Raw genomic sequence first — 230,686 nt, forward strand, 5'->3', positions numbered from 1 at the left:
GTTGGTCTTGACGAAAACAGCAGTTTGCCTCGCAAATTAGCCGAAACCTTACAACTTAGCCCCCAACAAGCCGAGCAGGTAAAACCTTTGGCTAAAACACACCATAAAGCGGTGCGGCAAATGCGCCGCACATTTATACAGCAGCGCGAGGCTCGTTTCGACTCGTTGATGCTGCAGTTGCAGCCTATTTTAACCGAAACACAACAACAAAAATTAAATAACTTTAAACAACAGCGTATCGAAAAACGACTACAACAACAAGAGAAAGTAAAAGCCCGCCGATTAAAACGAGGGCTTCCCGTTGATGAATAACGAGTAAGCCGGCAAAAAATAATTATGTTTGGATACTGCCAATAAAATTTAACGCAAGTAATTTATTGTAGTATTGGTTTAGGCAACGCTTGTACCTTCTTAACCATATAAACTGCCTTGTACAAAATATCAAGGCAGTATTTTGTTCCAACCGTTTTTTTAATGCGGTGTTGCAGTTCTTATTTGTCCGGGAGTATATTTAAAATCGGGGTAAGCTACCCCTTTTTTATCGTGGCCTTCGCCAAAATAAACCAACATTTTTGCAAAATCATTGGTTTCTAAATATCCGGGTGCAATTGAAATTTCGGTTAAATCGGCATCTAAAATAACTGTCGAGGGAAACGACATATTTTGTTGAAGCAAAGCTATTGCCAACTCGTGTATTACCCGTTTGTTGTAAAAAATGGGTTTAAACTCTTGGCCATCAATGGTAATGGTGTCGGTACTTTCGGCATTAAATTGTACGGTGTAATATTTTTGATTTAAGTAGTTAACCACATCTGTATCTTGCAAGGTGGTTTTCATCATTTTTTTACACCAGCCGCACCACGGGGTATCAAAAAATATCAATACTTTTTTTGGGTTCTTTTGGTTTTTCAAAACGGCGTCTTCTACATCTAACCAATGAATGCTTGCCAAATTTGAAGCCGGGCTGGCAGCACTAACGGGCATTGGCGCAGCTTGTTTGTTATTACCACTTTTGTTATTTACTTTACTTGTAGTTTTGGCAAAATCAGTTGCTGTTGGCGGTGGCGGTGGTGCAACAGCAGGAACGGTAGTCGCAGCGGGGGGGGTATTTTTACTTTGTGCAACAACCAAATTACTATAACTTAAACAAATCAACACAAGTAAGACCACAAATTGAAAGTCTCTTTTAATCAAAATCATTTTTTTATTATTTGAATTTATTTTATTATTCCGTTAAAAATTGGTGTAGGTTGCGCTTATACGAAAGGTTGAGTAAAAAATAAGATGATAACATTATTTGCCCGCTGTTGCAGCTATTTAAAGCAGCCTTTATCCGGATATTTTAAGAGGTAAAACCCCATGTATGGTCATTTATCTAACAAAGTTAATAATTTTCCTTTAATTGTCAATGGTTTAGGTTATCGCCTATCCCTATATGGCAGCCAATTGAGTTAGATGTATCAAGTTGGTTGAAAGTAAAAAACAATATTCAAATAAAACGCTAAAATTGCAAATTAGTTTTCCGGATAACGCCGCTTAACACCTCTTAAGTAATTTACAATTAATAATTAACAATGAATAATGCAATAAGTGGTTCATTATCAAGCGTTTACCACAAATAGTAGTATAAACTAATTTTAGCGAACCTCTTAGCAATTATTAGCTTTATTTTGGCTGGCAACAAAATATATTATGCCATTTCAAAACAGTGATTTTCATTTTTTACACTTTTGCAGCCACAAACAACCTTGCTTTGCCAATTATTGCGAACTTTGCACCTCTATCATAAATTGATGATCATACTTTTTTATTTTTATGACGCACCCTTACCAACACATCATTACCGAATTATACCGGATAAAGGCCCTTGAATTTGGAACATTTAAACTGCGCAGTGGCCTCGAATCGCCATTTTATTTAGATTTACGCAAAGTTGTTACTTACCCCGCCCTACTGCGCGATATTTGTACCGCACTTTGGAATAAAATTAACGAGAAAAACATTAAATATGATGTAATTTGTGGGGTACCCTATGCAGCTTTAGCATTTAGTGCAGGCTTGTCGGTTTTGCATGGCGTGCCAGGACTTACCAAACGCAAAGAACGCAAACAACACGGAACCAGCAAATTAGTAGAAGGGGTGTTTTTGCCCGGCCAAACCTGTTTGGTTGTTGAAGACGTAGTAACAAGCGGCATTAGCCTTTTAGAAACCATTGCCGAATTAGAAACCGAAGGCCTGAATATTACTGATGCGTTGGTAATTATTGACCGCGAACAAGGTGGTGCCGAGGCTTTGGCCCAACAAGACTGCCGGGTATTCGCCCTGTTTTCTATTACCGAAATGTTAGATGTGCTGCACGATATAGGCCTTTTGCCCGCCGCACTATATAATAAATGCTACGATTTTATCCGGATGAACCCCGGCCCCAACACCGACCATCACGCTGCAACCTCCGGCAAACACACCGACCATGTCGCCGCTCCTCAAATTATTACCGAAACGCACCCCCCCCGACTATCCTACGAAGAATTATTGCCCTACGCCAAACACCCAGCCGCAAAAAAACTTTTAGAAACAACGCACTACAAACAAACTAACCTTATTTGTGCCGCCGACGTAGCCGACCCTAACGACTTAATTAATTTGGCAAATACGGTTGGCCCCTATATTTGCGCACTCAAAACGCATATTGATGCCCTAACCAAAGTTACCCCCCAGCTAATTGAAGCCCTGAAAGAATTAGCCGAACGACACGAATTTTTATTGTTCGAAGACCGCAAATTTGGCGATATTGGCAGCACACTACTAATGCAATATACGGCACCTGTATTTAACGTACACCAATGGGCCGACTTAATTACCGTACACCCAATCGGCGGTGCATCGAGCGTTAAAGCCATGATGGGGGCCGGCAAAGCAGCGCAAATATTAATTGCCCAAATGAGCACCGAAGACACCTTAACCGATGCTGCCTATTTGCAAAAAGCCGTTGCCATAGCCCAACAATACCCCGAAGCTATTGCAGGCGTAGTAGCTCAACAAAGGGTACACCAAAACCCCGGTATTTTGCAGTTTGTACCGGGTATTCATTTAGTAGCAACCCAAGACGATAAAGGCCAAACCTACAACAGCCCCGAAGTGGCTTTTGCCAAACGCGGCGCCGATTTTATTATTGTGGGGCGCGGTATTTACCAACATCAATCGCCCGACTACGAAGCAGCGCGCTACCAAAATGCCGGATGGGAAGCCTACGAAGCCCTGCTCGATTAATTAGGTTATATAACTTGTGTGAACATAGATGAGCCAATTAATATCTTCCGGATTATACCCGGCCGGAGCGTATTAAGTAGGTGTGTAAAATTAGTTTGTAGTAACGTGAGTTCGGAGATTTACTTAGTAAATTTTAGCAAGATCTACTTGAGGTTTATTGGGGTAAAACTGATAGGCTACCAAGCTAGCGACTATATGGACAAAAGCATTCTGTGGTTTTCTGTGTCTGGTATGTTCTAAGTCAAAAACCGAGGTCAAAATATCATTAATGGCTTCAATCATAGGTCTTTTTTTCAATAAGAGCCTTTCTTCTAAGGACATTAGTCTGTTTTTCATATTCTTTTTGACTTTGGTAATTATTTTTAGTCCTTTTTCAAAAAAGTTGTTCCATAAGGTAGTCAAATAGCCTTTATCGCCAAACAATGTGCCTGATATTTTCTCTAATAGCTTGTTTAAGAGGTCTTTACTATTGTCTGCCACCTGTCCTGTAGTCAAAGCAAAGTCCACGATTTGTCCTTTGTGATTGACTATCAGGTGGAGCTTAAAGCCGAAAAACCACCCCATAGAAGATTTTCCTTTCGAGGCGGTTTGAGCAAAAACTTTATGTTGCTTGGCTCGCAGCATGTCACAAACAGGTAGCGCTTTGGCATCTATGTAATAAATTCCTGTTTTTCTGCTTGCTGGCAGGTTAATTTGGCTAAAATCGCCATAGGAAGAGCAACCCGTTCTATTAACTCTATAAAATAGTTGTAGGATGGGGCAGTAGGAAAATAGGTCTTTAAGTCATTCAAAACCAATGCTTTATAGTAATATTCAAAACATTTATAGCCCGAATAGTGGTAGAAAATCAGAATCGTAAGTATCTCACTTTCCGAAATTTTGGGCACACTACGAGGCCGTGGCATTGTTTTACCTTCGCTAAGCCAATGCTGAGCAACCCATTGTTGCATCAGCAAACAGGCATTATCTACAAAAAAAAATAATTCAAATAACATGGACACATCAAATTTTGTATCTTTGGACTTCATAAAAACAGGGGGTAGTATTGTTTGCAGTTTTGGACACTACAAAGATAACTATGCTCCTGTTTTTATTCCTATCAACTATACTAATCCCCCTATTTTTTATAGCTTAGCTCCGAATTCACGTTTTGTAGTATTAAACTTGCAAATTTTCGCTTCTTGCCATTGATAGGAAACTTGCTCAACTCCGAAGGATTAACCCACCCCTGCGCCCCTACGAGGAGGGAAATATTAAATGCTTCCGAATATAGATGCTTGTCTGAAATATAATTTTTGCAGCCTGTTTTTATCTCCATAGTTTCTTAGTGTCAAGTGTTTAAAACTGCCACATTTTTTAATGCTTAAACAATTTCTATGTGTTTATGTGGTTAATTATATGGTTTAATTCTTAAACAGCTTCGTTGGCAAAACAGAAAATTGTTTAAAAAATTATTATTTTTACTGGATAAATCAAGTTTTTTCCGGAAAATTAACTTAATTTTGACTGTTTTTTAATTTTAATCTGCTTGCCTATTGCGCGTCAATTCCATCCGGATTTTTTTTGTTCTTTAAACTGCAAACATTTTTGTCATGAAAAATTTGCTGCTTGTATTCGTTTTTTTTATTTCGAATGTTTTATTTTATGACAATGCCAATGCCGACTGCTTAAGTTTTGCCGGAAAAATTGGCATAACCAACGCCGACACGTATTGCCTGCCAACGCCCATTGTGCCACCCGCCGAAGATATAAATATTTACGCGCTCGACTCTGCCCAATATAACTTGGCCGAAGAATACAAAACCTGGGCTTTAATTTCGAACGCTTCAAAAACCATTTTATACGTTTTACCCACAGGCGTGTTGACTACTTCCGAAAATACACTGCCAAAAGGAGAAACCTTAACTGCTTGGCTGCTTAATTTTGAACCGTTTGACGCCGGCTACCCCAGCGTAAACCAAAACATGGGTACCCTTATTGCCAACGATGCCATTGACGATTGCTACGCATTAAGCCCACCTTTTAATTTTGTTATTGCCCAGCCCCTTAGCGTTCAATTAAACCAAACCTGCCTAATAAAAACCGCCGAGCCGCTAAGTTTTGTGCCAATGGTCGAGGTGGAAATATCGGGCGGAACACCTGCCCTGCAAAGCGGTGGCACTTATACTTTAAACAATAATTTAGCGCTATTAGGGCAGCCCTTTAACCACACTTTAACTACTGCTACAGGCAGCACAACCAAAGCCTTTTTGGGCTATGCCAATGGCAACCCCTTTGCACCCGGCGACACTATTACGCTGGCACTCGACAACAACGCAGGGGCAGGCTATTTTGCACCCATCCAATTTGTTGCGGCCAACTGCCTGCCGCAGCCCCTTAATTGTTATCAAATAGACAATACCTGCCAAACATGGCAAACAAACATTATACAAAGCACCTATTTAAACCAGCTCAATTTGCAATTATGTAAAGTTGAACACAATTACAGCGACTTAATTGGCGACCTCAACTGGCAAACAAATGGCCTTATAAATTTTACACCTTACGCCAAATTAAAGGGCTTGGTTACCTTAACGCAACAAGTTTGTTTGGGCAAACAATTTATTGGCCGCAACCAAGAGTTGTTGCAGGTAAATTACCAACCTAATACTAATTTTTATGCCGAGTTTCAAATTATTTGCCCTCCTTTAGGAACAGACAAAGATGCAAATAAACGATATGATATTGATGTTGTGCTGTTTAATGGACAACCACCTTATACTATTTCCGGAGACTTTAACGCCACTAATTTTATGAGTACTAATTTTGAGACGACATTATATCAAAACGAGCCTTTCTCGGTGAAAATTGTTGATTCAAAAGGAAAGGTAATTACCTTGTATTATGTGCTTGATGCAAAATGCTCCTGTCTTTAGAATGCTTAAATTCCTTCCGGATAAAATACCTTATTCAGCCGCCTATCAGTGATTTGCACGGAATAATATTTCGTGAAAAAACCGGAAAATTCCTTGCCAGATCAAAATAAAAATTTGAGCTTATCAAAATATATGTCGTGCAGGCTAAATCCGTCAAAAAAATAATTAAAACAAACTCAAAAAGTATAAAATTAAATCCGGAAAACCAAAATAAAAGCGTACCTTTGCGGCTCAATTAGTCAATTTAATAATTTTAATATATTGTTTCCAAATGGCAAACGTAGGTAAAATTAAACAAATAATTGGTGCAGTGGTAGATGTTGAATTTCCCAACGGCCAGTTACCCGATATTTTGAACGCCTTGGTAGTAAAGCGCGAAGGCGGCCAAAAATTAATTTTAGAATGTCAACAACACCTTGGCGAAAGTAGTGTAAAAACCATCGCTATGGACTCGACAGACGGTTTAGTGCGCGGCATGGAGGTTATAGACACCGGCGCACCCATTCAAATGCCTGTTGGCGACCAAATTCGAGGCCGATTGTTTAACGTGGTAGGCGAGGCCATTGACGGCATTGGCCAGGTAAATACCCAAAAAGGCTACCCAATTCACCGCAAACCACCAGCATACGAAGACCTAACCACCGAAGCTCAAATTTTATTTACCGGTATTAAAGTAATTGACCTGCTCGAGCCTTACGCAAAAGGAGGTAAAATTGGCTTGTTTGGCGGCGCAGGTGTGGGTAAAACCGTACTTATTCAAGAGCTGATTAATAATATTGCCTTAGGTTATGCGGGCTTGTCTGTGTTTGCAGGCGTGGGCGAACGTACCCGCGAAGGAAACGACCTTCTGCGCGAAATGGTAGAAGCTAAAGTAATACGCTATGGCGACGATTTTATCGAAAACTTTGAAAAAACTAAAGTTTGGGATATCTCAAAAGTAGATACCAACGAACTTGAAAAATCTTTTTGTACCATGGTGTTTGGCCAAATGAACGAGCCCCCCGGCGCACGCGCAAGGGTGGCCTTGGCCGGATTAACCGTAGCAGAATACTTCCGCGATGGCGATGGCGACTCGGGTGGACGCGATATACTGTTGTTTATTGATAATATTTTCCGTTTTACACAAGCAGGTTCTGAAGTTTCGGCACTTTTAGGCCGGATGCCTTCGGCGGTAGGTTACCAACCCACCCTTGCCACCGAAATGGGTATTATGCAAGAGCGGATTACCTCTACCAAACGCGGCTCAATTACCTCGGTGCAAGCCGTTTACGTGCCCGCAGACGACCTTACCGACCCCGCTCCGGCTACTACCTTCTCGCACTTAGATGCCACCACCGTACTAAGCCGTAAATTAGCCGCCTTAGGTATTTACCCCGCCGTTGACCCGCTCGACTCTACCTCGCGCATCTTAAGCCCCAAAATTTTAGGCGAAGAGCATTATAATACCGCGCAAAAAGTAAAAGCCATTTTGCAACGCTACAAAGAGCTGCAAGATATTATTGCCATTTTAGGTATGGACGAGCTAAGCGAAGAAGATAAAATGGTAGTACACCGCGCACGCAGGGTACAACGTTTCTTGTCGCAACCATTCCACGTGGCCGAACAATTTACCGGATTAAAAGGCGTGTTAGTGCCCATCGAAGAAACTATAAGGGGCTTTAACATGATTATGGACGGCGAAGTGGACGAATACCCCGAGGCAGCCTTTAACTTGGTAGGTACTATTGACGATGCCATTGCAAAAGGTAAGAAAATTTTGGCCGAAACAAAATAGTATATAATAGATACGAAAATGCACGTTGATTTTATAACTCCGGAAGAAAAACTATTTGAGGGCGATGCTACCAGCGTAATATTGCCCGGTGTTGGCGGCTATTTTGAAATTTTAGACCGTCACGCGCCCCTGATAGCTGCCTTAGGCAAAGGGCAAACCAAAATTACTACTGCACAAGGCACTAAAACATATACTATTACCGGCGGTTTTGCCGAGGTGCTAAACAATAAATTAGTAGTATTGGCCGAATCGGCTAAAAGCGGCGATGCTTAAATAGTTTCATTGCGCCTACTGCTATACTACACGCGATAGCCCATCTTATTAAATAAAGGAGGAGCAAATAAAACTGCTTTATTTAAGGTGGGCTGTCGCTTTTTTGTTTTACTTTTACTATCCCAAAGGCGTATCGTCCGGAAAAACAGTCGGATTTTTCAAAATTTTGCTGGCGGGTTATTACAACAATATCAGTAACGCCCAAGTTTTGCGCTTGTTTTGGGGCTACGACCTCTAAATAGCACTTGCTTTTAGTTTTGACTATTCGCCGAACACGTTATTTTTTTGAGTTTATTCAGAAAAAAATTGCTCCTTTGGGTAAAGTCCGGAATATTAAGATTTTTGGCAACCCAAATTTATTTATATTATAGAATACTTACAAACTATGCTTGACATCTACCGGCACGCGAACCCCCTTGTTTCTGTAATTATGGCCACGTATAACCGGGCTACTTATTTGAAAAGGAGTATTTCTTCTTTTATAGCTCAAAGTTTTAAAAATTGTGAACTGATTATAGTAGATGACGGAAGCGAAGATAATACTTTTGAAGTTGTAAGCGATTTTTTAAAAACACAGGAAAACATCCGCTATTTAAAACACAGTAACCGCAAATTATCCCTTTCTAAAAATGCCGGTATTAAAGCCGCCGCCGGAAGGTATATTGCCTTTTTAGACAGCGATGACGAATACAAACCCAACTATTTAGAAAAAAGGGTGGCTTTTATGGAAACCAACAAAACAGTAGATTTAATAGAAGGGGGGGCAATTATTATTGGAGACCCGTTTGTGAAGGATAAAAACGATTTGTCTAAAAAAATCCATCTGTCTGAATGCCATATCGGGACCACTTTTTTTGGCAAAAAAGAAGTGTTCCTTACATCGGGTGGTTTTGATAAAAATATTTTTTATAGCGAAGACAGCGCCTTTTGGGAAAAGGCCGAAAGCATGTTGTTTACCCTCAAAAAAATTAATGAGCCCGGCTACATCTATTATCGCGATACCCCCGGCAGCATTTGTAATACGGTTTAGTCGCTACTTAATATTAGCAACGGTTTTTCTTTGCTTTCAACTATTTTTCGAGCAGTTTGGTAACGCTTACCGTTTCGTTTACCCGGGCTTGAATTTCGGCAATGGGTATGCGTATTTGCTCAAGGCTATCGCGGTTGCGCAGGGTAACGGTGTCGTTTTCGAGGGTTTCAAAATCAACGGTTACACACCATGGCGTGCCTATGGCATCTTGCCGGCGGTAGCGGCGGCCAATAGTATCTTTTGCCTCAAATTGGCAGTCAAAATGCAGACGCAGCTTTTTAAATATTTCTTCGCCTTTTTCGGGCAGACCTTTTTGGTTTAGCAGGGGCAAAACAGCTAATTTAACGGGTGCCAGTGCAGGAGGCAATTTTAGTACGGTGCGCGTAGCAACTCCGCCTTCGGCATCGGGTACTTCTTCTTCGGCAATAGCGTTGCTAAGGGTGGCCAAAAACATCCGGTCAAGGCCTACAGAAGTTTCAACTACATAAGGCACATAATTTTCGTTTAGCTCGTGGTCAAAATACTGTAGTTTTCTTCCGGATAATTTTTGATGCTCGCTAAGGTCAAAATCGGTACGCGAATGAATGCCTTCTAACTCTTTAAAACCGAACGGAAATTCAAACTCAATATCAACGGCGGCGTTGGCGTAGTGGGCAAGTTTGTCGTGGTCGTGAAAGCGCAATTTATTTTCCGGATGTAGGGCTTGGTGCCAGCGCATCCGGGTTTGTTTCCAATAATTATACCACTCCATCTCGGTTCCGGGTTTTACAAAAAACTGCATTTCCATTTGTTCAAACTCACGCATTCTAAAAATAAACTGCCTTGCTACAATTTCATTTCTAAAAGCTTTACCTACCTGGGCAATACCAAACGGCAATTTTTTGCGGGTAGTTTTTTGCACGTTTAAAAAGTTTACAAATATGCCCTGTGCAGTTTCGGGGCGCAGGTAAACCTGGCTGTTTTCGGCATCGGCGGCTAAGGCACCAAATTGCATTGAAAACATTAAATTAAACTGCCGCACGTCTGTCCAGTTGCGCGAGCCGCTTTCGGGGTCGGCAATTTCGCAGTCAATAATAATATTCCGAAGTTCGTTTAAGTCGTTGGCTGCCAATGCCTGCAGGTAGCGGGTGTTAATGGTATTAAACTTTTCGGCGCTGCGCAGCACGTTGGGGTTAGTAGCTAAAAACTGCTCTTCGTTAAAGGTTTCGCCAAATTTTTTTTTGCCTTTTTCTACTTCTTTGGCAATTTTATTTTGAATGCTTTGCAAAAAATCTTCAATCAGGTTGTCGGCGCGGTAACGTTTCTTCGAGTCGCGGTTGTCAATCATTGGGTCGTTAAATGCGTCCACGTGCCCCGATGCTTTCCATACTTTGGGGTGCATAAAAATGGCAGCATCAATACCTACAATATCGTCTTGCAGTTGGGTCATAGCCCGCCACCAATAATCGCGAATATTAAATTTTAGTTGAGCGCCAAAGGGGCCATAATCATAAGAGGCATTCAGGCCGTCATAAATTTCGCTCGATGGGAAAATAAACCCATACTCTTTGCTGTGCGATACAATGAGTTTAAAAAGTTCGTCTCCGGATTTTTGTATAGTCATAACGGCACAAAGATAGGCATTTTAACTATAATAAACGGCAAAAAGGAGGCTTTGCGGCCTCCTTTTGTATTGGTTTGTGTTTATTTATAAGCTGAAAGCAGCAGATTAACGTCCGCCAAAAATTTTGAAGGCCATGCCGGCAATATCGTCCATAACGGTTCCGTCTTGGTCGCTGTCTAATACTGACGACAAAATGCTTGTTAAACCATCGGGGGCATTTTGTGTTTGCTCGGCTTGGGTATTTTGTATTAAACCTGCCATTTGTTGGCTATCAAGGCCGTTTTGATTTTGAACTTTACCCAAAACACCCATTACTAAGGGGGCAATAGTTTGCAAAAAGCCAATAGCCTTCGACAAATCCATTTTAGATAACATGCTGATAATATTCGCCAAATTTCCGGAATTGCCGCCCAATAAATGGCCTAATATACCCGCCCCATCGTTGCGGCGTTGTAATTGTATATCTTCTTGCGGTTGTTGGGCTTGCTCTTGGCCGCCACCGCCTAAAATAAATCCGGCAAGGTCGCTTAAAATACTGCCGTCGTGGTCGCGCGACAAGGCGTTATGCAACGAGTTAGCACCGTCTTCGGTAGCAGTGTTTTTGGCGAATGCACCCATTAAAACAGGTATGGCTACCTGCAGAGCCTGCTGCGTTTGGCTTTCGTCTAAGCCAAATTGTTGTCCTAATGTTTTGGCCGTATCACCGCCAAGTTGCTGCAAAAGTAAATCGGTTAAATTCATGGTTAATTTTTAAATTGTTTTATTTTTTATGTAAATATTTTAAAAGCAATCATCTTGCCTAAAGGTGTAATTTTTAACGGTTCCTCTAGGAAGTAAGGCAACGGGTTTTTTAGTTTTGTCGTTTAAATACCCAAACATTAGCTTTTATTAACAATAACAAAACCAATTTTGCGTTTTTATTTAAAAAATGTTTTAAAAAATAGTAATTTTGCCTTTTGCATTTACTATCATGCAATTCCATTTAATTTGACGAGGAAAAAATTAAATGTAACGTCCAAATCGCCTAAATAGTTAGTCAGTGTGTTGTTTAAAACAAAAAAATCTGCTTTTTGTTCCGGACTTTAAACCGATTATACAAGCTATTTCACATGCAGCTAATAAGTTTGTGCTATGCTCATCATCTAAACAATAGAAACATTGTAAACTAAACATATTAAGTGCATATCTTATGCTAAAACTTTTACACCTAAAAACAAGGCTGCGCTATGCCTTGTTGCTAACAACATTGCTATTGGCAACGGGGATATTGCAAAATGCCTTTGCCACCCACGTAATTGGTGGGTACATCCGGTACACCCGCGTTGGGGCCGATAAATACGATATAAATTTAGAAATATATCGCGACTGCAATAGTGGCACTCAAATTGGTAGCTCTATTGTATCTATTTTTGATGACAATGGCATTAATGTAGGCAATATTTCAACAACGATTGACTCGGTTGTAACCCCAACCTGGGACGAATTATTAGATGGTGCATGTGCTGAGCAAGCACCCAATCCGCAGCCTTGTCTTGAAGTTCGGTATTACTCGCGCAAAAACTATACCATTAACGATGCCAGCGTAGGTTATACCCTTATGTGGTCGGTATTTGCCCGAAGCGGCTCTGTTTTAAACATTCAAAACGCAGGTAACCTAAGTGGCACTTTAGTAGCCACTATGCCTGCCTATAATACTTATGGCGCAAACACCTCGCCCCAAACCAAAAAACCAATACCCCCCGTTTTTTGCGCCGATAGCCCCATTGTTTACGATTTGGGCACCATCGAACCAGATGGCGACTCGATAGTTTACTCACTTTGCACGCCTTACGGAACAACCGGTGGTGTTACCTCTGGGCCGCCACCCTATCCAAATGTTACCTGGAACGCACCTTATTCGACCACCGACCCTATTGGAGGTGTTCCTCCACTAAGTATTAACGCCGAAACCGGACAGTTAGTTTGTTACCCACCGCCTACCCTTGGGCAGTTTGTAATTGGCGTTTGTACCGAAGAGTACCGCGGCGGTGTGCTAATTTCAAATCGTATTCTCGATTTTCAAGTAATTATTGCCGACTGCTTAATTGTGGCCGCCGAAATTACCGATGATATAGGGGCAACAGTCCCTGACGATATTTCAATCTGTAAGGGCGATACCGCTCAGTTAGGCGCCATTACCCAAGATGGCTACTTGTATGCCTGGGTGCCAAACAAATGGATTAGCAAAGTTAATATTAAAGACCCAAAAGTTTGGCCACCCCAAACACAGTTCTATAAAATTTTAGTAACCGACCCCATTACGGCTTGTTTTAACGATGATGTCGTTACTATACACGTCCACGAACTATCCATTACCTCGGCCAACGATACCGCTTGCCAATTTGGCACGCTGCCGGTTCTATCCTCGGCAGCCGCCGATGTAGATACATTTGGCTACCCCAATATAACAACAAGTTGGTACAGCAATTCAACGCTCACCACTTTAGTAGATACGGGGGTAACGCTTCAACCGGCGAGTTATGGCGCGTATGTGCCAATTAATACTGCCGGAACTTATAGTTTATGGGTACAAGCATCGAACGCCTTGGGTTGCACCAGTCCGGCGGTTGAGGTTAAAGTAACTATTTTACCTGCCCCACCTGCTCCGGTATCTTCCGGATTAACTATTTGCGAAGGCAATCCGCTGCAAGACCTAACAGCTACGGGCACAATTGGTACACTTACTTGGTACAGCGATGTCGCTTTAACCAATAACATAGGCACAGGCACTACTTTACCCGTTGCCAACTATGCTGCTTATGCCAACCCCAATCTTGCTGGCACGTACAGTGTTTATGTGCAAGAGGCTACCAGTAGCAAAAACTGTGTGGGTGCGGTAAAAAAAGTAGATATAATAGTAAAGGATACTCCAAATGCCCCAACGGCTCCGGATCCAAGCCCTATTTGTAAAGGGGAAGCCCTGCTTAACCTTACCGCATCCGGAAGTGGCGGCACCATCAACTGGTATTCAGATGCTGCCCTAACTAATTTATTAGGCTCTGGAACTACACTTACCGGCGCTCAATACAGCAGCGTAGCCAATAATAATGTTCCCGGAGATTATTTTGTGTATGTTATGGAAAACCTAAATGGTTGCCCCGGCCCAGCACAAATGGTAACTATTAAAGTAATTGATAAACCTATTACCCCAATTTTTGGCCCTGTTACCCCCGTTTGCCAAGGCACAACCTTGCCCGACCTTACAGCTTCGGGTAGTGGTGCTACTATTACCTGGTACGATGGCGACCCCGACAGCGGAACGCCCAACGTTTTAGGCACCGGCAATACCTTGCCCGGAACTGCTTATGGTAGTGCCGCCGATATAAATACCCCCGGAAACTATACTATTTGGGCTAAAGAAAGCCTCGGAACCACCTGCTCGGCGCCGGCCGGATTTGTGGTAGTTACCGTTAAACCTACACCCACAGCACCTGTTGCGCCAAGTGTAACTATTTGCGAAACTAATCCCTTGCCTAATTTAACAGCAAGCGGGGGCGCTGGCACCTTCAACTGGTATGGCGATGCAGCCTTAACAAACCTTCTTGGTACCGGAACTACGCTTACCGGGGCACAATACAGCAGTATAGCCAATAATAATGTGGCCGGTACTTATAGTGTATATGTAACCGAAACCTTAAACGGTTGTACCGGTATTGCTACCCAAGTTAATATTGTAGTAAACGAAACACCCGTTGCCCCTGTTGCTCCGAGTGTAACCGTTTGTCAAAATAGCGCGGCCCCTGCCTTAACCGCTACGGCAAGCATGGGTGGCACCTTAAACTGGTATAGCGATGCAGCCCTTACCACCTTAATTGGCACAGGCAGTCCTTTGCCCGGCTCGGCATTGACAGGAGTTGTAAACATGGCCGTTACCGGAACTTACAATGTTTGGGTAGTGGAGCAATTAGGTGCTTGCCCAAGTCTTGCTACTCAAGTAACTATTACTGTTTCGGCACAGCCCACTATTGACCCCGTTGCCCCTGTTAATCAATGTGCTACAAATTTTGATTTGGCAACTATTACCCTAACTGGCACAAATTTAGTCAGCGCTACCATTACCTACCACGCCGATGGCGGTGGTTCGGCAGGTGCGCAATTGCCTTCGTCGGTGGTAAATACCAGCGGCACTTATTATATTATGGCTACTATTGGTATTTGTAGCTTTGCTGTTCCGGTAGCGGTAACAATAAATCCACCACAAGATGCGTATTTTACTATAACCCCCGATACTTATTGTACAAGTGAAACAGCTTCGGCTCCGGTATTTGGCGCTGGCACTACTCCGGGCGGCACCTTTAGTGCTACACCATCCGGATTAAACTTTAATGCCTCAACCGGTCAAATTAATTTAGCAGCAAGCTCTGCAGGCGTTTATACCTTTACTTATAATACGCCCGGCCCCTGCCCCGATGACCACTCGGTAACAATTACCGTAAATAGCCAAGAATCGGCGGCGTTTACTTTACAAGCGTCTATTTGTGTGGCACCTGGCGACCCTAACCCGCAGGCCAACGTAACTGGTACGCCCGGCGGTACTTGGAGCATAGATGGTGGTGCTACAATAAGTGCAAGTGGTGTTATTAATTTATCATCTATTAGCACCGAAGGCACATACACCGTTACTTACACAACACCAAGTGCGCAATGCGGCGCTACAAACTCTGAAACCATTGATATTTATTTTGAGCGCAACAGCGGTACCGTTGTAGATAACCCGACTGTTTGTAATAGCGGCAGCGGCATAATTAATTTATACAATTTGCTTAGTGGCGAAGATGCTGGCGGCTCTTGGAGCGAAAATGGCAGTAGCTCAACCGGCGGTGCCTTTAATGCCGGCGCTGGTACGTTTAACCCAAGTGGGCAAGCTGATGCTACTTATTATTTTATTTACTTAGTTGCGGGTGCCGGCCCTTGCCCCGATGCCTCAACCCAGGTTGAGATTACAGTAGTTTCGGCACCAACTGCAACCGTTACCCCCAATGCTACGGTTTGTAATGGCCCCGAAGCACCTGGCCCCTTCCTTGATTTGACTGCCTTAATTACCGCCGGCGACATGTCGGGTACTTGGAATGATGCAGATGGTAGTGGCGCAGCCGGTTCGCCCTCGAACCTTGATTTTACCGGTGTTACCGCCAACCAAAGTTATACCTTTACTTATACTTTAGATAGCCCCGACCCTTGTGCCGATGTTGTTTATAACGTAGAAGTTTTTGTGCAAGACTGTTCGTGCCCAAGCGTAGCTTTAGTAGTCGCCCCCGACCTTTGTAGCGATGACGACTTGTTAAACCTTAACTCGCTGTTAGATGCAAGTGTTACCGAACCCGGCACTTGGAGTATTATCAACGACCCGGGCGGCAGCAGTCCGGCAGTAATACAAGTTGATGGCATTACCTTTGATGCTACGGCTGCCGATGCAGGAACTTATACCCTACAATTTACTTTGGATAATCCGCAAGCCGGATGCCCAGACTTTAATACGGTTGACATATATATAAATCCGGCACCACAAGCAGGTTCAGATGGCATACTTGATGTTTGTAATGATAGCGGCATATTAACGTTGTTCGATGTATTAGGTAATCCTAAAATGCCTGGTGGGTATTGGAGTTTAGACCTTACCAGCCCAAATACACCTAATAATTCAAAATTAGATTATGCCCTTGGCACTTTTGATGTATTAGGCCATAAAGGCGGTAGCTTTATTTTCTCTTACACCGTAGAAGGTAATCCACCTTGCGTAAACGACTTGTCGTTAGTAACAATAAATATTGACGAACTGCCAAATGTAGTATGGAATGCAGCTACCCCGCTTTGTAATACCACCGGCGGCGGCTCGACTATTAATTTAACTACTTTAATAAAATCATCGGTTGGTATCAATGGCACTTGGGCTGATACCGATAATGCTGCCGGAAATGGCGCAACGGTAAATTTCCCAAATGTGGACTTTAACAATGCCCAAGCCGGAACATACACCTTTACCTACACACTACAAAGTGCAAACAATATTTGCGGGCCAAAAAGCTTTACCATTGATATTGTAGTAAATGATTGCACTTGCCCCGATTTAAGCATGGGCTTACCTCCGGTATTGTGTAACAGCACAACTACCAATTTAGATGCGATTAAAATTACAACTCAACCCGGAACATGGACTATTTCATCGGCGCCATCGGGTGGCACACCTGGCTATATTGAAGCAGATGGAAAAACCTTTAATGCGGTTGGTGCGCAGGTAGGTACTTATATTATTACTTTTACTTTAACTAATGCAGTTCCGCCCGGATGTGCTAAAACAACCACTATAACCATATTTGTAGTAAACAATACAGATGCTGGCTGGATTAATCCCGGAACAATATGTACTTTGTCGCCGGTTATTAATTTGAATAGTATTTTAAGCCCGGTAGCAACACCCGGCGGTTTATGGACAATTAATGGCACCCCCGCCACAACATTTGACCCGGCTGCCTTAGGCCCAGGCACTTATGCCGTTACTTACGATGTTGGTACACCGCCCTGCCAAACCAGCAACACAAAAAATATAGTGGTAATTAAATCTGGCGACCCAAGCTGGAATACCCCCGGAAGCATTTGCCAAAGTGTAGCAGCTATTGCCCTCAATACCTTATTAGCACCTACCGCCGATACTGGTGGCACTTGGACTATTGGCGGAAATGTTGTTACCCAATTTGACCCAGCATTGTACCCAGTAGGCCCAGTAAATGTAACCTATAGCGTAGGCACAGTACCTTGCGAAAGCAGTATTACCCAAGCCATTAATGTAATTGCACAACCCATTGCCAATATTAGCCCCATTGCTAATACTTGTGTAAACGAAGCTGCCAGTATTAATTTTAGCGGTGCAGCGAACGCCGGTACTACCTTTAATTGGACCTTTAACGGCGGCACACCTGCAACTGCTACCGGCAATGGCCCTCACAATATTATTTGGTCGGCTGCGGGTACTTATACAGTAACGTTAATTACCACCGAAGGTGGCTGCACCTCAGAGCCAGTTACAGCTAACGTTGTTGTAGAAAGCCCACTTCCGTTGCCTGTAATAAACTGCGCAACCACTACCAGCAGCATAACATTTAGCTGGAATGCAGTTCCCGGCTCATCCGGATATTTAGTAAGTATTGATGGTGGTCCACCTTTCCCAACGGGAGCTACCTCGTACTCGGCCACCGGATTATTTGCCGGGCAATCGGTAACCATTACCGTTGAAGCAGTTAGCGCAGGCGCTTGCCCTAATAGCGTAGGCACCCAAACCTGTATTGCCGAAGATTGCCCACCGGTTACTTTAGATATAACACCAATAGCAGATATATGTTTGACGGCTTCTACAACCGCTTTTGATATTGCTCTTAATATTGTAGGCGGCAATGGCAGTGGCACTACTACTTGGAGTGGAACTGGTATCACTAACACCACATCCGGAACTTTTGACCCTGTTTTAGCTGGTCCCGGTGCTCATAATATTTTGTGCAACTATCAGCAAGGCAACTGCCAATACAACCAGCCAGTTACTATTAACGTTTATACAACTCCAACCACCAATTTCACCCTTAGTAATACCAATGTTTGTGCTAATGGCATAGCAACCATTACGGCTACTTATACTGGCAACGCTTCGGTAGGTGCTACTTATACCTGGAATTTTGATGGCGCAACTGTTGTTAGCGGAACAGGCGCAGGCCCCTACACGCTTAGCTTTGCTACGCCAGGCACTTACGATATTACCTTAGATGTAACCGAAAATGGCTGTGCCTCACCTCAAACTATTATTACGGTAAATGCTCCTGCTCCATTGGCTACACCACAAATTAGTTGCGGTACACTAAGCACCAGCAGTGTTGAGTTTATTTGGTTAGCCGTGCCAGGCGCGGTAAGTTATGATATTACCTATACAATCAACGGCGGCCCTCCAATCAACGACAATACTACCAATACTAACTATTTAATTACAGGACTATCGGTAAGTGATATAGTAGATATTACCGTTGTAGCTGTAGGCCCCGCTCCTTGTGGCAATAGCGCACCTGGTACCGGACAATGCGAAGCTAAAGACTGCCCCCCAATTACACCAACTATTGATGTGGCTATTACCACTTATTGTACTTCAGATGCTGCCATTACCCTTACGGCTACGCCATCCGGAGGAACATTTAGCGGCACAGGTGTATCGGGTACTAATTTTGACCCAGCCATAGCAGGCCCAGGTACGCATACCGTTACTTATAATTATGTTGATGCCGTTAGCAACTGCCCCTATACTGCAACCTTAAATTTAACTGTAAACCAAACGCCTACTGCTAACTTTACCCTTGCAGCTACCGATTGGTGCGCCGATGGTACTTCGCAGTTATTAGTTGATTATACAGGAAATGCAAGCGCAGGCGCAACATTTAATTGGAATTTTGCCGGAGGTGTTGCTACTCCATCCGGATTAGACCAGTTAGTAGCATGGCCTTCGGGTACCGGCACCGTTACCGTTTCGTTACAGGTAACTGAAAACGGCTGTACCTCAACCGTATTTACCGCCGATGTAAACTTAAGTGAGCCGTTGCCTGCGCCAGTAGTTACTTGCTCGGGTAGCCAAACCGATCAAGTAAGTTTTGATTGGCCCGATGTTCCGGGTGCTACCGGATATGATATATCGTACACGATTAATGGCGGTGCGCCGCAAACAGATAACACACCTACCTCTAACTATACCGTTACCGGCTTATCAGTAAACGATATGGTTGATATTAGCGTAGTTGCGCTTAGCAATGGCCCTTGCGGCAATAGCCCAGCAGGAACAGGCCAATGCCAAGCTAAAGATTGCCCAGTAATAACGCCAACTATTACCGGATTAGCCGCCAATTATTGCACCGCCGATGCCATAGTTACTTTAACTTTATCTCCGGCAGGTGGCGTATTAACAGGCCCCGGCGTAATCGCTCCTAACCAGTTTGACCCTGCGTTGGCCGGACAAGGCAATTTTTCAATTGTCTATACCTATACCGACCCTGCAACGCAATGCGAGTATATTATTAGCCAACTTACAGAGGTAAATCTAACGCCTGATTCTTCGTTTGGTATTGCCGATGCCACAATTTGTAGTACAGGCAAAACGCAAATTACAGCCAACGATATTATTATTGGTGCTACTTACGATTGGAATTTTGATGGGGGTGTGGCCTTCCCCGGTACTAGTTTTGGCCCGCACGAGGTAACTTGGGCTACCGGAGGCACCAAAACGGTAACATTAACCATAACAAACAAAGGTTGTGTTTCACCCGAGGGCACCTCTACAATTGATGTTGTTGCGCCCTTGTTTGCACCAAATGTTATTTGCAGTGCGCAGTCAACCAATGACGTTAGCTTTAGTTGGGACCCCATACCAGGCGCTACCGGCTACGAGGTAACAATTAGCGGCGATGTGCCTACGAAAACCGAAAATGTAGCATTAGGCTCCGAAACCTACGCTGTTACCGGTTTAACACCCGGAAACGTGGTGAACATCAGTATTATTGCACTTGGCCCACCACCTTGCGGCAATAGCGCACCCGGCACTGCTACTTGTATAGCCCAAGATTGTCCAACTATTACACCCACTATTACCCTGCCTAAAACTACTTATTGTAGCAACGAAGCAGCCGTAAATATAGTGCTTAACCCAGTAGGCGGTACTTTAACGGGCAATGGCGTAGTTGCAGGTATGTTTGACCCGGCAATTGCTGGCCCTGGTGTGCATACACTTGATTACAACTATACTGATATTGCTACCGGATGCTCGTATGCGGCTAATATAAATATTACTGTAACCGAACAACCCAGTGCTGCCTTTACAACTAATGCTACCACTATTTGTATTGGCGAAAGCATTACGTTTACACCATCCGGAAATATTGCCGGAGGTAATGGTACTTGGGATTTCGGCGGACTTGGCTCAGCAAATGCTACCTCCGAACAATCCTTTACCTTTAACGAGGCAGGTAATTTCATCATTAGCTTTACAGTAGATAACAATGGTTGTACCGATACGCAAACCCAAGCTGTTGAGGTGTCGGGAGTTACCGTTAAAACGATTGATGACACGCAAATTTTAGCCGGAACAACTTTAGAATTAACTACGCAAGCTACATCGGCCTTAAATGGCACACTTAGCTTTGCCTGGACGGATGCCATGCAGTTAATTACAGACCTTACTATGCAAAGTCCAAGTATTACCTCCAATGAGGCGGGCGAATTTTTATTTACTATTACTGCCACCGACCAATACGGCTGCTCGGCGACCGACGAGGTTACGGTTAAAGTAATTAAAGAAAATAAAGTGATTGCCCCGAACGCATTTACTCCCAATAGCGATGGTAAAAACGATGTGTTTAACTTAGTTGGCTCTAATATTACTTCGTATAGTTTGGCTGTTTACGACCGTTGGGGCACGTTGCTGTTTGAGAACCCCAATGCAACACCTACTTCAGGCGGTTGGGATGGTACAAAAAATGGCAAGTTAATGGATGTTGGAACTTATGTTTACTCGGCAAAAGTTACATTTGGCGATGGTAAAACAAAAGAAATTAAAGGTAATATTGCACTGATTCGCTAAGAAAGCAAAGTTTTGTTTTATTTATTTGATTGTCTTTTGAATGAAATAAAACACTTAGCATAGCACAACGCGCCGTATTCGGGTTTAAATTTTTACTCCGGATGCGGCGCGTTATTTTATTTATATATCCGGAAAAAATAAGAGCAAATTAGGCATGTCCATTGCTTGCCACCACTCTCGTTTTGTATATCAACTCAAAACAGCCTATCTTTGCCTAAATTTTAAAACCATGCCTTTAGAAGTTAGCCAATTAACCAAAATTTATGGCCAACAACGCGCCGTTGATAATCTTAATTTTGAGGTAGCGAAAGGCGAAATTGTTGGCTTTTTAGGGCCAAATGGCGCCGGAAAAAGTACAACCATGAAAATACTTACCTGCTATATACCTCCTACAGCAGGGCAAGCAACGGTTTGTGGCTACAATGTTTTAACGCAGCCTTTAGAGGCAAAGCGCCAAATTGGCTATCTGCCCGAACAAAACCCACTTTACCTCGATATGTACGTGCACGAATACCTGCATTTTGTAGGGCATTTGCATAAAATACCCGCTCGCGACCTGCCTGCCCGCGTGCGCGAAATGGTAGCCATAACCGGCTTGGAGCGCGAACAAAAAAAGAAAATAGGCGCTTTATCGAAAGGCTATAAACAACGGGTAGGATTGGCACAAGCCATGTTGCACAACCCACAAGTACTTATTCTCGACGAGCCGACATCGGGTTTAGACCCTAATCAATTAGTCGAAATTCGTGGTTTAATTAAGCAGTTGGGGGCCGAAAAAACAGTTTTGCTTTCTTCGCACATTTTACAAGAGGTAGCAGCGCTTTGTACCCGTGTAATTATAATTAATAAAGGGCAGTTAGTGGCAAACGATACCCCCGACAATTTACAAAACCAGGCACAAGGGCAAAGTGTAGTTTTAGCCGAGTTTGACCAACCTATAACTCTGCCTTTGCTGCAAACAATACCAAACGTACAAAAGGTTGAGGCATTAGATGGCGCAGGCAACCGCTATTATTTATATGCCGCCAATAATACCGATTTGCGCCCCGATATATTTAAACTTGCGGTAACCCAACAACGCATTTTACTAACCCTACACCGCGAGACCAGCACCTTAGAAGATATTTTTAGGCAACTTACAACAGCGAAATAAGCTTGCTTTGCCCTGTTTTTATCAGATTTTTGCTTTGACTGCCTTTGCCAAGCTCATTAAATTAATAGGTTACTGTAACAAACTCGCACCCATCCATCAATGAATACTACCCTTTTGTGGCAATTGGCATTTTGGTTTTCTGGCGGCTGCCTATGTTGGACGTATTTAGGATATCCGGTTTTTATAAAATGGTTGGCACAAGGGCGCATTAACAACCCCTTAAAAAATAATAATACAAAACCATGTAATTCAGAAAATACCGATTTGTGCTTAGATGTTGTTGTAATTATGGCGGCTTACAACGAAGAGAAAGTATTAGAGGCTAAGTTGGACAGTATTTTTAACACCCAATATCCGGATGAAAAATTGACCGTTTGGGTCGCCAGCGATTGCTCAACAGACGGCACAAATACCATCGTAAAAGTTTGGCAACAACAACATCCGGAAGCTAAATTGTTTTTATATGAAGCACCACAGCGTAGCGGCAAAATAAATTTAGTAAACACGGTGGTTAGTCAATTGTCGGCGCAAGCCAAAGATGATTCTGCTTTTACCAATACTATTTTATTACTTACCGATGCCAATGTACTGTTTACACCCGCAACCATCAACGAGTTAATAATACATTTTGCAAATCCGGAGGTGGGTATGGTTGGCGCTAATATAATAAACCATCAAGTTGCCAAAAGCGGCATTTCGTACCAAGAGAAATGGTATATTCAGCGCGAGAACCAAATTAAATACCACGAAAGTCTTTGGGGTGGGTGTATGATAGGCGCATTTGGCGGTTGTTTTGCCCTTAGGGCATCGTTATATACACCCGTGCCTTCGCATTTTAGGGTAGATGACTTATTTTTAACCTTGCAAATATTTGAGCAAAATAAAAAAGCCTTATTTGAGCCGGCTGCCATCTGTTACGAAGATTTACCCCAAAATATGCCCGAAGAACTTAGACGAAAACGGCGTATTGCATCCGGAAATTTTCAAAATCTGGCAAAATTTGCTCGCTTAATTTTGCCTGCTTACAAAAAGGTGGCAATCTGTTTTTTGTCGCATAAAGTATTGCGTTGGATTGGCCCTTTTTTTCTGATTATAGCTTGGGCTGCTTCACTATTTTTGTACCAGCACCATCTTTTTTATAAAATGGCATTTTGGTTGCAAACAATAGGCTTTGGTTTTCCGTTTATAGAATTACTGTTGCAACGTTTTGAAACCTCGAACAAATTTGTGCGATTTATTGCGTATTTTTACCAAGCCAATTTAGCATTGTTGCTTGGATTTTTTCAATATTTAAAAGGAGTTAAAACCAGTGTTTGGAAACCCACAGAACGAACCCTTTAAGCTTGACCCTATACAAGATGCCATTGCTGCCATTAAACGCGGCGAAGTAATTATTGTTGTGGACGACGAAGACCGCGAAAACGAAGGCGATTTTATTGCCGCTGCCGAGCATATTACCCCCGAAATTATTAATTTTATGGCCACACATGGCCGAGGGCTAATATGTGCGCCAATAATTGAAAGCCGCTGCGACGAGTTGGGCCTTGAATTAATGGTAAGGGCCAACACCTCGAGCCACGAAACACCATTTACCGTATCGGTTGACTTGGTGGGGCACGGCTGCACTACGGGCATTTCGGCACACGACAGGGCTAAAACTATTAAAGCCCTGATTGACCCAACAATTAAACCGGAAGAATTAGGAAAGCCAGGGCATATTTTTCCGTTGCGAGCCAAAGCTGGCGGCGTTTTGCGCCGTGCAGGGCATACTGAGGCCACAATTGACCTTGCCCGCATGGCCGGACTACAACCCGCCGGCGCACTTTGCGAAATTATGAACCCCGATGGAACAATGGCAAGGCTTCCGGAATTAATGGCAGTTGCCAAGCAGTTTAATCTTAAAATTATATCTATTAAAGATTTAATTGCCCATCGGCTGCAAAGCGAACGATTAATTAAAGAGGAAGTAACCGTAAACATGCCCACCAAATGGGGAAATTTCAACTTACATGCTTATACCGAAGTACATACTGGTAACCTGCATTTAGCCCTAACCAAAGGCCATTGGACGGAAAATGAACCGGTATTAGTGCGTGTTCATTCAAGCTGTTTAACCGGAGATGTTATGCATTCGCTTCGCTGCGATTGCGGCGAACAACTGCACTTGGCTATGCAGCGAGTGGAGCAAGAAGGTAAAGGTGTAATTTTATACATGAATCAAGAGGGGCGGGGCATAGGTTTGCTAAATAAATTGTATGCCTATAAATTACAAGAAGATGGGCAAGATACTGTTGATGCTAACCTTAGTCTTGGCTTTGCTAAAGACCAACGAGATTATGGTATTGGCGCACAAATTTTACGCGATTTACATGTCAGCAAAATTCGACTAATGAGCAATAACCCCAAAAAACGCATCGGTTTGTTTGGCTATGGTCTTGAAATTGTCGAAAATGTAGAAATTGAAGTACCCCCTAACGAACATAACTTGCATTATTTACGCACCAAACGCGATAAGCTTGGTCACGAAATATTAGGCGGGTAATTTTATAGGCGTCATATATTGTAATATTTGTAATGCAATCTATATTTGGTGTTTGGTTGTTCCTTGTAAATCAATTTATATTGATTTTAAGAAATAATTATGTTATCTTTGAAGCCAGATGAAATATTTGCTGCAAAATAAAATAGTTTTTAGGCCATTAATTGTGTTTTGGCAACTATTGGCAAACACTATTAACCAATATACACAAGACAGGGTAACAAGGCTCGGCGCATCTATATCATTTTATACTATTTTGTCGTTGCCGCCAATAGTAATGTTGGGTTTTACCGTATTGCGTTACTTTTTTGGCCATAATGCAGTTGACCAGGTTGAAACGCATATTAACGAACAATTAGTCGAGTTTATAGGCCAAAATCAGGCAAATGTAATTACACAACTTGCACATCATACCAGCTTGCGTAAAAGTTCGTGGGCCTTGACTATTATTGCCATAGTAAGTACAATATTTAGCGCGCAAGGGGTTTTTTCGGAATTGCAAGACGCACTGAATACCATTTGGCGGGTGAGGGTACGCAATAACACTAAACATGTGGTCATAAAATACCTGAAAACAAGGCTTAAATCGCTAATTATGATTAGCTGTATTGGGGCCTTAGTGTTGTTGGGTTTAATAGCAAGTACAATATTGCGTCTGGTTGGCGAAAACTTAAGTATGCATTTTAGCACCGATATTATTCAATGGGTAAAGATTGGGAACTTTTTCATATCATACGTTTCGATGATATTTATTTTTGCCGCCGTATTTAAATTGATACCCGATGTTAACTTAAAATGGAGAAATATTTGGCTTGGGGCAATTATTACAACTATTTTATTTGGCCTCGGACGGTATTTTATTATTTTATATTTGAGTAAAAGCGAATTAGATGGTGCTTATGGCGTAGCCGGCTCATTAGTTATATTAATTTTATGGGTTTTTTATTCGGCGCAAATTATGTTTCTGGGTGCCGAATTTGTAAAGGTTTACCATGAGTTTAAAAATATAGAAGTACGGCCAAAACGATACGCCATGCGGGTTTACGAATTGGAGCGCCAACTTATTGATGATAATGATACCGATGATATAATTACCGAATTTGAAGGCAATTATAATGATGATTCAGACAACAACCAAGCAGCAGGAAAAGACAAAACCGAAAAAAAACCGGATGATATTTTTAACACAGTTGATTTATAAACTTCACTCCGGAATTTTTAACACAACTAATTTTCAATTTGTACCAAACGTACTGAAAATTTTGCCTAATTTGGCACCCACTTATGGAGTTAAACGAAGCCAAAAGCAAATTTATTAATACATGGGGCATGTTAGGCTCGCAATGGGGCATTAACCGAACCATGTCGCAAATATATGCGCTATTACTAATAACACCCGGCGCAATTAGTGCCGATGATATTATGGAGCAGTTAAGTATATCGCGCGGAAACGCCAATATGAACCTGCGGGCGCTGTTAGATTGGGGGCTTATTTATAAAGAACTTCGCCCAGGAGAACGCCGCGAGTTTTTTTTAGCTGATAAAGATATTTGGAAGGCTGCTAAAACTATTATGGAGCAACGCAAAAAGCGCGAACTTGAGCCTGTGATTAAAGTTTTAACCGAACTTAGTCAGGAGGTGTCGGGCGAGCCTAAAGAAGTGGCTGAATTTAAAACAGTGATTAACGATTTAAACAAATTTTCTATGTATGCCGATAATTTGTTGCAAACGATGATGATGGCTGACAGAAACTGGATGTTTAACTCGTTTTTTAAAAACTTTTTTGGTAAATAATCTTGTTTTATCCGGATTTTGTTTCGTTGGCTCTATAGGCATCAAAATAAGCGCAAAATATCTAAAAGGCAACGATAACTAAACATGTCTTACTTTTAATATAAATATAAATGATAGCCGTTACCAACTTAAAAAAAGCTTTTGAAAGCAAACCCGTTTTAAAAGGCATAGATACCGTCTTTGAAAAAGGCCGCACCAACTTAATTATTGGCAAGTCGGGCTCGGGTAAATCGGTATTTATGAAATGTTTGGTGGGCTTGCTGCAACCCGATAGCGGCCAAATTTTATACGATGGTATTGATTTTATTGCACTACCGCGCGCCGAGAGAAAAAAAATCAGACAAAAAATAGGCATGTTATTTCAAGGCTCGGCACTTTTTGACTCAATGACCGTTGAGGAAAATGTACTCTTTCCGCTTAATATGTTTTCGAAAATGAGTTATAAAGACAAATTAAAACGTGTTAATTTTTGCTTAGAGCGTGTGAATTTAGTTGATGCCAACAAAAAATATCCGGGCGAAATTAGCGGTGGTATGATGAAAAGGGTGGGCATAGCACGCGCTATTGTTTTAAATCCACATTACCTATTTTGCGATGAGCCAAACTCAGGCCTTGACCCCCAAACTGCCTTGCTTATTGACGAGTTGCTGAGCGATATAACAAAAGAGTTTCAAATGACCACCATAATTAATACCCACGACATGAACTCGGTAATGGGGATAGGTGAAAAAATTGTGTTTTTACACCAAGGCTACAAAGAGTGGGAGGGTAATAGCCAGCAAGTACTTCAAAGCGACAATGAAAAATTGAATGATTTTATTTTTGCCTCCGACTTTTTAAAAGCACTGCGCAAAGGTGCAGCTAATACTCCAACAAATTAAATAAATACGTTTATTGTTTTCTGCCTTAAAATAAATATACATTTTAATAATGTTAACGGCCTTTATAATTATACTTGCCCATTTTGTAGCCGATTTTTTACTGCAAACAGATAAGATGGCTCTTAACAAAAGTAAAAGCAATTACTGGCTAACTATGCACGTATTAGCCTATACTGCCGGAATGGCTCTTTTTACTGTTTACATGGTGGTTTTTGAGGCACAAAATTGGTTATTGGCAGCCAAGTGGTTGGGCATAAATGCCTGCTTGCATTGGCTTACCGACTTTAATACCTCGAGGCTTACCAGTATTTTGTGGCAACGTGGGCAAAGACATTGGTTTTTTGTTGCCATCGGCTTCGACCAAGTGGTGCATTATGCTTGCTTAATGGGCACCTATGCTTGGTTGACAACATAAATTAAACTTTATTTTTTTGCGCTTGCTTTAATTTATCCGGATATCCATTCTTCAACTAATTGGGTTACACCTATCGTTGCAGGTGCATTTATAACGGTTACACGCTTTTGTAAATTATAAGGCAAGTCAACATATTTGGGATCAACTAAAAAAATAGGGGCATTTTTAGGGGCATAATGCAATAATCCGGCGGCAGGGTAAACTTGTAACGACGAGCCAACTACCAAAATTTTAGTAGCGGCCTCCACCAACACAATTGCTTCGGCAATTTTAGGAACATCCTCGCCAAACCAAACAATATTTGGCCTAAGTTGTGCCCCTTGTTGGCATAAGCTGCCTATAAAAATAGGTTCGGCATCAATATCGTACACTAAATTGGGGTTTGCTGTGCTGCGCACCTCTCGCAATTTGCCGTGTAAATGCAATACGTTTGCCGAGCCGGCGCGCTCGTGCAAATCATCAACGTTTTGGGTAATAATATTTACGTTAAAATGTTTAGCCAAATTAGCCAAGGCAATATGCGCAGCGTTAGGTTGCGCTTTGGCAGCCTCGGCGCGGCGCCAATTGTAAAAATCAAGTACTAATTTTGGATTTCGGTTAAAAGCCTCAATAGTTGCTACATCTTCAATATCATAGTTGTTCCATAATCCGTCCGAGTCGCGGAAAGTAGCCAAACCACTTTCGGCGCTAATACCCGCGCCTGTTAAAACAACAATTTTATCTTTATCGTTTTTCATGCTGTTTATTTTAAAAATACTGCTTAGAGCTTGTAAAATACAAGCCTAATGTTTTTACATCTGTTTGTAGGCTTCTTTAATATCGGGGTCGGTTTCGTTGGCAACAACGCTATTCAGCGCCTTTTTTAAGGCATTAGCCCATTCAGCGGAAGCAGTATTTTGGCTAAAATGGCTATAAAGACTTTGTAAACTTTGCCCGGCAGCATAACGCATCCACGGGCTACTGTTTTGTGTTCCTATTTTTTGCAATAACGGCAGGGCATTGGTTAGGGGGTTAATATTATTGCGAATTATAAAATCAATATAATTATTAAACCAAGTTGTTGATAAATAAGTACGACCAAGCAAATTAACAAAATAAGTTTCTTTTTCGGGCTTAGCGTGTTCGGCATAAATTTCGGCAATTAAAGTACTATTGGCTTCGGTTGTATCGGTTTCTAATTGGCTGGCTACTTGGCAGGCTTTGGCGGCATTGACCAAAGCTAAATAGCGTAACCCTGTTTGCGAAACAGTGTTCGAGCGGCTTGTACTAGCTTTTTCAAAAAGGCTTTCATACGAGGCTGCCCGTTCGGTATCCATTAATTTATTTAAGGCAGCTGCTCTAACATTGGGTGTGGGGTCGTTGGCAGCTATTTGGGCAATTTTATCTAAGCGCGCTTGGATATAATTATTATTTTTTCCTTCGTTTTCTATCTCCGGATTCAAATTGTCGGTAAGTGTCAGCGCATCTATTGCCGCTATCCGGATTGCCCAGTGCGGGTCGTTTAAGGCTTCTTCAATATAAGAAATTAGCTCAGGTTGTGTATATTGTAAATTAATTATCTCTAATAATGCTTGGAAGCGGTCGGCAAAAAGCGGGGCATTTTTCCACTGAAAAGCCCATTGTTCGGGTGTTTTTTCTTCGTTTAAGGTGCATAGCAAGGCGTTCTCGGCATCGAAATTAATTAATAAAGGTTTTCCATTATAAGCAAACTCGCTTTGGCGTTGGGTAATCCAAACACTGTCGCGCTTAATTTTGTTAGGTGCAGTATAAACGTCTATATAAACAGGAAAAATAAAAGGTTTTCCGGATTGCGTTTGACTAACTGTTAGTATAGTTTGATTATTTGCTTCGTCGTAACGATTAGTGAGGCTAATTTCCGGATGCCCCTTGCCTAAAAACCATTGGTCAAAAAACCAATTCAAATCTTGCCCTGTTACTTTTTCGAATGCCAAGCGCAAATTATGAATTTCAACAGATTGGTAGGCGTTTTCTTTTAGGTAGGTATTGAGGCCAGAGAAAAAGGCGGTATCGCCTAAATACTTCCGGAGCATGTGTAAAACACAACCTCCTTTTTGGTACGAGTGGGCATCGAACATTTCTTCGCGGTCTTTGTGGTAATACCGAATTAAATGCTTTGATTCCGTGCTGTTGTCTATTAAATAAGCAGTAAGATCTAACATCCGGCGGTAGTCGGCTTCATCTCGGCCATAGGCGTGCTCGAACCATAAATATTCGCCGTAAGTGGCAAAGGCTTCGTTAAGGGGTAGGTTAGCCCACGACTCGCAAGTAACCAAATCGCCAAACCAATGATGGAATAGTTCGTGGGCAATAATGTCTTCGCTGTTTTCGTCTAATAGTTCGCGGTCAGATTTAAGCATGGCATCGTAAAATAGCACACATCCGGTATTCTCCATTGCCCCTGCTACAAAATTACGAACTACAACCTGATGGTATTTATCCCATGGGTAAGGGTAGTTTAATAAATTCGAGTAAAATTCAATCATTTTTGGAGTAGCCCCAAAAATGTCTTTTGCGTAAGGCCCGTACGGTTTTTCGACGTAATAGTTTACAGGTATATTGCGCCATTGGTCTTTAGTTTCAGAAAACTCGCCCACAGCAAAGGCAAACAAATAAGGGGCGTGCGGAAGGTCTTGTTTCCAATAGTCGGTGCGGGTGCCGTTTGGGTTGGGGGTGCTGCTTATTTTTTTGCCGTTCGATATAGTAGTATATTTGTCGGCTACGGTTAGCAACAGTTCTTGGGTGCAGCGTTGGTTGGGTTTGTCAATGGTCGGAAACCAAGCAGACGATGACTCGGTTTCGCCTTGCGTCCATATTTGTGTTGGAAGTGTGGGTGTTTTGCCATCGGGATTTATAAAATACAAACCCTGGTTGTCGTAATTATAATAAGCAGTTTCTTCGGCTAATTTTTCCGGAAAAGCTTTGTATTCGATATAAACGGTTATTGGTTCGTTGCGTTTATAGGTTTTGTTTAGTTTAATATGCAGGGCTAATTTGTTAGGATAGGTGTAAGCGAGGGGTAAATTTTTTCCGGATGACTGAACTAATTCAACTTTGGCAATTTCAAACCATTTAGCATCTAAAACTAACGAGTCTTGCGGATAAAACCAAGGAGATAGTGTAATTGTCGCTTTTCCGGCTAAACTGCGGGTAGGTAGCTGTGGCTCGGCTTCTATTTTTATGTGTTGCAAATCGAACAATCTATTGGCTTCGGGTTGGTAAGGCGCCGTATTGGTGCTATCGTGCCCGGCTTGGGCTGTACCTTCGTTTATATAGGCATCGGTTGGCCACACCTCAATTTCGGGCAGGGCAACATCAACAGTATCAAACCCGAAGGGTTTAAGGGCAGTACTGGCCGGTTTACGGGTTGTTTGTATGGCAGTACAGCTAATTAAAGAAAATAAATATAAAAAACTTAACAACAATACTTGGTTAAGGCGCGTATTCGTAAAAAACATGGATAAAAATTTAATAAGTTTACAACAAAGATAAGGTGTTTTTGCCACATGCCTTGACTTACCAAAGATGCTTATTACCTTCAAAGCAAAAATAGTACTAAGTCAAATTATTGGGCATTGTGAAGCCTTAATTGCCGCAATAAAGCGGCAAAATCTTTTGGCAGTGGCGCATCAAAATTCATTTCTTCGAGGGTTTGGGGGTGCTGCAACAGCAAATTAAAAGCGTGTAAGGTTACGCGCTGCATGAGGGGTTGCTCTGTTTCTTGAAACTTACCTACTTTATATTTGCGTTTAATTTGCGACAGGTAAAACGCATCTCGTTTGCCATAAATAGGGTCAACAGCGGGCGGGTGACCTATTGCCAGCATGTGCACTCTAATTTGGTGCATCCGGCCTGTTTTTATATTGCACTGCACTAAGGTAAATTGGGCAAAACTTTCTTCAACGCGCCACAATGTCAGCGAGGGCTTTCCTTCTTGCATGTCAATGCGCATAGTGCCTCGTTTGGCCATATTTTCGCCAATAGGCAAATCAATTACGCCCTCAGGTTCGGCAAACTGCCCGTCAACTAATACTAAATAATTTTTTTCGACGCTGCGCTGGTTAAACTGCCTCGACAAATGTAGGTGCGCTTCGGTAGTACGGGCAAAACACATAATACCCGATGTTTCGCGGTCTAAACGGTGCACTACATATATTTTGCCATATAGCGCCTGAAGCCAGTCGCGCATATTGGGCAAACTGGCGTTATACCTGTCGGGCAACGACAACATATTAGCTGGCTTGTTTACAAGGAGCAAATGCTCGTCGGCAAAAATAATTTCGGGCTGAATGGTTTTTGACATTAGATTAAGGCTAAAATAACTTGCTGCCGGCAAAGTTACGGTTTCTGTTTTCGTATCCGGATATTTAAAAAACCAGCTGCCTACTAATTTATAACTATAAACCTTTATTTTTGCGGCGCTATCTATCTTTTTATCTGTTAAACACCTAATTTTTTGGGCCTGCCAAATAAACTCCCTTGCTATCTATGCCATTACCCAACAATTTTGATTTATTGCCCTACGAGCAGGCTATTTTACGCGACACCGAATTTTTATTAACCAAACAATTAGTGCTGCAAAAAGCGGTTTTGCTTATGGGTCAGGTAGCGGCTCAATTGCAAGAAACAGGCTATCCGGCAACTTTTTTATTTCCGGATGGTTGCGATTTTCGAAAAGGTAAAATATCGCGCGGCGAGCATTACGAAGGGCTGCCTTATGTGGTGCTCGATTTGCCTCGTTTGTTTAACCGGCAGCATATTTTTGTTTTCCGAACCATGCTTTTATGGGGCAATTCGTTTGTTTTTACCTTGCATGTAAGCGGGCAATACGCACAGCAGTACGCACCCAGCATCGTGCAAAATTGGCAACAATTACAACAAATGGGGCTGCATGTAAATACTACAAATAACCAGTGGCAACACCTGCTGAACCGAAATTATTACCAAGCCATAGAGCAAACAGCACCCGATGCTTTTTTAAAAACAGCAAAAAACAATGGATTTTTTAAACTTTGCTGCGCAATGCCTTTGGCGCAATGGAGTAATTTACCCGATGCTGCCGCCAAAACCTGCCGCATTTTATTAAAAGCCCTATAAATTTTGTTCTTTCCAACAAAAAAACCTACCTTAACGCGCCAAACAAACAAACAAACAAAAAAAGACACCTCAATTTTGTAATAAATTTTATTAGTTAATAAATTTAATTAATATTAATTATGATTCAACAAATAATATTCACCTTATTAGTTATTGCCGCTTTTTACATAGCCGGTAAACGGTTTATAGCTATTTACCAAAGTATTAAATTGGGGAAACCCGAAGATTTAAGCGACCATAAAAATATCCGGATGAAAAATATGCTGCTAATGGCATTGGGGCAAAAAAAAATGTTCCGGAATTTATTGCCTGCGGTTTTTCACTTATTTATTTATGTGGCATTTATTATTACTCAAATTGAGTTAATTGAAATATTTATTGACGGATTTACAGGTATTCATCGCTTTTTTTGGAATATAATACCTTTGGGCAGTTTTTATACCTTTGTTATTAGTTTTATTGAGGTTTTGTCGGCCTTGGCTTTTGTGGCAACTATTGTTTTTTTGACTCGCCGAAATATTATTAAACTGCCTCGCTTTAATCATCCGGATTTAAAAGGATTTCCATTCCGCGATGCAAATATTATTCTAAGCCTTGAAATGCTGCTAATTGTAGGCATTTTTACCATGAACACCGCCGACATGGTGTTGCATAACGCCGAGTATGGCTTTTGGGTAAGTAAACAATTAATGCCACTTTTTGAAGGATTAAGCCCGGCTACCCTACATTTTTTAGAGCGGCTTGGCTGGTGGGGGCACGTAATTGCCGTTTTTGGATTTTTGTGCTATTTGCCGTTTTCAAAACATTTGCATATATTTTTGGCATTTCCCAACGCTTGGTATGGCCCAATTGATGCCGGAACATATAAAGGCCAAATGCGCAATATGCCGCATATAACCCACGAAATTAAATTAATGCTCAACCCACAGCTTGCTGCCAATGAACCTGCCCCTACTGCGCAAGGCTTTGGCGCAAAAGATGTAAGCGACTTAACCCAAAAAAGTTTATTAGATGCCTTTAGTTGTACCGAGTGTGGCCGGTGCACCGCCGCCTGCCCTGCTAATACAACGGGTAAATTATTGTCGCCGCGCAAAATAATGATGGCAACACGCGACCGCTTAGAACATATTAGCCAACAACGCCGGCAACAAGGCGCAAACTACCAACCCGACGGCAAAAGTTTGTTACACGACTACATAACCCCCGAAGAAGTTAGGGCTTGCACCACTTGTAACGCCTGCGTCGAAGAGTGCCCCGTAGGCATTAACCCCTTAAATATTATTACCGAATTGCGCCGTTACCTTATTTTAGAAGAATCGAACTCGCCCGAAGAATGGAACTTAATGTTCACCAATACCGAAACCAGCGGCGCAGTATGGAAAATGCCCGCCGACCAGCGCACTAAATGGGCAGATGAATTAGCAGGCTGATTAAATAAAGTAAGATGTTTTATTGATAAACAATATTGTATTGACTTTGGGTATTATCGCCCAACGTAACTTGCAATTTTAATTCAAAATTGGAGGGAATGTGAGGAGCTTGTATTCCGGATGCCCAAGACAACGAGTTAGCAGTAAAAACCCTAATTTCATCAACCAACGAATGGGCTAAAAATGCTTGCTGCAAACTTGCCCCGCCCTCTACAAAAACCGATATAATTTTTTGTTGCCTGCAATAAGGAACAATAGCCTCAAATCCCCCTTGCACCACTTGAACTTGTTTAAAAGCTGCAAATTTTTCAGGGTATAAGGTAAATATAACAGTAGGCTGCCCATCGCTTAACAAGTGTAATTGTGGGTAAGCCGCCAAACTACCCGATGGATTTAACACCATTCGCAAAGGATTTTTGCCCGTCCAAAGCCGTGCGGTAAGTTTGGGATTATCGGCCAAAACGGTTGTTGCCCCCACCAAAATTGCCTGCTCCTGCGTGCGCCATTGGTGTGTTATTAATTGAGTTAAAAAATTGCTAATTTGTTGCCTGTTTTTATTAGTGGGTGCGTAATAACCATTAGCAGTTTGTGCCCATTTTAATATGATGTAAGGGCGGTTTTGTTCGTTAAACGTAAAAAAACGTCGGTTTAACCAGCGACTTTCGGCTTCACAAACACCCGTTATCACTTCAATATCATGTTGTTGAAGCAAGGCAATTCCTTTGCCATTAACATCTTTAAATGAGTCTTGGCAGCCAACCACCACTCGCTTAACCCCCATGTTTACAATTAATTCGGCACAAGGTGGCGTTTTGCCGTAATGTGCGCAGGGCTCAAGATTAACGTAAAGGGTACTTTCTTTAATTAAGTGCTTATATTTGGGCAATACATTATTAAAGGCGTTTACTTCGGCGTGGGCGTGGTTATAATTTTTGTGCCAGCCCTCGGCAATAATTTGGTTGTTATGTGTTAAAACAGCTCCCACCATGGGGTTGGGGGCTACATAGCCTTGCCCACGTTGGGCTAATAACAGGCATCGGTTTAGGTAGGTTTCCACAAACAAAAAAGCAAAGCGAGTATATTAGTTTCAACTTATTTAGTTAAGCAGATGTTTTTCAAAAAACAACATAATGGCGGTTGTCATATAATCGCTATTTTCTTTTTTTGGAAACCGTGTCCTTCGTCGCGGGCTAATAAATACCAAACTTCGTTGCCTTGGCTGCGTACTTTTTCAACAATTTGTTCGGCTTCAGAGGCGGGCACGCGAGGGTCGTTTGCGCCCTGTATCACAAACAGCGGTTTGTGTATTTGGTGGGCGTTGTTTAGGGGCGAAATTTTTTCTAAAAAAGCTCGCATTTGAGGGTCGCGTTCGTCTCCGTATTCTACACGGCGCAGGTCTTTGCGGTAATCGGCGGTATTAGTTAAAAAGGTAACAAAGTTTGAGATACCTACCACATCAATACCACAGCGCAAACGGCTGCTATAATGGCATAAACTGGCTAATACCATGTAGCCACCATACGAGCCGCCATAAACAGCTACGCGGTTTACATCTAATTCGGGCTGGGTTTCAATCCAGTCGAGCAAGGCGCCAATATCGCGCACCGAGTCTTCGCGAAGGTAGCCGTTATCGAGGGTTAAATACGATTTGCCATACCCCGACGAGCCACGTATATTAGGTGCAATAACTACTATACCTAATTCATGCGTTAAGTAATTAATAAAAGTTGAAAAACTTGGGTGATGCTGCGATTCGGGGCCGCCATGAATAATAATTACAACGGGTAATGGGGTTTTGTGTGGTGCTTTAGCATCCGGATAGTAGCAAAACGCCGGAATCTGACGTTTTATACCGCTTCCGGATTTTGTTTCATCAAAAGTGTCGTAATGTATTAATTTGGGTTGGTTAAATTGCTTCGTGTTAAGGCCACCTACTTCGCTAAACGTCCAGCGCAATAAGTGTTTGGTGTCGAGGTTGTACTCATAAACATCTGTTGGGTTGGCACTGGTTCCTAAAGATATGGCCAACTTATGCTCAATTGGATGAAAACGCATATTGACAATTATGCCGATGGGCAGGTTTTCGACAGGGGTGTATTGTAAGGTGTTTGGGTTTAACAAATAGGCCTTGCTTATGCCGTCTTCGTTGGTTACAAATGCCATTTCTTGCCGGTTGTTGTGCCGGGTAAGGTATTGCACATCCCAGTTTATATCTTTGGTAACAAGCGTTAAGACTTGGGTTTTTAGGTTAAAGTGGCATAGTTGTAAAAACTCACTGTTGCAGTCGGTAATTACTAAAATATTTTCGCCGTCGGGCAGCCACGTAGCGCTGTGAAAAGCGGCGTGCTGGTATTGCGGAAACAGTGGCTGAAGGTTTTTACTTAAGGTGTCGTATAAAAAAAGTTTTGAGTTGGTAATGGCTTCGTATTTGACCAATAGCAGGTAGCGGTCATCCGGCGAAAAATCTAAAGGTAGCCACGAGCCTTCTACTTCAAGCAAAATGGTTGCTTGGTTTAGCTGGTCTAAATGGGTTAAATAGAGGTCAAAATCGCGTTTGTTTCGACGGGTACTGGCATAAACAAATTGGTTTCCGGCATTATTCCAAACTATTCGGCCATTAACCGACTCGCCGTCTGTAATAAGTTGGTGTTTGCTGGTGTTCCAGTCGTACCAATACAGTTGGCTGCGCTCATTTCCGCCAATATCTTTTACAAAAATAAAACCGTTATAGTTTGGATTAGGGCAAATGGTTGCGCCGCTAATGGGTTCTTTAAAAAAAGAAATTTGTTGCCTATCTCCTCCGGGGTGGTTAACGGTATGAAGCTGAAACGTATCGGCAAAACGAGTTAAAATTAACATGCCTTCGGTGTGCTGCAACCATCCGGAAAAAAAAGCCGAACGCACATTTTGGTATTGATTTAGGCGCTCACTAAGGGCAGTGGGTATTTCGGGAATTCCTTCGATAGATAAATTATCTAACTCGGTTCTATAAGATAGTTGTTGGTTCATCGGTTTTGCGTTTTGCTTAATATATTGCGTTTTATAGCAAATAGCATTACTATGTGTTTTGCTAAATTTAGCACAAAGGTAGCTATAATTAAAGCTAAATTTTAAGAAAAACTAATCCGCAGCCCGTTTATTCGGTTTTTAAACAATGTTAGAGTAAAAAATAAAATAAAAAATATCCGGATGGATTTACTGTCGGTAAATTGCCCATCCGGATTTTAAATATTTTTGCTGTTGCCTTTCAAATATTGGCAGTCAACAGGGGTGTATTAATGAAGTATTTGAAGTTTGCCTTCGGCGGTAAGGCCTTTTTTATTTGTAATTTTATATAAGTATATGCCTTGAGGCAAATTTTGGGTGTTAATAGTTTGCTGTTGGCTGGTTACTAACTGACGTAAAACCAAACGACCTTCGCTGTTAAAAATTTGCAAGTAAGCAGGCTGTTGCGGGGTTAGCATAGCATCGCTAATTTGTAAAATTGCCGTTTGATTGGCTGGATTTGGGCTTATGCGGGCTAATATCAACTCTTCAATGGCTATGCGGTCGTATCCGGATATAATATTTAGCGAGTCGCCAACCTCAAACCAGTCTAAACCAGCTTCTACCAATTCTTCGTTTGAAGTGGGGCAATACGCACTTAGGCTAAACTTCATGGTTGGCGTAATAGGAATATCAAGTTTTGTTAAATCAAAGCTAAACTGTTTCCAACCTTCAACACTCGATAATAAATCGGTTGGCAATAAATTAACTAAGGTATCGGTTTTGCTGCCATTGTTTATTAGCAAAGCTAAATTGCCGCCGGGATTATTGTTTAATTCTAAATTTACAAACCAAATATAGCAACTAAGGTAAGGTTTTTTGTATTGAGTAATATCAAATTCGGGCGAGGTTAAGTTTTCAAAACCACCTACTACAAAGTTTTCTAACTTGTTATTGCCGGTCATATAGCATTTATTGCCTTTGTCGTTGGCAACATCGCTGTCGGGGTTCATAAGGCCAAGCCCAAAATCACTACCTACGGGTATTTCGCGCACCCAACCACCATCTAAAAGACTAGTTCCGGATGGTTTCCAGCCATAATCAATATTAAAATAGTCGCGATAAACACCGTTTTCAATGGTAAATACAATTTCCGGATTAAAAAGGGCAACAGTATATGCTAAGTTTTCGCCTGATGTATAGCCCCATGCGCCATATTCAAAATTATAGATGCCCTGGTAAAATTCGGGTACTTTAAACTCACCTTTATCGTTAGTTTTTATTTCAAAATTGGCCAAATCGTTGCTGATGTTTACAATGGCGTTTGGCACTGGTTGATTAAATTGGTCAATTATTTTGCCATTTAGGGTAAAAGGAGTGAGGGGCAAGATTTCAACGTTTAAAGTGGTTGTTTTGCCATTTTCAAGGGCAATATCGTTTACGGTTAGCGTTTCGTAGCCAAATTTTTTAAATACGGCTGCGTAATTGCCGCTATTGGCGGCGCCGGTTGCAAAATTGCCATTAAAATTAGTAGTTGCAGTGCCGGGTGTTGTTAGCAATTCAATAGTTGCGCCTGCCACATTAGTACCTAAAAATTTTGCTTTGACGTTTCCACTTAAAGCAGCACCTAATTTTAAGTCAGGTTTTACAATATATAAACCCGTTTCCATGTCGGCAACCAATATATTTCCTGAAGGCAAATAAGGGTAAACGCCCCAGGCGCCTTTAAAGCCGCCACCTTCGGTGGGTGAGGTATCATAATGGGCAACTTCAATTAAATTTTTTGGGTCGCTGGCATCATGCACCACTACACCTTCGCTGTAATGCGAGGTTACAAGAAAATTGCCTTTTACAAATACGTTGTGCGGTATTGATTGGCTGCCGTCGGCGCGGTGTATGCGGTCGAGTTCTTTTACATCGCTAAGGTTGCTTACATCGTAGCTGGTAATCCATGCGCCGTCCACCTCGTCTGTGGTGAATAGTGTTTTGCTGTCGGGGCTAAGCCAGCAATTGTGGCTAAAATTATGAGGGGTATGCCATTCGGCTAAAATTTTTGGGTTTAGTTTGTCTTTTATGTCCACAACTTCAATATAGCCATCGTTTATTTGTGCTGCCCAAAGGGTGTCGTTGCGCACGTAGCCATCGTGTATGTAGCGGTGCTGGTGCATACCTATCAGAGTGGGGTTTTCGGGGTCGGCATTTAAGTCGAGCATAATGCAGCCGCCTACGTCAAAGGATGAGCCAAATAAATAACAAATGCCTTTTTCGTCTATAAAAATGGTATGCGATTTGGTAATATTGGCACCATCAATATTTTTAATGTATTTGTAGCTAATTTCGGGCAATTTACTTAGGTCTATAATTAGTAAACCCTCGCCGGCTTGGTCGTCAACTACATAAGCATAATTTTTAAAGGTTTTTATTTCGCGCCAAAACGAGTAAACACCATCAACATGGGCTATTTGAACGGGTGCGCTGGGTTGGCTAACATCTACAATTGAGGTTCCCCCCGCCTAACCCCCAAGGGGACACCCTTTTTTTTTGGGGGGCCCCCCCCCCCCCCCCCCACCCCCTTCGGCGGGGGGGGGGGGGGGGGGGGCTTAAAGGGGGAGGGGGGGGGTGGGGGGGGGGGTGGGGGGGGGTGGGGGGGGGGGGAGAGGGGGGGAAAAAAAAGGGGGGTTTTTTTAGGAAAAGGGGAGGGGGGGGGAAAATTATTTTTTTTTAATATTTGTTTTTATAAGATTAAGAGACTGTCTAAAAATTAAAAATTGCATGCCAAATTGATAGGAAAAAAGTTATTAAAAGAGATGTGAATAAAAAGCTATCAGTTTGACGTTTAAATAATAATTGAGCTTTATGAAAATCAACCAAAAAGTTCCACCGATAGTCAAAGGCATACAATGGCATTAGCGAAAAGAAAAAAAGAGAAACGCTGTTCTATTTGCTTAAAGCGGGATGGCGCATGCTGCCGTTCCATTTTCCGCCATGGAAGCTTGTTTTACTACTATTTTACCAAGTGGAAGAAGGATGGGACGATAGAACTCATCCATAAACTCAGGGATAAGCCAAAGCAGCAGGCAGGGCTTCATCGCCAAGTGTTGGTATAATTGATAGCCAGAGCGTAAAGACAACAAGCGTCGGGGGTGGCAGAGGGATTGACGGGGTAAAAAAGTTAAAGGCAGAAAGCGGCATATTATTGTAGATACAATGGGACTACTTTTAGCGGTTGTGGTTCATGCGGCAAATGAGCATGACAGTAAATCAGCCCCAATGGTTATAGCTGACCTCAGGCAGGTTTGCAGATTGGTAAAGATAGTAGCTGATGGCGGGATAGAGGCGAGTTAATTGAAAATACCGCAAAACGTTTGGGTGGGTGGTTGAGGTTGTAAGTAGATCGAATACAGCCTCGAAATTCAAGTATTGCCAAAAGATGGATTGTTGAAAGAACTTTGCATGGCTCGAAAGCTATCGAAGATTGAGTAAAGACTTTGAGTTCCAAACCGAAACGAGCAATGTCAACTTGCCATGATAAAATTGATGCTTAATAGAATTAGAAAATAAAATTTAGACAGGCTCTAAAAAGGTAGCGTCTAATTTTTATCCGGATTTTATATTTTCCGGAGAGAAAAATCAATAACCGTCAGTTAAAACAAGCAGTTAGTTGGCGGGCTGGGTCTCAAACTTTATATTTATCCGGATGATGGTTTGCCTGTCGTATTTATATGTAAAAGTAGGTGGTATTGTTACAGACTTTCGATTAAAAATGTTTAATTTGCAATTTTTAACGGTTGAGGTTACTGTTTATAGCTTTGGGGTTATTGTTTTTCTTTAATTAAGGCTTGTTTTAAGGCATAAAGCTGCGCATCTAAGCCGGTGGGATAGGGCGTGGGCACATTTGCAAAAAGTTCAATTTGTTGTTGGGCGTATTGTTTTATTTCGGTAAGTGCGGGGCGAGCATAACAACAATGCCCGTTGTTAAAAATTGACTGCAATAATTGTTGGGTATGGTGTGTGGTGGTTGTTAAATTAATTGGCTCGTTTTGGTATGATATGCCTTGTAATTGTGCTTTACCCATTAGTTCGTTGTAAAGCAAATCGCCTAAAGGTTGCCCCATCGCATCAAAAGCCCTTACCACGCCAATTTTTCCGGGGTTCGAGGTTTTAATAGGGTCTTCTGAAAGTTTAATTTTATAATCCCAGTTACCTGTTTTGGCATTTTGTATTGCCCCTAATTTATAGACACCACCCAAGGCGGGTTGGTCGTAGGCGGTAACTAAGCGCGTGCCAACCCCCCAAATGGCAATGGGGGCGCCGTTGGCTTTTAGGCGGGCTATTTCGTATTCGTCAAGGTCGTTGCTGGCTACAATTAGGGCATTGGTTAGGCCGGCGGCATCTAAGGCGGCGCGGGCGGCTATACTAAGCGAAGCCAAATCGCCACTGTCGAGCCTAATGCCAATCATTTCGAAGCCCCTTTCTTTTAACTGCAGCCCTACTTTGATGGCCTTTTGCACACCCTCGAGGGTATTATAGGTATCGACTAAAAAAACACAATTATTGGGCATGGCGGCGGCATATTGTTCAAAGGCTTCGAGTTCGGTATCAAAACTCATTACCCAACTATGGGCGTGTGTTCCGCGAACGGGGATGCCGAATAATTTTCCGGCCAAAACGTTAGAAGTTGCGTCGCATCCGCCAATAAAAGCAGCCCGGCTGGCGGCTAATGCGCCATCAACGCCTTGTGCCCGGCGAAGGCCAAACTCTAATACCGAGTTGCTTTGTGCGGCGAAGGCAACCCGAGCCGCTTTGGTAGCAATAAGACTCTGAAAATTGAGCAAGTTAAGCAGTGGAGTTTCTAACAGTTGGCAACTAAGTAAATCGGCTTCTATGCGCAACAAAGGTTGATGCGGGAAAACAACAGTACCCTCGGCAACACCCATAATATTGCCTTTAAACCGGTAGTCAGATAAAAAATGCAAAAAATCGGCGTCAAAAAGGGGTTGGTTATTGTTGCCGCGCAAGGTTTCTAAATAAGCTAAATCAGAGGGGGCAAACTGTAAATTTTGTATATAGTCAATGGCATAATCCAATCCGGCAGCTACGGTAAACGACCCTTTGAAGGGGTTTTTTCTAAAAAATAAATGAAATACCGCCTGTTTTTGATGCTGGTTGGCTTTAAAATAACCATACGACATGGTTAGTTGGTAAAGGTCGGTAAGTAGGGCAAGCGGGGTTTGGTAAATTGAAGACAGCATACTTGTATTGGTTATTTGGCTACAACCTGCCAATTCTAATTAAGGTAAAATTGCAACATTAGATATCACTGCATAAAATTAAAATTACGTGCAAATAGTTCCTGAATTAATTGTATTGATAAGCACTACAAAAAAAATAATTCCTTAAATTACTAACAGAAGTTGGAACCTTTTATATTTTCAAATTAGTTTAATCAAGTAGTCAAGTTTTATAAATATTTGAAGCTAATTAAAAAATTTAGGTTATTTTTAGTCTAAATAATTGCAATTGCTTTTAGAATTAGACCCGGTTTGCGCTATATATGGTAAATTTGCAGTAAATTTGCTATTGTTACGCGCACTAATTTATTTATTTATTATAGAAAATAATAAATGAATCTGCTTATTAACAGTTTTAGCTTGTTAGCTTGTTTTTAACATTTATTACTTATATTACTTAATTTGTTGCAGTATAAATATTTTTTTAAGCAATTGTGCTTTGCCTGTTTAAGGCTTCATAAATTAAAAATAAAACAATATATATATTATTATGAGCATTCGTATTTTAATGACGTTCGCAGTGTTGCTGGTGGCAATTACGCTTTTTAGCCTCCCCGCTGCTCAGGCATTACCTAAAATCAATGAAGAACCAGCCTCTTTAACTGTTGGTACTACAGACGGCACACCCATACCTGGGCAACAAGCCCCCGAAATTACCGTTGAAGGTATGAATGGCGACTTGCTAAAACTGTCGGCCTTGCGGGGCAATTATGTAATTATATACTTTTGGCGCCCTTTTGAACCCACTACTATGTTGGTAAGTATTTTTGACTTATACCGCAAACACAGCAGTAGTGGAAACTTAAGGCTGTTTACTATTGCCCTTCAAAGCGATAAAAATAAAGATTGGATACAAACCCTGGCTACTAACAATGCACCAGGCTCGCATCATGGTTTTGAAATAGTGCCATCTTCTAAAAATAGTGCTTATGCGCTTTTAGGCAGGCCGGGCTTAAATGCTATTACTTTAGTTGACCCCAATGGAAATTATTACAAAGTAAATGCAACCTTTGCCGAAATTGATAATGCCTTGCTAAATGCTTTTAGTGGCCAAAATATAGGGCAACCCATGGCAACTACCCAACCTGCAACTACCCCAGCTGCGCTATCAACCATTCCGGGTACACAAACGGTAAGCCCAATTGAAAACACCCCCGTTTCGTTTAACCCTACTGAAGCAACAAGCTCGCAATTTATCGAGATTACAAGTAAACCAACAGCAAGCCCCTCGGCAGCACCTACCGCTGCCCCCGCAAGTGCTAATAAAACCACTTACAAAATTCAATTGGCGGCAGTTAAAACTGTGAAAACCAGCAATTATACATCTTTAAGTAAAATTGGAGCAGTTACAACCATGCCCACACCAAATAATCAGGCACACAGAGTTTTTCTCGGAGAGTTCACCGAACAACAAAATGCCCGGATAGCCTTAGATGAGGTAAAGAAATCCGGATTTAAAGATGCATTTTTAGTGTATTTTGAAAATGGTGCTTATAAAGGAGCTGTTCCGGCCCCTGCTAACAGTGCAGCCGTAACTGTAACACCAGTAACCAAACCAGAAGCCACCCCTAATGTGGCACCTGAAGTTGCGCCAAATACTAATAACAAGGCTGATATTAAGCCAACTACCATGAATGTTAATACAAACAATAATAACAATGGTAATGACAGAATTGAGGTTGACAAAATAAATATACCTTCGAGCGTTGGATTATTACCGCCCCCACAATCGCCCCCACCAACATTTAATCCGGATATTATGTCCTTCCCGCCGGATGAAGCCTTTTCAAATCCAAGCCAACCAGTAACAACTAAACCCAGCACTTATGTTACCTTGCCTTCGTCACCTACGGGCAGCAGCCAAATAGGCGTACAGCCGGGTGTTACAACGCAACCAACAAGTGCCAATATTGTTATACCTCCAAGCTTGCGAGATACTGCTCCAACAATATTTAATGACAATACAGACGAAGATCAGGAGTCAGACCCCATTGGCGTAAATTATACCCCTCCAAAACGCGATGGCTTTGTTAATACTACTACTTCAGTTAACACAAACAGTGCCCCTGTTACTACAACAAGTCCTATTTCTACAGCCCCAACAACCACAACCACAACCCCAGCTACCACAACAACCACTACCACCACAAGTTCTGCCCAACAAAGCGGTATTCCAAGTTATCCAGCTCCTAACACCAATACTACCACAGCTACACAGCCTGTGGCAACAACAACAAATACTACCGCAAATACAAATAACACAACTGCCAGCACAGCCACCAACACAGCCACAAAGGGCAATACTTTAGGCACAAAACTACAAGAGGTTGCTGCTACCGCACCCACTACCGCGCCACCTGCTGTAACACCCGCTGCCAGCGATACTAAGCCCAACAATATTAATACTATTGGTTATGGCGAAATTAGCGATAAACAAATGGAAGAATATATGCGCAGCAATAGTAATATTTTGGAAAATACAAAATCAGATAGACTTAAGGCAAAAGACAAACGCAAAAAAAAGAAACGCAGTAAAAAATAAACTTAAATAGTATATGACATATAAAATCCGCACAATGAATATTGTTAAAAATAATTTGTTGTGCGGATTTGACTTTTAAATAAAAGCCCCAAGAGCCCCTAATGAGTGAATTTAATTTCTCCGGATGAGTTTTGGCTTCAGTTATGGCTTTTCTACCTAAAATGACGAATCATTTTATTAAAAAATATTAATTGTGGCAGCTTATAATATTAAAAGTATAACAATCTTTTTGTTTTGCCTTTTGGGGTGTGCAGCATCGGTTAGTTACGCACAAACCGTTTCTAACCCCCCTGCGCCAAATACTGCCCCCAATTCCAATTTTACCTGCCGGCATCTGCAGCACTATGTACAAACGAGTAAAATTGAGCAAGATAAACAACAACAGCAGCAGCAAAAAACTGTTGGTTACGATGTGTTTTATTGGACATTAAATTTACAGATAAATCCCAATGTGCGTTATATTTCCGGATATATTGCCACCCATTTTACGGTAACGGCAGTATCCGGATTAGATACTTTAATACTCGATTGCTCTAATGCTTTGCATATTGATTCGGTGCAATATCAAAATCAAAATATTGCCTTCGACCAGCCCGACTCGGTTACATTACGCCTGTTTTTTGCCAAAACCCTGCCACAAAAATCGCAGCAAGTTGTTACAATTTATTACGCGGGCACCCCTTTAGAGGGGCAGGGCTTTAGGTCGTTTGTGCAAGAAGAACACAAAGGCATTCCTATTATTTGGACCCTGTCTGAGCCGTATGGCGCGCGCGACTGGTGGCCTACCAAACAAGCCCTTAACGACAAAGCCGACTCGATAGACCTTTATGTTACCGCGCCAGCAACCTACCGCGTGGCGGGCAACGGTCTGCTACATGCCGAAACCTATTTGTACAATAATAATGCACTGCTAAAAACCACGCACTGGAAACACAAATACCCAATAGCTGCTTATTTGGTGGCATTTGCCATAACTAACTATACCTGGTTTGAAACGCCTGTTTTACTGCCAAACGGCGATACCTTGCCTGTGCTGCACTACGTTTACCCCGAATATTTACAAGATGCCCTAGTTGATGCCCAAGCTACAACTCCTTTAATGCAACTGTATTGCAATTTATTTGAAAACTACCCCTTTGCCAACGAAAAATACGGCCATGCACAGTTTAATTGGGGCGGCGGTATGGAGCACCAAACGATGAGTTTTATGACAAACCTTAATTTTGAACTTACCGCCCACGAACTGGCGCATCAGTGGTTTGGAAACAAAATTACTTGTGGCTCGTGGCCCGAAATTTGGCTTAACGAGGGGTTCGCAACTTTTTTAACCGGACTTAGCTATGAGCATCTCTTTGATGGCTATTGGTGGCCTGTTTGGAAAAACAATCAGGTAAAAGGGGTGCTTAAAGAGCCTGCCGGCTCGGTGTGGGCAACCGATACCCTCGATTTAAACCGACTTTTTAATGGCCGTTTAACTTATACAAAAGGCGGTATGCTGTTGCACAGTTTGCGCTGGCATATTGGCGATGAGGCACTGTTTACCGCCATCAAAAATTATTTAGCCGACCCAAACCTAGCTTATGGCTATGGCTCAACGGCAGCTTTTCAAAGCCATGCCGAGGCGGCCTGTGGGTGCTCGCTGGGGGCTTATTTTGACGACTGGTTTTGGGGGCGCGGCTACCCCATTTACACCGCTAACTGGTTTACAGCTGTCAATAACGATACGACCGTTATTTTGCAGTTATGGCAAACGCCCTCAGATACTACAATGGGCTTTTTTGAAGGCGACGTGCCGGTGGTTTTTAAAAATGGCGACCAAAAAAAATCTTTTCGATTACCTTTTGCTTACTCGGGGCAAAAATTTACCTTAACTATGCCATTTAAACCCGATACTGCCGCTTTTGACCCCGACTTGTGGTTAGCCGCCGAATGGAAATTGGCCGATTTAAGTGGATTTAACCCCAAACCATTTCCGGATAAATTAGCTTCATCAACCGCACATCTGCTAATAGATGACCAAGACTCCTATGAGGCAACCCTCGTTTTTCCGGAGGAATGGAATATAACCCAAGCAGCCTATCAAACTTGGATGCAAAAGAAAAAACTACAAATTTTTAACGCATTAGGGCAACCAGTTTTGTTTGAAATTACGGCGGAAGAAGACCAAAAAATAACAATTCGCTTGCCGAAAAATCAATTGCCGGGGATTTATTTTATCCGGATAGCAGCTTTAAACCTTCCGTATCCTAAACAAGCACAGGTATTGCCTTGGGTACTGCGGTAAACTTGTAACGGAGATAGTACGGCGCTGCTATAATTTGCATTGAACAACTGCACAAAATGCCGTATCTTTGCCCTTTACTTTTTACGATAAAAATACTATGAAAAATAACACGCTTAAACTAATAGCTTTATTGTTTGTACTGGCTGTTTACTGCTTTGCCCCTGCTTGTAAACAAACAGCCGAGAAACCCAATGCCAAGGCCGATACAACCGCAGTTGCCAATACTACCGATACAGCCTCGGCAACCACAAATTTGGCTGCTGCCCCTAACGCCGCCGGCCATAAATTAGGCTATGTAAACTCGTTGCTACTGCTAAACGATATGCCCCAACGCAAAGAGGCCGATAAAAAATTAGAATCATTGGCAAAGGGCAAGGAAAATAAATTTAAAAATTTAATGACAGACTACGAGAAAAAAATGCGCGATTTACAAGAAAAAGCTGCAAGCCTGACACCCATAGAGCAAGAGGCACGAGCAAAAGAATTGACCGACTTAGAAGAAAAATTGCAAAAAATGCAAATGTCGGGGCAAGATGAATTACAAGCCGAAAAAGATAAACTGTACGCTCCTATACTGGCACTTGCCGACTCGGTTATTAAACAAATTGGCAAAGAAGGTGGTTATACTTTTATTTTTGATGCCCCCTCGTTATTGTATGCCGACTCGCTGCACACCGACCTTACGCCTTTGGTAAAACAGCGATTAGGTATTAAGTAGTTTTGGCTTATTTATTTGCCTTATGAATGATAGTTGAAGAACCACCAATTTGTTTTGAATCCGGATGGTGTTTTTATCCGGAGATAAATAAATAAGTTTTTTTGCAGCTACTTTACCTCCCAACAACTCCTCAATCATGCTATTTGGAAATCCTATTTGTCTATTGTATTAAAAAAATAAAAATGTCGGCACAAATTTTTGAACAAGCCAACCAATTACAACAAGCCATTAACAATTACGCCATCACTACGCTTGATGAATTAGAACAGTTTAGAATTAAATTTATTGGCACAAAAGGCGAGGTTAAAACTTTAATGGGGCAAATGAAAGAAATTGCCGCCGAACAACGGCGCGAGTTTGGCCAATTAGTAAATGAGGTAAAAAACAATGCCGAAACCAAGTGGCAACAACACAAAGAACTGCTTGAGCAGCAGGCTAATTTTACCACCAAAGCTCCCGATTTAACGCTTCCGGTAAATAGGCCTAACGAAGGCAGCAGGCATCCGATAGCTTTGTTTATGGACAAAGTGATTCAAATTTTTAACCGGATGGGATTTGTTGTAGCCGACGGCCCCGAAATTGAAGACGACTGGCATAATTTTACCGCCATGAATACGCCCGAGGACCACCCCTCGCGCGATATGCAAGACACGTTTTATATTGATGTAGAAACTCAACCTAATATATTATTGCGCACCCATACTTCGCCCATACAGGCGCGGGTAATGCTGAGCCAAAAACCACCTATCCGGATAATTGCCCCTGGGCGTGTTTATCGAAACGAAACCATTTCGGCAAGGTCGCATTGCCAGTTTCATCAGTTGGAAGGTTTGTATATTGCCGAAAACGTATCGTTTGCCGATATGAAATATACACTCACTCATTTTGTGTACGATATGTTTGGCAGCAATACTAAAATACGGCTTAGGCCCTCGTTTTTTCCGTTTACCGAGCCAAGCGCCGAAATGGATATTAGCTGTTTTATTTGTGATGCCAAAGGCTGCCCGGTGTGTAAATATACCGGGTGGGTCGAAATTTTAGGCTGCGGAATGGTTGACCCCCAAGTATTGCAAAATTGTAAAATTGACCCCGAAGTGTATAGCGGGTTTGCCTGGGGTATGGGTATTGAGCGCACTTGTATGCAATATTATGGCATTAACGATATAAGATTGATGTTTGAAAACGATGTGCGTTTTTTACAACAATTTGCCTAATGTAGGGCTAATACAATAAAACAAATTGGGTGCCACTAAAGTAATCAGCGTTACGGTACAATATTTATTCGGTTGCTGCTTCCTCAATGATATGAATACAATTTACCATTAGTTCGCGGGTAGGCAGCACTACTTGCCCAGTGTCGGTATCGAGGGTAATATAAACACCATCAATAGATACAATTCGGCCCCGCAAATGGTTAATTTCTATTAGCTGCCCTGTTTTAAATGTTTTACGCCCAAAATACGAGGCTAATATGTTTGTAAGTGCCTCGCGCGAGGCTAAACCATAAGAAATTGCGCCTGCAACTAATACGGCACCAATAATTAAAGACAGGTTTTGGGTTATTAACGAAGTATCAATACCTACCTGATTTAAGGCTGTTATAGTAACCATTACCATTAAAAAGTAGTAAACGAGGCTTCCCATTAAACGCCCTTGGCTAATTCCTAACGAACCTGTTGCAGCCCAAAGTATATTGCGAATAAAACCTACTATAGCCATACCAACAAAGAACAAAATTAACCCACTAAATAGTTTTGGCAAAAGATTAATTAACTGCGTTAGTTGTTCAGATATAACTTTAAGACCAATATAGTCTGTTACTGAAACAACAAAAAGCATCATAATTATCCAATAAACAGTTTTGCTTATTAATTGTGAGGCGGTGAGTTTAGATTCGGCTTTTTCGAGCATTTTAACAACGCCAACGCGGTTGGCAAATGCGTCGAAATTGACTTTTACTAATAGTTTGTTTACAACATACGATAAAGACCGGGCAATGAGCCAACCTACTAAAAATAAAAGTAAGGCGCTAAAAAAAATTTGAGCACCTGATACTAATTTGGGAATTAATGACTCAATGGCATTTAAAAAAGTAGTTTTTATAGAATTGAACTGGTCATTCATATTGTATTGGTTTTGGGGGTTTTTATGGGTAATGACTGATTAAAGGGTTATTTATTAGGAACACATAAATATAATTATTTATAAATTGTAAAAGGATAAAAAACAAGGTCTTATTTTGGTTCTTCATCCGGATTTATATTAGCATTGTTATTGCCATTATTATTGTTTCCATTCCTATTAAAAACATGGTTGTAAAACTCTGCCTTCACCTCTGCCTGTGTTATGGTAAACAAGTCGGCAATTTGCAAAGCACAACGAATTAGCTCAACCGTTTCGAGCACACTTTTTTTGTGGCTCTCGGGTAGCTCACCATCCGGTATTATATCTTTAAAAGGATTGTTGTGTATAGGCGGAATTTGCATAAACTAACTATTACATGTAGCGTAAATGAGTTTGAGGTATTTAATGAGTACAGAGAAGTTTTCAATAATTTATCTTTACAATGTTTGTAAAATGAGTAGAAGAGTTAATATGGTTTGCGCATTTTTTTCAATCGGTCGCGTGCGCGCTTTAAGCGCATTTTCACCGTACTTGGGCTAATGCCTAATATGTCTTTTATGTCTTCAATGCTTAAATCATCTTGATATTTCATGAGGAGCAAAGCGCGGTCTTCTTTGGTAAGTTCGTGAATCAGTATTTTTAGCTGTGCCACCTCAAATTCAAAAATTTCTATCTCCGCTGCGGTATCCTCTTCTATTTGGTCTAAAACTATTTCGCCCTCTTCGTTTTCAATTTGTACTTTTTGTATTTTCTTTTTCTGACGTATAAAGTCAATGCAATGATTATAGGTAATTGAATAAATCCAGGTCGAGAAAGAAGAGTTTCCGGCAAATCCGGAGATATTTACAAATGCTTTTACCATTATTTCATGCGAAAGATCTTCTGCATCTGCTTCTATGCGTACCATTGAAATACATTTTCGATATACTTTGTTAGCATACCGGTCATACAATTCGCCAAACAAGCTGCTATCTCCCTTCTCAATTATGTATTGTATAATCGCTTTGTCGGTCCAATGCTTTGCTTGTGAAAGTATAGTTGGAGGCTTTTTATTTTTACTTTTTTTAGCTAGCACTTTGAATGTATTTTTTTAGACGCATTTTTTTATTAGTGTAACCGGATTAAATGATTTTGCCGGAATTAACTTTTTTAATATTGTTTTTTGGCGCAATAATTTCTTCTGTATAATTTAGAATAGAACCGTTTAACAATCGTGCAAATTTAGCATATTAATAGGTAGGCAAGTACTTTTTTTAGAATATAGTAGTTTATTAAGTTTTTTACTTGTAAATATTAGCCTGCCAAGCTAATTCAGTGCAAAAAATTAAAGCAAGAGCCTTACATTTTTATTTCGTCATTTCGGTTGACATCGGTAAAAAAGCGGTATTCATTTAAAAAGTAGTTTTCGTCGGCGTATATTTTTACCCATTTTTTATGCCGTACAAACCATTTTTGCTGTAACGACGGAATTCCTTTTTTTAGGTAAGCTGCTACAAAAGGATGCACCCATAAATGCAAATTATTATAGTCTAACTCGGTAAAAAGATAGGAAAGGTTGTCTTCAATTTCGTCAATTAACAACAAGGTTGCTTTAACTTTTCCGGCACCTTTGCAGGTTGGGCAGGTTTCTAAAACATTATTTAATTTAAGCATTGGCCGCGCACGTTGGCGGGTCATTTGCATAAGGCCAAGTTTAGTTAGGGGTAAAATTTGGTGTTTAGCGCGGTCGTTTTGCAATTCATCTTTCATGCGCCTATACACCATTTCGCGGTTTTCGCTTTGTTTTAAATCAATAAAATCGATAACAATAATGCCGCCCAGGTCGCGCAGGCGCAATTGCCGGGCTATTTCGCTGGCAGCCTCTAAATTTACGGTAAGGGCATGAATTTCGGCATCAATATTTGGATTTATTTTTTGACCGCTGTTTACGTCAATTACGTGCATAGCTTCGGTATGTTCAACCACAATATGAGCGCCGCTGTTTAAGTTTACGGTTTTGCCAAACAACGATTTTATTTGTTTAGTTACCTTGTAGTGGTCAAAAATAGTGGCGTAGTTATTGTTGTGCAGTAAAACCGATTTTTCGAGTTCGGGATGTTTAAGGGCGAAATTATTTTTAAGGTCGTGGTATAAATTAGGGTCATCAACTATAATTTTGTCGAAGGTTTCGTTTAGTAAATCGCCTAATAATCCGGCCGTTTTGTTTGTTTCCTGCAATACTTTTACCGGGGCCATTCCGTTGTTTTGACCAATGCTTTCTACAATTTTGCGCCAGCGAGCCATTAACACCTCAATTTCTTGATGAAGTTCATTTGCTTTACGACCTTCGGCGGCAGTGCGAACAATTACACCAAAATTTGTTGGTTTTATACCTTCAACAATCCGGGAAAGTCGTTTGCGCTCTTCATTTTCTTGTATTTTACGCGATACCGATACAATTTTTGAGAAAGGAGTTAATACCATATAACGCCCCGGAAGTGTAATTTCGCAACTCAGCCGCGGGCCTTTCGAGCCGTATGCCTCTTTGTCAATTTGTACTAAAAGCAGGTCGCGTTTGCTAAGTACATCGGCAATATTTCCATCTTTGTCTATGTCGGGTTGAAGCTCAAAATTTTGCAATAAATGGGTGCGGTATGTTTTTGCAACCACACCTTTAACAAACTGCATCCACGAGCGAATTTGAGGGCTAAGGTCGGTGTAATGTAAAAACGCCTCTTTTTCTGAGCCAATATCTACAAATGCGGCTTTTAGGGCGGGGGTAGTTTTTAAAACACGACCTAAAAAAATATCGCCTAATCCAAATTGTTGGGTAGGCTGTTGGTGGTGTAGTTCAACTAATTGGTGGTCTTCAAGTAGGGCAATTTCGGCCCCGCCCATAGTATTTTTAATAATAAGTTCGCGCAACACAATTAAATAAATTGTACCCGATGGTCTCTTTTGGAGTAAGAGAGGGTAAGGATAGTTTACAAACAATTTCCGGAATAAACAAAATTAAGAGCTTGTTTATTGAAAGTGGCAGGCATGTTTTAGCTTAAAAAATGACAAAAAATACCCATTCACCCTAAAAAGCAAATTGTTTTTTCCGGATGTTAAAAAAATAAATCCCCCAACTTATTTTAATGAACTAACCTAATTAATAATTGATTCAAAACTTATTTAGGTTTTGCATTTAAGTAGGCCGTATTTTACAGTTCTATTTATTCGCCTACTGTTTTTCTATTGCCGTTACAAAATATCATTAACCAAAAAGCATTATGTTGATAAAATTATATATTGCTTATAGATTAAAAAAATATTCGTCTAACCGAAAAAAATCGAAATTGTTTTATCGAACTCATAGCGTAAAAATAATTATATAAGTTATTTTCCGGATGAGAATTAATAAAAGCATGTACCGGCCAACCGTTTAACAATACAAAGTAAAGCAAAAAAGCATATTACTCATACGCGTTAAGTGCTAAATGTACGTATTTGGGTTAGGTCAGTTAGCTGTTATTTCTTTTTGTGACGATTTTTTCTTAGGCGTTTTTTGCGCTTGTGGGTGGCAATTTTATGGCGTTTGCGTTTTTTTCCGCAGGGCATAATGTTAATTTATTAAATTTATGGTTTTAAAATACTTTGTATTTGTTTGTCTATTTCGGCCACAAAGGTAGGATTTTTTATTAACTTTTTACAATTTTCAAGGGCTTCAACAGCTTTTTGTTTGTTGCCTAATGCAATTTGCGCGTCTGCGGTTAGGTACCAGCCTTGTGGGTTGTTGGGTGCCATGGTGGTAATAGTTTGCAGCCGGGCGGCAGCTTTATCAAACTGCCCCGATACCATAGCCATCCGGGCGAGTGCCAGTTGGGCTTTAATATTTGTCGAGTCTTGCTTAACTATATCGCGCAGCATAAACACGCCACTCATTACTTGTTGGCTTTGTTCACTAAATCCTTCAATATAGCATAAAGCAAGGCCGGTTTTTGCTGCTGTGTCGGCAGGGTTGGTGGCCAATACTTTTTGGTAAGCATTAACCGCGTTTGCTAAGTAAAAATTAAACACTAACGAGTCGGTAGTTATACCCATTGCATCGTGTAGGGCTTTTCCGGCGGCAAGCCAGTTATTAGTTTTGGTAGTATCGGTTTTTGCGGCTCTCAGCAAATAATAGGCACTAATTTCGGGGTACATCCAATTTTGCCATTGATTGGCTATATTTTGCCAACCTGTTGCGCTGTTAGGTTGATTTTGGGTGTTGAGCCGTTTTAAGGTATCGCGTTGGCCGGGGGTTAAGCGTTTGGTTACGTGCTCTATAATGCCTTCAAAGTTTAACTGGTCGGCCACTTTAAGCATACTATCGGGCGAAAAAGGTTTATTTGCCATCGCTGCGGCCATAGGTGGCATACCTGCTGTCTCGCCGCCTTCGCCATTTGCCTGTTGGGAGGCATTTGTGGGCGTTTTGCGCGAGCCAAAATAAAACAGTCCGATGGTAAGGCATAAAGCAGCTACCACCAATAATAATTGGTTGCGTGGCACAGATAAAATAAATTTTAAATCAGGTTAAACCTTAAAAAGAAATGAGCCTGCAAAGATAGGCTTTTTTTGTTGATATTGTGTTTTTGAGGTGGTGGTTCTTCAGGCAAAAAATGTTTTGGTTAAATATATTTGCATTAGAAATTAGCGGTTTTATAATTTTTTTAAACAATTAATATGGGTTTGCTCTTTTTTGGCACGAAATTGGCCTATGCAAGATATGCGCTTGCCTACCACTACCAAATAAATTAGCGCTTTCACTTTGTTAACATTAAACTAAACTAAACTAAACAACACTTATAGCAGCTACATGAGATAAAAGCACATTATTATTAATATGCTTAAATTAAACTAATTATGAATGGATTGAGCAAATATTACATTTTTAAAATTGTAAATAGCTTTGCCGAAGAATTAACCGCTACCGAGGCGGCTCAAAAACTCGATATTAACCGCAATACGGTTAATAAATATTACCGTTTTATCCGCGAAGCTATTGCCTCCTACCAGCAATTGCAGTTCGATTATTTTGTAGCTTCAACTATGCCGTCTCGACCGCCTTTATTTTTAATGGGCTGGCATACCAATTTGGGCTTTTTGAGCGACTTAAGCAACGCACACGCCACTTATGCTGTTTATGCCGACCATGAAAAGGTGCATATTGTAAAATTGCCCAGCGATGTTAAACAGCTTAACAATTTGCCCGGAATTGCCGATATTAAACCCGAGATTTTAATTAATGGCAAAAAGGCAAGTTTTGAAAATGCCCGAAAATTTGTTAGTTACGCCCGTGAAAATTTGATGCGCTTTTATGGTGTAAAAATAGAATATTCTGAGTTGTACTTAAAAGAACTTGCTTTTAGGTATAACTATAAAGACAAAGATATAAGCAAACTAATTCAACGGATTTTGCCCCACCACAGCGATATTTTTAACAAATCTATACGAAGGCAAGCACATTTGATTTCTTAAATTGCTAATAAATAATAGCATTAGCTTTAATTTTGTTGCGTCAAATACATAATTAAGGCAATTATAGCTATTACCGCTATTATTGTTAGGGCAATTTTTATATAGCTAAGTGGGCGTTCGCCGGTAACTTTGCCCGTGCGCCCATTTACTAAAAACCTATAAACCTTGCCATTGTAACGGTATGCGCTAATAAAGATAGGCAATAGTATATGCTTAAAAGTTATATCATAAAAATTGGTGTTTAGTGTGGTAATTTGCTGCACATCGCCGCCAATTTGCTGCTTAACTGATTGTCTGATGGCCACATCCATCCGGACTTTAGCAGCTACTAAACCATCTTTAACCTCTACTTGGTAACGCTCGGCTCTAAATCCCGACAAGTATTTTTCGTTAAAAGGCTCTAAGTTCATCAAATCAAAAGGTTCGAGGTTGTTTATATAATCGGCGGGCAACGAGGTACAGGCTACCACTAATACATCGTCAAAAAAAACACGTACGCGCCCCGATGCAGGTGACCAGCGCACTTTTACCACCGGAACTTGTTGCATGCTGGTTTGGCCGTTTACCGTAACAGGCTGGGTAACATAAGTTGTATAATTATCGCCGCGCAAACCATTGTAGGTACTATCGGTTTGGCTGTCGTAGGTCCAGTACGGAATATAAATACCTATCAGCTTATCGGGTTGCGAGGCATGGCGTTTAAGGTTGTTGGGGGCAAACCACAGGCCATGTAGCCAATCGCTGTATTTTTGGTGCGCCGCTTTATGGTCAATATTAAAAGGCAGTAAGCCCTTAGGCTTTAGCACTTCGCAGGTGCTTGCATTTTTTACAACCAAACTACTGCCGCAAAACGGACATTCTGAGGCCGTAACATTAGGCGGCAACGTAGTGCTGGCACCACAACTTTGGCAATGCGCCAATACTACTGTTTGGGTGTCTTGACTTTCAAATCCGGTGGCAATAAATTGCTCGTAATTAATTTCTTCGAGCACTTCGCCCGATACTTCAATTTCGTTGTTTGTGCCGCAATAGGTGCAAACTAAATTTTTGGTTCCGGGCTGATATTTTAAAATAGCACCACAATTTTGACATTTAAGGTCTTTAAATACAAGGGTTGCCGGATTTAAGTCCATAGTAAATTAAATATAAATGTGAAACACGCAATATTGCTGCAAACTAAGCAACCATTTTTAGTTTGAAAAAATTCATGTTTGCCGGCAAAACTAAGCAAATTGCAGCAGATAAATATCACTTGATTTGTTTTTTTATTCTGTGGTAAACTTTTTATCCTTTTTTTTATCTATTTTTATGATAGTTTTACCCAACGCAACAACAACAACTCGTTATGACCACTCATTCTACATTTTTCGCCCCTCGTTTTTCGCTTTTTTGTTTGCTTTTTTTGGCCTATTTAATGGCCAAAGCAAATAACAATACTAATCAGTTTGTTTTTCCAAATCCTTACCAAACTTCGTTTGAAGAAGCTTATAAACAATACCCCACCATACCCCCCGGCGTATTGCAAGCCATAGCATACAGCAATACCCGAATGCGGCATTTAACACCCCAAAATACCCGCAATGCTTGCAGCGATATGCCGCGTTACTATGGCGTAATGGGTTTGATAGCCGATGGTAAAAACTGGTTCAGAGACAATTTACAGCAAGTTGCCAATTTATCCGGATATAAGCCTGACGATTTATACCGGCAGCCCGAAAAACAAATAATGGCCTACGCCGCAGCTTTCTCGGCCTTGCAACAACAACTCGGTTGCACCTCAACCCAAATAGAACATAATTTACCCGTTTTGTATGCCTTAAGCGAGCTTCCGGAAAGCCCAAACCCCCAAGCCGATTTTGCCCTCAACAGCCAAATTTATCAAATTTTGTATTGGCTAAACCACCCGCAATTCAGGGCAACGTATGGCTTAAACAATGCCAATGCCCCGCAAATAAATATAGCAGCCATTTTAGGCCCAACAGTTTACGCGCAAGTTACTGCTGCCAGCCAACAAATTACAATACCGGCAAATTTGCCCACACCCACAACACCAAATAGTGGCCCCGCCAAAAACCCCGAAGCCTGCACCATGCCCGACGGCCCTGCCCAATATTCATCTGCGTTATGGGTGGCTACTACCAATTACAGTAGCTATGCTATTGAGCCGTTTACCGTAGCCATACACACCATGCAGGGCACGTATGCGGGCAGTATTTCGTGGTTTCAAAACCCCGACGCACAAGCATCGGCACATTATTGCGTTAGGGCTTTCGATGGCCAAATTACGCAAATGGCTTGCCACACCGCCCGCGCATGGCATGTTACTTCCCAAAACTCGAACGCCGTTGGCATTGAACACGAAGGGTTTGTTGAAGATGGCAACGCATGGTACACCAACGCCATGTACCAAAGCTCGGCGCAGCTTACCCAGTTTATAGCAGCCGACCGCTCAATTAATACCCTGCAAACCTACGACGGCCCCCCTACCGATGGGCTAAAAGTGTTAAGCAACGAGTGCCATAAAATTAAAGGCCATCAGCATTTTCCCGACCAAACCCATATTGACCCAGGCCCCTTTTGGGACTGGGAACGCTACTACCTGCTTATTAACACTTTGCCAAAACCACAGGCTAATTACCAAAGCCAAACCGATACCATTTACGATAGCGGCGGCGCAACTAACAACTACCAAAACGAAGAACGCAAAGTTTGGCGAATTAGCCCAACAGACGCTAAAACGGTTACCCTTACCTTTAAAACCTTCGATATTGAAAAAGACTGGGATTTTTTATGGATTTACGATGGCCCAGACAATACCGGTGCCTTAATTGGCAAATATTCCGGAAATACCTTGCCCGGAGTTATTACGGCCTATTCCGGAAAAATGTGCTTAGAGTTTAGGTCTGACTGCGCCACCACAAAATCCGGATGGATGGCAGTTTATAACGCCAGCTACAGCGATGCGGCGTGTCCGGCACCTAATAATTTAGCTGTTACCAATCTTTATCCGTTTGGTGCTACCTTAACATGGAGCGAATCTGACAAAACAACCGGCTACAATTTGCGCTATAAACGCGATTTTGCTACCGACTGGACAAACATTAACACCGACAATACAAGTTTAGCACTAACGGGCTTAATACATAATGCCGTTTACCAATGGCAGGTGCGAAGCCAATGCGGCACCGACCAATCGGGGTGGGTGGGCAGCACTTTTACAACCCCAGCCGCTGGAAGCACCCAAACAAGCCCAGGCAGTTATACCACTACCGCCTGCGAAGGTATTTTTACCGATAGCGGCGGCACAGAAGCCGTTTACAGCCATTACGAAGACTGGACTTATACCATTGCCCCCGCCGGAGCCACCGGATTAACCTTACAATTTACTAATTTTGAAACGGAAAATAATTTTGACGTTTTGTGGATTTACGATGGCTTAAACACCAATGCGCCGCTTTTAGGCAAATTTTCCGGAACCAGCTCGCCCGGAACCATCAACGCAACGGGTGGGGCTTTAACTTTGCGCTTTACCTCCGATAAAGCAACCTATAAAAACGGCTGGCAAGCAAACTGGCAATGCAGTGGCCTGCCGCAATGTTTGCCTACAACGTTAATAAACCCTTTACCCACCTGGATTACCAACGACTGCGAAGCCACGTTTGTTGATAGCGATTGTGCCGTAGGCTATACCGGCTTTTATGCCCCGCTTGACTATAGCAGCGAGTGGCGTGCAAATGGCAAAGCCGGCTTTTTTAACGACGAGTTTGGCAAAGCACAACTTCATGCCGATTGGGTTACAACATTGGGCACATGGGCTACAAACAACGGCGTTTTGCAACAAACCAACCAAACCCTTACCAATACTAATTTATATGCCGCCTTAAACCAAACCCAAGACGGCACCTGGCTATACGAATTCGATGGTAAAATTAGCGGAACTAATGCCGACCGCCGCGCCGGCCTCCACTTTTTTTGTAGCGACCCGGCAGCAACTAATCGCGGTGATTCGTATTTTGTATGGCTGCGCGCAGATGGCAACAAGGCACAAATTTACCGAACTAAAGACAACGTATTTACCTTAGAAGCCGAAGCTGATGCTTTAATTGAGGTCAATACGTGGTATAACTACCGGATTACGTACCACCCAGCCTCCGGAAAAATAAATTTTTATCAGAATGGCAATCTGTTAGTAACCTTTACCGATACAAACGCTTATAAATCGGGGCAGGGCTTGTCGTTGCGCAGTGGCAACAGCCTTTTTGAAGTAGATAATTTGCGCGTGTATCGGTCGCGGCTTGGCAGCGCAACCACTATTACCGTAGGCAGCGACCCAACCGACATGGTTAGATACCAAAGCCCTAATCCTGGCACGTTTGGACTTAAACTGTACTCCATTATTTTAGCCGATAATGGCCTTTGGTCGAATACAACTTACCAAGCAACAAAAATAGACTGGACACCGCCCGTAGTTAATTGGGTAAACGATGGCAACGATAAAGATGAAGCGGTAACATTTGATAAAACACAGCTAACAGCTAACTGGCATGTGGGCTACGATGCACAATCGGGGGTAGCGGCATGGTATATTGCAGTTGGCACCGCGCCGGCCACCGACGATATAAAAACATGGCAATATGTGAGCGAAAATCCGGTAAATTTGACCGGATTAAACCTACTATCCGGAATAAAATATTTTATCAGCATTAAAGCCGAAAATAATGCCGGATTAATTGGCGACCCCACCTCGAGCAACGGCATTTTTTTGGCCAATACCGACAATAGTGTAGTGGTGCAAGCCCAAGCTTGGTTGCAAGGTGCTTACGTGCCCGATGCCGGCAAAATGCACACCGCCTTAAATAACAATGGTTGGTTGCCCGAGGAACAGCCTTACGCAGTAGCGCCGTTTAATTATGCCGGATGGGAAGCCACTACCAACGTACCCACCAACGCCGTTGATTGGGTGTTGGTTGAGCTGCGCGATGCCCTCTCCCCTAAAACTGTGCTTGAAACCCGCGCTGCTTTTATCTTGGACAATGGTTTTTTAGCCGATTTAGATGGCTCTGCAGGGGTTAAATTTTATACCGTTGCCGCCAATAAAAACTACTGGGTAGCTTTAAAACACCGCAATCATTTAGGTATTGCTACGCAGGCGCCCGTGCTGCTGCCTAATGCCCAGCCTGTTGCTTTTACGCAGCCCAACCAAGTATTACAAGGCTTAACCTGCCTAACATCGCTGCCCAATACCCCCGATTTTGCATTGGTGGCCGGCAATGCCTCGGCAAAAAAAGGTGTAAACACCCTTGCCGATTTTAATGCCCTGCAAGCTGCGCAAGGCCAAACAAACCCCTATCATCCCACCGATACCAACCTCGATGGCCAAACCACCTCAGCCGATTTGCAACTGTGGTTAAACAACGCCAGCAAAATAGCGCTTAAATGGCTGCGGTAAGAAGGTATTTTGTTGAGTCCCTGTATTGTATCAAAATGAGTTCCAAACCAGCCCGAAGTTGAAACCTTTCAATTTCCGGAAAAACTGTTGTTTGAAGGGCAAAAATATAACCACCAAAACTGTGGATATAGGCATTTTCCGGATAAGTTTACGCTCCGTTTTTTATCCGGATATAATTGAGGCAACCCACTTCAAAATATATTTCCTCCGGATTTATTAACACAAGAAAAACAAGGCCATAAATCGCCGCTGTTTAAAGTTAATTGCCTAAATTTGTCGAAAATTGACGGTTTTTAGACGAGCTATCTTTATACTTAGCTTGTTTTTTTGCGTGCGTAATTTCTCCCCCTATTTATTTATGATACGGTTTAATTTGTTTACTTATTTATTCTTTGCGCTTACATCCGGTATAGTTTTGCTTTCTTTGGCAAGTTGCCAACAACCCTCCAAAAATGCAGACAGCAGTAATAATAGCTTAACAAATTACAAATCCAAACCCGATTTACTGCTCGCAAACATAGATACTACTATTAGCCCCGGCAACGATTTTTTTGCCTACGCAAATGGAACATGGCTTAAAGCTAATCCAATTCCAGCCGACGAAAGCAGTTGGGGCATTTGGAATTTGGTAGAAGAAGAAAACTATAAGCGTTTGTTGCAAATTAATGAAACTGCTGCCAAAAATATAAATGCCGCCTCCGGAAGTGCCGAACAAAAAATTGGCAATTTTTGGGCTATGGCAATGGATAGCACCCTCGCCGAAAAACTCGGCTTAACGCCCCTTGAGGGAATGCTTACGCATATTGATGCAGCCCTAAATTTAAATAGCATGGCTAAACTATTAGCCGAATTAGGCGATTGGGGAGTGCACCCTTTATTGGGGTATTATATTGGTCAAGACAACAAAAACAGCGAAAAAATGATGCTCACGTGTTATCAAACGGGGTTGGGCTTGCCCGACCGGGAGTATTATTTTAAAAAAGACAGTGCTACCATTGCCATCCGGAATACTTATGTTCAAGTGTTAGAAAACATCTTAACTTTATCGGGCCGCCCAGCACAACAGGCCAAAACATCGGCGGCAGCTATTTTGAAATTTGAAATGGAACTGGCAAAATCGCATAAAAAATTAGAAGACCTGCGCGACCCTTATGCCAATTACAACAAAATGAGTTTGGCTAATTTTTATAAACTAACACCTACCGCAAACTGGCAATTATTTTTTGAAATGAACGGCTTAACTCGCGCCGATTCGGTTATTGTTGGCCAGCCCGCCTATTACAAAGCCTTAGAAAAAGCACTTAAAACTACCGACTTAACCATGCTTAAAGATTATTTGCGGTTAGCACTGATAAACTCGTACAGCGAAGCCCTGCCCAATGCTTTTGGCCAAACTTATTTTGAATTGGAAAAAGCACTCGAGGGGGTTGAGCAGCGCAAACCTCGATGGAAACGCACCCTACAATTACAAGACAATTTAATGGGCGAATTATTAGGCGGCCTTTATGTTAAGCAATATTTTAACGAAACAGCTAAAAAACGATATACAGATTTGGTTGAAGCCATTCGGGCAGCCTATAAAATCCGGATAGAAAAATTGACATGGATGAGCGACTCAACCAAACAACGCGCTCTGGTAAAATTAGCCGCTATGAAAAAAAAGGTTGGGTATCCGGATACATGGAAAGATTTTAGTCAAATGGAAATGACCCGCGACAACTACGTTGTAAATTTAAAAAATGCTAATAAATGGTGGCATCGTTACGAGCTTAATAAATTGGGTAAACCTGTTAATAAAAACGAATGGGACATGAGCCCCCAAACCTATAACGCCTACTACAACCCCTCGAACAACGAAATAGTGCTGCCAGCGGGTATTTTTACCGTACCCGGCTACGCCGACCACGAGTTAGACGATGCCCTCGTTTTTGGCTATGCCGCGGCAAGCACCATTGGCCACGAAATAACACATGGCTTTGATGACGAAGGCCGGCAATATGATGCAAACGGAAACCTTAAAAACTGGTGGACCAAAGCCGACGAAAAACAATTTAAACAACGCGCACAAGTAATGGTTAAACAGTTTTCGAAAATGGTAGTGGTCGATACTTTTAAAATTAACGGGCAAGCTACCCTTGGCGAAAACTTAGCCGATTTGGGCGGTGTTTTATTAGGCTGGGATGCCTACACCCAAACTCCCGAATATAAAGCCGCTAAACCCATTGCCGAACTAACACCTGCACAACGCTATTTTTTAGGCTACGCATTAGGATGGCTAGGGCATTCTAGACCCGAAGCTTTAAAAAACAAGGTAATGACCGATGTTCACTCGCCGGGCAAATTTAGGGTCAATGGCCCTGTTGTAAACATTGATGCTTTTTATGAGGCATTTTCTATTGACAAACAAAGCCCAATGTATCTTCCTAATACTGAAAGGGTTAGCGTATGGTAATTTCTTTTATTTGCCGCCTTAATAAAGACAGCAGCAAAATGCTTTGAGCTTTATCATTATTTATTTATTTTTTGATGAAAATAAATTAAATATTTATTAACTTAGTTTTGATTGGTAAACTTAAAATGCTTATTGTATCTTTGTGCAATATTTAAAACATTAAATTATTGTAATATAAATACAAAGGAATAGGCATGAAAAAAACCATCTTAATTTTTCTCTTATTTACCTTATTCGCAACCACCCGGTTAGCAGTTGGCCAAACATTAATCATTAATGAGGTTTCTAACGGACAATCAGGTGCTAAAGAGTTTGTTGAATTTTTGGTAACGGGTACATGTGGCCAAACCCTCGATATTAGGGGTTATTATTTTGACGACAACTGCGGTGCTTTTGGCTCGACGGGTGTTACCTCCGGCAATGCAAGGTTCACCACCAGTGCTACTTGGTCGGCTCTGCCTGTTGGCAGTATTATTGTTGTTTATAATAATGCCGATTTAAATGTCGATTTGCCCGCCGCCGACCCCAACGATGCCAACTGCGATGGTGTTTATGTTGTACCCATGAATGATGCCATTTACGTTGAAACGCAGCCAACGGCAGTAGGCTCGGCCTGCGATGCTGCTGCCTATTTAGCCACCTCCGGATACAGTACCGGAAACTGGAGCCATATAGGCATTAGCAATACTGCCGACGGCTTTCAACTGCGCGATGCTTCGGGCATATTATTAATGTCGGTTGGGTATGGATCCGGAATATCAGGTACAACTATCTATTTTACGGGTAGTGGCAGCGGTAACTCGTACCAGTTTTTAAACACCACCAATGACGACCCCATGCTACAAGCCAACTGGGCGGTAAATCCGGCAAATGGGGGCACAACCGGCGACTCGCCCGGCAGCCCCAACAATTGCACCAATGCCATTTGGATTGAAAACCTCAGAACCGCAAAAGATGCCGAATTTATTGGCGTTGCTTGTGGTTCGCCCGTTAATGAAGCCAATACCAATATTACCGCCTGCGGCACTGCTAATGTTGCTTTAACCGGTTGCGCCTCAGACACCTACAGTTGGAGCAGTAGCAATACAACAATAGCCACCGTTAGCGGAAGCGGGCAAACAGCCACCATAACAGCCGTTGATAATGGTACTGCTACCATTTCGGTAATAGTAAACGAAACGCATAGCAATTTATTTACAGGCCCTAATACCCCTTCTTGTAGCCCAACAACAAAATCGCGCACGGTAAACTACCCCGTAACAGTATCGGGCTGCGTTTTGCCATGCAATATTACCAATATTAGCTTTGCCAATGCAACCACCTGCAACAATAATGGCACAAACGGCAATAATGCCGACGACTATTTTACCGCCGATATTACCGTTACTTATAGCAATGCACCTGTAACCGGAACACTTAATTTAACCGGAGACGTATTGCCCGGAGGTGGCCCGCTTAGCGTTACTTCGCCCTTTAATACCGGCTCAACAACCTTTATAGGAGTGCGGCTTAGCGCCGACGGCACCCCAAGTGTTGTAACTGCCACTTTTAGTGCCGATACCAATTGTACTTTTACCACAAACAATGGCCCCTCGGTAGCCTCGTGCTCAAGCACACCACCACCAACCTGCCCTGCTAATTACGGAACCTTCCCCGCCAATTAATATCTTTTTAGGTTTAAAACAATGATGCTTTCTTATTTGTGCCAATACATTGTCCGGATGATAATAAGAATCACACATTTTAAGCAATAGGAGTACAAATAAACTATCCGGATATTTTTTTACCTGCAACCACATCTAAGTCTTTAAAAAATAATACTACTAAAATATGAAATTTACTTTTTCTTTATTTCTTTCTATATTATTAATTGTGGGGGCAAACAATACTTTGTCTTTTGCGCAATGCCCCGGTGCCAACACCCCCGACTGTACCACCGGAAACCCCTATCATGGCGTTGTAATTAACGAAATAAGTGCCGACGGCGGCAATATAGAGGCACGCAACGATGCCATTGTAGAACTGGCTGGCCTGCCCGGAACCAATATAGGCTGTATGGTTATAACCAATGGCGAGTGGGCAGTAGTATTGCCTTCGGCAACGGTAATTCCTGCTGATGGTGTTTTTATAATAGGCTGTGGCGCAACATCCTTGCCTGCTGCCAATGCCAACGACGACAGTGCCTACGAACCCGTATCGGGCTTAAATTGCTCGGTTTGCGATTTTGAAGGTATGCCCCTCGATTTTGATGTTTGTGATGCCGCCAACAGCAATTTTGTTTCACCTTCAATTGGTACTTATGGCTTTACCCTCGATAACGGCTATTGCGGCACCAACAACGATGGCGACCAAGTAATACTTTTTCAACCCGACGGCACCCCACACGATGCCGTTTATTGGGGCTTGCCCGGCGCTACACCATCCGGAATAAACACCTTTGGCGGCTCGAATGGTGCTTGTGGCGGTGGTGCCGACCATATTTCTGTACAAGATGGCGCAGCTTACACCCTCGGCGACAATGATGAAAATGGTATTATTAACGACTATGTCGGCACCCATGTTGGGCGCAAAGCCGATGGTGGCGATGCCACAGCCGTAAATTTTATGCCTGCCGGCGATTGTAATGCCAATACTGTTTGCTATACAATGCCCGGACTTGATCAACCGATTTGGATTGGCTTACAGGAAGCACCAACCGGATGTAACTCGTCTTTTGTACGATTGTTAAATACCGATGGTTCGCATGGAGTAGGGGTTAGCGCACAAAACCCCTCGCACCACGATGACCCCGATTGTGATGATATTGCCCTGCCCGGAGCACCCCTCGTGCCAAGCTCGTGCAACGCCGCAAACGCCCTCGCTCAATGGGGTTATACCGACCACCCAACACCCGGCAACCCCAATAATGCCGATGTTTGGGATTTAAATATTACCTGCGCGGCGGGCGCACCCGTAGCGTTTGCCAACTCGTGCAGTGGCGAAATTACCTATTTTGTTTGCCAACCCTCAGCTATTACCTTCCAATACAATATTTTTAACTATCAACACGTTTCGGGCGAGGGGGGTACTACCCTAACCGGCGAAGTAGGCCACCAAGACGGAGCAGGCACAGGAAATATCGGCTCGTATATAGATGTACCCATTAGTGCAGGTGGCGCGGGTTTAACCCCTTGGACGTACAGCACCAACGGCGCAGGTACAACAAGCCTAACGCATACAACACCCGTAATTCCCGTAGGTACGCATACTATTACGCTGCAATGGAAAGATTATATTTACGACTGTTGCGGCTCAAATAACCCTGCCAGCAATAACGAATGTTACGAGCGCGTAACCGTAAAAATTATAGTAGCCGAGCCGCTTGCCGTGGCTTCAAGTAGCTTAAACTGCCCACCCCTTACGGCTGGCGTTATAGACGTAGGCACAGCCGCCGGCGTTACAGGAGGCTGTACCCCAACTTACCAACTTTTTGACAATGGCGCGCCCGTAGGTAGCACCAACACAACAGGGTTGTTTAGCTTGCCAAACTCTTTAACCGGCCCTATTACCGTTCAAGTTTCGAGTGGTTGCCCCAGCACTACAGATTGCGGCCCCGCAACTTGCAACAATACCCAAACAATAAGTATAAACAACGCTTGCAGGGCGGCGCCGCCGCCATGTCCAACAATTTCTTGGGATGCTACGTCAACAATTGAAGGAACTAAATGCCCAGGCGACCAACTTCAACTTTGTATTAATGGAACTAACCTACCTTGTGGTGGTAGTATTGAATTTTACAATGGTAATAATAGCAGCTTTGACCCTTATGCTGGACAAGGCACTTTAATAGGAAGTGAAACTATAACATGCACCTCAGGTCCCTGTATTCCTGATTTATATATCTCTTCTTTTGTGTATGATGTGATAACTGTTCCGGCTGGTTGCTCAGATGGCACGTGGGGTAGCAATTCATCTGAAGTTATAGAATTAGTAGGTACACCAGGTTGTTCAATTGGATGCTGGCGAATATCTGATGGCGAAGGCACTATTACAATACCTGCTGGAACATTGATGCCAGTAGATGGCGTGTTTGTAATTGGCGGCGGCTGCTCATCAATTCCAAATCTTGATTTGAATACAGCAGGGTGTGGTTGCTTATCTGGTTCGTTTGCCTTAGCTAACGGCGGAGACCAAATTATGGTTGTTAGCAATACAGGAGTAGTTATTGACGCCTTAGCCTATGAAGGGGCACCCACAAGCGGACAATCAGTAATAGCCTCTGCTGCCCAAGTGGGTTGTTCGGCAGCAAGCAGTGTTCCCGTACCTTCTGCTTCTTTTGAAACAGGTGGAAACTTAGGCACAAGTTTTGAGGGCACTCGAATTGAAAATGCTACTGACAATAATTGGATAAATAGTTCAACTGACTTTGATGGAATTGGAACAACAAATGGGCCCGGCGCTGGCTCAGGCACCCCCGGAACATCTACGCCTGTTTTGCCTGTTTGCTTTAACTATACGATACCATCAATATCTTGTAATAATACAACAGATGACTTTTTCAAGGCAGTAATAAAACCGCGTCAAACTGCTCCAACAGAATGTACCGGCACAACACCTGTAGCTACACCTTCGCGCAATTACACCGTAACCTGCCCCGTTGCCGATTTACAAGCCGTTAATATAGACGCTTGCGAAGTCGATGGCACACAAAACGTTCCGGTTAATTTGAGCAATTTAATATCCGGACAAAATTATTGCATTGGCTATACTCGTAATGGCGTAGCGCAAAACATCCAGTTTAATGCTACCGGCACCACCGGCATCTTAAACATACCCATTGCCGCCCCCACCTGCGATGGTACGCAAACAATTATTTTAACAAGCATGCAGCAAGATAATACCTGCCCCGCCGCCGCCCCATTTACCGGATGCGCCGGAACGGTAAACAACGCCGAAGCTACTGTAAATATTCATCCAACCATTACGGCCACCCTAACCGCCGCCACCGACATAACCGGCTGCACGCCCGGCACCGGCGACGACGGCTCGGTAACAGTTGATTTTTCGTCGGTTAATTGCCCAATTGGTGTTAGCGGGCCTTGGACATTTGTTTATGAAGTAAACGGAACACAAACCGAACTTACCACCAATAACGACCCCTATACTTTTACAACCGATATTGCAGGTACTTACAGCCTAATTAGCGTTGTTGATGAAGCCAGTTGCGCCGGCAACGTTTCTCCGGCAACCCGCACCGTTGACCCCCCGGCATCGGCACCTACGGTAATATCGGTTGGCACTATTCCAAATGTATGCAACCAGGCACCCGTAGATGCTATTGACCTAACAGCCGTAGCCATTACAGTTACCCCCGCCGGCGGTACGTTTACTTGGTACACTTTTAACCCCAACGACCCCGCCTTTGACCCCAATGCCTTTTTAATAGCCGACCCAACCAATGTGGTGCCACCAACCGACCCTAATGGCCCCCTAACTACAACCTACTATTTTATTTACGAATTGGCGAATGGTTGTACTGCCGTTGGCAGCGTAGCTGTTACTACCACCCCCGATGTGTGCTGCTCGCCCGATGCAGGCGTATTAACCGAAACCAGCCAATGTATACAGTTTTGCTCAAACGATACGGGCATTATTGGCTCGACAGATATTGTAGTGGATTTGACTGGGATAACTAACCCGGCAATACCAGCCGATTATACGTATGCCATATTAATTACAAACGCATCCGGATTGATTGTTTACACGCAAACAGTTATTGTTGGAGGCAACGCTCCGGCATCTGTGGTTGTTACTCCGCCGGCCAATTTGATACCGGGTACTTATACTATACGCGGCTATCATTTTAAAACTGCCGACCCTATTTTGCCGAGCTTGGCTTCGCTTACCGGAACTAATATTTCGGCCTTAATAGCTTTGTTAGATTTTGTAGATAGCAACGATGCGGCAGGTACCGGAAATGGCTGCGGCGATATTACAAACTCCGGAACCAATACCGTACCATTTACAGTATTAGCTCCGATTGTAATTACTGCCCAGGCAACTTGTGCAGGCTCGCCCTCATCGTTGCCGCTTAACCCACTAAGCAGCTCGCAATACCAAATTGAAGTAACAAATATAACTGGCGGCATCGCCCCCTATACGGTAACACTTGATATTAATGGCGATGGCGATGTAGCCGATGCCAATGAAACCCAAACTTTTACCGGAACGGCACTTATATTTGGCCTAATTAATCATACCGGTACGGGTACGGGCATTAAAACGGTAAACGCAACCGATAGTCGCGCCACCACCGATACCGATTGCCCTACTGCTTGTACTGCCTCAAAACAAATCATTGAAACCCTATGCCCCGAAATAGGAGACGGCTGCGACTGCACCGTTCAGCCGCCCTACAATGCAGGGTATTTATTGCGACAAGCCGAGTCCGGCACCTTTACCGCCTTTGGTGCTACCGGGTTTACCCAAGTATATTTATTAGTTGATCAAACTACCGGGTTAATTATTGCAAGCAATAATACCGGATATTTTGATGGTTTAGTAAATGGCACTTACAATGTTTATGCCCTTAATTACGATAACGATGACCCTAATGTAAGTGCTTTGTTAAATGCTATTCAAAATGGCGACCCTATTAGTAGTGTTGCTCCGTTTAACCCGGCCTTAAATTGCTGTTACAATATTTCGTTGCCATCTACCGTAGTAATTAACTGCAATTGTTGCCAGGCAAATGCCGATGTATTAAGCCCTGCCCCACAAGATATTTGTAGTGGTGGAACCTGGATAACTATAAATGTGCCTGCCGGCGCTCCTGCTGCTCCCAACTATGGCTATTTATTTTTGTTGACCAATGGCGGCAGCAATGTAATTATTGCCAGCAGCAGCACATTTGCAGGCTTAAATGTACCTACTACCAATAACGGCACAATACCAGTAGTGTTTAATGTTTATGGCCTGTCGTATAATATGGCGCAAGGATTACAGCCAATCATTAACAATCTTACTAATTTAACCAATATCACTGACAACGAAGGCGATGTAATTGATACTAACCCCAATCCGGATGCTTGTATGGACATAACCAACGCGCCAGCGGTTTTAACAATACATCCACCTGCAACAGTAAATGCAGGCCCCGACTTGACAGTTTGTCAATCTGTACCGCCAACAGCCATTACCCTTAGCGGTGCTACGGTGGGCGGTGGTGCTACCCAAGCCCAATGGACACATAACGGCACTGGCACGCTTTCTGTTACTACTTTAACAAGTACCCCCGCAACGGTTACCTATACCCCCGGAGCAGGTGAAACAGGCACAATTACACTAACCCTTACCTCGCAAGACCCCACTGGGCCTTGTACAGCCGTTAGTGATACCCGAACAATAACCATTACGCCCATACCTACAACTCCTACTGCTAATGATGTAGTTGTTTGCGAGGGCGAGCTGCAAACAATTACAATTACCTCTGTTGCTGGTGCAACTTACACTTTTTATGCCGGCAATGCAATAACTGTCTTGCAAAGCGGTACAAACAATAATTTTACACCCGTTCCGCCGGCAAGCCCCAATACTATGACCAACTATTTTGTTTCGGTAACTGTAAATGGCTGTACGAGTGTATTAGACCCGGTAAGTTTAACCGTTATTCAAAATCCTGCTGCCCCAACCGTAAGCAATATTACAGTTTGCGAGGGTGGCAGCACCTTAATAACGCCCGCACCGTGTGGCACCGAAACAGCTTCGTTTAGCAGTGCAGTGTATAATTTTAATGCCAGCAATACCGTAGCCACTGTAACCGGCAATGGTGCAACAGCCAATAACGGCACAGCCGGAAGCGGGGTAAGTAACCTCAATTTCTTTACCGGAAATCCGGGCTTGGCATGGAGTGCCGACAACTGGACAGCAGCCACAAGTCCGGATGTAAACGACTATTTCGAGTTTTGTATATCGCCAACTAATGATTGCTTTGACCTTAATTTGACCTCGTTTAGTTTTGATTTCCGCCGCTCGAACACGGGCCCTCAAACTTGGGTTGTACAATACTCAACCGATGGATTTGCCACTTTTACCACTATTGGCACTGCTACCGGATATGCCGCCAATACATTTGTAGCATCGGGTAGTTTAGCTGTAAACAAAGCCCTGCCATTTGGTACGGGTTGTTTCCGTATTTATGCTTACGCTTCAACGGGCACTGCGGGAACATTCCGGATTGATAATGTAAATATAGCAGGAAGTTCTACTAATACGCAGTATAATTTTTATAGCAACTCCGGATTAACAAGTTTGTTAGCCGGGCCGGTATCGAGTTATAACCCCAATACTACTCCGGCCACAAGTCCACAAAATATTTGGGTAACAGCTATTGATGCCAACGGTTGCGAAAGTGCAGCATCGCAGGTTACAGTAGTGGTAAATCCGGCGCCGACAGCAACGGCTACTCCAGCTACTCAAACCTTGTGTAGTGGCAGCAATACTAATATTTTGCTTACCAGCCCACAAAGCGGCACTAATTTTATTTGGACGGTGAGCGGCGCAACCGGCAACGTAGTTGGCGAAACTGCTTGCCCTTCGGGGTGCAGCAATTTAATAGCTCAAACGCTTAGTTTGGCAGCAGGCATTACCACGCCGCAAACCATTACCTATACAGTTACGCCAATTGGGGTAGCGCCTACAAATTGCCCCGGGACACCTATTGCAGTTGATATTACGGTTAATCCAAATCCGGATGTAACGGCTACACCATCGGCAACCATTATTTGTAGCGGTTCAACAACAGATATTGCTTTAAGCAGTACTATTGCCGGAACATTATATACTTGGACGGCCACAGGCTCATCGGGAACTGTTACTGGCTTTAGTAACCAAGCAACGCCTGTGGCTGGCCCTATAGCCCAAACGCTAACCAATACCGGCAACAATGCAGCTACGGTAACCTATACTATTATGCCTTTGTTTACAAACGGCGGTATAACTTGTACGGGTGCGCCTACTATTGTAGTAATTACGGTAAATCCAACGCCTACGGCAACTGCAACACCAACTGTAAATTTGCTTTGTAGCGGCGATGCTACCAGTATTGCCATTAACAGCCCGCAAGCCGGCACCATTTTTACCTGGACAGTAAGCGGCGCAACCGGCAACGTAGTGGGCGAGAGTGCATGTGCTTCGAATTGTGGCAATTTAATTACCCAAACATTAAGTTTAGCGGTGGGTATAACCACCCCCCAAACTATAACTTATACGATTACGCCTGTTGGACCCGCACCCTCAAACTGTGCCGGCACACCCATAAACGTAGATGTTACTATTAACCCCGTACCCGATGCTACGGCTACGCCTGTAAACTCGAGCGTTTGTAGCGGTGTGGCCACAAATATTGCCCTAAGCAGTTCGGTAGCTGGTACCTTGTTTACTTGGACAGCATCAGGCTCGAATGGCAATTTGAGCGGATTTAGCAACCAAATAACACCCGTAGCCGGCCCCATTTCGCAAGTGCTGACAAATAGCGGCACTTCATCTGCAACTGTTACCTATGTTATTACGCCTGTATTTACAAATGGTGCTGCCACTTGTACCGGTACACCCGTTACGGCGGTGGTTACAGTAAATCCAATTCCGGTGGTTACGGCTACTCCTAATACACAAGCTATTTGTAGTGGCGGCAGCACAAGTGTTGCCCTAACAAGCAATGTTCCGGGAACATCGTTTAGCTGGACTGTTACTGACAACCCCAATGTTACGGGCGAGGCTAACGGTAGCGGATCCTCAATTACACAAACCCTAAGTTTAGCGGCTGGCGTTACAACGCCACAAGTGGTAACTTATACCGTAACGCCTACAGCTAACGGCTGCGCAGGCAGCAATACTACGGTAACGATTACGGTTAATCCAAATCCGGTTGCACCTACTATTACTACTACTAATGCCAACTGTGGCGAAAATAATGGCAGTGCCGATTTTACTATTCCGGCTGGTATGACCGTAGCGTATAGCGAAGGCACTGTTTTTGACGTAATAAATGCTGTACCTGTAACTACTACTCCCGTTACCGGATTAACCCCCGGAAACTATGTGTTTAGGTTTACTAGCAATAGCACAAGCTGTTTTACCGACGTTGTAATATTGATAGGATTAGACGAGTTAGTTCCATTGCCCGATGTGCCCACCCCACAAGCGGTTTGCTTTGGGCAGCCCAATATAGCTTTAGTTTCGGGTGGAGGCACCAATTACCAGTGGTATGGCCCCAACAATATTAATTTATTAATATCGGGCGCAACCGGAAGCAGCTATACGCCAATCGTAACAGTTCCGGGTGTTTACAATTATTATGTGTCGAACACTGTCAATGGCTGCGAAAGCCCACGTTTTGGCACAACCTATACTATTTGGGCTTTACCGGCAGGCAGTGCTCAACCTGCCTCGCAAACTATTTGTAGCAGTACATTTACAACTATTGAATTGCTAACAGATATTCCGGGAAGTAATTTTACATGGACAGTGCCTGCCAACAACAACGGCGCAACAAGTTGCACCAGCGAATGCGGCAATGTTATCAATCAACAATTAACCAATACAACCAACAGCCCTGTAACAATTACCTATACCGTTACCCCGTTAAGTGTAAACGGTTGTTTGGGTAATAGTTTCCCGGTTAATATTACAATTAACCCTTTGCCTGTCGTTATACCAAACCCCACTTCGATGGTGTTGTGTAGCGGGCAAACAACTAATATTGGGTTAAACAGTAATGTTACGGGTTCGTTGTTTACTTGGGTAGCAGTGCCATCAAGCGGCAGTGTTTCGGGGTATAGCAACCAAAATACACCTGTTGCCGGCCCTATTTTGCAAACATTAACCAGTACAAGCAACCAACCGGTAACGGTTACCTATATTGTAACGGCTTATGGCCCTGAGCCTACTAATTGCCAAGGCCCAACTACGCAAGTAGTGGTAACGGTAATTCCGGTTTACACCATGCAACCCATTAGCAATCCCGCCCCCGTTTGCTCGGATGGCGATTTTGATGTAACAGTACAAACTAATGGCAGTGTGCGCTTTGTTTATAATAAAAATGGCGGTATTTTAACCGACCCCTTTAATGACACCGACCCCAACTATGCCATTTTAGGCGAAGCCGTTAGCGATGGCAATACTGCCGTATTAAACGATGCCAATTTACCTGCAAATACAAGTTGTGGCATCATTACTTATACAGTTTATGCCATTAATGTTCCGATTGCTACCGACCCAAATTGCCGCACAATGCGCTCGTTTGAGGTTAAAACATATCCGGAGATTACAGCTACCACAATATCTGGCACCTGTACTCAACCAGCAAGTATAAATGTTAATTGTGCTGCTGAATTAGGCGTTACTCCGGCCAATATTACTTGGTTGATAACGGCTGGCCCTAATACCGGATTAACCGGAACGGGCAACACCTACACCCCCGATCCGGGCGAGGCCGGCAGCATACAATACACGGTTACCGCAGGTTTGGCAGGTATGCCCGCCGATTGCAAAACAGCTGTGTTTAATACTGGATTTTATTGCCCGGCAACCTGCCCAACCATAGTTGCACCCGTTGCGACTGCTAATAATATTTGTTCGGGCGGAAATATTGGCCTTAGCGTTACGGTAAATAACCCCGATGGCGGTACACTTACCTGGTACAACCAATTGAATCAACCAATACCCAACCCCAATAATATAGTGCTTACTACTACCGATTGCCAAGGCGAAAGTTTTAGTTTTTATGCGGTTTATGACCCTACAACAGCAGTGTGCAGCAATGTATTTAGTCAGTTAGTTACCGTTTGGGTTTATCCGGACATTACGGCTACTGTAAGCGGCAACAATACTTGCCAAGTAAGTTTATCGAATATATGCCCCAATTATACGGTTACCTGGGCTGCCGATACAAATAACGATGGTATAGCCGACCAAAACGGTACAGGTGCAACGTATCAACCAACTGATGGAAGTACTGGAAAAGCGATATTTACCGTGGTGCATAATAATGCCAATGTTCCGGTTGCATGTAAGCAAAAAACATTTGAGGTTGATTTTACAGCGCCCAATGCTGGCACAGTAACATCGGTTGCCCCTCAAATAATTTGTGCCGATAATTTGCCTCAAACAATTACGGTAAATACTAATGGCGGGCCTAACGGCTACAAATACGATTTTGTGTTGGTTGATGGCTTGGGTAATATTTTGCAAACCAAAAATGCACCTGCCAAAACAGCACAATTTACTATTAACAATCCGGGCGACTATTGCATTTATGGCATATCTTATTTAGACGTTTATACTACAAGTACCAATATTGTGGGTATTAAAGGTCAATGTGTAGATGTTAGCAATACTTGTTTTAGTGTTGATGCGTTAGAAGATTTGGTTGCCTCGCAATTAAGTTATTCGTGTATTGATGGCGGAGGTGTTGTGGCTGCCTTTACCCTTAGTGGAGGCAAACAACCTTACAAACCCGGTAATTTTATAAATACCGGAAAAGGCACACTTGACCTAACAGATTTGCCCGTAGTACAAATTGAAGGCCTGTTTGAAGGCGACAATGTAGGGGTAACAATAGTAGATGATAACAGTTGTACCACCTCAATATCTGGATTAGTGCCGAAAAACTTTTGTTTATGCCCCTCGTTTGAAAGTGTTCAAGCCTCGACCACAAATATATGTTCAGATGACGACACGTTTAGTTTGCTGGCCTCAATTAAAAACGACGACGGCGGTGTTGTAACTTGGTTTGACGAGAATAACAATATTGTAACGAACCCCAATAATATAACCGCTACCACAAACGAATGTAATGGCGAAAAACTTAGCTACTATGCTGTTTATGCGCCAAAATCGGGCAATTGCCAAGCCGTAGTAAGTAAATTGGTTAATGTTACCGTGCATCCGAAGCCCAATGTGTTTGCCCAATTAATTGAAGATGCCGATAATTGCACCGTTACCTTGCTGGCTTGCCCACAGTTTGATGTTAGCTATACCGTTAATGGTGGCCCCGCCCAGTCGGGAAATACTTTTAGTGCCAATGGCCAAGCGGTAAACGCTACTATTGCCTTTACCATATCGGACGGCCTATATGGATGCGGCTCGTTTAGCAATGGTTTAACAACAATTCTTGATTGCGAGGGCGTTGATGCCTGCCCAAGTTTGGTTTATACTAACGACTCGGACGGCATATTTGATATTTGCAACGAAACTGCTGCCACACTTGCCGTAGCCGTGCTAAATGGCTCGACTGCCGATATTATTTGGCGCGACGGACAAGGCAATATCATTGCAACGGGGGTTAGCGTAATAAATACCGATTTATTGACTAATACAACCAGTTGTAATCCGGTTGTTTATAATTATACTGCCGAATTAACTGAAAATCCGGATGATAATTGCCCGGCTGTAAGTTTGCCCTTTGTAGTTAAGGTTTACCCCGATATTAGCGCTCCTGCCATTACCAACACTTCGGCCAATGGTTGTACGGTAAGTATTAACACGTGCAGCAGCTTTTTAATTAGTTATCCGGGCGATGGCGGCCAAGTATTTACAGGCAGTGCCAATGTAGAGGTAAATGCCGACTCGCCTAATCCGTTGCCGTTTACTATTGTTAATCCGGATGCACCTGCCGGCTGCAATTTGGGTCAAACCGTAACCGTTAGCTTTAACTGCCCGGTTGGAGGGGATGATTGCCCTGTAATTTCGCTTCCGGTGGGTAATAATGGGTTAGTGAATGTTTGCACCGGCGACGATCTGAGCCTAAGTGTATTGTATAACCACGTTGAGCCCAATGAAATTTTGTGGTTCGATTTGAACAATATATTAGTAGGGCAAGGCGCAAACTTAGATTTAACCGATATTGCCAATACTACCTGCGATAAACTTACGCTTACCTACAAAGCATTAGTACCCGCCGGCAAAGGCGGCGATGGCTGCCCACAAACATCGGTAATTTATACCGTTAAGGTGCGCCCCGATGTTACCAACCCAAGCCATACCAATACAACGGTTGATGGTTGCTTGGTTACTGTTACAACCTGTCCAAGCTTTACTATTGATTACGACCAAAACCCCGGAACACCCTTGTTTGGCACCGCCACTATTGATGCCACTGGCTTCGGCACGCCTTTGACTATTGATATAAAATATCCGGGCTCGGGTAGTTGCCCCGCCGCAACCATACTTACCATACCATTGCCCGACTGCGATGGCGGCAACCAAAATTGCCCATCAGTACAACTGCCAAATGGCGCAGCCGATACCTATACTGTTTGCTCGGGCGATGCACTTGATTTAACAGTTGAGGTTATCAATGCCAACCCGCAAGCTGTAATTTGGTCAACAGGTCAAAGCGGTTTAAGCATTAATACGGGTATTTTAACCAACAATACTTGCAATACACAAGTAGTAACCTTTACCGCAGTAATTGCCGGAGATGCCGATTGCCCCGCCGAGCAAATAACTATTGCCATAAATATATTGCCCGACCCCGCTGGCGTAGCCCAGGTAACAGTTGATGCGGATGGTTGTGGCGCGATAGCTACCGCTTGCCCCAATACAATTATTAGCTACTCGGTAGATGGGGGCGCAATAATAACCGGAAATAGCTATACTATTAATGCCCCCGAAGGGCAAACGATTACCCAAAATGTAACGTTTTACTTTGCCAGCGGCGAAACTTGCAACAAAACAAGCATCGCCAAAACGCTAACTTGTGTGGGCCTTGCCAAAGAGTGTTTGCTCAACTACCCCGATGACGTATTGCCCAATATTACCATTTGTAGCGGCGAGTCAGCAGATTTAAGCGTACTGCCGACTAATGTGCTGCCCAATGATATTTTATGGTCAAATGGTGCCACCGGCGTGAATATTACTACCGGAAATCTGACGAATAACACTTGCACACCAATAGTAAATGTTTATACGGCTAAAGTACAGGCTCCGGCACAATGTAGCGATGTAGAACTAAGTTATTTTATAACCGTATTGCCCGACCCCGCCACAACGTCTAAATTAACTGTTAATACTGATGATTGCGGCTTATCGGTAACAACCTGCCCCGATGCAGCAGTTAGTTATAGTGTAAACGGAGGTACTGCAATATCCGGAAACAGCTATACCGCTACCCCTCCGGCCGGAACAACTGAAAACAGCGAGGTGGTGTTTACTGTAACAACATCTTGCGGCAGTTCAACTTTAACGGGTACAATTAGCTGCGAGGGCGAGCCCGATATTTGCCAAGGGGTAGATATTGTGATTAACAGCGAACGCAACTGTGCCAATGCCGTTAAAACCGGAGTTTATACAGTAGATAACGTAGTTAGTGGTGGCGCTGCACCCTACCAAGTATCTGTAACAGATAAAAATAATGCTGTTGTACTTGAAATTGCCACCTTAAACGACAATACTCCGTTTACGTTTGAATTGGGTAATACTAATGGCTATAAAATTACAGTCCGCGACCAAAATCAATGTATTCAGGTGCTTAACCAATTAGATATTGAGCCTTGCTACATACTGCCTATTGAGTTGTTGAGTTTTTATGGCGAAGTGCTTGCGCAAGGAAACGAACTTACTTGGAATACGGCATCTGAAATTGATAACGCTTGGTTTACAGTGATGCACAGCGTTGATGGCGTTAATTTTGAGCCAATAGCTAAACTAAAAGCCGCCGGAAACAGCAGTACGCCACACGACTACCAGTATTTGCACCCCAATACTGCCGCCGGTATAAATTACTACTACCTTACTACTACCACCGCTTTAGGCGAAACTGTAAAAGCATCGGGTATAATTAGTTTGGTGCGCGGTACTTTAAACTTTGAGATCCTATCGGTTGCGCCCGTACCCGCCAAAGAAACAGTAGAATTGAAATTTATTAGTCCTGAGGCAAACGAAATAACCGGATTATTAATGGATATAACTGGACGGGCAGTAAAACAATGGCGTATGCAAGCCAATATTGGCCTAAATGCCACCGTTTTAGATATGCGCGAACTTGCCGCAGGTGTTTATTTTGTAAGCCTTAGCAATAACAAAGCAGGGCTAATGACCAAGTTTGTAAAACAAGACTAAACACGGCTATACCGTTAGTTGATTCTTTGTTTTAAAAAAATTACCCCACTAAGGTTTTCTTTGGTGGGGTAGTTTTTTGGGGGGAGGTATGGATGGATGTGTTTGTAATACGCCCTAATCAACTATGTACTGAAAAATGGTATGGCCGTAAAATCATCCGGATAGGTTGGTTGTTTAACAAGTGGGGAGATAGAGTTTGCCGTCTGGATAGTACTGCCAAAGGCGGGGTGTTTCAGCACTACTGTTGCTTTGAAAAACTAAAGTTCGGCTAAGCATTAAGTCTTTAAATTATTTGAATTGTAATGTATAAAAACCCGCTCCCATTAATTCTTTAAATTTATCAGCATTTTCAGAGAGAAATATACAATATGCATCTCCAAAATTGTCTTTGTGTATGGCAAGAATCATCGCTGTCTTATACTTTTGTCCAAACTCCTTGTTAACTTCAAAAAAGGATATTGCACCCCAATCAGCATTAAAATCCAGTTTTGCTCCTTTTTGGTCAAACTCGGTAATTTCTGAATAGTTTCCGCCAGATAGGTCAAAAAGCAATTTATTAAAAAGCATTGGATACATTTTGTTAGGATGAGTAATAAAACTTGTTTTATTTTTTTTTGTAAACTCATTGAAATTAATAATTGTGCTGTCTAGAGGCATAATTAAATAACGAAGTTCAAAGTTTCTTGTGTTGTCCTTTAGTGCATAATCATATTTTAATTGTTGGTTCTCAATTATTTTTGTTTCTTTAAAACCAAGGGGGGGATGAAAAGATAAATTTGCCCGAGCAAGTAAGCTGGTAAAAGATTTGGGTAAATTGTCAGAACTAAATGAAGTGAGTATTATTAGAAGAAAGAATATTCCAGTTTTATTTATATTATTCATAACGCTTTTAATTTTATCGTCTATTTAAAATGGCATGTATTGTCAGTCAGTTTATAAACTCATAAGTTTCGGCAAATTTACATTATAAGTTTCAAATGGCGGCGATTTGAGGGCTTGTTTTTTTGCGTTAATAAATCTTGGATGAAATATATTTTGAGGCGGGCTGCCTTAATTTTATCCGGATAAAAAAACGAGGGCGTAAATTTATCCGGAAAATGCGCTGATGCAATTTTATCCGGAAGTAATAGGCTCATTTTAAGGCATTCAAAAAAAGGAAACTTCCATTTATTTATCCCAAAATTGAGGTTTGCCTAAAACGCGGCAAAGGCAGCTACGGCGGGCATTTTAGCCCAAAAAATCAGCTAAGTAAAATTTGAGTTGTGCAACGGTTACCGATGTTACCTGCTGTTTTTCTTGTCATTTCGTTAGATTTCTCGTTTCTAAATCGCTGTCAAACAAAATTTCGCTTTTGATTTTGTCCGACAAAACTTTATTCTTTATTAAAATTTCGACAATTCCTTTTCTGTGAATTGCACAATTCATTTTGTTATACAGTATTTCAAGAGGTTGTTTACATTCTTTTGTCTGGTTCGCTTTGAATATATCTGTATAAGTTCCTGCTAATTGTTCTATTTTGTGTTCATTGTTTGTATTGTCTGCAATTTCACTTAATAATTTGAAGTCTCCACTTTTGTAATTAGAAGTCAAGATTTCTAAAAAGTCAATTGGATTTTTTGAGTTTTTTATTTTGTCGATTGCAAAGTCTCTAATGTCTTTGCTTTTTAAATGCTTTAATGCTTCAACAGCGTTTTCAACAATTCTGTTTTTGCTTGTCCGCTTTTGCTTTGCAAAGTCTAAAATTATTTGATTGTCGTAAGGAAATTTGTAGAAATCAAAAATGTCCAAGAGTTTTTCAATATTTACCTTGTCCGCTTCGTTAATGAGTTGTTTTGCTACTTGATTTACTTCTTCGTGAAACAATTTCCGTTTTCTAACGAATGAAATACGTGGTTTGCTGTTTATAACTTCGTCAATAATGTCTTTATATTTTGTTGGTTTGGTCTTATGCCTTTTTGACTTGATTTTGTACGTTTTATATTGTCAAGATAAATACGAATGAACTTGTTCGTCTTGGCTTTCTTTTTAAGTTCTTCGTATACTTTTATGCTTTTGTTTTCTTCTTGAAAGTGTGTAATTATCCAGTCGTCTTGCCAATCATCTGGATTTTGTTCAATGTGTTTTCCAAACTTTTCGGCAACGTAAAAAAGTCCATTTAGTCCGTCAAGTTCTAATATTTCATAAGCACCAACCCAATCAGAACCTTCAATTGGATTGGTTAAGAATCTGTCATAAATTGCTCGTTTTGCTTCTGTGTCATTTCGCTCGGCAAAAAGTTTTGCAAGCGCAAACAAATGTGTCAAATTCCAAGTGTCGTTTTTTTCTGTTGCCAATCCTTGCAAAATAGCTTTGCGAATTTTGTCTTTCTTTTTTGAAACAGAAATAATGTCATAGATATATTGTGCCCGATTTCCTTCACATTGTCCGTCATAAGCGAAAATATTCAAAGCACCTTTAATAATTTGATTTGAAAAGTCAATTGTCGGGTTGTTCTTTGCTATTAAATACGCTTCGCCTGTCCCACGTTTTAGTGAGTTGAAAAATTGTCGTTTTATGTCTGCTGTGTAGGTCATTTAAAACTCTGACTAACGTCAGTCCGTCTAAAAACTCATAAGTTTCGGCAAATTTACATTATAAGTTTCAAATGGCGGCGATTTGAGGGCTTGTTTTTTTGCGTTAATAAATCTTGTATGAAATATGTTTTGAGGCGGGCTGCCTTTATTTTATCCGGATAAAAAACGAGGGCATAAATTTATCCGGAAAATGCCCAAAATATTAGCCCAAATATATCATCATCCGGAAATAATAAGGTGGTTTTTCCAAAATTCGTTTTATTGGGCTTAATTAGGTTCATTTTAAGGCCTTCAAAAAAAGGAACTTCCATTTATTTATCCCAAAATTGAGGTTTGCCTAGAACGCGGCAAATGCAGCTACGGCGGGCATTTTAGCCCAAAAAACACCTAAATAAAATTTGAGTTGTGTAACGGTTACCGCTGTTAGCGGTTCGTTATTTATTGGTTCTCACGAGTCAAATTTTGAACCGTCCCACTCAACTCCGGGCGGAAATAACTCCGATTTTCTTTTTCTCATTTCTGCTGCAATTAAAGCACCACCACCGCCTTGATCTTCAAGTTTTGAAATGATACTCATATAACTCTTTTCATCTCTATTTTGACTTAGCTTAAACACATTGTCAATATTATCTGCCTTAATCTCAAATCCAACGATTGCAGGCATCATCTTGCTCAAAAAATTGTCCGGCAGATTGTCGTAGAAAGTTTGCGATTGTAAGTTGCCTTTTTCAAATTTCAAAGTCAGTTTACGCATAAACGCCACTAATTCGTCATTTGACATAAAGTTTACTTGTCCTGCAATATGCACACTCATATAGTTCCAGGTTGAACCAATTTGAGGGTTGCTGTACCAAGAAGCACTTACATAGCAACTTGGTCCAGTAAAGACCAGCAAGGCATTTGGGTTTTCAGCAAATGCTTTATGATGGTCTGTGTTTCGCATTATGTGTCCATGCATAAATAGTTCTCCATTTCTTTCTTCAAGCAACATTGGTATTTGGGTTGCTACCTGTTTGCCTGAATTGAAGCTACCTGTCATAAAAGCAAATGGATATTCTTCTAAAAATTCCAAAATTGCTTGTTTATCCTTCTCTTTAAAGTATGAAAAATTATACATTCTTGATTGCCTTTTTTGTTATGTGGTGTCGTTTTACAATTCTGACTAACGTTTTATATTACTGTTCAGAATCAAGTTATTACGCATCCTAAGTCCTCATTAGTCAGGGCAAATTTAGCGATTTGTTTTTTGACTCTTGCTACTAATTTTAGTTTTCTTTTTTCATCAAGGAACAGGTAATCTGTAGGTGGTTTGTAAGGAAGTTTTTTTACGACCATATTCCAAAGTATTACAGCAAGTTTTCTGGCAGTAGCACTCACGGCTACGGTTCTGCCTTTGCGGTAACATACACGGTTGAAGAAGTTAGACAAATGGGTGTCTTTTAAATTTCCAATTGCATTGGCTGCATTGCGAAGTGCAATTTTCAATCTGTTGCTTCCCTTGGGTGTTTTTGAACTGAGTAATTTACCTCCGCTTACTTTGTTGTTCGGAGCAAGTCGCAGCCAGCTTGTAAAATGTTTTGCAGTTTCAAACTTATGAAAGCCGTCAGGTCCAATTTCGCTGATAATGCTTAACACTGTGGCGTGACTCATTCCCTCAATGTTCATTAAATCAACCCCACCAAAGTATTGAAAAGAAGCCTGATTGAGGTCAATTCCTTTGATTGCATTTTTGTTTATTCTCTTATGCGTTTTGTCGGTTGTTTTGAGTTTCTTTTTTTCAGGATATGTATTGATTTGCTGTTTGAGAAAGGCTCCAATTTGTTTATCGCATTCAGCAATTTTCTTTTGATAGAATTGGTATGATTCTAATTCTTGCTTCAACCCGAACAGGTAATCTTCACGATTGTTTCCTTTCAAGGCTTTGGATATCTCTTCTTTGGATTTTCTGCAGTTACCGTGTCGGTGTCCGGAAAGTTTTTCAGGGTCGAGATTTCCTTTGCAGATATCGGTGATGATTGCCATACCAGTCAATCCGCAAATATCATTGACTACTACATCCAAGCGAAAGTTGAGTATTTTAAGATATTTCTGCATTTTGTGCGATGCTTCTGCAGCAAGCGTGAGCATATTTTGTCTTTGCCGGCAATAGGTGCGTAACTTTTCGGTGGTTTCATCGGGTAAAAAACTGCTTGTCAATAAACCTATACTGGGTAGTTTTTGTATCCACCGGGCATCTTTCACATCCGTTTTTTTGCCCTTGATGTTTTTAGTGAATTTGCCATTGGCAAGGGTTACATCAAAACCGTGTTTAATGAGTTCTACATAGAGGTTTTGCCAATAATTTCCTGTGCTTTCCATAGCCACAGAAGTAACATCATGCTCTTTTAGATGCACACAAATGTCGGTCAGGTCATCAGCGTACACCCCAAACTCTTTAACATCTTCCAAGTCTTGTCCCACCGCAACAAAGTGGCTGCGACTGCCAATATCAATGCCTGCACAATGCGGGTTGATAATGTCCATTGCTAATTTTTGTTTTTCCATTTTTTCTATTTTTTATAGGTTAATAAAAATGGCTCAAAGAGAATGTATCTTTGCACTGTAAATTATTCTGAACGGGGTAGCGAAAGCTCCACCACTGAATTTATCACTAAGTCCCGACTGGGAATCGGGACTTTTTACATTCCAACCAGAATGACGCACGAGCTATAACGCACCAATGCTTAGAAGGGTCTTGCAATGAGCCGCTTCAAATGTAGTGTGTATTGTCTGCCGGATGACTCTCCCGTTAGCTCGAGAATTTATTTTCGGTCGAAAAATGGGGAATGACGCATAACGGCAGTCCGTCTAAAAACTCATAAGTTTCGGCAAATTTACATTATAAGTTTTAAATAGAGGCGATTTGAGGGCTTGTTTTTTTGCGTTAATAAATCTTGGATGAAATATATTTTGAGGAGAGAGAGGGCGCATATCTCCTTAAAACGAGCTATAAAAGACGAAAAACAAAAAACAGGGTTTTTAACCACGTTTTGAACAGCTCACGAGGCAAAATATTGAATAATCGGCGCAAATTATAGGCAGTCATTATAAGCCCCACATCGGCGGCGGCGCGCTCAATGCCCCGCTTGGTGATGATGTAGGAGTAACCCCATTGCCGTTTAATTGTGCCGTAGGGGTGTTCTACTATTTGCTGCCGAAGCTTATACAAGTTTTTATTTTTTTTTTCTATGTTTTTTTTTGTTAATATCTACATATTGTTGGTACTCGCTCCGCTCTATGAGTCTGCCTTTTGCATTTTTGGTGCATAACAATTTGACGGGACAATGCTGACATTTAGTGGTTTTATAATGTTTAACATAATAGGTCGAGTTCTCTTTGGTTTTGAGGTAGTTATTGCCGTTTGTACGGAGTGTTTCTCCCTGCGGACAGTTGTAGGTATCGGTAAGATTGTTGTAGTCAAAGCGGTCAAAATTGTAATCCCGGATTAGGTGCGCAAGCGGCAACTGAGGGTATGGCTGTCATAATTTCTACCCCATTTCGACTGCCGTTTTTATTTCACTTCGGTGTGATATCCTTTGTCGTAAAGGGCGGTAAAACCCGTTGTTTGCAATATTGTTTGCGCGCTTTGCAGCATCTCGCCCATAGGCTTTGCTGTCGTTGGTATTGGTAAGTTTGTAATCAATAATGAGTTTGTGTTTATCATCTACGGTGGTTTGCACGTTGTACCCTACTTCGGTAATATTGTTGCGGGTAATGAGTTGGCGGCTGTCGGGGTCGGTGGTAGAAATTTGTTTTTCGCCCGTATCCTCAAGTTGTTGCTGAAGGACTTGGTAGTTTTGTTTTCGTTGTGTTTGCTTGTCAATTTCTGCTTGTATAGTTTGTTTGTTATCTTCATCGGCTGCGGCAAGTTCGGCGTTGTACTCGTCTAACTTTTTGTCAATATAGGCAAGATGTTGTGCTATTTTCTTTTCATTAAAATTGTTTTTCTTGCTGTTTTGAGCCCGAAGTTTGGTCGAGTCGCCGGCAATGAGTTTGCCCCCTATTAATTGAAATTGTTTTGCTATGCGCACGGTGTGCCGAAATACTTCCCGGATGGCTTTTTGATTATCTTTCCGGAAATTGGCTATGGTATTGTGGTCGGGTGCTAATTGTTGCAACAGCCACATCACTCGGTATTGCGCCTGCACTCTTTTTCTAACACTCTCGAAGAACGAATGCAGTTTAAATACCCGTAAATAAACAATTTGAGCAAATCTTTCGGGTTGTATGCTGGCCGACCTTCAGCATTTAGTTTGCTGGCAAAACCAAATTTTTCCATCTCAATACTTTCAACAAACATATCAATTAACCGAACTTCATTGTCCGAAGCGATAATATTGTCTAAGCAATCGGTAAATAAAACGGCTTGTTCTCTTGGTATTCCTTTAATATATTCCATGCCACTAAATTACGAAATAAATTAAATATTACCCAATTATTTGAAAGAAAAAATAAAATTATTTGAAGGTTTTTAGACAGTCTGACGGTTTTCGGCTTTGCGAGGGAGCGGATTTTAGCACAAAAGCTCAATCGAAGAACCGAACTTCAAATTTACGAAAAAGTTTCAAATGAAGCACTTCCCCCGCTCTCTTGCAAAACCGATGTTACAGGCTGGCGTTCATTTAGTTGTCTTGTTTTATTGTTTTATTTTTTTCGTGAGGGAAGGCATACTCTTTGGCAAGCTTGGCTTGTGCGGCTTGCCAATGTGTATGCCATGTTCAGAATGTTGTGTTTTAAAACTCAAATATAAATCCAATAGACGGTACAATTGTCGCTTTTCTTTGTTGAAGAATTAAAGGAATACCGTTACTTCCGTCTGCTTTAATGGTTTGTCCGTCTGTTGTTTTAAAGCCAGTGTTGTCATCGTTTCTTTCAAACGTGAATTTTGGAAGATAGGGTGTTTTATAAAACAGAATATTTTGGAAATCGACAAATAAATTTAAACTTACTTTTTTGAAGTTGAATTTTTTATCTACTCTCAAATCCAATTGGTTGAAAATGGGAAGTCGTTTGTTGTTGAGCTGTGTATAATCATAAGTACCTGTTCCTGTTGTTAAATACATTGCCGTTGAAGCGTTCCTGTCAAAAGGCGTGTAAGGTTGTCCGCCTGCAATTCGGTATTTCAAACCGATGTCCCAGTTCTTTTTGAATTTATATCCAAATGTAGCGGAAACAATGAAACCATAATCCCAAGTGGAAGGACTGAATTTATTATCTACACCTGAAAATTCAGACTTATAAAGTGTTGCACTAGCCACATAGAATAAATTTTTCACCAACTTTTGTTGAACATAAACTTCTATTCCGTAAACCCTTCCTCGTCCAGTTGGTGCGTATTGATCACTTCCAACCGCTGAATAATCTGTGCCGATATTTGCATAAGAAATTCCGTTGGTTAATGAAACAGGATAATTTCTGTAATCTTTGTAAAACGCTTCAAAAGTAAAACGCAAATCGTTTTTAGGCACAAACTCTGTTCCTATGGTGTAATGAATGGCATTGGTATATTTTAAATCCTTATTGACAAGTATTCCGTTGGCATCTTTATATCCCAATATGGTGTAAACTGGTAATTTATAATAACTTCCAACAGATGCTGAAACATTCCATTGATTGTTGATGATATAGGAAAAAGAAGCTCTTGGCGAAATAGTTCTCAAAGGGTTTAATCCACTTTTTGTATAGGTATTGATGTCTGTTCGAATACCTCCTGACACTAAAAATTTATCATCAAAAAAGTATTTTGCTACTTGTCCATAAAGTCCAAATTTGAAAAATTCTATGGCTGACTTACTCGAAAAACTAATCGCAGGGCTGATAATATTTCCATTGTTATCTTTTACTTCTTCTTTAATGGTATTGAAAATGTCGGCATCGTATTTTACATATTGAGCATCCACGCCATAACTGTATTTCCAGCCATTTTTGTAGTTGTTCATATCAAAACGAAGCTTGTTTTCTGTTTCGTGGCTTCCTAAACTAAACAGTTTGTTTCCACTTTTTGAAGCATTGTTTTCATAACGGTCTGCACCATTAAAAAACATATTCCTACTTAAAGCAATCGTGAAAAACCCATTGTTCACCAATCTTTTTAAGGTAGCACCTACGGTATAGTTCCACTGTTTAATCAAAGGATTTGCTCGATTGATGTATTCTGTATTGGCATCACTTTCTTTTGGAACTGCCAATTTAAAATTATCAATTGCTCCAATTCCAATAAAAGTCAATTCTGTTTTGTTGTTGATTTTATGGTTTACCTTGTATTGAAAATCATAATAATCAGGTCGGATAGGCAGGTCTAATAGCTTGAATAAAAATTGCAGATACGAGCGTCTAGCCGAAGCCATAAAGGTAGTTTTCTTTCCCAAAGGACCTTCCAACATTGCAGCAAATTCAGTTCCTGACAAACGAAAATTTCCACTTAATTTATCGGGATTTCCATTTCTTTGTTTGATGACAATTGTAGAAGCTAAAGCATTGTCGTATTTCGCATTAAAAGCAGATGAAGTCAATTGTACATCTTGAATGAACGAAACATTTAAAATTCCAGTTGCTCCGCCACTCGCTCCTTGCGTTTGAAAATGGTTTAAAACAGGAATTTCAATGCCGTCCAAATAATAAACATTCTCACTCGGGCCACCACCACGAACAATAATATCGTTACGGTTAGGTGTTGTTCCGCCTGCCACTCCTGGCAATACTTGAATTACTTTTGAAACATCAAAATTTCCACCAGGATTAACTTTTATTTCTTCAGCAGTTAATCGTTGGGTAGCAAGTGGCGTTATCATATCCGTTGCTCGAACTGTTTTTCCTGCATTGATGACTACCTCTTGTAATTCCTGACTTTTTTCGTCTAATTCTATTTGCAAAACCTGTGCATTTCCAGAGCTCAAATTGATATTGTAAATCGTGGATGGCGAATACCCAATATAAGAAGTTTCTAAATTATATTTTCCAACAGGCAATTGAATGGAGAAACTACCATTTTCATTTGTAATAGTATTAATTGTGTCTTTTCCAGTAAATCGAAGCACCACACCAATCAACTCTTCTTGTGTGTTTTTATCTTTTACAACACCGTTTATAGTCCCCATATTTTGAGCATATAAAGTGCTTGTAAGCAAAGTTATCAAAAGCGATAAAGAAAGATTTTTCATATAATCAGAATAAAATTTAGTACAAAGGTAAACTATATTTTGAAATAAAAGTACTTTATTGTACTTTATTTTAAATAAAATGGTATCTTTGTATTCTAATTCGATAAAGATGAATTACAAATTGATTAAAGATGTCCTCAATTTGCTTGAGAAATTTGAGATTGAAAACAATAAAAAAAGTGACTTTGAAACTTCTGTCGAAGGGTTTAAAAATTGGATTATTTCCACTAACACCAATCCTGTTGTTGAACCCAATTGGGAGGGCAAAGAAAATGGAAGAAGTGCCGAAAGTGTCATCAATACATTAATTGTACACATGAACCGATACGCAAAAAGTTATTCTAAATCTGCCATTTTTGGGTCGGAATTTTCCACGCAAGAAGATTTTATTTTCCTTATCAATTTAAAGGCGTTTGGAGAAATGTCGAAGATGGATTTAATCAAAAAAAATGTGCAAGAAAAACCATCGGGAATGCAAATTATCAATCGACTGATTGCCCAAGGTTGGGTAGAACAACGAAATTCAAAAGTAGATAAACGAAGTAAAGTGATTTCAATTACGCAAAGTGGCTTGTTGACTTTAGAAAAGCAAATGGATAAAATTCGTCAAGCAACCTCCATTGTTACAGGAAATTTATTACACCATGAAAAAATGGAATTGATACGATTGCTGAATAAACTAGATGATTTTCATCAATCAATTTATGATAAAAATATAGATACCGAAAATTTATTACGTGAAGTGTTAAAAGATAAACAATGAAAATTGCAATAATTGGTTCGGGGTTTTCGGGCATTTCTGCAGCCGCTTATGCAGGGAAGAAAGGTCATGAAGTGCATGTTTTCGAACAACACAATCAACCAGGCGGAAGAGCAAGGCAGTTTACAACGGAGGCTGGATATACTTTTGATATGGGACCAAGTTGGTATTGGATGCCTGATATTATGGAGGATTTTTTTGCTGATTTTGACTGCAAAACTGCTGATTTCTTTGAATTAGTTTCCTTAAATCCGCAATTTGAAATGATATTCTCCGATGAAAAAATTAGCGTACCTGAAAGTTTGGAAGAGTTGAAAATCTTGTTTGAAAATTTGGAGAAAGGTGCTGGATTACAATTGGAGAAACTTATGCAATCTGCCAAATTCAAGTATGAAGTTGGCATGCAGGATTTTGTGAATAAACCTTGCCATAATTGGACAGAATTTATCTCTCCAAAAATAGCGAAAAGTGCCTTGAAATTAGATTTGCTGACCAATTTTAGAAGCTATGTTGCCAAATACTTTAAAAATGAAAAACTAAGGACATTAATGGAGTTTCCTGTAATTTTTCTCGGAGCTACTCCTAAAAACATTCCTGCTTTGTATAGCTTAATGAATTACGGAGGTTACGCCTTAGGAACACATTATCCAATTGGAGGTTTCTATCAATTGGTTTTAGCCATGAAAAGCGTAGCGGAAAAACAAGGGGCAATTTTTCACTTCAACAGCAAAGTAGAAAAAATACATACAGATAATAAAAAAGCAACCTCTCTGCAAATCAATGGTGTAAATCATGAATTTGATGCAGTGATAGCCTCCTCGGATTATCACCATACAGAAACACTACTTAACGAAGAGCATAGAAATTACACAGAAGAATATTGGATAAGCAGAACATTTGCCCCTTCAAGTTTGATTTTCTATTTGGGCATTAATCAAACGATACCCAATTTGAAACATCACACACTTTTTTTTGAGAATGATTTGGATGAACATATTGATTGTATTTATGGGGATAAAAAATGGCCTGAAAAACCATTGTTTTATGTTTGTTGTCCTTCTAAAACAGATGATGGTGTTGCACCTAAAGGAAGAGAAAATTTATTTCTATTAATGCCATTAGCAATAGGAGTTGATGATGATGAAAATGTTAGAGAAAAGTACCTTATGGAAATGCTTTCCAGAATTGAAAAACATACAGGAATAACCGATTTAGCTTCAAAAATAGAATACAAAAAGAGTTATTGTGTAAGCGATTTTATTTCGGATTACAATGCCTACGGTGGGAATGCGTATGGATTGGCAAATACACTGAATCAAACAGCGGTTTTGAAACCAAAAATAAAAAATAAAAAATTGAACAACCTTTTTTATACCGGTCAGTTGACCGTTCCTGGACCTGGCGTTCCACCTTCTATTATTTCAGGGAAAATTGTAGCACAAGAAGTTAATAAACTTAAAAAAGAAGTATTATGAAACAATTATTTGATGAACTTTCTTACTCAGTAAGCAAGATAACAACTCAAAAATATAGCACCAGTTTTTCCTTGGGGATTTTGGCATTAAAACCTGCTATTCGTTCTGCAATTTATGCGATTTATGGATATGTCCGATTGGCTGATGAAATAGTGGATAGCTTTCATGATTACGATAAGGAAAAGCTACTAAATAGACTAAAAACAGAAACTAGAAATGCTTTAGAAGAAGGTATTTCGCTCAATCCAATTTTACAATCTTTTCAGGAAACAGTGCATAAATATCAAATTGATAGCGTTCTGATTGACCACTTCTTACACAGTATGGAGATGGATTTGCAGAAAATAGATTACAATTCAAAACTATATGACGAATATATTCATGGTTCAGCCGAAGTGGTTGGATTAATGTGTCTGCAAGTTTTTACAGATGGTAATAAAGAAAAATATGAAGAACTAAAACCTTACGCAATGAAGCTGGGCTCTGCTTTTCAGAAAATAAATTTTTTAAGAGATTTGAAAGATGATTATCAAATTTTAGGTAGAACTTATTTCCCTAATGTGGATTTGAGTGTGTTTGATAATTGTGTCAAATGTCAAATTGAGAAAGAGATTGAAGAAGAGTTTAAAGAAGCCTTAATCGGAATAAAAAAACTCCCAAACTCATCGATGTTTGGGGTGTATTTGGCTTACAAATATTATATATCATTGTTTAGAAAAATAAAAAGAAAGTCCTCAATAGAAATAATGAATAATAGAATTAGGGTTTCCACTTCACAAAAAGCATTTGTTGCGTTTAAGAGTTATTTAAGATACAAAATAGCTGTTTTATAATGAAAGTTTTGATGTTGTTTTTAACCGTTTTATTTATGAATTACTCATTTGCCAGTTCTGTAATTGATGAAGCAAGAATGAACTACAACAAAGCAGTTCAAGATAAAGATTTATGTAGAAAAATGATAGATGAATTAGAGAAATCAAAAGAGAAATCTCCAGTTTATCTGGCTTATTTAGGTGGCTTTCAAACAATTTGGGCAAATCATGTTTTTAACCCCATAAGCAAACTTCAATCATTTAAAGAAGGAAAGAATAAAATTGAACAAGCCATTAGTAAAGAACCTGATAATGTTGAAATTAGGTTTATTAGATTTTCGGTGCAAAAAAACGCCCCCTCCTTTTTAGGGTATAGCAATAACATCATAGATGACAGAAATTTCATCATAAAAAATAGAGATGATGTCAGTTCCGAAGTTGTTCAAAAAAACATTGAAATACTTTTAAAATAATTTTTCCTATGAAATACTTATTATATCGAGAGCAACAGTTGAATTGTGAGTTACAAACCGCATGGGATTTTTTTACTTCGCCGATGAATTTAGCAAAAATAACCCCCAAGGATATGGCATTTACAGTTTTGACAAATAATAATAACAAAAAAATATTTGAGGGGATGATAATTGATTATACGGTATCGCCTCTACTTGGAATACCTCTAAAATGGAAAACCCGAATTACAGAAGTTATACCTCACAAAAGTTTTACAGATTTTCAAGAAAAAGGACCTTATAAATTATGGAACCATCATCACGAATTTATAGCTAACGAAAAAGGAGTGCTTATGAAAGATAAAGTTGATTATGAATTGCCTTTCGGAGTTTTAGGAGATTTGGTACATCGTTTATTTGTAAAAAAGAAAATAGAAAAAATATTTAATTACCGCTATCATATTTTAGAAGAATTATTTAATTCTAAAAAAAAATAAAATGAAAATATTAATTATCATACTTGTTTTTATATTGATGGAAGGAGCTACTTGGCTTATCCATAAATACATCATGCACGGTTTTTTATGGGTTTTACACAAAGACCATCACGACCATAGCAATAAAGGAGAATTAGAAAAAAACGATTGGTTTTTTGTAATTTTTGCTTTACCAACCATTGCTTTGATGTATTTCGGCTCATTAGAAAACTTCAACTATTTGTTTTATATCGGATTAGGAATTATGCTCTACGGAATGGCGTATTTCTTTGTACACGATATTTTTATTCATCAGCGTTTACACTTTTTTAAGCACACCCAAAATCGTTATTTCCTTGCACTTAGGAGGGCTCACAAGCAACATCACAAACATTTAGGGAAAGAAAAAGGTGAATGTTTTGGCTTCTTGTATGTGCCATTCAAGTATTTTAAAATCTATTTTAAATCTGCTGCAAAATAATGGCTTATACCTATTCTCTTATTTTATTTTTCACGGTCATCATTTGCTTTATTGCATCTTTTGACAAAAGAATTCAATTCAACAAGCATTTTGGCTCGTTTATAAAAGCTGGTTTTCTTGTTGCAATTCCTTTTATAGCTTGGGATGTTTGGTTTACAGCTCTTGGAGTATGGTGGTTTAATGCTGATTATACGCTTGGAATAGTATTAGCAGGTTTGCCTTTAGAAGAAATCTTGTTTTTTATTTGTATTCCGTTTTCTTGCATCTTCACTTTCTATACGATTGATAAATATTATAAATGGGAAGTATTGAGTGCCTTCAATAACATATTGGTCTTTGTCAGTATTATTATTTTGTCAGTTGTAGGTTTATTAAATGTGGATAAAATTTACACACTCATTACAGCCATCGTTACAATTGTTACTTTAATTTACTTGCATTTTATAGTTAAGGCAGAATGGATTACAAAAGCATCCATAATCTTCACAATCCTTATGCTTGGCTTTTTTCCAGTAAATGGAATTTTAACGGGTAGTTTTATTGAAAATCCAATCGTCAATTACAATCCAAAAGATTTTTTGGGAATACGACTATTTACCATTCCTATTGAAGATGCCGTTTATGGATACACGCAGTTTCTATTGGTCTTATATTTTTTTAAACAATTTAAATATTCAAATCATGAAAAATAAAACAATAATAGGAACAGCTTTTATAGCGTGTGGAATTTTACTATTAAATTCTTGTTCTTCTATTCCTAAAAATGCAAAACCAGTTCAGAACTTTGATGTTCATCGGTATTTAGGCACTTGGTATGAAGTAGCCCGTTTTGATTTTCGGTTTGAAAAAGATTTAGACAATACATCTGCCCAATATCGTTTGGATAAAAAAGGAAATGTAATTGTGTTGAACAGTGGCTATAACTTTGTGAAAAACAAATGGAGCAAGGCAGATGGTTTGGCAAAGTTTAGAGGCGATAAATATGTAGCCGCTTTGAAAGTTAGTTTTTTTGGACCTTTTTATTCTGGTTATAATGTTGTAGCTTTAGATGAAAATTATCAATATGCATTGATTGCAGGTAAAGATTTAGATTATCTATGGATTTTGTCAAGAACCAAAACGATACCCGAAGAAATTAAAAGCAAGTACCTAAAAATTGCTAATGAAATAGGTTACGACACTTCTAAATTAATTTGGGTAAATCACGATAAAAACGATAATCCATACCTAAATGAAAACTAAACTTTCTCTCTTTTGGTTTCGCAGAGATTTACGGCTGGAAGATAATATAGGTTTGTGCCAAGCCTTGTCTTCAGGATTTCCTGTGCTTCCTATTTTTATCTTTGATAAATTCATCTTAGATGCTTTAGAAAACAAAGAAGACAGACGAGTGGATTACATTCATCAAGCTCTTTCGGCAATCAATTCTGGTTTGAAAAAACATCAATCTAAATTGAATACATTTTACGGAGAGCCTTTGGATATTTTCCAACAACTTTCCGAGAAATACGATATTCAAGCTGTTTTCTGCAACCGAGATTATGAACCTCAAGCCATAAAAAGAGATACGAAAATTTATAACTTTTTCAAAACGCAAAACATTTCTTTTAAGGCTTTTAAAGACCAAGTTATTTTTGATAAAAAGGATGTTGTAAAAGTTGATGGAACGCTTTACACGGTTTACACACCTTATTCAAAAAAGTGGAAAGAAAAATTGACAGAGAAAGAATATCGTTCATTTCCCATTGATTTTACCAACTTTTTTAAGCAAGATTTTTCTGAAATTCATTCCTTAGAAACTATTGGATTTGCTAAAACGGACATTCGTTTTGAAATACCAAAATTAGATGCTACTATCATTGATGATTACGATAAATTCAGAGATTTTCCTGCACTACAAAAAACGACACAGTTGGGAATTGCTTTGCGATTTGGTACAATAAGCATTCGTAAATGTGTAGAATTTGCATTAAATCACAATCAAACATGGTTAAACGAATTGATTTGGCGAGAGTTTTTTATGCAAATTCTGTATCATTTTCCAAGGGTGGTTCGTCAATCGTTTAAAGCAAAATACGATTTTATTCAATGGCGAAATGATGAACAGGAGTTTGGACTTTGGTGTCAAGGGAAAACAGGATATCCAATAGTAGATGCAGGAATGCGACAACTTAATGAAACTGGTTTTATGCACAATAGAGTTCGTATGATTGTAGCCAGTTTTTTGTGTAAACATTTGTTGATTGATTGGCGTTGGGGCGAAGCTTATTTTGCTCAAAAATTAAACGATTACGATTTATCTGCCAATAATGGAAATTGGCAATGGGCAGCAGGTTGTGGTTGTGATGCAGCACCGTATTTTAGGGTTTTTAATCCCAGTATTCAAACCGAAAAATTCGACAAAAATTTAGAATACATTAAAAAATGGCTTCCTGAATTTGGAACGCATGAATATCCCAAACCAATGGTAGAACATAGTTTTGCTAGAGATAGAGTTTTGAAAATTTACGGAGAAGCAGTAAAATAAACTTTTAAAATGAAAAAAATACTCATCGCAGGCGGAACAGGTTTTGTAGGAAAACACCTTATTCATTTTTTAGTGCAAAAAGGATATTTCATCCACGTATTAACTAGAAAACCAAGTTCAAATTCATTGGAGAACATCCAATATTTCAAATGGGATGTTGAAAATCAATACATTGATGAAAAAGCATTTGAAGGTGTAGAAATTCTCATTAATTTGACTGGTGCCAACATAGGCGAAAAACGGTGGACAAATGATAGGAAAAAGGAAATTATTAACAGTCGGATAAATGCTATTGATTTGCTTTATCAATATGTATCCGAGAATAACTACAACATTACTACATTTATTTCTTCCTCTGCCGTTGGTTTTTACGGAGCAGTAACTACCAATGAAACTTTTGTTGAAACATCTGAAAATGGAAATGATTTTTTAGCTTCTGTTTGTCAAAAATGGGAAGCAACCGCTTTGAAATTTACTAATTTAGGTATTCGCACAGTAGTTTTACGCAAAGGTGTCGTTTTGGGAAGAGATGGCGGAATGGTGCAGAAATTAGCCCCATTAGCTAAACTTGGAATAAATGTTTCCTTGGGTTCAGGAAAGCAATATTTACCTTGGATAGACATTCGGGACTTGGTAAGATTGTATGAATTTATCCTTTCAAACTCAACAGTCAGCGGAATTTATAACGCTGTTGCCACTGAACAAATTACAATGAATGATTTTTCCAAAAGATTGTTGCATTCTTTTGGAAAAAGAAGTTTTTTGCCCAATGTACCTAGTTTTATAATTCGCTTACTTTTTGGTGAAATGTCGGTGATGTTGTTAGAAGGTTCAAAAGTCAGTAACGAGAAAATAAAAACTATTGGATTTATCTTTGAGTTCGATACTTTAGAAAAGTCTTTGTCGAGTTGATGTAGCGTTGGAAAAATTTAGCTCTTTTGGTTTTTTGAGTGGTTTGTGTGTTGGCTAAAAACCAAATGTGCTAAATGTGTGTCGGTAAAAATAAAACAAAAACTGGGATTAATTTCAGAATTTATTTTGGTGGTTCGGTTTTTCTACGCTTGCCTGTAACGGCAGTCCGTCTAAAAACTCATAAGTTTCGGCAAATTTACATTATAAGTTTTAAATAGAGGCGATTTGAGGGCTTGTTTTTTGCGTTAATAAATCTTGGATGAAATATATTTTGAGGAGAGAGAGGGGCGCATATCTCCTTAAAACGAGCTATAAAAGACGAAAAACAAAAAACAGGGTTTTTAACCACGTTTTGAACAGCTCACGAGGCAAAATATTGAATAATCGGCGCAAATTATAGGCAGTCATTATAAGCCCCACATCGGCGGCGGCGCGCTCAATGCCCCGCTTGGTGATGATGTAGGAGTAACCCCATTGCCGTTTAATTGTGCCGTAGGGGTGTTCTACTATTTGCTGCCGAAGCTTATACAAGTTTTTATTTTTTTCTATGTTTTTTTTGTTAATATCTACATATTGTTGGTACTCGCTCCGCTCTATGAGTCTGCCTTTTGCATTTTTGGTGCATAACAATTTGACGGGACAATGCTGACATTTAGTGGTTTTATAATGTTTAACATAATAGGTCGAGTTCTCTTTGGTTTTGAGGTAGTTATTGCCGTTTGTACGGAGTGTTTCTCCCTGCGGACAGTTGTAGGTATCGGTAAGATTGTTGTAGTCAAAGCGGTCAAAATTGTAATCGGATTAGGTGCGCAAGCGGCAACTGAGGGTATGGCTGTCATAATTTCTACCCCCATTTCGACTGCCGTTTTTATTTCACTTCCGGTGTGATATCCTTTGTCGTAAAGTGCTGTAAAGCCCGTTGTTCCCAATATTGTTTGCGCGCTTTGCAGCATTTCGCCCATAGCTTTGCTGTCGTTGGTATTGGTAAGTTTGTAATCAATAATGAGTTTGTGTTTATCATCTACGGTGGTTTGAACGTTGTACCCTACTTCGGTAATATTGTTGCGGGTAATGAGCAGTCCGTCTAAAAACTCATAAGTTTCGGCAAATTTACATTATAAGTTTTAAATAGAGGCGATTTGAGGGCTTGTTTTTTTGCGTTAATAAATCTTGGATGAAATATATTTTGAGGAGAGAGGGGCGCATATCTCCTTAAAACGAGCTATAAAAAGACGAAAAACAAAAAACAGGGTTTTTAACCACGTTTTGAACAGCTCACGAGGCAAAATATTGAATAATCGGCGCAAATTATAGGCAGTCATTATAAGCCCCACATCGGCGGCGGCGCGCTCAATGCCCCGCTTGGTGATGATGTAGGAGTAACCCCATTGCCGTTTAATTGTGCCGTAGGGGTGTTCTACTATTTGCTGCCGAAGCTTATACAAGTTTTTATTTTTTCTATGTTTTTTTGTTAATATCTACATATTGTTGGTACTCGCTCCGCTCTATGAGTCTGCCTTTTGCATTTTTGGTGCATAACAATTTGACGGGACAATGCTGACATTTAGTGGTTTTATAATGTTTAACATAATAGGTCGAGTTCTCTTTGGTTTTGAGGTAGTTATTGCCGTTTGTACGGAGTGTTTCTCCCTGCGGACAGTTGTAGGTATCGGTAAGATTGTTGTAGTCAAAGCGGTCAAAATTGTAATCCGGATTAGGTGCGCAAGCGGCAACTGAGGGTATGGCTGTCATAATTTCTACCCCCATTTCGACTGCCGTTTTTATTTCACTTCCGGTGTGATATCCTTTGTCGTAAAGGGCGGTAAAACCCGTTGTTTGCAATATTGTTTGCGCGCTTTGCAGCATCTCGCCCATGGCTTTGCTGTCGTTGGTATTGGTAAGTTTGTAATCAATAATGAGTTTGTGTTTATCATCTACGGTGGTTTGCACGTTGTACCCTACTTCGGTAATATTGTTGCGGGTAATGAGTTGGCGGCTGTCGGGGTCGGTGGTAGAAATTTGTTTTTCGCCCGTATCCTCAAGTTGTTGCTGAAGGACTTGGTAGTTTTGTTTTCGTTGTGTTTGCTTGTCAATTTCTGCTTGTATAGTTTGTTTGTTATCTTCATCGGCTGCGGCAAGTTCGGCGTTGTACTCGTCTAACTTTTTGTCAATATAGGCAAGATGTTGTGCTATTTTCTTTTCATTAAAATTGTTTTTCTTGCTGTTTTGAGCCCGAAGTTTGGTCGAGTCGCCCGGCAATGAGTTTGCCCCCTATTAATTGAAATTGTTTTGCTATGCGCACGGTGTGCCGAAATACTTCCCGGATGGCTTTTTGATTATCTTTCCGGAAATTGGCTATGGTATTGTGGTCGGGTGCTAATTGTTGCAACAGCCACATCACTCGGTATTGCGCCTGCACTCTTTTTCTAACACTCTCGAAGAACGAATGCAGTTTAAATACCCGTAAATAAACAATTTGAGCAAATCTTTCGGGTTGTATGCTGGCCGACCTTCAGCATTTAGTTTGCTGGCAAAACCAAATTTTTCCATCTCAATACTTTCAACAAACATATCAATTAACCGAACTTCATTGTCCGAAGCGATAATATTGTCTAAGCAATCGGTAAATAAAACGGCTTGTTCTCTTGGTATTCCTTTAATATATTCCATGCCACTAAATTACGAAATAAATTAAATATTACCCAATTATTTGAAAGAAAAAATAAAATTATTTGAAGGTTTTTAGACAGTCTGACGTTTTGCGTGTATGTGCAGTAGCGGATTTCGGAGCACATAACTGTCAATACACCACAAAAGTTGATGCGAGGTAGAATGTTCAATTAACCACTTCACCCGCCATTGAGCCAAACGCCTGTTAGCGGTTCGGTGTTCTTTTTCGTCAGTCGTTATGTCCGTTTTTTGCTGCATTGTCTTTTGTCTGTGCGTTGGGTAGGCAAGCTCTTTTGCAGGTTTTGGTTTTTGCGTTGGCTTGAGCGACCTGCAAATGTGCTTGACTACTGCGTTGGGCTATTGTTCCATTAATATTTTTTCTGCTTGTTTCTTTTGTTGAACGTATAAAACAACGTCTTTAATTACCAATTTATGAATTGCGGATATTATAGTTTCCATTGTTTCGTAATCTGGTTTACCGTCTTTAACTGGTAATGAAATGTCTAATACATCAGCATCTTTGGCGTAAAAGTTTCTACCGTAGTTAAATTGTCCGTTGTATGATGATTTATGAATTGCAGAAGTCACAAAAATTGATGCGTACTTTGGTAATTTGTCTGTATGAACAACTGCAATATGGTCGTCTCCGCCATATTTGTAATTTCTGTATTTGGCTGAACCAAACATATCAATTGTTGTCGTGTTGGCTGAAAATACTGTTACATTATTACCAATAAAATCTGAAACTCCTTCGTCTGTTTCTCCTGCCGTTACGAATGGTAATGTACCCGAAATTCTATCTGCACTTTTAAGTCTTTTGCCACGTGTTGATTTTCCAAATAAGTTTTCAAGATTGAATGATTGCCATTTAAAATCTTTATAATTTTCGGTTGCTTGTTTTTCCTTAGATGTTAAGTTGATGTCATTTAATCCGTTGTCGGATAAGTATGAATCAATTTTATTTATTTGACTAGCTTCAAGTTCTGCCAAAAAATTTTCTATAAAATCAAAATCAATTTTTTTGTCTTTTGTAATTGGCAAAGAAACTTTTTGATTTTTAATGATATTGACATTGAAACTTGAACTACCCCAAGAAAAAGTGCTAAATGCCTTCATCATTGTTGAGATGAAAAATTGAGCATTCTTTTTATTAAACCTTGTTTCTTTTGGCTTTAGAATCTTTATTTTATCACCTGTGAAATATGGTTTCTCTTGATAATACATTGTTGCTGTATCTTGACCAAAAGAGATTGTATTGCCTTCATTTAAAAATTGCACATCTTCATTAATGAAACCTTTTTGCCCATTGTTTGAACCCATTCTAACTACATAAGGATATTTCCCAATTTTTAAAACTTCTACCTTGTTAGCATCAAATCTTTTTTTGTAGGAGTTCACTTCAAACAAGTCGCCAATTTTGAATTCACCCCACTTGACTTTTTCTAGTTTTTGGTCAAGTGGGGTTTTTACTTTCCCAAATTATCGTATTTGATGGTTTGAGTTTTTAACATATCTGATACTTCCCAAGCTAGATAATCGCTAACTGTTTTTTTGAAATCGTCTAAAGCTGGTCTTGTATCAATCGGGGCTGTTTGATTCCAATCTGCACCATTATTAGGGTCAATCGTGCCTTCGTAGTATTCTTTTTCAGAAAAAATATTCAACTTGCTTTTACCAAATCGAACCAAGTTAACTACTTCTTCATAACGTTCTTTTGCTCTGTCAGTATCTTGTAAATTGCTACTCGATTTTTTACGGTTTGTTCTGGTATAACCATCATTTGAAAAGTCAATAAACTTTACAATATCGTCTTTGTGGTGCTTTTCGTTTACTTTGAAAACATAAATATTGGTCTGAACGCTTGATTTGCCGATGAAAATGTCAATAGGCATTTTTATACTCGCAAGAAGTGTGTGTTTTTCTAAAATTCTCTTATTGAAATCTTTTGCTTTGCCCGAACCTGAAGAGTTCTGAATGATAATGGCTGCATATCCTTTGTTCATCATTCCTAATGCTCTTTCAACGAAGTTCATTCCGTTTCCTAAAGCTGAATATGGTGGATTTAGAATAAATGCGTCTGCTGGGAATTTGTTGTCCTTTTTTCCATAGCCATATTTCCCGTCAAAGTCTTTAATTGAGTCAATGTTCAAAATGTTTGAACTACCGTCACCCATTAAAATCATATTCAAAATCGCCAGCATATACACACTTGAAAGCAACTCTAAACCGAGCAATTGCTCGGTTTTAATTTTGATTTCTTTTTGTGTTAGCTCTTGTGGCGATTTAATATTTTGCTTTGCATCATTAAGCATTTCGTTCATTGCAGCAACCAACAAACCTGCCGAACCTGTCGCAAAATCCCACACATAAGAGTCTTTATTTACTCTTGCAAGTTTCACTAATAAATTTGCAACGTATGAAGGTGTTAATACAACGTCATTTAATTTGTCTTGAGAAAACCCAAGCCAACCATACATTTCATTAAATAGTTTTCCTGTGAAGTCGGTCGTTAAACCAATTTTGTAATAAATACCTAAGTCGTCAACAATTTTGGTAAAAACTCTTTTCAGTTGGCTTTCTCCGTTTTCAGCTTTGTTGATATTTTCAGTTGTAAGTGTATTTTCTAAAGTTCTAAGGATTAGATTTTTCTTTTCGACTGGAATTTCTTTGTTGTCTAAAAACGCTTTAATTTTTCTTACAATGATATCACCGTCCTTATTGCCAATTTCGGTTGAGGATTTTAAATCTGATTTTTCAAGTGGTGCAACTTTTCCCGGTATTCCAAGAGTTGCAATTATTGAAGCTGCAACCAAATAAACACGGTCATTTTCTCCTAAGCCTTTTTCATTTTGGTAAATATCATTGTTAAGTTTTACTAGACAAAGGTCAATTTCCTTTTCTCGCTGTTCTTTAAGTTTGTCGAGTTCTTCTGGTGTTAGTTGCAAGGTTTTTACCTTGTCAATAAAACTGTCAAAGTTTTTCGGGTCTAAAAATGAAAAGTCTGTGTATTCTCCAACCTTTTGTCCTGCACCAAGATTGCTTTTTGAAACATAATAAACGCCAATCGTATGATGAATTTTTCCTGTTTCATCTTTGTGTCCTGTCATACCGATTGCTATAATGTCGGTATAGCTTGTATGGTGTAGCAAGGCATTAGCGTAATGAACCGCACCGTTTACAGCATAAGAATTGATGTTCTTAAAGTTCGGTTCATTTTTAGAAGTCCTGTTTTCAACTTGTCCGTCAGCGTCAAGTTTTACTAATTTGTCTTTGTAGCCTTTGTATTCAATAAGAATAGGGAAGTACTCTAAATTTTTATTTTGTAACAAGATTTTGGCATCAGGTCTGTTTGCACCTGTCCCGCCATTTTTTGAGTAATAGTCTGATAGTGCCTTGTCTATTTCAGCATTTACAGATTCTTGTTCAAGTTTGTAAGGAAGTTTATATGATTTAAGCCAACCATTTGCAAGGTCGGCTATATTTGGTTCAATTGATTGTACTGTCGTCTTTATTTTCATTTTCCTATTCTCTGTGATTTATAAAAGTTCAAAGATAAAATCTTCTGTCGGTGCGTTGGCAAGAAAACAGCTCTTTTGCAAGCCGAAGGGTCGGCTTGTGTGTCGGGGCTTGCAAATGTGCTGTTTTGTGCGTTGGCATTTTTTCTTGTCTTGTATGCAGCAAAAATTATCTTGTCATTCTGTTGGTTGTGTCGTCTTTTACACTGACCGCTAACGGAAAAGGCTTTGCGTTGGGCGGCCTACGAAGGACAAATTTACAATACATTTTTAAGTTTTATTAGAAAATTCTTCCCTTGAAATAACACTTCCGCCCGCCTAATCGTAAAGCCATTGTTATATAAATGTTATTTTATCTGCCTGCAAGTTTATACTTTCCAGATACTTTAGCACAACAGTCGGCAAACGACTAACCGTGCTGGCCGAGTTAATAGTTCTGGAAAACTACTAAGTTTTCAAGCGACCTACAAAATTGCAAATTTTCACCGTGTTTTCCTATAAATTTTTCTGATAATTTTATATAACGGAAAAGGCTTTGCGTTGGGCGGCCTACGAAGGACAAATTTACAATACATTTTTAAGTTTTATTAGAAAATTCTTCCCTTGAAATAACACTTCCGCCCGCCTAATCGTAAAGCCATTGTTATATAAATGTTATTTTATCTGCCTGCAAGTTTATACTTTCCAGATACTTTTAGCACAACAGTCGGCAAACGACTAACCGTGCTGGCCGAGTTAATAGTTCGGAAAACTACTAAGTTTTCAAGCGACCTACAAAATTGCAAATTTTCACCGTGTTTTCCTATAAATTTTTCTGATAATTTTATATAACGCTTGGGCTTTGCGTTGGGCGGCCTACGAAGGACAAATTTACAATACATTTTTAAGTTTTATTAGAAAATTCTTCCCTTGAAATAACACTTCCGCCCGCCTAATCGTAAAGCCATTGTTATATAAATGTTATTTTTATCTGCCTGCAAGTTTATACTTTCCAGATACTTTAGTACGACAGTCAGCACACGACCAACCGTGCTGGCCGAGTTAATAGTTCCGGAAAACTACTAAGTTTTCAAGCGACCTACAAAGTTGCAAAGTTTCACTGTGTTTTCCTATAAATTTTTCTGATAATTTTATATAACATTTGTATAAACGCAAGTTTGCGTTTATTTAGTTCAAAACTTGCGTTTATTTCCGCTATATCCGGATGGTTTTCAATGCTCCAAAACAATAATTTATACTTTTTTGCTGAATTGAGCTTTGGTTAAACCAATATTGATAATATCCGGCTTTTAAACTAAAGGCAAAGTTAAACCTTAATTGCTAAATATCCAAATTATCCAATGGATTTTTTATTTGGTCAAATCCTTTGGTGGTTATATGTGTATAAACCTCTGTGGTTTTAGAACTTTCGTGTCCCAATAAAGCCTGAATATAACGCAAATCTGTTCCGTTTTCTAAGAGATGTGTCGCAAAACTGTGCCGCAGTGTATGTACGCTGACTTTCTTTTTTATTCCGGCTTTTTTGCAAATTTCCTGAAAAAAAGTTTGTATGCTTCTTGTCGAATACTGCCCGCCTTCCTGCCCTTCAAACAGCCATTCTTTGGGTTTGTATTTCTTAAAATAAGTTCGCAATAGGTCAAGGGTTTTAATAGAAAGCAACGAATAACGGTCTTTTTTTCCTTTACTTTGTTCTATTCTTATTTGTTTCCTTTCAGAGTCAATATCTTTGATTTTTAAGTTGGTAAGTTCACTAATTCGCAGCCCTGCCGAGTAAATCACCGTCAAAATTGTTTTGTGTTTGAGATTTTCGGTTGCTTTTAAAATGTTTGTGATTTCTTCTGAACTTAACACCGTAGGTAAAGTTTTTTCTTTGTCGGGTCTTTGCAAAAAATAAAATTTGCGTTGCCCGCCAAGCACCCTTTCGTAATAAAATTTAATGGCATTAATTGCCTGATTTTGATAAGAAGCAGATACTTTGCGGTCAATAACCAAATATTGACAAAACGCAATAATTTTTTGCTCGTCAATTTTGTCTATTTCAACCGTAGGATAGTGGTTTATCAGTTCCTCAAACAAGCTTTTGTAAGCTTTAATGGTTTTTTCACTATAGCGTAACTCCTTGAGTTTAAGTATCATTTTTTCAGGACAGGGGCGATAGTTCGGAACATCACATGCTGTTTTACGGGCTAATTTTCCGGAATCTGTTTTTTCTTCTTCTTCAAAGCGAAAACTCAAGCCTTCGCTTTTTGCAATTTCTTTAATTTGGGCTAATAAGCTCTCTGCGAAAGGTATTGTCCACCATTTATTTTTGCCGTCCCAGTTCCAAAAAGGCATTTTTTTGATGGCAATTGTGAGTGCTTCATTAAAACCAAAAATAAGTTTGAGCCTTCCGGCTGAGGTTTTAATACACAGAACGTCTTTAACCCCTACTAAATTGACGCTCTCTTTACCTATTTCGACTGCTACTTCTTTATGAATTGTGATTTTTGAAATTCTTTCTTTAAAATACGCTTTAATAAGCTCTAAATTGTTGGAATAATTCGGAACTATCCAAGCCTTATACACTTTGTCCCATTTAGAAAAACGCAGCGCCAATATAAATTTAGTGTCCAATTCATTTTTGGGAAGTTTCAAAATAATTTTCCGCCCTGCCACCTCCACCAAAACAGAGGAAGCATAAGGCGGACTCATCGATTCTTTTTGCTCGATATTAGTTGCTATTTTCGCTTTATCTTCTTCTTTTTGAGGTTTCTCTATTATTATTTCCGGAAAGAGCAATGGCAAGTTTCCATACGCTTCTTTGGTGTAAGGAATGTGCCAAGCCCGGTGAGTTTGGCTCCATTTTGCGCCTTTTATTTGCCGAAGCAAGGTAATAAACTCTTGATTGTAGGGGCAATCTATTTTAATTCTTGTTTCTCCTTTATGCGTAATTTTGGATGCTTTTATCATAAAACTTGCGTTTATTTCTGTTATGCGAGTGGTAAACGCGGTAAATATAGCAAAAAACTGATTTGCTTTGTGTTCGGGCGGGATACAAGCACACGTGTACAAGTTTTTTTCAAATCTCCACGCATAGCAAACAACTTCTTTTTAGCGCCAAAGCCGCTTGGCCGCAAAGCCCAATGTTAGTGGCTGTGGTTTTATTTTTGTCCATACTTTTTTTGACCTTGTTTTTTCCATTTTTTTAGTCGGGAGCAAAGTCGGCAAGTTCGTAATTGGCATTTCGTCCACCTTCGTCTGTTTCTTGCAATATGCCTTTCGCTATTAAATCCTTTATGTCACGTAATGCAGTGTCTGTTGAAACTTTGGTAATCTTTGCCCATTTTGATGATTGCAATTTTCCATCAAAGCCGTCAAAGAGCATATTCAAAATAGTTCGTTGACGTTCGTTGATTGCTATGTTTTCGTGCAGTTTCCAAAATTCGACTTTTCGCAAAATACGTTGCGTTGTGTTTTCGGTGGTAAGCATTGCATTTTTCAAACAATGTAAAAACCATTCAAGCCATTCAGTTATGTCGCCTGTGCTGTGTTGTTCTTTTTGTAATACTTCATAGTAACGTTTTCGTTCTACCAAAATTTGGCTTGACATACTATAAAAACGTTCGCCACTACTTTCGGCGCGTGCCAGTAACATATCGGTTATGGCCCGCCCAATACGTCCATTCCCGTCATCAAACGGGTGGATGATGACAAACCAAAAGTGAGCAATAGCGGCTTTTATTACTGGGTCAAGTTGATGGTCATTATTAAACCAATCTAAAAACTTGGCCATTTCAAATTTTACTAATTTGGATTTTACGGCTTCGTAGTGTATTTTTTCTTTGCCCATTGCTCCCGAAACTATTTGCATTTCACCTGTGCGATATTGGCCAACTTCTATGGCGTATGGTCCACTATAACCTGTCGGGAAAAGTGATGCGTGCCAACCAAACAAACGCTTTTCTGTTAAAGGCAAGGTGTAACGTTGAGTAGCATCAAGCATCATTTCCACTACACCTTCTATATGCCGACTGCTTGGCACAAGCCCTGCGGTGTTGATACCCAAACGCCTTGCAATAGAAGAACGCACTTGGTCGTAGTTAAGTGGTTCTCCTTCTATTTCACTCGATTTGACTATATCTAAGGTTAAAGCTGTAAGCGTAGCTTCTTCTTTGGCAGAAAATCCCAAAGCGTTCATTTGCCCGATGATTTTTCCCTGTATTAATTTTACCTCGCCAAATACGGCATTGATGATTTTCTCTTGCCAGGAAAAGCTCGTCCAGTTTTTATGTTCGTAGATGTATTTTGCCATCACTAAAAGTCAATTATGCGGCAAATATACCTATTATTTACCGCAAATTTGCGGTGATTGTTTTACTTTTTTGCCGCAAATCGTAACGCCAATGCCAAAAAATGGTCTTTTTTGCTGCTTTCATTGACTTTATTGATTGAAAGGGCGTTGCTATTTTTATTATCCGGAAGATTTGAAAACCCTTGTTTAAGTGGTCAAAAAAACTCTTTTTGAAAGGCAAACATCCTATTTTGTTGAATACAAGGCTTAATGGACATTTTTTAGGCTAAAAAACCTCCGAAAGCATTACTATTATTACCCAATTTTATAACTAAGTCCGTCAATAGTGTCTAAGTCGGCAAAAAGTTGGGGCGAGTTTGCTAATAGCACCTCTCTTGAGCGCAAATCAACAGATAAGGCGGGTTGCTGATTATTTTGTACAAGGGTTATGTATAAGGGCAAACTGCCTTGGTGTTTAGTAAAAATTGCTTCTAAAGAATTTAAATAGGCTTCGGTTATAAGGGCAGTATCAATTTGAACAATTACCCGTTTAATTTTTTCTTTAAGGGTCGAGAGTAGTCCAATATTACTAACTTTTAAGTCGTAGTCATCGCTGTCGCGCCACTTTTTTTGGTAATTTCCTTCTACATAAACAATTTGCCCCACGTCAAACCAATGTCTGTATTTAGCATAATCTTCGCTCCAAAGGTTTAGTTCGTAGCTACCGCTATAGTCTTCAATAACAAAGCGTCCGTAGGGGTTTCCGGTTTTAGCAGTTTTATGTTGTGCTGAGGTTACCAATCCGGCAACAGTTACGCGCAAATTTAGTTGGGCAGGCAGTTGCTCTAAGGTACACGTGCAAAAGCGGTCTATCTCCATTTTATATCTATCTAACGGATGCCCCGATAAATAAATACCTGTTATTTCGCGCTCGTGATTTAACTGCACTAATTGGCTCCATGGCTCACAATCTGGAATTGGTGGCTCGACAATATTATTGGCAGTGCTATCGCCAAATAGCGATTGTTGCGAGTTTTGCGCTGCCTCTTGAAAGTTTGCGCCGTATTTAAGCAGTTTTTCTATAAAGCTTGGTTGGTCGGGTTTGGCTTGATAAAAATATTGTGCTCGGTGTATATTGGTAAAACCATCAAAACAGCCCGAGAAAACCAAACCTTCGAGTGTTTTTTTATTTACTGTCCGGAGGTTTACGCGCTGCACAAAGTTAAAAACATCTTTAAAATGTCCGTTTCGATTTCGTTCAGCTATAATTTCTTGTACAGCGGCAGCACCTACGCCTTTAATGGCATTTAAGGCAAACCGTATTTGGCCTTTTTTATTGACGGTAAATTTACTTTCGCTTTCGTTAATATCGGGGGTTTTTACGGCTATACCCATTCGGTTGCACTCGTTAAGGTAAAAATTAACCTGTTTTAGGTCGTTTAAATAGTGCGACACGTTGGCTGCCATAAACTCGGCGGGGTAATTGGCTTTTAAATACGCCGTTTGAAACGCCACCACCGAATATGCTACAGCATGAGAGCGGTTAAACCCATACTGAGCAAATCTTTCCATGGTATCAAAAATTTCTTTTGCCTCTTCTTTGCTAACGCCTTTTGCCACAACACCTTCTTCAAATATTTTGCGTTGTAGTACCATTTCTTCAGATTGCTTTTTACCCATTACGCGGCGCAGCACATCGGCCTGCCCTAAACTATAACCAGCCATTATTTGGCCTGCCTGCATAATTTGCTCTTGGTAAACCATAATACCGTAGGTATTTTTTAAAACATGCTCGAGCCAGGGGTGCGGATACACTACTTTTTTGCGTCCATGTCTGCGTTCTATATATTCGGGAATAAAATCTAAAGGCCCTGGCCGATAAAGTGCGTTCATGGCAATTAAGTCTTCAATACCACTGGGGTTAAGTTGTTTCAGGTGTTTTTGCATCCCGTCGCTTTCAAATTGAAAGATGCCAATGGTTTCTCCGCGCCTGAAAATATCGTAAGTAGGCTGGTCGTTTAATTGCTCACTTATTAAATCCGGATCTATGCGGGCTTCCTCCCCATTTCCGGATAAAATTCCGGGCGTTTTTTCGGCAATCTCTTTATTAGTATATCGTTTGTGGATATTATAGATAGCATCTTTAATGATAGTTAAGGTTTTTAAGCCTAAAAAATCCATTTTTAACATGCCCGCTTCTTCAATGTATTTTCCTTCAAATTGGGTTACCAATAAGTCGGCATCCTTGGCAGTACATACGGGTACGCACTCGGTAATATCTGTTGGGGCTATAATAATGCCGGCGGCGTGGATACCTCGGTTGCGGATAGCGCCTTCTAAGTTTTGCGCCATCTTTAAGGTGCGGGCAAATGGCGAGTTAGGTATTGACAAATAGTCTTTGTATTCTTGTACGTCTTTAAAGGCTTGTTCAAGGTTTTTATACCCATCGGGAAACATTTTGGCTAATTTGTCGGTGTCAGTAAGGGGTACTTCCAACACGCGGCCTACATCGCGTATGGCCGACCTTGCGCCCATAGTGCCATAAGTTTGAATTTGTGCCACATGGTTTTTGCCGTATTTATTAATTACGTACTCAATAGCTGACTGTCGGCCTTCGTCGTCAAAATCTATATCAATATCGGGCATTGACACCCTTTCGGGGTTTAAAAATCGCTCAAAGAGGAGTTTGTATTTGATGGGGTCTATATTGGTAATGCCTATACAATAAGCCACAATGCTACCGGCTGCCGAGCCGCGTCCGGGGCCTACTGCTACGCCCATTTTTTTGGTCTCGGCAATAAAATCTTGCACTATTAAAAAATAACCCGGAAAGCGCATTTCTTTTATTACTGAGAGTTCAAAGTTTAAGCGGTCGGTAATTTCAGAGCTTAGATTGCTGCCATATCGTTTTTGTGCGCCGTCAAAACAAAGGTGCGCCAGGTAGTCGTCTTGGCTGTTAAAACCGGGTGGCAAACTAAAATTGGGCATTAGCACATCGCGTACAAGTTTAGGGGCTTCAATTTTAGCGGCTATTTCGGCGGTATTGTGTACGGCTTCGGGCAGGTCTTTAAAAATGGTTAGCATTTCATTGTACGATTTAAAATAAAACTCGTTGTTTGGAAATTTAAATCGTCCTTGGTCATTAATTTTGGCCCCTGTTTGCAAACACAATAAAATGTCGTGGGCTTCGGCATCGGCGCGTTCGGTATAATGGCTGTCGTTAGTGGCTATTATTTTAACATTATGTTTGTGCGCAAATTTTAATAAAACCTGATTAATGGCCTCTTGGCTCCATCCGGTATTGTCAATATCGGGTAAATTATGGCGTTGTAGTTCAACGTAATAATCTTCGCCAAAGATTTCTAAAAACTCGCAAAACACTTTTTCGGCGGCGGCCTCGCCTTGGTGTATAATGGTTTGCGGTACTTTGGCACCAACGCAGCAGGTTGTAGCTATTAAACCCTCGCTGTATTGGCGTAAAAGTTCTAGGTCAATGCGTGGAAAATTGTGGTAAAACCCTTCAATAAAGCCCAACGATACTAATTTTGACAAGTTATAATACCCCAGTTCGTTTTTTGCCAATAATAACTGATGGAATCGTTTGTCTTTCCGGCCTTTGGTAAACTCGCGTTCGTGGCGGTTTTCAACCAAATACACTTCGCAGCCCATAATAGGTTTTATGCCAATTTTTTTGGCGGCTTTGTAAAACTCAAAAGCACCAAACATATTGCCGTGGTCGGTAATTGCTACGGCAGCATGACCATCGTTTTGGGCTTTTTGTACCATTTTTGTAATATCGGCGGCACCGTCTAATAACGAGTACTGCGAGTGGCAGTGAAGATGGCAAAAATCGGGCATGGATACGATTTATTTTAATATCAGAACTATGGGGCGGACTAATTAAGAGTTCTACAAAGTTGCAACAAAAAAGTTGATTTCCGGAGCAACTGTGGATAAATTGTGCTTTTTCTTAAAATTATCAGCGCAACGAAACTGGCATTAAGTTGCCAACCATCATTGGCTAAAATTCATCTTGTTATAAGGTGCGTTGGGCTATGCAGTGTATAATGCTATTAAACCACGCTGGCAATTTATGATTGTTTTCTAATTTCTAAATAGTTTTGTAAATTTGCTGCAAATTGAAGCAGCAAAGACTATATTGGTAACCTTTATGATTAATTCTTAAATAAGAAAAAAATGAAAAAAATCTTATTTTTAATACAGATTGTGCTGCTGCTAAATATTAGCATTTTTACAACAATTGCACAGCCAAGAAAGCCATTTACTTTTGAAAGCTATAATCGTATAGACCTAATTTTTAAGGGCTACCCAATTGCCGTAACTAAAGTAGATAAAAACAACCTTAAAATAACCTACCAGGTATTAAAAGTGTTTAAAGGTGACCAAACCCTTCAACAAGTAACCGGATTTACATTAATAGACCCATATCATCCCGAGGTACAAGCGCAACAAATTGGTGTGGAATATACCAATCTATATTCCGCTTCAGGTGGGGCTGAAAAAATGGGTGTAGGACGTATGCTTATTGGTTGCGAACACAACGACCTTGATTGTTTAGAAAATTATACCCCCGAATGTGATAATTACCAGCGTGCCAAATTTATTTTAGATAACGGTCATAAAACCGGATATGTAAAAAACTTTTACTACAAATTTAATGGCTATAAATTTGATGGCAAAAAAAGAGTGCTTCAATGGCTACCGCTTGAATTAGAAGCCGAAGGGCAGCTTAAAGAAGGGCAAGCACACGGCTTGTGGAAATACTATGATGAAGATAGCGGCAAACTAAAAAGAGAAGTAATTTACCAAGAGGGAACTGAAATTGGAAGTATTTATCATTCAGAAGATGGCATTGGTTTGCGCTTTGGAACTCCTAAATTACAATATGGCTACTCGTTTGATAAGTATAATAACCTGATTAGCTATAGCAAAACCGAATATAAACCTGATAATGATTCGTTAGGCACAAGATATGGCAACAACGAACACATAGAATATTATTCTAACGGAAAAATAAAAAAATCAGCTATCAATGTGCTGTATAACAATGAGAGACTGTCTAAAAATTAAAAATTGGCATGCCAGTCCTAAAAATTGATAGGAAAAAAGTTATTAAAAGAGATGTGAATAAAAGACTATCAGTTTGACGTTTAAATAATAATTCATAGCTTTATGAAAATCAAACACATAAAGTAAAATGAAAACCTACCCAAGCAGTCTCACCGATAGTCAATGGAGTGCAATATTAGGCATTTTAGACGACAAACGGAAACGAAAACACAGTTTAAGAGAAATTTTAATGCGCTGTTCTATTTGCTTAAAACTGGCTGTCAATGGCGCATGCTGCCGTTCCATTTTCCGTCATGGAAGCTTGTTTACTACTATTTTACCAAGTGGAAGAAGGATGGGACGATAGAACTCATCCATGAAATACTCAGGATAAGACTCGAAAGCAAGCAGGCAGGGCTTCATCGCCAAGTGTTGGTATAATTGATAGCCAGAGCGTAAAGACAACAAGCGTCGGAGGCTTGTGCAGAGGGATTGACGGGGGTAAAAAAGTTAAAGGCAGAAAGCGGCATATTATTGTAGATACAATGGGACTACTTTTAGCGGTTGTGGTTCATGCGGCAAATGAGCATGACAGTAAATCAGCCCCAATGGTTATAGCTGACCTCAGAGGCAGGTTTTGCAGATTGGTAAAGATAGTAGCTGATGGCGGGTATAGAGGCGAGTTAATTGAAAATACCCGCAAAACGTTTGGGTGGGTGGTTGAGGTTGTAAGTAGATCGAATACAGCCTCGAAATTCGAAGTATTGCCAAAAAGATGGATTGTTGAAAGAACTTTTGCATGGCTCGAAAGCTATCGAAGATTGAGTAAAGACTTTGAGTTCCAAACCGAAACGAGCCAGACAATGATCCAACTTGCCATGATAAAATTGATGCTTAATAGAATTAGAAAATAAAATTTAGACAGGCTCTGAATATATTATGGAGATAAAAGCCTATTACGAAAATGGCAATTTAAAAGAAGAAGGGCAAATTTTGGGATACGATAAAATAGGCTTATGGCACTACTACGATGAAAATGGAATTTTAATAAACACTATAAACCACACTAAAAATTAATTGTTATGAAAAGTATGTTGGTGTTATCGTTTTTTTGTTGTTCTATGTAACCATTTCTCTAACAAATTTGTGTCTTTGTATAAAACTACAAGCAATAATTCAAAATCATAATTAATAATAAAATATTAAAAAATGAAGAAATTCTTATTTTTAATACAGATTGTGCTGCTGCTAAATATTAGCACATTGACAACTAATGCACAAGTACGAAAACCGATGACATTCGAGGAATATAATAATATGTACCTCATTTTTAAGGGATACCCTTCTGAGGTTATTAAACTTGATGATAAAACATACAAAGTAACTTATCAAATAACAAAATTGTTTAAGGGTACAACCGACCTTAAACAAATAACTATTTTGGCATCAAAGGAACAGCTTTACCATAGCTACCCCGAACAACAAGTTGGTGAAGAGTACAGCCATTTTTTTACGGCTAGGTATGGAATTGGGAGTGACGAATTGAGGGTTGGGTATATGTTCCTTGGTTGCGAGCACAATGACCTTGCTTGCTTAGAAAATTATACCCCGGAAGATGATAAATACCAGCGTGCCAAATTCATTTTAGATAACGGTCATAAAACGGATATGTAAAAAACTTTTACTACAAGTTTAATGGCTATAAATTTGATGGCAAAAAAAGAGTGCTTCAATGGTTACCGCTTGAATTAGAAGCCGAAGGGCAGCTTAAAGAAGGGCAAGCTCACGGCTTGTGGAAATATTATGATGAAAGCGGTAAACTTAACAATGAAACAATATACGAAAAAGGAATAAAGGTGGCGAGGACTAGTTATTCAGAAAATGGTTGCAGTTTTGAATTTGGAAGTCACAAGATAAAATACGCTTACTCGTTTGATAATAATAACAACCTAATTACATATAGCAAAATTGAATACAAACCTGATAATGATTCGCTTTTTCAAGACTATTTAAATTCAGAATATATAGAGTATTATAGCAATGGAAAGATAAAAAAGTTAGCTAATAGTAAATGGATAGATAATAAACATATGAAAGAGCAGAAAGATTACGACGAAAATGGCAATTTAATTAATCCACAAAATAAAAATTAAGACTATGAAAAATATAATATTATTATTGTCGCTTCTTTTATTTTTTGGCAACACGCCAAATTCGCTACTCGCACAATGTAATTGCACCCGACCCGATGCTACTAGTGGATTTATGGTAAAGACAGATCAAGATATAATCGATTTTCAACATATAGATTATGGCGATTTTAGGCTACACTATACTTTGACCTTAAACGAACCAAACAAAATTCATGCCGTTACCCAAACCTATATAGACAATATTGTTACTTATTTAACAGAAGCAAAAAACAAATACGCCGCTATGGGTTATACGCTTCCGTTAATTGACGGAGGTTTAGGTGGCAGCCTCAATAAATATGATGTGTATGTGTTTAATATGCAAGCAATCTGTGGTCTAATAATAAATGGGCAAACTTGCGGCGATTTTATTCAGCAAGACAAGACCTCCTCTGCTTTTATGTTTCTTAACACCAATTTATCTGCTACTATTACGGTTAATGAGCCCGGATTTGCTTTAGAAGCCCCACCGTCCAACCTATTGCGTTCTACGGTAGTTCATGAGTTTTTTCACATGGTGCAACACGCCTACCGCAACCCACAAGCACTTGACCCCGGCAGCTCGTCGAGTAAGTTTTTGCGCGAAGGAACGGCAGCCTGGGCAGAATCACTATTTGATATTACCTACGAATATCCGGAAGGTAGCGGCACTAATATTACCACCGAAGATAAAGGTTTTTACCTTTACAACGAACTTTTGAAATCAACCTATCGCGGCTTTTTAATGGACGAAAATGCTAATAGCACTACGCCTTATTCTAACGTATTTTTTTGGAAATACCTCGCCGAAAGATTTGGAAACGACATTATTAAAACAATTTGGACAAACTATAAAAACAATGGCGGCAAAGAGTATGATGCCTATAATCAAGCCGTAAGCCCACATACATTTAAAGAAGTGAAAGAAGATTTTTGGCTTACCCACTTATTTATGACGCAAAACCTAAACTCACATAATTTTCTTAAAAACAACAGTAATTACAGTAAATATACCTACTCGAATAATAATAGCATAGATGGCTATACCCCAAATGGAAATGCCGAAGTACTCGATGCTTCATCCGGAAATGGTACGAATATAGTCCTGTACGATGTTCCGGTTATAGATGTTCCGCAAGTGCTAAATGGCATAACATCTTTCCAATTTTATTGTGGTATTGGCACGTATGGTTTTGCAACAGAAACAAGAATGTACCGGATGGGGGCATCGTATTTTAAAATAAATGCCAATATTGAAAACTGTTTCAATTTGACAATAATTCCTAAAATGGCACCCGCCAATGGCTCAACTTGTTTCGATAATTTTGAGTCGAATTACCTGCCCAACAGCAGCCACCCCGAGTATTTTGAAGCAATTTTGGTATTTAGAGATTATTTAGGAGACCCCGATAACGAAGAAAACTTAAATTGCATTAGCGTAGTAAGGAAAATGTATAACGAAACCGAAAAAAGTATTAAGTTTGCCGAACTAAAGCAAGGGAGTTTTGATATTATTAATTTAATTATTTATAGACATATTCCGGTATATGGAAATGGGCAAAGCCCCAAAATAGAAGAATTTGAGGTTTTGTTAGAAAATGTGCAATGTCCCACTTTAGTAACACCGCCCCCTTGCAGTCCAAATGTTGATAAAACAACAAATTCGCCAAAGGAATATCTAAACATAACAAATTACATTGTATATAATTTGTTGGGCAATAAAATTTTTGAAGGCACACAAACAACAGATAATACTATTGAAATAAAAAACAAATTATCTTATTTCCCCAAAGGGGTTTACATTATTACCCATTTCGGAGAAAATGGCGAAATGCTAAAATCAAACAAGTTTATAAATACAAAGTAACAAAACAATATCGCACAACAACGCACACCCGGCAAGACTGGGGTTATTTTGCCGCTTGGTTGCGCAAACAATTAATACCGTCAAAACTAAATGAATAGCAATAAGTAATTGATAATTAATAATTAACAATGAATAATGCAATAAGTGGCTCATTATCAGGCGTTTACCACAAATAGTAGTATAAACTAATTTTAGAGAACCACTTAATATAGACTTAATTTCAAATAACAAATATATATTTAATAAAATATTTACTTGCCATCTACTATCTGACATGATGATACCAACAACACGAGTTTTTAAAACGTTTACCCTTATTGCCCTTATAATGGCTATGGGGGTATTTTTCGTTAGTTTTAGCACGCAAGCTCAAAACTATGTGCCAAACCCCGAATTTGAAAATTACAATTCCTGCCCCAATTTTTTAGATAATATAGCAGACTTAGATGATTGGCAAGGATTAGGCTATCCGGATTATTTTAATGCCTGCGCTGCCTTAACACCCGGAGCAGGTATTGTTAGCACCCCCGACAATATTTTTGGCTACGAACTTCCTTTGTCGGGCAATGGATACGGCGGTTTTGTTGCCTACGAGCCATCGGGGCTGCGCGACTACCTAACCATAGACATGGGCAAACAACTTACCCCCGGAAAAGCATACTGTGTTAGCTTTAATGTGAGTTTTGCCGACTATACCTACCAAGCCGTAGAAGAATTAGGCCTGTTGTTTACCGACTCGGCCTTAACAATTAGCAATGGTTATGCGCTTGGATACCCCATTACCTACGGAATTGATGGTATTTACAACACTAATGGCATTGTCAATAATAAATCCGGATTTGTTACCATTTCGGGAACTGTAACACCCCTAACCTCCGGATTACAATATTTAACCATTGGCAATTTTAATCCGAATGCCACAACAAACGTGCAAGACGAAACCAGCCCGGGTGTTTCGGGCTTTTTAACCTTGGGCTACTATTTTTTAGAAGACGTTTCGGTAGTTGAACTGACCGATATTGAAAAAACCTATACTACCCCAAACAGCTCATTTCCGTTTACCAATATTGCCGAAGTTTGCAGCCTTGACCCGGTAACTTTTAGTGTGGTGGCCAATGCAAACAGCACCTTTAGCTGGGCTAATTTTGCCGACCCCTATTTTGAACTAAGCAATGCCGATACCCTAACCGTTGTACCTACGCAAACCGAAACCTATATTTTAACAACTACTGACGGCATTTGTACCCGCCACGATACGTTTACCGTTGTTGTTACCAATCCGCCAATTATTCAAGTTAGCTATACGGCCAACTGCGAAGGTTATACAACCCATATTTACGACCTTTCGACCAATGCCAGCCCTAACGCTGCATATTTTTGGGATGCAAACAATGACGGAAGCGTTGAAGGCTTTTTAAAAGGTGGTTTTGAGTATGTTTTTCCGGCTGCTGGCATTTATGACGTAGCACTAACTATAAATAATTTTGGCAACTGCGCCAAAACCGAAGTGTTTCAAATAGAAATTTTACCCGCCAACCACCCCCTTTGCGACCCCTGCAATAACCCCGATGCACTTGACAATTTAACGCCCAACGGAAGTGCCGAAATGTACTGGGTTTGCCCTCCCGATGTTAGCTCGCCCGGCTTAGATTATTTGGCTTATGCCGACCCATGGTATAGCCCAACTGGCGCCTCGCCCGATTTTTACCATAGCTGCAACGATGCTAACGTAGGTGTGCCCAATAATATTTTTGGTAACCAAAGCGCGCAACAAGGTTTGGGTTATTACGGCTTGTATGCTTATCGCAACAGCGACTACCGCGAGTATTTGAGTGTTCATTTAAACGAACCTTTAACTTCGGGGGCTGACTATTGTGTGAGTTTTTACACCTCATTAGCCGATTTTTCCGGAAAAGCTATTGAAAACTTAGGCGTTCATCTTTCGCAAAACCCTATTTCGACTGTTTCGCAAGCGCCACTATTTTTATTCCCTCCCCAAGTAACCAATACTACCGGCATTTTAGACGATAAATTTAACTGGACTATGGTGCAGGGCAAATATACCGCTAACGGCAATGAGCAATACATTACCATAGGCAATTTTAAAGCCAACGCCCAAACTAACTGGGAAGACCTGCCCGGCACCAGCACCTTTGATGCCGATGCTTATTATTATATTGACAACGTAGCTGTAACACCATTGCCCAAACTTAATATAACCGACACGAACGATATTAACTTAATTGATATTGTACTTTGTAGCAACGAAGTCGCACATTTGCGCGCTTCAAGCGGTTATTGCTCGTATGTTTGGTTAGATGCGGCTACCAGCGATACATTGGCTTCTGGAACTGAGCTTAATTTATACGGTTTAAATTCAAACACAATTAAACAATATGTTTTAGCAGGCACATTTGGCCAATGCAGTGCTACCGATACGGTTACCGTGTATTATCATCAAACGCCAATTCCGGCTGTACAAATTGCCCAAAATTGCGCCGGTGGCGTAACCATATTTTACGACAACTCAACCAATTTAAATCCTCCGGTTACTTATACCTGGGATTTTGGCGATGGAACAGGATTAGTTACCACTTCGCCGGTAGCTACCCACGTTTACACCGACCCTAACGTTTACACCTTCAATGTTACCATTGAAAATGCCTCGGGCTGCAGTATTTCGTATAGCAATACTTACGAAGTAGAAGCCGAATGCGACCCTTGTAACGAGCAAAATAATTTGACGTTAAACCCCTCGTTTGAGTTTTATAATATATCAAATACCTGCCCCGATACACTTGGGCAAATAGAATTAACCGATTTTTGGGATAGCCCGCTTGGAGACCCCAGCGCGTTCAATACTTGTGCCGGATTAAGTGGAAATGTAGGAGTGCCCATTAATTTAAAAGGTGCACAAGCCGCCCGCACCGGAAATGGCTATGCAGGCATATCGGTTTATAGCGACGACGGTAATGGCAATATGGACGCTACAGCAAACCAGTTTATAACCGGACAAATGGTTACCCCCACGCAACCGGGCACAACCTATTGCGTAAAATTTTATGCAAGTTTAGCCGACAACAGCAGCTATGCTATTGACGAAATGAGCATGTTTTTTAGCAACGGCCTACCTCCCGATTTTAGTCCCGAGCTTATTGATTATACTCCGGAAATACAAAATAGAAATTTCTTTGTTTTATCAAACAAAAATGGGTGGACTGAAATAACCGGGCAATTTACAGCCGCACAAACTTTTACCCATTTTACAATTGGCAATTTTGAAGTTAAAAGCGATAGCTTTAACGTGGTTTATGTAGGCGGCCCATTAAAAGGTGAGGCGTATTATTATATTGACGATGTTTCGGTAGTGGCAATGCTGGCTACCGCAAATGTTAGCAACGACACTATTTGTAAAGGACAAACCGTTGAACTGCAAGCCTCAACAAACACTTGTAATTATTTTTGGTGGCAACGCAGTACCAACGGCATTGATACCCTAAGCATTTCTACTGATACGCTTGCAACCGTTAACCCAGCCCAAACAACCACCTACTATTTTAGCGGCTACAACGGCAAATGTAATGTAACCGACTCGGTGCAGGTTTATGTCCACAGCCCGAGTATTTATACTATTAGCAACGACCTTGCTATATGCCAAGGCGAAACAGTTAATTTAGAAGTTGTTACCGATGCAGCAAACAGTGTAATCTGGTCGGCAAGTCCAAGCTTCGATATAATTTTATCTGAGTCAGAAACGGCAACCGTTACCCCTGCCGCTACTACCACTTATTACGCAGCTATTGATACAAGTATAGGATGCCGAATTATTGACTCGGTAAAAGTAACAGTAAATGCAAACCCTGTTGTATTTAATAACCACGACACTTTGTTTGTATGCCAAGGCGATAGCCTACAACTATTAGCAATAGGCGGTGATATTTATAAGTGGACGAGTGGCAATGTTTCGGACACAAATATACCCGACCCCTGGGCATACCCGTCGGGAACAATGACCTATACTGTAATAGTAGAAAACAGTACAACCGGATGTATTACTACCGACTCGATAGTTGTAGTGGAACATCTTCAAACAATTGTGCCAAACGAAACTATTAATATTTGTATTGGCAATACTGCCATATTAGCACCCAATTATCCGGATGGTTCAAGCAATTTTGAATGGTCGCCAAATATAAATATTTCAAATATTAACATCGCGAACCCTCAAACAAATACCACAAACGATATTTTATATACCGTAAAATATACAGATGGCAAAGGATGCCCTGCTTCAACTTCAATATTTGCCAATGCTATTCCTGTGCCTAATGTGGGCGCCGATATAGCTATTTGCAACGGCGGCACCACACAGCTAAACGTTACGGGCGGCTTATTGGGCTCTACTTATAGCTGGTCGCCAACAGATGGCTTAGACAACCCCAGTATTGGCTCGCCCATGGCCTCTCCAACACAAACAACCCAATACATCGTTGAAGTAACCTACCCATTTAGCCCAACTGGCTGCAAAGAGTCGGATACGATAACTGTTTTTGTCAACGACCTTAAGTTTGCCAACGCTGGCAGCGACCAAAATATTTGTGCCGGCGATACCGCACAATTGCAAGCCGTTGGAGGCAGCGCCTATTTATGGTCGCCTTCGGCAGGCCTTAGCGATACAACCATATCGAACCCCAAAGCCTACCCCACCAACACGACCGATTATGTAGTACAAGTAACTAATAACGTAACGGGCTGTATTTCGTTTGATACCGTTACCGTAGCCATTAGCAGCCCACAAGCCCCACAAATAACATCGTTACCAGGTACTATTTATTGCGCCAAACCATTTTCGCTGTCAACAATTTGTATAGGTTACAATTACGCAGGCTGCGAAACTATTAATTTAACCGTAACCGGGCAAATTAGTAGTTTTATTGATGTGAAAACTAATCAATGCTTTAACTACGCTACAACCTTTGCCGGCTCGCGGGTTGATACCCTCACCATAAAAGCCTGTACTGACAAATCGGGCTTATGCGATGAAATTAAAGCCATTATGGTTTATTGCGATATTCCACCAAGTTGGGCAAATGATACACTTGTGCTTACAACTTGCCAAGATTTGGTGTTGCCATTTGCTGTTCCGGAATTTACTGATGATGCAGACGATAATCAGAACTTTACATTTAATCTTTCGGGAACAACAGGTCTGGTGGTTTATGATGAGCCAACAACACAGTTTATCTATACTCCGGAATCCGGATTTACAGGCGTTGATTTCTTCGATATTTTTGTTTGCGATTCACTCTATCCTGCCAATCAATGCGATATATTAACGGTTAAGGTAAATATTACTTCAAATACAGGCGCACCCGTTATTTCGGGCATTCCACCGGTAATTACCATTAAATATCAATCAGATACCAGCTTGTGTATGAGCATTACCGAACCCGACAGCGAGCCTACAACAACTACAATTATTAAAACGGGCTTGGGCACATTAAATTTGCCAGCTCCCGGAAATTGCTTTAACTATACAGCCCCTAATAATTATTTTGGCAACGATACTATTGTATTTAAAATTTGCGATAATTGCGGCTCGTGCACCAACCAACAATATATTTTTAATGTTCTGCCAAACTACGCACCTATAGCTAACGACTTAAATATTGTTACTTACGTGAATACGCAAATAGGCTTTTGTTTGGAAAATATTGTAGAACCCGAAGGCGAACCCTATACTAAAACTTTAATTAATTTGCCCGACAATGGCGCTATGATACCTGTAAATGACTCGTGTTATTTGCTTGTTCCGAATAATGGATTTGTTGGCAACGATATTGCCCAACTAATAGTTTGCGACCCCCATTTACATTGCGATACGGTAAACATAAACCTTACCGTTTTGCCTAACCCAAATAACCCGCCAACTATTGCCGATACTACCATTATAACAAAAGAAAACTTGGCGCAATATTTTTGTGTTACTGCCAGCGACCCCGATGGAGATGCCTTGCTTTATACTTTTGAACAACCAAATTTAGGAACAGTTGTGCCGCTAACACCCGGATGCTTTGTGTATATACCTAACGACTTTACAACCGGCACTGATATATTTGATATGATTACCTGCGACAACAAAGGAGCCTGCGATACAGCAATTATTACCGTTATTATCAATAACAATTTATGTCCGCAGGTGAATAATGTAAATATTACCATCAACAAAGGTGAAATTGTGCAAACTTGTATTCCGGTAGTCGAGCCCGAAGGCGAAGGTGTTTCACTAAACTTACTATTGCAGCCCACCAACGGCGATATTGAAAAAGCGAATGGTACTTGTGTCAAATATACCCCCGATGCCGGTTTTATTGGCTTAGATACCGTTACCGTTGAAATTTGCGACGATTTAGGCTGCTGTGTTTTGGCAAATGTATATATTACCGTATTAGATACAGATGTGCCGCCCGTTGGCCCCGATTTTATTGAAATTGTTACCAACGAAAACGAGCCTGAAGGCTTTTGTGTACCTGCTACCGATGGCAATAACGACCCATTAACTTATGATATATTAACCTACCCCGCAAACGGCAGTTTAGTTTATGTTACCGACAGTTGTTTTACTTTTGTTCCGGATACAAATTATTTTGGCAACGACAACGCTCAGGTCATTGTTTGCGACAATACCGGCCTATGCGACACCGTTGACATCTTTATTACCGTTAATTTTGTAAACTTCCCGCCAACGGGCAACAATGCAACCATCGAAACCACGCAAAGCACCCCTGTTGAGTTTTGCTTAGATTTTACCGACCCAGACGGCGACCCCGTTTCAATTGACCCCGAAACCCCCGATAATGGCACATTAACACCAACTGTTGGAGCGTGTTTTGAATATTTACCCAATGCCGGATTTGTAGGCAACGAAAGCCTTGACTTTGTTTTGTGCGACCCCTATGGCGAGTGTATCACAATTGTTATTAAAATTGTAGTTAAACCAACTAATTTACCCCCAAACCCACTTACCCTAACCGTTACAACTCCTTACGACACCGACGTAAAAATTTGCCTCGATATTACCGAACCCGAAAACGAGCCAGTAACATTACAAAACTCGGTACTGCCTAAAAATGGCTCTTATACACCCACTAACGATACTTGCTTTATTTACAACCCCAATGCAGGCTTTAGTGGCAAAGATACCATCATATTCACAGCCTGCGACCCCAACAATAATTGCAGTTTAGTTACCATAGTTATAAATGTTGAGGCACAAAACAACCAAGCTCCAATAGCCTACGCCGATCCTAACCCTGTAATTACCCCAGAAAACTCGCCCGCCAATTTCTGCATATTATATACCGAACCCAACGGAGACGCTGTAACCATTACTGTTGTTGATGACCCCAATAATGGAAGTATTAACCCCGCCGGAGTCAACTGCTACACTTATGCACCAAATAAAGACTTTGCCGGAAAAGATACCCTCGAAATTATAGTTTGCGACCCATTTGGCCTTTGCGATAATGTTATTGTAATTATTAACGTGTTAGATATCAACGACCCGCCACAAGTTCCGGATATTAACTATACCACCCCTTATGAAACAGCAACCGAAATAATTTGCCTTGACATTTTTGAACCCAATGGCGACCCCTACACCATAACCCCATTTGACCCTGCCGATAACGGTGCTTATGTGTTTATTAATGACACTTGCTTTATCTATACACCCAACAATGGTTTTAGCGGTACCGACAAATTTGCCTTCAACGTTTGCGACGAAAAAGGCGCTTGTAATACTGTTTTTGTAACCATAAAAGTCGATCCCAAACCCAATACTTCACCATCCGGAACCGAAGAAACGGCAATTGTTACCATGAACATTGATAAAGAAATTTGCCTGACTTTGTTCGATGCCGAAGACCCAAATAATCTTACTTTATCTATTTTAAAACAAGGCTCAAAAGGTAGTGCTGTTGTTACCGGCGATAGCTGTTTATTATACAACCCCGCCAACAATATATATGGCAACGATGTGTTGGACTTAGTAGTTTGCGACCCGCAAAACGCCTGCGATACGTTTAAGCTATACATCGTTATTGTCAATCCGGATCAAGCACCCATTGCCAACACATTGCCGCCTATTACCACTAACCCCGACTCTACCATCACTATTTGTATTGGTGCCGAAGACCCCAACAAAGAAACCCTAACTTACAAGTTCATATCTATAAACCCTGGAAAAGGGCAAGCTAACTGGGCACTAAACGATACCTGCATTGTATATAAAGCCGATGCCGTTTACTTGGGTGCGGTAACTATTTTAGTAGAGATTTGCGACGAGCCTAATCCAGATAAATTATGTACAACCGTTGAAGTAGTGATTAATATTGTGCCGCCTGCAAAAAATAATCCACCAACGGCCAACGACTATTTGTTTGAATTTACCAACCAAAATACTAAAAAAACAATTTGTATTGCTGCCACCGACCCCGATGGCGACCCGCTCACTTACACCCTGTTAAACCCGCCAGCAAATGGAAACGGCCTATTTAATGCAACCGACACTTGCGTAATTTACACACCCAATGGCAATTTTGTAGGTATTGACACCTTCGATGTGCTAATATGCGACGACAATAACCCACCACTTTGCGATACAGCAACGGTAATTATAAATGTTACCGATGGCTTAATTGCCAACGATGATGCCGCTATTGCCGAAGATGGTGTTCCCGAAACTATTAATTTTGACGATAACGATAAATATGCCAATTTTAAAGACCTTGAAGTTACCATTACCATAGAACCAAAAAACGGAATTGTAGTTGTTAACGGCGATGGCACTTTTACTTATACACCCAACCCCGGATTCAACGGCACCGATACCTTTACCTACAAAATTTGCGACCCAGTGCTTGGTTGTGACGAAGCGATAGTAGTTATTAACGTTAAAAATCTACTTGATGCCATAGCCGACACTTATAATATTTGTAACGATGCATCTTTGCCCGTTCAGGTTTTAATGAACGACACTTATCCGAACTTAACCGGATTAACATTTAGTATTGAAACCCAACCCATACATGGCACCTTAGTAGGCAGTGGTACTGATTATACTTACACCCCAACATCCGGATATACAGGCCAAGACGCTTTCAATTATAAAATTTGTTACCCCGATTTAGGCTGCTCAACAGCTTCGGTAACAATTCATGTTTTTGCAAAAATAGGCTTACCAATTGCCAAACAAGATGCCACAACCACCGACGAAAATATATCGGTTATAATTGAGGTTTTAGATAACGATATAAATACCAATAACGGCGAACTAATAATCAGCAAAATAGCTACACCAAAAAATGGTTCGGTTAGCTTAAATTCTGATAAAACCATTAGTTATACTCCAAAACCCGATTTTAGCGGTATTGATACCTTCGAATATACAATTTGCGATATAGCCGAACTGCCTTGTAAAGGTGAAGGTCAAGAGTTGTGCGCTACCAATAAAGTAATTGTTACCGTAAACGCTGCTACGCCTGAAGGAATAGTAATTTACGAATTACTTACCCCAAATGGCGATTCTAAAAACGACGAATTTGTAATTGCTAATCTTGATTGTACTAAGGACAATGAATTAATTATTTACAATCGTTGGGGTAATATTGTATTCGAAGCCCAAAACTATGGCTGCGATAACTCCGGATGGTGGACGGGCACCCTCAAAACCTCTGACAAGCCCTTACCCGACGGAACTTATTTCTATATCTTCCGTGTGTTAGATAATCACTACGAGCGACAAGGAACTATTGAAATTAACAGGTAGGTTAAACTACCAGTCACTTGTTTGCGGCGTTTGCTTGTACAATTGAATAAAAATCCGCGTATTAGTTTTAGGCTTAATGGACATTTTTTAGGCTAAAAACCTTCGAAAGCATTACTATTGTTAGCTTTGAGGACAATCAAAGGTTATGAATAAAAAAAATGCTTTTACTGTGGTAAAAGGTTTGTAAAGAAAAACGGACTTGTAAAAGGAGTTCAATTGTATAAGTGTGCTCATTGTGGGAAACAATTTTTAGGTGGGCAACGCATCAATAACGAGCAAATATGGGAAGAATACAAAAGTGGTAAACAGACCTATTTGCAGTTAGCTCACAAGTATAATTGTTCTGTTAAAACGATTCAAAGGCGGTTAGACAAGATTAAAATAGTGGCTACGAAAAAACAGGTAGAGTAGTCGTTGTATTAATGGACACCACCTATTGGGGGCGGGGTTTTGGCGTAATGCTTTTAAGATGCCTACACCAAAGAAAACCTTTTGCACTATTATGTAAAGACAGAGACCACTGGGCTGTATATAGAAGGAATTAAGCAGTTAACAAGGCGAGGTTTTACTATTTCGGCTATTGTTTGTGACGGAAGAAAAGGCTTAATTGCGTCGTTTAAGGGTATTCCTGTTCAAATGTGCCAGTTTCATCAAGCAGCAATAATTCGAAGATATTTGACCCGTAAGCCAAAGCTAAAAGCTGCACAAGAGCTGATGGATGTTGTAGATTTGATGAAGCAAACAGACAAAGAAAGCTTTGTCGGAGCATTAGGGCTATGGCTTGAAAAATGGAAAGTGTTTCTAAACGAGAGAACTGTAAATCCGACTACAAACAAATCGTTTTATACGCATAAAAGGCTTAGAAGTGCTTATCGTAGTTTGAAGAATAATTTACCTTGGGTTGTTTACTTGGCACGATAACAGGGAACTTCAAATACCTAACACAACCAATGCTATTGATGGACATTTCGCAGATTTAAAAAACAAATTAAGAAACCATAATGGCCTATCAATGAAACGGAAAATGAAATTTATAGATGGGTTTTTAAAGGTATAAGGGCTTTCTGAAAATATCAAAGGCTTACAATATACAGTAAGCCTTTGATAAGACATTTTCGTCAAGCATCTGTTTTATCCCTGACAAGTTGCTCCCCAGCAGAGCTTGTTTCCGTTTTTACAGACATGCAAAGAAATAAAATATTCAAGAATAATGTAAAAAAGTGAATAAAAAAACAGCATTAAAAATGTCCACTTGAACCAAGCGTCTAAAAAATAGCCTAATTTTTGTCCATTACTCCTAGTTTTATGATACTAATACGCGGATTTTATTTTTGATTTGTTTGATTGTTATATTTTTCAAGAAGCAAAAAAACGCCAATACACCCCAAAAGACAATTTGCGTCCTGCGCGGTCGGGTATGTAAAGTTCGCCAACATCGGGGTTTTGGGCTTGCGAAAAACAGGCGCACCCTAAATTGTTGGCAGTTAATGCCGAATAACCTACGGCATACAAATTCATAATAACAAAGCAGTTTTTAGGTGGCAACAGTTGTGCGCAGTAGTGGAGCAACTCGGGCAGGTGCTTATCTAATAGCCATTTTTCGCCATCGGGGCCGCGCCCATAAGGGGGTGGGTCAAGTATAATGCCTTGGTAAATGTGCTGGCGGCGCACTTCGCGTTTTACAAATTTAAGCACATCGTCAAGCATCCACCTTATTTTATCAACGCCCGATGCTGTTTGGTTGGCATTTGCCCAGGTAATAGTTGATTTTACAGCATCTACGTGTACAACCTCGGCTCCAGCCTGCCGCGCCACCAACGAGGCCGCCCCAGTATAAGCAAACAAATTTAGTACTTGTGGAGGCTTAGGTAGCTGGGCAATACTATTTGCCATAAAGTGCCAGTTGTCGCATTGCTCAGGGAAAATACCTACGTGTCGGTAAGGAGTAAGCCCTAAGCGCATTTTTATCCGGATATTTTGCTGGTCTGCATCGTTCATAAGCCATTGTATAAACCATTGGTCGGCCATAGGTTTAAGTTTAATCCATTGCCCAGTATCTTCTTTGTTGGCAGTACTATAATTTGCGTTGTCGGGCTGTGTTTGTGTCTGATTTTTGCCTTTCACAAATTTAGCATGGGCTAATTTATTCCACTCGGTTTCTGGCAGTGCTTTAGGCCAAAGTGCCTGCGTTTCGGGGCGGGCAACAATGATGGGGCCAAATCTTTCCAATTTTTCAAAATCGCCTGTATCAATTAGCTCGTAATCATCGCCAAAATGGGCTTCGCGCAATACCATACCTATTACTTGACAAATTAAAAAAATCAATATAAATTGAGATAAACTCGCCTAATAGACAGCAAATTTATAAGCGTGTTTGAATAAATAGAATCAAGACTATTATCCGTAATAATTCCGGACAAGAAAATAATAAATTAGTCGCCATCAATAATTGGTAGCGCTAAAGTATAAATGGGTAAAATCAACGCTCCGTAAGCGGCTTGGTACCAGGGCAGTTCGTCAAATGGGCCGCCAAGGGCAAACACCCAAATAGCAAACGACAAGGTTGAGATGCCAATTTGCAACCATGCTGGGGGTAAACCCGGAGCGCGCGTAACCCGCCAAATATATAAGGGTGTAAGCAATAGCAAAGCGCCAAAAACCGCCCATTCAATCCAAAATGGGCGTATAGATTCGGCCATCGTTGCCACTATGTTTTGCATGGTAAGGTAGGCGGCAACAATTTCGGCGGGTATATATTTAATAAGTCGGTCTAAATAACCATCCGGAATTTGTTGTTCGGCATCGGGGTTAATTTCCAAATTAACAATCCCTCTTGATGAAACACCATCTATGTCGCGTTCGGTGCTGTTGGTTGATGATGGCAAGGTGCTAATTTCGCTTGCTTTAATAACACGTCTTCCCATAATTTAAATACAATTTGGTTAGCTATAAAATTACTGAATTTGATGTAGTGTTGTATTATGCCGCCAAAATTAGCACGCATTTGTAATAAAACGGTTATTTTCTTTATAAAAATACAAATTATTTATAAAATTGAGCCAATATATGCCATACACAGGTCAATAGTGGCTTCAATTCCCTGTTTATGGGTTCGCTCCATGCCGTGACTTGCCGCAACGCCTGGGCCTATTAATGCTACGCGGGCATCAACACCTGCTTTAAGGGCTGCCGAGCCGTCGCTACTATAATACGGGTAAACATCTAATTTATACGGAATATGATTGGCCTCTGCTAATAAAACCAACTGCCGTCTAAATTCGTAATCGTAAGGGCCGCTGCTGTCTTTGGCACAAATTGAGCAGTGTGTTTCTTGGCCTTGTAAAGTGGTTCCAATTACACCCATATCAATTACCAATATTTCTTTAATTGTAGGCGAATGGCCTGCGCAACCACCATGCCCTACTTCTTCGTAATTGCTAAAAAACAGTTCAACGGGGGGGGCAATACCTAATTCGGCGTAGCGTCTTGCCAGTTCAAGCAACACAAAACATCCGGCTTTGTTGTCCATAAACCTCGATTTTATATGCCCGCTTGGCAGTTCGGTGTATTTAGGGTCAAATGCAATGATATCGCCCACCCGTATATTTAGCTGGTTAGTTTCAAATTCTGAAAAAACCAATTCATCTAAACGTATGTGCATATTGCTAATATCGCGTTCGGTTGTACCTGCCTGGCGGTTAGCATGTGCCGAGGGGTTGTCTAATAAAAGTGTTCCGGAAAAAATTTGCCCTTCGAGGGTATGTATGCGCACGTACTCGCCCTCAAAACTGGGTAAAACAGGCCCTCCCAGCAAGGAAATACCTAAAGTTCCATCCATATTAATTTTGGTTACAATGGCACCAAGGGTATCAACGTGGGCGGCTATGCTTAGGGTTGGGTTGGGGGCAAGTTGGCAAACCACAGCTCCTTTATTGGTAATTTTTGGTTTCCAGCCGTAGTTTTCTAAGGTTATTTGTATATAGTTGCAGGCTTCTTGGGTAAAGCCCGTTGGCGAGTCAATTTGAACTAAGTCGCGTAAGGTTTTATACGATTGGTGCATTAAAGGCAGCGTTATTTACAGGAATTAAATACTGATTATTTATTATTTGAATTGTTATTTGAATTATTGTTTGCATTGCGTTGCACCGGCGGAACTTGTACTTTCACATTTTTTTGTGGTAATCCTTGTTTGTTTTCCTGTATTTTAACGTTAGGAGGTAGTGTTTGTTGCTGCATTTGGCGGGTGGGTGGTTTATTTAAAGGCTGTGCGGGGGGTGGAGCTTTATCGGCATCGGCGGGTATGGCCGATTTAAAATTAGCAGCATAAACATTATAAGTAGTTTTTTTGTACTCGTCGTTTTTAATAAAGTTGAGAAGTGCATCGAACTGTGCCGGCGATTTGTAGCCCGGAAAAGCGTTTATGCGCTCTAATTTTTCGTTTAAAAAGGCAATACTTGGGTAACCCATACGGCCAGAAGGCTGGTTACCTAAAATTAACAATTTGGCATAACTGTTGGTAGGTTTGCGACCTCCGGGAACGGGCGGGTAAGTGCGGCCATTAAATTGCAAATCGCCAGCCATTTCGGCGTTAAATTTTACCGCATAAAAATTTTTATTAACATATTCGGCAATGGCAGGGTAATTAAAGGTGTTTTTGTCTAATTTTTTACACCAGCCGCACCAGTCGGTATAAATATCAATTAGTACCGGTTTTGGATTTTCCTTAACTAATTTTTCTACTTCTTCAAAACTTACCCAATTAATAAGCCCCTCGTGTTGGGTGGCAGTATTATTGGTATTTTGTTGGTTCGCCTTATTTTTAGTAGCTGTACTATTTTGTGCGTTTTGGTTATTGGCTGTTTTATTGCCGCAACTTGGGCTAAAAATGAGCAAACCGGTACAAAACAACAGGAGTGGCAGCAAATATTGGTTGAAAAAAAATTGTTTTTTCATGGTTAAAAATATCTTAGTTTGAATATATTATTGGGTGAAAAAATGCAAAATTGGGTGTAATTATATTTATTATTCCTTTTTTTTATCCGGAAAAAATAAAAAATACCAACCGGATATGTTATTTTATCTTATAAAAGCAAACAAATTATAGCAATGATTGCCGGCAAAGCCTGCACAAAAAATATTTTTTTACTAGCCGTCAGCGCACCATAAATTCCGGCAACAGCTACGCAAAGTAAAAAAAACAGGGCAATGTTTTTTGACCAAACGGCATCGGCTATAAACAAAGTCCAAATTAATCCTGAAGCCAAAAAACCATTATAAAGCCCTTGATTGGCGGCTAATACTTTTGTTGGGGTAAACAAATCTTTGGGCAAAGATTTGAATGTTTTTTTACCTAATGTTTCCCACGCAAACATTTCGATATACATAAAATATAAGTGCGCAATTGCTATTAAAATAATTATAATTTTTGCTATAAATTCCATTTTATAACTTGTTTATGTGGGCAGGTATTATCTTTTCTTTTACTGCGCAATTTAATTAAATAGGTTTGGCGGTATTTGGTATTTCGCTATTTTCTTGTTGTTGTTGTTGCTCCTCCTGTTGTTTGCGTTGTATTTTATGTTCAATGGCTGCTTTAACGAAGTCGGCAAATAGCGGATGAGGGTCTAAAACGCGGCTTTTTAATTCCGGATGAAATTGCGCACCTAAAAACCACGGATGCTTGTCGTTATTAAGTTCCATAATTTCTACCAAACCGGTGTTTGGATTAGTGCCCGATGCGATTAAACCGGCTTCTTCAAATTCTTTTAAGTAGGCATTGTTAAACTCGTAGCGGTGGCGGTGTCGTTCGTCAATATTTTTTTTGCGGTAAGCTTTATAGGCTTTTGTTTTGAGTTTTAATACGCAAGGGTAAGTTCCAAGTCGCATAGTACCACCCAAGCGGGTAATATTTTTTTGATTTTCCATTTTGTCAATTACCGGATGCGGTGTTTCGGGTTGCATTTCTGTAGAGTGTGCGCCTTCTAAGCCAAGCACATTGCGGGCAAACTCAATAACGGCACATTGCATACCCAAGCAAATACCAAAAAAGGGTATTTTTTGTTCGCGGGCAAACTGTATGGCGGTAATTTTACCTTCAATGCCGCGGTCACCAAATCCGGGGGCTACCAATATACCATCTACTTTTTTAAACAACTCATTTACATTTTGTGTGGTAATTTCTTCTGCATGAATACTAACAACTTTAACTTTGCATTGGTTTACAACTCCGGCATGTACAAACGATTCAAAAATAGATTTATAACTATCTTGCAACTCTACGTATTTTCCTACTAAGGCAATGCGCACCTTTTTGTTGGGGTGCTTATGGCGCTCTAAAAAATCTTTCCAGGGTTTTAAATATGGTTCTTTTACGTGGCTAAAGCGCAATTTTTCTAAAACAATTCGGTCTAATTTTTCTTGATGCAGTAGAAGTGGAACGTCGTAAATACTTTTTGCATCTGCCGATTCAATAACCGCCGGAAACTCTACATTACAAAATCTCGAAATTTTGGTGCGCACTTCGTCGGTTATTGGTCGCTCGGTACGGCAAACAATAATATCGGGTTGAATGCCCAACTCAAGCAAACTTTTAACCGAGTTTTGTGTGGGTTTAGTTTTAAACTCTTTGGCTGCGTTTAGCCAAGGAACTAAAGTTACGTGCACAACCAAACAATTAAAATTGCCAAGTTCCCAGCGCAATTGGCGCAATGCCTCCACGTAGGGCAATGATTCAATATCGCCCACTGTACCGCCCAGTTCGGTAATAATAATATCGTTATTGTCGCCGCTGTTGCCTAAAAGTTGAAAACGGCGTTTTATTTCGTCGGTTACATGTGGTATTACCTGTACCGTTTTTCCCTCGTATTTACCTTGCCGTTCGTTTTCAATGACGGTCAAATAAATGCGACCGGTTGTTACGTTGTTGGCTTGTGAGGTATTGGTGTTTAAAAATCGCTCGTAATGCCCTAAATCTAAGTCGGTTTCTGCCCCGTCCTCGGTAACATAACATTCGCCATGCTCGTAGGGGGCTAAAGTGCCGGGGTCAACGTTTAAATAAGGGTCAAATTTTTGGATGGTAACCCGCAGGCCACGTGCGGCCAATAAATTACCTAAAGAGGCGGCAATAATGCCTTTGCCTAACGACGAAGTTACGCCACCTGTAATAAATATATATTTTGCCATGAGTTCCGGAAAATGCTGACAACAGCACTACGGGTCACAAAATTACTGTTTTTTTACCAAATCAACACTATCTTAATTACAGGTTTCTTTTTCGGATTATTTAGGTTGCCAAACAACCAACAAAGAAACTATTTCGTTCGGTAAAAAGTTATTTTCTTATACATTACAAACATATAACATAAACATTTACCATTACCAACTTGTGTCTATTTTTTTAATATGAAAAGCTTGAGTCTTTACACAGTTATCTTTTGCCTTTATTGTTGTTTTAACACCATATCGCTCTCTTCTCAACCGCAAGACCATGATGTCTATATTTTGGGGCATAGTTTGGTAAATTTTACGATGCCCGAAATGTTTAACGACCTTGCCGACGATGCCGGATACGACCATAATTACCAAAGTACTGTTGGTAACGGTGCCAATTTAAGTTGGCAATGGACAAATCCCTATACTGCACAAGGCGATTTTTACCCCGACGTGCTGCCAACCGGCCTAAACGATGTTTTTATTGTTACCGAAGCCGTTCCGCTAAAGCCTCATTTGCAATGGTCTAACACCTACGAGTATGCCGACAGTTTCTACTCGATGGCTGCCCAATACCGCCCCGATATAAAATTTTTTGTTTATGAAACCTGGCATTGTACCGATAGCGGAAACTCCGAAGGCTGCGACTGGGACCCCGAAGACCACCTCCCTTGGCGCGACCGCCTTACCCTTGACCTGCCAGCCTGGCAAGGCATTGTTGACCACGTTAACGACCTGCACCCCAGCGCAAACGCCCAATTAGTACCCGCAGGCCAAGCTATGGCTGCCTTATACGACAGTATTGCGCTTGGCACTGTCCCCGGTATTGACAATATAACCGACCTTTTTAGCGACAATATCCACCTAACCGAAATTGGCAATTATTATATTGCATGTGTGATGTTTGCTACCATTTACCAACAAAGTCCGGAAGGCTTAACAAACCAAACAACTAATATTTGGGGCGTTGATTTTCCGGAGGTACCAGCAGATTTAGCCCTAAAAATGCAGCAAACAGCCTGGGCTACGGTATGTAATTTTTTTAATTGGAGCTGCTGTATTGCCCCGCCAACGCCCGCTATTGCCGGCCAACAAATTGCCTGTAAAAACAATACCTACACCTATACTACCGCCTATAACGCAGGAAACGCCTATAACTGGTTAGTAACAGGTGGCAATATTTTAACGGGGCAAGGCTCTAATACCATTACCGTTCAATGGAATAACTCCGGCGAAGGTAGCGTAACCGTAGAAGAATCTTATTAGTGCTTAAACTATAAGTAGATTTGCAGGCTATTCCTTTAATCAATGGCGAAAAGTGGAAAAAATATCGGCAGTTAATACATCCAACAAAATAAGTACTAAATTTGCCTAATTTTTAATTGCTTACAAATCACTTTCTATTTATATTAACTTAATTTATGAAAAAAGCACTTTCTACACTTTTTGCCTGCATTTGTCTCCTCGCAACATTTGCACTGGCACACGCACAAACAGCAGTACAACAAAAAATTGAAACGTTTACTGGCAACAAACAAACTATTTCGAGCGAGTTGCACAACCAACTAAGCCATCAATTTAAGGCTTATGCAGTTTACAAGTTAGATGTTAATGCCTTAGATGAACACATTAGAAGCAGTAATTACCCAGGCAAATTTAACCTTAATTTAGGTACCGACTACGCTTGGAAACTACACGTATGGGCACAAGACATTAGAAACGAAAATGTAACCGTTAGGGTTGGTACCCAAAATGGCGTTATTAACGAAACACCCATTCACAACACCACGTTCAGGGGCTTTTTAAATGCCAATAGTGGTGGCGATGTGCGTTTAAGCATTGACCAAAACTGGTTGTTTGGATTTGTTGGCACGGGCAACAAAGATATATACCTTGAGCCGCTTAAAAGATTTGATGCAACTGCCCCCGCTAACTATTTTTTGGTCTATGCTAATACCGATGTGATAGACACAGGCGAGCACCGTTGTGGCGCTGACGAAGTAATGGCAAAGGTAAAAGAAATGCAAAACAGTAATCCGGAGGAAAACATTAATAATCCCAACAATCCGGATACCCCTGCACCAATTTCACCAAATCCGGATAATAAAGATAATTGCAAAGCGCCACATTCACAAGGTTTCTCAAACGAAATACCCGGAGTTAACGACAATACCGAAGCCTCGTACAAACTTAATACCATTACCGGAAGCTATATTTGCCGTAAACTTGAATGTGCCGTAGCCAGCGATTACAGTATGTTTGTGAGGTATAGCTCTACTGCCAATATTCAAACCTACCTTAATGCTATTTATAATGCTGCCGAAGCAAACTACACCAGCCTTAATGTAGATATTGATTTTGTAACCGTAACTTATTACCACGCTACAACATCAACCGACCCATTTCAAACAAATGTTTCTACCGATGCTGTTGCCTACCTCTACAATTTTAGAAGTTGGGGCAATGGTGGCGGCTTTGGTGCAACTGTTTACGATTTTGGCTCGTGCTGGACAGCCGTTAATATTAGTGGCGGCGTTGTAGGCATAGCTTTTTTAGATGCTATTTGCAATGACTATCGCTACCAACTTAACGAAGATTTTACCGGATATACCGGCGTACCCCCAAGCCCGGCAGCCCTATCGAATTTGCGCGTGGTAGTTGCCCACGAAACCGGCCATAATTTTGGCATGTGGCATAATAACCCCGCAACCGACGAGATTATGGAGCCTTATGTAAATACTAACGCCACCCAGTTTTACTCGGTATCACAACACTATTACAATGCCTACACATCGGGCATAGCCTGCCTTTCGGGGTGCAACTGCATTGAGGTAACACAAGCCAAACCCATAAGCTGCAATGCCGCCGGCACCACCTACAGTTTGCAACTAACCATAGAACACAATACGCCAAGCGGCACTTTTACTGCAACTGCTGGTAGTGCAAGTGCTACGTTTGCCTTTGGTTCAAACCCACAAACTGTTACTTTAACGGGTGTGCCAACGGCCACTACTAGCGTAACCGTTACCGACAATGTAAACCCTTGCACCAATACCGTAACTTATTTACTACCTACACAGCCTACATTTACGGGAGTTCCGGCCTCGGCATTATGTTTTGGCAATAATACTCCAATAACTATAACTGCCAGCCCCAGCGAGCAGTTTGGCAGTATCAATATTGTTTTAGACGGAGACGAGTATAGCAATGATGAACAAAGTGCTGAAATTAGGGCAGTAAGTGGCGAGGTTATTAAAACTTTTCCGCGTGGTTCGTTTGCAAACAACGGCATAACTACCGTTTCGTCGGGCACTATTAATAAAGCCCTTGGCCCCTTTACGGTATTAGTTTTCGATAGCTATGGCGATGGCATGGGTAACGCAAGTGGTTGCAGCGGTATAACCAACCCTGCCAGCTATAGCATAACCGATGGTTTAGGTAACACCTTAGTAGGCAGTACTAATCTTGCGGGCGTAACTTGTTCGGGCAATAATGCTATACAACAAAGCCATGTTGTAACACCTGGCACTACAACCACCTTATCGGGAAATTACACCGGCACGGGCATTAACAATGGCACTGCCAATGATGGTATTGCCGTTTTTGACCCTGCCATTGCCGGCGTGGGTACACACACTATTAGCTATACCTATAATGCCGATCTTGGCTGTACCTCAAAACAATTTACGATAACTATTGCCGCGCCTACACCTGCACCTACAGCCGTAGGTGCCCAACGCTGCGGGCCGGGCAACGTGTCGTTAAGTGCAATAGGTTGTGGCACAGGGCAGGTAGTGCGTTGGTACACTGCCCCTACCGGCGGTACCCCCATATATACTGGCAACCCCTATACAGTTTTCTTAAACAATACCACCACTTACTACGCCTCGTGTTACGACCCTACCAGCGGTTGCGAAAGTGGTCGTGCAGCCGTTACTGGCACAGTAAACCTAATTCCAAACCCACCAACGGCTGTAAACGCTTCGCGGTGTGGCCCCGGCAACTTAACACTTAGTGCAAATGGTTGCGGCACAGGCACAATAGCGCGCTGGTACACCACCCAAACTGGTGGCTCGCCATTTTATACAGGTAGCTCTTATAGTGTTTATTTAAATAATACCACAACATACTGGGTTAGTTGTTACAATACTACCACAGGCTGCGAAAGCACCCGCACAGCAGTAACCGGCACTATTAAAATTGACTTGGTGGTAACTCAAGTATTGGGCGGCGGCGGCAACCAAACTGTTGACTTTTATACAATGGTTTTTAAATGTAAACCAGCAAATTATGACTTCACAATTACCGGCGGCCCTGTAACAACCGTTAAAGGCTCAAAAGTATTAACTGTAATGCACAACTGCAACAACTATTCCGTTACTATTACAGGCTGCGGTTGCTCGTACAGTTTTAACGGCGGTACAACCTGTAAAGATGATAATTTTACCCCCACCGATTTTGTCGTTGATTTTTACCCTAATCCGGTTGACAATTTGATGGTTGTTAATGCAAATATACCATTAACACAAATTCGTATTTATGACCTTAAAGGCCGTATGTATCTAAACCAACCAGTTGACAACGAACCACAAAGCGAAATAAATACAAGCACCTTGCCCGAAGGTATGTATTTTATTGAAACGCGCGCTATTAATGGCACCGTTGAAGTAAAAAAATTAGTAGTTTCGCATTAATTAGCTTATTAGATAATTTGTTTATAGTTTGTAAATCTTAATAATTATCCGGATAGAAATGAGCGTAAGCCCGTCAGAGTTTGTTTTTTATCTGAAAATTTACTAACTACGTAAAACAGCAAACAGCCCACAGACTTAATTTGTCTGTGGGCTGTTTTTTTTAAATTGACTTGGTTACTTTTTTTTCCGGATGCTACGCTCCCCTATCCTACTACTGTTTATAATTTTTTAAACAGCCCGCGCACTTCATTTACCAAATCATGAAATTCGGGTTGAGCAATGATATTTTGTTGCCATGCCAAACCGAGTTCAACCAAATTAAAGGTATATTTAATATGCGAGCCATCAATGGGTTGTCCTTGTTCGGTAAAATTGCGCCCCATTAGCCACAGGGTATCGGCAATAGCGGCAGTCGATTCAATATCGTGCGAAACGATGATAATAGTTCGATGCTCATGTTGTTGGGCAATTTCTATTAAAAGTTGGCTTAAAGTTTCTATCATTATAATATCAAGCCCCGAAAAAGGCTCGTCTAAGAGTAAAAACCCATCAGAGCATAATAATTGTTGGGCAATGGCAATGCGTTGGCGCTGCCCCCCCGATAGCTGGGCAGGGTATTGGTTTGCTTGTTGTTGCAATTTAAAACGCACTAACAAATCATTAATACGTTTGGTGCGTTCGGTTTGCGGAATATTGCCTTTGCGGGCAGCAATCTCTAAATTGCTTTTAACGGTGCGATGGTTAAACAAGGGATAGCTTTGTTGCACTACGCCCATACTTCCGGGCTTGACCGGCTTTAGGGAGGTGCCTATCAAGACTTGCCCAGAGTCAGGTTGTTGCAAGCCTGCCATTATTTCAAACAGTTTTGTTTTGCCTATACCCGATGGCCCTAAAAACCCCACAATTTGCCCTTGCTCTATGTTGGGGCGTACAAGGTCTTTAATTTCGGCGTTTACTTGGTTTAATATTAATTTACCACCAAGCGACAATGAAATATTATCTATTTTTAAAATTGTATCTTTAATTTCGTAGGGATGCTTAATTAACATATCTATTTGTGCGGTTTTTTGGTTTGCTTTCTTTGTGTTGGCTTTATGAGCGATAAATTGCTAATGTTTAGAAGGAAATTATAACTGTTCCTAGATAAATATGGGATTGTTTATTTCTAAATCCGGATAGGAATGGTAAAATAATATCCGGAAAAAATGCGAATTATTTAAGCCCTCTTGTTACACAAAATGGGGTTATTTTTTCTCTAAGCTTAATTTCGCATAGGGGCAGAACAAATTTTTCAGTACGCCTACTAAATAATCCATGCTAATACCTACTAATAATATAACAAACTGAATAGCAAAAACAGCATCTAAATGTAAGTGTTTGCTTTGGTTTAGCAACATGGTTCCAATACCGCCCTCGGCCCTTGAAATACCCTCGACCATGGTCAGCATCATCCAACTTATGGCAAAATTGGCGCGAATAATTTCAAAGACTTCGTGTATCCGGCCTAAAATAATTACCTCCCAAACTACCTGCCACTCGCTAAAACGCAAGGTGCGCGCATGATTAAACTCTGATTTTGGGATGGCATCTATCATGCTTATCATATTGGTAACAAAAAATACTGTAATGCCAAACACCATTAGAGCCACTTTTAACGAATGGCCACTGCTTGTAAGTAAGGTAAAAACAAAACTAAGCCCTACCAAAGTTAAAAATCGCCCCTTCGACACCAAAAATGCAATGGGTCTAAAAAACGGCACAGCGGTTAAATAAGCCAATATTAGCGATATGATTATGGCAATAAACATGGCTTTTATACATAAGCCCATACTTACTAAAAGCTCGCGCAACATATCGCCTTCTTTTAGCATGGCAACAAATGATGTCCATATTTCGTGAGGTTTTGGTATAAGCTCGGAGCTACTGTACCATAGCAACAAAAATAAAATGGTTTGAGTGGCTATAACAAGCAACAGCGTTGCTTTATTGATGGCTTGGTTAGGACTAAATATTTTTTTGAACTCGAACATATAAATAGTAATTATTTTACAAAGCTAAGATAGTACTAATTAAGCAAAAAACGCTGCAAGGTAAGGTAAAAACAAATGCTGAAGCAAAAATAGGGTAATTAACACAATAACTAATACTTTTTATTTTCAATTATATTTTTAAATTTCGTTGGATTTATTTTGGCCATAACTGATAAAATTTTAAAAAAAACTGTATAGCGCCTATTGATATTACAAATAAAAGAAAACGGTGCATATACCAAATTGCCCCTTCGGTTTTTGTAGCCCATTTACTTGCTATATATGCGCCTGTGCTTTGCCCAATAGTGCTAACTATGGCAAAAGGCCAATAAATTTGCTGATGCCACATAAAAACAACCAAAGCTGGAGCCGTAAATAAAAAAGCTAAGAGTATTTTAAGTCCGTTTGCAGTACGTAAATCAAAATGTGCTTGTAATACCAAGGCTGCCAAAATAAAAATACCTACACCTACTTGAATAAACCCGCCATATATACCAATAATGGCAAATAACAATATTGTTTTGGGGTCTTTAAGCTGCGCTGCTGCTTGCGTTATTTGCGTGTTTGGTGTTAGCCATTTTTTTGTGTCGCTGGCAGTTAGTTTTAGCATAATTAGCATAATTACCCCTAAAAACAGATTTAGCCAAAGTTCGTTAAGTTGTACTGCCAATATAGCACCTGTTGCACCACCAATTATAGACGGTACAATTAACCAGCCCATATATTGTAATTGTAGTTGTTTTGCCTGCTTATAAACGCCTAAACTTACTGCAATTTGTGCTAAAACTGCCACTCTGTTTGTGCCATTAGCTACGTTTGTAGGCAAGCCCAACCAAACCAACAAAGGCAAGGTAATAGCCGAGCCGTTTCCGGCAATAGTATTGATAAATCCAGCTATGCTGCTGCCAATAAGCATTAAAAAATAACCCATCCAAGGTTGCCAAGTTGGGGTGGGTAGGTCAAAAAAATTGAGCATAGCATTAGGCTAGTTAAGGATATTTTAGTTTTTAGTTTTTAGTTTATTTTTTGCATCAATATAAGTTTGAATGGCTGTTATGCTACATAAATAAACCAAACAAATTAAGGCAATTGGGCGCAAAAATTGCCATTGCGAGCCAAGTCCACATATATTTATAGCGCTACACTGCCACACTAATAATATACCCAAGCAGGTGAGCATAAGTATTGCCGTTACTGCAATGTTTAATGGCATTAACAGTTTAGTTTGACTTGGATAAACAAATTTTAAGGGAAAAAAATGGGCAATACTTAGAGACTGTCTAAAAATTAAAAATTGGCATGCCAGTCCTAAAAATTGATAGGAAAAAAGTTATTAAAAGAGATGTGAATAAAAGACTATCAGTTTGACGTTTAAATAATAATTCATAGCTTTATGAAAATCAAACACATAAAGTAAAATGAAACCTACCCAAGCAGTCTCACCGATAGTCAATGGAGTGCAATATTAGGCATTTTAGACGACAAACGGAAACGAAAACACAGTTTAAGAGAAATTTTTAATGCGCTGTTCTATTTGCTTAAAACTGGCTGTCAATGGCGCATGCTGCCGTTCCATTTTCCGTCATGGAAGCTTGTTTACTACTATTTTACCAAGTGGAAGAAGGATGGGACGATAGAACTCATCCATGAAATACTCAGGGATAAGACTCGAAAGCAAGCAGGCAGGGCTTCATCGCCAAGTGTTGGTATAATTGATAGCCAGAGCGTAAAGACAACAAGCGTCGGAGGCTTGTGCAGAGGGATTGACGGGGGTAAAAAGTTAAAGGCAGAAAGCGGCATATTATTGTAGATACAATGGGACTACTTTTAGCGGTTGTGGTTCATGCGGCAAATGAGCATGACAGTAAATCAGCCCCAATGGTTATAGCTGACCTCAGAGGCAGGTTTTGCAGATTGGTAAAGATAGTAGCTGATGGCGGGTATAGAGGCGAGTTAATTGAAAATACCCGCAAAACGTTTGGGTGGGTGGTTGAGGTTGTAAGTAGATCGAATACAGCCTCGAAATTCAAGTATTGCCAAAAGATGGATTGTTGAAAGAACTTTTGCATGGCTCGAAAGCTATCGAAGATTGAGTAAAGACTTTGAGTTCCAAACCGAAACGAGCCAGACAATGATCCAACTTGCCATGATAAAATTGATGCTTAATAGAATTAGAAAATAAAATTTAGACAGGCTCTTAATAAAAGGATGATAAATACGTTCCACCATCCGGATAAAGGCAAAACAAAGTACAAATAAAAGGCAACCAAATTCCACATTACTGGAAACCCAACAAAATACTTATCACCCGAAACCATATTGGGCAACCCATAATATAATGCCGATGTCAATAAGGCGAGGCTAAGGCAAAATATCCGGAAAAATTCATCCGGAAAAAATAAGGTTTCGTACATAAAATATCCCGGAATAATGGCATAGGTCGAAAAATCAATCACGTAATCAATGCTTTTGCCGTCAATATTGGGCAGTATTTGTTTTACCTTAAAAAGTCGGGCAAATGTGCCGTCAATGCCATCAATAAACAATGCCAATAACAACCAAAGTGTGGCCTTAACATAATGCTGGTCGCCAATAGCAATAATTGCCATCAAGGCAGCTATTACTCCCGATGCCGTAAATATATGTACACTTAATGCCAATAATTTTTGAACGCGGGTAAAATTATCGTTTGGGTTAGCAAGGGGCATAATATAACCTGATATTTTTGTAATAGTAGGTACGCGAGGTTACGTAGGGGCAAAATTACAAAATATTAGGTAGTAAGCGGGCACGAACTTTACTTAACTGTTTGTTTTGTAAAAGTGTATAATAATGCTCAAACGCAAATAATGATTTTATTAAGATTTTCGCTTATTAGTAAACGTTAAACTAAGGATGCCAACACTTTATTTTTACTAACAATATTTCCGGATATTTTTTTACCCCACCCCTTGCAATTAAATAAAAAATGCGTTAAATTTGCTGCTAACTAATCTAATTTTCATTTTAAATTTTAAAAATTATGAAGCAATACAAAAACAAAACCCTGTTTCAATACAGCAAGGCTTTACTTGGTAAATTAACCAACACATTATTCACTTTTACATATATAAGGGGGATGGCATAAATGCCTTTTATATATGTTGTTATTTATTGGTTTTATGGGCAGTAATACTGCTAATTTAGCAGATGGCACCATAGCTAAAGGTAAATTTATTGTTCATTAGTTTTTAAGCTGTAATACATGGCGCGCCAAACACGCCATGTATTTTTTTATTATTATGACAAATTTACTTTATGTTTGCTTGTTATGGCAAACGATAATACCGTTTACCAACCCATCGCTTGAAGGTGTACCGAAGTATGAAAATACAGAAACCGTAGCACACGGATGGTTCGTTTGTAGTTATACCCCCGATTTATTTGGTGATAGCCCTTTGGTGTTACCCCAACACGGAATAAGTTATGTAGGTGTGGTATGTTGCCCCGTTGCCCTTTGCCAAGACAATATCAATAGTATGTCCGAAGCCTTTGGTCAGCAATTAGTAACCCCCCTTGTGCCTAATACCCCTCACCAATTTACTATGTTTACCAACGATTTAGCGCATGCAAGTAATTATTCAGAATCGGGTATAGAAATTTGGGCAGGGCATGATAGCTGCCAGCAAGAACAATTACTATGGGTAGGGCGCACCCACGGCGATGAAACTTCTTCTATACCCCCTTATGAATGGTTTAAAGAAACCGTTGAGTTTGTACCTAATGCTGCTTATACTTATATGCGTTTTCAAGCTCACGAGGTCGCTGTAGATTCTTTTACGGGTTTATTCATTGACAATCTATCGCCCATCTATGTAAACAACTTGTATTTAAGTACCCTGTATGCCGAGCAAACTGCCTTATGCCCCAATACCTGCACGCTTTTATGGGTAGAGCCATTTAGTAGTATCAATACCAAAGAGGTAGCTATAACATGGAGCAGTATTCCGGAGGGTTACAACAACGAGCAAAATAGCAAATGGGTGAGTGTATGCCCCACCGAACCCACCTATTATATAGCGCATATTTACTACAAAGATAATCCTGAAATAGATACCTACGATACCATTTTAATAACCCTGCTCGATACTGCCTTATACGATTGCAACACCCTAATAGATACCACCACCAACCCCATAGACACCCTCGGCTACCAACCTGTAAAAGGCGCTACGCGCTACAAACCGCCGGGTGGGTGGGCTTTGTTTCCGAATATGGTTGCGCCGGGTGGCTCGGTTAATATACACGCACCCCAAGCGGGGCAGTTGGCTTTGTACAATACCTTAGGGCAGTTGGTTTGGTCGGTTAGGGCTATTCCATCCGGATATGATGCTTACAATTTGCCCAATAATTTAGCCCAAGGCATCTACTACTACCATTTCACGCCAAACAATCCGAGAGAAGAAGAAAAACCTGTAATAGTGGGTAAAATTTTGGTGCTGGGTAGCGGGTAAAAATCTTGCTACTTATAAATCAAGATAATAGCAGCGAAAATAATTATCCGGAAGCAATTAAATTAAACAACTTCGCCTTTAGTACAAACACATACTAACAAATCATCGCCGTATTGGTAAGGGGTAAGGGTATAATCGGAATAGTATTGAATATCATTAAAGCCTGCTTGCCTTAGTAAATTATGCAACTGCGGCAAACTGTACATGCGCAAACTGCTTTGCATTTGATATTGTTTTTTGCCTTTTAAAACCGTCCATTCGCCATTAAGGCGGCCTGTAAACGGGTCAAATTGGCGTTCTTCTATAACCAAACAGTTATTAAAACGCCAAACGCCATGCTCGGTAAAAATGGGCAATAATGTTTCGAGGGTATGAGTTTCTAATACTAATTGCCCGTTTGGTTTAAGCACGCGGGCTGCCTCGGTTAAAAAGGCATGGTTGCCGGCATCGTCAAAATAGCCAAAACTGCCAAAAATACAAGCCGCCATGTCAAAACATTGGTTTGGCAGGGGCATTTGGCGCATATCGGCTTGTAGCCAATTAATGGGGGGCAAGTTTTTTTTAAGTGCCGTTGCTTTGCCTTTTTCGAGCAGTTTTGGGTTATAATCGAGGGCGGTAACGTTGTAACCTAATTTAGCCAGGTCAAGCGCTATACGCCCAGTGCTGCATGGCACATCTAATACTGTTTGCCCACTATTTTGTTGCAACAAATAATCTAAACAAGCAATTTCGTTTTTAGTAGCTTGTTTTCCACGCAAATGGGGCAGCATAGCTTGCCAGCCATCGGTAAAATAAGTTTCCCACCAAAACATAGTTATTTTTGCTTATTTGTTAATTGTTGCCTTATAAAATTAAAACTTTTGCCACTTGCCTTTTGCTTGCTGCTTTCCTAAAGTATTAACAGCTTGCCAGGTATAAAATCCGGCGGGTAGGGCAGTTGTATTAACATTTTGTTGGTCGTTAGGTTGCAAATTAATTTGTTGCATCATCCGGCCATTTACATCAAAAAATTGCACGGTCAAATTACTGTTAAATTTTGAAATTAACTGCACAGAAACATTCGACTGTACGACTAAAACAAGGGGCTGATTAGTTGAGTTTGTTGCTTGTGGGCTGTTTATTCCGGTAAAGGTTTCAATAACCTCAAATTTATCAAATGCGGCATCTACCAAGTGTCCTTCATCAAAGTCAATAGCTTCAACAATTAATTGCAAGTTTTCCCAATCTTCAGTTAAGTAGTCCATTAAGTTAATATTTACCTCGTGCCAGGCTTGTTCAAAGAGGCCGTCGTTTACTTCAAAATCAATTAGTTTGGTTTCTGAGCCATTGGTGAGCATAATTTTTAACGAGTCGTTAGGAGGTGAGCCTTGTCCGCCGCCATTTGCAAACCAACGGTTAAAGTTAATTTGTGGCAATTTGTATCCGGATAGGTTAAAAACCGGCGATATTAAACGCACATAGCCGTCGTCCACGTCGTCGCCGCCTGCTTGGCCGTCTTCACTATTTCCGGTAACAAAACAGTGGTCGCCTATATCTGAACTGCAATCTTCTTCGGGGTTGTACAATGAAAAGCCTTGCCCATACGAAGGATTAGGTTTGGCGCGGGTTAGTAATCCGGTTGGCGAGGTGGCTTCGGTTGTCCAGCCTAAGTCTAAATCAAAATCGTCGTAATATCCGGGACTTAAATTAATAACGTATGTTTCGACATTTATTATTTGGTTGGCAAGATGGTTGGTTATATAGCCCCATTTTCCGGCGGTAATTTGGTAAGTATTTGTCATGTTTTGATACACTGTATATTTACCTTCGCTGTTGCTGGTGGTTTCGTACAAAAAGCCGTCGTTGTCTTCAATTTTTATTTTGGCGTTTTCAATGGGTTTTCCGGTGGTTGCATCAATTACTAAATGTGTAAAAACAGGTATAGGTTTTAATTGCACATTTACCTGAATTGTTTTGCCCAGTACCGCATCAACAATTACAGTTTCGGTTTGATAACCTTGTTGACTGATTTCTAACGAATAAGCGCCGGCGGTACCTATTCCGGTTTTAAAGTTTCCGGAAAACCCGGATTTTGTACTTTGTATTTTATCTTTTAAATCTTTCCAATCAATGGTAGCGTTTGGTATGGGCAATCCGGTATCGGCATCGGTAACGGTTCCTAACACGTAAGCGCCAAGCGTATAGGTGGGTTTTAAAATATACAGCCCTTCTTCCATGTCAGAAATAATTAAATTGCCCGAGGGTAAATATGGGCAAACGCCCCATGCGCCGTTAAATCCGTCGCCCGAGTAGTTGGGCGAGGTGTCGAAACTGCCTACTTCAATTAAATTATCGGGGTAAGTAGCATCGTGAATAGTTACGCCGTAGGTGTAGTACGAGGTTACAACCCAGTTTTTATTTACTACATACGTATTGTGCGGTATTGTTCCTTTGCCGGGTTCGGCTTGTACGCGGTCAATTTCTTTAATGTCAGTTACATCGGTTACATTGTAGGCGGTAACGTAGGCGCCGGTTTTTTCATCGGTAGTAAACATTACTTTACCATCGTCTGTAAGCCAGCTATTATGCGTAAAAACGTGTGGGGTGGTTACTTCGCCAATTTTTTTGGGGTTAGCACGGTCTTTAATATCAACAACGCCTAAGGTGCCGTTATAAATTTCGGATGTCCATAGGGTGTCGCCGCGCACATAACAGTCGTGCACGTATTCATCGTCGTAAATGCCCACGATAGGCGGGTTAAAGGGGTCTTTGTTTAGGTCGAGTATTACTACGCCTTTTTTTTGTACGTCGCTTTCATCGGCGGTTTCGGGTGTTGGTGTCGAGCCATTTAGGTAGGCATATCCTTTTTCGTCAATAAAAATGGTATGGGTGCCGCGCATGGTAAGATTAAAGTTTGTATCGTTAGCGCCGTTCCAGTAAACGGGGTCGCTACAAGCTGGCAGGGTGCTCATATCAAAAATTAACATTCCTTCCGAGCCTTCTATATCTTCAATTACTACGTAACAATAATTTTTCCAGGTACGAACCTCGTGCCATAAAATATCGGGGCTCGGATAAAAACACACTTCTACTGGGTTGGCGGGGTCGGCAAGGCTTACAACCGATGCACCTTCGTTTGTTCCTACAATGGCATATTCAGTGCCATCGGGGGCAGCCCAGCCCCAAAGGTTAGCTAAGGTTTTGCCCGGGTAAGGCAAATGTCCTATTTTTTCAATATTCACTTGGGCTGTTACTGGCATTAGGCAAGACGCACTGCACCAAAAACAAAAAAATAAAGAAATACGTTGTAAAAGTAAAAGTGGTTTCATTTAATAAAATAGCTTTATGGAGAGAAAGAATTAATTAATGGTATATAAAGCACAGAGAAAAGATGAGAAAAATAATTAAGGGTAGTTAAGAATAGCCAAAGCCCTGCTTTTCCCTATTACTTAAAATAGGGGGCAAAGGTACAAAAGGCACAGTTATTTTAGTGAGAGATTGGTATTTCTTTTAGCTAAGATTGTCTTGTAATTACTATTAATCCGGATGGTTTAATTATGTAGGCGGCAAATGTCTAAGTAAATTTAACAACTAATAACAAGAGGCCACATAAGTAGCAGTGGGTTTGTAAGCAAATTGAGAAAGCAAAAGATAAATTGCTGTTTATTTACTGCTTTTGGTCGCCGGAAAATCATCGCGGAAATCTTCGCCAAACTCTTGCTCATGGTCGGCATTTTCCCAAGTAACAAAGCGGTTGCGCTCATTCCGCAAAGTTTTACCTAACCACAACAGCAAGCTCACATCGTCAATAAATCCGGTAAGCGGAATAAAATCGGGTAAAATATCAATGGGCGAAATAAAATAGAGCAAAGCAGCCGACATTAAAAGTACTGCTTTTCGGGGCAACTCTTTATATTGACCCGAAGCAACTGCTTTAATCATCCGGATAATATCTTTTATTAACTGTACAACCGATACGCGTTCGCGGTAATGAATAAATTTTTCATTAAACTCATCGAGGTGTTGGTTAGCAGCTTTAAGCTGGGTTTCGCGCTCATTTTGGTTGTTTAATAATTTGTCGGCCTGAGTTAAAAAATACCTGAATAATAAAGTTCGTGAAATGGCAAGTCCGCGTTTTATAAAGTTTGTCATGGTTGTTTTTAAGTAATTAGCGTGTTGATTGATTGATTTTATCAGTTACGTTTTCATCAATACCTGATGATTTCGTTTAAAATTTAGCGGTAGTGGTGAGCAAAAATTTAAAAATGACTTAAAAATTTATTTCCGGCGATTAATTTCGTCTCGCACGGCGGCGGCCAACTCGTAGTCTTCGGCATCTAAAGCTTGTTGTAACATCGTATCTAATTTTTCTTTAGTGTAGGCAGCTATTTCGGTGCGTTGGCTACGGGTGCCGGGTGTTTTACTGCTGGTACGTGTTGATTTTGGTTTTTCTTTTTGTTCTTCTTCATCCATAACCAAAATGCCGGCCTCGTCCATAATTTTTTCGTAGGTATAAACCGGGCATTTAAAACGCACTGCCAAAGCCAAGGCATCTGAGGTGCGCGAGTCAATTTCGATTGTATTGCCTAAATGTTCGCAAATTAGTTTGGCATAAAAAACACTGTCAATTAAATCATTTATAATTACCTCTTTTAAGGTCAGGTCAAATTCAAAAAATAGATTTCGTATAAGGTCATGCGTTAAGGGGCGTCCGGGGTTCATATTTTGCAGTACCACGGCAATTGCCTGGGCTTCAAAAGCACCAATAACCACCAACAAACGGCGCTGCCCTTCAACTTCGCCCAAAACCACTGCAAAGGGCTGTGCGCTGCCCATACTTTGCGACAAGGCTATTATTTTTAATTCTATTTTTTGCATATAAGTTTAAGTATAGACCCGTGGAGGCTGTTTGGCACGTCTCTTTAGGTTATAATTTAAATCAATGGTACAGTTTAAGGTGTTTTTAGGGGCGAAAGACTTGGCCTTAGTAGGTAGCCATTTCATTTTATCCGGAAATTATTGGCAGTTTGGTTTATTTAATGTCCGGCTTTAAGTGCTTTTACTGCTTCGGTTATTTTAGGTACAATTTCAAAAGCGTCGCCAACGATACCATAATCGGCTTCTTTAAAAAATGGTGCTTCGGCATCTTGGTTAATTACTACAATAACTTTGCTGTTATTTACGCCTGCCAAATGTTGTATAGCGCCCGAAATGCCAATGGCAATATATAAAGTTGGCCGAATGGTTAAGCCAGTTTGCCCAACATGTTCGTGGTGGGGCCGCCAGTGTACATCGGCAACAGGTCGCGAACAAGCAGTAGCCGCGCCAAGGGCTTGGGCTAAATCTTCAATGATGCCCCAATTTTCAGGGCCTTTTAGGCCGCGCCCGCCCGATACAACAATATCGGCTTCGGGCAAGGGGGCTGCCCCCGATGAAAATTGCTCGGTTTTAAGCACTTTTACTGCAAAATCGGCGGCGCTAACACTGCTGGCATCAAAATTTTGTACTTGTGCCTGCCCTCCATCTTTAGCTATTGTTAAGGCGTTGGGGTTCACGGTTATAATTTTATTTGGAGTAGCTATTTCGTAGGTTGCAAAGGCTTTGCCCGAGAACACCGATTTGCGCACCTGCAAGCCGTTTGCGGCTACTGTCGGCAGGGCAATAGCGCCGGTAACTAAACCAGCTTGTAAACGCACAGATAGGCGCGGGGCAATAGACTTACCACTGCTATTATGGGGCAATATTACTAAATTAGCCTGGGTGGCTTGTGCAGCTTGGGCAATAGCTTTTGTAAAAGCCCGGTCATCAAAATTGTCGAAACTTGTATTTGAGCAATGGAGTACTTCGCTAACACCACAAGTACCAACTGCGGCTAAACTGTTTGCATCAATACTTCCTAATGCTACGCCAACGGCATTACCTAAGCCTAAGATGCTGGCAGTTTTTGCGGCATAAGTAGCGGCCTCTAAACTGGCCTTTTTTACAGCACCATTCAAATGGTCAATATATACTAAAACAGGCATTTATATAATTTTATTTTTATTACTAATAATACAAGCACAATTTAATAGGGGTTAGAGTTTGTAATATTTAGCGTGTTGCACGTCTAAATAACCTTTGCTTCTTCGTGTAGTAAGCGCACCAATTCGGCGGGATTATCGGCAGGTATAAGTTTTACGTTAGTGCGGCCTTGCGGTGTTTCGTATAGGGCAACAGGTGTTTGCACCGCAGCGGCAACAGCTGGTATTACTTGTAATGGCTTGGTGCGCGAAGCAATAATACCCCGCATATTGGCTATGCGTTGCTCGGCTATACCTTTTTGTGCACTAAGTACAAAAGGGGTTTTTACTTCTAGTGTTTGACTGCCCCCATCAATTTCGCGGTCAATGGTGGCGGTATTTCCGTTTACTTCTAATTTTGTTACCAACGATATAAAGGGCAAATCTAACAACTCGGCAACCATACCACCAACCGAGAAACCGTTGTAATCAATGGTTTCTTTTCCGGAAAAAATAATATCGAATTGGTTGTTTTTGGCGTAGGCTGCAATTTGAGCAGCAACAAATCCCGCATCGGCTGGGGCAGCATCAACACGTACTGCATCGTCGGCACCAATGGCTAAGGCTTTCCGGATAATTTGTTCGGTATCGCCCTCGCTTGTGCCTACATGAATAACCGTTACACTACCACCAAGACTTTCTTTAATTTCGCAAGCGCGCACTAATGCGTACCACTCGTCGGTGGGGTTTGCTATATAGGTTACACCGTTGGTATTAAATTGGGTATTATTGTTGGTAAAGGTAATTTTAGCTGTAGTATCGGGGGTTTTGGCTAAACAAACTAATATTTTCATGTTATTTATTATTATAAAATTAATAGCTATTTAATAAAATATTGAACTACCATACAAAGTAGGTGGTATTGTAAAAACGGATGCAAAGATACGGATAAATAAGGAAATTTTTAGGTTATAACAATGCTATTTTAAAACAAGTTTAAAAGCATTATTGATTTATTTTGTAATTTTGCCTTTTGTCAATTTACCCGAATTTAATATGCCTTCGCGCATTGAACAATTAACTGCCTATTTGGCTGCCTCTCCTAACGACCCGTTTTTGCGCTATGCGTTGGGTTTAGAATTTTGGAAATTGGGTGATACCCAAACTGCTTACCAATATTTATCCGGATTAACACAGCAATATCCGGATTATTTGGGTACCTACTACCAGTTGGGCAAACTTTGCGAGGTCCTACAACTATTCGACCAAGCATTAACCACCTATCAGGCTGGCATGGCTTTAGCCCGCACTCAAAACGACCATCATACTTTAAGTGAACTGCGAACTGCCTTCAATGCGCTTAACGATGAATTATTTTTATAACAAAGAGGGCAAAAATTTTAAGTATTGCTAATCGCTATACCCTAATATGCGCAACATATCTTGCGGCGATTGTTGCTGAAAGTTTAACCAGTGGCGCAGTTTGCCGTTCTCGTCATGGTCAATTAATACGTGTTTTGGCGATGGGATAAGGCAATGTTTAATACCGCCGTAACCGCTTAGCGCGTCTTGGTAGGCCCCACAATTAAAAAAACCAATATAAAGAGGTTCGCTGTTGCCGTTTAAAGTGGGCAGATATATTTGGGTGGCATGTGCTTCGGAGTTATAATAGTCAGAGCCATCGCAGCTTAGGCCACCAAGATTTACCTTTTGATAGTCGTTTTGCCACTTATTAATTGGCAACAATATAAAGCGTTCAGACATGCCCCAGGCATCTGGAATGGTAGTCATTAGCGAGTTATCGAGCATGTACCATGTTTCGTGTTCGTTTTGTTGTTTTTCGTTTAACACCGAAAAAAGGACAGCCCCACTTTCGCCAACACTAAATTTGCCAAATTCGGTAAAAATATCGGGGTGAGGTATGTTTTCGGCTTCGCAAGCCTGGTAAATTGCGCTTACTATTTCGCCAATCATGTATTCATAATCGTATTGAAAAGCAAGGCTATTTTTAATGGGCAACCCGCCGCCTATATTTAATGCGGTTAGGGTGGGGCAAATTTTTCGCAAATCGCAATACATTTTTACAGCACGCTTTAGTTCGCCCCAGTAGTAAATGGTGTCTTTAATTCCGGTATCAACAAAAAAATGTAATAATGTAAGTTTAAATTTTGGATTATTGGCTATGCGTTGCTGGTAATACGGTATAATATCGCGGCTTCTAATGCCCAAGCGCGAGGTATAGTAATCGTTTCGGGGTTCTTGCTCGGTGGCTACACGGATGCCTATATTTACCGATTTTGCATGAACTAATTTTAAATATAAATCTAACTCATCGTCGTTATCTAAAATAGGTATGCAGTTGAAACCTTCGTTAATTAGGTGGCTAATTTTAGCTGCGTAATCGATGGGTTTAAACCCGTTGTTTAAAATAAAGGTACTTTTAGTTAGTTTTCCGGCATTATACAAATTTAATATTAAATCAATATCAAATGACGACGATGTTTCAATTTGAGCTCCATTTTCTAATACCTCAGTTAGTATATATTTAAAATGGCAGCTTTTTGTAACATAACAATAATGATAATTACCTTTATACCCCAGTTTTTGCATGGCTGTATTAAACCAATGCTTAGCTTTTTGAACCTGTTGGCCAATTTTGGGCAAATAGGTAATTTTTATTGGTGTACCATAGGTATCAATAAGCTCTTTTAGTGGTAAATCATGAAAAAATAAATACCCGTTTTCAACCCGAAAGCCTTCCTGCGGAAAATAAAAAGTTTGTTCAATTAGGTCTTGGTATTTGTTTATCATTTATGGTTTAGGGGGTAAACAATTCGAAAAAAAAGGAGCAAAGATAATGCGATTACGTGTTAAATTGTGAAAAAAATGGTTTAAAATGGTTGTTGTAAGTGAAAAAATATCCGGATACCGTACTTAAAACAAAACAGTATCCGGATATATTGGCCAACAGGCATCAAAATGTTTCTATTCTTTGTAAATTGTGCTTATTCGGGTTGGTTTATCAATATTTAATTTTTTAGCTGCACTTGTTGGTATTTTAACAACTACCTCTTTATTTTCGGCTGTAGGGGGCAATTTGGCTGATACTTTGGCATAGATACTTTTTTTGTTTACGGGGTTATATATTTTAATAACCGAATTTATTGGTGCCGAGCGGTGCAGTACATAATAATTAGTTTCGCCTTCTTTACTGGCATTATTGTCGTCAAAAACTAAAACAAAACCACCATCTGTTTTTGATTTACCTGTTTGGGCCTCATATTCTTTTTTTAGGCGGTCGGCTACGTTAGGCTTACTAATAATTACAACAGTATCGTTGGGGTTGGCATTTTCGCCTCCGGGGTATAGCCAGCCTACAATTAATTGGGTATTCGCTGAAAGCGGAGTATCGAGTTTAATATTATTCCACTTTGCTATTGCTTCGGCGGTAGTTTTATAAGCCCGTGCCAATAGGTATAGCGTTTCATTGGCTTTTACCAAATGCTTTACGGGTTTAATTTGTTCGGCAACAACGGTTATTTTATTATCCTTAACGGGTTGAGTTGTAGCATCTATATTTGTAGCGGCTGGATTATTTTTCAGTGGATCTTGCTGTGAATTTTTGGGTTCTTTATCTAATTTAACTTGTACAGCCTGTTTGCCGGATGGTGCTGTTGCAGCTACCGGAATATTTAGAGACGCACCTTCCTTTAAAGCTCCAAGAGTTACAGTAGGGTTTGCCTTTTGTAACTCAGTAACGGTTAGTCCATATTGTTTGGCTATTTTAAATGCTGTTTCGCCCTTTTTAATAATATGGCTATGCGGTTTGTTTTGGGCAAATACATTGGCGCGGCAAACAATAAAAAGCAAATTAATAGTAAAAATATCTTTTTCATAAATGGTTGCTCGTTACTAACTTATAAATATTTATTAAATTGTATGAAGTATTTAATACTATGCAGACACAAAATTAAGGAAAATGTTTAAACGTATAAACATAATAAAAAAATAAAGTTAATTTTATTTGATGGTTCTCCATGTAGTTTATATCCGGATATGATGACATGTATTGGTAAAATTTCAAGCCTTTAGCATCAAAATTGCTTTAAACATAAGGATTATCAAAATGCTTCTTTTTGTTAAATACTTCTATAAAAACAAAAAAAGTTGTAATTTTGTAAAAATAAATAAATTTACATATTCCGATGAAAAGAAATATTTTTTTTAGTTTGGTAGTAATAAATATACTTTTTACAACTATTTTCTGCTCTAATTTTGTAGGTGTACAAGCACAAAATACATCAACGAGTAAAGCCGCCACAAACAGCGATTTAGACAGACCAGTGCCATGTTTAATGCCCGACACCCCCGATGTTGTTAAACATTTATTGGTAAACAAACAAGCCACACTAAAAAAAATTGAACAAAACGCAATTGCCTTTTTAAACCAAAATGCCAATCAGCCCTATTTTTTTTCGCAATCAGATTATGGGTTTGTGCAAATTGGTAACCTTTTTTCTCCTACGGTCAAACATGCTGTTGTCGCATACCTGTCAGATGCCTTTACAAAAAGCCCCAAAGATGGATTTAAAGCTAATGTGTTGCTATATGAAATAAAATCGCCAAACGCAAACGAAATAAACTTAATTCAATCATTCAAAAATTTACCCGTAAGCGGGCCTATTTTGGGTATTTCAATAACCGACTTTAACTTAGACCAACAAGCCGATTTATTATTAGAAGCCGAAAGCCAAGATGAACAATTAGGGATAGCATCGGGTAACGATTATTATTATTGGTGGTCGTACCAACCGCAAAGCCGTAATTTATTACAAATTACACAATTTAATGCTTATCCCAATCCTATTTTTGTCAATCACAATTTTTTTTATACAACTTTAACCAGTAATTGTGGTAGCCGCAAATGGTTCAGTCAATTATATTATATACCCGAGCTTAGTTTGCCCCCAACATTTAGTGCCTTAATTAAAGATGAAAACTGCGGTGCCATTGCAGGCGTGTATCGGGTAAAAAGTCAACAACTTGAATTAGTAGCCGATGAATACCGCGACTACGACCCCCATACAACCAGCAATATATGGCTAAGTTGGATTAGCGAATGGAGCAAACCTTAACGTGTGGTTTTTATTTTTTGCCTAAAAAACAGGGCAAGTTTTTTATTAAACTTGCCCTGTTTTAAAATCTAATAACGTAAACCTCTATACGAGCAACGTCTTTTTTTTAATCAACTTAGATAGTAAGAAGACCTATCTTAATATACGTGTTGCCCGCCATTAATTGCTATATTGGCTCCGGTTATAAACTCAGCACCCGGAGACACCAAAAACGAAATTAAGTGTGCAATTTCGGTTGTACCCCCCAAGCGTCCTACCGGAATTTGGGCTACAATTTGCTCGCGTATTTTTTCGGGCACGGCCATTACCATATCGGTCGCTACGTATCCGGGCGATATTGTGTTTACAGTAATACCTTTACGTGCAACTTCAATTGCTAAAGTTTTGGTAAATCCGTGCATTCCGGCTTTGGCTGCCGAGTAGTTTGTTTGCCCGTGTTGCGCACGTTGCCCGTTTACCGATGAAATATTCACAATCCGGCCATACTGTTGTGCCAACATGGGTTCAATAACATTTCTTGAGCAGTTAAAAACACTAGTTAAATTTGAGTTAATAACATCTTGCCAATGCTGCGGGGTCATTTTATAAAACGAGGTGTCGCGGGTAATGCCAGCATTGTTTATTAAAATATCAATAACTCCAATTTCAGTTTGTATTTTTTCGATCATAGCTACTACCTCCTCCCAATTTGCTACATCGGCTTGGGCCATGTGAAAATTGTAGCCCTGTGCTTGCATTTTTTGCTGCCAGGCGGCTGCTTTTTCGGGGTTCCGGTAATTAGCTATTACAATATGCCCGTCATCGGCAAGACGGCGGCAAATATCAGTGCCTAAGCCTCCAACAGCACCTGTTACTAAGGCTATATATTTTGTTTTATCGGCGTTCATAAATTTTTATGTTTTTAAGTTTATAGAAAAGTTTAATTATTGTTACTATGATCATCCCGTTTTGCAAACCATTTTTCAATGGCAGGTGCCAAGGTTGTTTGCGACCTTGCCCCTACAAAAACCCCAATATGCCCGCCCGGAAATTCATACAACTCTTTATCCGCAGAACTAACAAGGTCGTTAAGTGGTTTAGTACACTGCGGTGGCACAATATGGTCTTCGCTGGCGTAAATAGTCAACAAAGGCATATTGATATTTTTCAGATTAACTTTTTCACCATCTAATTCAAATTCGCCTTTTACAAGTTTATTGTGTTGGTACATGTCAATAATAAACTGACGGTAGGTTTCACCTGCTTGGTCGGGGCTGTCATTAATCCAATGTTCCATGCGTAAAAAATTCATCATTTTATCTTTGTCGCTGGTAGTTTGAGCCAAATTTACCAATTTGCGCACTTTATTCATCGGAATTAACAAGTCAAACCCGGTATTTAAAAAACTACCAGGAATAATGCCATTATATTTATCAACCATGTTATCAATATCTAAACACCTTGACCATTTAAAAAGAAGGCCATCATTAGTAGCAAAATCAATTGGTGTAACCAAAGTTACTAAGTTTTTTACTTTCTCCGGATGTAAAGCGGCATAAATAGCCGAAAAAGTTCCGCCCTGGCAAATCCCCATCAAATTTATCGCTTTCAAATGGTGTTTTTCGCATAAAAAATCAACACAATCGTTAATATTGCCATTAATATAATCGTTAACGGTTTTATAGCGCTCAGCGATAGTTGGGTAGCCCGTATCCAACAAATATACGTCTAAACCTTCGGCTAATAATTTGCCTATAAAACTGCGGTCGGGCTGAATATCCATCATATACCAACGGTTTACCAAGGCATATACCACTAAAACCGGCGTTTTTACAGTAGCTTTCTTTTGCGGCGTAAAGTGCCAAAGTTTAACTTTACCATCATTCCAAACAACTTTTTTTGGTGTTTGTGCTACATCTACCTCGGTAACCGATTTAAGGTTTTCATAGGCTTTGGTTAAGTTCTCGACTTGCTTAAGTGCGGCCTGTGCCATAACTTGAAACATATTAAATAACAGGTATTGAATTATATTATATTAAATTAGAAATCAACTTTTATTTAACAAAGCAAAAAATCTTTCTTAAAGGTTAAGATTAAAAAATTATTGAGGTCTAAACTTTTTTACTTTTTCCGGATTTTGTGGTATTTTGTTCAGATGTGGTTGATATTACAGCGTTAGTAGTGCCATGTGCTTTCCGTAAATGTTTCACCTCTTTTTCTAACTCCATAATTTTATGGCGTAAAGCACTCATTTCCATTGCAATATCGGCCATTTCGGTTCTAGTTGCTATAGGCAAATCGGCCAAACTCATTTCAATAATTCCATCCATGTTTTGTTTTACTGCTAAGCCAGCTTGTGCCGTTTCGCTTTGCAAATTAGCATATTCGTCGGTTCTCATAACTTCCACAGTTTTGCGCTCAACTGCCGTAAGCCAACGATTAAAAAACTCATCAAAAGCACTATTGTCTTTACCCTCGGCCTGCCATTGCTTTACTACCTCAGGAAGCGCAGTTTGCGAAGCAGTATAAACCATTTTTTGCAAATCGGCACTTTTAACCAAGTAGCGCATATAATCAAACTGCATATTGCGTATCATTTCTGTTGTTACTGCCTCATTTCCTGTACTCATTAATTTTATAGGCATCCATTGTTGGTTTGTTAGCTCTTGCAGTTGCTTAATATAATCAAACCAACCCGCCGATTTCTGCGGATTTGCAGCCCAGTTCTGCCACGCTTCACCAGTAGGCTGCCAACCTTTGGCGTTGTTTTGCAATGTGTTAAGCCAAAGTTCAAATATACGATTGCTTTGTTGCATTATATCGGGCAAATTTCCCTGCGAAAAACCCATTAAGGCATCCATTACTTTTTGGTAGTCGCCACTATTTGCCCATATCTTGGTCCATGTTTCAGCAGCTTCCGGGTTGTTTGAAAATTTGCCAAACTCATTCCATTGCTTCAAAAGGGTATTATACGCTTGTATATAGGGCTCAAAATTAAGGCTGCCCAACCAAGGCATTTGTTGTCTAACGGTCGAGGCCATATTGCTCAATTGGTCAGTCCAGGTTTTTAAAGCATCATTTGCGGCAGGCATCTGATTGTTTTTAGTAAAACTGGCAAAATTATTCAGCCAGCTATTAAACAACTCCCGTTGAAAATTTGCCCACTCGGTAAAGGCTTCGGGAGTTTGTTGCAGCATGTTTTGCCACCAGTTATTAATACTGCCGGCATTAAAATTACCTGTGCTATTGGTATTGTTTTTATCGGATTGTTTGCTGGTAAATTGTTGCTCCCATTGGTTTAGCCATTGGCGTTGCATGTCTAGCCAGGAGCTAAAATCGGCAGAATTATTTTGCATTACAAATATTTTTTAATTAAAAAAAATTAATACGTTGGTTTGAGCCTGCAAAGTTCCGGTTATTTTTTGATTTTCCGGAATAAATAATAAAAAAACTGTCCGGATAAATTATCCGGACAGTTTTATATCTAACCACAAACTATTGTTCAGCAATAAAAACAATATTGTCTGTTGCTAAGTTCTAGTCTTTTTTCATAAAACGGGTCGAAGTTGCATCATTGCCGTTTACAATATTTACAAAGTAAATGCCAGCTGCGTAGTTAGTAGCATCTAATTTATAAACATTTTTACCACTAACACCTTCAATCAATTTTTTAGTCATTAGCTTACCAGCCACGTCGGTAACAACAAGTTCGGTTATGCTATTGGTAGGTTGGTTAAAGGTAATATTCACAAAATCGGTAGTAGGGCTTGGACTTACGCTAACCACTTGTAACGACCCAGCCTGACGCATCAAGCTAATTAATCCAGCGGGGTTGCTTTGGCCGTTAAAGTCGGTTTGAACAAGTTTGTAGTAGCTAATGCCGGCAGGGGCATTTTTATCTAAAAAGCTATACTCGTGCGCCGAGCTAGTGGTACCGTTACCTTCAACTTTAGCTATTTTGGTAAACTTAACACCATCAGCCGAGCGGAATAAGGTAAAGTAGTCATTATTAATTTCTGTAGCAGTAGCCCAACGCAATAAATTGCCATTTTCTTGAACCAAGCCATCAAAACTTAACAAAGTAATAGGTGTAACAATACAAGATACTTCCATTACGCCAGAGGCAGAGCAACCAATAGCATCGGTAACAACCCACGAAATATTGCCACCGAAAGTGGTAATGGTATCAGCAGGATCGCCATCCGGAACCTCAGGAAGCATCAAGGTATCTAATTCAACTACTTTGCCGCCTTCAATTGTTTCAACAGTTGTTACCCCAGCGATGGTAACCTCAACCGTATAGTTATTTTCTTTACCACCAGTTGCGGCAATAAATAAGTTAAGGGCACCACTATTATCGTCAAGGCATATATAATCTACCGCTGGAACAACATCGTTGTACCAAGTTACGGGGGTGCCGGGGGCAACGCCAGTACAAGGATTGGTCAAGTCGGGGCAGCCACTATTATCGGCTGGGCCAACTACCGACGAAATATAGTAGGTAACACCAAAGGCTATTGGGCCATCGGCTTGGGTAAATACGCCAGTGGTATTTTGTGCAATAATGCCATCAATTAAGGAGCCAGAACCACTATGCAAAATATAACATTGTACTTCACCTGCATCTAACTGCGAGCCAATAGCCTGTACCGAAGCAGTTGCGCCATTACAAAGTTCTAATGCCGGAGGCATATCGCCAGGTGTTGGGTCGCAAGGGATTTCGCAAGGGCCACCTTCTAACAAGAAAGTACCAGCAGTACATTTCCAGTCATCAGTTATATCTAATACGGTGTTTTTACCATCTTTAAACGGAATTGCCATGCCAGGGCTAAACTCTAAGGTATCAACAGCCTGCTGGGTATTGCTATCCCATTTAAAGTAGCCGGGGAAACTGGTCATGTAACCACCAAAATTAGCATATTCGGGGAAGCCACCTGTAATTGTTAAAATAAAGAAGTGGCTACCAGAAACTCCGGGTTTGCAGAACCAAGTATAGGACATTTGAATTTTCTTCAATATTGTAAAAGTAGCTCCTTCCGAAATATCAAAGCAAGCCAAGTCTTGTTGGGCAGCTATATCGGCAATATTGTCTCCAATATTAATAGTTGGCGGGTTAGCATCAGCAATATTAATCGCATACATTATGTATTCACCGTCTTGTGGAGTAGGTAATTCCTTTTTATTATTGCTCACCGAAATAATGTTACCATCGGTGTCGGTAATAACAAATATTTGGGTAAAACCAGCACTACCATTAAAGCCAACGGCTTTGGGTTTTAATATTGCTGCAATTGCGCCGTCATCGGGGTGGCAATAGATTGGCTGTATTTGTAAATCTCCAGCTGCGGCTTCGCAATCACTAGCTATTATGGTTAGTGTAGAAGCAGCAGTACCACCTTTTCCATCTGAAATGGTATAGTTAAGTACTATTACATCGCCCACAACAAAGCCCGCTGCAGGTGTAAAGGTTGTTGAGCCATTTGCATTGAAAGATATAGTTCCTTTTGAAACATCAGGAGAATCAATGCCGGTCATTATTAACACATCTCCATCCGGATCACTGTCGTTGGTTAAAACGTTAATTGTCGCACCAGCGCCCAAGTAATAAACATTTATTAAATCGGGCAAGGCAATTGGTGGATTATTGGGGCCGCCAGTACAAGAAGCAACAGATACACACCATGCTTGGCCGCTAAAGTCATAGCAAAGTGCAATTCCGGTCAAAGCCTCTAAGTTGGGTATTGCACCTTGTATTTGAGTTAGAGTGGTCAAGCCTGAACCGATTGCAAAAGAAATCAAATCCTGCAATGTGTGGTTGCCTGGGCCCAACAAAGCGTCGGACACCATATCAATATTGGTATTATCATATGCAATTCCGGTAAAGCAGTAATTGCCTGAACCAGCACCAGTAAAGTCATAGCTGCCATTAGCACTAACACCTACCACTACATCATTATTAGTTACAATATACGCATAATCAGGTGTTCCTTCAAAAATACCCGAAGGTTGAACAGCAAAACCTGTTGCCGCACCCGATACATTATCGGCTGCGTTTGCACTATCATTACAAATATCGGTATCGGCTGGGCCAGTAGGTACGCCAGCGTCGGCGGCACAAGTAACGTCACCAGGGCAAGCGTCGTAGCTTACTGTATAATCGGCAGTTGCGCAAGGATTACCAGCTATACTCGAGGTTACAGTTAATATGGTAGCTCCGTTAGTGCTTCCAGGGGCTAATGGACCAAAAGTTGCTGGGCTAACAACATCGCCAGGGCAAGCCACAACAATTTCGTAGTTACATGTTAAATCTGTCAAATTGATGGTTGGGGCTTGAGGTTCGGGATATGCTACATAGTTTACCGAGCCGGCAGCCAAGTTCACGCTACCATCAACAAGACATGATACAGTTGCACTAAAGCTAAATGTAACAGCACCGCAACTTGTATTTCCGGGAATAGTAACCACAGAACCAGCAATAGTAGCAGTAGGTCCAGCAGTTTGTATCCAAGTAACAGTGGCGTTTGCCGAGCCATCTCCGGATACATCAACAGAAGGCAGGTTAATTGTATTGCCTGCAGCATCGCTACAAATATCGGTACTACCACTTACTGGAGTAACGTCTCCGGCATTGGGGCAATCATTACCACCAGGACATGCTGGGCGTTTTACATTGAAAATAAGTGCCGAACAACCATCGTTACCAACAGCAATGGATACCGTTTGTGATGGCGTTCCAGGTACTTGGTCATCAATACTGTTCGGTGTTAATACATCCTCGGGGCACGCAGGCGTAAGTTTGTAGCTACAAGTTAAATCATTTAGTATAATAGATGGCGCTTTAGGTACAGGCCATACTGTATAATTAGCCGTACCCCCACTTAAACTAACTGTTGCATCGTCTGTACAGCCAATATTTAAAACAAAGCTATAGTTAATTGGACTACAAGTGCTATTTGCTTTTAGTTTAACCGACGGAGTAGCGCCAGCAGGAACACTTACCGATGGGCCACTATTTTGTACCCATGTATAAGTAGCATTTGCACCAAAACTACCACCTACTGAGGCGGCGGGTAAACTTACTGTAATATTGGTTAAGCAGAAAGATTGGCTATCAGATGCAACTGTAACGTCATCTTGCGTTGGGCATTCGATAATCTCAACATCACAAGCTGGTACAACTACATCAAATGTAGCAGTACAATTGCCGTTCGAAACCTCAAGAGAAACATTTGTTTCAGGGTCTCCCAACGCTTTATTATCTATGGTTGCCGGAGTGGTCACATCATTGGGGCAATTAACTACAATACCGTAAGTACAAGTATTGTCTAATTTAACAACAGTAGGTGCTTGTGGAATTGGATTTATAGTATAGGTTGCTGTGCCACCGTCAATCACTAATCCGGTATTGTCAGTACAGCTAACTATGCAGTCGAAAGTATATGTTATTGGGTCGCACGTAGTGTTATCTGGTATCATAACTGTTGGCTCTTGACCTTGTGGCACTGAAACAGCAGGGCCAGATGTTTGAACCCATGTAACAGTTGCTTGTGCCGCATTGGGGCCGCCAATACCAACTAATGGAAGCGTAGCTTCTAATGGAAGCGCAGCGTCGACACCACCGCCACAATCAGCAGCCAACGGATCAATTGCAGGCGTAATATCGGCAGCTACGGGGCAGGTATTTACCAATTCGGGGCAAGCTGGCACATTTACAGTAAAGTCAACGGCTGCGCAGGCAGCATTACTTACAGTTAAGTTTGTTGTTGAAGCGGGCGTATCTGCTGGTGCGTTTGGAACAGAACCACCTATTACATCACCGGGGCAGGCTGCTGTTACACTATAAGTACAAAAGCCGTCCGAATCTTGTCCGGATAAACTTACCGTAGGTGCTTGTGGGTCAGGATAAACAACTACTGTAGTGCTGCCACCATTTAAATTTACAGCACCATCATTGGTACAACCTATTGTAACAGCAAAGGTTAAGGTTACAGGATTGCATCCGGATACAGCAGCAAACTGAACATCGGTTGTTGCCGCATTGGGCGATACTATTGTAGCAGTAGGGCCGGCAGTTTGGGTCCAAGCAAAAGTAGCAAAACCTGCATTAGGACCGCCTACAGTTACACTTGGCAAAGTAGCTGTACCTGCCGAAGAGCAAACGTTTTGACTTCCGGATGTTTGGGTTACGTTGCCTTGTGTTGGGCAGGGCAGTGGTGCGGCGGGGCAATCTTCTAAGGGCAAAATAAAGGCTACTGCGGCACAACCTGTATTGGCAACCGTAACATCAAAAGTATTACCTGTTGAGCCAGGGGCAGTTGCGGGTACGCTGTTAGGGGTTAAAATATCGCCGGGGCAGTTAGGTGTAAGGCTATAGTCGCAATTATCGTTAAGACGTGTAACTGTGGGGGCATTAGGTGTTGGATACAAAGTATAAGTGGCAGTTCCGCCGTTTAATAATACGTTTGCATCTTGTGTGCAACCAACGTCTAATTTAAACACATAAGTTTGTGCGTTACAATTAGTAGTGTTATTGGGAATTGTAACGGTTGGCGTATTGCCAGCAGGAACGTTTACGGCTCCGGGGCCACTTTGCAGTTTCCATTTAAACGTAGCATTTGCACCAAAGGCACCACCTATTGCGTTAGGGGCAGGCAAGGTTACCGAAACACCGCCCACTTGCGTACACAAATTCTCGGTATAGGCTAAGGGGGTTACATCGCCTTGCGAGGGGCAACTTGCAGCACAAGCAGGTATATTAACTGTAAATATGTTAATTAGCGGGCAACCTGCATTCGATACAGAAACATCGGTAGTTGAAGCAGGCGAGCCAGGTCCTTTATTGGCTATTGTATTTGGGTTTAATACGTCGCCAGCACAAGCAGGAGTTAGTATATAGGTGCAGTTTCCGTTGGGGTCGTTACCCGTAGCGGTTACGGTGGGGGCATTTACTGTTGGGTAAACCGAGTAAGTTGCTGTACCTCCGTTAAGCGCAACATTGGCATCTTGGGTACAACCTACCGTCAATGCAAATTGATAAGCCTCTGCTCCACAAGAAGTTTTTTGGCCTAAAGTAACCGTTGGAGTTTGGCCTGGTGCAATAGTGCCTACGCTGGGGCCGCCTACTTGTGTCCAAGTAAAAGTAGGTTGTGCGCCGCACTCATCGGCAGGCGGTAAAACAAGGGCAGGCAGTGTAATTGTATTGCCATTAACTGCATCGTTACATAGGTTTTGAGCAAGTGCTATGGGCGTGCCTACATTAGTTGGGCATTGCGGAACTGGTAGGGTATTTAAACCAACCGCACTTGAAATATTGTGTTGGGGAGTATTATCGTTTTTATTGAATAAGGTTTCGCCACCACCCAATAAAAAATTAAGACCCATTGGGATAGTATTGTTAATAATATCAAAACTAAACGAGCCCATGGTTAGCCAAGTTGCTGTAACCATTGGGCAGCCTTGGTTGGGTATTTGCATGTTTGTTGTTAAGTTACCCAAACCGCTAATATTGTCTGAGGTAAAGGCAGGTGCAAAATAGGGTGCTGCTGCGCCGCCAAATGCACATTTGTTTTTGTCGTCAAATAATGCCGATGTATAAGCAGGCGCAGTAATTGAGGCTGGGTCAAACTCAAAAAATACCGTGTGAGCACCAATGGCAAATTGTTCGGCAGTAATTGCCGACCGAATTTGCAAGTCCATTGTAATTTTGCCGCCGTTTACCGCAATATTGCAAAAACGCAAGTCGGCCAAACCAACCTCAACGGTTGTTTGAGCTTTACCGCTTAATGCCGTTACCATAGCAATAACCAGCATCATTAGCAGTTTGTATGTAATTCTTAAACTCATGATAGAAAGTTTTATTTTAAATAATTATTTATCTTGGATTGGTTTTCAAATAGCGGGGTAAAATTAGGTAATTGCGCTCGAAAAGTACGCACAAAAATTAAATTTACCAAAAAAATAGTTAAAATTACTGCATTTTTTTTCTAAAATTCGTAAAGCTTTGACCTTTTATTGACATTTGTACTCATTTGTTAGTAATTAGTTACCTAAAATAAGAGATAGAAAATAAAAAAGCTATCAATTCTATATAATATAAAAGCTAATTTAAATTAAAATCTTATGCTTTATTTTTGTTGGAAAAAATAATAAAATTAAAAATACATTAAAAGCGGACTAATACCTAAGTACTGCCGGAGCAATCCATCCGGAGTTGGGTTTGTATTTATTAAAATCTGCTACTGTTACAGCTTTATCTAATGTTATATCACTTTTTATATACAGGTTCAATTTAGATGCATCAAGTTGGTATATATTAAAATCGCTTACCGTAATAGTTCCTTTTGCATCTATATCGCCACCACGCATACCCCAAACATCGGTATCAATTTGTGTTAATTGGTTTGTACCCATGGCTTGTTCTGTTCCGATTGTAAAATTGTAAACAGCAGTATTTAAAGTTAAATTGTGGGCTACTTCGCTGATAATTGGCAAATGGTTCCGATGCCTAATAACCATAAAATAGTCGCCTATTATTAAATTATTGCCCATTAGCACACCTTCGTTATTATCTAAGTCAAGTATCATGCCATCATCTCGCAAAAGAGCTGCCTTTTGTGAGGCTAGGCTTGTGTCATTTTTATATCGCAACTCAATTAGCACCCAATCTACAATATTTGGGGCAAATGAAGTAACCATTTCTGTTCCGGCATAGTTCCAAGGGGCGCCTGAATATGGCTGACTTAATGGCAACAAATTAGCTTGTTGCAGTTTTGTGTTCATTAATCCGGCGGCATAAGCACCTTCTAAAAATACTTTTGCTTTAAATACCGGGTTGTACGGCACTACTTGAATATTAACCGTTGTGGTATCGCACACTTGCGGTATATTGTTGTCGCATACGAGGATACAAAATTGGTCGGTACCTAAAAATCCGGATGCGGGTGTATAGGTAAAGCAACCAAACCCCGAGGCGGCATCAATATTTACTGTGCCATTATTGCTTGTAGTAGTTGTTGTTGTACCATCACAAAAAATAGTATTTACCAAAACTCCTTGTAGTTCATTGGTAGGCACGCATTGGGCTGTACTCGTATTAAGGCCGGTAACATAGCTATAAGTATCGGGCCCGGGCAGCATTATTTCGGTTATAGTTTTTGACTTTGTATAGCCGCCATCGCCAGTTGAACTATCATTATTGTTTGCGGCAACCCCGCCTACATAAAAAGTTACGGTGCCCGTGCCTTCGGGGGGTGCTATCCATTGAAAATTAAAGGTGTGGGGGCTTGTGCCAACTGGGGCATCTTGGTGTGCTATATAGCTGCCACTACCAATTACCTGTGTATTTGACCCTGTGGCTACCCAAGTTCCTACGGGCTTTTTAGCGGCATCAAAACAAATCATTTCAAAACCAAAACGCACCATTGTTGTGCTGGTAACAGTTACTTGCATTTCGTAGGTTTGGCCGGCCACGTAATGTGTATCACCGTTTCCAAATGTAATGCTAACCGAGCCACCGGCCCCACCGTCGTGGCATTCACTGCATTTACTATGTCCGGGTGCTCCTGTTTTTTTAAGCGGTGGCGTTGCCGATTTTGTATGGGCTATATTGTCATCGTTTAGTACCCAGATTAAACTTGCAAAAACGGTAATTGCTAAAATTAGTAATTTTTTAGCCATATATTTAGTAATTCAAATTTCAAAAAATTAATTAATAGATTAAATGTATTGTTAAGTAAGGTATTTCTTTCAATAAGGAACAAAAATATGTTATTTACGCCAATTTTTAGTAATTGTGGCTAATAATATTCCGGATGCGACAGTTGCATTTAACGATTCGGCCTTGCCATAGCCTTGGATAGTAACGGTTTTTGTTACTAATGGTTGTGTTTCGAGGCGTATTCCGTGGGCTTCACTTCCAATAGTCATTAATCCGGATGTTGGAAAATTTTCTTCAAAAATATTTGTTCCGGATAAAAAAGCTCCATAGACAGGTAAGTGTGGATTTTCCAACACAATATCTTTTAAAGGGGCATAAATAACTTGGGTTCTAAAAATACTACCCATTGTTGCCTGTACGGTTTTAGGGTTGTAAAGGTCGGCACAGTCGCTTGAGGCATAAATATTTTTAACGCCAAACCAATCGGCGGTGCGTATAATGGTACCCAAATTGCCCGGGTCGTTAATACCATCAAGCAACAATGCCCAGGTTTGAGCTTTAAGCGGCAATTGATAAGAACTTGTTTGCGGCGTAGGCAAAAATTGGGCTGCGGCCATAATTGGTGGGGGCGTTATGGTTGGGCAAATTTGGGCCATTTGGCGTTCGGTTACCGGCGTAATGGTTAGGCTGCTACTGGCAATTTTATTATTAGTGTGAAGGGTAAAATAGTTATCGTTATTTTGTAGCCAAGTATCCTGAGCATAAATTTCTACCACCAAATTTGGGGCGTTTGTTAGCAGTTCGGCAACCAACTTCTCGCCCGACAGTAAAAAAACTCGTTCCTTACATCTATGCTTTTTTTGATGCAAACTGCATAGCCATTTAATAGTATTTTTGCTTAATGCCATTGTTAGATGTTTGGCTTGTAATTGGCAGGTTTGATAGCGTTTTACCCAACGCTTTTAAACAACATTACAGTTATTCTTCTTTAAATAGTTTGTTAATTAGTTTTCCGGAACAAATAAATACAAACATCTTTGTAACGGGGAACAAAAAAATTAATTTTAATTTTAGCCCTTTTTGCCAGCTTGTTCTGCTATATTGGTTATTGCTGTTGCTAATTTATCTAAATCGCGGGGGGTTGTATAAACATGTGGTGTTATACGTACGCCGCTAATATTGTGCCAAACAATAGCTACGGCATGAATTTTATATTTGTCCCAAAGTTGGGTATCAATTTCGGCGGGGGTTAGCCCGTTAATACTAAAATTTGCAATGGCGCACGAGTAGGCATTTTTAAGCGAAGTATTTAGCTTAACATTAGGTAGGTTTGCCACTTTGTTGCACCAATAATTTTTTAAATAGCGCAATCTTTCTTCTTTTCGTTGGCTGCCAATTAATAAATGGTAATCAACTGCCGCACCAATTGCCATTTCGCTGGCCATAGAGCGTGTACCGAGCGATTCAAATTTGCGAATATCGTCTCCATCTGGTTTATCGTTTGATAATAATGCCCATACGTTTTTAATTTTTTCTTTCCGGATATACATTAAACCACTGCCAAAGGGCGCACAAAGCCATTTATGTAAACTGGTTGCAAAATAATCGCAATTTAAATCCGGAATTTTATAATCAATATGGGCAAAACTGTGCGCACCGTCGCAAAGCACTTCAATTCCTTTTTCGTGGGCAATTTTGGCAATTTTAGCGACTGGTAAAATTTGCCCTACCCAATTAATTATATGTGTAACATGGGCTATCCGGGTTTTTTTGGTAAAGGCATTTGCATAAGCCTCAACAATGGTTTCGTCGTTTTCTATTGGCAAATTAAAATCGAGCCATACTAATTTAATGCCATCGCGTTTTTCGCGTTGTTTCCAAGCGTTTATCATATTTGGGTAGTCTTGTTTGGTTAGCACTACCTCGTCTCCGGCTTTTAGGTTGAGGCCAAAAATAATTGAGTTAAGCCCTTCGGTACTGTTTCTGTTGATGGCAATTTCTTCGGGGCTACATCCCGATAAACTTGCCAATTTTTCGCGCAGCGGTTCGCGGCCTGCATCTAAAACACGCCACATGTAATACGAGGGGGCTTCGTTACAATATTGGTAGTAGCGCATGTGCGCCTCTTGAACAGGTTTAGGCTGTGGGCTAACTCCGCCGTTGTTTAGGTTAATTACGTTAGGCGAGGTGGTGAACGACTGCCGCACCATTTCCCAAAAATCCTCGTCTGTTGTAGCTTGAGCAGGGGGTAAAAGGGCATTTTTTAGCGCAGCATTGGCAAGGGTCTCGGCCTCGAGTTGGTTCCAAATGCTACCGACTGCTAAGGCGGTGGCTGATTTTTGCAAAAATTTGCGACGCGATAACGATGACATACTACAAGCAGGTTAATAAGTGAACAAGTGCCACTAAAACTGAGGGCAAAAAATTGTTTGGTGTTTTAGTTTGCATTTTTGGGGCTAAAATTAGGTTATATTTGACAATCTTACACTACTATATTAGACTTATCTACAACAATGTAAAACAAGCAGACAAAAGAAAAGGGCTAATTGCAGAAGCAATTAACCCTCACCAATTTTTATGAAAAATTCTATATTGTCGGGATGACTGGACTTGAACCAGCGGCCACACGCCCCCCAGACGTGTACTCTACCAACTGAGCTACATCCCGTAACGTATTATTTCTAATAATTGGGATGCAAAGATACGGTTTTTTTATCTTTATACAATTATGATGACAGAATTAATTTTTTCCAAGTCCAAAATTTGCCTACTTTTGCCCTCTGTCGTATTTATTTATTGCTAAACAAGTAATTAGTGTAACAATTTGCTTTTATATGCAAGTTTTATTTAGTAAGTTTTTTTCATTTGTATTAGCAACAGGCTTGATAATAGCAGGCTATTTGATACCGTTAAATGCTCAGGTTATATTACAAAAAGATACCGTACAAGCCCAAAAACGCTACCCATACACCCAATATTTTACCGACACTTACAGCTATAACCCACAGCAAATAGATACCCAACTTTATAATTTTCATAGATATATACCTGCCGTTGCCCAAACCAACCAATGGCACTATTTAGGTAATATTGGTTTGGCCGCCAAACCTTTAGTTTTTGAGTTTACACGTAATATTGGTTTTAATTTAGGCTTTAGACGCTACGAGCTTTGGCAATTTACCCTCCAAAACCAACACTGGTTTACGGGACCCTACCCTTACTCGCAGTGGTATTACTCGTTTGGAGCGGGGCAAGAGCAAATAGCTGGGGTTACTTTTTCGCAAACTTTTAAACAAAGGCTACGCCTTAATTTCGATTACAGAAGGCTTATTTCGCAAGGTATTTACAAACGTCAAAAAGCCGGATGGCACAACTTATCGGTTTCGCTGCATTTTAAAGGAAAAAAAGAGCGTTATAATGCCTTGTTTAGCACCTTAATAAACAGTGCCGAGCTACAACACAACGGCGGTGTAGTGTTCGAAGATTTGTTTAGCGATACCAGTTTTTTCCGGAAAACTATATTAAATGTACAATTATTGGCGGCAAACGGCGGGCTTCGCAACAGACAATGGCGTTTGCAACAACATTATGATTTTGGTAATCGCTACGATTCTATTCCGGTTAGAGGCGACAGTTTAAAAATTACCCGCTTGTTGCCGCAATTCCGGATAGGCCATGCCATTAGTTATGCCGATAATTTTTATGCTTATAACGACCCCTCACCTCAAAGTGCTAACCCCAGCGCAGGCATTTACCCTAACTTCTATATTAGCCGAACCAATACAGCCGATACTATAAAAGCATGGCAATTGCGCAACGAGGTTTTTGCCTCGGCAATGCGTTTCAAATCAAAACAAAATATACCTTATTTTACTGCCTATGCAGGTTTGGCACATCAATTTACAGCCGTAAATCAGGCCAATTACAACGATACCTTGCCATTATTACCTGTTACGGTTACAGGTGTTGATACTGTTTATACGCTACCCCCCGATACCTTATTTACCCTTCGCGATACAAGTTTTAACCTTAACAGCATTGAGCTATTTGCACATTTTAGCACCCAAACAAGAAACCAGCAAACCTATTTCAAGGCTCGGTTTGGGTTTGTACCAATAGGTTTTAACAGAGGCGATATTAGCCTACAAGGGCAAGCAGCTTGGTTTTTGGCCAAAAAAATAGGCAGTCTTTATGCACAAGCTCAGTACCAACTTCTTACCCCCGATGCTACTGAGCAACGCTATTTTAGCAATCATTATTGGTGGAAACAACCCAACTTAAAACAAATATCGGTTTTGCAAATAGGTGGCGGTTTTAAACATCCGGCTTCCGGAAGTAGTTTATCGGCAAGCCAGTATATTTTAAATAATTATATCATTTGGAATGGGCAAGGCCATCCGCAGCAATTATCCGGAAAAACGATTAGTATCACTCAGTTAATGGGAAATATTAACCTGCACTGGCGCAAATTGCACTTCGAAAATACCATTGTCGGGCAATTTTATCCGGAAACAGATACTGCCAGTTTTGAAGATCTGCCAAAATGGATTTCTCGCCATAATATTTACATCGAAACTTGGCTTTTTAAAAAGGCTATGTTAAGCCAGTTTGGGCTCGATATTAGCTATAATACCGCTATTGATGCCGCAAACAGATTTTCGCCTGCAATTGGGCAATTTTTTAATGCAAATACCAACAATGTTACCAATTTAACCTATTACCCGGTTGTTAATGTTTATTGTAATATTAAAATAAGCAGGGTACGGGTTTTTGCTTTGTTACAACATGCTAATCAAGGATTATTTGGTACTCAAAACGGGGTTTTGGCTACCCCAGCCTACCCGCTACCCGACAGGGCTTTTAAATTGGGTTTGGTCTGGCAATTTTACGACTAAACACAGCTAAAAAGTTTAAATTATATTTATTTTAATTATAATTTCTATTAATGTATGCCCAAAATTTTAATTACCGGAGGTGCTGGTTTTATTGGCAGTAGTTTAGCCGATGGCTTGTTAAACGACCCAAGTAATTACTTGGTTTTGATGGATAACTTGCTAACCGGACGGATAGACAATTTGCCCGACAGCCAAAATAGCAATTGGACATTTGTGCAGGGCGATGTAAATAATTTCAACGATATAATGCCCGTTATGGCAGCCAATTCGTTTGACTTTGTTTTTCATTATGCTGCCGTGGTTGGGGTGCAGCGAACCCTAACACAGCCCTTGTTGGTATTAAAAGACTTGGAAGGTATCCGGAATATTTTAGAGTTATCGAAAAATACGGGTGTAAAAAGAGTCTTTTTCGCTTCCTCTTCTGAGGTTTATGGCGAGTCAATTAGTTTTCCACAAGACGAGGTAAACACGCCCTTAAATTCGAGGCTACCCTATGCCGTTGTAAAAAACGCCGGAGAAGCTTTTTGTGCTTCGTATGCGCGCGAGTATGGCCTTTCAAGCACAATTTTCAGGTTTTTTAATACCTATGGCCCCAAGCAAAGTACGGATTTTGTAATGTCAAAATTTTTAAAAGCCGCCCTGCACAACCAGCCTGTTACAATTTACGGAAACGGCAGTCAAACACGTACTTTTTGTTATATTGACGATAATATAGCTGCATGTATTGCTGCACTTAATAATAAAAAATATATAAATGAGGTTGTAAATATTGGCAACGCCGAAGAGATTACTATTTTGCATTTAGCTAAAACTATTATAGCGTTGAGCAAATCGAGTTCAGAAATTATATACCTGCCCCCCTTGCTCGAAGGCGATATGCCTCAGCGTTTGCCCCATTTAGTGCGGATGCAAAACCTTCTTAACCGCTCGCATACCCCTTTAGAAAAAGGCATCGAACAGTTAATAAATTCGGGTAGGTTTTAATTTTGCTTTTTAATTAATTTTTCTACTCTAATTTGTATTAATCAACAACTGGTCGCGTTCGGGGCCTGTGCTTAGCCAGGCAATGGGCAAGTTGGTTTGTTGTGACAAATATTGTAGATAGTTTTGCAAATTTTGTGGTAATTGGTTGTAGTTTTGGCAGTTTTGCAAACTTTGTTGCCATCCCTTAAATGTTACGTATTGTGGTTCAATTGTACACCGGTCGGCATCGTAAGGCCAATTTGAACTACCCTGTTGGCTCCCATCAATCAAATATTTTTCACAAATATTTATTTCATCAAATTCATTTAGCACGTCAATTTTGGTAATACCTAAGTGGGTAACACCATTAAGCATAAGGGCATAGCGCAGCGCGGGTAAGTCTAACCAGCCACATCTTCTTGGGCGGCCGGTAGTTGAGCCGTATTCATTGCCTACATCGCGCAGTTTTTGGCCGGTAGCATCGTGCAGCTCGCTCGGAAAAGGGCCACTCCCTACACGGGTGCAATATGCTTTGGCAATACCAATAACCTTGTTTATGCGTTGTGGGGCAATACCTAAACCTATACAGGCACCGGCTGTTAGGGTGGTTGATGAGGTTACATAAGGATAGGTGCCGTAATCTATATCGAGCATTGTACCTTGCGCACCTTCGCCCAATATACGATGTCCTTTTTGCAACTCGTCGTTAATAAAAAACTCACCATCAACCATCCGGATTTGCTGTTGCAAAAAAGCCAAACTTTCAAACCATTCATTTTCTAATTCATCTAACTGGTAATCAACAGCGTATTGTTGTTCTAATATTTTAATATGTTTGGCTTTAAGTTGTTCGTAAAACTGTTTAAAATTGGGGTGTGTAATATCGCCTATGCGCAACCCATTGCGACCAATTTTATCCATATAGGTTGGGCTAATTCCTTTTAAGGTTGAGCCAATTTTTAAGCCTGCTTTAGCTGTTTCACTGGCGGCATCTAAAATTTTATGGGTGGGCAAGGTTAGATGGGCCTTGCGGGCAATAATCAAACGTTCGGCGATATTAACGCCTAATGCCTGAAGATTAATAATTTCGCGGCGCAATACTACAGGGTCAATAACAACACCACTGCCAATAAAATTAAGCAAGTGTGGGTGCAAAGCCCCCGAAGGTATTAAATGTAACACCACTTTTTGCCCTTGGTAATAAAGTGTATGTCCGGCATTTGCCCCTCCTTGAAAACGGGCAATACATTGGTAATCGTTTGCTAAAAAATCTACAATTTTGCCTTTCCCTTCATCGCCCCATTGTAGGCCAAGTAAAACATCTACAAACATAATACAACTAAGATTTTATTGAACGGTAAAGATACAACAATAATATTGCGAAAAAGTGATTAAATTTTTAATAATCAGAATTTAATAGGGCGCAATGTAAACTGTTTAATCAAAAAACAAACAGCACCACTAAAGTATAACTTATAGTGTTGCTGTTTGCATTATTTACCTGCTTTAGATTAATAAATAAGCTGCAGGAGTTCATTAATTTTTGGTCATTTAGCTATTATATTGAGCTAAGGCAAACTACTCTAACCGGAATTTAATAGGAAGGGTAAATTTAACATTTACCGCTTGCCCGCCTTGTTTGCCGGGCTTCCAGTTAGGCATTTTATTTACTACACGCAGGGCTTCTTCGTCGCAGCCGCCGCCTATACCGCGCACAACGCGAACTTTTGAAATATCGCCCTTAGAGCCAACTACAAACTCAACGTATACTGTTCCTTGAATATTGTTTTCGCGGGCAATGGCGGGGTATTCTAAGTTTTTTTGAATAAACTTTTGCATAGCACCTTCACCGCCGTCAAATTCGGGTTGTTGTTCGACAATAGTAAATACTTCTGGTTCTTTGGGTTTGGGTGGTTCTACTACTTTTACCTCTTCAATTTTTTCTTCTTTTACTTCTTCAATAGGGGCATCAATTTTTGTAACGGCGTTTTTGTCGCCCTCAACGGTTTTAGTCGAAACTTCGGCTTCTTTTAGTTCCTCAACATCGGCCACTTTTTCTTCTTCTACTACTTCTTCATCTTTTTTCACTTCTACCTCTACAAATTTAACCTGTGGTTTTTCGGGAGGGGGAAGCTCGGGGGGTGGAGGGGGCGGGGGCGGTTCATTTGTCATGGGTGGGGGCGGTGGTAACTCCATTTCCAATACTCTCGATTTTTCTTTATTATTTTCGAGCAAGGGCGTTACCAAGGCTTTTACGTAGGGTATAGCCACCAAAAACAAAATACCTAAAACCGTAGCAATTAGCGAATTGCGCAAATGCTTAGGGTAAACTTTCCGAAGGTCGTAAGCGCCGTAGGCCTTGTTTCGCCCTTCGAAAACAATGTCCAATATATCCATATTGGAGTATTTGTTATTATTATTATTTGCACTCATGGTTGCAAAGGGTGGTTTAATTGGTTAAAAAATTCCGGATAAAAAACAAAACTTAATTTGGTAATTTTATTGTTTGTTCAATTAGCTAATTGCCGGTTGCGGCTGCTTCAGCTGCTTTGGCATCGGCAATCATTTGTCGTTCTTTATCGGTAATATCGGTCAGCACAAATTTGGTAACATCGTTAATGGCCATTTCGTCTAAAATGTCCACTAAGTTTTTGAAGTTCGAGGTAGAATCGGGTTTAATTAATGTTATTAATTTGCTTGTTTTTATATCTATAGAGTCTTTTTTCTCTTCGTCCCATTTTTTTCTGTCATCTAAGCCATGTTGTTGCTCAACACGAGATTTTTTGTCGAGGATGATTTTGCGCACTCCGGATTCTGAGAAGTCGGTATTAGTTACAGTTGGTGGGTCTCCATTATCCGGATAATCATACCAATAAATTCTGTCTCGGTCAGAAAGCATCAGCACAAGAACGGTTGATTCTTTAATTTTAGTACGCTGGGTTGTATCTTTTGGTTCTTCGGGGGTAGCCAATTCCATTACTTTGGGTTTATTAAAAGTAGTGGTCATCATAAAAAAAGTTAGCAATAAAAAGGCAAGGTCAACCATAGGGGTTAAGTCCACCCTTGTTGACATTTTTTTGCCCCGTACCTTACTACCTTTTTTCTTACCACCACCCTGTGAGGTTTGCATTTCGGCCATATTGGTAAATACAATTTTTTAAGACGTGAATAATAATAAATTTTTTAGTGTTTGCCGCCCCCGCCATGGCTTGCTGTTTTAGGCGCATTGGGGTTGGCTTCAAGGTCGGTGATAAAGCTAAACTGGTGAATATCTTGTTTTTCGAGGGTTTTAATAACGGCGTTAACTACTTTAAAAGGGGCTTTGTTGTCGCCTTTTACAGCAATCCGGACGTTAGGGTTCGACAGTCGGCCAAAGTAAATCCAATCGCTTAATTCGTTAGTAGGGCCAACAAGCGTATCAACTGGAATTCCGGGCATTTTTACCTCTTTGCGTTTTATTGGTTCTATCGAATAATATTGTTTAAGCTGGCCAATGGGCAAGCCAACATCGTTGGCAATAGCAAACTGATATTTTTGCTCGTCGGTAAGTCCCATCTGGTATTTTTCCTCAAATTTATTTATCAGGTTTAATCGGTGTTCTTTGCCGTCCATAGAGAAAAACACTCTGCCATCGTTGCCAACCGATAAAAGCAATACATCTGCATCGGGAAGTATAAAGTCAGATATAGAGGAGGGCGTGTCTATAGAAACCACTTCTTCGGGTCTGAATTGGGTGGTTAAAATAAAAAAGGTCAGCAGCAAAAAGGCTACGTCACACATGGCCGTCATGTCTATGGTTGTGCTTTTGCGTGGTATTTTATGCTTGGGCATGGGTTGTTATTTGTTTTAATTATTAACAAGTTAAATAACGTGGCCATTTTACTTTACAGGCAGTTGCTTTTGTTATTATATTTTATTAGCAACTTGATAATAAAACTAAAATATGGCCTTGATAAGCTAAAATACTATTTTTGCGAAGAGGCAAAGGCTTGAGTCAGGCTATATCCGGCTTCATCTATGCGGTAGGTTAAGCCGTCAATACGGTTAGTAAAATAGTTGTAGGCAATAATTGCAATGGCCGATGTACCAATACCAAGTGCGGTGTTAATAAGGGCCTCAGAAATACCTGTTGCCAATGCCGAAGCATCGGGCGAACCTGCTACTGAAAGAGCGGCAAAAGCGCGTATCATACCAATTACCGTACCTAAAAGCCCAAATAGTGTTGCTACCGAGGCAATAGTGGCCAAAATATTTAGGTTTTTCTCGAGCATGGGTAGTTCAAGCGTTGTTGCTTCTTCAACTTCTTTGGTGATGGCTAATACTTTTTGGTCTTTCTCAAGGCTTGCTTCGCTTTGCATTTCGCGGTATTTATGAAGGCCACTGTAAACAACATTACCCAAAGAGCCTTTTTGTTTGTTGCACTCGGCCATAGCAGCACTAATATCGTTTTTATCAACCAAACCCATTACTTTGCGCAAAAAAGCATCCATGGAGCCTACGCCGGCAGCACGGGCAATAGTAATAAACCTTTCGATACAAAAAGTAATTACAATTAAAAGTTGGGCTATTAATATTGGTACAATAAAGCCTCCTTTGTACATCATGCCCAAAATGCTTCCGGGCAATGGCTCGCCGGCTGTGTTGCCATCTTTAAAATTGGCGGGGTTGCCTAATATAACTTTCCAAATGATAAAACCAAGTACAATTGCCAATGGAATTACTATAAGCGGGAAGATACTACCCGCGCCTTTGTTGGATGCTTGGGGTGTAGATTTTGCTGTGTTGCTCATAAAGTTTTAAGTTTTTTTTGGAGCGTTTATAATTTATTTGATTAATAGTTTTAAAAAGTAAGTTGCAAAGGTAAAAAAAATTTAAACTTCTTTATATTTGACGCCCAAAATTAGATATTTAATGGTCAATATCCTAATTTTTATACCGACTTCTTAAAATATTTATCGCTTGGTTTTGGTCTTTATTTTTTTGCCAAACGTCCAACTGATAGACTTTTACGAGAAAAAACTGCCGGAGAAGCTCTTGATTGCTTTTGTGTTAATAAATTGTGAAGTTTCATGACAATAAAAGTTTAAACAGCATAAATTACCAAATTATGTATTGTTTAGTTATATAGATGCTATTTTTTGCAAAGCAGGTGTTTGCGCCGTAGTGTATTTTTTAAATTTAGCAATATTTGGGTCTAAATTAATTTTGTGTTGTACCTTTGGCAACCTAATTCAATTTAATTGACTTCAAAATTGCCATTAATTTGGCTTTACACCAAATAAAATTATAAACTACTATACTTATGCTTACCACTTTAATAATAGGTGTTACAGTCCTCGTCTCCGTATTGGCTTTTAATAATAGAAATTTGTTCGAGAAATTGTTGTTTAGCCCATTCTTAGTTAAAAAAAACAATGAATATTCTCGCTTTATTACATCGGGGTTTATTCATGCCAACTTTATGCACTTAGCCTTTAATATGCTTACCTTATATTTTATGGGGAAATATGTTGAGGTTTTTTTTAAAGTTCAATTTGGCGTTGCTGTGGGTAGTTTACTGTATGTAGGGATGTATTTGTTAGCCCTAATTGCTGCCGACTTACCCGATTTTAGCCGACACCAAAATAACCCTTATTACCGCAGTCTTGGTGCATCGGGGGCTGTTTCGGGGGTTTTGTTTGCCAGTATTTTGTTGGCACCACTAAGCAAACTTATAATTTTTCCTATTCCCATACCAATTCCTGCCGTTTTGTTTGGGGTATTGTATTTGGTCTATTCGGCATGGGCAAGCCGCAATGCGAACGACAATATTGGGCACAGCGCGCACTTTTTTGGAGCTTTATTTGGTATTTTATTTATGTTGATGGTTTACCCCGGCATTGTTCGGCATTTTTTAAATGAATTAGGAATATAAATTTAGATAGTATGGCTTATTCGAAGTTGACGAACACCGGCACCGCGTTCAATTTTTTAATCCGGACTAAAGTAATTAGTTCCGGAATTATAGCCCAAGTTCATCATCCGGAAAAATATTACCCTGCTTTATTGCACCATAACATAATTTAACAACGGCTAATCTCCTGCTCAAAACCCATCTTGCCATTTTAAGCGTATCTTGCGGCGTTTTTGCCTAATCGCCCAAAATATAATAATATTACAAGATGGTTCATTGGTTGTTTGCATGGTTTAAATCTTTTGTTTTGCCGTATTTTTACTATTTGATTTTATTTTTAGCAGTACACACCTGTTTCACTACTACTCAGGCCCAAGGGCAAACGCAAGCTGGCGATGCTACCATCCGTGGATTTGTTTACGACAAAGCTACCGGCGAACCACTTATTTTTGTATTGGTATTATTGCAAGGCACTAACTACGGCGCTTCAACCGATATAAACGGCTTTTTTAGTATAGCCAAAGTGCCAGCCGGCAACTATACCCTGTATTGCCGGCCTGTAGGCTACGATACGCTACAAGTACCCGTTACCTTAGCACCAAACGATTTAGTAAACAAACAACTATATATTGCCCAAGCTAACACTCAGCTTCAAACCGTTGAGATAACTGCCGAACGCACCGAAAAACAAACCGAAGTGCGCGCCTCGGTTATTAAAGTTACGCCTAAACAAATTTCAAAAATACCAACCGTTGGCGGCGAGCCCGACCTTGCCCAATACTTGCAAGTACTGCCGGGTGTGGTTTCAACAGGCGACCAAGGCGGACAACTATACATACGTGGCGGCGCACCCATACAAACCAAAGTAATGCTCGATGGGCTAACAATTTACAACCCTTTCCATTCCATAGGCTTGTTTTCGGTATTTGAAACCGACCTTATCCGAAATGTTGAAGTGCATACCGGAGGCTTTAGTGCCTTACATGGCGGGCGAATATCGGCGGTAATTGACGTTACCTCGCGCGATGGCAATCGCAAAAAACACAGCGGGAAAATTGGTGCCAGCACCTTCTCAGGAAAGGCATTATTTGAAGGGCCAATAAAACGGTTCAACGAGTCGACACAAGGCACATCTGCATCTTATATGTTAAGTGCAAAAACCTCGTATTTAGACCGTACCTCAAAAATGCTGTACGATTATATTTATGAAGATGGACTGCCCTATAATTTTACCGACTTGTACGGCAAAATTAGTTTAAACTTAGGGAACGGCAGTAAAATAAACTTCTCCGGATATAATTTTGACGACAATGTTCGTTATTTGGGCAAGTCAAAGCTACATTGGGGTTCATTTGGTTCGGGGGTAAATTTTGTCGCTGTTCCGGGTGTTTCAAAAGTATTAATTGATGGCCATTTTTCGTTTTCAAAATATAATATTTCACTTACCGAAAGCGATGGCTTGCCACGAACCAGCAGTATCGGTGGTTTTAATAGCGGCGTAAATTTCTCGTATTTTTTACCTAAGGGCGACCTTAAATATGGCATCGAAATTAGTGGCTATAGCACCCAATTCAAATTTTATACCCCCTTAGGTTACGGCATAGACCAAGACCAAAATACCACCGAAATAGGCGGATTTTTAAACTACAAGGCCATTGTGGGCGATAAAAAATTGCTCCTTGAGCCCGGATTAAGAATTAACTATTACGCTTCTTTGGCAGCATTTGCCCTTGAGCCGCGTTTTGCCCTAAAATATAATATTACCGACCGTTCGAGGCTTAAACTTGCCTCGGGATATTACTCGCAAAACTTTATAAGCACACGCTCAGATAAAGACGTTGTAAACCTTTTTTCCGGATTTTTATCAGCTCCCGAAGGTGCACTTGACAACGCTTTTGGCAACGAAGCTCCCAATAATTTGCAATATGCTTTGCACGGTATTTTGGGGTACGAATTTGATGCCACCCGCTATTTAGATTTTAATATCGAAACGTATTACAAGTATTTTAACCAGCTTATTGATATTAACCGCTCGAAACTACTTAACCAAGACCCCGATTATGTGATGGAGGTTGGGCACGCTTACGGTTTTGATGTACTTGCCAAATACGACCACAAACCTTGGTATTTATGGGCGGTTTACTCGTTGGGTTATGTTACCCGCAACAATGGCGACCAGGTTTACCCGCCCCATTACGACCGCCGCCATAACGTAAATTTATTAGCCTCGTATGCGTTTGGCAAGGGGCAATCGTGGGAAATTAGCGCACGCTGGAATTTTGGGTCGGGGTTTCCGTTTACCAAAACGCAGGGTTTTTATGAGTCGCTTAACTTTAATGGCGGTATTGATGTTGATTATTTAACCCAAAACGGGCAGCTCGAAATCATTTATTCTGAAAAAATTAACGACGGGCGTTTGCCCTCGTATCATCGTTTAGATTTATCTATTAAAAAAGAGTGGGCTTTAGGCACCGACGCTCGCCTCGAGGCTACCGCCAGCGTTACCAATGCTTATAACCGCGATAATATTTTTTATTTCGACCGTATTCATTACGAGCGCATTAACCAACTGCCAATTTTGCCAAGTATTGGTGTAGCATTCTCGTTTTAGCAATACAGAACTATTTAATTGTATGATTATTGCCTGGTTTTACTGGTCAATTATCCGGATAAATAGTGCAATTTTATTTATTACATAGTTTCGTACCGTTTTATCCGGATAAAGCCCCATTTATGCAAACGATGCTCGACTGATACTTTTAACACTCCTAAGCCGTATTTTAAACTGCGTTTAAAATTAATAGAACTGGCTTCGTTAAAATACTTGGTTGGGCATGTAATTTCGGCTATTTCAAACCCGGCCATAAATATTTGTGAAATCATTTGGTTGTCAAAAATAAAATCGTCGCTGTTTGCATTAAAATTTACCTTTTGCAATACTTGGCGGGTAAATGCCCTGTAGCCTGTGTGGTATTCAGAAAGTTTTGCCCCAATGATAAAATTTTGCGTCAGGGTTAAAAATCTGTTCGAAATGTATTTATACAATGGCATGCCGCCACGCAAAGCACCGCCGCCCAAAATACGCGAGCCTAAAACAACCGAATATAAACTGCTGGCTATTAGATGTACTATTGACGGAATAAGTTTGGGTGTATATTGGTAGTCGGGGTGCAACATAATAACTATGTCGGCCCCAATATCGAGGGCTTTTTTGTAGCAAGTTTTTTGGTTACCGCCATATCCTTTATTTTTATCGTGCTTAATAATATGGTGTATGCCTAAATTGTTGGCTAACTCAAAGGTATTATCTCTACTGGCATCGTCAACTAAAATTAGTTCATCAACTAAATTTTGGTCAATATCGGCAACTGTTTGTTCGAGGGTTTTGGCGGCGTTGTAAGCGGGCATTACCACTACCACTTTCAGGCCATTAATCATAGAATAATCTTTAGGCTACACAAAACACAATAAGAATTTGTAATAATTTTAATCTTCAAAAATTGCAGGTGTCATGCCCATAGTTGAAAAGCCACCATCATGAAAAATATTTTGCATGGTAATCATCCGGGTATAATCGCTAAATAGAGTGAGGCAAAAATCGGCACAAGCTTCGGCACTTGCATTGCCTAATGGCGACATTTTGTCGGCGTAGCTAAAAAAGTCGCCAAACCCCGAAACGCCTGTTCCGGCTGTTGTTTGGGTGGGCGATTGTGAAACGGTATTGATGCGCACTTTTTTCCGGATACCGTAATGATAGCCAAAACTTCGGGCAATACTTTCGAGGGTTGCTTTGGCATCGGCCATATCATTATATCCCGGAAAAACCCGTTGGGCAGCTATATAGCTAAGTGCCACCACCGAACCCCACTCGGCAATAGCATCGAGTTTATAAGCTGTTTGCAGCAATTTATGTAACGAAATAGCCGAAACGTCTAAGGTTTGCTGCAAAAAATTGTAATCTAAATCGGTATAGTCGCGCTTTTTGCGCACGTTTGGCGACATGCCTATTGAATGTAAAATAAAATCGAGTGGGCCGCCCAATATTTCCATTGATTGGGTAATCAGTGTTTCGAGGTCTTCAATTTTTGTAGCATCGGCGGGTATAACCTGTGCGTTGTTGCACTGTTGGGCTAAGGTGTTTATTTGCCCTAAGCGCATAGCTACGGGGGCATTTGTGAGGGTAAATATTGCGCCTTCGTTGTGTGCGCGCTGTGCTACTTTCCAGGCAATAGATTTTTCGTCTAAAGCGCCAAATATAATGCCTTTTTTTCCGGCAAGCAGGTTGTTGGCCATCGTTTAAATTTAATTCGTTTATTAAAGGGGGTTTGGCGGCAAAGATAGGTAATTTTTTTGTTCAAATACCGCCTTGATTAGCGTAATAATTTAACGAAGTTTTTAGAGCAAACTCAACGATTAAGCGATAAGATGTGTTTGCCTTGTTTATTAAGGCACGGCCTTGGGCTCAAATTTTATTTGAGAGGAAAATTAAACCAATAACTTTCTTTATTCCAGGAGTTATGTGATAGTATTCCCGGCTGTTGGCATTATGTGGTAATCAAACTTGTCGTTTAGAATAAATAAGTATGGTATTTGGTTTAAGTTTAATTGTCATCAAAAGCAGTTTACATAAATTATTTGGTTCTTAGAATTGAAAATGCTCTGTCTTCTTTAATCATGCCGATTTTTGGATAATATTCTATGGCCGATGGTGCCGAGAGTAAAAGTATCATTACTTGTTCTCCGAGTTTTTCTTTTGTCAGCCTCACAAGTTCTTTTCCAATTCCCTTTTTTTTAAAATCCGGATGAACGGCAAGGTCGGCAAGGTAGCAAGTCCAAACCCAATCGGTAACTGACCGCGAAACACCAACTAAATCATCATTTATCCATGCCGTTACAACAAGATTTGATGCCTCAAACATTTTTTGTATTCGCGCTTTGTCCTTTGTAGGCCGAGACAAGCCCGCTTTATCATAAAGTTCAATTATTTGGTCTGTTGTTGGTTTTTTATCGAAACTAAATATTACGTCCTTAATAATTGACTCGTGCATAACAGATTCATTTTTAGCGTTAAGTAGCAGTCCAACTATTTATGAGCTGCGCACTCCATTACAAATTAGTAACTAATTGATTTAAAATATTTCTCAGCTAACTGTTTGTAGTAAGGTTTTAAGTTGGGCGGAACAGTGCGGTATAAATCGGTTTCGGATTGCCGTTTTTTAATAAACTCTTCAAAAGCTGGCGGCGGGTTAGGTGTTCTGTTTTGCGCTGTTTCTGCTTGGCGTTTGTCGTCCCATTCTTGTTCGCGTTCTGACTCTTCAACTTTCAGCATCCGGGTTAAAATTTCTTGTTGGCGTTTTACCATATCGGCAGTTAGTTTGCGGTTCACCAATTCAGTTTCGGTGCGTTCCATTTCTTTAGCCAAGTCGCGCAGTTCGCGGGCTTGTTTATTTTTTTCTTCGCCTTTGCCGTCTTTATTTTTGCGCTCGTCTGTTTTATCATTTCCGCTTTTACCATTATTGCCTTCCTGACCTTTTTCGCCTTTTTTGCCATCGTTGCCTTCCATTTTTTTAGCCATCTCTTCTAAGCTGCGACGCAATGCCTCTTGTTGTTGTGCTAATTGGGCGGCTTCTTTACTCATTTGTTTACCCCCTGGTTTTTTGCCTTCTTTAATATCTTGTTGAAGTTTTGAAATTTGGTCGTTTAGTTGTTTTTGCATTTGCCCCATGCCTTTCATACTGGGTTTGCCTCCTTTGCCTTTTCCGGGCTTTTTGCAGTTTTTACACGAGCCACCACTTTGCTGTTGTTGTTCGGCCATTTGCTGTTGCATTTGCTGCATGGCCTCATCAAGCATTAAGGCAAGGTTGTTAAGGCTGGTCATAACAAATTGTTGGTTGGTAGCGGCTGGAGCTACTCGTCTTTCGGCTAAATTACTTAAAGCATCGCCCATATTGCGCGAAAGTTCGGTTAACTCGCTGGTAATAAAAGCTTCGAGTTGGAAAACCCTTTTGCTAAGTGCTACTAAGCTATCGCGCACCATCTCCGAGTCGTCTCGAAGTTTGTTTTGTTGTTGCAATAGTTTAACGTAGCGCGGATTATTGATATTGGTTTTTTTCAGGTCTTCCATCAATTCTTCTTGATCCATGGAAAGGCGAACTAAATTTTCAAGCAATTGCCTGATGGATTTCATATCTTCTTCTGCTTGTTCTTGTTGCATTTCTTGTTGCATTTCTTGCATTTGTTCGGCCATTTCCTTCATTTTTTGGCCGGCCTTTTTCTGTTTGTCGCTGGCCGATTGTTTGTTGTTTTGTTGCATTTGCTGTTCGCTTTGTTCTTGTTCGTTGCTAATCTCCTCCTGTTGTTTTTCGGTATCGCCTTGTATATCCTTTTCTTTTTTAAGTTCTTCGGCCAACTTATCTAATTCTTTAATATCTTTTTTAAGTTCGTCAAATTTTTCGGTCGCTTTTTCTTGTTCTTTTTTATTGTCTTCTAACGAATTATCACTATTTTTTTCGGTTTCTTCACCTAATTTTTTTTGTTCTTCGGCTAATTTGTTCAGTTTATCAATAGTTTCCTCCATTTTTTGTTCAAATTGCAGTTCTTTGAACAATTCCATCATCCGGTCTAATTCATCTTGAAGCTGTTCATCGCTCATTTTAAAGTCTTCCATTTTTTTCATCATTTCATCTTTATTCATCTGTTCTAACATTTGCGCTAATTTATCCATTAGTTTTTTCATTTCATCGGTCATCATTTTATCCATTAAATCTTGTAATTTCTCGTACTTTTCTTTAGTTTGTTCTGAAAACTCTTTGAATTCCTGTTGATTTTTAAGGTTTTCGTTAAAATTATTTTTGGCTTGTTCAATGCGTTCCTGCATTTCTTGCCGTTTGTTTAACAAATCTTGAATTTGTTGTTTGTCTTGCCAATTTAATTCCTTTTTTTGCAATAGGCGTTGCTGAATATCTTTCATATCCTCTTGAAATTGTTGTAAATCTTTCAAGGCTTTGTCTAAATCGTTTTTTACATCCTCGTTTTTTTGTTGGGCTAACTGTTCCATTTCTTTGTTTGTAGGAGCTTGGTAACTCATAATTTGTGTTCGGGCAAATTTGCTGCCGTTTACGGCGTCGTTGTCCCACACTTCAAAAAAGTAGGTCAGGCGGTCTCCGGGTTTAAGGCTTAATTTGGCCAAATCCCAGGTATAGGTGTAGGTAGCAATTTTCCGACCGGGTTCAATGCCAATATTTGTTTGTTGGTAAGGGCCATCGGCTGATACTTCGGCGGGCGAAATCCGGTATTTAAAATACATGGATTTTAGTCCATAATCGTCGCTGGCATCGCCCATAAAATACCTAAATTTGGCATCTGTACTATCGCGTTGTTCTTCAACACTAATGGTTGGGTGCGCATCGGGTATTACGGTTATCATATACGTCATACTGTCGGCTTTGGGTAGTTTTTGGCTCGACAGGTAAACGGTATAACTTGTGTTTTGAAACAAGCGTTTGGTAATTTCAAATTTATTGCCGCTGCTTGGTGTGGCGTTGGTTTCAGGGCTTCCGGATGGGCCAAAACGCAGGCTTACTGTTTCTGTATTTTCTGCTTCAAACGTCCAGGTAACATTGGTTCCGGCCGGAACTACCATATCGCCCGAGTTGCGCAATACTTCGTCTTTTTTATCCACATAATCCGGATAATTTAACGCAGCATCAAAGTTTAATAGTGAGGGCTTAGGTATTACGGTTAAATTATAATCGTTTGACCTAAATCCGTTGGCATCAAAATAAAATACTGCACTTTTTTGCACATTGCTAAGTTTATAAAAAAATTCTCCGGATTGTTCACCTTTGGTTAATTTGTATGGAAAATTATTGATATGCAAAAACGCTTCGTTTGGTATTACACTGCCTTCGGTTTTAACTTGAAGGGTAATATCTTGGTTTTGCACTACTTCTAAATTTTGGGTTAGCAGTTTAAAAGTAAACGGCGCTTTAGGGGCGTATTCTTGGTTGTTATTTATAAGACGTTCGGTGCTTTCGCGCAGCAAATTTGGAGCTAAGTAAGCCAAAACCAGCAACGACAACAGCGGGATTGCCGCATATTTTACATATTGTTTGTTTTTAGCTAAATTAATTGCACCTACAAAGGGAACGGGCTTAATATCGTCAATTTTTTGATTGATACTGGCTTCAATAAGGTCGCGGTCGGTAAGCGAAGTGGCCTGATGTTTAAGTTGTAATATATTTAACAATTTATCTTTTACATTAATAAAATGTGCCCCCACAATAGCAGCTGCTTGCTCGTGGGTAATAATACGCCCTAATTTAAAAAATTGCAATAAAGGCTGCAAAACGCCCCACCAGCCAATACCGGCTGCTAAGGCTATAAAACCCCAAAATAAAATTTTACGAATAGTGGTTGAGAAATAAAGGTAATATTCTGAGATGCTAATTATTAAAAAAGCAGCTAATACAACCCCTATAGTGTATAAAGTTCCACGAAGCAATTTATTCAGGTAATATTTCCGGATAAATTGATCGAGTTTTTGCAATAATAAATGGTAGTTGGTATTTAAATTGGCGTAGGCACTCATTTTCTTTTTCTTTATTGCTTTAATTGGTTTTTTTGGTTGGTTATTTGGTTTTAAAGGGCAAAATAAGTTATACTTTATTTATTCACAAACACAAACTGCCTTGCAAAGATAACCCATTGTACTAAAAATTACAAACTTGCAGGAGGCATCAAGTGGTATTCTCGTTTATTCCGGATATTATGGCAGCACAAACTATCCTACTTAAAACTTAATATAAAACAATTATTTAAACAGTTATATATTATTACCTAATTATCAATCAATTAAAAATTTACTATTTTTTCAATAAGCATATTAATGAAACATTAACAAACAAACCATCTTTAAAATTGGGATTAAATTAGGGGTAGGTTAAAATTGGTTAATGTTTTGACGCAGGTATTATACCACCACCAAAAACATACCAGAATTGAACTTCAAATAAATAAAATTTACTTTTTTTTAAGTCAATATATACTGAGCAAGCATTTTTTGTAAGAATTGGCATAATTATCGCTGTTTATGGAATGTAGCATACAATATTGCACCTCCAAATTTGCGCCTAAGTGCCTATAATATAAGGATTTAGCCAATTTAAAAGTTCACAGAACTAAAAAGACAGCCTATATTTTTAAACAAAAACAATCAAATTAGAGGTGTAATTAAGTTAGCAACTTTTTACAATTATCATTTTTTTGTAAAAATTAATTTAAGTCGTTGTAAATTTGTAGGTTACCAACTTCGATATTAATAATAAAACTTTATAAAACATTTTAAATTTTGTATTTCATGAACTCTCTTCGCCACATAGCGATGGCTTTTGCCCTTGTTTTGCTTGCAGGTTTTGCCCTACAAGCGCAAGATGGCAAACTAAAAAAGGCCAACGAACTGTACGACGGCTATTCGTTTCCCGAAGCTGCCGAGGCGTACAAGAAAATTTTGTCGAAAGAAGACCTGCCCGAAGCAAAAATTAAATTAGCCGAATGTTACCGGCTGATGAATATGCCCGTTGAGGCCGAATATTGGTACGAACAAGTTGTACAATTAGCCGAAGCCGAACCCATTCACCGCTACCATTACGGCATGATGCTAAAATCTAACAACAAATTTGAAGAAGCAAAACAGGCTTTCATTGAATACGCTCAATTGGTGCCTACCGACACCCGCGGCATCAGGCAGGTTGAGGCTTGCGACCAATTTAATTACTTTATGACCGACCCCGGCATTTATAATATTACCCTAACCAATATCAACTCGGCCCAAGCCGATTTTGGCCCCGCTTTTTACAAAGAAGGCATTGTATATGCCAGCGAAACGGGGGTAAGGTTTAATGTTGAATATAATTGGCGCGAACGCCCATTTTTAGACTTGTTTTATGCGCAATTAGAAAACCAAGAAAACCCCGCCGAATTTAAAAAAGGCGAAAATTTTAAAGGCCAAGTAAATACCTGGGTACACGAGGGAACGGTAACTTTTACCGAAGATGGTCAAACAATGTACTTTTGCCGCAATAATTTTGAAAAAGGTAAATTAGGTTACGACAAAGTTGGCGGCGATGTAGGTTACAACGTAAAAGATGCCATGAAAACCGTAAAACTTCAAATTTTTGAGTCAAAACTTAAAGGCGAAAAATGGGAAGAAGTAAAAGGTTTGCCCTTTAACAGCGACCAATACTCGGTAGGGCACCCCGCCCTTAGCCCCGACGGACAGGCTTTGTACTTTATATCGGATATGCCAGGTGGTTATGGCATGACCGATGTTTACGTAGCATATAAAAATGGCGATAGCTGGGGCACACCCGAAAACCTTGGTCCGGAAATTAATACCGAAGGCCGCGAAATGTTTCCTTTTATAAGTGCCGATGGCGCCTTGTACTTCTCGTCAGATGCTTTGCCCGGATTAGGTGGCCTCGATATTTTTTCGACTAAATTACAACCCGATGGCACTTGGAGTGCAGCCGAAAATTTGCGCTACCCCGTAAATACAAACAGCGACGATTTTGCATTCATTATCAATAAAGAAAATGAGCGCGGTTATTTTTCATCGAACCGCCCTGGCGGCGCTGGCGACGACGACATTTATACCTTTACCCGACTTAGTAATATTATGACGGGTATTGTGGTAGATTGCGAAACCGGCGACCTTATTAACGGCGCCTTAGTAAAATTAATGGAAGGCGAAAAAATTATGCAAAAAGCCAAAACACAGGCAAATGGCATGTTTACCTTTCCGCTTCAGCCCGGCAAAAGCTATACTGTTGTAGCCACTAAAGCCGGATACGATGAAGGCAAAGAAGAGATTAAAGTAGATACCAAAGGCCGCCAAATTGAACTAAAAATACCAATTTGCCCCGAAGGCGCAGGTAAAAACTGTATCATTGTGGGTAAAGTTTTTGACAAAGAAACTAAAGAGCCTGTTGATAAAGCAACTGTTAAACTTGTAAATTCAAAAACCAACGACGAGCTAACATTTGTAACCGGAGCCGACGGCACCTATACTTTTAATGTCGAATCGGAAACTGACTACACCGTGTATGCCCAAAAAGACAAATATTTTACCGTTACCAAAACCGTTAGCACCATAGGCAAAAAATGTAGTGCAAAAGACCCAATTACAGTTGAAGATATTGAAATTACTAAAATGCCACCGGTAGTACCCGACCCAAATTCTCCGGATGGTACAAAACAAACCCCCGATGGAACTAAATACATTCCAATTGATGGTAGTAGCCTACCTCCAATTATTGATAACGGCCAATATAACCCAATTTTAGGCGACGCCTTAAACCATATTTATTATGATTTTGACAAACACTATATTCGCAAAGATGCCCGCCCCGAATTAGACAAAGTAGTGAAATTTATGTATGACAATCCCGCCTTAGTAGTTGAACTTAGGGCACATACTGACTCGCGTGGCTCGCATGAGTATAATCAAGCCCTTTCAGACCGCCGCGCAGCCTCAGCACGGTCATATATTACTAAACGAGGTATTTCTAACGATAGACTAAACTCGCAAGGCTACGGCGAAACCCAGCTAACCAACGAATGTGCTGACGGCGTAAACTGCAATAACGCTAAACACCAAGATAATCGTCGCACCGAGTTTGTATTATTAGGCGTAGTTCCTGGATTACAAGGCAATATGAGTGTGCCAAGGTATTACTACGAAACCGACAAACATCGAGGCAAAAACTACTATAAAAATGGCAATGGTAGTTACAGCGGTGGTGAAACTGGCTACAATGAAAGCAATAGCAGTTCTTCGTCCTACACATCATCATCAACATCATCACCATCAGGCAACATTACTTATTCAAGTGGCTCAACTTATTACGATAATAGCAGCATGAACACTGGCAGCACTTATTCATCCGGAAGCAGCTATAGCTCAGAGGCAACTACGGGCAATTATACCGGAAACACAGGTACTACCTCCTCTGGAAATTTGTTTTACCAAGGCAGCACTGGTAGCGGCAAAACTTTAGATTGTTGCTATACCCCCGCTACAGGTGGCTACTCTTCAGGGCCAGCAACTTCTGGAATAGAATACAAAATACAACTTGATGTTCAAAGTTCGCCAAATATGGGCAATTACAGCACACTTAGCGACTTAGGCACTCTTATAGCTGAACCCGGCGCTAACGGCATGCAACGTGTTATGCTTAGTGGTTATAAATCGCAAGCCGATGTTGAGGCCGCACTTATGCAGGTTCATAGCCGCGAATTTAAAGATGCCTTTATTGCTACCTACCAAAATGGTATGCGCGTTGGACAATAAACAAACTAAACCATTTTTATTGATTACAAATTAGATATTTATATTATTTACCCCCAATAGACCCATCCGGATAAGATATCCGGATGGTTTTTTATTTATTGGCACTTGAATTAGAGCAAATCAAACATTATCAACTAAATAAATAATTAAAAACATGAACATTCAGAAAATTACACCGTGTTTGTGGGTCGAAAAAGATGCCAAGGCAGTAGCCCAATATTACCTTTCAATTTTTAAAGGCGGCAAATTAAAAGATTACCGCTTATACGACAAATTGTCGGATGGACAAGACATGCCCCACGGTAGTTTTGATACCGCAGTAATAGAAATTGCCGGAGTAGAATTTAGTATTTTGGCAGCCGGGCCTTTGTTTAAATTTAACGAAGCTATTTCATTTGTTGTTAATTGCAAAGACCAGCAAGAAGTGGATTATTACTGGGAAGCCCTTACTGCCAACGGCGGCGAAGAAGGCCCCTGCGGTTGGTGTAAAGACAAATATGGCTTGTCGTGGCAAGTGGTGCCTGTTGAATACTTCGAGCTTATTAACAGCAACGACCCTATAGTCAGAGATAAAGCGCTGCTCAATACATTTGAACAAAAAAAGATAATCCTTGCAGCGCTTAAATAAAAAATACCTACCTAACAAATGGCCAAAACAAACTACCAAACCATCAACGATTACCACGAGGTTTTTCCGGCTGAAATTGCCGCGCGCATGCAAACAATCCGCGAAATGGTTCATAAAATTGCCCCTAATGTGCAAGAAATTATCAGCTATCAAATACCGGCATTTCAATTACACAACAAGTATAAATTAATTTACTATTGTGCATTTACCAAACATTTAACCTTATCAAGTCCTTGGAGTAAGGCTTTTTTAAAAGAGTTTGAAGAGCCACTAAAAGCCTATAAAGTTTCGAAGGCGGCAATTCAAATACCACACAACCAAACACTGCCGATTGAGTTGATAGAAAAAATTTTGAAATTCAGAAAAGCCGAACTTGAAGCAATGGCAAACTAAAAACCACCTCAAATTAACGAATTTATATAGTTAGAGTCAATGTTTTTACGGCTATATGTTTTGAAAACTAGGGTATCCGGATTAGTTTTTGTACCTTTGTGCGTTTTTTTAATATCCGGAAAATTTTTTAGCTTATTTTTATCCGGATAAGCCAATTGACCACCTGCCCGAGATGTAACCTTACTACTTTACCTGCATCGCAAAAGTGTAAATTAAATCAACTCGGCAATTTACAAATACTATATGAGCGTAAAAAAACGGATACTTTCCATTTCTCACATGATACTGCCCTACTTGGGCGAAGATACTGCCATTGGGCAAATATCGAGCAAATTACCACTTTTTCTGTCAGACCAGCAAGGCCATGAATTGCGCGTGCTAACACCCCGATTTGGAGCTATTAACGAGCGCCGACACCGGCTGCACGAGGTTGTACGCCTTTCGGGGATTAATATAATTATAAACGAGGATGATTTTCCACTTATAATTAAGGTGGCATCAATGCCAGGATCGCGTTTACAAGTATATTTTTTAGAGAATGAAGATTATTACAAACGTCGCGCTGTTTTAACCGATGATGATGGGAATTTTTTTGATGACAATGCCGAGCGTATGATTTTCTTTTGCCGAGGCGTGCTCGAAACAGTGCGCAAGTTTGGCTGGGCGCCCGATGTAATACACTGCCACGGCTGGATGACAAGCTTAGTGCCCTGGTACGTAAAAACGTTTTATAATAATGTGCCCGTTTTTTCGAATTCAAAGGTAATATACTCGGTTTACGACAACGAGTTTGAAGGCACTTTAAATCAGGAAAGTTTTAAACTAAAAGCAACCATGAAAGGTGGCAACCCGGCCGACCTCGAAGCCTTTGGCAATACAAGTAATAACGATTTGCATAAAGCAGCTATTAACTGGGCCGATGCCGTAGTTACCGCCACTACTAACAGCCAAATTGATGCCGACTTAGACAATTTTATCAAAAACAAAAAAGATCTGCTTTTTTTAGACCATTACGCCGACGATAATTACTTAGGCGCGTACAAAAACCTATATCAACAACTTTTTGATTTGGGCGAACAAACGCAATAGATATTAGTTATTAATTGTTGTGTAAAGCAGTTAGCAACCTACTACAAAACATAAAAAAATAGGTGCGAGTTTTAACAAAATAATAATAGGCTAACCTTGCAACCAATTTTAAAAAAATCACCTCTTTATTATTTGCTTTTAGTGCAAATTTTTTATCATAAATAAGCAGGGCGTTTTAGCCCATATCTATATTTGTATTTTTCTATTGCGATTATAGTAAACTAACTTGTTTGAATTACCCGTTTTTAATATGAAATTTGCTTTTTTGCGTTATTTTTGCCTGTTTTTTTTAGGCATTTCAACTATATTTTTTGCAAATAGCTGCGGCGAAACAAGCACATTAGGCCTCGACTTAATTGAACCCGAACAATACATAGATGCCCTTAAAACCGATACTTTGCAGTTGTGGGTTAATACTATACCCAGCGACTCGTTAATTACCAGCCTCATTAACAACCAAGAACGCAACTTTTTGCTGGGGGCAATTAACAACGACCCCTATTTTGGCCAATCGGCTGCCCACCTGTACACACAAGTACGGCTAACACAAAATAACTTAAATTTGCCCAACGATGCCACCTTAGATTCGGTCGTGTTGGTGTTGGCCTATGCCTCCGAAATTCCCTATGGCACAAAATATGCACCAAACACCGTGCGTGTTTACGAGCTTACCGAACCAATGGATGCCGATACTACGTATTACCAAAATCAAACTTTAGCCCACAATCCAACGCCTTTAACCGAAAAATCAGGTTTTGTACATCGTTATACCGACTCATTGGCCATAAACACCGTACTTAAAAACAAAGCCGGAAAAGACTCGGTCGTAACCAAAATAAATGTTGCCCCCCAACTGCGCTTTACCTTGCCAAACGAAATTGGCGAACGCATAATAAACGAAACCGATACAGCAAAATTTGCCAATAGCGAAGCATTTTCTAAATTTATTAAAGGATTTTACTTCGAGGCCGATGCTGCCAACCAAAATATTGCCTATTTTAGCCTGTTCAACCCCCAATCAAGGTTAGTTTTATACTATCACACCAACGGCGTATTTACTACCGTTGATTTTCCAATGGGAGCAAATACCGCCGTCTTTAACCACTACGAGCACAATTACTCCGGATACCCCGCCGGCAATGCCCTTGCCCAACCTGCCCCAAATGGCAACGAACAACTGTTTTTAAAATCAATGGCCGGATTGGGCTTCGAATTAAAAATTCCGAACTTAAATAAATTAGGAAATATTGTGGTAAACAAAGCCGAGTTAGAAATGTATATCGTTCCGCAAACAAATTATACCTACCAGACCCCAGGCGAGCTTACTTTTACGCCTGTTGATACCTCCGGAAAAGTTATAACAAGCTTTGCACGCAATGCCCAACGCAATACCTCCGACACCACTTGGTTAAACATCGCTCCAATTCCTGTTACAAACAGCCGTTATACCTTATTGCTAACCGAGTACTTGCAGCAAAAATTAATTGAACCACAAATAACCAACGCTGCCGACCGCTTTTTTATTAACCGGCAGGTTTTACGCGCCGACCGCGTGTTAATTGCCGGGCCAAATTATCCAAACCCAGCTTATCGTATGAAATTAAACCTAATTTACACGCCTGTAAAATAAATAATACCCGGCACGTAGTACAAGATAGCCTAAGCGCAAATCAGTGCTATCCGGAAATAAAAAAATTAGCAGCCTTTACCTAAAAGAAGAACTTTTTGAAAACCTCATCTTACTTTATCAAATAATACTATGTGTGGAATTATTGCCTATATTGGCCCAAAACAAGCCTACCCTATCATTATTAATGGGCTTCGCCGTTTAGAATACCGTGGTTACGACAGCGCAGGCGTTGCTCTGCTAAATGGCAGTTTACAAATTTACAAACGACAAGGCAAAGTACAAGATTTAGATAATTACGCCGCTCCACTTGCCCCACATGGGCAGGTTGGCATAGGCCATACTCGTTGGGCTACCCACGGCGCACCCAACAATATAAATGCCCACCCACATGTATCGCGTAGTGGTAAAATTGCCGTTATTCACAACGGTATTATTGAAAACTACGCTGTTTTAAAAGAAGAATTAATAAAACGCGGCTATCAGTTTCATTCTGACACCGACACCGAAGCCATCCCGCATTTAATTGAAGAAGTACAAAATCGTTTGCCCGGCGTACCTTTAGAAGATGCAATGCGCATAGCACTTAGGTTTGTTGAAGGTGCTTACGCCTTTGTAGTTATAAGCGAAGACGAACCCCATAAATTGGTGGCAGCCCGTAAAAGTAGCCCCTTAGTAATAGGTATTGGCAAAAACGAAGAAGAGTTTTTTATTGCCTCAGACGGTGTGCCAATTATTGAGCATACGCGCAACGTGGTTTATTTAGATGACTATGAAGTAGCCGTTATTAATATGGATGCCGATAAAAAATTAGCTATAAAAAATGCCAAAGAAAATCAACCAAAAGAACCATTTGTACATGAATTGACATGGAACTTAGAAACCTTAGAAAAAGGTGGCTACGAACATTTTATGCTAAAAGAAATACACGAACAGCCAAACTCGGTTGCCGAAAGTATGCGCGGACGCTTAAATGCTTTAGATGGTATCATTAAAATAGGCGGAATAGAAAACTACGAGCAGAAATTGATAAATGCCCGCCGAATAATTATTGTAGCCTGTGGCACCTCATTTTATGCCGGATTAGTGGGCGAATATTTAATTGAAGACCTAGCCCGCATACCCGTTGAGGTTGAATACGCTTCAGAATTTCGTTACCGAAATCCCGTTATTTTCGAAGACGATGTAGTAATGGCTATCTCACAATCCGGAGAAACAGCCGACACCTTAGCTGCTATACAGTTAGCTAAATCAAAAGGGGCTACTATTTTAGGTATTTGCAACGTAGTTGGCTCCTCTATCTCGCGCGAGACCGACGCAGGTGCTTATACCCATGCCGGACCCGAAATTGGTGTAGCCAGCACCAAAGCTTTTACCGCCCAACTAACTATACTAACCCTAATGGCGCTTCGGCTGGCGCACCAGCGCGGCACCCTAACCGAAACCCGCTACCGCGAGTTGTTGGCCGAATTAGAACAAATTCCGGCAAAAATTAAAAAAACCCTCGAAACCGAACACCAAATTGAATGTATTGCCGACCTTTTTAAAAACGTCCGGAACTTTTTATACCTCGGACGCGGCTATAATTACCCTGTAGCTTTGGAAGGGGCACTAAAATTAAAAGAAATATCGTATATACATGCCGAAGGCTACCCCGCCGCCGAAATGAAACACGGCCCCATAGCCCTAATTGACGAAAATATGCCCGTTGTAGTATTAGCTACCAATAAAAGTGCTTACGACAAAATTATCAGCAATATACAACAAGTGAAAGCCCGCAATGGCCGCATTATTGCCATTACGAACGAAAACGACGAACTTTTGCACGATTTGGCCGACTATGTAATTGAAATTCCGGATGTTGCCGAACCACTTGCACCTTTGGTTAGTGTAATTCCACTCCAATTATTGGCCTATCATATTGCAGTTATGCGCGGCAGCAATGTTGACCAACCCCGAAATTTAGCCAAATCGGTAACCGTTGAGTAAAAAACGTACTCAACTACCACTTTATTAAGCGTCAAACCAATAATTAAATATTTCGAATATAATCGCAATAAAAATGTATTTTTCGCCTATTTCTATAAACACATTTTTACATTGGTTTGCTTTGCTGATTTCGATGTTTTGTGCTACCACTATAACCATAAATGCACAACCGTTGTCGGGAGAAAAAACCCATTTTACACGTGGCGATACTTTGCGCGGAACCCTAACCGCCGACCGCAATTGGTTTGATGTGGTGCATTATAATTTACACCTATCAGTATTTCCGGATAAAAGAGCAATACAAGGCTACAACGAAATTTATTTTTTGGTACAAAAACAACATGTTACCATGCAGCTCGATTTGTTTCAGAATTTAAATATTGACAGCGTTGTTTTTAACAATAAAATACTTAAAGTTAAACGCGATTTTAACGCCTTTTTTATCAATTTTTCGGATAAATTACCCCTTAATTCGGTGCAAAAATTGCGCGTTTACTACTCGGGCACACCAATAGTTGCCCGAAATGCCCCATGGGATGGTGGCTTTGTGTGGAGTAAAGACAAAAATAAAAATCCGTGGATTAGTGTGGCCTGCCAAGGCATTGGTGCAAGTATTTGGTGGCCAAACAAAGACCACCAAAGCGACGAGCCCGACAGTATGCGCATTAGCATTGCCGCCCCTAAAAATTTAGTATGTGCATCTAATGGAATGCCAACCGACACCCTGCCCGAAGGCGAATACACCCGCTGGAACTGGATGGTAAAAAACCCCATAAACAACTACGCTGTATCATTTACCTTAGCCGATTTGGTACATTATGCCGATACTTTTAAACAAGCCGACGCAAGTGTTTTACCTATTAATTATTATGTATTGCGCTATAATTTAGACAAAGCAAAAAAACACTTTGCCCAAGTAAAACCCATGCTGCGTTGTTACGAAGAAAAAATGGGCCCATACCCTTTTCCTGAAGACGGGTTTGCCCTCATTGAAACGCCTTTTTTGGGCATGGAACACCAAAGCGGTATTGCCTATGGCAACAACTACAAAACGGGCTATGCTGGTATGGATTATTCGGGTATTGGGTTGCAATTTGACTATATAATCATTCACGAAGCAGGCCACGAGTGGTGGGGCAATAGCATAACCAGCGCTGATATTGCCGATTTGTGGATTCATGAAGGGTTTTGCACCTATGCCGAAGCCTTGTACGTTGAATGCCTACACGGCTACCAAACCATGCTCGATTATTGTAATGCCGGAAAAAACCGTGTTTCTAACGATATTCCAATCATTGGCCCTTACGGTGTTAATCACGAGGGCAGCGGCGATATGTACACAAAAGGCATGTTAATGTTACACACCATACGGCAGGTTATTAATAACGACCAAATATGGACGCAAATAATAAAAGGCTTATTAACCGATTACCGGCATAAAATTGTTACTACCGATACTATTTTGCAATATATGAATGCAAAATCGGGCTTAAAACTTGACCTCATTTTTGACCAATACCTGCGTTACCCCAATATCCCTACTTTAGAATACAAAGTAAACCCTAAAGGCACTTCGGTAAAAATGCGCTGGGTTGCCAATGTTTCAAATTTTAATATGCCCTGCGGCTGGTACGATGCTAACGGCAAACTTCATTATATACAGCCCACTACCGATTGGAAAACCTTTATCATTCCGCGCACTAAACCCAATCAATTTAAAATTGCCGAAGATAGATTTTATATAAATGCCGTAAAAAAGTAAAATAGTAAATGTAAATTCGGCTTTTATTTCTTAATTTGCAGCCAAAAATTAAGGCCTATACAAACTTAGCACCTATTTAAGCTAATGTTTTTGAGTACGCAGCTCAATTTATAAAAAATGCTATAATTTAACGGCTATGTTACACAATATTAGTTTGAACAACCCCTTAGTAGGGCAGTTTATTGCCGAACTTAGAGGGACAGATGTACAAACCGACCGGATGCGTTTTAGGCGAAACCTTGAACGCATAGGCGAAGCACTTGCCATTGAAATTTGCCGGACTTTACCTACTACTACGCAAAATGTAGCTACGCCGCTTGGTACTGCCCAATGCACCGTCTTACAACAACAGCCAGTAATAGCAACAATTTTGCGCGCAGGGCTTCCACTACATCAGGGTTTGCTGAATATGCTCGACAAAGCCGACAATGCCTTTATTTCGGCGTACCGAAAACACCATAAAAGCGGTAAATTTACCATCCAGATAGAATATTTAAGCTGCCCAAATTTAGATAATCGTATTTTAATTGTTTGCGACCCCATGCTGGCTACCGGGGCAAGTATGGCCTTAACCATTGAACAACTTTTAGCCGAAGGGCAACCCACCGAAATTCATGTTGCCGCTGTAATTGCCTGTACCGAAGGTGTTCGCGAGGTGCACAAACATTTTCCGCGCGCACATATATGGGTGGCAGCCTTAGATGAGGAGTTAACAGCCAAAGGGTATATTGTTCCCGGATTAGGTGATGCCGGCGATTTAGCGTACGGCCCCAAAACACAAGATTAGCGATTATATTCTAATTTATATTTTGTTGTAATTCTATTTTTTTTTACGTTCCGGATAAGTCCAAAAGCTATCAACTTGTAAATTTTCCGGATGTTTTTTATCTTTTAGGAGCAAATTGTCCCAATTATTAAGGCAAGAAAAAACTTAATAAAAAAATAACCGAATAAAACTAAAAAAACGGCTTGATACTATGTATCTTTGCAAGCAAGAAATGCGCAAAATAAATTCATATTTATAAAATAAAAATTTATGACCAAACGAATTTACACATTATTGGGTTTATTAATTTTAAACCTTTTCTTTGTGAGCCTTCAAGTAAGGGCGCAAGGTGTAACATCGGCCTCGTTTTTTGGCAGTGTTACCAACAGTAAGGGCGATCCTTTGCCCGGGGCGGCTGTAATAGCCAAGCACCTGCCATCAGGAACAGTTTACGGAATTACAACCCGTGAGGATGGGCGCTACAACCTGCCAAACGTTAGGATTGGTGGCCCCTACCAAATTACTGTTTCGTATCTTGGCCACAAAACCCACGAAGAAAGCGATATTCATTTAAGCTTAGGCCAAAATTTTAGGCTAAATGTGGTACTTGCCGAAACCTCCACTACTATGAGCGAGGTAGTAATAACGGCAGTGCGCAGCGAAATTATGAACAGCGACCGCACCGGCGCTGCTACAAACATAAGCGAAAAAACCATTGCTGCCTTACCTACCTTAGGCCGCAGTTTAAACGATTTTGTACGCTTAACCCCACAAGGCAAATCATCGTCAGTGGCAGCCACAACGGGCAACAGCCCCTCGTTTGGCGGCCAAGACAGCCGTTTTAACAACTTAACTATTGATGGCTCAATTTTTAACAACAGTTTTGGCTTGGCTGGGCTTCCGGGAGGGCAAACCAACTCGACCCCAATTTCGCTTGATGCCGTTGAAGAAATACAAATTAACGTAGCTCCTTACGATGTTAGACAGGGCGGTTTTGTGGGCGCTGGTATTAACGCCGTTACCCGCAGTGGCTCAAACCAGTTTGAAGGCTCGCTATTTTATAATTTCAGAAACCAAAACTTAGCAGGCAGCAAAGCTGGAGACGTTGAGGTTGTAAAAACCAATTTTGACGTAAAACAATATGGCTTTAGGCTTGGCGGCCCCTTGGTTAAAGATAAACTTTTCTTTTTTGTAAATGCCGAAGCAGAACGCCGCAGCGATCCGGCTACTTCGTTTTTAGCCTTCCGCGACTCAACTAGTACCGACCCAACCAGCCCCAATGTAACACGTGTTTGGGCCTCGAAATTAGACGAACTTAAAGCATTTTTAAAATCGAAATTTAATTATGACCCAGGCGCTTACGAAAACTACAACTTAGATACCTGGAGCAATAAAGCTTTGTTTAAATTAAACTATAATATTAACAAAACTCACCGCGTAAGTTTAAGATACAATTATTTGCGCTCGTACCGAGACGTGTTAATTAGCAATAGCCGTGCCGTTAGCGGTAATCGCCGCTTAAACAAAGATGCTTTAAATTTTCAAGGTGCAAACTACGTTATAAACAACGATTTGCACTCGGTAATTGGCGAGGTAAACAGTATTTTTAGCAATAAAATGTCGAATTTATTGCAAATTGGTTTTACCGCAAACCGTGACTACCGCAATAGTTTTGGCAGTTTGTTTCCGTTGGTTGATATTCAGCAAGATGGCAAAACTTATACCTCTTTTGGCTACGAGCCCTTTACGGCAAATAACCGCTTAAATACCGATACCTGGCAGTTTCAGGATAATTTGACTTACTACGCTGGCGACCACACTATTACCGCCGGCATCAATTTCGAGTCGTTTGTGTTTGAAAACACCTTTACCCCCTCGTACTACGGCCAGTTTACATTTGCTTCGTTAGAAGATTTTTATGCCTCGGCAAACGGCGATACCAGTATTGTAGCAAAAGAGTACCGTTTAGGCTACTCGGGGCTTAAAGATGCCGCTTTGCCAATTGCCACTACCAAAGCTTATATGCCCGGAGTTTATGCCCAAGACGAAATTAATTTGGTTCAAGATAAACTTAAACTTACCGTAGGGGTACGCGCCGATATACCATTTTTTGGAAACACTGCTCTGAAAAATCCGGCTGTTGATACCCTTAAATTTAAACTTGCCGATGGCTCTGAAACCTCATACAGCACCGACGAGCTGCCGAAAGCAAGTATCTTATGGTCTCCACGCATTGGTTTTAATTACGACCCCAAAGGCGACCGCTCTTTACAAATTAGAGGCGGAACAGGCTTGTTCTCAGGACGTCCGGCCTTTGTTTGGATATCGAACCAAGTAGGAAACAACGGCCTTTTCATGGGCGAACTCCGGGTAAAAGATACCAAAGCATACCAATTTAATCCGGATGTTGAAGCCTTTATTCCGGAAAACGCCACTACGCCCTCAACCTATAACCTTGCCGTTATTGACCACAATTTTAAATTTCCGCAGTTGTGGCGTACCAATTTAGCCATAGACAAATCATTGCCCTTTAATTTAGTGGCTACGCTTGAGGGGGTTTACAGCAAAACACTAAACAATGTGATGTATATAAACGCCAACCACGAACTTTCGAGTGGTAATTTTAGTGTTGGAGGCGATACCCGCCCATTTATGCCTGGAATTAATGCCGGCAGTAGTCAGTCAAAACTAAACAATATTAACGACCAAATAACCGAAAATATTGTTTTAATCAACTCCGACCAAGGCGCATCGTACAGTATAACAGCAAAACTTGAGCGGCAGTTTTCAAAAGGGCTTTACCTAATGTTAGGTTATAACTACGGCCAGGCTAAAGATTTAATTACGGCTGGCTCTATTGCCTCGTCATCTTGGAGCGATAATAAATCAATTAACAACAATAATAACCCCGGCTTGTCGTATAGCGATTTTGACCAGTTGCATCGCCTTATTGCAGCAGCATCTTACCGATTTGAATACGCTAAATTTATGGCTTCGCAATTGTCGTTATTTTTTCAAACGGGCAACCAAGGACGTTACTCTTTCTATTATAACGGCGACTTAAACGGAGACGGCAACAGCAACAACGATTTGTTATATGTACCCAAAGATGCTAATGATATTAAGTTTAAAGATGTAACAGACAAAGATGGTAACGTGTTACAAACGGCTGCCGAACAAGCAACGGCCTTTATGACCTTTGTTGAGGGCAATAAATACCTCAATGATTTAAAAGGACAATATACCGAACGCAACGGCGCTATATTACCATGGCTTTCGACGATAGATTTGGCGTTTCAGCAAGAGTTTGGCCTTAAAATAAAAGGTCGCCGCCATGCCATTCAAATACGCGCCGATTTTTACAATTTTGGCAATTTATTAAGCAGCAGCGCCGGTGTGGGCAACCAAGTTAATTTAGCGAACCCCTTGAAAGTTGCAGGCTACGACAAAGATGCCAATGGCAATTATACCAACCCTGTGTATAATTTTTCAAAATCGGCTAAAGATAGTGAAGGAAAAAGTATATACGCCACCGAAGCTTTTGGCAAACGCGCTGGTTTAGACGATGTTTGGCAAGCACAATTAGGCATTAGGTATATTTTTTAAATAACAATTAAAAGTTATGCCCCTGCAAAGCCAATTAAAAGCTTAAAATTATCGAGTTAAAAACAGACCCCGTATTTTAAATTTAATAGAACGGTTGTACTGTTGGCTAATTCGTGCGAGGTTAAAGTTTGTTTGTTTTCAAGCAACCTTTAACCTCGTTTTTTTATCTCAATAAATGGTTTGTTTGATTACGAGATTTCCGGCGCTTAGCCACCTCATTTTCCGGATAATTGTTTGCCCAAAGCTTGATACAGCCGTATTCAATTAGTTAAAAAATAAAGCTAATTTATTTATTTTATCAAAATTAATTTTCTTCCTTCAATAAATAGCGGCTTTTTTTGTAAATTTAAAGCTTGATGGCATAATAATTGCTTTCTTTGCCCTAAATTTACGTGCTGAAACCACCTTGCTCCTTAAAACCACATTATTTTTTTAAACCATGGACAAACTTTCTTTGAAAAAAATTGCTATTACGGTCGAAAAAATGAACTTTTTATACCGTAGTATTCGCGACCACATTGAACAGCCTAATCATATTGAGTTGATGCTGCTAAAACAGTATTCGTTAGAGTTGTATGAATTTATAATTGAATTAGAACAAAAACAGAAAGAAGCTAAAAAAGCCGTTTTTTCTCCGGAAGTTTCAGTACCCGTAGCAGTTTTAGTTGAAAATACCCCTAAACTTCCGGATACAGATGCTCCGCCCCTCGCGCCTCCTCCCTTGCCACCCGAAGACATAAACGAACTGCACTCGGTTGTAATTCCGCCCTTAGATGCAATACTTGAACCGGAGGACATGTCGGTACAACCACCGCCCTTGCCAACAGCTGCAAACGAGGAAAGCCACCACGCAGCCAGCGATATTTTTGAAACATTAAAAGAATTAGGCTATGGCGTTGAAACACCACCAACGCCTGAAACAACTCCGCCACCTGTTAGCAATACAGAAACAAATGAAACAGCCACAAATAGCAGTAACTTAATTGAAGAAGAATGGATTGCCGAAGATATTGAAGTAGCAGACGAGCCATTATTTGAAATTATACCCACCTTGCCAACCCCCGAAATAACTATAACAAATGAAGAACCAATTATTGAACAGCCAATAATTGTTACTGTCGAAGCTCCAAAAACGGAGGCAAACATGGGCTTAAAAACATCGGTGCTTGACCAAACATTATTAGAACAAGCCCAACAATTACCTGTATCAGAACCTCCAGAGGCCGAAACACCAATTGAAGCAGTACTTAATCCACCACTATTGGGCGACGAAACAGTGGCACTTCGCCCGGGCGAGCTAAACCAATTATTTCAACCACAAACACAAATTGAATCGCAAAGTGAAGAACTAAGTCTGGCTGATAAATTAGCCGGACAAACTAATAATAAAGATAGCTTGCCTATAAATATGAGCCAAAAATTTGCCTTCATTAAAACGCTGTTCAATGGCAATGAGCAAGCATACCAGCGGACTATACAAACGGTGGTAAACAGTAAGGGCTATATTGAGGCACTAACCTATATTAACCTAAATGTTAGGCACGAAATGGGCTGGCAAGACCATGACCCAACGGTAAAAGAGTTTATTGATATTATTAAGCATAAATTTTTAGATTAACACCTTAACACAACCCTATTAGTTTTAAGTAAACCCTCAACCACTCAAATTCTAAACAAATTAAATCCCTGCTTTGAAACACACTGAGTTTAGTTTTATTGCTTCAGACAAGGTGCTTACCTATGCTCAAACTTGGCAACCCGAAAATAATTTGCCCCTAAAAGGTGCTGTATGCCTTATTCATGGTTTGGGCGAACATGGTGGCCGCTATGAGCATGTTGCCCGGTTTTTTGCCGATAATGGCTATGCTACACTTGCAGTAGATTTGCGCGGTCATGGCCGTTCGGAGGGTAAACGCGGACATATAAAAAATTGGCAGATTTTGCACGATATTATAAGTCAAGGTTTGGCGCAGTGTGGCCAACGATTTGGCGTAAACAGCCCTTTTTTGTATGGCCATAGTATGGGGGGAAACTTAGTAATAAATTACGTTTTACAACAGTTGCCCAATATTAAGGGTTGTATTGTAACTGCGCCCTGGTTAGAAATTGTTCAGCCGGTTCCGGCAATAAAAATAATATTAAGTAAATTTGTCAATAAAATATTAGGTGCTCATACCGAAAAAAACGATATTGACACCAACAACCTCTCGCGCGATGCGCAAATTGTAGCTGCCTATAATAACGACAAATTAGTACACGACAAAATATCGGTGCGTCTTTTTGTTGAAGCGTCAAAAAGTGCAGTCTATAATTTAAGTAACGCACCTAAATTAAAAACGCCAATGCTGCTGATGCACGGCACCGCCGATAAAATAACCTCGTACACGGCAAGCGAAAGATTTGCAAAAAACGCCCCGCCCCATTTGCTGACCTTTAAACCATGGCCCAACTATTACCACGAAATACACAACGAACCTAATGAAGATAAATGGGCAGTGTTACAAACAATGCTCGGTTGGATGGAAGAAATATAGTTGATTAATTATTAATAACTTTTAGCCTATTTTTTCGCTTGTTAGCAATTGTTAAGAACACAACCCAAGGAATACTTTTTGCGTTATACAAAAAAAAAGCCATTTAAAACAACTTAAAAAAACCTATCCCCATATAACCACAACTATTTGCAAAAAACAATTTAAACAAGATTATTAATATTAGCACTCCCGATGGCAATATTAGAAAGAAATAGTATAATAAACGATATTAAAAACGAGTTTAACTATGGCAGCATGACCTATAGGCTTGTTTTGGTAAACCTATTGGTTTTTTTAGGTATTACCGTATTGTGGCTTTTGTGTTATTTTACTAATTTACTTTTAGTTTACGAATGGGCAACTAACCAGTTAATGGCCACAGCCGATTTAAATTTATTGCCCTTTAAACTTTGGTCGGTTTTAACCTATATGTTTGCCCACAAAAGTTTTTGGCACTTGTTTTTTAACATGGTTTTGTTGTATGTATTTGGCGATATAATTTCCAATTTATTGGGCAACAGGCGTATTTTACCTATTTATATTTTAGGAGGTATATCCGGGTTTTTGGTTTATTTGGTATTATTAAACACACTCCCATTTTTCTCGCCACAAAACTCACTTTTAGGCGCATCGGCAAGTGTTATGGCCTTGGTTACAGCTTCGACAACACTTTCGCCAAACTCGCAAATTCGTATTTTTGTTTTTGATGTACCTATTAAATACATTGCCTTAGCTTTATTACTAAACGATGTTTTACGCATATTTTTATTGGTAAATGCGGGCGGGCATATTGCTCATTTAGGAGGGGCGCTATTTGGCTATTTGTTTATTGTATTAATAAATCGAGGCTACGACCTTTCGTTAGGCTTTAACTCAATAGCTGATAAACTTACAAATGTTTGGAATAAAACGGCAAGCTTGTTCATAAGACCAAATAAAGAACGCAATAAAACTACTGCGTATCAACAAGCAAAAAGACCTAAATCGGCATACGCTTTTGCCGGAAAAAAAGAAAAAAATCCGGAAAATTATACTACCGTTACTCAAGTTGAACCAACAAAACAAGAGCGTTTAGATTCTATTCTGGATAAAATTAAATCAGAGGGTATAGATAGTTTAAATGACGAGGAAAAGCAATTTTTAGAAAATTTTAGCCGCGAATGAAAAACCCATTCATATATATTTTCAAACATGGCCTCCGGACATTGATAATGGGCGCAATCCTTATCAGTGTTTTTTTCTCCGGATTAATTTTCGCTGAACTAAAACAAAAGTTTCAAGTAAACAAAAAGCCAGCTATTGCACCCCTTATCGCTCCACCAACCACTGCCGCAAGCCCTGCCATTGCCGACTCGGCACAAATCGCAGCCTTCCTTGCTTTGCAAAACAATTTAACATCTCTTGATTTTGTAAAAGTTGCTAAAATAGTTACCCCATCAGTAGTACATATTCAAACGGTAAGCTACAACGAATCATACCCCATGCGCCACTTCTTAGAGTTGTTTAAAGACAAGGGACCCAGACCCTTATTAGAAGACAGCGATAGCACAATAACCGAAGAAGAAGAAGAAGAAGAAGAAGAAGAGGAAGAGAAAACAACCGAGGATTATGAAGCATACGAGGAGTCCGAGAAATACAATCTTGGCTCAGGCTCGGGCGTTATACTAACCTCCGATGGCTATATTGTTACAAACAGACATGTTGTTGAGGATACCAAAGAAATTCAGGTAATTTTAAAAAACAGAACAAACTTCAAAGCCAAAATAATTGCTGCCGACCCTGCAACCGATTTGGCTATTATTAAAATAGAAGCCGATAAACTACAACCTATTAACATTGGCAACTCAAATGATGTTGAAGTTGGGCAATGGGTTATGGCAGTGGGCAACCCTTTTGACCTTTCGACCACCGTTACCACTGGCATTGTTAGTGCCAAAGCCCGGAACTTAAACCTTATGGACAAATATATTTTACCGATTGTGTCGTTTATTCAAACCGATGCAGCTATAAACCCCGGAAATAGTGGCGGGGCTTTAGTAAACACAAAAGGCGAACTTGTTGGAATTAATACCGCTATTGCATCGCCTACGGGTGTATTTGCCGGATATGGTTTTGCCGTCCCGTCAAACGTGGTCTATAAAGTTGCCAACGATATTATACAATATGGTCGAGTAAAACGAGGTATTTTAGGTGTACATATACGGGATGTAGATGGTTTTATGGCCAACGAATTTGGCCTGCCCAACACCAATGGTGTAATGATTTTAACGGTTTCACCAGAGGGCGGCGCACATGACGCTGGTTTAAGTGAAGGCGATGTTATAAAAAGTATAAATGGCCATGCTGTAAATAGTTCTGCCGAATTACAAGAGTTAATAAGCCTATATCACCCAGGTGACACCGTGAAAGTAGTTTATTTGCGCAACAAATTAGAAAAAACAGCAGAAGTGCTACTTAGAATGCCCTGAAGATAGAATAATTTAACCCATGTAAATAACATAATTGGATAAAAATTTGTAATTTTGCTGCCTAAATGAATGATTCTTCAAACTCGCTCCCAAATTAATTAGTTTTATTATGCAAAAAATGCAGTATATATTTGCCGCCGCTTGTATTTTTATTGTTTTTTTAGTATTTTACTTTGTGCGCGTACCCCAAACTCATGCCTACAAACAAGGCGAGGGTAAAATTCAAGCTATTGACCCCCAACATTATACCTCCGAATATTTATACAAAAATACACCTGCTTTAAAAACACCCCCCCCCTCTACCGACACATTAAAAACAGTACCACCTGCACCAGCTACGCAAGGAGCAGTATCAAAACCCAAATAAACAACCATTAAAATAATATTATTTATGATATACTATGCTATTAGCTTTGCAGTTCCTGCCTTTATTGCTATGATTGTTGCGCTATATAAAGCTACCCGCCCCCGCCATTAATAATTAGTAAAAAAATAAATAGTTCATTTGTTTTTTTGTAACACTGTATGTTACCCTACAATCTATGGTAGCATACAGTATTTTTTTGCCCTATCTACAATGCACATTAAAAGAATGAAATATCCGGCTATTATAAAGAAACCCACATTCAATCCATGTTAAACAAAAAAGAGCAGTAAACAGGTATCCGGAATTGGCTTTTCTTGCTCAAATTTTGCTCACAACGCGCGAAGGCTTAGTAAAAGCAAGAATCAATATATGGCTGTCTGTTAAACTATTGCATCTTTTTTACATCGAATTGGCATTAATATTGTTTAAACAAGCTTAAATTTGCGGTGCCGTTTACTTAGATTCTTTTTTAATTGATTTATGGTTTCTATTTTTTGTAAATTTCTTTGTTCTAATTGTATTTTAATTATATTTTTTATTCAAACCATTTGTGCCCAAACATGGCAGGGCAACTCAAACTTGTCAACTAATAGTTTTAACGTTTATCCAACCGAAAATCAAATTACTGCGACCGAAAAGTACGATACCCTACTAAATAAAACAACCATCGTCATTTCAGAAATACAAAGCGCACAGCCGCCCGCAACACTCACTTTAGAAGAGGTGCAAGCCCGTATGGCTTCCTATTTTTATAGTGGCGACTGGCAACAGCTACAAACTGCTGCTAAAACCAACAACAAAATTTACTTTGTTGATTTTGTTACAAATTGGTGTCAAGTTTGCCGCGAAATGGATAACAAAGTATTTGCCAGCGAAAATTTTAGCAAATTTGTAACCCAAAACAATATCTTAGCCTATAAACTAAACGCCGACAAGCAAAGTGATATTGCTGATTACTACGGTATAGAATACTACCCCACTATAATATTTTTTAATGCAAACGGGCAAGAATTAGGTCGCACAACGGGTTATACCAGCGAAGATATTTTGGTACAGCACCTTAAGCATTACAAACCTAAAGTGCCGCATACAAAATATTCAAGTTTCCGGTAATTCCGGCCAATAAACAAACAAGCACAGCTCAAGAGCTAATCAACAAATAAGGTTTGAGCCCAAATAAATCTTTCTTATATTTATTTCTTTTCGCTTGTTGTTCCTGTTAATTTTTTCCATACGTTTTCGCCAACTTTTTTGCCCTGCACCTGACCCGCCTCAATAGCACGGCGGAAGTGGATACCTCCATACAAGCGACTAATACAGGCTTCGTCGGCTGCTTGCTGTATAGATTTGAATTTGCGCGGCGTAAGACCTTCTATGTCTAAAGCATTGTCGGTAAAGGCCATGTTTTTTCCAAACTGTTGGGTTAGCACATAAGCAACCGCCGATGAGGCAACACTATGCCCACTGGTGTGTTCCGGAAAAGGAGGAGTTTGTATTAAGGGTGCCCAATCGGGGTCAATATATAAATTAATAAAAGTTTCGGGGCGCAACAAATTACTGCGGTATTTCTCATCCCAACAACTAATAAACGCATCAAATAAAGCTATGCCGGCATAGGCATAAGTTTGCGCTGTTTGGGCTGCATTCATTTTTTTATCGCGGGTTAAAATACCTACAATACCCAACCAGTGGCCAGTTGGTGATATTTTTTTGATAAAATAATTTAAATGCCCTTTTACCCGAATGCCATTTGGGTTGTTATCCCAAAATAAAGCCATTTCTTTTTGTTCGGGGTTTAATTTTTTGCCAGCGTTATACACCTCGTAAGACTCTTTATAAAATGCCGAGCCTTTAATAGTATCGAATTTAACAGGCGGCTGTGGAATAAATTGCGAGGCCGAATCGAGGGTCAAAGGCCGAACTTTAAGCCAGTTGGGTTCAAGTGCTGCTAATTGTAGCGGAGGCGTAGGTATCCATGCAGCCGGATCTTTAAGATTTAACATGTGGCGTTGCATACCGCGCGTTTGGGCGTAATTGTCGCCTTTTTTCCAGTCGTTTATAGCTTTTGCCATTTCAACGCCATAGGCAACCGAGCGTTGTGCTACGGCAGGGTCTGTTTTAGCGCTGCGTTGTTTGGTAAAATTATCTTGGGCTTCTTTTAAAAAATGTTTCGACCATATAAGTGTGCGGCCTACCTCACAAAAGGCGGTAACTGCCGCCAGTGTATAGTCGTAGGTTTGCCCTGCCTGTGGTTGTGGTAGGGTGGTTAAGCCATTTAATTTACCTGTAAAAGTAGGTAAATTTGGCTCTACGCTAAAGCGCAAAGTTTCGTACATGGCAATTTGCGGGTAGGTTAGTACCCTTGTACCTACGGTTGGCGAAAAAATATCTTCAACTACGATTTCGTTGTATTTTGTATTAAAAAAACGCAAATACTCGGCATCATCTTTAAACTCCGGAACAGTAGTGTTAATATTGGCTTTTTCTAAACTCAGTGCCGAGGTGTCGCGGCCAGTATCATCAATCTCAACAGGCTTACTTGGCTGCTCGGCGTTGTTAGTAGTTGGTTGAGCGGTATTGGGCTGGTTTCCGGAAGATTGGCATCCGGATAACATTACATAAAATAATACTACAATAAAACAAACAACATGCTTCATACTAAGGGATTTTATTTATAAAATAAGTTCAATCTTATTTATTAGTTTTGTGGTTTATACCAGCTAAACTTTGGGCAAATTTACTAATAAACTGCCAATAAATTCGTTTAGTTTTATAATTTATTTAACTTCATGCAAATTGAGTTTAATACAAATTTTCAAAAGGCATTGCAAGCCATGGAGCATACAAATGAACATTTGTTTATAACCGGGCGAGCTGGTACTGGCAAAAGCACTTTGTTAAAATTTTTTAGCCATCATACGGCAAAAAACGTAGTATTATTAGCGCCTACGGGCATTGCCGCATTAAATATTGGCGGGCAAACAATCCATTCTTTTTTTGGATTTCCGGCGCACCCGGTTTACGATAAACATATCCGGAAAAGAAAAAACAAAGCTCTTTTTGAAAACATTGACGCTTTGGTTATTGATGAAATTTCAATGGTCAGAGCCGATTTGCTCGACGCAATTGACCGATTTATGCGTTTAAATGGCCGGATGCGCAATTTACCCTTTGGTGGCTCGCAGGTAATTTGTATAGGCGATTTATACCAATTGCCTCCCGTCATTTCAACAAAAGAAGAAAAACAATTATTAGAATATTTGTACGAAACACCTTTTTTTTATAGTGCACACGTATTAAAAGAAGTAAACTTTAACTATATTGAACTTAAAAAAATATACCGGCAAACCGATGGGCATTTTTTAAACCTCTTAGAAGCAGTACGTACCAATAATTTAGAGCAGGAAGATTATATGCTGCTTAAATCGCGACATCATCCGGAATTTAAACCGCCCAAAGATTCTTGTTACATTGTGCTAACGGCCACTAACGAGCAAGCTCGGCTTATCAACGAACAAGAAATGAATCAATTAGAAACACCTGCCCAAATCTACGAAGGTTTTATAAAAGGTGAGTTTGCCCGCGAACAACTTCCGTGCGATTATAATTTGTACCTAAAAGAAGGCGCGCAAGTGATGTTTGTTAAAAACGACCCCTACCACCGTTGGGTAAATGGCACAATTGGCAGGGTGTATATGCTTCGGCCAGATGTGGTTGGGGTAGAAATAACAACCGAGACAGGGGAGATAGCACAACATTTAATACCACAAACTAAATGGGAAATAATGCGCTATGTTTACAACGAAACAGAACAAAAAATTACTACCGAAATACTTGGCAGTTTTACCCAATATCCGCTAAAATTGGCTTATGCAATTACCATCCACAAAAGCCAAGGCAAAACTTTTGAGCAGGTAATAATTGATTTAGGACGTGGTGCTTTTGCCCCGGCCAGGTATATGTAGCCCTAAGCCGTTGTACTTCCCTTGCGGGAATCGTTTTGAAACGTCAAATCAAGTATTGGGATGTGAAAACAGACGAGCGTATCGTTGAATTTACCAATTTACACAAAATATACAATTAATATACCTATAATCTTCTGCGATATTGCCCATCGCTTGCTAATTGTCAACTGTTTTTAAAGCAATAAAAGTTAGGACTCGTTTTCCATCGAAGCCAACACCCATCTAATTTCATGAAATTCAATTTCTGTGGGTAGTAGGTCTTTAACCATTTTTAGGTTTGGATTTTCTTGGTTTTTTACCCTTTGTAAAGCCACCATTATGATGCTAATTTGTTTAGGGGTAATTAATTGCTCAATATCAATTTGCCCGTTGGCAATGTATTTTGTTAAGTGTCCACAAATAGTTGAATAGGCTAAATTGCGTTTGCTGGCAATTTGTGCAGGGGTTAATCCTTGTTCAAATAGCTTGTAACTTTCTTCAAAGGTATTTAGTTTGGAAGGTTGGGCTTTTTCTGTTTTGGGTGTATTATTTTTTGTTTTAGTTTCTTTTGTTGCCAGTGGCATATTGCCATTTAGGTCGTGTTGTTGCATGTATTGAATAATAATGCTCAGGAAACGCATTCCGTACATGGCAATTTTAGTTTTACCAAATCCGGTAATTTGTAATAATTCGTTTAGCGAAGCGGGCAAATACAGTACCATTTCCTTTAAAGTATTGTTCGACAACACCATATAAATGGGCTTGTCGGTTTCTTCACAAATATCGTCGCGCAGGTTTTGAAGTTTTTTATACAGTTTAGGGTGAGGAGTTTCGCTATCTTGTTGTGTGGATTTCCGGATGGCGTATATGCTCAATTTTTCATCCGGATATTTAATTTTTAGTTTATGTTGTATAAAATCCGGAAAATGAAAGCCATTTAAAGCGCAATAGCCCAATAAATATTTTTTCTCATAACAAGCATCGTGCAGTATTTGCAGTTGGGCGTTGATATGAGCGGCGGTTTCTTTGCTTTCGGTTATTAAGGGGTTATTTTTAATTTGATTCAGAATTTCTTGCAACTGTGTTATAAAATAGGTGGCTGCTTGATTGATGCGTGTTTGCAGCGGTTGGTGGTTTGCCACTTGCGGCGCTTGTTCTAAAAGGGTTTGCAGTTGGGGTTTAAATTTATTAGCAATGGCAAAAAGGGTGTTTATTTGTTCGTAAAACGGTAAAATCCAAGTTTGGTGGGTGGTTTTGGTGTTAAGTTGGTCGTTATTGGCAATTATTACGCTGTTTAGCTCGTTTTTTAATTCGTAAACAGCCTCGCAGTCAAATAAATGAATCAAAATGCTCCGGTAATATTGATTTTGAGCTAAAGTTAATAAGGTGGGCAGTTGATTGAGGGCTGTTTTTTTCTGCTCGAACCCCGACACTTTGTTATTTCTTAAAATATTATGTCGATTTATTGGGGTACTAAGCGTTAATCCGGATAAACTGCGGCAACGGCTAAGTGCTACATAAACCTGCCCTGCCGTAAACGATTCGGAGGCATCTAATATCATTTCATCAAAAGTTAAGCCCTGGCTTTTGTGAATGGTAATAGCCCAAGCTAAGCGCAAAGGATATTGTGTAAATTTGCCTATAATTTCTTCGTGCAGGTGTTTGGTAGTGTTGTCTATACTGTAGGTAATATTATGCCATTCGTGGGGACTTACTTCAATTTCTATGTCTTCGTCTTCATTTTCGTCGCTAGGGCAAATAACTTTTATGGTGTTGGCATTGAGGTACGAAACAGTACCAATTTTGCCGTTGTAGTAGTTTTTTTCCGGATTATTTTTTAAAAACATAACCCTAGTGCCCTTTTTAAGCGTAAGTTCGGCATCGGCGGGGTAGTTTTTATCTAAAAATTGCCCTTCGACCTGGCAAGAATAGGTAAAACTTGGAGATTTAATGTGGGCTAAATTTGTGGTATTAATTTCGTCGGCTTTTCGGTTGTGGGTAGTTAGGGTAATGCTGTTTTGGTAGGTTTGCGCACTTATTTGAGGTTGGTAATGGCTGTTAAGCAGTTGCAAGGTTTGGTCGTCGAGTTGGTTATTGCGCACTTTGTTTAAAATTTCGATAAAATTTGTTTCGTTTTGTCGGTAAATTTTTGTCAGTTCAATGTAAACAGGTGGATTGTTGCTAATAGCCAAACTATCGAAAAAAAACGGGCTTTGATACACCTCACTAAGCAGTTGCCACTCGGCTTGTGGTACTACTGGGGGCAGTTGGTGCATATCGCCAATTAGCAGGATTTGAACACCGCCAAAGGGCTCGTTCCAACGCCGGCGCGTTTGCCTAAGTGTAACATCAATTTGGTCAAGCAAATCGGCACGCACCATACTAATTTCGTCAATAATTAGCAACTCTAAACTTCTGAAAATGGCAAGTCGGTGATTATTGTATTTTAAAACGGGCAGGTTTTTTTGTGTTAAGGACAACAGCCCGTCACTTGGACGCAAAGTGGGCAAAAATGGTGTAAACGGGAATTGAAAAAACGAGTGAATAGTGGTTCCATTGGCATTTATGGCAGCCACACCCGTAGGAGCCAGCACAGCCATTTGTTTAAAGGTATTTTGCCGGATGTATTTAAGCAAAGTAGTTTTACCCGTGCCAGCTTTACCTGTTAAAAATAAATTGCTGTTAGTTTCGTTTATAAAACTAATTACCTGCTTAAATTGGTCGTTAATTTCGAGTACTTCTTTTGCCATTTAGCAAAGAAACGATTAATTTTTGTAGGATTAAAATTATTATCCGGAAAAAAGTAAACAATACCGCCTTTCGTTTAAATGCGTTTAACTACTAAATCCGGATTTTAATGCTATAAATAAGGTATCTTTGTGCTTCTATTATATCGGCCTGCCTATAAACAATTTCTTAAATCTGCTTTCAAACACAATATAATTAACATGTTTATGAATTTTATTTTGTTTTTATCAAACAGGGGATTAAAATTTATAGCACTTTGCCTGTTTGCCTTAGCATTAACAAGCACTACAAGCGCATGCTTTAAGCGCAGCGCTCCACAAGGGAAGAAAAACAATAATCAAACTACCATTTTACAACCCTTGCCCCCCGATAAAAACGCTACAACCACCCAAACGCCTACCAATAATAGCACTGAAAATAACAACACTACCACGCCAACCAAACAGCCCGAAAGCAGCAACACCAATTCGCAACCCACAAAACAACCCAATACCCAACATACAACAACAACTGCACCGCCCGTAAACACCACGTTACCGCCCGAAACAACACAAATAAAAGAATCGAAAATACCGGCAATAATTAATATGGGTATTATGTTGCCCTTTAATTTGGCAAGCTACGAGACCTCAACAGAAATAAAACAATTAAGCGACAATTCGGCGGTGGCCGTTGATTTTTATCAGGGTGCGCTATTGGCGTTACAGGATTTGGAACAAAGTGGCTTACAATTAAATTTAGAAGTTTTTGATATCAACAACCAAGCACAAAAAGCCAGCGAGTTATTTAACGATTACAGGCCAAAAAACATGCACCTGATTATTGGGCCGGTGCATAATGCGCCGCTTGCCGAAATAGCTAAAATAGCCTTGCGCAACAAAACCATACATGTTTCGCCTTTGTCGCCCTCGCACAAAGTGGCAAGTAATAACCCGTACTATTTTGTGGCCACTCCTACAGTTGAAACGCAATGCGCCGCTATGTTCGAGTATATTTGTAAAGCAAACAACACCAACAACAAACGTATTTTAGCCATAAGCAGCTCGTCGCCTAACGAGCTTGCCCTGGCAAATTTGTTTCATCACATAGCTATTAATAGCACCGAGCCCGAAAAATACGGCTACGTAAATGTACAGCAAATACTATACGATAAAAACCTAAACACCGACATTGAAAGTTTTTTATCGCCAACCGAACCTAATATGGTGGTTGTAACTTCGTTCGATGAAAAAACCATTATTCCGGTTATTATGAAATTAAATGCCTTGCAAAAAAAATATCAAATTACTTTGTTTGGTATGCCAACCTGGTTAGACATGGAGATAATTCCACACGAATATTTGGCTAATCTTAATTTTCATATATCAGCACCATATTGGGGTAACCCTGCCAACCCCAACTATCAGCCGTTTAAACAAAACTATCAATTGCGGTGGGGCTACTTGCCCAGCAAAAATGCAGCTATTGGGTACGATATTACAAAGTATTTTGTTCAAATGATACAAAAATACGGTACTGACATGGCAAATCACCTTGGCGATAATTCATTTAAAGGTATGTTAAACGACTTTGAGTTTAGCAGCTCTGGTCCGGATTTTTACCTTCAGCCTGCTTTGCAAAAGCCTTTCGATTTTTGGGAAAACAAAGCTACCAATATTTTGCGATTTCGCCCCGACTTCACCTTTGAACGGGTTAATTACTAAAGTTTGACGATGCAAAACAAAAACGCTTTGCAAGCCCTGTTTGTGGCTAATACTATATCGGGGTTTGCACAAGGCATTAGTATGATTGGTATTCCGTGGTATTTTGTAGATGTACTAAATAAACCATCGGAGTTTGCGTATATTTATAGTGTAGTTACTTTGGTTTCGATGATATGGAGTTTATATGCCGGTACCCTAAACGACCGTTACGACCGCAAATATTTATTTGTTTTTGAGAATATTATAGGTGCTTGTATTTTATTTATTGTATCGGGTTGGGCTTACTATACAAACAGCACACCTATAGAAATGCTTATTTTGGTTTTTGCTTCTATTTTTTTCCTATACAATATTCATTATCCGGCGCTATACGCCTTTGTTCAAGAAATATCTGAGCCAAAACATTACAACAAATTAACTTCGTACTTAGAAATTCAAGGTCAATTAACCAGCGCATTAGCAGGTGGCATGGCGGCAATAATGCTAAATGGCTACTCGGGCAAACCACTGCTTACCCTGTTTAATTACGATATTGTTTTGCCGTTTACCTTTGAAGCATGGCCACTAAAAAGTATATTTCTGTTAAATGCTATTGCTTTTGTTATAGCCTTGCTAACAGTTAATAGTATAAAATACAAAGCCGTTGCAGTTCGTAAAATTGAGAAAGCGCCTGTTTTTAAGCAATTGGCCACCGGATTTAGTTTTTTACAACAGCACAAATTATTATTGCTTTTTGGAGTGGTGTCGTTATTTGTGTTTGCAACCACCATGATGCTTACTTTTGTGCTAATGCCCAACTATACCAAAAACGTGTTAAATGCGAGTGCCAATACCTTTGCCCTTGGCGAACTGTACTTTGCCCTTGGCTCAATAGGTGCGGGCTTGGTAGCTATTATTATATTTGGGCGCAACCCAGTTCTTGGCAATATTTTATTGGCTGTGTTAAGCGGTTCAGCTTTTATTGTTTTAAGTTTTAACAAATCGGAGTTTATTTTTTACATAGCCATTGCCTTGTTAGGGTTAGGAAACGCGGGCAGCCGCATTATGCGCATTACCTATTTATTGCAACATGTACCTAATAGCGTGGTAGGCCGAACCCAAAGTATTTACTCGTTAGCAAACTATATTAACCGTTTTTTATTCATACAATTATTTGCTTTGCCGTTCTTCGTCAACAATGTTGATTGGGCTTTTGTTATTTGTAGTATTTGGTGTTTGATAGCAGCTATTTTATTGCTAATTTATTATAATAGGTTGCAAAATTTAAATATAAGTACTAATCACTAATTACTATAACTCCAACTCATGGCTGATGGCTAATGGCTGATGGCTGATGGCTGATAGCTTTGGGCTGGTGGCTGATGGCTAATGGCTGATGGCTGATGGCTGATAGCTGTGGGCTGTTGGCTATTGGCTTTTGGCTGATGGCTGATAGCTTTTGGGTGTTGGCTGTTGGCTAATGGCTAATGGCTAATGGCTGATGGTTAATGGCTGATGGCTTTTAGCTCACAATTTATAACTTATAATTAATAACTCGTATATGCAACAGTTTTATGCCCCCGGCAAACTACTTATTACAGGCGAATATGCTGTTTTAGACGGTGCCTGGGCTTTAGCATTACCTACCCGACTGGGGCAAACCTTAACGGTAACACCCACTCAAATACAAAATAACAAGCCGGCTGTTTATTGGCAAAGTATTGACGAGTTAGGGCAGGTTTGGTTAGAGACCGAGCTTCTATACCCAAATTTTATGCCCGGCACAGCGCCCATAAATCCCGAAAAACTTACTTTGCAACGTTTGTTTCAAACTATTGAGCAACTAAACCCAAGTCTTAGCATCTTTACCCAACAACCCGCACTACAATTTACAACCCGCTTGCAGTTTAACCGGCATTGGGGCTTGGGCAGCAGCGCAACCCTTTCAACTTTAATGGCTACGTGGGCAGGGGTAAATGCTTATCAACTAAATAATACCTTGTTTGGCGGGTCGGGCTACGATGTGGCCGTTGCCTTGCACGCCCAGCCTTTGCTGTACCGGCTGCCCAACGCACAAAACTTTACTCCGGATGTACAGATTTTACCCAACTACAACCCGCCTTTGGCGCAATATTTATATTTTTGTTATACCGGCCAGAAGCAAAACTCCCGCCACGCCATTGAATACTACCGTCAGCAAGGCAAACACCAGCACCCGAACTTAATAGAAACTATTAGTAAACTTAGCCTTGAAATAGCTAATGCCACTACCCTACCCCAGTTTTGCCAGCTTATTACCCAGCACGAAAATTTAATTGCGCGCTGCTTAAATTTACCCCCTTTATTGCAAACTCCACTATTAAAAGGCTTGCCCGGTGCGGCAAAATCTCTGGGGGCATGGGGCGGTGATTTTGTTTTGGTTGCCACCGAAATGCCACAAACCGAACTTAAACTTCGCTATTTTAATAAACCCCATCAAGTAGTATTAACCTATAACCAAATGATTGCGCTCCTTAACGAACCCCTTTAAGCCACCAGCTATACAAATACTGCCAAATAGTTGGATGATACCATTGTTTGCTTTTTTGTTTGTTAGAACTGGCAACAGATAATACATTTTTATCTTGATGGTCATTCGCAATAATACTCAAAATTCCAGCTAAAAGAAAAGGCAAGGCTGCCGCTAACTGTAACAACGGGTAGGTAGCAAAATGGTCGGCTTTAGCATCCGGATAAATAGTAACCCAATGCAGCACCTCACCTGTATCAACACCCGCATCAACCAAATGGATGGTAGCACCACAATTTTGCGCGTCATTATTAGCCAACGCCCAATACCCCCCATGTACACCCCGGTAAGCAGGCGTAATACCGGCATGTATATTAAGTACAGGGCAGCCCACCGCTTGCAAAAATTTTTTACTGGCAATACGTGTGCCCGATAATACAATACAATCGGGTTTGAGTTTTTGGATATAAGCTAACGTTTCCGGAAGGTTTATACTGGCTACCTTAAATATAACTTTATCCGGAATTTCATTAGCGCTCAATTTATTTATCCGGATGATTTCGGCTTGTCTTTTTTTGCCTAAATGGTATAAAACAGGCTGCACCAGCGTTTGAAACAATATTTGCCCAAATACAGTTGTCAAGCCCAATTTTTTAGCTCTGCTGCGCAATAATTTCCACTTCGAAATTGGTTTTTCAATAATAACTGCTTCAATTTGACAGCTATCTTGCAAATAATTGTATATAATATTGGCAGAGGTGCCCTTTGTTGCCAAAATTACAATTTTTGGGATATTTGATGGCCGTAGTAGCATAGCGCAAATTTAGGCAATTTCTTTTCGGGATGCTTGGGCTATTGCCTGCATCGTATTATTTTGAAAATTATATTTTTGTTGCAAAACCTTATAGTGGTGCAAAATTTTTCGCAAAAAGTTTATATTTTGCTTTAAGTTTTGCCCAAAATTATGTGGGTGCCACCATAAATGGTATGTTTTTTGGTTTTTAGCAGCATAGGTCATGGCATTTGTTATGCGGCGCAGCCTTAGCGGGTCAAAAAAAGCCAAATTAGGTGAATAGGGGCGCAAAAATCGCGAGGCTGGTATATTTAGTATTTCCCCCTGATTTATAGTGAGCTGTGAAGCATGATGTCCGGAAATATTAAAATAGGCATCCAAAAGCCTGAATCCCCGCCTTAACCAAGTTTCGTTGCTATAAGCACGAGGAGCGTAAAGCCAACTGCTTTCGTTACCCCTAAATGACCTAAAGCCAAGTTGTTGGGCGATTTTAAGGTAGTCGGGGCTATACTGGTTGCGCGGAAAAACCAGCGAATATAATTTTATGCCATGTAGAGCGGCAATTTTTTTGGCAGCCAGCAAATCGGCTTCAAACTGAGCAAGGGTTTGCCCAGCTTCGAGGGTATAAAAATGGCTAAAAGTGTGCGAGGCAATTTCGTGCTGTGGGTATTGCTGCAAAAGCTGTATTAGCGAGGCTGCGTAATGGTAGGGGTCGGCGTTTTCGGTTTGCCCTATTTGCATTAGGTGAGGGTAGGGATTAAACACTTCATTGGTATAAGTGGGCTGTTGGGCAGGTAAATTGGATAACAAGTCTGATTTGTCTCTGAAGAACAAAAACCCAACCGTAGCAAACGTTGCACAAATGCCAAACTCATCAAAAATGGCTAATAATTGAGGTATTGCCTGCCGAACGCCTAAAATATTATTGCCATATTGTTGTAGGGTTGTTACGTCTCGCACACCCCAAAACAACTCAAAATCGAGCGAGATTACAAACTGACCATAATTTAATTGCATCGTGCAAGCGAACTGCTAAATTTGAGGTAACAAATGAAGTTTTTTTAATTTGCCAAAATCCGGATATGAGAAGGTATCACTTGTATAAATCAAATTGTAAATACCCTTCGTTGGCGCGTCGTTCGGCATTGTTTACATAAAATTGCCTGTTGGGGTTTGCCGTTGTTTGTAACCCATCGACATAGCGGTTACACATGCAAAAAAATGCTGCTATTAATACCGTATCGTGAATTTGGCTGTCGGTAGCACCGCAATTTTTGGCTTCGGCAATTTGGGCTGCTGTTACAAATTTACCTCCTTTTTGTACGCTGGCGGCAATTTGCAGAAGTGCCTTTAATTTATTAGATATTGGCATTTCGGTGTAATTGGCTTTAATGCCATCAATAAAATCTATGGCGCACCGAAGGTAGTGTTGGGCTATTGCACCATGTACATTTTGGCAAAAAAAGCACTCATTTAAATACGATACAAAAGCACCTATCAATTCGCGTTCGCCGTTGGTAAAATTAGGGTCGTTTGGGCGCAGCAAAGCCTCGGCCATCTGATTAATAGGCAAGGCAGTTTGAGGGCTAAAGGCCATTAAACTTCGAATGCCGTTTAGGGTTTCGTTGAGTGGTATATGAGGCATTTGTTGGCTAAATTAAGGCAAAACTAAAGGTGAATTTACTACTTAACTGATAATTTTAGCGCTTTACCCGTACTGTTTGGGTTTTTAGCATATTACTTTTATGACCTTTCCGGTCGGTAATATACACTTCAAAAAACACATCTTCGTAGGGGGCATTGCCTAATACAAACAGGTTTTTAAGCACAATATCTAATTGTCCGGCAATAAACAAATTAGTGCCAGGTGGCGACAAAGGTTTTAAATGGTAGCCATCGGCAATTTGTAGGCGGCTGTCTTTTACGATAATACTAACCGAGTCGGGGTTTTGGGTGCCAAGGTCGCCATCGCCGTCTTGGTAGTTGATGTAGATATGTACTTTTTCTTCAAACTGAGTTAGTTCTAACGGGCTAATACTATCGTAAACAATAACAGGTATGGCCGACTGTTCGGGGGCTTCTTTGGTACAGGCTGCCCAGTTTAGTAAGAGGCCAACGATTCCGGCAATATACAAATATCCGGAGAATAAATTGCGTTGCTTATGCTGTTTAGTTATTTTTTGCACCACTATCAATCCATTTTTTAATCATATCAATATAATAGGTTTTATTATTTTCCCAATCGCTGTCGTTTGCTAATAAGGGCATACGTTGCGAGCCGTCAGAAAGTTCGTTTTGAAGGCGATAAAACAACATACTTTCGGCAGATTTACCGGCCATTATGCGTTTGGTTATGTCGGGTTTATTTACATCGTTTTTTACTAATCCATGCCCTACGGTAGTATGATAAGCGCTGTTTATGGTTCGAAAATCGGGTTCAAAAGTACCGTCGTGGCAGCCACTATTGGCACAAGTGGGGGCAAAAATGTGTTGATGCAACCACGCCAAGCTTGCTTCGGGCGGAATTTTAGTGGTTACGGTATCGGTAGTATCGGGTTGTTCGTTAAGGTTGGGGTTATTATAAGGGTTAGTGGGCGGGTCGAATTCTTTCTTGCAGCTATTCAACAGCAAAAAGACAAACAAACTAATAATAAGCCAACTATACCAAAACAAGGCAGAAAATTGGCTGCGGCGCGATGGAAATGTAGGCATCTTAATATAAAAAAAGTTTATTTAGTGGACAAAATAGTAATCATGGCATAAAAAAGGGGGGCATAAATTGTAAAAGCGACCAGTTTTACTTTATGTTAATAGCAAAGATACAGTATTTTATAAAACTTAAAACCCGGCTAAGTTTTTTTATTTCTCTTTGTTAGAAAAATATATTATGTAAATTTGACCTTAAAATTAATTTTTAATTTTTTAGGTCCAATTAGCGGTTAAAATTTGCTTGCATTTTCTTTAAATTTAGTTATTAATTAAGAGAAGGACTAATTAATTTTACTTCTTGTAATTATATTATAAACCTGCATCAACAAAGCTTTCACTATGCGTAATTTTTATTTTCTTTACGTTCAACTTTTATTGGCGTGTTTGTGTAGCTGGCACTCGTTACACGCGCAACTTACTATTACCGCCACTAACAACACCTATGCCATACCTGGTGGTGTTTCATCACATACAAATAGCCATCATTATACGCTTGAATATCCGGGGTTGGTAAGACCGCATAAATATTTTGTAAATTTTGGCAATGGGCAATATAAAATGGGGTTGTTTAGTTTAAACCCTGAATGGCCAACCACTATTAACCATAATTATACTGCGGCAGGAACTTACCGCGCAACGGGCACTATAAAACCCATTTACAGCGACGACGAAAGTAGCGGAAAACATGCCTCCGTTGAAATGGACATTCCCGATGGTGGTGCTTTGCTAACTACCGCCGCAATCAGTCCGGAAACTATGGCAACAATGGGCAATGAATCGGTGCGCCTTAACTCGTTTATTGATTTGGTGCCAAACGACACCGTCATATACATTATTAATTATAAAACTTGTAAAACAGGTGGCAATTTAGATGCTACTTTTTGTACACTTTATTTTGATGCCAACGTGTTAAATTTTATAAGAGATGAAACTTATAACGGCGAAACCGCAAGCAACGGTGCACCAGATCCGGAATTAGGAACACCTCGTACATATACTATTCCGGATGCTCTGTCAAATAACCCCCGAACCATCATTGCCTATTTCAAAATAAAAGCCAGTACACCACTCAACAAAACTGTTTTCACTCATTTACAAGGAGATGTAAACTTGAATTGCAACACTAATTTCCAAAGTATCAGGCATACTGTAAAAGGCTCGCACGACCCCAATACCAAAATTGCCCTAACCCCCGTTATTTGCAAAACTACCGATACAAAGGTACATTACCGAATTGAATTTGAAAATTTTGGCAATTTGCCTGTCGAAGATATAACCATTACAGACGAATTAACAAGCTGGTTTAACCCAAGTAGTGTTGTTGTTGAAGACTATAAATTTTTTGTTGATGAAATAAATATTGACGTGTTTAATAGTAAAATAAATTTTAATATTAATGATATTTCTTTGCGCGGGGCAGGCGAACCCGGATTTGGTCGTTCATTTAGTTCCGAAGATACTCGTGGATGGGTTGATTTCTCGGTTGAATACAACTCTACTTTGCCCAATTGTGTGCAAATACCTAACCAAGCTAAAATTATATTTGCCGACCACCGGCCAATTAAAACCCCTGTATCGTTAGTCGAAGTGCAAAATAAAAATTGTAGCACTTGTACTGGTACCGGCGGTACTTTAATTTTACCCGAATCATACTCGATAGAGGAAGGAGAAAATATAGTTTTAGAACCAGAATATACTGTTTACAACAAGTTCAAATGGTATCCGGAAACCGGTTTATCTGACCCAAATATAGATAAACCCACCGCACAACCCACCGAAACCACCACCTACACACTTATTGCCTACAAGTCAGGGGTGCCCTCGGCAATAGCCCAAACTACTGTTTTTGTAAACACCTGCGAAAAAGGCAAATCGGTGTTAATAACCATTGATACGACAGACGGCACACTTTGCCATGATAGTAATGACGGGTGGATAAAATTACAAGCGTCGGGTAGCTTAACCAAAGGTTATACGTGGTATTGGGAGGGTAATGACAAGAAACAGTTTACAACCTCTGGCCTAAAAAACGAGATTTTTAATACTTATACCGCACATCCCGGATGGAATACAATATGGGTAAAAAACGAAGAGGGTTGCACCGATACCGTAGATATTTTTATTCCACAGCGGCAGCCGATTACTATTAATTTTGACTACGATGCCTGTAAAGAAAAAATAACTGCTTTGCCCTCGGGCGGTGCCGGAACACCATATACTTTTGAATGGAGCAACCTAAAAACCACGCAAACTATTACCAAGGTGTCGCCGTCTAACAGTACCTATAGCGTTACTGTTACCGACCCGTATGGCTGCACAAATTCGGCAAACTTTACCCCTAAAGCAGCCTACATTAACATAAGGGCATTTTTACAAGGTGCTTACAACGACAAAAGCACTAATAATAACAATAGTGCCCAAATGAACACCAAATTACAGCAGTCAAAACTAATTCCTCTTTACCAGCCTTTTGATGCAACTCCTTGGAGCTACAATGGCAACGAATCGTTTACGCTTGGGTATGTGCCTTACGATGTAGTAGATTGGGTTTTGGTAGAAATATACGACAAAACAAATTTAAAACTGAAAGCCCAAAAAGCGGCAACACTTTTAAGCAATGGCAGCATCCGGATGGCCGACCAATACCCGGATTTTCCAAATCAAAAAATATTTTCGTTCGACTCAAACAAAATTGATCCTTGCGAAACCTACTATGTAGTACTTAGGTTTAGAAACCATTTAGCGGTAGCCAGCAGTATTCCTTTAACACTTGGGCCTTTGCAATTACACGATTTTACTGCCGAAAATGCAGCACTTGGCAGCAACCAAACCGTAAAATTAACCGAAAATTTATGGGGCTTGTTAGCAGGCGACATGAACGCCGATGGGGTAATTACCGTTGCCGATTTTAATATTTACAAACCCGAATCGTCAAAAATTAAGCTCTATCTTCGTTCAGATTTGAATTTAGATGGAAATGTTACCGTTGCAGATTTTAATTTCTACAAAGCAAACAGTAGCAAAATTGGGCACCCGTTAATTAAATATTAGTTTTATCCGGATGCTAAAAACCACTGCTCTTTTCTTTCATGTAATAATGTACTACAAGCAGCAAAAAGTGGTAATTTTGCCCACCGATTTTTTGCGTTTTTCATTTTTTAACTTAGAAGTTTTTTTAAAATTAGTTTATTGAATTGGTTTAGAGTTATATATTATTGAAGCAATTGCCAAACTAAGTCGTCAATAAATCTGTTTTACCTTCTTGTAGCCTATTATTTTTCTCAATAGTTTCTTAGTACGAAGTGTTTAAAACTGCCACACCTTTTAATTTTTAAACAAGTTCATTTCAAACAAAGCAAATAAATATCAAAGTATGTATAAAAGTATTGCCAATTTTGCCGATAGCTGGGCATTTGAACAAAAAGCCACAATGCAAGTATTGCAAAATCTAACTAACGAAACCCTTACCTTAAAGCCCAACGAAAACATCCGGACAATTAAAGATTTAGCTTGGCATATAGCCCTTACCCCCTTAGATATCCTTGCCGAAATGGGTACCCCCAATATCCTATCCGAAGGATATACCCCACCCCAGGAAACTACCGTGCAAGAAATTTTAGATGGTTACAACACACGCGCTCAGGCAACCCTCGAGGCCGTTAAAACCAACTACACTGATGCCGACCTTAACCGAAAAATTAACATGTACGGCGAGGAATGGACGATTGGACAAACCCTAAACATGATGATTATGCACCAAACACATCATCGCGGACAATTAACCGTAATAATGCGTTTACATGGTTTAAAAGTTACAGGTGTTTATGGCCCCGCCAAAGAAGAATGGGCTGCAATGAATATGGAAGCAATGCAATAATTGTACCTACAAATTAATTTATATTTTTATACTAGCGCAACCTAACTGCCTATCGCTAAATATCTTAAAGAAGAAACGATAAAAATTCTAATGCAAAATAGCAAAACTCCACGCGAGTCGGAAACCATAATGACCGAAATAGTGCTGCCCAACGATACTAATGCTTTGCACAATTTAATGGGTGGAAATTTAATGAAATGGATGGACGTTGCAACCGCCGTTACTGCCCGCCGTCATGCCAACTGTGTATGCGTAACTGTATCGGTGGACAATGTTTCGTTTGACAGCCCTGTAAAAATAGGCGAGGTTGTTACCCTTCGTGCTAAAGTTACCCGCGCTTTTAACACCTCTGTTGAGGTGTACGTTGAGGTATTTGCCGAAGGTATTGATGCATCAAGGCGGCGCAAATGTAATGTTGCTTATTTTACTTTTGTTGGCATTGACGAGTGGGGCAATAAACTATCAATGCCAGCCGTTAGGCCCGAAACAGACCTTGAAAGAAAAGAGTATGAAGATGCCTTAGCCCGCCGTGAGTTTAGGTTGGTGGTGTGTGGCAAAATGAAAGTTCAAGAGTCAGAGGCTGTGAAAAAATTATTTTCATCGTAATTACACCTCTGATTCCCTACTATTAGCCAACTAATTAATTAGATGGTTTCTAATAATTCTTCAAATTCGGGGGGTATTTCGTTGTTTTGGGTTGCGGCAAACTGTGTTTCGTACAGTTTTTTGTAATGGCCATTGGGTATTTGAAGTAAAGATTCGTGGGTGCCAATTTCGGAAATTTTTCCTTTGTTTAGCACCATAATTTGATGTGCTTTTTGTATCGTGGACAAGCGGTGGGCAATAACAATAGCCGTCCGGTTAGTTACTAATTTTTCGACTGCATATTGTACCATTTGTTCGGTTTCAGTATCAATATTAGCGGTAGCCTCGTCTAAAATTAAAATGCGGGGGTTGTAAAGTAGTGCCCTTATAAACGAAATTAACTGCCGCTGCCCCATTGAAAGGGTGGCACCCCGCTCCATTACGTTATAATGATAGCCATTTGGAAGTTTTACAATAAATTGATGCGCACCCACTAATTTTGCCGCCTCAATAACAGCTTGTTCGCTAATATCCGGATTTCGGAGGGTAATATTTTCAAGCACTGTTCCGGTAAATAAAAAAACATCTTGCAATACTAAACCAATATTGCGCCGCAGCGAGTGTAAATTGTACTGCTCAATGGGTTGGCCGTCAATACTAATTACGCCTTGCTGAATATCGTAAAAACGGGTTAAAATATTAATGATACTCGATTTTCCGGCACCAGTTGCCCCAACTATCGCTAAGGTTTTTCCGGATTCTAAATGAAAACTAACGCCACGCAAGACCATATTTTCCTCATCATATGCAAACCAAACATCTTTAAAATCAATATCACCTTTAATATTTTGTGCTGATACCATCCCTTGATTCCGGATGGTTTCACGGCGATCTAACAAATCAAAAACACGTTCGCTGGCAACCAAACCCATTTGAAGCGTATTAAACTTATCGGCCAACATGCGAAGCGGTCTAAAAAGCATGTTTAAATACATAATGAAGGCAATTAAAACACCCAAACTAACTTTATTGGCCAGTACAGAATTAGCACCGTACCAAACCAATAAACCCATAGATGCCGCCAAAATAATTTCGAGAATAGGAAAAAATACCGAAAAATACCAAATCGAGGCAATATTTGCCTTAGTATGGCTTTGGTTAATGGCTTTAAATTTGTCCATTTCGCGTTTTTCGGCGGCAAACACCTGCACAACCGACATACCCGATATATGCTCTTGTAAAAAAGCGTTCATTTGAGCTACCTGGTTGCGCACCTCTTGAAATGCACCCTTAATGCGTTCTTTAAAGATATAAGTACTGTATAAAATTAGCGGAAAAGGTATTAAACAAACCAATGTTAATTGCCAATCGGTATAAAACATAATACTAATAATAGTAATAAGTGTTAAAATATCGGCAATAATGGTAATAAGTCCCTGCGAAAAAACCTCGTTAATAGCTTCTACATCGCCAATTGACCGCGTAACTGAGGTGCCAACGGGTGTATTATCAAAATAGCGCAGTCTAAAATTTGTAATATGCTGAAAAACCTTTATGCGCAAATCTTTAATTATAGACTGGCCTAAAAAACTGGTTAAATACGAAAAAAAATAGCGGCATACCGTTTCAGAAACTAAAAGTGCAAGCAATGCCAGAGCCATAACCTGCAAGCCTTGCCAATTGCCCGGAAGCATATAATCGTCAACTGCTTTTTGCACCAACATAGGGCGCAAAGGGCCTAAAACTGCCAATACCAAAGCCAAAAAAGTGCAGCCAAAAAATAGTTTTTTGTAAGGTTTAGCTAATTGTAATACTCTTTTTGTTAAGGTCCAATTAAGCATTTTGTGGATGGCAACTAAAAGTTTATCATAAAGCCAACTATTGGTTTTACCATTTTGGGGTGGTTGTTTTTTATCAAACAACTTTGTATTATTGCTGCTGTTGGTTAGTGGCATGTTAATGAATTCTGTTTTGCAAATAGAAAAACAAAAGGCAAAGGTAGTATTTTATTGCCTAAACTTT

At 40.3% G+C, this 230,686-nt stretch carries 155 protein-coding genes, 1 tRNA gene and 8 pseudogenes (1 of these 164 only partly in view); 77 read left to right on the forward strand and 87 right to left on the reverse strand.

The window, feature by feature from the left end:
- Nucleotides 1-312 carry the 3' portion of a hypothetical protein gene (locus IPI59_03365; GenBank protein MBK7526597.1) on the forward strand. The gene continues 105 nt to the left of window position 1, outside the view, so 312 of the gene's 417 nt are visible here — the last part of the coding sequence; its start codon lies beyond the left edge, outside the window; its stop codon occupies nt 310-312.
- A 159-nt stretch (nt 313-471) separates the two neighbouring features.
- On the opposite strand, the gene IPI59_03370 is transcribed toward IPI59_03365, so the two are convergent.
- The gene (locus IPI59_03370; protein MBK7526598.1) at nt 472-1,131 is read right to left on the reverse strand and encodes a thioredoxin family protein; all 660 of its coding nucleotides are present in this window, start codon (nt 1,129-1,131) and stop codon (nt 472-474) included.
- A 684-nt stretch (nt 1,132-1,815) separates the two neighbouring features.
- Between IPI59_03370 and pyrF the strand changes: the two genes are divergently transcribed.
- Nucleotides 1,816-3,270, forward strand: a complete 1,455-nt coding sequence (gene pyrF, locus IPI59_03375; protein MBK7526599.1) for an orotidine-5'-phosphate decarboxylase — start codon at nt 1,816-1,818, stop codon at nt 3,268-3,270.
- 123 nt (nt 3,271-3,393) lie between these two features.
- On the opposite strand, the gene IPI59_03380 is transcribed toward pyrF, so the two are convergent.
- Together IPI59_03380 and IPI59_03385 are read right to left on the reverse strand one after the other, a co-directional pair.
- Nucleotides 3,394-4,026: an IS982 family transposase gene (locus tag IPI59_03380; protein ID MBK7526600.1), complete on the reverse strand. Its 633-nt coding sequence runs from the start codon at nt 4,024-4,026 to the stop codon at nt 3,394-3,396.
- Complete coding sequence (locus IPI59_03385; protein ID MBK7526601.1) at nt 3,921-4,298, reverse strand: hypothetical protein; 378 nt, start codon at nt 4,296-4,298, stop codon at nt 3,921-3,923. Before IPI59_03385 ends, IPI59_03380 begins: the two co-directional genes overlap by 106 nt.
- 564 nt (nt 4,299-4,862) lie before the next feature.
- On the opposite strand from IPI59_03385, the gene IPI59_03390 reads away from it, so the two are divergent.
- The 4 genes from IPI59_03390 (at nt 4,863) to IPI59_03405 (ending at nt 9,262) form a co-directional block, all read left to right on the forward strand.
- Nucleotides 4,863-6,185 carry a hypothetical protein gene (locus tag IPI59_03390; GenBank protein MBK7526602.1) on the forward strand — a complete coding sequence of 441 codons (1,323 nt, stop codon included), beginning with the start codon at nt 4,863-4,865 and terminating at the stop codon, nt 6,183-6,185.
- Nucleotides 6,186-6,456: 271 nt separating this feature from the next.
- Nucleotides 6,457-7,959, forward strand: a complete 1,503-nt coding sequence (locus IPI59_03395; protein ID MBK7526603.1) for a F0F1 ATP synthase subunit beta — start codon at nt 6,457-6,459, stop codon at nt 7,957-7,959.
- Between the two features lie 18 nt (nt 7,960-7,977).
- Nucleotides 7,978-8,232 (forward strand): ATP synthase F1 subunit epsilon, encoded by a 255-nt coding sequence (atpC, locus tag IPI59_03400; protein MBK7526604.1) that lies wholly within the window; start codon nt 7,978-7,980, stop codon nt 8,230-8,232.
- Between the two features lie 385 nt (nt 8,233-8,617).
- A complete protein-coding gene (locus tag IPI59_03405) occupies nt 8,618-9,262 on the forward strand; it encodes a glycosyltransferase family 2 protein (protein ID MBK7526605.1) in 645 nt (214 codons plus the stop codon).
- Nucleotides 9,263-9,302: 40 nt separating this feature from the next.
- Here the strand turns inward: IPI59_03405 and IPI59_03410 are convergent, their stop codons facing one another.
- On the reverse strand, nt 9,303-10,865 hold the full coding sequence (locus tag IPI59_03410; protein ID MBK7526606.1) for a glycine--tRNA ligase: 1,563 nt from the start codon (nt 10,863-10,865) through the stop codon (nt 9,303-9,305).
- 105 nt (nt 10,866-10,970) lie between these two features.
- The gene (locus IPI59_03415; protein MBK7526607.1) at nt 10,971-11,606 is read right to left on the reverse strand and encodes a DUF937 domain-containing protein; all 636 of its coding nucleotides are present in this window, start codon (nt 11,604-11,606) and stop codon (nt 10,971-10,973) included.
- A gap of 448 nt (nt 11,607-12,054) precedes the next feature.
- Here IPI59_03415 and IPI59_03420 point away from each other — a divergent pair, with 448 nt between their 5' ends.
- From IPI59_03420 to IPI59_03455, 8 genes are all read left to right on the forward strand, one after another.
- Nucleotides 12,055-21,504 (forward strand): gliding motility-associated C-terminal domain-containing protein, encoded by a 9,450-nt coding sequence (locus tag IPI59_03420; GenBank protein ID MBK7526608.1) that lies wholly within the window; start codon nt 12,055-12,057, stop codon nt 21,502-21,504.
- A gap of 229 nt (nt 21,505-21,733) precedes the next feature.
- Entirely contained in the window at nt 21,734-22,657 is a 924-nt protein-coding gene (gene gldA, locus IPI59_03425) for a gliding motility-associated ABC transporter ATP-binding subunit GldA (GenBank protein ID MBK7526609.1), read from the forward strand.
- A 99-nt stretch (nt 22,658-22,756) separates the two neighbouring features.
- Complete coding sequence (locus tag IPI59_03430; GenBank protein ID MBK7526610.1) at nt 22,757-23,998, forward strand: glycosyltransferase; 1,242 nt, start codon at nt 22,757-22,759, stop codon at nt 23,996-23,998.
- A complete protein-coding gene (locus IPI59_03435; protein ID MBK7526611.1) occupies nt 23,967-25,199 on the forward strand; it encodes a bifunctional 3,4-dihydroxy-2-butanone-4-phosphate synthase/GTP cyclohydrolase II in 1,233 nt (410 codons plus the stop codon). The genes IPI59_03430 and IPI59_03435 overlap by 32 nt, the downstream gene beginning before the upstream one ends.
- A gap of 118 nt (nt 25,200-25,317) precedes the next feature.
- On the forward strand, nt 25,318-26,397 hold the full coding sequence (locus tag IPI59_03440) for a YihY/virulence factor BrkB family protein (protein ID MBK7526612.1): 1,080 nt from the start codon (nt 25,318-25,320) through the stop codon (nt 26,395-26,397).
- An 83-nt stretch (nt 26,398-26,480) separates the two neighbouring features.
- Nucleotides 26,481-26,990 carry a transcriptional regulator gene (locus IPI59_03445; protein MBK7526613.1) on the forward strand — a complete coding sequence of 170 codons (510 nt, stop codon included), beginning with the start codon at nt 26,481-26,483 and terminating at the stop codon, nt 26,988-26,990.
- Nucleotides 26,991-27,100: 110 nt separating this feature from the next.
- Nucleotides 27,101-27,871: an ATP-binding cassette domain-containing protein gene (locus IPI59_03450; GenBank protein MBK7526614.1), complete on the forward strand. Its 771-nt coding sequence runs from the start codon at nt 27,101-27,103 to the stop codon at nt 27,869-27,871.
- Nucleotides 27,872-27,920: 49 nt separating this feature from the next.
- Nucleotides 27,921-28,286 (forward strand): DUF3307 domain-containing protein, encoded by a 366-nt coding sequence (locus tag IPI59_03455; GenBank protein MBK7526615.1) that lies wholly within the window; start codon nt 27,921-27,923, stop codon nt 28,284-28,286.
- Between the two features lie 32 nt (nt 28,287-28,318).
- On the opposite strand, the gene IPI59_03460 is transcribed toward IPI59_03455, so the two are convergent.
- From IPI59_03460 to IPI59_03470, 3 genes are all read right to left on the reverse strand, one after another.
- Nucleotides 28,319-29,023, reverse strand: a complete 705-nt coding sequence (locus IPI59_03460; GenBank protein MBK7526616.1) for an NAD-dependent deacylase — start codon at nt 29,021-29,023, stop codon at nt 28,319-28,321.
- Nucleotides 29,024-29,077: 54 nt separating this feature from the next.
- On the reverse strand, nt 29,078-31,762 hold the full coding sequence (locus IPI59_03465) for a M1 family metallopeptidase (protein MBK7526617.1): 2,685 nt from the start codon (nt 31,760-31,762) through the stop codon (nt 29,078-29,080).
- A gap of 107 nt (nt 31,763-31,869) precedes the next feature.
- The gene (locus IPI59_03470) at nt 31,870-32,607 is read right to left on the reverse strand and encodes an RluA family pseudouridine synthase (GenBank protein ID MBK7526618.1); all 738 of its coding nucleotides are present in this window, start codon (nt 32,605-32,607) and stop codon (nt 31,870-31,872) included.
- Between the two features lie 185 nt (nt 32,608-32,792).
- On the opposite strand from IPI59_03470, the gene IPI59_03475 reads away from it, so the two are divergent.
- Both IPI59_03475 and IPI59_03480 read left to right on the forward strand, forming a co-directional pair.
- Nucleotides 32,793-33,401: a hypothetical protein gene (locus tag IPI59_03475; GenBank protein MBK7526619.1), complete on the forward strand. Its 609-nt coding sequence runs from the start codon at nt 32,793-32,795 to the stop codon at nt 33,399-33,401.
- Nucleotides 33,402-33,520: 119 nt separating this feature from the next.
- Complete coding sequence (locus IPI59_03480) at nt 33,521-34,831, forward strand: (Fe-S)-binding protein (GenBank protein MBK7526620.1); 1,311 nt, start codon at nt 33,521-33,523, stop codon at nt 34,829-34,831.
- Between the two features lie 19 nt (nt 34,832-34,850).
- Here IPI59_03480 and ribD read toward each other — a convergent pair whose 3' ends face one another.
- From ribD to IPI59_03500, 4 genes and pseudogenes are all read right to left on the reverse strand, one after another.
- The gene (ribD, locus tag IPI59_03485) at nt 34,851-35,888 is read right to left on the reverse strand and encodes a bifunctional diaminohydroxyphosphoribosylaminopyrimidine deaminase/5-amino-6-(5-phosphoribosylamino)uracil reductase RibD (protein ID MBK7526621.1); all 1,038 of its coding nucleotides are present in this window, start codon (nt 35,886-35,888) and stop codon (nt 34,851-34,853) included.
- A gap of 39 nt (nt 35,889-35,927) precedes the next feature.
- Nucleotides 35,928-37,840, reverse strand: a pseudogene (locus IPI59_03490) (S9 family peptidase).
- Nucleotides 37,841-38,106: 266 nt separating this feature from the next.
- Nucleotides 38,107-40,161 (reverse strand): choice-of-anchor B family protein, encoded by a 2,055-nt coding sequence (locus IPI59_03495; GenBank protein ID MBK7526622.1) that lies wholly within the window; start codon nt 40,159-40,161, stop codon nt 38,107-38,109.
- A gap of 230 nt (nt 40,162-40,391) precedes the next feature.
- Nucleotides 40,392-40,469: pseudogene (locus IPI59_03500) on the reverse strand (DUF2497 domain-containing protein).
- Nucleotides 40,470-40,778: 309 nt separating this feature from the next.
- Between IPI59_03500 and IPI59_03505 the strand changes: the two are divergent.
- A pseudogene (locus IPI59_03505) lies at nt 40,779-41,161 on the forward strand (transposase).
- A gap of 470 nt (nt 41,162-41,631) precedes the next feature.
- Here the strand turns inward: IPI59_03505 and IPI59_03510 are convergent.
- Complete coding sequence (locus tag IPI59_03510; protein ID MBK7526623.1) at nt 41,632-43,068, reverse strand: nicotinate phosphoribosyltransferase; 1,437 nt, start codon at nt 43,066-43,068, stop codon at nt 41,632-41,634.
- A 529-nt stretch (nt 43,069-43,597) separates the two neighbouring features.
- Here IPI59_03510 and IPI59_03515 point away from each other — a divergent pair.
- From IPI59_03515 to IPI59_03525, 3 genes are all read left to right on the forward strand, one after another.
- Nucleotides 43,598-45,649, forward strand: a complete 2,052-nt coding sequence (locus tag IPI59_03515) for a redoxin domain-containing protein (GenBank protein ID MBK7526624.1) — start codon at nt 43,598-43,600, stop codon at nt 45,647-45,649.
- A 241-nt stretch (nt 45,650-45,890) separates the two neighbouring features.
- A complete protein-coding gene (locus tag IPI59_03520; GenBank protein ID MBK7526625.1) occupies nt 45,891-47,933 on the forward strand; it encodes a peptidase M1 in 2,043 nt (680 codons plus the stop codon).
- 97 nt (nt 47,934-48,030) lie between these two features.
- Complete coding sequence (locus IPI59_03525; GenBank protein MBK7526626.1) at nt 48,031-48,651, forward strand: OmpH family outer membrane protein; 621 nt, start codon at nt 48,031-48,033, stop codon at nt 48,649-48,651.
- Here IPI59_03525 and IPI59_03530 read toward each other — a convergent pair.
- Nucleotides 48,637-48,789: a hypothetical protein gene (locus IPI59_03530; protein ID MBK7526627.1), complete on the reverse strand. Its 153-nt coding sequence runs from the start codon at nt 48,787-48,789 to the stop codon at nt 48,637-48,639. The two genes, IPI59_03525 and IPI59_03530, sit on opposite strands and share 15 nt — an antisense overlap.
- A gap of 44 nt (nt 48,790-48,833) precedes the next feature.
- On the opposite strand from IPI59_03530, the gene pheS reads away from it, so the two are divergent.
- Nucleotides 48,834-49,865 carry a phenylalanine--tRNA ligase subunit alpha gene (pheS, locus tag IPI59_03535; protein MBK7526628.1) on the forward strand — a complete coding sequence of 344 codons (1,032 nt, stop codon included), beginning with the start codon at nt 48,834-48,836 and terminating at the stop codon, nt 49,863-49,865.
- Between the two features lie 64 nt (nt 49,866-49,929).
- On the opposite strand, the gene IPI59_03540 is transcribed toward pheS, so the two are convergent.
- The 5 genes from IPI59_03540 to IPI59_03560 all read right to left on the reverse strand — a co-directional run bounded on the left by IPI59_03540 (nt 49,930) and on the right by IPI59_03560 (nt 55,287).
- Nucleotides 49,930-50,775, reverse strand: coding sequence for a mechanosensitive ion channel (locus IPI59_03540; GenBank protein MBK7526629.1), 846 nt, complete (start codon nt 50,773-50,775; stop codon nt 49,930-49,932).
- 110 nt (nt 50,776-50,885) lie between these two features.
- Complete coding sequence (locus tag IPI59_03545) at nt 50,886-51,137, reverse strand: hypothetical protein (GenBank protein MBK7526630.1); 252 nt, start codon at nt 51,135-51,137, stop codon at nt 50,886-50,888.
- 104 nt (nt 51,138-51,241) lie between these two features.
- Entirely contained in the window at nt 51,242-51,850 is a 609-nt protein-coding gene (locus IPI59_03550) for an RNA polymerase sigma factor (GenBank protein MBK7526631.1), read from the reverse strand.
- Between the two features lie 263 nt (nt 51,851-52,113).
- Nucleotides 52,114-53,682 carry an Rne/Rng family ribonuclease gene (locus tag IPI59_03555; GenBank protein MBK7526632.1) on the reverse strand — a complete coding sequence of 523 codons (1,569 nt, stop codon included), beginning with the start codon at nt 53,680-53,682 and terminating at the stop codon, nt 52,114-52,116.
- 693 nt (nt 53,683-54,375) lie between these two features.
- Complete coding sequence (locus tag IPI59_03560; protein MBK7526633.1) at nt 54,376-55,287, reverse strand: tetratricopeptide repeat protein; 912 nt, start codon at nt 55,285-55,287, stop codon at nt 54,376-54,378.
- 354 nt (nt 55,288-55,641) lie between these two features.
- Here IPI59_03560 and IPI59_03565 point away from each other — a divergent pair, with 354 nt between their 5' ends.
- Complete coding sequence (locus IPI59_03565; protein ID MBK7526634.1) at nt 55,642-56,256, forward strand: hypothetical protein; 615 nt, start codon at nt 55,642-55,644, stop codon at nt 56,254-56,256.
- Nucleotides 56,257-56,282: 26 nt separating this feature from the next.
- Here IPI59_03565 and IPI59_03570 read toward each other — a convergent pair whose 3' ends face one another.
- Nucleotides 56,283-57,389 (reverse strand): primosomal protein N' (replication factor Y) - superfamily II helicase, encoded by a 1,107-nt coding sequence (locus IPI59_03570; GenBank protein ID MBK7526635.1) that lies wholly within the window; start codon nt 57,387-57,389, stop codon nt 56,283-56,285.
- Between the two features lie 212 nt (nt 57,390-57,601).
- On the opposite strand from IPI59_03570, the gene IPI59_03575 reads away from it, so the two are divergent.
- The 4 genes from IPI59_03575 to IPI59_03590 all read left to right on the forward strand — a co-directional run bounded on the left by IPI59_03575 (nt 57,602) and on the right by IPI59_03590 (nt 80,255).
- Nucleotides 57,602-61,705, forward strand: coding sequence for an N-acetylmuramoyl-L-alanine amidase (locus IPI59_03575; protein ID MBK7526636.1), 4,104 nt, complete (start codon nt 57,602-57,604; stop codon nt 61,703-61,705).
- A gap of 358 nt (nt 61,706-62,063) precedes the next feature.
- Complete coding sequence (locus IPI59_03580) at nt 62,064-64,157, forward strand: M13 family metallopeptidase (protein ID MBK7526637.1); 2,094 nt, start codon at nt 62,064-62,066, stop codon at nt 64,155-64,157.
- Between the two features lie 194 nt (nt 64,158-64,351).
- A complete protein-coding gene (locus IPI59_03585) occupies nt 64,352-65,821 on the forward strand; it encodes an Ig-like domain-containing protein (protein MBK7526638.1) in 1,470 nt (489 codons plus the stop codon).
- 166 nt (nt 65,822-65,987) lie between these two features.
- Nucleotides 65,988-80,255, forward strand: coding sequence for a T9SS type A sorting domain-containing protein (locus IPI59_03590; GenBank protein MBK7526639.1), 14,268 nt, complete (start codon nt 65,988-65,990; stop codon nt 80,253-80,255).
- A 288-nt stretch (nt 80,256-80,543) separates the two neighbouring features.
- Here IPI59_03590 and IPI59_03595 read toward each other — a convergent pair whose 3' ends face one another.
- The 11 genes from IPI59_03595 to IPI59_03645 all read right to left on the reverse strand — a co-directional run bounded on the left by IPI59_03595 (nt 80,544) and on the right by IPI59_03645 (nt 90,027).
- Entirely contained in the window at nt 80,544-81,137 is a 594-nt protein-coding gene (locus IPI59_03595) for a hypothetical protein (protein MBK7526640.1), read from the reverse strand.
- Between the two features lie 77 nt (nt 81,138-81,214).
- Nucleotides 81,215-81,391 (reverse strand): hypothetical protein, encoded by a 177-nt coding sequence (locus IPI59_03600; protein ID MBK7526641.1) that lies wholly within the window; start codon nt 81,389-81,391, stop codon nt 81,215-81,217.
- Nucleotides 81,392-81,554: 163 nt separating this feature from the next.
- The gene (locus IPI59_03605) at nt 81,555-82,118 is read right to left on the reverse strand and encodes a hypothetical protein (protein ID MBK7526642.1); all 564 of its coding nucleotides are present in this window, start codon (nt 82,116-82,118) and stop codon (nt 81,555-81,557) included.
- 38 nt (nt 82,119-82,156) lie between these two features.
- The gene (locus tag IPI59_03610; protein ID MBK7526643.1) at nt 82,157-82,828 is read right to left on the reverse strand and encodes a hypothetical protein; all 672 of its coding nucleotides are present in this window, start codon (nt 82,826-82,828) and stop codon (nt 82,157-82,159) included.
- 448 nt (nt 82,829-83,276) lie between these two features.
- Complete coding sequence (locus tag IPI59_03615) at nt 83,277-83,945, reverse strand: FMN-binding negative transcriptional regulator (protein ID MBK7526644.1); 669 nt, start codon at nt 83,943-83,945, stop codon at nt 83,277-83,279.
- Nucleotides 83,946-84,016: 71 nt separating this feature from the next.
- Nucleotides 84,017-85,372, reverse strand: coding sequence for an IS110 family transposase (locus tag IPI59_03620; GenBank protein ID MBK7526645.1), 1,356 nt, complete (start codon nt 85,370-85,372; stop codon nt 84,017-84,019).
- Nucleotides 85,373-85,814: 442 nt separating this feature from the next.
- Nucleotides 85,815-86,036: a transposase gene (locus tag IPI59_03625; GenBank protein ID MBK7526646.1), complete on the reverse strand. Its 222-nt coding sequence runs from the start codon at nt 86,034-86,036 to the stop codon at nt 85,815-85,817.
- A 4-nt stretch (nt 86,037-86,040) separates the two neighbouring features.
- Entirely contained in the window at nt 86,041-86,331 is a 291-nt protein-coding gene (locus tag IPI59_03630; GenBank protein MBK7526647.1) for a transposase, read from the reverse strand.
- A 24-nt stretch (nt 86,332-86,355) separates the two neighbouring features.
- Nucleotides 86,356-87,096, reverse strand: a complete 741-nt coding sequence (locus tag IPI59_03635) for a transposase (protein MBK7526648.1) — start codon at nt 87,094-87,096, stop codon at nt 86,356-86,358.
- Nucleotides 86,994-87,266, reverse strand: coding sequence for a transposase (locus IPI59_03640; GenBank protein MBK7526649.1), 273 nt, complete (start codon nt 87,264-87,266; stop codon nt 86,994-86,996). Before IPI59_03640 ends, IPI59_03635 begins: the two co-directional genes overlap by 103 nt.
- A gap of 334 nt (nt 87,267-87,600) precedes the next feature.
- Nucleotides 87,601-90,027 carry a TonB-dependent receptor gene (locus IPI59_03645; protein MBK7526650.1) on the reverse strand — a complete coding sequence of 809 codons (2,427 nt, stop codon included), beginning with the start codon at nt 90,025-90,027 and terminating at the stop codon, nt 87,601-87,603.
- Nucleotides 90,028-90,136: 109 nt separating this feature from the next.
- On the opposite strand from IPI59_03645, the gene IPI59_03650 reads away from it, so the two are divergent.
- Genes IPI59_03650 through IPI59_03695 form a run of 10 tightly spaced genes read left to right on the forward strand, consistent with a single transcriptional unit; the run spans nt 90,137 to nt 97,922 of the window.
- Nucleotides 90,137-90,790, forward strand: a complete 654-nt coding sequence (locus IPI59_03650; GenBank protein ID MBK7526651.1) for a MarR family transcriptional regulator — start codon at nt 90,137-90,139, stop codon at nt 90,788-90,790.
- The gene (gene crtI, locus IPI59_03655; GenBank protein MBK7526652.1) at nt 90,787-92,262 is read left to right on the forward strand and encodes a phytoene desaturase; all 1,476 of its coding nucleotides are present in this window, start codon (nt 90,787-90,789) and stop codon (nt 92,260-92,262) included. Before IPI59_03650 ends, crtI begins: the two co-directional genes overlap by 4 nt.
- The gene (locus IPI59_03660) at nt 92,259-93,095 is read left to right on the forward strand and encodes a phytoene/squalene synthase family protein (GenBank protein ID MBK7526653.1); all 837 of its coding nucleotides are present in this window, start codon (nt 92,259-92,261) and stop codon (nt 93,093-93,095) included. Before crtI ends, IPI59_03660 begins: the two co-directional genes overlap by 4 nt.
- Entirely contained in the window at nt 93,092-93,547 is a 456-nt protein-coding gene (locus IPI59_03665) for a hypothetical protein (GenBank protein MBK7526654.1), read from the forward strand. Before IPI59_03660 ends, IPI59_03665 begins: the two co-directional genes overlap by 4 nt.
- Before the next feature lie 8 nt (nt 93,548-93,555).
- The gene (locus IPI59_03670; GenBank protein MBK7526655.1) at nt 93,556-94,023 is read left to right on the forward strand and encodes an SRPBCC family protein; all 468 of its coding nucleotides are present in this window, start codon (nt 93,556-93,558) and stop codon (nt 94,021-94,023) included.
- 1 nt (nt 94,024) lies between these two features.
- A complete protein-coding gene (locus tag IPI59_03675; protein MBK7526656.1) occupies nt 94,025-94,483 on the forward strand; it encodes a sterol desaturase family protein in 459 nt (152 codons plus the stop codon).
- Nucleotides 94,480-95,175 carry a lycopene cyclase domain-containing protein gene (locus IPI59_03680; GenBank protein ID MBK7526657.1) on the forward strand — a complete coding sequence of 232 codons (696 nt, stop codon included), beginning with the start codon at nt 94,480-94,482 and terminating at the stop codon, nt 95,173-95,175. Before IPI59_03675 ends, IPI59_03680 begins: the two co-directional genes overlap by 4 nt.
- On the forward strand, nt 95,165-95,725 hold the full coding sequence (locus IPI59_03685) for a lipocalin family protein (protein MBK7526658.1): 561 nt from the start codon (nt 95,165-95,167) through the stop codon (nt 95,723-95,725). The genes IPI59_03680 and IPI59_03685 overlap by 11 nt, the downstream gene beginning before the upstream one ends.
- Nucleotides 95,715-97,010: a deoxyribodipyrimidine photo-lyase gene (locus IPI59_03690; GenBank protein ID MBK7526659.1), complete on the forward strand. Its 1,296-nt coding sequence runs from the start codon at nt 95,715-95,717 to the stop codon at nt 97,008-97,010. Before IPI59_03685 ends, IPI59_03690 begins: the two co-directional genes overlap by 11 nt.
- Before the next feature lie 9 nt (nt 97,011-97,019).
- Nucleotides 97,020-97,922 carry a TIGR01777 family protein gene (locus IPI59_03695; protein ID MBK7526660.1) on the forward strand — a complete coding sequence of 301 codons (903 nt, stop codon included), beginning with the start codon at nt 97,020-97,022 and terminating at the stop codon, nt 97,920-97,922.
- 309 nt (nt 97,923-98,231) lie between these two features.
- Here IPI59_03695 and IPI59_03700 read toward each other — a convergent pair.
- The 12 genes and pseudogenes from IPI59_03700 to dnaE all read right to left on the reverse strand — a co-directional run bounded on the left by IPI59_03700 (nt 98,232) and on the right by dnaE (nt 112,235).
- Nucleotides 98,232-98,669, reverse strand: a pseudogene (locus tag IPI59_03700) (transposase).
- Nucleotides 98,606-99,001: pseudogene (locus IPI59_03705) on the reverse strand (transposase). Before IPI59_03705 ends, IPI59_03700 begins: the two co-directional pseudogenes overlap by 64 nt.
- 81 nt (nt 99,002-99,082) lie before the next feature.
- Nucleotides 99,083-99,367 (reverse strand): hypothetical protein, encoded by a 285-nt coding sequence (locus tag IPI59_03710; GenBank protein ID MBK7526661.1) that lies wholly within the window; start codon nt 99,365-99,367, stop codon nt 99,083-99,085.
- 13 nt (nt 99,368-99,380) lie between these two features.
- Nucleotides 99,381-100,181 carry a transposase gene (locus tag IPI59_03715; GenBank protein ID MBK7526662.1) on the reverse strand — a complete coding sequence of 267 codons (801 nt, stop codon included), beginning with the start codon at nt 100,179-100,181 and terminating at the stop codon, nt 99,381-99,383.
- Complete coding sequence (locus IPI59_03720) at nt 100,126-100,422, reverse strand: transposase (GenBank protein MBK7526663.1); 297 nt, start codon at nt 100,420-100,422, stop codon at nt 100,126-100,128. Before IPI59_03720 ends, IPI59_03715 begins: the two co-directional genes overlap by 56 nt.
- Nucleotides 100,320-100,592 (reverse strand): transposase, encoded by a 273-nt coding sequence (locus tag IPI59_03725; GenBank protein MBK7526664.1) that lies wholly within the window; start codon nt 100,590-100,592, stop codon nt 100,320-100,322. Before IPI59_03725 ends, IPI59_03720 begins: the two co-directional genes overlap by 103 nt.
- 72 nt (nt 100,593-100,664) lie before the next feature.
- Entirely contained in the window at nt 100,665-100,850 is a 186-nt protein-coding gene (locus IPI59_03730) for a hypothetical protein (GenBank protein ID MBK7526665.1), read from the reverse strand.
- 99 nt (nt 100,851-100,949) lie between these two features.
- A complete protein-coding gene (locus tag IPI59_03735) occupies nt 100,950-102,008 on the reverse strand; it encodes a restriction endonuclease subunit S (GenBank protein MBK7526666.1) in 1,059 nt (352 codons plus the stop codon).
- A gap of 50 nt (nt 102,009-102,058) precedes the next feature.
- Nucleotides 102,059-104,110: an N-6 DNA methylase gene (locus tag IPI59_03740; protein MBK7526667.1), complete on the reverse strand. Its 2,052-nt coding sequence runs from the start codon at nt 104,108-104,110 to the stop codon at nt 102,059-102,061.
- Nucleotides 104,111-105,427: 1,317 nt separating this feature from the next.
- Nucleotides 105,428-106,798: a tyrosine-type recombinase/integrase gene (locus tag IPI59_03745; protein ID MBK7526668.1), complete on the reverse strand. Its 1,371-nt coding sequence runs from the start codon at nt 106,796-106,798 to the stop codon at nt 105,428-105,430.
- A 493-nt stretch (nt 106,799-107,291) separates the two neighbouring features.
- The gene (locus tag IPI59_03750) at nt 107,292-108,398 is read right to left on the reverse strand and encodes a Fic family protein (protein ID MBK7526669.1); all 1,107 of its coding nucleotides are present in this window, start codon (nt 108,396-108,398) and stop codon (nt 107,292-107,294) included.
- 294 nt (nt 108,399-108,692) lie between these two features.
- The gene (gene dnaE / locus IPI59_03755) at nt 108,693-112,235 is read right to left on the reverse strand and encodes a DNA polymerase III subunit alpha (protein ID MBK7526670.1); all 3,543 of its coding nucleotides are present in this window, start codon (nt 112,233-112,235) and stop codon (nt 108,693-108,695) included.
- Nucleotides 112,236-112,574: 339 nt separating this feature from the next.
- Between dnaE and IPI59_03760 the strand changes: the two genes are divergently transcribed.
- The 8 genes and pseudogenes from IPI59_03760 (at nt 112,575) to IPI59_03795 (ending at nt 128,371) form a co-directional block, all read left to right on the forward strand.
- Nucleotides 112,575-113,468 carry a hypothetical protein gene (locus IPI59_03760; protein MBK7526671.1) on the forward strand — a complete coding sequence of 298 codons (894 nt, stop codon included), beginning with the start codon at nt 112,575-112,577 and terminating at the stop codon, nt 113,466-113,468.
- A 127-nt stretch (nt 113,469-113,595) separates the two neighbouring features.
- Nucleotides 113,596-114,361, forward strand: a pseudogene (locus IPI59_03765) (IS5 family transposase).
- 25 nt (nt 114,362-114,386) lie between these two features.
- On the forward strand, nt 114,387-114,524 hold the full coding sequence (locus IPI59_03770; protein MBK7526672.1) for a hypothetical protein: 138 nt from the start codon (nt 114,387-114,389) through the stop codon (nt 114,522-114,524).
- A gap of 132 nt (nt 114,525-114,656) precedes the next feature.
- On the forward strand, nt 114,657-115,121 hold the full coding sequence (locus IPI59_03775; GenBank protein ID MBK7526673.1) for a hypothetical protein: 465 nt from the start codon (nt 114,657-114,659) through the stop codon (nt 115,119-115,121).
- 50 nt (nt 115,122-115,171) lie between these two features.
- Nucleotides 115,172-115,600, forward strand: a complete 429-nt coding sequence (locus tag IPI59_03780; protein ID MBK7526674.1) for a hypothetical protein — start codon at nt 115,172-115,174, stop codon at nt 115,598-115,600.
- 4 nt (nt 115,601-115,604) lie between these two features.
- Nucleotides 115,605-117,485, forward strand: a complete 1,881-nt coding sequence (locus IPI59_03785; GenBank protein ID MBK7526675.1) for a T9SS type A sorting domain-containing protein — start codon at nt 115,605-115,607, stop codon at nt 117,483-117,485.
- Nucleotides 117,486-117,759: 274 nt separating this feature from the next.
- Entirely contained in the window at nt 117,760-127,314 is a 9,555-nt protein-coding gene (locus IPI59_03790) for a tandem-95 repeat protein (protein MBK7526676.1), read from the forward strand.
- Nucleotides 127,315-127,578: 264 nt separating this feature from the next.
- Nucleotides 127,579-128,371, forward strand: a pseudogene (locus IPI59_03795) (hypothetical protein).
- 299 nt (nt 128,372-128,670) lie between these two features.
- Here the strand turns inward: IPI59_03795 and IPI59_03800 are convergent.
- The 6 genes from IPI59_03800 to IPI59_03825 all read right to left on the reverse strand — a co-directional run bounded on the left by IPI59_03800 (nt 128,671) and on the right by IPI59_03825 (nt 134,496).
- Nucleotides 128,671-129,609 (reverse strand): class I SAM-dependent methyltransferase, encoded by a 939-nt coding sequence (locus tag IPI59_03800; protein ID MBK7526677.1) that lies wholly within the window; start codon nt 129,607-129,609, stop codon nt 128,671-128,673.
- 137 nt (nt 129,610-129,746) lie between these two features.
- The gene (locus tag IPI59_03805) at nt 129,747-130,238 is read right to left on the reverse strand and encodes a hypothetical protein (GenBank protein ID MBK7526678.1); all 492 of its coding nucleotides are present in this window, start codon (nt 130,236-130,238) and stop codon (nt 129,747-129,749) included.
- Nucleotides 130,239-130,360: 122 nt separating this feature from the next.
- The gene (locus IPI59_03810; GenBank protein MBK7526679.1) at nt 130,361-131,374 is read right to left on the reverse strand and encodes a M42 family metallopeptidase; all 1,014 of its coding nucleotides are present in this window, start codon (nt 131,372-131,374) and stop codon (nt 130,361-130,363) included.
- Nucleotides 131,375-131,409: 35 nt separating this feature from the next.
- On the reverse strand, nt 131,410-132,267 hold the full coding sequence (locus IPI59_03815) for a thioredoxin fold domain-containing protein (GenBank protein MBK7526680.1): 858 nt from the start codon (nt 132,265-132,267) through the stop codon (nt 131,410-131,412).
- A gap of 128 nt (nt 132,268-132,395) precedes the next feature.
- Complete coding sequence (locus IPI59_03820; GenBank protein ID MBK7526681.1) at nt 132,396-132,755, reverse strand: DUF1304 domain-containing protein; 360 nt, start codon at nt 132,753-132,755, stop codon at nt 132,396-132,398.
- A 55-nt stretch (nt 132,756-132,810) separates the two neighbouring features.
- Entirely contained in the window at nt 132,811-134,496 is a 1,686-nt protein-coding gene (locus IPI59_03825; protein MBK7526682.1) for a CTP synthase, read from the reverse strand.
- A 219-nt stretch (nt 134,497-134,715) separates the two neighbouring features.
- On the opposite strand from IPI59_03825, the gene IPI59_03830 reads away from it, so the two are divergent.
- Both IPI59_03830 and IPI59_03835 read left to right on the forward strand, forming a co-directional pair.
- Nucleotides 134,716-135,789, forward strand: coding sequence for a hypothetical protein (locus IPI59_03830; GenBank protein MBK7526683.1), 1,074 nt, complete (start codon nt 134,716-134,718; stop codon nt 135,787-135,789).
- Between the two features lie 155 nt (nt 135,790-135,944).
- Nucleotides 135,945-139,217 carry a T9SS type A sorting domain-containing protein gene (locus IPI59_03835; protein MBK7526684.1) on the forward strand — a complete coding sequence of 1,091 codons (3,273 nt, stop codon included), beginning with the start codon at nt 135,945-135,947 and terminating at the stop codon, nt 139,215-139,217.
- Nucleotides 139,218-139,435: 218 nt separating this feature from the next.
- Here the strand turns inward: IPI59_03835 and IPI59_03840 are convergent, their stop codons facing one another.
- From IPI59_03840 to IPI59_03855, 4 genes are all read right to left on the reverse strand, one after another.
- Complete coding sequence (locus IPI59_03840) at nt 139,436-140,260, reverse strand: ABC transporter ATP-binding protein (GenBank protein ID MBK7526685.1); 825 nt, start codon at nt 140,258-140,260, stop codon at nt 139,436-139,438.
- Between the two features lie 201 nt (nt 140,261-140,461).
- On the reverse strand, nt 140,462-141,247 hold the full coding sequence (locus IPI59_03845) for an ABC transporter permease subunit (protein MBK7526686.1): 786 nt from the start codon (nt 141,245-141,247) through the stop codon (nt 140,462-140,464).
- Nucleotides 141,248-141,401: 154 nt separating this feature from the next.
- Entirely contained in the window at nt 141,402-142,223 is an 822-nt protein-coding gene (locus IPI59_03850; protein ID MBK7526687.1) for a sulfite exporter TauE/SafE family protein, read from the reverse strand.
- Between the two features lie 24 nt (nt 142,224-142,247).
- Nucleotides 142,248-142,460 (reverse strand): hypothetical protein, encoded by a 213-nt coding sequence (locus tag IPI59_03855; GenBank protein MBK7526688.1) that lies wholly within the window; start codon nt 142,458-142,460, stop codon nt 142,248-142,250.
- Nucleotides 142,461-142,709: 249 nt separating this feature from the next.
- Here IPI59_03855 and IPI59_03860 point away from each other — a divergent pair.
- A pseudogene (locus IPI59_03860) lies at nt 142,710-143,429 on the forward strand (IS5 family transposase).
- Here IPI59_03860 and IPI59_03865 read toward each other — a convergent pair.
- On the reverse strand, nt 143,419-143,955 hold the full coding sequence (locus IPI59_03865; protein MBK7526689.1) for a CDP-alcohol phosphatidyltransferase family protein: 537 nt from the start codon (nt 143,953-143,955) through the stop codon (nt 143,419-143,421). The pseudogene IPI59_03860 and the gene IPI59_03865 sit on opposite strands and share 11 nt — an antisense overlap.
- A 573-nt stretch (nt 143,956-144,528) precedes the next feature.
- Here IPI59_03865 and IPI59_03870 point away from each other — a divergent pair.
- On the forward strand, nt 144,529-145,740 hold the full coding sequence (locus tag IPI59_03870; GenBank protein ID MBK7526690.1) for a hypothetical protein: 1,212 nt from the start codon (nt 144,529-144,531) through the stop codon (nt 145,738-145,740).
- Nucleotides 145,741-145,802: 62 nt separating this feature from the next.
- Here IPI59_03870 and IPI59_03875 read toward each other — a convergent pair whose 3' ends face one another.
- The 6 genes from IPI59_03875 to IPI59_03900 form a co-directional block, all read right to left on the reverse strand.
- Nucleotides 145,803-146,552 carry a class I SAM-dependent methyltransferase gene (locus IPI59_03875; protein MBK7526691.1) on the reverse strand — a complete coding sequence of 250 codons (750 nt, stop codon included), beginning with the start codon at nt 146,550-146,552 and terminating at the stop codon, nt 145,803-145,805.
- Nucleotides 146,553-146,591: 39 nt separating this feature from the next.
- Complete coding sequence (locus IPI59_03880; protein MBK7526692.1) at nt 146,592-149,048, reverse strand: choice-of-anchor B family protein; 2,457 nt, start codon at nt 149,046-149,048, stop codon at nt 146,592-146,594.
- Between the two features lie 334 nt (nt 149,049-149,382).
- Nucleotides 149,383-149,871: a DUF1232 domain-containing protein gene (locus tag IPI59_03885; protein MBK7526693.1), complete on the reverse strand. Its 489-nt coding sequence runs from the start codon at nt 149,869-149,871 to the stop codon at nt 149,383-149,385.
- A 126-nt stretch (nt 149,872-149,997) separates the two neighbouring features.
- Nucleotides 149,998-150,597 carry a bifunctional nuclease family protein gene (locus IPI59_03890; GenBank protein ID MBK7526694.1) on the reverse strand — a complete coding sequence of 200 codons (600 nt, stop codon included), beginning with the start codon at nt 150,595-150,597 and terminating at the stop codon, nt 149,998-150,000.
- Between the two features lie 158 nt (nt 150,598-150,755).
- A complete protein-coding gene (locus IPI59_03895) occupies nt 150,756-151,742 on the reverse strand; it encodes an electron transfer flavoprotein subunit alpha/FixB family protein (GenBank protein MBK7526695.1) in 987 nt (328 codons plus the stop codon).
- An 83-nt stretch (nt 151,743-151,825) separates the two neighbouring features.
- Nucleotides 151,826-152,572 carry an electron transfer flavoprotein subunit beta/FixA family protein gene (locus tag IPI59_03900; GenBank protein MBK7526696.1) on the reverse strand — a complete coding sequence of 249 codons (747 nt, stop codon included), beginning with the start codon at nt 152,570-152,572 and terminating at the stop codon, nt 151,826-151,828.
- A 202-nt stretch (nt 152,573-152,774) separates the two neighbouring features.
- Between IPI59_03900 and IPI59_03905 the strand changes: the two genes are divergently transcribed.
- Complete coding sequence (locus IPI59_03905) at nt 152,775-153,101, forward strand: tetratricopeptide repeat protein (protein ID MBK7526697.1); 327 nt, start codon at nt 152,775-152,777, stop codon at nt 153,099-153,101.
- A gap of 27 nt (nt 153,102-153,128) precedes the next feature.
- Here the strand turns inward: IPI59_03905 and IPI59_03910 are convergent, their stop codons facing one another.
- Together IPI59_03910 and IPI59_03915 are read right to left on the reverse strand one after the other, a co-directional pair.
- Nucleotides 153,129-154,529, reverse strand: a complete 1,401-nt coding sequence (locus IPI59_03910; protein MBK7526698.1) for an arginine decarboxylase — start codon at nt 154,527-154,529, stop codon at nt 153,129-153,131.
- A gap of 174 nt (nt 154,530-154,703) precedes the next feature.
- The gene (locus IPI59_03915; protein MBK7526699.1) at nt 154,704-155,588 is read right to left on the reverse strand and encodes a LysM peptidoglycan-binding domain-containing protein; all 885 of its coding nucleotides are present in this window, start codon (nt 155,586-155,588) and stop codon (nt 154,704-154,706) included.
- 335 nt (nt 155,589-155,923) lie between these two features.
- On the opposite strand from IPI59_03915, the gene IPI59_03920 reads away from it, so the two are divergent.
- Nucleotides 155,924-156,853, forward strand: coding sequence for a hypothetical protein (locus IPI59_03920; protein MBK7526700.1), 930 nt, complete (start codon nt 155,924-155,926; stop codon nt 156,851-156,853).
- A 137-nt stretch (nt 156,854-156,990) separates the two neighbouring features.
- Here IPI59_03920 and phbB read toward each other — a convergent pair whose 3' ends face one another.
- The 8 genes from phbB to IPI59_03960 all read right to left on the reverse strand — a co-directional run bounded on the left by phbB (nt 156,991) and on the right by IPI59_03960 (nt 171,156).
- On the reverse strand, nt 156,991-157,740 hold the full coding sequence (gene phbB, locus IPI59_03925) for an acetoacetyl-CoA reductase (protein MBK7526701.1): 750 nt from the start codon (nt 157,738-157,740) through the stop codon (nt 156,991-156,993).
- Nucleotides 157,741-157,772: 32 nt separating this feature from the next.
- Nucleotides 157,773-158,837: a class III poly(R)-hydroxyalkanoic acid synthase subunit PhaC gene (gene phaC, locus IPI59_03930; protein ID MBK7526702.1), complete on the reverse strand. Its 1,065-nt coding sequence runs from the start codon at nt 158,835-158,837 to the stop codon at nt 157,773-157,775.
- A 106-nt stretch (nt 158,838-158,943) separates the two neighbouring features.
- On the reverse strand, nt 158,944-160,188 hold the full coding sequence (locus IPI59_03935) for a hypothetical protein (protein MBK7526703.1): 1,245 nt from the start codon (nt 160,186-160,188) through the stop codon (nt 158,944-158,946).
- Nucleotides 160,189-160,369: 181 nt separating this feature from the next.
- Nucleotides 160,370-166,675 (reverse strand): cadherin-like domain-containing protein, encoded by a 6,306-nt coding sequence (locus IPI59_03940; protein MBK7526704.1) that lies wholly within the window; start codon nt 166,673-166,675, stop codon nt 160,370-160,372.
- 330 nt (nt 166,676-167,005) lie between these two features.
- A complete protein-coding gene (locus IPI59_03945; GenBank protein MBK7526705.1) occupies nt 167,006-168,508 on the reverse strand; it encodes a hypothetical protein in 1,503 nt (500 codons plus the stop codon).
- 90 nt (nt 168,509-168,598) lie between these two features.
- Nucleotides 168,599-169,396: an RNA methyltransferase gene (locus IPI59_03950; GenBank protein ID MBK7526706.1), complete on the reverse strand. Its 798-nt coding sequence runs from the start codon at nt 169,394-169,396 to the stop codon at nt 168,599-168,601.
- Nucleotides 169,397-169,558: 162 nt separating this feature from the next.
- A complete protein-coding gene (locus IPI59_03955) occupies nt 169,559-170,860 on the reverse strand; it encodes an aminotransferase class V-fold PLP-dependent enzyme (GenBank protein MBK7526707.1) in 1,302 nt (433 codons plus the stop codon).
- Between the two features lie 223 nt (nt 170,861-171,083).
- Nucleotides 171,084-171,156: transfer RNA gene (locus IPI59_03960), tRNA-Pro, on the reverse strand.
- A 166-nt stretch (nt 171,157-171,322) separates the two neighbouring features.
- On the opposite strand from IPI59_03960, the gene IPI59_03965 reads away from it, so the two are divergent.
- Both IPI59_03965 and IPI59_03970 read left to right on the forward strand, forming a co-directional pair.
- Nucleotides 171,323-173,383 carry a hypothetical protein gene (locus IPI59_03965; GenBank protein ID MBK7526708.1) on the forward strand — a complete coding sequence of 687 codons (2,061 nt, stop codon included), beginning with the start codon at nt 171,323-171,325 and terminating at the stop codon, nt 173,381-173,383.
- Between the two features lie 54 nt (nt 173,384-173,437).
- Complete coding sequence (locus IPI59_03970) at nt 173,438-174,367, forward strand: NAD-dependent epimerase/dehydratase family protein (GenBank protein ID MBK7526709.1); 930 nt, start codon at nt 173,438-173,440, stop codon at nt 174,365-174,367.
- A gap of 27 nt (nt 174,368-174,394) precedes the next feature.
- On the opposite strand, the gene IPI59_03975 is transcribed toward IPI59_03970, so the two are convergent.
- The 5 genes from IPI59_03975 to IPI59_03995 all read right to left on the reverse strand — a co-directional run bounded on the left by IPI59_03975 (nt 174,395) and on the right by IPI59_03995 (nt 179,136).
- Complete coding sequence (locus IPI59_03975; protein MBK7526710.1) at nt 174,395-175,678, reverse strand: adenylosuccinate synthase; 1,284 nt, start codon at nt 175,676-175,678, stop codon at nt 174,395-174,397.
- A gap of 246 nt (nt 175,679-175,924) precedes the next feature.
- Nucleotides 175,925-176,743: an energy transducer TonB gene (locus IPI59_03980; protein MBK7526711.1), complete on the reverse strand. Its 819-nt coding sequence runs from the start codon at nt 176,741-176,743 to the stop codon at nt 175,925-175,927.
- 121 nt (nt 176,744-176,864) lie between these two features.
- The gene (locus tag IPI59_03985) at nt 176,865-177,485 is read right to left on the reverse strand and encodes a biopolymer transporter ExbD (protein ID MBK7526712.1); all 621 of its coding nucleotides are present in this window, start codon (nt 177,483-177,485) and stop codon (nt 176,865-176,867) included.
- 44 nt (nt 177,486-177,529) lie between these two features.
- Entirely contained in the window at nt 177,530-178,177 is a 648-nt protein-coding gene (locus IPI59_03990; GenBank protein ID MBK7526713.1) for a biopolymer transporter ExbD, read from the reverse strand.
- 134 nt (nt 178,178-178,311) lie between these two features.
- Nucleotides 178,312-179,136, reverse strand: coding sequence for a MotA/TolQ/ExbB proton channel family protein (locus IPI59_03995; GenBank protein ID MBK7526714.1), 825 nt, complete (start codon nt 179,134-179,136; stop codon nt 178,312-178,314).
- A 512-nt stretch (nt 179,137-179,648) separates the two neighbouring features.
- On the opposite strand from IPI59_03995, the gene IPI59_04000 reads away from it, so the two are divergent.
- The 3 genes from IPI59_04000 to IPI59_04010 all read left to right on the forward strand — a co-directional run bounded on the left by IPI59_04000 (nt 179,649) and on the right by IPI59_04010 (nt 182,850).
- Complete coding sequence (locus IPI59_04000; GenBank protein ID MBK7526715.1) at nt 179,649-180,260, forward strand: rhomboid family intramembrane serine protease; 612 nt, start codon at nt 179,649-179,651, stop codon at nt 180,258-180,260.
- A gap of 11 nt (nt 180,261-180,271) precedes the next feature.
- Nucleotides 180,272-180,412 carry a hypothetical protein gene (locus IPI59_04005; protein ID MBK7526716.1) on the forward strand — a complete coding sequence of 47 codons (141 nt, stop codon included), beginning with the start codon at nt 180,272-180,274 and terminating at the stop codon, nt 180,410-180,412.
- Nucleotides 180,413-180,564: 152 nt separating this feature from the next.
- Entirely contained in the window at nt 180,565-182,850 is a 2,286-nt protein-coding gene (locus IPI59_04010) for a carboxypeptidase-like regulatory domain-containing protein (protein MBK7526717.1), read from the forward strand.
- Nucleotides 182,851-182,930: 80 nt separating this feature from the next.
- On the opposite strand, the gene IPI59_04015 is transcribed toward IPI59_04010, so the two are convergent.
- From IPI59_04015 to IPI59_04030, 4 genes are all read right to left on the reverse strand, one after another.
- Nucleotides 182,931-183,677 (reverse strand): glycosyltransferase family 2 protein, encoded by a 747-nt coding sequence (locus IPI59_04015; GenBank protein ID MBK7526718.1) that lies wholly within the window; start codon nt 183,675-183,677, stop codon nt 182,931-182,933.
- A 48-nt stretch (nt 183,678-183,725) separates the two neighbouring features.
- The gene (locus tag IPI59_04020) at nt 183,726-184,532 is read right to left on the reverse strand and encodes an SDR family oxidoreductase (protein ID MBK7526719.1); all 807 of its coding nucleotides are present in this window, start codon (nt 184,530-184,532) and stop codon (nt 183,726-183,728) included.
- Between the two features lie 338 nt (nt 184,533-184,870).
- Complete coding sequence (locus IPI59_04025; protein MBK7526720.1) at nt 184,871-185,287, reverse strand: GNAT family N-acetyltransferase; 417 nt, start codon at nt 185,285-185,287, stop codon at nt 184,871-184,873.
- Nucleotides 185,288-185,352: 65 nt separating this feature from the next.
- A complete protein-coding gene (locus IPI59_04030; GenBank protein ID MBK7526721.1) occupies nt 185,353-188,829 on the reverse strand; it encodes a DUF4175 domain-containing protein in 3,477 nt (1,158 codons plus the stop codon).
- 768 nt (nt 188,830-189,597) lie between these two features.
- On the opposite strand from IPI59_04030, the gene IPI59_04035 reads away from it, so the two are divergent.
- The 15 genes from IPI59_04035 (at nt 189,598) to IPI59_04105 (ending at nt 210,930) form a co-directional block, all read left to right on the forward strand.
- Entirely contained in the window at nt 189,598-192,588 is a 2,991-nt protein-coding gene (locus IPI59_04035; protein MBK7526722.1) for a carboxypeptidase regulatory-like domain-containing protein, read from the forward strand.
- A gap of 154 nt (nt 192,589-192,742) precedes the next feature.
- Nucleotides 192,743-193,216: a VOC family protein gene (locus tag IPI59_04040; protein MBK7526723.1), complete on the forward strand. Its 474-nt coding sequence runs from the start codon at nt 192,743-192,745 to the stop codon at nt 193,214-193,216.
- Between the two features lie 18 nt (nt 193,217-193,234).
- Nucleotides 193,235-193,609 carry a DUF1801 domain-containing protein gene (locus IPI59_04045; protein ID MBK7526724.1) on the forward strand — a complete coding sequence of 125 codons (375 nt, stop codon included), beginning with the start codon at nt 193,235-193,237 and terminating at the stop codon, nt 193,607-193,609.
- Between the two features lie 243 nt (nt 193,610-193,852).
- Nucleotides 193,853-194,698, forward strand: a complete 846-nt coding sequence (locus IPI59_04050; protein MBK7526725.1) for a glycogen/starch synthase — start codon at nt 193,853-193,855, stop codon at nt 194,696-194,698.
- A 250-nt stretch (nt 194,699-194,948) separates the two neighbouring features.
- A complete protein-coding gene (locus tag IPI59_04055) occupies nt 194,949-196,328 on the forward strand; it encodes a DUF4270 domain-containing protein (protein MBK7526726.1) in 1,380 nt (459 codons plus the stop codon).
- Nucleotides 196,329-196,457: 129 nt separating this feature from the next.
- Entirely contained in the window at nt 196,458-198,314 is a 1,857-nt protein-coding gene (gene glmS, locus IPI59_04060) for a glutamine--fructose-6-phosphate transaminase (isomerizing) (GenBank protein ID MBK7526727.1), read from the forward strand.
- Between the two features lie 73 nt (nt 198,315-198,387).
- A complete protein-coding gene (locus IPI59_04065; protein MBK7526728.1) occupies nt 198,388-200,076 on the forward strand; it encodes a M1 family metallopeptidase in 1,689 nt (562 codons plus the stop codon).
- 136 nt (nt 200,077-200,212) lie between these two features.
- On the forward strand, nt 200,213-200,863 hold the full coding sequence (upp, locus tag IPI59_04070; protein MBK7526729.1) for a uracil phosphoribosyltransferase: 651 nt from the start codon (nt 200,213-200,215) through the stop codon (nt 200,861-200,863).
- A 249-nt stretch (nt 200,864-201,112) separates the two neighbouring features.
- Complete coding sequence (locus IPI59_04075) at nt 201,113-204,448, forward strand: TonB-dependent receptor (GenBank protein ID MBK7526730.1); 3,336 nt, start codon at nt 201,113-201,115, stop codon at nt 204,446-204,448.
- 439 nt (nt 204,449-204,887) lie between these two features.
- On the forward strand, nt 204,888-206,066 hold the full coding sequence (locus tag IPI59_04080; protein MBK7526731.1) for a hypothetical protein: 1,179 nt from the start codon (nt 204,888-204,890) through the stop codon (nt 206,064-206,066).
- Nucleotides 206,067-206,139: 73 nt separating this feature from the next.
- Nucleotides 206,140-206,982: an alpha/beta hydrolase gene (locus IPI59_04085; protein ID MBK7526732.1), complete on the forward strand. Its 843-nt coding sequence runs from the start codon at nt 206,140-206,142 to the stop codon at nt 206,980-206,982.
- 192 nt (nt 206,983-207,174) lie between these two features.
- Nucleotides 207,175-208,146, forward strand: a complete 972-nt coding sequence (locus tag IPI59_04090) for a rhomboid family intramembrane serine protease (protein MBK7526733.1) — start codon at nt 207,175-207,177, stop codon at nt 208,144-208,146.
- The gene (locus tag IPI59_04095) at nt 208,143-209,450 is read left to right on the forward strand and encodes a trypsin-like peptidase domain-containing protein (GenBank protein ID MBK7526734.1); all 1,308 of its coding nucleotides are present in this window, start codon (nt 208,143-208,145) and stop codon (nt 209,448-209,450) included. The genes IPI59_04090 and IPI59_04095 overlap by 4 nt, the downstream gene beginning before the upstream one ends.
- Nucleotides 209,451-209,568: 118 nt before the next feature.
- Nucleotides 209,569-209,817 carry a hypothetical protein gene (locus tag IPI59_04100; GenBank protein ID MBK7526735.1) on the forward strand — a complete coding sequence of 83 codons (249 nt, stop codon included), beginning with the start codon at nt 209,569-209,571 and terminating at the stop codon, nt 209,815-209,817.
- 579 nt (nt 209,818-210,396) lie between these two features.
- Complete coding sequence (locus tag IPI59_04105; protein ID MBK7526736.1) at nt 210,397-210,930, forward strand: thioredoxin family protein; 534 nt, start codon at nt 210,397-210,399, stop codon at nt 210,928-210,930.
- An 80-nt stretch (nt 210,931-211,010) separates the two neighbouring features.
- Here the strand turns inward: IPI59_04105 and IPI59_04110 are convergent, their stop codons facing one another.
- Entirely contained in the window at nt 211,011-212,474 is a 1,464-nt protein-coding gene (locus IPI59_04110) for a vanadium-dependent haloperoxidase (protein ID MBK7526737.1), read from the reverse strand.
- A gap of 177 nt (nt 212,475-212,651) precedes the next feature.
- On the opposite strand from IPI59_04110, the gene IPI59_04115 reads away from it, so the two are divergent.
- Nucleotides 212,652-213,782 (forward strand): AAA family ATPase, encoded by a 1,131-nt coding sequence (locus tag IPI59_04115; protein ID MBK7526738.1) that lies wholly within the window; start codon nt 212,652-212,654, stop codon nt 213,780-213,782.
- Between the two features lie 188 nt (nt 213,783-213,970).
- Here IPI59_04115 and IPI59_04120 read toward each other — a convergent pair whose 3' ends face one another.
- Nucleotides 213,971-216,511 (reverse strand): helix-turn-helix domain-containing protein, encoded by a 2,541-nt coding sequence (locus tag IPI59_04120; GenBank protein MBK7526739.1) that lies wholly within the window; start codon nt 216,509-216,511, stop codon nt 213,971-213,973.
- Between the two features lie 204 nt (nt 216,512-216,715).
- On the opposite strand from IPI59_04120, the gene IPI59_04125 reads away from it, so the two are divergent.
- The 3 genes from IPI59_04125 to IPI59_04135 all read left to right on the forward strand — a co-directional run bounded on the left by IPI59_04125 (nt 216,716) and on the right by IPI59_04135 (nt 220,721).
- A complete protein-coding gene (locus IPI59_04125) occupies nt 216,716-218,212 on the forward strand; it encodes an amino acid ABC transporter substrate-binding protein (protein MBK7526740.1) in 1,497 nt (498 codons plus the stop codon).
- A 9-nt stretch (nt 218,213-218,221) separates the two neighbouring features.
- Nucleotides 218,222-219,499 carry an MFS transporter gene (locus tag IPI59_04130; GenBank protein MBK7526741.1) on the forward strand — a complete coding sequence of 426 codons (1,278 nt, stop codon included), beginning with the start codon at nt 218,222-218,224 and terminating at the stop codon, nt 219,497-219,499.
- Between the two features lie 253 nt (nt 219,500-219,752).
- Nucleotides 219,753-220,721, forward strand: coding sequence for a GHMP kinase (locus IPI59_04135; protein ID MBK7526742.1), 969 nt, complete (start codon nt 219,753-219,755; stop codon nt 220,719-220,721).
- Here the strand turns inward: IPI59_04135 and IPI59_04140 are convergent.
- From IPI59_04140 to IPI59_04160, 5 genes are all read right to left on the reverse strand, one after another.
- Complete coding sequence (locus IPI59_04140) at nt 220,705-221,514, reverse strand: formyl transferase (protein ID MBK7526743.1); 810 nt, start codon at nt 221,512-221,514, stop codon at nt 220,705-220,707. The genes IPI59_04135 and IPI59_04140 overlap by 17 nt on opposite strands.
- 9 nt (nt 221,515-221,523) lie before the next feature.
- Nucleotides 221,524-222,510, reverse strand: coding sequence for a polysaccharide deacetylase family protein (locus IPI59_04145; protein ID MBK7526744.1), 987 nt, complete (start codon nt 222,508-222,510; stop codon nt 221,524-221,526).
- 76 nt (nt 222,511-222,586) lie between these two features.
- Complete coding sequence (locus tag IPI59_04150) at nt 222,587-223,138, reverse strand: carboxymuconolactone decarboxylase family protein (GenBank protein ID MBK7526745.1); 552 nt, start codon at nt 223,136-223,138, stop codon at nt 222,587-222,589.
- A gap of 55 nt (nt 223,139-223,193) precedes the next feature.
- On the reverse strand, nt 223,194-223,679 hold the full coding sequence (locus tag IPI59_04155) for a hypothetical protein (GenBank protein MBK7526746.1): 486 nt from the start codon (nt 223,677-223,679) through the stop codon (nt 223,194-223,196).
- The gene (locus IPI59_04160) at nt 223,663-224,205 is read right to left on the reverse strand and encodes a hypothetical protein (protein MBK7526747.1); all 543 of its coding nucleotides are present in this window, start codon (nt 224,203-224,205) and stop codon (nt 223,663-223,665) included. Before IPI59_04160 ends, IPI59_04155 begins: the two co-directional genes overlap by 17 nt.
- Before the next feature lie 336 nt (nt 224,206-224,541).
- On the opposite strand from IPI59_04160, the gene IPI59_04165 reads away from it, so the two are divergent.
- From IPI59_04165 to IPI59_04175, 3 genes are all read left to right on the forward strand, one after another.
- Complete coding sequence (locus IPI59_04165) at nt 224,542-227,253, forward strand: hypothetical protein (protein ID MBK7526748.1); 2,712 nt, start codon at nt 224,542-224,544, stop codon at nt 227,251-227,253.
- Nucleotides 227,254-227,575: 322 nt separating this feature from the next.
- Entirely contained in the window at nt 227,576-228,079 is a 504-nt protein-coding gene (locus IPI59_04170) for a DinB family protein (protein MBK7526749.1), read from the forward strand.
- Between the two features lie 90 nt (nt 228,080-228,169).
- Nucleotides 228,170-228,685 carry an acyl-CoA thioesterase gene (locus tag IPI59_04175; protein MBK7526750.1) on the forward strand — a complete coding sequence of 172 codons (516 nt, stop codon included), beginning with the start codon at nt 228,170-228,172 and terminating at the stop codon, nt 228,683-228,685.
- 38 nt (nt 228,686-228,723) lie between these two features.
- Here the strand turns inward: IPI59_04175 and IPI59_04180 are convergent, their stop codons facing one another.
- Entirely contained in the window at nt 228,724-230,505 is a 1,782-nt protein-coding gene (locus IPI59_04180) for an ABC transporter ATP-binding protein (GenBank protein MBK7526751.1), read from the reverse strand.
- Nucleotides 230,506-230,686 lie beyond the last annotated feature (181 nt).

Source organism: Sphingobacteriales bacterium (assembly GCA_016706405.1).
Classification (GTDB): Bacteria; Bacteroidota; Bacteroidia; order Chitinophagales; family UBA2359; genus BJ6.

Bases quoted from the DNA above. Each gene is read 5' to 3' on its own strand.
- pyrF (MBK7526599.1), top strand. From the start codon at position 1,816: ATGACGCACCCTTACCAACACATCATTACCGAATTATACCGGATAAAG.
- IPI59_03385 (MBK7526601.1), bottom strand. From the start codon at position 4,298: ATGAAGTCCAAAGATACAAAATTTGATGTGTCCATGTTATTTGAATTA.
- IPI59_03390 (MBK7526602.1), top strand. From the start codon at position 4,863: ATGAAAAATTTGCTGCTTGTATTCGTTTTTTTTATTTCGAATGTTTTA.
- IPI59_03395 (MBK7526603.1), top strand. From the start codon at position 6,457: ATGGCAAACGTAGGTAAAATTAAACAAATAATTGGTGCAGTGGTAGAT.
- atpC (MBK7526604.1), top strand. From the start codon at position 7,978: ATGCACGTTGATTTTATAACTCCGGAAGAAAAACTATTTGAGGGCGAT.
- IPI59_03405 (MBK7526605.1), top strand. From the start codon at position 8,618: ATGCTTGACATCTACCGGCACGCGAACCCCCTTGTTTCTGTAATTATG.
- IPI59_03410 (MBK7526606.1), bottom strand. From the start codon at position 10,865: ATGACTATACAAAAATCCGGAGACGAACTTTTTAAACTCATTGTATCG.
- IPI59_03415 (MBK7526607.1), bottom strand. From the start codon at position 11,606: ATGAATTTAACCGATTTACTTTTGCAGCAACTTGGCGGTGATACGGCC.
- IPI59_03420 (MBK7526608.1), top strand. From the start codon at position 12,055: ATGCTAAAACTTTTACACCTAAAAACAAGGCTGCGCTATGCCTTGTTG.
- gldA (MBK7526609.1), top strand. From the start codon at position 21,734: ATGCCTTTAGAAGTTAGCCAATTAACCAAAATTTATGGCCAACAACGC.
- IPI59_03430 (MBK7526610.1), top strand. From the start codon at position 22,757: ATGAATACTACCCTTTTGTGGCAATTGGCATTTTGGTTTTCTGGCGGC.
- IPI59_03440 (MBK7526612.1), top strand. From the start codon at position 25,318: ATGAAATATTTGCTGCAAAATAAAATAGTTTTTAGGCCATTAATTGTG.
- IPI59_03445 (MBK7526613.1), top strand. From the start codon at position 26,481: ATGGAGTTAAACGAAGCCAAAAGCAAATTTATTAATACATGGGGCATG.
- IPI59_03450 (MBK7526614.1), top strand. From the start codon at position 27,101: ATGATAGCCGTTACCAACTTAAAAAAAGCTTTTGAAAGCAAACCCGTT.
- IPI59_03455 (MBK7526615.1), top strand. From the start codon at position 27,921: ATGTTAACGGCCTTTATAATTATACTTGCCCATTTTGTAGCCGATTTT.
- IPI59_03460 (MBK7526616.1), bottom strand. From the start codon at position 29,023: ATGAAAAACGATAAAGATAAAATTGTTGTTTTAACAGGCGCGGGTATT.
- IPI59_03465 (MBK7526617.1), bottom strand. From the start codon at position 31,762: ATGTTTTTTACGAATACGCGCCTTAACCAAGTATTGTTGTTAAGTTTT.
- IPI59_03470 (MBK7526618.1), bottom strand. From the start codon at position 32,607: ATGTCAAAAACCATTCAGCCCGAAATTATTTTTGCCGACGAGCATTTG.
- IPI59_03475 (MBK7526619.1), top strand. From the start codon at position 32,793: ATGCCATTACCCAACAATTTTGATTTATTGCCCTACGAGCAGGCTATT.
- IPI59_03480 (MBK7526620.1), top strand. From the start codon at position 33,521: ATGATTCAACAAATAATATTCACCTTATTAGTTATTGCCGCTTTTTAC.
- IPI59_03510 (MBK7526623.1), bottom strand. From the start codon at position 43,068: ATGCTGTCTTCAATTTACCAAACCCCGCTTGCCCTACTTACCGACCTT.
- IPI59_03515 (MBK7526624.1), top strand. From the start codon at position 43,598: ATGAGCATTCGTATTTTAATGACGTTCGCAGTGTTGCTGGTGGCAATT.
- IPI59_03525 (MBK7526626.1), top strand. From the start codon at position 48,031: ATGAAAAATAACACGCTTAAACTAATAGCTTTATTGTTTGTACTGGCT.
- IPI59_03530 (MBK7526627.1), bottom strand. From the start codon at position 48,789: ATGATTGAGGAGTTGTTGGGAGGTAAAGTAGCTGCAAAAAAACTTATT.
- pheS (MBK7526628.1), top strand. From the start codon at position 48,834: ATGTCGGCACAAATTTTTGAACAAGCCAACCAATTACAACAAGCCATT.
- IPI59_03540 (MBK7526629.1), bottom strand. From the start codon at position 50,775: ATGAATGACCAGTTCAATTCTATAAAAACTACTTTTTTAAATGCCATT.
- IPI59_03545 (MBK7526630.1), bottom strand. From the start codon at position 51,137: ATGCAAATTCCGCCTATACACAACAATCCTTTTAAAGATATAATACCG.
- IPI59_03565 (MBK7526634.1), top strand. From the start codon at position 55,642: ATGAATGGATTGAGCAAATATTACATTTTTAAAATTGTAAATAGCTTT.
- IPI59_03570 (MBK7526635.1), bottom strand. From the start codon at position 57,389: ATGGACTTAAATCCGGCAACCCTTGTATTTAAAGACCTTAAATGTCAA.
- IPI59_03575 (MBK7526636.1), top strand. From the start codon at position 57,602: ATGACCACTCATTCTACATTTTTCGCCCCTCGTTTTTCGCTTTTTTGT.
- IPI59_03580 (MBK7526637.1), top strand. From the start codon at position 62,064: ATGATACGGTTTAATTTGTTTACTTATTTATTCTTTGCGCTTACATCC.
- IPI59_03585 (MBK7526638.1), top strand. From the start codon at position 64,352: ATGAAAAAAACCATCTTAATTTTTCTCTTATTTACCTTATTCGCAACC.
- IPI59_03590 (MBK7526639.1), top strand. From the start codon at position 65,988: ATGAAATTTACTTTTTCTTTATTTCTTTCTATATTATTAATTGTGGGG.
- IPI59_03595 (MBK7526640.1), bottom strand. From the start codon at position 81,137: ATGAATAATATAAATAAAACTGGAATATTCTTTCTTCTAATAATACTC.
- IPI59_03600 (MBK7526641.1), bottom strand. From the start codon at position 81,391: ATGAGCCTATTACTTCCGGATAAAATTGCATCAGCGCATTTTCCGGAT.
- IPI59_03610 (MBK7526643.1), bottom strand. From the start codon at position 82,828: ATGACCTACACAGCAGACATAAAACGACAATTTTTCAACTCACTAAAA.
- IPI59_03615 (MBK7526644.1), bottom strand. From the start codon at position 83,945: ATGTATAATTTTTCATACTTTAAAGAGAAGGATAAACAAGCAATTTTG.
- IPI59_03620 (MBK7526645.1), bottom strand. From the start codon at position 85,372: ATGGAAAAACAAAAATTAGCAATGGACATTATCAACCCGCATTGTGCA.
- IPI59_03640 (MBK7526649.1), bottom strand. From the start codon at position 87,266: ATGGAATATATTAAAGGAATACCAAGAGAACAAGCCGTTTTATTTACC.
- IPI59_03645 (MBK7526650.1), bottom strand. From the start codon at position 90,027: ATGAAAAATCTTTCTTTATCGCTTTTGATAACTTTGCTTACAAGCACT.
- IPI59_03650 (MBK7526651.1), top strand. From the start codon at position 90,137: ATGAATTACAAATTGATTAAAGATGTCCTCAATTTGCTTGAGAAATTT.
- crtI (MBK7526652.1), top strand. From the start codon at position 90,787: ATGAAAATTGCAATAATTGGTTCGGGGTTTTCGGGCATTTCTGCAGCC.
- IPI59_03660 (MBK7526653.1), top strand. From the start codon at position 92,259: ATGAAACAATTATTTGATGAACTTTCTTACTCAGTAAGCAAGATAACA.
- IPI59_03670 (MBK7526655.1), top strand. From the start codon at position 93,556: ATGAAATACTTATTATATCGAGAGCAACAGTTGAATTGTGAGTTACAA.
- IPI59_03675 (MBK7526656.1), top strand. From the start codon at position 94,025: ATGAAAATATTAATTATCATACTTGTTTTTATATTGATGGAAGGAGCT.
- IPI59_03685 (MBK7526658.1), top strand. From the start codon at position 95,165: ATGAAAAATAAAACAATAATAGGAACAGCTTTTATAGCGTGTGGAATT.
- IPI59_03690 (MBK7526659.1), top strand. From the start codon at position 95,715: ATGAAAACTAAACTTTCTCTCTTTTGGTTTCGCAGAGATTTACGGCTG.
- IPI59_03695 (MBK7526660.1), top strand. From the start codon at position 97,020: ATGAAAAAAATACTCATCGCAGGCGGAACAGGTTTTGTAGGAAAACAC.
- IPI59_03725 (MBK7526664.1), bottom strand. From the start codon at position 100,592: ATGGAATATATTAAAGGAATACCAAGAGAACAAGCCGTTTTATTTACC.
- IPI59_03730 (MBK7526665.1), bottom strand. From the start codon at position 100,850: ATGCAGCAAAAAACGGACATAACGACTGACGAAAAAGAACACCGAACC.
- IPI59_03740 (MBK7526667.1), bottom strand. From the start codon at position 104,110: ATGAAAATAAAGACGACAGTACAATCAATTGAACCAAATATAGCCGAC.
- IPI59_03745 (MBK7526668.1), bottom strand. From the start codon at position 106,798: ATGAGTCCGCCTTATGCTTCCTCTGTTTTGGTGGAGGTGGCAGGGCGG.
- IPI59_03750 (MBK7526669.1), bottom strand. From the start codon at position 108,398: ATGGCAAAATACATCTACGAACATAAAAACTGGACGAGCTTTTCCTGG.
- dnaE (MBK7526670.1), bottom strand. From the start codon at position 112,235: ATGCCCGATTTTTGCCATCTTCACTGCCACTCGCAGTACTCGTTATTA.
- IPI59_03760 (MBK7526671.1), top strand. From the start codon at position 112,575: ATGAAAAAAATCTTATTTTTAATACAGATTGTGCTGCTGCTAAATATT.
- IPI59_03770 (MBK7526672.1), top strand. From the start codon at position 114,387: ATGGAGATAAAAGCCTATTACGAAAATGGCAATTTAAAAGAAGAAGGG.
- IPI59_03775 (MBK7526673.1), top strand. From the start codon at position 114,657: ATGAAGAAATTCTTATTTTTAATACAGATTGTGCTGCTGCTAAATATT.
- IPI59_03785 (MBK7526675.1), top strand. From the start codon at position 115,605: ATGAAAAATATAATATTATTATTGTCGCTTCTTTTATTTTTTGGCAAC.
- IPI59_03790 (MBK7526676.1), top strand. From the start codon at position 117,760: ATGATGATACCAACAACACGAGTTTTTAAAACGTTTACCCTTATTGCC.
- IPI59_03800 (MBK7526677.1), bottom strand. From the start codon at position 129,609: ATGGTATTGCGCGAAGCCCATTTTGGCGATGATTACGAGCTAATTGAT.
- IPI59_03805 (MBK7526678.1), bottom strand. From the start codon at position 130,238: ATGGGAAGACGTGTTATTAAAGCAAGCGAAATTAGCACCTTGCCATCA.
- IPI59_03810 (MBK7526679.1), bottom strand. From the start codon at position 131,374: ATGCACCAATCGTATAAAACCTTACGCGACTTAGTTCAAATTGACTCG.
- IPI59_03815 (MBK7526680.1), bottom strand. From the start codon at position 132,267: ATGAAAAAACAATTTTTTTTCAACCAATATTTGCTGCCACTCCTGTTG.
- IPI59_03820 (MBK7526681.1), bottom strand. From the start codon at position 132,755: ATGGAATTTATAGCAAAAATTATAATTATTTTAATAGCAATTGCGCAC.
- IPI59_03825 (MBK7526682.1), bottom strand. From the start codon at position 134,496: ATGGCAAAATATATATTTATTACAGGTGGCGTAACTTCGTCGTTAGGC.
- IPI59_03830 (MBK7526683.1), top strand. From the start codon at position 134,716: ATGAAAAGCTTGAGTCTTTACACAGTTATCTTTTGCCTTTATTGTTGT.
- IPI59_03835 (MBK7526684.1), top strand. From the start codon at position 135,945: ATGAAAAAAGCACTTTCTACACTTTTTGCCTGCATTTGTCTCCTCGCA.
- IPI59_03845 (MBK7526686.1), bottom strand. From the start codon at position 141,247: ATGTTCGAGTTCAAAAAAATATTTAGTCCTAACCAAGCCATCAATAAA.
- IPI59_03850 (MBK7526687.1), bottom strand. From the start codon at position 142,223: ATGCTCAATTTTTTTGACCTACCCACCCCAACTTGGCAACCTTGGATG.
- IPI59_03855 (MBK7526688.1), bottom strand. From the start codon at position 142,460: ATGCCATTAAACATTGCAGTAACGGCAATACTTATGCTCACCTGCTTG.
- IPI59_03865 (MBK7526689.1), bottom strand. From the start codon at position 143,955: ATGCCCCTTGCTAACCCAAACGATAATTTTACCCGCGTTCAAAAATTA.
- IPI59_03870 (MBK7526690.1), top strand. From the start codon at position 144,529: ATGACAAATTTACTTTATGTTTGCTTGTTATGGCAAACGATAATACCG.
- IPI59_03875 (MBK7526691.1), bottom strand. From the start codon at position 146,552: ATGTTTTGGTGGGAAACTTATTTTACCGATGGCTGGCAAGCTATGCTG.
- IPI59_03880 (MBK7526692.1), bottom strand. From the start codon at position 149,048: ATGAAACCACTTTTACTTTTACAACGTATTTCTTTATTTTTTTGTTTT.
- IPI59_03885 (MBK7526693.1), bottom strand. From the start codon at position 149,871: ATGACAAACTTTATAAAACGCGGACTTGCCATTTCACGAACTTTATTA.
- IPI59_03890 (MBK7526694.1), bottom strand. From the start codon at position 150,597: ATGCAAAAAATAGAATTAAAAATAATAGCCTTGTCGCAAAGTATGGGC.
- IPI59_03895 (MBK7526695.1), bottom strand. From the start codon at position 151,742: ATGCCTGTTTTAGTATATATTGACCATTTGAATGGTGCTGTAAAAAAG.
- IPI59_03900 (MBK7526696.1), bottom strand. From the start codon at position 152,572: ATGAAAATATTAGTTTGTTTAGCCAAAACCCCCGATACTACAGCTAAA.
- IPI59_03905 (MBK7526697.1), top strand. From the start codon at position 152,775: ATGCCTTCGCGCATTGAACAATTAACTGCCTATTTGGCTGCCTCTCCT.
- IPI59_03910 (MBK7526698.1), bottom strand. From the start codon at position 154,529: ATGATAAACAAATACCAAGACCTAATTGAACAAACTTTTTATTTTCCG.
- IPI59_03920 (MBK7526700.1), top strand. From the start codon at position 155,924: ATGAAAAGAAATATTTTTTTTAGTTTGGTAGTAATAAATATACTTTTT.
- phbB (MBK7526701.1), bottom strand. From the start codon at position 157,740: ATGAACGCCGATAAAACAAAATATATAGCCTTAGTAACAGGTGCTGTT.
- phaC (MBK7526702.1), bottom strand. From the start codon at position 158,837: ATGTTTCAAGTTATGGCACAGGCCGCACTTAAGCAAGTCGAGAACTTA.
- IPI59_03935 (MBK7526703.1), bottom strand. From the start codon at position 160,188: ATGCAAAATAATTCTGCCGATTTTAGCTCCTGGCTAGACATGCAACGC.
- IPI59_03940 (MBK7526704.1), bottom strand. From the start codon at position 166,675: ATGAGTTTAAGAATTACATACAAACTGCTAATGATGCTGGTTATTGCT.
- IPI59_03945 (MBK7526705.1), bottom strand. From the start codon at position 168,508: ATGGCTAAAAAATTACTAATTTTAGCAATTACCGTTTTTGCAAGTTTA.
- IPI59_03950 (MBK7526706.1), bottom strand. From the start codon at position 169,396: ATGGCATTAAGCAAAAATACTATTAAATGGCTATGCAGTTTGCATCAA.
- IPI59_03955 (MBK7526707.1), bottom strand. From the start codon at position 170,860: ATGTCATCGTTATCGCGTCGCAAATTTTTGCAAAAATCAGCCACCGCC.
- IPI59_03965 (MBK7526708.1), top strand. From the start codon at position 171,323: ATGCAAGTTTTATTTAGTAAGTTTTTTTCATTTGTATTAGCAACAGGC.
- IPI59_03970 (MBK7526709.1), top strand. From the start codon at position 173,438: ATGCCCAAAATTTTAATTACCGGAGGTGCTGGTTTTATTGGCAGTAGT.
- IPI59_03975 (MBK7526710.1), bottom strand. From the start codon at position 175,678: ATGTTTGTAGATGTTTTACTTGGCCTACAATGGGGCGATGAAGGGAAA.
- IPI59_03980 (MBK7526711.1), bottom strand. From the start codon at position 176,743: ATGGATATATTGGACATTGTTTTCGAAGGGCGAAACAAGGCCTACGGC.
- IPI59_03985 (MBK7526712.1), bottom strand. From the start codon at position 177,485: ATGGCCGAAATGCAAACCTCACAGGGTGGTGGTAAGAAAAAAGGTAGT.
- IPI59_03990 (MBK7526713.1), bottom strand. From the start codon at position 178,177: ATGCCCAAGCATAAAATACCACGCAAAAGCACAACCATAGACATGACG.
- IPI59_03995 (MBK7526714.1), bottom strand. From the start codon at position 179,136: ATGAGCAACACAGCAAAATCTACACCCCAAGCATCCAACAAAGGCGCG.
- IPI59_04000 (MBK7526715.1), top strand. From the start codon at position 179,649: ATGCTTACCACTTTAATAATAGGTGTTACAGTCCTCGTCTCCGTATTG.
- IPI59_04005 (MBK7526716.1), top strand. From the start codon at position 180,272: ATGGCTTATTCGAAGTTGACGAACACCGGCACCGCGTTCAATTTTTTA.
- IPI59_04015 (MBK7526718.1), bottom strand. From the start codon at position 183,677: ATGATTAATGGCCTGAAAGTGGTAGTGGTAATGCCCGCTTACAACGCC.
- IPI59_04020 (MBK7526719.1), bottom strand. From the start codon at position 184,532: ATGGCCAACAACCTGCTTGCCGGAAAAAAAGGCATTATATTTGGCGCT.
- IPI59_04025 (MBK7526720.1), bottom strand. From the start codon at position 185,287: ATGCACGAGTCAATTATTAAGGACGTAATATTTAGTTTCGATAAAAAA.
- IPI59_04030 (MBK7526721.1), bottom strand. From the start codon at position 188,829: ATGAGTGCCTACGCCAATTTAAATACCAACTACCATTTATTATTGCAA.
- IPI59_04035 (MBK7526722.1), top strand. From the start codon at position 189,598: ATGAACTCTCTTCGCCACATAGCGATGGCTTTTGCCCTTGTTTTGCTT.
- IPI59_04040 (MBK7526723.1), top strand. From the start codon at position 192,743: ATGAACATTCAGAAAATTACACCGTGTTTGTGGGTCGAAAAAGATGCC.
- IPI59_04045 (MBK7526724.1), top strand. From the start codon at position 193,235: ATGGCCAAAACAAACTACCAAACCATCAACGATTACCACGAGGTTTTT.
- IPI59_04050 (MBK7526725.1), top strand. From the start codon at position 193,853: ATGAGCGTAAAAAAACGGATACTTTCCATTTCTCACATGATACTGCCC.
- IPI59_04055 (MBK7526726.1), top strand. From the start codon at position 194,949: ATGAAATTTGCTTTTTTGCGTTATTTTTGCCTGTTTTTTTTAGGCATT.
- glmS (MBK7526727.1), top strand. From the start codon at position 196,458: ATGTGTGGAATTATTGCCTATATTGGCCCAAAACAAGCCTACCCTATC.
- IPI59_04065 (MBK7526728.1), top strand. From the start codon at position 198,388: ATGTATTTTTCGCCTATTTCTATAAACACATTTTTACATTGGTTTGCT.
- upp (MBK7526729.1), top strand. From the start codon at position 200,213: ATGTTACACAATATTAGTTTGAACAACCCCTTAGTAGGGCAGTTTATT.
- IPI59_04075 (MBK7526730.1), top strand. From the start codon at position 201,113: ATGACCAAACGAATTTACACATTATTGGGTTTATTAATTTTAAACCTT.
- IPI59_04080 (MBK7526731.1), top strand. From the start codon at position 204,888: ATGGACAAACTTTCTTTGAAAAAAATTGCTATTACGGTCGAAAAAATG.
- IPI59_04090 (MBK7526733.1), top strand. From the start codon at position 207,175: ATGGCAATATTAGAAAGAAATAGTATAATAAACGATATTAAAAACGAG.
- IPI59_04095 (MBK7526734.1), top strand. From the start codon at position 208,143: ATGAAAAACCCATTCATATATATTTTCAAACATGGCCTCCGGACATTG.
- IPI59_04100 (MBK7526735.1), top strand. From the start codon at position 209,569: ATGCAGTATATATTTGCCGCCGCTTGTATTTTTATTGTTTTTTTAGTA.
- IPI59_04110 (MBK7526737.1), bottom strand. From the start codon at position 212,474: ATGAAGCATGTTGTTTGTTTTATTGTAGTATTATTTTATGTAATGTTA.
- IPI59_04115 (MBK7526738.1), top strand. From the start codon at position 212,652: ATGGAGCATACAAATGAACATTTGTTTATAACCGGGCGAGCTGGTACT.
- IPI59_04120 (MBK7526739.1), bottom strand. From the start codon at position 216,511: ATGGCAAAAGAAGTACTCGAAATTAACGACCAATTTAAGCAGGTAATT.
- IPI59_04125 (MBK7526740.1), top strand. From the start codon at position 216,716: ATGAATTTTATTTTGTTTTTATCAAACAGGGGATTAAAATTTATAGCA.
- IPI59_04130 (MBK7526741.1), top strand. From the start codon at position 218,222: ATGCAAAACAAAAACGCTTTGCAAGCCCTGTTTGTGGCTAATACTATA.
- IPI59_04135 (MBK7526742.1), top strand. From the start codon at position 219,753: ATGCAACAGTTTTATGCCCCCGGCAAACTACTTATTACAGGCGAATAT.
- IPI59_04140 (MBK7526743.1), bottom strand. From the start codon at position 221,514: ATGCTACTACGGCCATCAAATATCCCAAAAATTGTAATTTTGGCAACA.
- IPI59_04145 (MBK7526744.1), bottom strand. From the start codon at position 222,510: ATGCAATTAAATTATGGTCAGTTTGTAATCTCGCTCGATTTTGAGTTG.
- IPI59_04150 (MBK7526745.1), bottom strand. From the start codon at position 223,138: ATGCCTCATATACCACTCAACGAAACCCTAAACGGCATTCGAAGTTTA.
- IPI59_04160 (MBK7526747.1), bottom strand. From the start codon at position 224,205: ATGCCTACATTTCCATCGCGCCGCAGCCAATTTTCTGCCTTGTTTTGG.
- IPI59_04165 (MBK7526748.1), top strand. From the start codon at position 224,542: ATGCGTAATTTTTATTTTCTTTACGTTCAACTTTTATTGGCGTGTTTG.
- IPI59_04170 (MBK7526749.1), top strand. From the start codon at position 227,576: ATGTATAAAAGTATTGCCAATTTTGCCGATAGCTGGGCATTTGAACAA.
- IPI59_04175 (MBK7526750.1), top strand. From the start codon at position 228,170: ATGCAAAATAGCAAAACTCCACGCGAGTCGGAAACCATAATGACCGAA.
- IPI59_04180 (MBK7526751.1), bottom strand. From the start codon at position 230,505: ATGCTTAATTGGACCTTAACAAAAAGAGTATTACAATTAGCTAAACCT.